This is a genomic window from Rhizobium sp. BK591, from assembly GCF_014195045.1.
Taxonomy (GTDB): Bacteria; Pseudomonadota; Alphaproteobacteria; order Rhizobiales; family Rhizobiaceae; genus Rhizobium; species Rhizobium anhuiense.
Map to the genome: position 1 here is coordinate 55817 of NZ_JACIAZ010000009.1, position 230686 is coordinate 286502.

210 protein-coding genes (2 of these 210 cut by a window edge) are annotated in these 230686 nt (G+C 61.4%); 98 read left to right on the top strand and 112 right to left on the bottom strand.

Annotated features, from left to right (window positions below):
- Positions 1-437 carry the 3' portion of a nuclear transport factor 2 family protein gene (locus FHX10_RS30725; RefSeq protein WP_063474027.1) on the top strand. 31 nt of this gene lie to the left of the window's left edge, so only the last 437 of its 468 coding nucleotides appear in the window; its start codon lies off the left edge, out of view; the stop codon is at positions 435-437.
- Between the two features lie 158 nt (positions 438-595).
- Here FHX10_RS30725 and FHX10_RS30730 read toward each other — a convergent pair whose 3' ends face one another.
- From FHX10_RS30730 to FHX10_RS30745, 4 genes are all read right to left on the bottom strand, one after another.
- On the bottom strand, positions 596-1063 hold the full coding sequence (locus FHX10_RS30730) for a response regulator (protein ID WP_047616656.1): 468 nt from the start codon (positions 1061-1063) through the stop codon (positions 596-598).
- 70 nt (positions 1064-1133) lie between these two features.
- Complete coding sequence (locus FHX10_RS30735) at positions 1134-3074, bottom strand: ATP-binding protein (protein ID WP_063474028.1); 1941 nt, start codon at positions 3072-3074, stop codon at positions 1134-1136.
- On the bottom strand, positions 3071-3733 hold the full coding sequence (locus FHX10_RS30740; protein WP_063474029.1) for a response regulator: 663 nt from the start codon (positions 3731-3733) through the stop codon (positions 3071-3073). The genes FHX10_RS30735 and FHX10_RS30740 overlap by 4 nt, the downstream gene beginning before the upstream one ends.
- The gene (locus FHX10_RS30745) at positions 3730-4857 is read right to left on the bottom strand and encodes a sensor histidine kinase (protein ID WP_063474030.1); all 1128 of its coding nucleotides are present in this window, start codon (positions 4855-4857) and stop codon (positions 3730-3732) included. Before FHX10_RS30745 ends, FHX10_RS30740 begins: the two co-directional genes overlap by 4 nt.
- A gap of 192 nt (positions 4858-5049) precedes the next feature.
- Between FHX10_RS30745 and FHX10_RS30750 the strand changes: the two genes are divergently transcribed.
- Both FHX10_RS30750 and FHX10_RS30755 read left to right on the top strand, forming a co-directional pair.
- Positions 5050-5508 carry an SgcJ/EcaC family oxidoreductase gene (locus tag FHX10_RS30750; protein ID WP_184390662.1) on the top strand — a complete coding sequence of 153 codons (459 nt, stop codon included), beginning with the start codon at positions 5050-5052 and terminating at the stop codon, positions 5506-5508.
- Between the two features lie 242 nt (positions 5509-5750).
- Positions 5751-6308 carry a DUF3299 domain-containing protein gene (locus FHX10_RS30755; protein ID WP_063474032.1) on the top strand — a complete coding sequence of 186 codons (558 nt, stop codon included), beginning with the start codon at positions 5751-5753 and terminating at the stop codon, positions 6306-6308.
- A 227-nt stretch (positions 6309-6535) separates the two neighbouring features.
- Here the strand turns inward: FHX10_RS30755 and katG are convergent, their stop codons facing one another.
- Positions 6536-8725 carry a catalase/peroxidase HPI gene (gene katG, locus FHX10_RS30760; RefSeq protein WP_063474033.1) on the bottom strand — a complete coding sequence of 730 codons (2190 nt, stop codon included), beginning with the start codon at positions 8723-8725 and terminating at the stop codon, positions 6536-6538.
- A gap of 144 nt (positions 8726-8869) precedes the next feature.
- Here katG and FHX10_RS30765 point away from each other — a divergent pair, with 144 nt between their 5' ends.
- Positions 8870-9784: a hydrogen peroxide-inducible genes activator gene (locus tag FHX10_RS30765; RefSeq protein WP_063474034.1), complete on the top strand. Its 915-nt coding sequence runs from the start codon at positions 8870-8872 to the stop codon at positions 9782-9784.
- Positions 9785-9802: 18 nt separating this feature from the next.
- On the opposite strand, the gene panB is transcribed toward FHX10_RS30765, so the two are convergent.
- Together panB and panC are read right to left on the bottom strand one after the other, a co-directional pair.
- Positions 9803-10624: a 3-methyl-2-oxobutanoate hydroxymethyltransferase gene (panB, locus tag FHX10_RS30770; RefSeq protein ID WP_047616670.1), complete on the bottom strand. Its 822-nt coding sequence runs from the start codon at positions 10622-10624 to the stop codon at positions 9803-9805.
- A complete protein-coding gene (panC, locus tag FHX10_RS30775) occupies positions 10621-11550 on the bottom strand; it encodes a pantoate--beta-alanine ligase (protein WP_063474035.1) in 930 nt (309 codons plus the stop codon). Before panC ends, panB begins: the two co-directional genes overlap by 4 nt.
- A gap of 277 nt (positions 11551-11827) precedes the next feature.
- On the opposite strand from panC, the gene FHX10_RS30780 reads away from it, so the two are divergent.
- Positions 11828-12301 carry a ProQ/FINO family protein gene (locus FHX10_RS30780; RefSeq protein ID WP_063474036.1) on the top strand — a complete coding sequence of 158 codons (474 nt, stop codon included), beginning with the start codon at positions 11828-11830 and terminating at the stop codon, positions 12299-12301.
- 280 nt (positions 12302-12581) lie between these two features.
- Here the strand turns inward: FHX10_RS30780 and FHX10_RS30785 are convergent, their stop codons facing one another.
- The 6 genes from FHX10_RS30785 to FHX10_RS30810 form a co-directional block, all read right to left on the bottom strand.
- Positions 12582-13643 (bottom strand): ABC transporter ATP-binding protein, encoded by a 1062-nt coding sequence (locus FHX10_RS30785; protein WP_063474037.1) that lies wholly within the window; start codon positions 13641-13643, stop codon positions 12582-12584.
- Positions 13644-13665: 22 nt separating this feature from the next.
- Positions 13666-14520, bottom strand: a complete 855-nt coding sequence (locus FHX10_RS30790) for a sugar phosphate isomerase/epimerase family protein (protein ID WP_047616677.1) — start codon at positions 14518-14520, stop codon at positions 13666-13668.
- A gap of 48 nt (positions 14521-14568) precedes the next feature.
- Entirely contained in the window at positions 14569-15807 is a 1239-nt protein-coding gene (locus tag FHX10_RS30795) for an ROK family transcriptional regulator (protein ID WP_047616977.1), read from the bottom strand.
- Positions 15808-15848: 41 nt separating this feature from the next.
- On the bottom strand, positions 15849-16691 hold the full coding sequence (locus FHX10_RS30800) for a carbohydrate ABC transporter permease (RefSeq protein WP_063474038.1): 843 nt from the start codon (positions 16689-16691) through the stop codon (positions 15849-15851).
- Positions 16688-17617, bottom strand: a complete 930-nt coding sequence (locus FHX10_RS30805; protein ID WP_047616681.1) for a carbohydrate ABC transporter permease — start codon at positions 17615-17617, stop codon at positions 16688-16690. Before FHX10_RS30805 ends, FHX10_RS30800 begins: the two co-directional genes overlap by 4 nt.
- An 84-nt stretch (positions 17618-17701) precedes the next feature.
- Positions 17702-19000 (bottom strand): extracellular solute-binding protein, encoded by a 1299-nt coding sequence (locus FHX10_RS30810; protein ID WP_047616940.1) that lies wholly within the window; start codon positions 18998-19000, stop codon positions 17702-17704.
- A 394-nt stretch (positions 19001-19394) separates the two neighbouring features.
- Here FHX10_RS30810 and FHX10_RS30815 point away from each other — a divergent pair, with 394 nt between their 5' ends.
- A complete protein-coding gene (locus FHX10_RS30815) occupies positions 19395-20441 on the top strand; it encodes a Gfo/Idh/MocA family protein (protein ID WP_047616685.1) in 1047 nt (348 codons plus the stop codon).
- An 8-nt stretch (positions 20442-20449) separates the two neighbouring features.
- On the opposite strand, the gene FHX10_RS30820 is transcribed toward FHX10_RS30815, so the two are convergent.
- Positions 20450-21589 carry an ROK family transcriptional regulator gene (locus tag FHX10_RS30820; RefSeq protein ID WP_063474039.1) on the bottom strand — a complete coding sequence of 380 codons (1140 nt, stop codon included), beginning with the start codon at positions 21587-21589 and terminating at the stop codon, positions 20450-20452.
- A gap of 219 nt (positions 21590-21808) precedes the next feature.
- On the opposite strand from FHX10_RS30820, the gene FHX10_RS30825 reads away from it, so the two are divergent.
- Together FHX10_RS30825 and FHX10_RS30830 are read left to right on the top strand one after the other, a co-directional pair.
- Entirely contained in the window at positions 21809-24835 is a 3027-nt protein-coding gene (locus tag FHX10_RS30825) for an alpha-mannosidase (protein WP_063474040.1), read from the top strand.
- 338 nt (positions 24836-25173) lie between these two features.
- Positions 25174-27168 carry a methyl-accepting chemotaxis protein gene (locus tag FHX10_RS30830; RefSeq protein ID WP_063474041.1) on the top strand — a complete coding sequence of 665 codons (1995 nt, stop codon included), beginning with the start codon at positions 25174-25176 and terminating at the stop codon, positions 27166-27168.
- Here the strand turns inward: FHX10_RS30830 and FHX10_RS30835 are convergent.
- On the bottom strand, positions 27138-28100 hold the full coding sequence (locus FHX10_RS30835) for a LysR family transcriptional regulator (RefSeq protein ID WP_063474172.1): 963 nt from the start codon (positions 28098-28100) through the stop codon (positions 27138-27140). The genes FHX10_RS30830 and FHX10_RS30835 overlap by 31 nt on opposite strands.
- Positions 28101-28224: 124 nt before the next feature.
- Between FHX10_RS30835 and FHX10_RS30840 the strand changes: the two genes are divergently transcribed.
- Positions 28225-29061 carry an alpha/beta hydrolase gene (locus FHX10_RS30840; RefSeq protein ID WP_063474042.1) on the top strand — a complete coding sequence of 279 codons (837 nt, stop codon included), beginning with the start codon at positions 28225-28227 and terminating at the stop codon, positions 29059-29061.
- A 62-nt stretch (positions 29062-29123) separates the two neighbouring features.
- Here FHX10_RS30840 and FHX10_RS30845 read toward each other — a convergent pair whose 3' ends face one another.
- Complete coding sequence (locus tag FHX10_RS30845) at positions 29124-29762, bottom strand: TetR/AcrR family transcriptional regulator (RefSeq protein WP_047616937.1); 639 nt, start codon at positions 29760-29762, stop codon at positions 29124-29126.
- A gap of 164 nt (positions 29763-29926) precedes the next feature.
- On the opposite strand from FHX10_RS30845, the gene FHX10_RS30850 reads away from it, so the two are divergent.
- Positions 29927-32389: a glycoside hydrolase family 3 C-terminal domain-containing protein gene (locus FHX10_RS30850; RefSeq protein WP_184390666.1), complete on the top strand. Its 2463-nt coding sequence runs from the start codon at positions 29927-29929 to the stop codon at positions 32387-32389.
- Between the two features lie 100 nt (positions 32390-32489).
- Here the strand turns inward: FHX10_RS30850 and FHX10_RS30855 are convergent, their stop codons facing one another.
- Both FHX10_RS30855 and FHX10_RS30860 read right to left on the bottom strand, forming a co-directional pair.
- Positions 32490-33026 (bottom strand): OmpA family protein, encoded by a 537-nt coding sequence (locus FHX10_RS30855; protein WP_063474043.1) that lies wholly within the window; start codon positions 33024-33026, stop codon positions 32490-32492.
- Between the two features lie 13 nt (positions 33027-33039).
- On the bottom strand, positions 33040-33714 hold the full coding sequence (locus FHX10_RS30860) for a L,D-transpeptidase (protein ID WP_097623196.1): 675 nt from the start codon (positions 33712-33714) through the stop codon (positions 33040-33042).
- 450 nt (positions 33715-34164) lie between these two features.
- Here FHX10_RS30860 and FHX10_RS30865 point away from each other — a divergent pair, with 450 nt between their 5' ends.
- Together FHX10_RS30865 and fhuF are read left to right on the top strand one after the other, a co-directional pair.
- The gene (locus FHX10_RS30865) at positions 34165-36348 is read left to right on the top strand and encodes a TonB-dependent siderophore receptor (protein ID WP_063474045.1); all 2184 of its coding nucleotides are present in this window, start codon (positions 34165-34167) and stop codon (positions 36346-36348) included.
- A 2-nt stretch (positions 36349-36350) separates the two neighbouring features.
- Positions 36351-37139 carry a siderophore-iron reductase FhuF gene (gene fhuF / locus FHX10_RS30870; RefSeq protein ID WP_063474046.1) on the top strand — a complete coding sequence of 263 codons (789 nt, stop codon included), beginning with the start codon at positions 36351-36353 and terminating at the stop codon, positions 37137-37139.
- A 136-nt stretch (positions 37140-37275) separates the two neighbouring features.
- Here the strand turns inward: fhuF and FHX10_RS30875 are convergent, their stop codons facing one another.
- Positions 37276-37767 carry a GNAT family N-acetyltransferase gene (locus FHX10_RS30875; RefSeq protein WP_063474047.1) on the bottom strand — a complete coding sequence of 164 codons (492 nt, stop codon included), beginning with the start codon at positions 37765-37767 and terminating at the stop codon, positions 37276-37278.
- A gap of 163 nt (positions 37768-37930) precedes the next feature.
- On the opposite strand from FHX10_RS30875, the gene FHX10_RS30880 reads away from it, so the two are divergent.
- Positions 37931-38590 carry a sigma-70 family RNA polymerase sigma factor gene (locus tag FHX10_RS30880; protein ID WP_082849674.1) on the top strand — a complete coding sequence of 220 codons (660 nt, stop codon included), beginning with the start codon at positions 37931-37933 and terminating at the stop codon, positions 38588-38590.
- Here the strand turns inward: FHX10_RS30880 and FHX10_RS30885 are convergent.
- Genes FHX10_RS30885 through FHX10_RS30895 form a run of 3 tightly spaced genes read right to left on the bottom strand, consistent with a single transcriptional unit; the run spans position 38481 to position 42086 of the window.
- Positions 38481-39668 (bottom strand): PLP-dependent transferase, encoded by a 1188-nt coding sequence (locus FHX10_RS30885; RefSeq protein ID WP_063474049.1) that lies wholly within the window; start codon positions 39666-39668, stop codon positions 38481-38483. The genes FHX10_RS30880 and FHX10_RS30885 overlap by 110 nt on opposite strands.
- A 10-nt stretch (positions 39669-39678) precedes the next feature.
- On the bottom strand, positions 39679-41100 hold the full coding sequence (locus FHX10_RS30890; RefSeq protein ID WP_063474050.1) for an MATE family efflux transporter: 1422 nt from the start codon (positions 41098-41100) through the stop codon (positions 39679-39681).
- Complete coding sequence (locus tag FHX10_RS30895; protein WP_088930327.1) at positions 41097-42086, bottom strand: GNAT family N-acetyltransferase; 990 nt, start codon at positions 42084-42086, stop codon at positions 41097-41099. Before FHX10_RS30895 ends, FHX10_RS30890 begins: the two co-directional genes overlap by 4 nt.
- A gap of 194 nt (positions 42087-42280) precedes the next feature.
- Here FHX10_RS30895 and FHX10_RS30900 point away from each other — a divergent pair, with 194 nt between their 5' ends.
- From FHX10_RS30900 to FHX10_RS30910, 3 genes are read left to right on the top strand one after another with little or no spacing between them, the layout of a single operon-like run.
- Positions 42281-42499, top strand: coding sequence for an MbtH family protein (locus FHX10_RS30900; RefSeq protein WP_028759240.1), 219 nt, complete (start codon positions 42281-42283; stop codon positions 42497-42499).
- An 18-nt stretch (positions 42500-42517) separates the two neighbouring features.
- Positions 42518-46510, top strand: coding sequence for a non-ribosomal peptide synthetase (locus tag FHX10_RS30905; protein ID WP_063474173.1), 3993 nt, complete (start codon positions 42518-42520; stop codon positions 46508-46510).
- A complete protein-coding gene (locus FHX10_RS30910; RefSeq protein ID WP_063474052.1) occupies positions 46507-47865 on the top strand; it encodes a lysine N(6)-hydroxylase/L-ornithine N(5)-oxygenase family protein in 1359 nt (452 codons plus the stop codon). The genes FHX10_RS30905 and FHX10_RS30910 overlap by 4 nt, the downstream gene beginning before the upstream one ends.
- On the opposite strand, the gene FHX10_RS30915 is transcribed toward FHX10_RS30910, so the two are convergent.
- From FHX10_RS30915 to FHX10_RS30960, 10 genes are all read right to left on the bottom strand, one after another.
- The gene (locus tag FHX10_RS30915) at positions 47838-48554 is read right to left on the bottom strand and encodes a 4'-phosphopantetheinyl transferase family protein (protein WP_063474053.1); all 717 of its coding nucleotides are present in this window, start codon (positions 48552-48554) and stop codon (positions 47838-47840) included. The genes FHX10_RS30910 and FHX10_RS30915 overlap by 28 nt on opposite strands.
- Before the next feature lie 98 nt (positions 48555-48652).
- Positions 48653-49222, bottom strand: coding sequence for a nucleoside 2-deoxyribosyltransferase (locus FHX10_RS30920; RefSeq protein WP_063474174.1), 570 nt, complete (start codon positions 49220-49222; stop codon positions 48653-48655).
- A 115-nt stretch (positions 49223-49337) separates the two neighbouring features.
- Positions 49338-50273 carry a dihydrodipicolinate synthase family protein gene (locus tag FHX10_RS30925; RefSeq protein ID WP_063474054.1) on the bottom strand — a complete coding sequence of 312 codons (936 nt, stop codon included), beginning with the start codon at positions 50271-50273 and terminating at the stop codon, positions 49338-49340.
- A 24-nt stretch (positions 50274-50297) separates the two neighbouring features.
- Positions 50298-51251: an ABC transporter ATP-binding protein gene (locus FHX10_RS30930; protein WP_063474055.1), complete on the bottom strand. Its 954-nt coding sequence runs from the start codon at positions 51249-51251 to the stop codon at positions 50298-50300.
- Positions 51252-52268 (bottom strand): ABC transporter ATP-binding protein, encoded by a 1017-nt coding sequence (locus tag FHX10_RS30935; protein WP_063474056.1) that lies wholly within the window; start codon positions 52266-52268, stop codon positions 51252-51254.
- Between the two features lie 8 nt (positions 52269-52276).
- A complete protein-coding gene (locus FHX10_RS30940; RefSeq protein WP_184390669.1) occupies positions 52277-53194 on the bottom strand; it encodes a dihydrodipicolinate synthase family protein in 918 nt (305 codons plus the stop codon).
- Positions 53195-53212: 18 nt separating this feature from the next.
- On the bottom strand, positions 53213-54091 hold the full coding sequence (locus FHX10_RS30945) for an ABC transporter permease (protein ID WP_063474058.1): 879 nt from the start codon (positions 54089-54091) through the stop codon (positions 53213-53215).
- Between the two features lie 2 nt (positions 54092-54093).
- Positions 54094-55053 carry an ABC transporter permease gene (locus FHX10_RS30950; RefSeq protein WP_063474059.1) on the bottom strand — a complete coding sequence of 320 codons (960 nt, stop codon included), beginning with the start codon at positions 55051-55053 and terminating at the stop codon, positions 54094-54096.
- Positions 55054-55123: 70 nt separating this feature from the next.
- A complete protein-coding gene (locus FHX10_RS30955; RefSeq protein WP_184390672.1) occupies positions 55124-56722 on the bottom strand; it encodes an ABC transporter substrate-binding protein in 1599 nt (532 codons plus the stop codon).
- A complete protein-coding gene (locus FHX10_RS30960) occupies positions 56706-57449 on the bottom strand; it encodes a FadR/GntR family transcriptional regulator (protein WP_127430827.1) in 744 nt (247 codons plus the stop codon). Before FHX10_RS30960 ends, FHX10_RS30955 begins: the two co-directional genes overlap by 17 nt.
- A gap of 203 nt (positions 57450-57652) precedes the next feature.
- On the opposite strand from FHX10_RS30960, the gene FHX10_RS30965 reads away from it, so the two are divergent.
- The 6 genes from FHX10_RS30965 (at position 57653) to FHX10_RS30990 (ending at position 63637) form a co-directional block, all read left to right on the top strand.
- Entirely contained in the window at positions 57653-58402 is a 750-nt protein-coding gene (locus FHX10_RS30965) for a GntR family transcriptional regulator (protein ID WP_052213398.1), read from the top strand.
- 68 nt (positions 58403-58470) lie between these two features.
- Positions 58471-59988, top strand: a complete 1518-nt coding sequence (locus FHX10_RS30970; protein WP_184390675.1) for a putative N-acetylmannosamine-6-phosphate 2-epimerase — start codon at positions 58471-58473, stop codon at positions 59986-59988.
- Positions 59989-60041: 53 nt separating this feature from the next.
- Positions 60042-61373, top strand: coding sequence for an extracellular solute-binding protein (locus FHX10_RS30975; protein ID WP_047616729.1), 1332 nt, complete (start codon positions 60042-60044; stop codon positions 61371-61373).
- Between the two features lie 56 nt (positions 61374-61429).
- A complete protein-coding gene (locus FHX10_RS30980) occupies positions 61430-62296 on the top strand; it encodes a carbohydrate ABC transporter permease (protein WP_184390678.1) in 867 nt (288 codons plus the stop codon).
- A 3-nt stretch (positions 62297-62299) separates the two neighbouring features.
- Positions 62300-63121 (top strand): carbohydrate ABC transporter permease, encoded by an 822-nt coding sequence (locus FHX10_RS30985; RefSeq protein ID WP_028756726.1) that lies wholly within the window; start codon positions 62300-62302, stop codon positions 63119-63121.
- Positions 63122-63247: 126 nt separating this feature from the next.
- Positions 63248-63637, top strand: coding sequence for a RidA family protein (locus FHX10_RS30990; protein WP_028756727.1), 390 nt, complete (start codon positions 63248-63250; stop codon positions 63635-63637).
- Here the strand turns inward: FHX10_RS30990 and FHX10_RS30995 are convergent.
- From FHX10_RS30995 to FHX10_RS31020, 6 genes are all read right to left on the bottom strand, one after another.
- A complete protein-coding gene (locus FHX10_RS30995; RefSeq protein ID WP_028756728.1) occupies positions 63634-64215 on the bottom strand; it encodes an NAD(P)H-dependent oxidoreductase in 582 nt (193 codons plus the stop codon). The two genes, FHX10_RS30990 and FHX10_RS30995, sit on opposite strands and share 4 nt — an antisense overlap.
- Positions 64212-65621, bottom strand: coding sequence for an FAD-binding oxidoreductase (locus tag FHX10_RS31000; RefSeq protein ID WP_047616731.1), 1410 nt, complete (start codon positions 65619-65621; stop codon positions 64212-64214). The genes FHX10_RS30995 and FHX10_RS31000 overlap by 4 nt, the downstream gene beginning before the upstream one ends.
- Position 65622: 1 nt before the next feature.
- A complete protein-coding gene (locus FHX10_RS31005) occupies positions 65623-66936 on the bottom strand; it encodes a cytosine deaminase (protein ID WP_047616732.1) in 1314 nt (437 codons plus the stop codon).
- Complete coding sequence (locus FHX10_RS31010) at positions 66936-67790, bottom strand: ABC transporter permease (protein WP_047616733.1); 855 nt, start codon at positions 67788-67790, stop codon at positions 66936-66938. The genes FHX10_RS31005 and FHX10_RS31010 overlap by 1 nt, the downstream gene beginning before the upstream one ends.
- Complete coding sequence (locus FHX10_RS31015; RefSeq protein ID WP_047616735.1) at positions 67790-68614, bottom strand: ABC transporter ATP-binding protein; 825 nt, start codon at positions 68612-68614, stop codon at positions 67790-67792. The genes FHX10_RS31010 and FHX10_RS31015 overlap by 1 nt, the downstream gene beginning before the upstream one ends.
- Before the next feature lie 67 nt (positions 68615-68681).
- Positions 68682-69698, bottom strand: coding sequence for an ABC transporter substrate-binding protein (locus FHX10_RS31020; RefSeq protein ID WP_047616737.1), 1017 nt, complete (start codon positions 69696-69698; stop codon positions 68682-68684).
- 183 nt (positions 69699-69881) lie between these two features.
- On the opposite strand from FHX10_RS31020, the gene FHX10_RS31025 reads away from it, so the two are divergent.
- Positions 69882-70871 (top strand): LysR family transcriptional regulator, encoded by a 990-nt coding sequence (locus FHX10_RS31025; RefSeq protein WP_028756733.1) that lies wholly within the window; start codon positions 69882-69884, stop codon positions 70869-70871.
- On the opposite strand, the gene FHX10_RS31030 is transcribed toward FHX10_RS31025, so the two are convergent.
- Complete coding sequence (locus FHX10_RS31030; protein WP_047616739.1) at positions 70834-71631, bottom strand: creatininase family protein; 798 nt, start codon at positions 71629-71631, stop codon at positions 70834-70836. The two genes, FHX10_RS31025 and FHX10_RS31030, sit on opposite strands and share 38 nt — an antisense overlap.
- 137 nt (positions 71632-71768) lie before the next feature.
- Positions 71769-72665, bottom strand: a complete 897-nt coding sequence (locus FHX10_RS31035; protein ID WP_127430821.1) for a LysR family transcriptional regulator — start codon at positions 72663-72665, stop codon at positions 71769-71771.
- A 96-nt stretch (positions 72666-72761) separates the two neighbouring features.
- On the opposite strand from FHX10_RS31035, the gene FHX10_RS31040 reads away from it, so the two are divergent.
- From FHX10_RS31040 to FHX10_RS31050, 3 genes are read left to right on the top strand one after another with little or no spacing between them, the layout of a single operon-like run.
- On the top strand, positions 72762-73949 hold the full coding sequence (locus FHX10_RS31040) for an MFS transporter (protein ID WP_168333275.1): 1188 nt from the start codon (positions 72762-72764) through the stop codon (positions 73947-73949).
- A gap of 28 nt (positions 73950-73977) precedes the next feature.
- A complete protein-coding gene (locus tag FHX10_RS31045; protein WP_028756737.1) occupies positions 73978-74724 on the top strand; it encodes an SDR family oxidoreductase in 747 nt (248 codons plus the stop codon).
- A gap of 12 nt (positions 74725-74736) precedes the next feature.
- Positions 74737-75204 (top strand): cyclophilin-like fold protein, encoded by a 468-nt coding sequence (locus tag FHX10_RS31050; protein ID WP_132574855.1) that lies wholly within the window; start codon positions 74737-74739, stop codon positions 75202-75204.
- Positions 75205-75372: 168 nt separating this feature from the next.
- On the opposite strand, the gene FHX10_RS31055 is transcribed toward FHX10_RS31050, so the two are convergent.
- From FHX10_RS31055 to oiaX, 19 genes are all read right to left on the bottom strand, one after another.
- Positions 75373-75882 carry a GNAT family N-acetyltransferase gene (locus FHX10_RS31055; RefSeq protein WP_127430818.1) on the bottom strand — a complete coding sequence of 170 codons (510 nt, stop codon included), beginning with the start codon at positions 75880-75882 and terminating at the stop codon, positions 75373-75375.
- Positions 75883-75992: 110 nt separating this feature from the next.
- Entirely contained in the window at positions 75993-77063 is a 1071-nt protein-coding gene (locus tag FHX10_RS31060) for an ABC transporter ATP-binding protein (protein ID WP_184390680.1), read from the bottom strand.
- Positions 77064-77078: 15 nt separating this feature from the next.
- Positions 77079-78599 carry a DUF5060 domain-containing protein gene (locus tag FHX10_RS31065; RefSeq protein ID WP_063474068.1) on the bottom strand — a complete coding sequence of 507 codons (1521 nt, stop codon included), beginning with the start codon at positions 78597-78599 and terminating at the stop codon, positions 77079-77081.
- A 30-nt stretch (positions 78600-78629) separates the two neighbouring features.
- Positions 78630-79514, bottom strand: coding sequence for a carbohydrate ABC transporter permease (locus tag FHX10_RS31070; RefSeq protein WP_028756742.1), 885 nt, complete (start codon positions 79512-79514; stop codon positions 78630-78632).
- Positions 79511-80410 carry a carbohydrate ABC transporter permease gene (locus FHX10_RS31075; RefSeq protein WP_184390683.1) on the bottom strand — a complete coding sequence of 300 codons (900 nt, stop codon included), beginning with the start codon at positions 80408-80410 and terminating at the stop codon, positions 79511-79513. Before FHX10_RS31075 ends, FHX10_RS31070 begins: the two co-directional genes overlap by 4 nt.
- Before the next feature lie 94 nt (positions 80411-80504).
- On the bottom strand, positions 80505-81758 hold the full coding sequence (locus FHX10_RS31080; protein ID WP_047616751.1) for an ABC transporter substrate-binding protein: 1254 nt from the start codon (positions 81756-81758) through the stop codon (positions 80505-80507).
- A 70-nt stretch (positions 81759-81828) separates the two neighbouring features.
- Entirely contained in the window at positions 81829-82473 is a 645-nt protein-coding gene (gene dhaL / locus FHX10_RS31085) for a dihydroxyacetone kinase subunit DhaL (RefSeq protein WP_184390686.1), read from the bottom strand.
- Between the two features lie 3 nt (positions 82474-82476).
- The gene (locus tag FHX10_RS31090; protein ID WP_184390689.1) at positions 82477-83481 is read right to left on the bottom strand and encodes a dihydroxyacetone kinase subunit DhaK; all 1005 of its coding nucleotides are present in this window, start codon (positions 83479-83481) and stop codon (positions 82477-82479) included.
- 54 nt (positions 83482-83535) lie between these two features.
- Positions 83536-85383: a hypothetical protein gene (locus tag FHX10_RS31095; RefSeq protein ID WP_183845275.1), complete on the bottom strand. Its 1848-nt coding sequence runs from the start codon at positions 85381-85383 to the stop codon at positions 83536-83538.
- Entirely contained in the window at positions 85380-86414 is a 1035-nt protein-coding gene (locus FHX10_RS31100) for a Gfo/Idh/MocA family protein (protein WP_097595396.1), read from the bottom strand. The genes FHX10_RS31095 and FHX10_RS31100 overlap by 4 nt, the downstream gene beginning before the upstream one ends.
- A 1-nt stretch (position 86415) precedes the next feature.
- Positions 86416-87480 carry an ABC transporter permease gene (locus FHX10_RS31105; protein ID WP_028757638.1) on the bottom strand — a complete coding sequence of 355 codons (1065 nt, stop codon included), beginning with the start codon at positions 87478-87480 and terminating at the stop codon, positions 86416-86418.
- Positions 87477-89027, bottom strand: a complete 1551-nt coding sequence (locus tag FHX10_RS31110) for a sugar ABC transporter ATP-binding protein (protein ID WP_183845276.1) — start codon at positions 89025-89027, stop codon at positions 87477-87479. Before FHX10_RS31110 ends, FHX10_RS31105 begins: the two co-directional genes overlap by 4 nt.
- On the bottom strand, positions 89024-89668 hold the full coding sequence (locus tag FHX10_RS31115; protein WP_047616917.1) for a DUF2291 family protein: 645 nt from the start codon (positions 89666-89668) through the stop codon (positions 89024-89026). The genes FHX10_RS31110 and FHX10_RS31115 overlap by 4 nt, the downstream gene beginning before the upstream one ends.
- Before the next feature lie 73 nt (positions 89669-89741).
- Positions 89742-90683 carry a D-ribose ABC transporter substrate-binding protein gene (locus tag FHX10_RS31120; protein WP_028757644.1) on the bottom strand — a complete coding sequence of 314 codons (942 nt, stop codon included), beginning with the start codon at positions 90681-90683 and terminating at the stop codon, positions 89742-89744.
- Positions 90684-90782: 99 nt separating this feature from the next.
- The gene (locus FHX10_RS31125) at positions 90783-91610 is read right to left on the bottom strand and encodes a phosphogluconate dehydrogenase C-terminal domain-containing protein (protein WP_028757645.1); all 828 of its coding nucleotides are present in this window, start codon (positions 91608-91610) and stop codon (positions 90783-90785) included.
- Between the two features lie 82 nt (positions 91611-91692).
- Positions 91693-92133, bottom strand: coding sequence for an RpiB/LacA/LacB family sugar-phosphate isomerase (locus FHX10_RS31130; RefSeq protein ID WP_127430812.1), 441 nt, complete (start codon positions 92131-92133; stop codon positions 91693-91695).
- Between the two features lie 35 nt (positions 92134-92168).
- Positions 92169-92933, bottom strand: a complete 765-nt coding sequence (locus FHX10_RS31135; protein ID WP_183845277.1) for a triose-phosphate isomerase — start codon at positions 92931-92933, stop codon at positions 92169-92171.
- Positions 92934-94271 carry a four-carbon acid sugar kinase family protein gene (locus FHX10_RS31140; RefSeq protein ID WP_183845278.1) on the bottom strand — a complete coding sequence of 446 codons (1338 nt, stop codon included), beginning with the start codon at positions 94269-94271 and terminating at the stop codon, positions 92934-92936.
- 5 nt (positions 94272-94276) lie between these two features.
- Complete coding sequence (gene oiaX, locus FHX10_RS31145; RefSeq protein WP_063474077.1) at positions 94277-95533, bottom strand: 3-oxo-isoapionate-4-phosphate decarboxylase OiaX; 1257 nt, start codon at positions 95531-95533, stop codon at positions 94277-94279.
- A gap of 177 nt (positions 95534-95710) precedes the next feature.
- On the opposite strand from oiaX, the gene FHX10_RS31150 reads away from it, so the two are divergent.
- The 7 genes from FHX10_RS31150 (at position 95711) to FHX10_RS31180 (ending at position 101966) form a co-directional block, all read left to right on the top strand.
- Complete coding sequence (locus FHX10_RS31150; RefSeq protein WP_028756917.1) at positions 95711-96415, top strand: transcriptional regulator NanR; 705 nt, start codon at positions 95711-95713, stop codon at positions 96413-96415.
- A 197-nt stretch (positions 96416-96612) separates the two neighbouring features.
- On the top strand, positions 96613-96933 hold the full coding sequence (locus FHX10_RS31155) for a hypothetical protein (RefSeq protein WP_047616774.1): 321 nt from the start codon (positions 96613-96615) through the stop codon (positions 96931-96933).
- A gap of 188 nt (positions 96934-97121) precedes the next feature.
- On the top strand, positions 97122-97880 hold the full coding sequence (locus FHX10_RS31160) for a FadR/GntR family transcriptional regulator (RefSeq protein WP_063474078.1): 759 nt from the start codon (positions 97122-97124) through the stop codon (positions 97878-97880).
- Positions 97881-97901: 21 nt separating this feature from the next.
- Entirely contained in the window at positions 97902-98876 is a 975-nt protein-coding gene (locus tag FHX10_RS31165; RefSeq protein ID WP_028756915.1) for a sialic acid TRAP transporter substrate-binding protein SiaP, read from the top strand.
- A 62-nt stretch (positions 98877-98938) separates the two neighbouring features.
- Positions 98939-99511: a TRAP transporter small permease gene (locus tag FHX10_RS31170; RefSeq protein ID WP_028756914.1), complete on the top strand. Its 573-nt coding sequence runs from the start codon at positions 98939-98941 to the stop codon at positions 99509-99511.
- 4 nt (positions 99512-99515) lie between these two features.
- Complete coding sequence (locus FHX10_RS31175; protein ID WP_028756913.1) at positions 99516-100922, top strand: TRAP transporter large permease; 1407 nt, start codon at positions 99516-99518, stop codon at positions 100920-100922.
- Positions 100923-100931: 9 nt separating this feature from the next.
- A complete protein-coding gene (locus FHX10_RS31180; protein WP_028756912.1) occupies positions 100932-101966 on the top strand; it encodes an L-idonate 5-dehydrogenase in 1035 nt (344 codons plus the stop codon).
- A 57-nt stretch (positions 101967-102023) separates the two neighbouring features.
- Here the strand turns inward: FHX10_RS31180 and FHX10_RS31185 are convergent, their stop codons facing one another.
- The gene (locus FHX10_RS31185) at positions 102024-102926 is read right to left on the bottom strand and encodes a LysR substrate-binding domain-containing protein (protein ID WP_028756911.1); all 903 of its coding nucleotides are present in this window, start codon (positions 102924-102926) and stop codon (positions 102024-102026) included.
- 143 nt (positions 102927-103069) lie between these two features.
- Here FHX10_RS31185 and FHX10_RS31190 point away from each other — a divergent pair, with 143 nt between their 5' ends.
- The 10 genes from FHX10_RS31190 (at position 103070) to FHX10_RS31235 (ending at position 113133) form a co-directional block, all read left to right on the top strand.
- On the top strand, positions 103070-103831 hold the full coding sequence (locus FHX10_RS31190) for an SDR family NAD(P)-dependent oxidoreductase (RefSeq protein ID WP_028756910.1): 762 nt from the start codon (positions 103070-103072) through the stop codon (positions 103829-103831).
- 44 nt (positions 103832-103875) lie between these two features.
- Positions 103876-104715, top strand: coding sequence for a transketolase (locus FHX10_RS31195; protein ID WP_028756909.1), 840 nt, complete (start codon positions 103876-103878; stop codon positions 104713-104715).
- Positions 104712-105749, top strand: a complete 1038-nt coding sequence (locus FHX10_RS31200) for a transketolase family protein (protein WP_063474079.1) — start codon at positions 104712-104714, stop codon at positions 105747-105749. Before FHX10_RS31195 ends, FHX10_RS31200 begins: the two co-directional genes overlap by 4 nt.
- Positions 105750-105814: 65 nt before the next feature.
- The gene (locus FHX10_RS31205) at positions 105815-106819 is read left to right on the top strand and encodes a TRAP transporter substrate-binding protein (protein ID WP_028756907.1); all 1005 of its coding nucleotides are present in this window, start codon (positions 105815-105817) and stop codon (positions 106817-106819) included.
- A gap of 29 nt (positions 106820-106848) precedes the next feature.
- Complete coding sequence (locus tag FHX10_RS31210) at positions 106849-107379, top strand: TRAP transporter small permease (RefSeq protein ID WP_028756906.1); 531 nt, start codon at positions 106849-106851, stop codon at positions 107377-107379.
- Positions 107376-108635, top strand: coding sequence for a TRAP transporter large permease subunit (locus FHX10_RS31215; RefSeq protein ID WP_028756905.1), 1260 nt, complete (start codon positions 107376-107378; stop codon positions 108633-108635). Before FHX10_RS31210 ends, FHX10_RS31215 begins: the two co-directional genes overlap by 4 nt.
- A gap of 10 nt (positions 108636-108645) precedes the next feature.
- A complete protein-coding gene (locus tag FHX10_RS31220; RefSeq protein WP_047616781.1) occupies positions 108646-110136 on the top strand; it encodes an ATP-binding cassette domain-containing protein in 1491 nt (496 codons plus the stop codon).
- Positions 110133-111146 carry an ABC transporter permease gene (locus FHX10_RS31225; protein WP_063474080.1) on the top strand — a complete coding sequence of 338 codons (1014 nt, stop codon included), beginning with the start codon at positions 110133-110135 and terminating at the stop codon, positions 111144-111146. Before FHX10_RS31220 ends, FHX10_RS31225 begins: the two co-directional genes overlap by 4 nt.
- Positions 111147-111212: 66 nt before the next feature.
- Positions 111213-112175 (top strand): substrate-binding domain-containing protein, encoded by a 963-nt coding sequence (locus tag FHX10_RS31230; protein ID WP_409527194.1) that lies wholly within the window; start codon positions 111213-111215, stop codon positions 112173-112175.
- A 64-nt stretch (positions 112176-112239) separates the two neighbouring features.
- Positions 112240-113133 carry an amidohydrolase family protein gene (locus FHX10_RS31235; protein WP_047616785.1) on the top strand — a complete coding sequence of 298 codons (894 nt, stop codon included), beginning with the start codon at positions 112240-112242 and terminating at the stop codon, positions 113131-113133.
- A 76-nt stretch (positions 113134-113209) separates the two neighbouring features.
- On the opposite strand, the gene FHX10_RS31240 is transcribed toward FHX10_RS31235, so the two are convergent.
- The gene (locus tag FHX10_RS31240) at positions 113210-114217 is read right to left on the bottom strand and encodes a helix-turn-helix transcriptional regulator (RefSeq protein ID WP_097543348.1); all 1008 of its coding nucleotides are present in this window, start codon (positions 114215-114217) and stop codon (positions 113210-113212) included.
- A 381-nt stretch (positions 114218-114598) separates the two neighbouring features.
- On the opposite strand from FHX10_RS31240, the gene FHX10_RS31245 reads away from it, so the two are divergent.
- The 14 genes from FHX10_RS31245 (at position 114599) to FHX10_RS31310 (ending at position 130406) form a co-directional block, all read left to right on the top strand.
- Entirely contained in the window at positions 114599-115246 is a 648-nt protein-coding gene (locus FHX10_RS31245; protein ID WP_176707342.1) for a GntR family transcriptional regulator, read from the top strand.
- A gap of 134 nt (positions 115247-115380) precedes the next feature.
- Positions 115381-116268, top strand: coding sequence for a dihydrodipicolinate synthase family protein (locus tag FHX10_RS31250; RefSeq protein WP_097595387.1), 888 nt, complete (start codon positions 115381-115383; stop codon positions 116266-116268).
- Between the two features lies 1 nt (position 116269).
- Entirely contained in the window at positions 116270-117616 is a 1347-nt protein-coding gene (locus FHX10_RS31255; RefSeq protein WP_097543350.1) for an NAD(P)/FAD-dependent oxidoreductase, read from the top strand.
- A gap of 417 nt (positions 117617-118033) precedes the next feature.
- Positions 118034-119227, top strand: a complete 1194-nt coding sequence (locus FHX10_RS31260; protein ID WP_028756904.1) for an ABC transporter substrate-binding protein — start codon at positions 118034-118036, stop codon at positions 119225-119227.
- Positions 119228-119248: 21 nt separating this feature from the next.
- Entirely contained in the window at positions 119249-120121 is an 873-nt protein-coding gene (locus FHX10_RS31265) for a branched-chain amino acid ABC transporter permease (protein WP_028756903.1), read from the top strand.
- A 43-nt stretch (positions 120122-120164) separates the two neighbouring features.
- Entirely contained in the window at positions 120165-121151 is a 987-nt protein-coding gene (locus FHX10_RS31270; protein ID WP_063474086.1) for a branched-chain amino acid ABC transporter permease, read from the top strand.
- Positions 121148-121921 carry an ABC transporter ATP-binding protein gene (locus tag FHX10_RS31275; RefSeq protein ID WP_047616799.1) on the top strand — a complete coding sequence of 258 codons (774 nt, stop codon included), beginning with the start codon at positions 121148-121150 and terminating at the stop codon, positions 121919-121921. The genes FHX10_RS31270 and FHX10_RS31275 overlap by 4 nt, the downstream gene beginning before the upstream one ends.
- A complete protein-coding gene (locus FHX10_RS31280) occupies positions 121911-122654 on the top strand; it encodes an ABC transporter ATP-binding protein (protein WP_097543353.1) in 744 nt (247 codons plus the stop codon). The genes FHX10_RS31275 and FHX10_RS31280 overlap by 11 nt, the downstream gene beginning before the upstream one ends.
- A gap of 42 nt (positions 122655-122696) precedes the next feature.
- Positions 122697-123905 (top strand): aspartate transaminase, encoded by a 1209-nt coding sequence (locus FHX10_RS31285; RefSeq protein ID WP_097595385.1) that lies wholly within the window; start codon positions 122697-122699, stop codon positions 123903-123905.
- Positions 123906-123994: 89 nt separating this feature from the next.
- Entirely contained in the window at positions 123995-124933 is a 939-nt protein-coding gene (gene nac / locus FHX10_RS31290) for a nitrogen assimilation transcriptional regulator NAC (protein WP_047616805.1), read from the top strand.
- Positions 124934-125124: 191 nt separating this feature from the next.
- Positions 125125-127188 carry a hydantoinase/oxoprolinase family protein gene (locus FHX10_RS31295; RefSeq protein WP_063474090.1) on the top strand — a complete coding sequence of 688 codons (2064 nt, stop codon included), beginning with the start codon at positions 125125-125127 and terminating at the stop codon, positions 127186-127188.
- Between the two features lie 11 nt (positions 127189-127199).
- Positions 127200-128876, top strand: a complete 1677-nt coding sequence (locus FHX10_RS31300) for a hydantoinase B/oxoprolinase family protein (RefSeq protein ID WP_063474091.1) — start codon at positions 127200-127202, stop codon at positions 128874-128876.
- Positions 128877-128885: 9 nt separating this feature from the next.
- Complete coding sequence (locus tag FHX10_RS31305) at positions 128886-129689, top strand: SDR family oxidoreductase (protein WP_063474092.1); 804 nt, start codon at positions 128886-128888, stop codon at positions 129687-129689.
- Between the two features lie 15 nt (positions 129690-129704).
- Entirely contained in the window at positions 129705-130406 is a 702-nt protein-coding gene (locus FHX10_RS31310; RefSeq protein WP_063474093.1) for an HpcH/HpaI aldolase family protein, read from the top strand.
- Positions 130407-130474: 68 nt separating this feature from the next.
- Here the strand turns inward: FHX10_RS31310 and FHX10_RS31315 are convergent, their stop codons facing one another.
- The 10 genes from FHX10_RS31315 to FHX10_RS31360 form a co-directional block, all read right to left on the bottom strand.
- The gene (locus FHX10_RS31315; RefSeq protein ID WP_063474094.1) at positions 130475-131155 is read right to left on the bottom strand and encodes a redoxin domain-containing protein; all 681 of its coding nucleotides are present in this window, start codon (positions 131153-131155) and stop codon (positions 130475-130477) included.
- Between the two features lie 161 nt (positions 131156-131316).
- Positions 131317-132972 carry an alpha-keto acid decarboxylase family protein gene (locus FHX10_RS31320; protein ID WP_063474095.1) on the bottom strand — a complete coding sequence of 552 codons (1656 nt, stop codon included), beginning with the start codon at positions 132970-132972 and terminating at the stop codon, positions 131317-131319.
- 142 nt (positions 132973-133114) lie between these two features.
- Entirely contained in the window at positions 133115-133939 is an 825-nt protein-coding gene (locus tag FHX10_RS31325) for an MBL fold metallo-hydrolase (protein WP_028757363.1), read from the bottom strand.
- Positions 133940-134027: 88 nt separating this feature from the next.
- Entirely contained in the window at positions 134028-135044 is a 1017-nt protein-coding gene (locus tag FHX10_RS31330; protein WP_174824464.1) for a sugar phosphate isomerase/epimerase, read from the bottom strand.
- Between the two features lie 128 nt (positions 135045-135172).
- Positions 135173-136111 (bottom strand): myo-inosose-2 dehydratase, encoded by a 939-nt coding sequence (iolE, locus tag FHX10_RS31335; protein WP_063474096.1) that lies wholly within the window; start codon positions 136109-136111, stop codon positions 135173-135175.
- A gap of 38 nt (positions 136112-136149) precedes the next feature.
- A complete protein-coding gene (locus FHX10_RS31340) occupies positions 136150-136638 on the bottom strand; it encodes a hypothetical protein (protein WP_028757366.1) in 489 nt (162 codons plus the stop codon).
- Entirely contained in the window at positions 136635-137753 is a 1119-nt protein-coding gene (locus FHX10_RS31345; RefSeq protein ID WP_028757367.1) for a ferritin-like domain-containing protein, read from the bottom strand. The genes FHX10_RS31340 and FHX10_RS31345 overlap by 4 nt, the downstream gene beginning before the upstream one ends.
- 96 nt (positions 137754-137849) lie before the next feature.
- A complete protein-coding gene (locus FHX10_RS31350; protein ID WP_028757368.1) occupies positions 137850-139721 on the bottom strand; it encodes a GMC oxidoreductase in 1872 nt (623 codons plus the stop codon).
- A gap of 96 nt (positions 139722-139817) precedes the next feature.
- A complete protein-coding gene (locus tag FHX10_RS31355; RefSeq protein ID WP_097595383.1) occupies positions 139818-141248 on the bottom strand; it encodes a glycoside hydrolase family 15 protein in 1431 nt (476 codons plus the stop codon).
- Positions 141249-141554: 306 nt separating this feature from the next.
- Positions 141555-141899 (bottom strand): helix-turn-helix domain-containing protein, encoded by a 345-nt coding sequence (locus FHX10_RS31360; protein WP_018245423.1) that lies wholly within the window; start codon positions 141897-141899, stop codon positions 141555-141557.
- Positions 141900-142080: 181 nt separating this feature from the next.
- On the opposite strand from FHX10_RS31360, the gene FHX10_RS31365 reads away from it, so the two are divergent.
- On the top strand, positions 142081-142716 hold the full coding sequence (locus tag FHX10_RS31365; RefSeq protein ID WP_063474099.1) for an acyl-homoserine-lactone synthase: 636 nt from the start codon (positions 142081-142083) through the stop codon (positions 142714-142716).
- Positions 142717-142864: 148 nt separating this feature from the next.
- A complete protein-coding gene (locus tag FHX10_RS31370) occupies positions 142865-143590 on the top strand; it encodes a helix-turn-helix transcriptional regulator (RefSeq protein ID WP_047616826.1) in 726 nt (241 codons plus the stop codon).
- 73 nt (positions 143591-143663) lie between these two features.
- Here FHX10_RS31370 and FHX10_RS31375 read toward each other — a convergent pair whose 3' ends face one another.
- Positions 143664-144128 (bottom strand): Lrp/AsnC family transcriptional regulator, encoded by a 465-nt coding sequence (locus tag FHX10_RS31375; protein WP_047616828.1) that lies wholly within the window; start codon positions 144126-144128, stop codon positions 143664-143666.
- Between the two features lie 126 nt (positions 144129-144254).
- Here FHX10_RS31375 and alr point away from each other — a divergent pair, with 126 nt between their 5' ends.
- From alr to FHX10_RS31390, 3 genes are all read left to right on the top strand, one after another.
- Positions 144255-145388 carry an alanine racemase gene (gene alr, locus FHX10_RS31380; protein ID WP_063474100.1) on the top strand — a complete coding sequence of 378 codons (1134 nt, stop codon included), beginning with the start codon at positions 144255-144257 and terminating at the stop codon, positions 145386-145388.
- 29 nt (positions 145389-145417) lie between these two features.
- Positions 145418-146668, top strand: a complete 1251-nt coding sequence (locus tag FHX10_RS31385) for a D-amino acid dehydrogenase (protein ID WP_063474101.1) — start codon at positions 145418-145420, stop codon at positions 146666-146668.
- A gap of 85 nt (positions 146669-146753) precedes the next feature.
- Positions 146754-147782, top strand: coding sequence for an AraC family transcriptional regulator (locus FHX10_RS31390; protein ID WP_184390692.1), 1029 nt, complete (start codon positions 146754-146756; stop codon positions 147780-147782).
- A gap of 6 nt (positions 147783-147788) precedes the next feature.
- Here FHX10_RS31390 and FHX10_RS31395 read toward each other — a convergent pair whose 3' ends face one another.
- Genes FHX10_RS31395 through FHX10_RS31405 form a run of 3 tightly spaced genes read right to left on the bottom strand, consistent with a single transcriptional unit; the run spans position 147789 to position 151401 of the window.
- On the bottom strand, positions 147789-148949 hold the full coding sequence (locus tag FHX10_RS31395; protein ID WP_063474103.1) for a M20 aminoacylase family protein: 1161 nt from the start codon (positions 148947-148949) through the stop codon (positions 147789-147791).
- Complete coding sequence (locus FHX10_RS31400; RefSeq protein ID WP_097595381.1) at positions 148946-150193, bottom strand: Zn-dependent hydrolase; 1248 nt, start codon at positions 150191-150193, stop codon at positions 148946-148948. Before FHX10_RS31400 ends, FHX10_RS31395 begins: the two co-directional genes overlap by 4 nt.
- Positions 150190-151401, bottom strand: coding sequence for a diaminopropionate ammonia-lyase (locus FHX10_RS31405; protein ID WP_047616837.1), 1212 nt, complete (start codon positions 151399-151401; stop codon positions 150190-150192). Before FHX10_RS31405 ends, FHX10_RS31400 begins: the two co-directional genes overlap by 4 nt.
- A gap of 104 nt (positions 151402-151505) precedes the next feature.
- Between FHX10_RS31405 and FHX10_RS31410 the strand changes: the two genes are divergently transcribed.
- The gene (locus tag FHX10_RS31410; RefSeq protein WP_047616969.1) at positions 151506-151988 is read left to right on the top strand and encodes an Lrp/AsnC family transcriptional regulator; all 483 of its coding nucleotides are present in this window, start codon (positions 151506-151508) and stop codon (positions 151986-151988) included.
- A gap of 40 nt (positions 151989-152028) precedes the next feature.
- Here FHX10_RS31410 and FHX10_RS31415 read toward each other — a convergent pair whose 3' ends face one another.
- Entirely contained in the window at positions 152029-153363 is a 1335-nt protein-coding gene (locus tag FHX10_RS31415; RefSeq protein WP_063474179.1) for an aspartate aminotransferase family protein, read from the bottom strand.
- 139 nt (positions 153364-153502) lie between these two features.
- Here FHX10_RS31415 and FHX10_RS31420 point away from each other — a divergent pair, with 139 nt between their 5' ends.
- Complete coding sequence (locus tag FHX10_RS31420; RefSeq protein WP_063474180.1) at positions 153503-154051, top strand: cupin domain-containing protein; 549 nt, start codon at positions 153503-153505, stop codon at positions 154049-154051.
- Here the strand turns inward: FHX10_RS31420 and FHX10_RS31425 are convergent.
- Together FHX10_RS31425 and FHX10_RS31430 are read right to left on the bottom strand one after the other, a co-directional pair.
- Complete coding sequence (locus FHX10_RS31425) at positions 154048-154869, bottom strand: pyrroline-5-carboxylate reductase (RefSeq protein ID WP_206114847.1); 822 nt, start codon at positions 154867-154869, stop codon at positions 154048-154050. The two genes, FHX10_RS31420 and FHX10_RS31425, sit on opposite strands and share 4 nt — an antisense overlap.
- Positions 154835-155554, bottom strand: a complete 720-nt coding sequence (locus FHX10_RS31430; protein WP_063474106.1) for a GntR family transcriptional regulator — start codon at positions 155552-155554, stop codon at positions 154835-154837. Before FHX10_RS31430 ends, FHX10_RS31425 begins: the two co-directional genes overlap by 35 nt.
- Positions 155555-155755: 201 nt before the next feature.
- Here FHX10_RS31430 and FHX10_RS31435 point away from each other — a divergent pair, with 201 nt between their 5' ends.
- The 10 genes from FHX10_RS31435 (at position 155756) to FHX10_RS31480 (ending at position 165082) form a co-directional block, all read left to right on the top strand.
- A complete protein-coding gene (locus FHX10_RS31435; protein ID WP_063474107.1) occupies positions 155756-156589 on the top strand; it encodes a substrate-binding periplasmic protein in 834 nt (277 codons plus the stop codon).
- Positions 156590-156651: 62 nt separating this feature from the next.
- Positions 156652-157434 carry an amino acid ABC transporter ATP-binding protein gene (locus FHX10_RS31440; protein WP_047616842.1) on the top strand — a complete coding sequence of 261 codons (783 nt, stop codon included), beginning with the start codon at positions 156652-156654 and terminating at the stop codon, positions 157432-157434.
- A gap of 12 nt (positions 157435-157446) precedes the next feature.
- The gene (locus tag FHX10_RS31445; RefSeq protein ID WP_047616844.1) at positions 157447-158109 is read left to right on the top strand and encodes an amino acid ABC transporter permease; all 663 of its coding nucleotides are present in this window, start codon (positions 157447-157449) and stop codon (positions 158107-158109) included.
- 9 nt (positions 158110-158118) lie between these two features.
- On the top strand, positions 158119-158784 hold the full coding sequence (locus FHX10_RS31450; protein ID WP_047616847.1) for an amino acid ABC transporter permease: 666 nt from the start codon (positions 158119-158121) through the stop codon (positions 158782-158784).
- A gap of 29 nt (positions 158785-158813) precedes the next feature.
- Positions 158814-159692, top strand: a complete 879-nt coding sequence (locus tag FHX10_RS31455; protein WP_047616849.1) for a dihydrodipicolinate synthase family protein — start codon at positions 158814-158816, stop codon at positions 159690-159692.
- Positions 159693-159734: 42 nt separating this feature from the next.
- Positions 159735-160985 carry an NAD(P)/FAD-dependent oxidoreductase gene (locus tag FHX10_RS31460; RefSeq protein ID WP_088930328.1) on the top strand — a complete coding sequence of 417 codons (1251 nt, stop codon included), beginning with the start codon at positions 159735-159737 and terminating at the stop codon, positions 160983-160985.
- 34 nt (positions 160986-161019) lie between these two features.
- On the top strand, positions 161020-162510 hold the full coding sequence (locus FHX10_RS31465) for an aldehyde dehydrogenase family protein (protein WP_063474182.1): 1491 nt from the start codon (positions 161020-161022) through the stop codon (positions 162508-162510).
- The gene (locus FHX10_RS31470; protein ID WP_063474108.1) at positions 162507-163541 is read left to right on the top strand and encodes a proline racemase family protein; all 1035 of its coding nucleotides are present in this window, start codon (positions 162507-162509) and stop codon (positions 163539-163541) included. The genes FHX10_RS31465 and FHX10_RS31470 overlap by 4 nt, the downstream gene beginning before the upstream one ends.
- A gap of 9 nt (positions 163542-163550) precedes the next feature.
- Positions 163551-164315, top strand: coding sequence for an SDR family NAD(P)-dependent oxidoreductase (locus FHX10_RS31475; protein WP_063474109.1), 765 nt, complete (start codon positions 163551-163553; stop codon positions 164313-164315).
- A gap of 11 nt (positions 164316-164326) precedes the next feature.
- A complete protein-coding gene (locus FHX10_RS31480) occupies positions 164327-165082 on the top strand; it encodes an SDR family NAD(P)-dependent oxidoreductase (RefSeq protein WP_063474110.1) in 756 nt (251 codons plus the stop codon).
- 182 nt (positions 165083-165264) lie between these two features.
- Here FHX10_RS31480 and FHX10_RS31485 read toward each other — a convergent pair whose 3' ends face one another.
- The 5 genes from FHX10_RS31485 to FHX10_RS31505 all read right to left on the bottom strand — a co-directional run bounded on the left by FHX10_RS31485 (position 165265) and on the right by FHX10_RS31505 (position 169224).
- Complete coding sequence (locus tag FHX10_RS31485; RefSeq protein ID WP_245294547.1) at positions 165265-165783, bottom strand: hypothetical protein; 519 nt, start codon at positions 165781-165783, stop codon at positions 165265-165267.
- Between the two features lie 111 nt (positions 165784-165894).
- The gene (locus FHX10_RS31490; protein ID WP_063474111.1) at positions 165895-166479 is read right to left on the bottom strand and encodes a TadE/TadG family type IV pilus assembly protein; all 585 of its coding nucleotides are present in this window, start codon (positions 166477-166479) and stop codon (positions 165895-165897) included.
- Complete coding sequence (locus FHX10_RS31495) at positions 166476-167006, bottom strand: TadE/TadG family type IV pilus assembly protein (RefSeq protein ID WP_047616910.1); 531 nt, start codon at positions 167004-167006, stop codon at positions 166476-166478. The genes FHX10_RS31490 and FHX10_RS31495 overlap by 4 nt, the downstream gene beginning before the upstream one ends.
- A complete protein-coding gene (locus FHX10_RS31500; protein ID WP_063474112.1) occupies positions 167003-168364 on the bottom strand; it encodes a TadE/TadG family type IV pilus assembly protein in 1362 nt (453 codons plus the stop codon). Before FHX10_RS31500 ends, FHX10_RS31495 begins: the two co-directional genes overlap by 4 nt.
- 209 nt (positions 168365-168573) lie before the next feature.
- Entirely contained in the window at positions 168574-169224 is a 651-nt protein-coding gene (locus FHX10_RS31505; protein ID WP_047616870.1) for a TetR/AcrR family transcriptional regulator, read from the bottom strand.
- 92 nt (positions 169225-169316) lie between these two features.
- Between FHX10_RS31505 and FHX10_RS31510 the strand changes: the two genes are divergently transcribed.
- The gene (locus tag FHX10_RS31510) at positions 169317-170219 is read left to right on the top strand and encodes an NADP-dependent oxidoreductase (protein ID WP_063474114.1); all 903 of its coding nucleotides are present in this window, start codon (positions 169317-169319) and stop codon (positions 170217-170219) included.
- 101 nt (positions 170220-170320) lie between these two features.
- On the opposite strand, the gene FHX10_RS31515 is transcribed toward FHX10_RS31510, so the two are convergent.
- The gene (locus FHX10_RS31515) at positions 170321-171571 is read right to left on the bottom strand and encodes an ABC transporter substrate-binding protein (protein ID WP_063474115.1); all 1251 of its coding nucleotides are present in this window, start codon (positions 171569-171571) and stop codon (positions 170321-170323) included.
- A gap of 57 nt (positions 171572-171628) precedes the next feature.
- Positions 171629-173740: a putative bifunctional diguanylate cyclase/phosphodiesterase gene (locus FHX10_RS31520; protein ID WP_063474116.1), complete on the bottom strand. Its 2112-nt coding sequence runs from the start codon at positions 173738-173740 to the stop codon at positions 171629-171631.
- Positions 173741-174697: 957 nt separating this feature from the next.
- On the opposite strand from FHX10_RS31520, the gene FHX10_RS31525 reads away from it, so the two are divergent.
- A complete protein-coding gene (locus FHX10_RS31525; protein WP_063474117.1) occupies positions 174698-177253 on the top strand; it encodes an EAL domain-containing protein in 2556 nt (851 codons plus the stop codon).
- A 103-nt stretch (positions 177254-177356) separates the two neighbouring features.
- Here FHX10_RS31525 and FHX10_RS31530 read toward each other — a convergent pair whose 3' ends face one another.
- Positions 177357-178268, bottom strand: a complete 912-nt coding sequence (locus FHX10_RS31530; RefSeq protein WP_063474118.1) for a LysR family transcriptional regulator — start codon at positions 178266-178268, stop codon at positions 177357-177359.
- A gap of 110 nt (positions 178269-178378) precedes the next feature.
- Here FHX10_RS31530 and FHX10_RS31535 point away from each other — a divergent pair, with 110 nt between their 5' ends.
- The 3 genes from FHX10_RS31535 to FHX10_RS31545 all read left to right on the top strand — a co-directional run bounded on the left by FHX10_RS31535 (position 178379) and on the right by FHX10_RS31545 (position 180507).
- Complete coding sequence (locus tag FHX10_RS31535) at positions 178379-178807, top strand: DoxX family protein (RefSeq protein ID WP_063474119.1); 429 nt, start codon at positions 178379-178381, stop codon at positions 178805-178807.
- Positions 178808-178883: 76 nt separating this feature from the next.
- The gene (locus FHX10_RS31540; protein WP_082849675.1) at positions 178884-179927 is read left to right on the top strand and encodes an AraC family transcriptional regulator; all 1044 of its coding nucleotides are present in this window, start codon (positions 178884-178886) and stop codon (positions 179925-179927) included.
- Between the two features lie 373 nt (positions 179928-180300).
- Positions 180301-180507 (top strand): hypothetical protein, encoded by a 207-nt coding sequence (locus FHX10_RS31545; protein ID WP_244604813.1) that lies wholly within the window; start codon positions 180301-180303, stop codon positions 180505-180507.
- Positions 180508-180670: 163 nt separating this feature from the next.
- Here FHX10_RS31545 and FHX10_RS31550 read toward each other — a convergent pair whose 3' ends face one another.
- The 4 genes from FHX10_RS31550 to FHX10_RS31565 form a co-directional block, all read right to left on the bottom strand.
- Positions 180671-181381, bottom strand: a complete 711-nt coding sequence (locus FHX10_RS31550; RefSeq protein WP_097595375.1) for an RNA polymerase sigma factor — start codon at positions 181379-181381, stop codon at positions 180671-180673.
- Positions 181382-181488: 107 nt separating this feature from the next.
- Positions 181489-181815, bottom strand: coding sequence for a cupredoxin family copper-binding protein (locus tag FHX10_RS31555; protein WP_063474184.1), 327 nt, complete (start codon positions 181813-181815; stop codon positions 181489-181491).
- 8 nt (positions 181816-181823) lie between these two features.
- Entirely contained in the window at positions 181824-182315 is a 492-nt protein-coding gene (locus FHX10_RS31560) for a DUF4142 domain-containing protein (RefSeq protein WP_063474123.1), read from the bottom strand.
- Between the two features lie 165 nt (positions 182316-182480).
- On the bottom strand, positions 182481-182828 hold the full coding sequence (locus FHX10_RS31565; protein WP_063474124.1) for a DUF488 domain-containing protein: 348 nt from the start codon (positions 182826-182828) through the stop codon (positions 182481-182483).
- A 205-nt stretch (positions 182829-183033) separates the two neighbouring features.
- Here FHX10_RS31565 and FHX10_RS31570 point away from each other — a divergent pair, with 205 nt between their 5' ends.
- Positions 183034-184173 carry a polysaccharide biosynthesis/export family protein gene (locus FHX10_RS31570; RefSeq protein ID WP_063474125.1) on the top strand — a complete coding sequence of 380 codons (1140 nt, stop codon included), beginning with the start codon at positions 183034-183036 and terminating at the stop codon, positions 184171-184173.
- Here the strand turns inward: FHX10_RS31570 and FHX10_RS35335 are convergent.
- From FHX10_RS35335 to tssA, 15 genes are all read right to left on the bottom strand, one after another.
- A complete protein-coding gene (locus FHX10_RS35335) occupies positions 184170-184388 on the bottom strand; it encodes a hypothetical protein (protein ID WP_246781272.1) in 219 nt (72 codons plus the stop codon). The two genes, FHX10_RS31570 and FHX10_RS35335, sit on opposite strands and share 4 nt — an antisense overlap.
- Positions 184378-185103 carry a serine/threonine-protein kinase gene (locus FHX10_RS31575; RefSeq protein ID WP_246781273.1) on the bottom strand — a complete coding sequence of 242 codons (726 nt, stop codon included), beginning with the start codon at positions 185101-185103 and terminating at the stop codon, positions 184378-184380. Before FHX10_RS31575 ends, FHX10_RS35335 begins: the two co-directional genes overlap by 11 nt.
- Positions 185093-186466, bottom strand: coding sequence for a type VI secretion system-associated protein TagF (tagF, locus tag FHX10_RS31580; RefSeq protein ID WP_063474127.1), 1374 nt, complete (start codon positions 186464-186466; stop codon positions 185093-185095). Before tagF ends, FHX10_RS31575 begins: the two co-directional genes overlap by 11 nt.
- A gap of 10 nt (positions 186467-186476) precedes the next feature.
- Positions 186477-189953, bottom strand: a complete 3477-nt coding sequence (gene tssM / locus FHX10_RS31585) for a type VI secretion system membrane subunit TssM (RefSeq protein ID WP_097595374.1) — start codon at positions 189951-189953, stop codon at positions 186477-186479.
- Entirely contained in the window at positions 189950-191485 is a 1536-nt protein-coding gene (gene tssL / locus FHX10_RS31590; RefSeq protein WP_063474129.1) for a type VI secretion system protein TssL, long form, read from the bottom strand. The genes tssM and tssL overlap by 4 nt, the downstream gene beginning before the upstream one ends.
- Positions 191482-192822 (bottom strand): type VI secretion system baseplate subunit TssK, encoded by a 1341-nt coding sequence (gene tssK, locus FHX10_RS31595; RefSeq protein WP_047616899.1) that lies wholly within the window; start codon positions 192820-192822, stop codon positions 191482-191484. Before tssK ends, tssL begins: the two co-directional genes overlap by 4 nt.
- A complete protein-coding gene (locus tag FHX10_RS31600) occupies positions 192812-194005 on the bottom strand; it encodes a type VI secretion system-associated FHA domain protein (RefSeq protein ID WP_063474130.1) in 1194 nt (397 codons plus the stop codon). The genes tssK and FHX10_RS31600 overlap by 11 nt, the downstream gene beginning before the upstream one ends.
- A gap of 10 nt (positions 194006-194015) precedes the next feature.
- Positions 194016-195017, bottom strand: coding sequence for a type VI secretion system baseplate subunit TssG (gene tssG / locus FHX10_RS31605; RefSeq protein ID WP_063474185.1), 1002 nt, complete (start codon positions 195015-195017; stop codon positions 194016-194018).
- 20 nt (positions 195018-195037) lie between these two features.
- Positions 195038-196819, bottom strand: coding sequence for a type VI secretion system baseplate subunit TssF (gene tssF, locus FHX10_RS31610; protein ID WP_047616895.1), 1782 nt, complete (start codon positions 196817-196819; stop codon positions 195038-195040).
- Positions 196812-197321 (bottom strand): type VI secretion system baseplate subunit TssE, encoded by a 510-nt coding sequence (tssE, locus tag FHX10_RS31615; protein WP_047616893.1) that lies wholly within the window; start codon positions 197319-197321, stop codon positions 196812-196814. Before tssE ends, tssF begins: the two co-directional genes overlap by 8 nt.
- Positions 197314-198144 carry a type VI secretion system accessory protein TagJ gene (locus FHX10_RS31620; RefSeq protein ID WP_047616891.1) on the bottom strand — a complete coding sequence of 277 codons (831 nt, stop codon included), beginning with the start codon at positions 198142-198144 and terminating at the stop codon, positions 197314-197316. Before FHX10_RS31620 ends, tssE begins: the two co-directional genes overlap by 8 nt.
- A complete protein-coding gene (gene tssC / locus FHX10_RS31625) occupies positions 198141-199529 on the bottom strand; it encodes a type VI secretion system contractile sheath large subunit (RefSeq protein ID WP_063474131.1) in 1389 nt (462 codons plus the stop codon). Before tssC (FHX10_RS31625) ends, FHX10_RS31620 begins: the two co-directional genes overlap by 4 nt.
- Before the next feature lie 75 nt (positions 199530-199604).
- Positions 199605-201086, bottom strand: a complete 1482-nt coding sequence (tssC, locus tag FHX10_RS31630; protein ID WP_047616887.1) for a type VI secretion system contractile sheath large subunit — start codon at positions 201084-201086, stop codon at positions 199605-199607.
- A 130-nt stretch (positions 201087-201216) separates the two neighbouring features.
- Complete coding sequence (gene tssB / locus FHX10_RS31635) at positions 201217-201741, bottom strand: type VI secretion system contractile sheath small subunit (protein WP_047616886.1); 525 nt, start codon at positions 201739-201741, stop codon at positions 201217-201219.
- 56 nt (positions 201742-201797) lie between these two features.
- Positions 201798-202862 (bottom strand): type VI secretion system protein TssA, encoded by a 1065-nt coding sequence (tssA, locus tag FHX10_RS31640; RefSeq protein WP_080759911.1) that lies wholly within the window; start codon positions 202860-202862, stop codon positions 201798-201800.
- Positions 202863-203092: 230 nt separating this feature from the next.
- Between tssA and tssH the strand changes: the two genes are divergently transcribed.
- The 18 genes from tssH to FHX10_RS31730 all read left to right on the top strand — a co-directional run bounded on the left by tssH (position 203093) and on the right by FHX10_RS31730 (position 224797).
- Complete coding sequence (gene tssH / locus FHX10_RS31645) at positions 203093-205867, top strand: type VI secretion system ATPase TssH (protein ID WP_063474133.1); 2775 nt, start codon at positions 203093-203095, stop codon at positions 205865-205867.
- Positions 205868-205908: 41 nt separating this feature from the next.
- Entirely contained in the window at positions 205909-206385 is a 477-nt protein-coding gene (locus FHX10_RS31650) for an Hcp family type VI secretion system effector (protein ID WP_003575677.1), read from the top strand.
- A 144-nt stretch (positions 206386-206529) separates the two neighbouring features.
- Positions 206530-207612, top strand: a complete 1083-nt coding sequence (locus tag FHX10_RS31655; RefSeq protein WP_210294504.1) for a hypothetical protein — start codon at positions 206530-206532, stop codon at positions 207610-207612.
- Between the two features lie 9 nt (positions 207613-207621).
- On the top strand, positions 207622-208554 hold the full coding sequence (locus FHX10_RS31660; RefSeq protein ID WP_244604811.1) for a hypothetical protein: 933 nt from the start codon (positions 207622-207624) through the stop codon (positions 208552-208554).
- Positions 208555-208582: 28 nt separating this feature from the next.
- Positions 208583-210847, top strand: coding sequence for a type VI secretion system tip protein TssI/VgrG (gene tssI / locus FHX10_RS31665; protein WP_063474134.1), 2265 nt, complete (start codon positions 208583-208585; stop codon positions 210845-210847).
- A 10-nt stretch (positions 210848-210857) separates the two neighbouring features.
- On the top strand, positions 210858-211967 hold the full coding sequence (locus FHX10_RS31670) for a DUF2169 domain-containing protein (protein WP_063474135.1): 1110 nt from the start codon (positions 210858-210860) through the stop codon (positions 211965-211967).
- Complete coding sequence (locus tag FHX10_RS31675) at positions 211964-213631, top strand: DUF4150 domain-containing protein (protein ID WP_063474136.1); 1668 nt, start codon at positions 211964-211966, stop codon at positions 213629-213631. The genes FHX10_RS31670 and FHX10_RS31675 overlap by 4 nt, the downstream gene beginning before the upstream one ends.
- 13 nt (positions 213632-213644) lie before the next feature.
- Entirely contained in the window at positions 213645-214694 is a 1050-nt protein-coding gene (locus FHX10_RS31680; RefSeq protein ID WP_125853681.1) for a hypothetical protein, read from the top strand.
- Between the two features lie 57 nt (positions 214695-214751).
- A complete protein-coding gene (locus FHX10_RS31685) occupies positions 214752-216251 on the top strand; it encodes a DUF4150 domain-containing protein (RefSeq protein ID WP_063474138.1) in 1500 nt (499 codons plus the stop codon).
- Positions 216252-216261: 10 nt separating this feature from the next.
- Positions 216262-217407: a hypothetical protein gene (locus tag FHX10_RS34870; RefSeq protein ID WP_088930329.1), complete on the top strand. Its 1146-nt coding sequence runs from the start codon at positions 216262-216264 to the stop codon at positions 217405-217407.
- Complete coding sequence (locus tag FHX10_RS31695; RefSeq protein ID WP_063474139.1) at positions 217404-217640, top strand: hypothetical protein; 237 nt, start codon at positions 217404-217406, stop codon at positions 217638-217640. The genes FHX10_RS34870 and FHX10_RS31695 overlap by 4 nt, the downstream gene beginning before the upstream one ends.
- Positions 217633-218343, top strand: a complete 711-nt coding sequence (locus tag FHX10_RS31700) for a GAD-like domain-containing protein (RefSeq protein WP_245294550.1) — start codon at positions 217633-217635, stop codon at positions 218341-218343. Before FHX10_RS31695 ends, FHX10_RS31700 begins: the two co-directional genes overlap by 8 nt.
- Entirely contained in the window at positions 218340-219518 is a 1179-nt protein-coding gene (locus FHX10_RS31705; RefSeq protein ID WP_063474141.1) for a hypothetical protein, read from the top strand. Before FHX10_RS31700 ends, FHX10_RS31705 begins: the two co-directional genes overlap by 4 nt.
- Positions 219519-219719: 201 nt before the next feature.
- Positions 219720-220787 (top strand): ABC transporter substrate-binding protein, encoded by a 1068-nt coding sequence (locus FHX10_RS31710; RefSeq protein WP_063474142.1) that lies wholly within the window; start codon positions 219720-219722, stop codon positions 220785-220787.
- Complete coding sequence (locus tag FHX10_RS31715) at positions 220768-221871, top strand: FecCD family ABC transporter permease (protein ID WP_245294551.1); 1104 nt, start codon at positions 220768-220770, stop codon at positions 221869-221871. The genes FHX10_RS31710 and FHX10_RS31715 overlap by 20 nt, the downstream gene beginning before the upstream one ends.
- A complete protein-coding gene (locus FHX10_RS31720; protein ID WP_082849677.1) occupies positions 221864-222622 on the top strand; it encodes an ABC transporter ATP-binding protein in 759 nt (252 codons plus the stop codon). The genes FHX10_RS31715 and FHX10_RS31720 overlap by 8 nt, the downstream gene beginning before the upstream one ends.
- Complete coding sequence (locus FHX10_RS31725) at positions 222615-223913, top strand: DUF4350 domain-containing protein (protein WP_063474143.1); 1299 nt, start codon at positions 222615-222617, stop codon at positions 223911-223913. The genes FHX10_RS31720 and FHX10_RS31725 overlap by 8 nt, the downstream gene beginning before the upstream one ends.
- Before the next feature lie 311 nt (positions 223914-224224).
- Complete coding sequence (locus FHX10_RS31730; RefSeq protein WP_063474144.1) at positions 224225-224797, top strand: methyl-accepting chemotaxis protein; 573 nt, start codon at positions 224225-224227, stop codon at positions 224795-224797.
- Between the two features lie 117 nt (positions 224798-224914).
- Here FHX10_RS31730 and FHX10_RS31735 read toward each other — a convergent pair whose 3' ends face one another.
- The 7 genes in view from FHX10_RS31735 to FHX10_RS31765 are tightly spaced (at most 40 nt apart) and all read right to left on the bottom strand, a layout consistent with a single transcriptional unit that may run on beyond the window.
- A complete protein-coding gene (locus tag FHX10_RS31735; protein WP_063474145.1) occupies positions 224915-226360 on the bottom strand; it encodes an aldehyde dehydrogenase in 1446 nt (481 codons plus the stop codon).
- Positions 226361-226383: 23 nt separating this feature from the next.
- Positions 226384-227169, bottom strand: a complete 786-nt coding sequence (locus FHX10_RS31740) for a coniferyl-alcohol dehydrogenase (RefSeq protein WP_063474146.1) — start codon at positions 227167-227169, stop codon at positions 226384-226386.
- A 40-nt stretch (positions 227170-227209) separates the two neighbouring features.
- A complete protein-coding gene (locus FHX10_RS31745; protein ID WP_063474147.1) occupies positions 227210-228235 on the bottom strand; it encodes a branched-chain amino acid ABC transporter permease in 1026 nt (341 codons plus the stop codon).
- Positions 228232-229146: a branched-chain amino acid ABC transporter permease gene (locus FHX10_RS31750; RefSeq protein WP_063474148.1), complete on the bottom strand. Its 915-nt coding sequence runs from the start codon at positions 229144-229146 to the stop codon at positions 228232-228234. The genes FHX10_RS31745 and FHX10_RS31750 overlap by 4 nt, the downstream gene beginning before the upstream one ends.
- Complete coding sequence (locus tag FHX10_RS31755) at positions 229143-229871, bottom strand: ABC transporter ATP-binding protein (protein ID WP_063474149.1); 729 nt, start codon at positions 229869-229871, stop codon at positions 229143-229145. The genes FHX10_RS31750 and FHX10_RS31755 overlap by 4 nt, the downstream gene beginning before the upstream one ends.
- Positions 229868-230620, bottom strand: coding sequence for an ABC transporter ATP-binding protein (locus FHX10_RS31760; protein ID WP_184390695.1), 753 nt, complete (start codon positions 230618-230620; stop codon positions 229868-229870). Before FHX10_RS31760 ends, FHX10_RS31755 begins: the two co-directional genes overlap by 4 nt.
- A gap of 5 nt (positions 230621-230625) precedes the next feature.
- Positions 230626-230686 carry the end of an ABC transporter substrate-binding protein gene (locus FHX10_RS31765; RefSeq protein ID WP_063474151.1) on the bottom strand. 1259 nt of this gene lie beyond the right edge of the window, so only the last 61 of its 1320 coding nucleotides appear in the window; the start codon falls outside the window, past its right edge — the gene reads right to left on this strand; it ends in the stop codon at positions 230626-230628.

Sequence of the window (230686 nt, forward strand, 5' to 3'; positions counted from 1 at the left end):
TCATTCTGGCGGGCGTCGCCGCGCCGGCCGGCGCTTTTGCTGAATCGGCCTCGCGGGATTTGAAGGTCGAGGAAGCCAACCGGAAGCTGGTGGTGGAGTTCTACGACCGCTTCTTCAACAAGCACGATCTGGAAGCCGCCTCGGTCGTCGCCGACGACTACCGGCAGCACAATCCGCAGGTTCCCGACGGCAAGAAACCTTTGATTTCCTTCTTCTCCGGCTTCTTCAAGGACAATGCCCAATCGAAGGCGGAGATCGTCCGCAGCGCCGCCGATGGCGATCTCGTCTGGCTGCATGTGCATGCGACGAACGGCGCCGACGACCGCGGCCAGGCCATCGTCGATATTTTCCGCGTCAAGGACAGCAAGATCGTCGAGCACTGGGACGTGATCCAGGCGGTTCCGAGCGAGGCTGCCAACAAGAACACGATGTTCTGAATTCTAGGGGGCCGGCTTGCGGCCGGCCCCGTCATTGGCGCCACGCGCCTGGTTCAGCCGTTTCATTGCTGCCGATTTCCGCTGCGCTGCTGGGTCAACATTCGCCAATGGCCTGACGCCCATACGCCAAGATAACTGGCACCATCAATCGATTCCGATCAATCAATCCGCGGACGCTCCGATTTCGGCGTCGCCAGTCCGTGTTTGGCGAGTTCCAGTGTCAGGATACGTGTTTCGAGAAGGTTGAAGATGCGCAGCACCGCCTCGATCGCATCGAAGGGCTTCGTCAGAAAATCCTTCGCACCGAGCGAAAGCGCCCGTCTGCGCGTCGGCAGGGTCGCATCCGCAGTGAGCACCAGGATCGGCAGATAGCTGTTTTCGGGAATGAGCCTCGCAAAGGTCTCCAGCAGGGCGAAGCCGTCGAGATCGGGCATCATCAGATCGAGAAGAACGAGATCGACAGGATGTTCGCGGAAAAGCCGCAAGGCCTCGCGCGGTTCGGTGGTGCTGATCAGCGCGGTAAAGCCTTCGCGCTTGAGGATGCGCTCCAGCAGCGAGACATTGGCGGGCTCGTCGTCGACGATCAGGATCGTCGATCCTCGCACGATATCGGTGGAATCTGTCATGGACCCAATATTTCGTTGAAGCGATGCCGAACTGATATCAAGCGGCGCGGCCAAATCAAAGGCGATGCCATTAAGGTGGGCTTCGCATCGCAGCCTGCCTTGCCTCTACCGACGCCGGCACGCGCGGCAGATCGATATGGAACGTGGCGCCGCCTTCCCGGTTGCTGAAGCCGAGCGTTCCGCCCATGGCATCCGTCAGATGTTTCGACAGCGCCAGTCCGAGACCGGTTCCCTCCTGGCTGATCCGTTCGGCTCCCAGCCGATCGAACGGGGTGAACAGCCGGGAGACCCGTTCGGCCGGAATGCCGGGGCCGGTATCGCTGACCTCGATGCGGATATAGCCGCCATCCATCGCGCGGTGGCTGACGGTTACGCTTCCCTGGGGACGATTGTATTTCACCGCATTGGAGAGAAGGTTGAGGAACACCTGCAGCAGCCGCCGTCGGTCGGCGAGCACCGAAAGATCCGGCTCGGCCGGCTCGACGACCTCGATCGTGATCTGCTGCTTGCCGCAGAGCGGTCTTGCAAGCGACACGGCTTCGTCGATCACCTCGGCGACGGACTGTGCTTCGACCGCGAGATCCATGCGCCCGGCCTCGATCCTCGCCATGTCGAGAACCTCGTCGATCAGGCTGAGCAAATGTCGGCCGGCCCTCAAGATCTGCGCGACGCTCTCTTTGGACTCGGTATCGGTGACGTCCATTTCCAGAAGCTGCGCGAAACCGAGCACGGAGTTCAGCGGCGTGCGCAGCTCGTGGCTCATGCGCGACAGGAATTCGCTCTTGGCATTGCTCGCGCGGATCGCATCCTCGCGGGCGGCAAGCAGGGCCTCTTCGATTTGCTTGCGCTCGGTAATGTCACGCGTGATCTTGGAAAAGCCACGCAACCGGCCCGCCTCGTCATGGAGTGCGGTCACGACGACGTGCGACCAGAATTGTGACCCGTCCTTGCGCACGCGCCAGCCTTCCGCTTCGGTGCGCCCATGACGGGTCGCTTTGGCAAGCTCTTCTGCCGGAAAACTATCTCTGGTTTCGGTGGGATAGAAGCGGGAAAAATGCTGACCGACGATCTCCTCGGCGCCATAACCGGTGATCCGCTCGGCGCCGGCATTCCAGCTCACCACCCGCCCTGTCGTATCGAGCCCGAAGATGCCGTAGTCGCTGACGCCTTCGACCAGTTGCCGGAAGCGCTCCTCGCTCTCGGTCAGATCGGCCTCGCGTCTTTTCAGAAGGACGCTCGCATCTTCGAGCGCCTGTCCGAGGCTCCCCAGTTCATCGCGGAAGGGGTCCGCCACCGTCACGACCTCGCCTTGCGACAGCCGATGCGCCTCGGCTTTCAGCGCATGCACACGGCGCACGATGCTTGCCGAAAACAGGAAGACGGCGACGAGCGCGCCGGCAAAACCAAGAAAGCCGGCGGCGATCATCAGGCTTCGCGACAGAGTGCGAACCCGGTCCGCGGCCTCGGTTCTCGAGTGAAGCAGATCCGCCTCCCGCCGGCTCATCGCGTCGATCTCCTGTCTCAGCTCATCGAGGACCTGCTTGCCCTCGATGAGCTTGGCCGCAAGGTCCTCGCGTCCGCCGGCGCGCAGGGTATCGGCCTGTTTCAGGAGTTGGAGACGGTCGACTTTCGCGTCGACCAGGGCGCGGATGCGGTCGAGGCGCATCTTTTGCTCCCCATCCCGCAATCGGCCGCCGACCTCGTCGAGCACGACGGGCAGCCTATCCTCGGCGCGGTCGAAAGGATCGAGAAAATCACTTCTGCCGGTCAGCAGATAACCGCGCATCGCGGTGGCGGCTTCGGCGATCGAGGCGTGGATCTCCTGAATGCCCGATTGGATCTCCAGCGTCACCCGCACCTGATCCTCGGCAATCCGGCTTTGCCGGTCGGCCACGAAGACCGAGGCCAGCGCCGCCAGCAGCAGCGCCAGCGGCACCGTGATGATGACGATGCCCTTTGCTCTGAGCGGAAGGTCGGCGAAACGCAACGCCCGCCGGCGCGTAGCGGTCATGGCTGCTCTTCCCGGGATGTTGCGACGAGCCCGCCGCGCACGGCCATGACCGCGGCCTGCGTCCGGTCCCCGGCATCCAGCTTGCCGATGATGCGCTCGACGTGGATCTTCACGGTGCCGGGCGAGATCTTCAGCGCCCTGGCGATTTCCTTGTTGGTCAGGCCCTCGGCCACTTTCGCCAGGACTTCGCGCTCCCGGATCGTCAGCGTCTCCAAAGCGCTGCTGTTGGTCTGCGGCTTGGTGGCGGCGCGGCGCAGCAGCTTGGCGACGAGCGGACCGTCGAAGAAGGCGTCCCCCTGAAGGACACACCGGATCGTGCGGAGAATGTCTTCCCGGCTGGCATCCTTGAGCAGGTAACCTGTGGCGCCGGCTTCGATCGCCGCTTCCAGGTAGTCGAGGCTGTCATGCATCGTGATGATCATGACGCGTGTGCCGGGCGACACGCGCCGGATCTCCCTCGTCGCGGCAAGGCCGTCCATACGCGGCATGCGGATGTCGAGGAGTGCCAGATCCGGCTTGTGCTGAGCTGCTGCTTCCACCGCTTCGACGCCGTCGCGTACATCCCAGGCGACATGGAAATCATCCTGGCCGCCGATCATGGCGATAAGGCCGGCGCGGGCGATGTCGTGATCGTCGGCGACAAGGATCGATGCCGTCATGCTGATGGCGTCCCCTGCGCAAGGGGGGCAGCGGCGTGGACATGCGTGCCGCCCGAAGACCCGGCTCCGATCTCGATCCGGCCGCCGAGCAGCGCCAGCCGTTCACGCATGCCGACGATGCCGAGCCGCCCGCCCCGCATCTGGGGATGGCGCAACGCGCCGATGCCTTTGCCATCGTCGATCACTTCGAGATGCGCTTCGCCCTTATCGTCCTCGAAGAGACGCACGACCAAGCGGCTCGCCTCGGCGTGCTTGATCACATTGGTGATCGCTTCCTGCGCGACGCGGTAGAAGATGATCCCGGTCGATGTCGGCCAGCGGTCGGAGGCGGCATCGAGGTCGGCGATCACTTCGAGACCGTCGATCGCATCGAGACGCGTGCGCAGCGCCGCGGCGACACCGAGATCATCGAGTTCGGGCGGGCGAAGATCGGCGATAGCAGCCCTCAGATCGGCAACGGAATGGCGCGCCAATGCAGCGAGCTGGTCGATCTCCGGCTTCAGGGCATGCGCTTCGCCGATGCGGGCCGCAAGGTCCTGCAGGCGGTAGCTGAGGCCGGTGGCCAGCTGCGCCGAGCCGTCGTGAAGATCGAGCGCCACCCGCTGCCGCTCCTGTTCCTGCGCCTGGATCAGTTGGGCGACGAGGGCGGCGAGTTCACTTCGCTGCCGCTGGAGATCGCCGAGAAGCGCCTGATTTTCCGCTGCCTGCCGATTGAGATTGTAGGCGTCGGCGAGCTGCCCGGCCGCCACCTCCAATGTCTGCCGGTCATCGGCATCGATGGCGCGCGCCTTCGACGAGCCGACAATCGTCAAACAGAGATCGGAGCCGTCCTGCGAGGCAAACAGGATGGTGTCGCTTTCCGGGCTCGTCGACTTGCCCACCGTCAGCTGCACGGGCGCCTCTCCCTGCAATGAGGGGAACACGAGCCTGGCGAGCGATCCTCCCGCGAAGTCGGCAAGCCGGGACAGAACGTCCCGGGCAGCCGTTTCGAATGCCGCGGCATCGAGCAGGTTCTGCACTTCGATGATGAAACGCAGACGCGCCGCCCGCGCTTCCGCGGCCCGGTAAAGGGCTCGCAGTTCCGCAACGTTTGGCGAATGCGTCGGACTTGTATCGTGCTCCATGCCCAACAGGACTGCTCCGAAGATGAATGACGCCGGCACGATAGTCATTCCGGCGGGAATGTCATCTATGCCGTTCGGCAGATCGGATCGAAGCCATCCGGCAGATGAGGCGGCAGCACAGGATACTTAAATTGCTGGTCATGCGGTCGACCGATGCGATGTCCGCCGGAGCCGCCACATAGGAAAGTCAAAATGCGTACCATCATTGCTGCCGCTCTCGTTCTCGGTTTCGTTCAGGTCCAGTCGGCCGCGGCGGCTGCCGAAACCGCAGCCTGTGCGCCGACAAGCGAGGCGGAAATCGCCAAGCTCTTCGATCGCTGGAATACCTCGCTTGCGACGCTGAGCCCTCAGGAGGTCGCTAAGAACTACAGCGAAGATTCCGTGCTTCTCGCGACGCTGTCGAACAAACCTCGCCTGACCCCGGCCGAACGGATCGATTATTTCGAACACTTCCTGGCGAATGAGCCCAAGGGCCATGTCGACAGTCGCGACATCAAGATCGGTTGCAACTGGGCCGTCGACCTCGGCACCTACACCTTCACCATGAAGGACGGCTCGAAGGTTCCCGCCCGCTACACCTATACCTATGAGTTCAAGGACGGGAACTGGCTGATCACCTCGCACCACTCCTCGATGATGCCGGAGAAGTAAGGCCTCATGGCCTGCCGGTCATCTCCCCCACAGCTGTGAGATCGGCCCGACGCACCAGTTTCCCCAAAACAATTGGCATCGCAGTGCGACGAAACGGCGGAGGGTGGCCACGGCACGCCCTCTCCTTATTCCTTGCAAAGCCTGAGTAATCCGCGCCCGAAGCTTTGACGGCTAAGCGGGATCGGGAGTAGCATCCACGCGGCAGCGGCAAGGTGGTCAAAGCGGCCGGCGGTGGAGATGCAATGATGAAACACAGGCCTTTCCTCCTGACGTTCGCGGCGCTCGCATTTTGTTCCGCATGGCCGATTTCTGACGCCTTCGCTGCTGCGCAGCCTATCTTCTGGAGCGCTTTACGGCCGGCCGATCAGCCCAAGGCGACGGTGCCGCTGTCGGGTAAGCCGGTGAGCGGTCCGCAGGGCGAAACACTCGCCTGGCACGGCGAGGAACATCCGATCGAATTGACGGGCTTCGTTCTGCCGATCGACCAGGATGGCGATCTTGTCTACGAATTCATGCTGGTGCCTTGGGCCGGAGCCTGCAGCCACATGCCTTCCCCTCCGCCCAACCAACTGGTTCGGGTCGTTCCGCAAGCGCCTTTGCACCTTACAAGAATGTACGAGACCGTCACCGTGACGGGTGCCCTGCAGCCCGGCCTGGATGAGGCGCAATTCTTCATGATCGACGGTAACCGCGTCCTCACCTACGGTTACAGCATGAGCTATGCCCAGGTAGCGACGGCGACGGCCACGACCGATCCCGATCTGCTGTCACTCTCGCCTTTCGGCATTCTGCCTCGCTAAAACGCACATGTGGCGCCACCCCGCGTCTGCGCGGTGAATGACTCCAATCAAAGCAAGGACGTCTCGCGCGCCTAAGGACTTGGGCGCAGTGGATCTCCGTGACATCACTCGGGTCGAGCCCGAGCACAGAGATGAGGGAGAAGAAGGGCTGCAGTGGAAGCGCAAACCGACCCAAAAAAGAAATGCCTGGGCGCAGCCGAAACTGCGCCCGGGCAAAATGCTACCGATCAGACGAGGTCGAAGCGGTCGGCATTCATGACCTTGGTCCAAGCGGCGACGAAGTCCCCGACGAACTTCCCCTTGGCGTCGGCCTGGCCGTAGACTTCGGCGAAGGCGCGAAGCTGCGAGTGCGAGCCGAAGATCAGGTCGACGCGGGTGCCGGTCCACTTGGCAGCGCCGGTCTTGCGGTCGCGGCCTTCATAGACGCCTTCCTTGCCGGCGAGGGGAACCCACTGCGTGCCCATGTCGAGCAGGTTGACGAAGAAGTCGTTCGTCAGCGTCTCGGGACGCGAGGTGAAGACGCCGTGCTCGGGGCTGCCTGCCTTCAGGACGCGCAGACCGCCGACGAGGACGGTCATCTCAGGTCCGGTCAGCGTCAGGAGCTGGGCGCGGTCGACGAGTGCTTCTTCCGGCTTCATGAACTGATGGCGCTTGTCGTTCACGTAGTTGCGGAAGCCGTCGATACGCGGCTCGAGCGCTGCGAAGGAATGCGCGTCGGTCTGGGCTTCGGAGGCATCCATGCGGCCCGGCGTGAAGGGCACGCTGACGGCGTTGCCGCCGGCCGCTGCCGCCTTCTCGACACCTGCTGCACCGGCGAGAACGATCAGGTCGGCGAGCGAGATCTTCTTAGCCCCGGTCTGGGCGGCGTTGAAGTCCTTCTGGATGCCTTCGAGAACGCCGAGCACCTTGGCGAGCTGCGCCGGCTGGTTGGCGTCCCAGTCCTTCTGCGGGGCAAGGCGGATGCGCGCGCCATTGGCGCCGCCGCGCTTGTCGGAGCCGCGGAAGGTCGAGGCTGACGCCCAGGCGGTCGAGACCAGTTCCTGCACGGTGAGGCCGGTGGCGAGAACCTTTTCCTTGAGGTCGGCAATGTCCTTGTCGTCGACGAGCGGATGGTCGACGGCCGGGATCACATCCTGCCAGATCAGGTCTTCGGCCGGAACTTCCGGGCCGAGATAGCGTACCTTCGGTCCCATGTCGCGATGGGTCAGCTTGAACCAGGCGCGGGCGAAAGCGTCGGCAAACTGGTCTGGATTCTCGAGGAAGCGGCGCGAGATCTTCTCGTAGGCCGGATCGAAACGCAGTGCCAGATCGCTCGTCAGCATGGTCGGCAGGTGCCTCTTCGAGGCGTCGTAGGCATCCGGAATGGAGGCTTCGGCGTTCTTGGCCTGCCACTGCTTCGCGCCGGCCGGGCTCGTCGTCAGTTCCCATTCGAAGGCGAAGAGGTTTTCGAAGAAGTAGTTACTCCACTTGGTTGGCGTCTGCGACCAGGTGACCTCGAGGCCGGCGGTGATGGCATCCTTGCCGACACCGGTGCCGAACGAGCTCTTCCAGCCGAGGCCCTGATCCTCGATCGCGCCGCCTTCCGGCTCGGGGCCGATCAGGGACGGGTCGCCGGCGCCATGCGTCTTGCCGAAGGTGTGGCCGCCGGCGATCAGCGCCACGGTCTCTTCGTCGTTCATCGCCATGCGGGCAAAGGTTTCGCGGATGTCGCGGGCGGAAGACAGCGGATCGGAATTGCCGCCCGGGCCTTCGGGGTTGACATAGATGAGGCCCATCTGCACGGCGCCGAGCGGTTCGGCCAGCTCGCGCTCGCCACTGTAGCGTTCGTCGCCGAGCCAGGTGCCTTCAGGACCCCAGTAGAGTTCTTCCGGCTCCCAGACGTCGGCGCGGCCGCCGGCGAAACCGAAGGTCTTGAAGCCCATGGATTCGAGCGCGACGTTGCCGGTGAGGATCAGAAGGTCGGCCCAGGAGATGCGGTTGCCGTATTTCTGCTTGATCGGCCAGAGCAGGCGGCGGGCCTTGTCGAGGTTGGCATTATCAGGCCAGCTGTTGAGCGGCGCGAAACGCTGCTGGCCCTGGCCGGCGCCACCGCGGCCGTCGGTGATGCGGTAGGTGCCCGCGCTGTGCCAGGCCATGCGGATGAAAAGACCGCCGTAGTGACCGAAATCAGCCGGCCACCAGTCCTGCGAATCCGTCATCAGTGCTTGAAGATCCTTCTTCAGGCCGTCGAGATCGAGCTTCTTGAACTCTTCGGCATAATCGAAGGCCTGGCCCAACGGATCGGCGCGGCCGGAATTGTGATGAAGAATCTGAACATTCAGCTGGTTCGGCCACCAGTCACGATTCGTCCTGGCAGTCGGAGCCTTATGCGTATGTGCAACAGGACATTTGCCTGCGCTGTCAGTGGGGTTGTCCATAATCGTCTCCTTCATTGCTTGATTTGTCTGCCCGTCGAAAAAGATGAGCCGAGCCGGCGCCCGCTCTCTCCCCTGCAGTCTTCATATCGGAAGCGTTTAATAATTTTAAGTTGGATTTACTGATCGTTGCGATAAGCTGAGCTTATGAAGAATCTTACCCTGAAACAGCTGCGTTATTTTGAAGCCCTGGCAAGGGATGGCCGCTTCCGACGTGCTGCCGACGCCTGTGCCATCTCCCAGCCTGCGCTCTCAATGCAGATCAAAGAACTTGAGCAAGAGTTGGGCAACGAGCTCTTCGAGCGCAGTGCGCGCGAGGTGAAGCTCACTCCGTTCGGCCAGACCTTCGCGCTAAGGGTCCGCGATATCCTACGCGCTGTGGACGAACTGGGGGAGCTGGCGCGCGCCTCGCGCAATTCCTTCCTGACGCGCCTGCGCATCGGCATCATACCGACGATCGCACCTTATCTGCTGCCTGTCATCATCAACGACCTGAACAGGACCTTCGCCGGCATCCAGATCGAGGTGCGCGAGACGCAGACGGCGAAGCTGGTTCAGGAACTGGCACAGGGTCAGCTGGATATGGCGATCGTTGCGCTGCCGGTGTCGGAACCCTCCCTCACGGAACTCGAGCTCTTCAAGGAAGAGTTCGTGCTGGTCAGGCGACATGAGGACGAGGGCAAACCGGTGCCGGAACGCGAGGCGCTGCGCGAAATGCGGTTGCTGCTGCTCGAGGAAGGCCACTGTTTCCGCGATCAGGCCCTGTCTTTCTGCAAGATAGGGCCGGCTCGGCCCCGCGAAGTCATGGAAGGCAGTTCGCTCTCCACTCTGGTGCAGATGGTCAGCGCCGGCATCGGCATCACCTTGATTCCGGAGATGGCCGTTCCGGTGGAAACACGCTCGGCGCGTGTGTCGATTTCCCGATTCCCGTCTCCGCAGCCGTCGCGCACGATCGGCATGGTCTGGCGCAATTCGACACCGATGGCCAAACAGCTGCTGCAGGTTTCCGAGGCGGTCCGCCGGTCGGCCGAGACGATGCGCCAACAGTCTATCGTCCGGTGATGGGCCGGGCGGCTCGCTTCAGGGCCGCCGCTTGAATGTATGCTCGGCTGCCGGAAACTGTCGCGACCGGACCTCGTCCGCATAAGCAGCGGCGGCCGCCGCGATCCTCTTGCCCAGTTCGTCGTAGCGCTTGACGAAACGCGGGGTGAAATCGTTGAAGAGCCCGAGAATGTCGTCGGAGACCAGAACCTGGCCGTCGCAGGCCGAAGAGGCGCCGATACCGATGCTCGGTATGTGCATGGCGGCCGTTACCTCGCGGGCGAGCGGCTCCACCGTGCCCTCGATGACGACGGCAAAGGCGCCCGAGCCGCCGATGGCGTGTGCGTCGCGCCGGATCTTCGACGTCTCGTGTTCGGAATGGCCGACGGAACGATAGCCACCTGCGGTCTGGACCTGCTGCGGCATCAGACCGATATGCCCCATGACCGGGACCCCTCGCTTCGTCAGAAAGGCGATGGTCTCAGCCATCTCCTCGCCGCCCTCCAGCTTGACGGCATCGCAGCCGGTTTCCTGCAGGATTCGGACGGCATTGCGGAAGGCGACCTCCTTCGATTCCTGATAACTGCCGAACGGCATGTCGACGACGACGCAGGCCTTGCCGACGCCGCGCATCACCGCCTTGCCGTGCGCGATCATCATGTCGAGCGTGACGCCGATGGTGGTCTCCATGCCGTAGAGCACCATGCCGAGTGAATCCCCGACCAGCAGGAGATCGCAATGCTCATCGAGCAGCCGCGCCATCGGCGTCGTATAGGCGGTCAGGCAGACGATCGGCTTGCCGCCCTTCATCGCCAAGATTCGGGCTGGCGTAAGGCGCTTCTGAATTCCGGCGGCGCTCATCTGGCCACTCCCTTTCCCGGCAAGCTCCGCCCGCCGATAATGCGGTTGCCCCCGGCGACCCTGTTGCCCCCGGCAATCCTGTTGTCACCGATAACCCTGTTGTCGAGAAGCCGTGTCGAGCCGACCCGAACGAAGAGTGCGATGACGACGGGTTCCGCAATCGACGTGACCGGCTGCAGTGTCGAGGCATCCCTGACGGCGACGACCTCCGGCTTTGCCAGAGGCTCGCGATTGAGAAACGCCGTGAGCTTGGCCTCGAGCTTCCCCGGATCGGTAAGGCCGCCGGCGACCAGACGCTCCGCCTCGTCGAGGGTCTGAGGAACGATTACGGCGGCACGCCGCTCCGCTGCGCTGAGATAGACGTTGCGCGACGACAAGGCGAGGCCGTCGGCGTCCCTGACCGTCGGCACCGATATTACCCGCACCGGCACGGCCAGATCGTCCACCATGCGCTTGATGATGACGACTTGCTGGTAATCCTTCTCTCCGAAATAGGCGGTCTGCGGCTGCACGATGTTGAAAAGCTTGCAGACGACAGTGGCGACGCCGGCAAAATGCCCGGGGCGTACCGCCCCCTCGAGTTCGCAGCCGAGATCGGGAACGTCGACGACAGTCAGCATCGGGCGGGGATACATGTCCTCGACGCCAGGCGAAAAGAGGAAATTGACGCCGGCCTGTTTCAGCATGGCGGCATCGCGTTCCAGATCGCGCGGATATTTGCTGAGGTCTTCCGCCGGGGCGAACTGCAGTGGATTGACGAAAATCGAGACGACGACGATGTCGTTCTCAGCGCGCGCACGCGCGACGAGCTCCATATGACCGGCATGGAGATAGCCCATCGTCGGAACGAGGCCGACGGTTCGCCCCTGCCGCTTCAGTGCATCGAGCGTGTGGCGCAGCTCGTCAATACTCGAGAAAACCCGCATATATCCTCCCCGCGGCCGGTCACTCCATCTTGGGCGCGGATATGAAGTGTAATCGATGTGACAGGTCAATGCATATTTCTCGATAAAAACGATTAGATGCAACGGCAGCCGATGACACCAGGCGATATCGACCCCGGAAACGCCATTTCACCACACGGGCTCCCATACCGCTCCTCACCGGCTTGCAGTGGAACCGACGATGTGCGACTTCCGTTACTCGCCCTGTCCGTCAAGATACCATCACAGTCGGTCGCTATGGACGTTACATGGAGGACGCATGGACAAGCCCTGGAAGATCAGCCGCGGACCGATTGCGGCAACCGAGCTCGACGTGGAGAAGGCAAACGCGATCAACATGCTGTTGATCCGGCCGGTCGGCGTCCTTCCGGCCAAGTCGGGAGATGCGATCCGTCCCTTTGCCGTCGGTCTTTTCAACGAGTTCCGTCCGCTCCTGAAGCCCGATGCCGGCGTCACGACCCTGCGGCGGGCGACCGCGGCCTATGTCCACTGCCGGCGCTACTATTTCGCCAGCGCCCAGCCCGATTCCATGCGCCATGGCCTTGACGGCGAACCCGTCGAGCCACTGTCGCCCGAAGACCGGCTGGTCGCGCAAAAACGTTTCCTGAGTCTCAAACAGATCACCGGCAAAGCCGACGCGCCAGAGCAGGCAGCACCGGTTCCCGCTCCCCTGTTGAGCAAAAGCGAACAGATCCGCGCGGCCCTCCTCGGCAAAAGGAACGTCGTCAGCTAAAGCACCCCATATCTGGCTGCAGTCATTGCGCGTTCTTGCGCAAGGCGATTCTACGAGATCGATAGAACAGTATCGTATTCCGCGGCGAATAATATCTGTGTGCGGCCGGCGGCTGTGGTTTCCTCCACCATCGCGGCGTTCTGCCGGGTTACCGAATTGGGCAGGGCGCAGGCCAACACGCGGACCTATCGCGACGCAGCTTGAGCGCATTCGGGGTCGGGGGCGCGGAAAACGCGCCCCCGACCGAAGCCCGGCCGAAGGGGAGGGGCAATCGGCCGGGTCAGTTCAGCGCGGCTTCGCCTGACGTGATCCGCTGTTCGTCTGCGGCGAACAAGTGAACCGCATCGTGGATCGGCGCAATCCTCAGCACCTCGCCGGGTGCCGCCCTGATCCGTTCCCGGAAGACGCAGGTCAGCGTCTGCGTTCCCAGCCGGACGATGACCAGCGTCTCAGAACCCGTAGGCTCGACGACCACCGTCGTGACCTCGATCCCGCCGGGGTCCAACTGGATATGCTCGGGACGAATGCCGTAGGTCACGGCTGCGGGCGGACGTCGCTCGCTCGGCAGCAGCAGGCCGTCGGCAGTTCGAAACCCGTCTTCCGTCATCTTGCCCGCGATGAAATTCATCGCCGGGGAGCCGATGAACCCGGCAACGAAAAGATTGTTCGGACGATCGTACAATTCCAGCGGAGAGCCTGACTGCTCGATCAGCCCATCCTTCATGACGACGATCTTGTCGGCCATGGTCATGGCTTCGATCTGATCGTGGGTGACATAGATGGTCGTCGTCTGCAGCCGTTGATGCAGCTCCTTGATCTCCGAGCGCATCTGCACCCTGAGTTTGGCGTCGAGGTTCGACAAAGGCTCGTCGAACAGGAAGACGGCCGGATCCCGCACGATTGCCCGCCCCATCGCCACCCGCTGCCTCTGGCCGCCGGACAGCTGTTTCGGATATCTTTCCAGAAGGCTCTCGAGACCGAGGATCTTGGCGGCATTGCCGACCCGCTGTTCGATCTCCGTCCTTGGCATTCGTTTCAGCCGCAACGAAAAGCCCATGTTCTTCGCGACGGTCATGTGCGGGTAGAGCGCGTAATTCTGGAACACCATGGCGATATCCCGATCCTTGGGCGCAAGCTCGTTGACGATATGCTTGCCGATCTGAATCTGCCCTGAAGTGATGCCCTCGAGACCTGCGATCATTCGCAGAAGCGTGGATTTGCCGCAGCCCGAGGGGCCGACCAGCACGACGAACTCGCCGTCGCCGATGTCGACCGATACGCCTTTGATGGCTTTGAACGCACCGTAGTCCTTGCGCGCATTGTTGACCGAAACATGGGCCATAACAGTCCTCCAGAAATTGCCGTCAAAGTCCGTTCAGGACATTTCTCAAATAATCGAGCCCGAAGCGCTCGCCCTCTTTTCGCGCGGCTAAGTCCTTGCCTGGCCAGCCATAGGCGGCATCCTCGTGTTCTATGGACAGCGTGCCATCGAAGCCGGAGCCACGCGCCTGGCGCAGGAACCTCGGCCAATCGATGAGGCCGAGCCCGGGCAGCTTGTATTGCCACCAGCCTTTGCCGTGATAGCCGACAGCCTGCAGTATCTCCGGATCGATGGCCGTGTCCTTGGCATGAAGGATGGCAATGCGGTCCTTCACCGCCTCCATCGCCTGATAGGGATCGACGCCGATGCGGATGAGGTGCGAGGGATCGAATTCCAGGCCGAAGCGGGGATTGTCGATCCGCCGAAAAAGCTCCAGCCACCCTTTCGGTGTCGTGCCGATGAAATTGTCCTTCGGACCCGGCCAGTTCTCGATCGCGAAGGTGAGGCCGCTCGATTGCGTCTGCGCAATCAGCCGGTTTGCGAATTCGGCGAAGTCATCATAATTGGCTTCGTCGCTGGCCGTGTCGTCCCGGCCCGGGAAGATCACGAAGATCGGAACGTCCGCTTCTCCAATCGCACTGGCAAATTCGGCGGTCTTTGCTCGAAGTTCCTGGCGTCTTGTCGGGTCGGCATCGAGCTGGTTGCCGAAATAGGTGATCGACGACACGAAGAGGCCGCGGCCGCGTGCAAGCGCGACGGCGCCCGTCACCTGATCGGGTGTCTTGATATGGCCGCCGACATCGATCTCGATTGCGTCGAAACCGGCCGACGCGGCGAATTCCACCACTTCCTCCAGGGGACGATCATTGAATGTCGAGGTGTAAAAGCCGATCTTCACCAAAGTTCTCCGATCTTCACCAAAATCCCTGGGGCCTAGCTGGCCGTTTCAATTGTTCAGGCGATCCATATTCTTGAGTGGCGAACGTGTGCGTTGAGCAGCATCGGCCGATGCGAGCATCAGGGCCGCCGCCATCGGCATGACCGCCGCCCCCATGGCCGAAGCATCCTCTCCGAGCGAGGCACGGTGAAGCGAGGGGAGGTTGGTGTCCTCGGCGTCGAGATGCTCGTGCACATACCGAAGCAGCTCGTCGACGATACGGATCGGCAGCCGGCCGCCGACAAGGACGGCATCGGGATCGACGATCATGCCGATATGCTTGACGGCGACGGCCAGATGCGCGCTCATTTCCTTCAGCCACTGTGAAACCAGGCGCCTGCCCTGTGCATCCAGCGTCAGCAGATCGTGGGGAACGCTGACCTCGACGCCGTGCCGGGCAAGAAAATCATAGAGGAAAAACAGCGAGAATATCTCGCCGAGAAGCTGGACCTTGTGTGCCTTCTCGTCCCGGTCATCGGCAATTGGGAGCCAGCCGATCTCGCCGCTGAGGCCCATGGCGCCGCGATGACCGTTGCCGTCAAGCACCAGGCCTCCGCCCGGGCAGGCATTGATGGCGATGTAGAAGAAGCTGCTGCTTTCAGCACCCAATCCGTAATCGAGTTCGGCAAGGGCCGCGGCATTGGCTTCGTTTTCGATGAAGACAGGATGCTGCGTCAGGTTCTCCAAAGCAGCGCGCACATCGAATGAAGTCCATTCCTGATAGGTGTCGGGCTTGCCGAGGAGCGAAATCTCGCCGAGCCAATCCGGCATGGCGAGACCGATACCGGCCAGGCGCGCGTCGTCGATCAGGCGGCTGCGCTGGAAATGCGAAATCGCATCGGCGGTGAGCTGCAGGAATTCCGCCGGCAGGATGAAGCGCTTTTCGTGATGCACGCGGGCACGGACATTGCCGACGGCATCAACGGCCAAGATCGTCAGATGGTCGCGATCGATGTTGATGCCGATGGCAAAACAGGCATCCGGATTGATCTCGAGTTCGATTGCCGGCTGGCCGCGCAGGCCGTGTCGCCGGCGGGCTTCCATGATCAGGCCTTCGTCCAGCAGGCGATCGACGATCCGGGCGATCGCCGGTTTGGTAAAACCCGTCCGCCTGGCGATTTCGGCGCGCGAAATCGGCGCCTGGCGATGGATGCAGCGCAGGACGACCGCCCTGTTATGCTCGCCGGCATCTTCGACATTGGCGCCGGTCAGATCCGGGGACAGCCTGGCGCCGAGTGTCTGGTTCATCGGGTCAAATCCTTCATCGCGCATGGAGACCGAACCGACCCTCATCCCTTGACGGCGCCGCTGGTCATCGCGCCGAGGATCAGCCGCTGCAGCGACAGAAAGGCCACGATCGCCGGAACGACCGAGATCAGGCAGGCGGCGGCAAGCAGTTGAATGGACGAGTCGGTTTGCATGCCGCGGAAGTTAAAGATTCCGACGCCGATCGGCATCAGGTCATTTTTCGTGAGCAGCAGGAAAGGCACCAGGAATTGCGACCAGCCGGCAATCACCGTGATGATGAAGACCGAGGCGATGCCCGGCGCCGACAACGGCAGGATGATGCGCCAGAACACCGAAAACCTGTTGCAGCCGTCGATCATGGCGGCTTCGTCGAGGCTGCGCGGGATGCCGTCGACCGTGCTCTTCAAGAGCCATGTCGCCAGCGGAACGCCGAGCGCGATATAGACCATGACGACGGCAAAATGCGTATCCAGCAGGCCGAGCCGGTTCATGTAGCGGTAGAGTGGCACCATGATGACAAGCGGCGAGATCATCTGGAAGAGAAGCAGCGCCATCATCGACAGGCCTTTGCCGCGGAATTGAAACCGGGAAAAGGCGTAGGCTGCGGGCAATGCCACGATCAGCACGCCGAAGCCGCTCAAGGCTGCAAGCTTGAGGCCGTTCCAGAGATAGAGCGGAAAATAGCTGTTGTTCAGGACGGTGATGAAATTGTCGATGGTGGGATTGTTCGGAATATACCGCGCCACGCCGCGATAGATCTCGCGCTTGTCACGCATCGCCATCGACAAGAGATAGGTGAGGGGCCCGGCGAAGAATACGAACATCGCCAGCATGAACAGATAGCTGAAGAAATCGCCGAGCCGCGTTCCTGTCCGTCCGCTCATTGCTCTTCCTCCTTCGGCAGGAATGACGCGTAGACGAAGGCAAGTCCGAGGCTGATGATCAACATAAGTACGGAAAGCACGCTGCCGCCGGAGAGGTCGTAGTTTCTGAAGACGATATTGAAGACGTAGAGCGAGATCACCTCGGTCGCGCGCCCCGGTCCGCCGCCTGTCAGCGTGATGATCGCATCGAAAGTATTCACGGTCTGGATGGTGATGAGGATCATGTTGACGAGGATTGCGGCGCGCAGCTGCGGAAGCGTGACGAAGAAGAACTGCTGCGATGCGGTTGCGCCGTCCACCTCCGCCGCTTCGTAGAGCGAGGGATCGATCGCCTTCAGTGCCGCATACATGACGACCATCGAAAAGGCCGTGCCGCGCCAGATGTTCGATATCAGCGTCGACCATGGCGCCATGGCCGGATCGGAAAGCCAGGCGACAACAGGCAGATGCATCAGCCGCAATATGCTGTTCAGCGCGCCGTAAGGCGCTTCGGAAAAGAGCATCTGCCAGATGATGCCGCCGGCAATACCCGGCACGACCCAGGCGACGAGCGCTGTCGTCCTCAGGATGGTGGTGCCGAACAGGCCGCGCTTTTCGCCGCGAATGACCGTGACGGCGACCGCCAGGCCCAGGATCTGCTGGCCGATCACGCTGCCGCCGACGAAGATCAGGGTTGCCCAGAGAATGTCGGGCAGCTGCGGTGAGCTCAGCGCATTGGTGATCGACCCGAGCGTATATTCCTGATTGTCGCCGATCAGCGTCGCATTGGTGAAGGAGAGTCGGAAAACGTCGATGACGGGATAGAGGTAGAAGATGCCGATGACGACGATCACGGGCATGATCCAGGGCAGGGGCGCGCCGGCGAAACGACGCATGAACGTTCTGCTTTGAGGCGGGCTGTCAGCCTCGATGGCAATGGGGCTCATTGGGCCTCTCTGTCCGGGTTGGCAATGTCGACGGCGCCTGAGGGCAGGCGCCGTCGCGATTGGAAGCGTCACGGACGCCCGGCACTACAGCCGCTTGTAGGCCTCCAATGCGGCGTTGAAGGCGGCATTCAAAGCGTCTTCCGGTGTCTTGGTCCCCGAGAGCACGTCGCCCATCATGATCTGGATCTGGTTGGAGATCTCGGGATAGATCGGTACGCCGGGGCGCGCCTGGCCGTCGACCAGAGCCTTGGCGAAGGTCTTGTTGGCTTCGGTGGAGAAGACCTCATACTTGTCGAAGAGCGACTTTCTGGTCGGCAGCTGCTGCTGTAGCGCATTTGCCGGCCCCATATAGACCTCGCGTGCAAGGTTTGCGCACATCTCGATCTTGTCCTTGTCCTTGCTGAAGGAGGCGATCGTCCAGCCGCCCGTGCCGGTCGAGAGTTGATCGGCCGCGGGGCCGGGGATCGGTGAGAAGGTCCAATTCTTGAACTCGTCTTCTTCAAGCGTCGTCTTCAGCTGCGCATATTGCCAGTTGCCGCCGATGAAGAGTGCCGTCGTTCCCGCTGCCGCCGCAGCATTCATGTCGTCATAATTCGCGATCGTGGTGACGCGTTTGGGCGCGGCGCCGGAATCGACGAGATCCTTGAAATAATTCAGCGCCTTCAGGAATTTCTCCTTGTTCTCGCCTTCGCCGAACACAGGCTTGCCGCTATCGTCGACGAGCTTGCCGCCCAGCGCCCAATAGTTCGCCAGCCAGTCAAAGGTCGTACCTTCCCAGCGTCCGCCGTTGAACAGAACGCCTTCCATGCCTTCCTTGGTGGAGGCGAGCGCAGCCTTTTTCAGGTCGTCCCAGGTCTGCGGCGCATCTGATACAATCGACTTGTTGCGGTAGAGCACACGAAGATCGGTATCCCACCACCATGCGCGGACCGTCTGGTCCTTATCGGTGATGCCGCTGCGGATGAAGGGGAAGAGGTCGTCCACTTCCTCCTTCGAAAAATACGGCGTGAAGTCCGCCAGCACGTGATTGACCATGAACTGCGAGAGCACGAAGGAGTCGACCGCGGCGCAGTCGGGCGCGTTGCCGGCCTTGGCCTGCTCCAGCATCTTGGCCTGTTCCGTGCCGATATCCGACGACATGAACTGCATCTGCAATTTCCAGTCGGGATGCTTCTTGATGAAATCGACGAAGAGCTTCTGATAGCCCTCGGCGATGGCCGGATCCGAATTGTTCGGACTATCGTTCGTCAGGCGGACGACGAGGGATTTTGGCGCATCGGCAAGGCCGATCCTGTCCTTGGTGGCAAGTTCCTGGGCAAATGACGTGGATGCTGAAAATAACATTGTGCTCAGCGCAAATGCGCTGACGGTGGCGCTCTTCATGATGGGTCTCCTCCCCATTTGAACGAATACAGCCTGGCGGTCGGTTGACCTCTCCTCAATTCCGTGCTGCATTAATTAGATTAAGTTACTTTGATTTGATGTCAAGCCACAGCTTGGAAGGCCAGAGCCTGGGAGGTTGAGATGCTGGCGACAATCAACAGCAGCTAGCGCATAATTTCCGAAAATCGAGATCGATTTCTGGAAAAGGATCCGCGCCATTAAAGCGATGGAGCGTGCTGTCGGGCGCGTGGCGCATCGACCGAAATTTTCCTGAAGAAGAGGACGAGGCGATCGCGGATGGCCGCGATGGCAGGAGTGCGATTTTGCCCGGCCGCGCTGCCGGAATCAGCTCTGACACACCCGCGTCCGATAGGACGCGCCAAGGGAGGATAAGATGCGTTTACTCATTCTCGGTACCGGCGGCATGGCCAACCAGCATGCCGCCAACTTCAAGGCGATCGAAGGCGTCAGCGTCGTGGGCGGCGTCGACGTCGTCCCGGAAAGGCTTGCCGCCTTCTGCACCGAACATGGCATCGCCAACCATTTCACGTCTCTTGAAGAGGCGCTCGCCTGGGGCGAGTTCGATGCGGTGGCGAACGTCACGCCTGATAGCATCCACCACCCGACGACGCTTGAGGCGATCGCCGCTGGCAAGCATGTCTTCTGCGAAAAGCCGCTCGCCACCGATGCACTCAAGGCCATGGAGATGACCGAGGCGATCGAACGATCGGGCAAGGTCGGCATGGTCAATTTCACCTATCGCAACTCGCCCGCCCTCCAGAAAGGCCGGCAGATGGTGCTCGCCGGCGAAATAGGAGACGTGCGCCACGTCGAGGCGTCCCATCTGCAAAGCTGGCTGGTCGGCCGTCACTGGGGCGATTGGAAGAGCGAAAGCAAATGGCTGTGGCGGCTGAGCAAGAAGCATGGATCGAACGGCGCGCTCGGCGATATCGGCATCCATATCGTCGATTTCGCCTCCTACGGTTCCGGCCTCGACGTTGCCCATGTCTTCGCGCGGCTGAAAACCTTCGACAAGGCGCCGGGGCACAAGATCGGCGAATATGATCTAGACGCCAATGACAGCTTCACGATGAATGTCGATTTCGCCAATGGCGCGATCGGGACGATCCAGGCGACGCGCACGGCGGCCGGACAGATGGATCAGCTGCGTCTCCGGGTCTATGGCGAAACCGGCTCGATCGAGATGATTTACGATACCGGAAAGTCGACGCTTCGCGCCTGCCTCGGCGAAGACGTGCACACGGCGACCTGGCGCGACGTGCCGTTCGATCCGGTCGAGACGAATTACCAGCGTTTCGTCCAAGCTGTGCGGGCGGGCAGGACGCAGGAACCGTCCTTCCGCCGCGCCGCCAATATCCAGAAAGTCCTGGATAAGGCGCTGGCCTCCGATCTTAGCCACACCGATGAAGCGCTCGGCTGAGCCGGCTCTCAAGCGGAAGCCGGCGGCAGCAGTAAAGTGTTGAGGAAGGGCAGGAGGGCAGCCCCCAGCGCAACGCCGCCGCCGCTGAAGCTCGCCGGTTTCATCGGCGAAATCCAGGGTGTCAGCAACGGTCTCGTGGAGGTGTCGCGGCGCTCGATCGAAAGCTGATGGATCAGCGCTTCGATCACGCCCTGCGGCAGATCGCTGCCGATCATGACGACGCTCGGGGCAAGGAAGCCGGCCATGGCGATGATCGGATCGAGCAGATGGCCGGCGGCCTCCCGTATCCATTGCGACAGCGATGGCGAGGAGATTTCCTCGCCCTTCAGCAGGCGGGTGAAGTCCTGGTCGCCGATCCGCGATCGCAGTGACTCGAAACCGACGACGGTGTTCAGCTGAACATTGTCCGGGCCGGTCAACATTTCGCCGATGCTGCCCGCCCTGCCATGCACGCCGGAATAAGGAATGCCGCGGATGAGAAAACCGGCCTGGATGTCGTCATCGATGATGATCATCGCCAGTCCGCCTTCCCTGGCGGAGCTGCCGATCGTGCGTTCGGCGAGAAGGCTCGCCGTGCATTCGTTCTCGACATAGGGACGCGCAATCGTCGACATGGCGGCGATTTGATCGCTTTGTTCGTCCGTCCAGTCGTTGGCGGCGATGCCTAGGCCGATGATCGGCAACATCGCGTGGCGATCGACCATGTCCCTGACGGCCGCGTGCACCAGCTTGACCTTGTCTGCTGGATCCAGGCCGAAATAGACCCGGTCATGCACCTGGCCGCTAAGATCGATGAGGACGATCTCGCCGCGCCTGTGGCGAAGCTTGACGCCGATCGAGAAAGCGCCTTCCGGGCGCAGGGCAAATTCGGTCGCAGTCGCTCCGCCACCCGAGCCGTGGCGGCGGTTGGAGGTGACCAGCTTCTCCTCGGCCAATCGGCGGAGAATATTGGTAATGCCCGGGCCGGTCAGGCCGCAATGGCGGCCAAGCTCCATCCGCGTCAGCGGACCATGGCGGCGGATGGCTTCCAGGATGACGCGAATGTTTCGATCGGCGATTTCACCGGATCGCAGACCGACTGTTTTGGCACGCGGGGCGCCCGTGTCCTGGGTTTGAAGCCGACGCGGCCCTGATCGAAGATACCGCATGGTCGCCGTCCTTAGAGCTACATGAAGCTTGTGTATCACGCCTGCGTCCACCGCAATGAATTTCTTACGGGCTTGACGGGAAATCAAAGTTACTTAATCTAAAGCTCTCGGAATTGCTTGGAGGAGGAGACCGGGCAAATCGCGATGCCGGTCGCACCATCTTCATCTCCCAAAACTATGACCACGGATTGTCGCCGTCGATTTTCAACAGGATAAGCCATGCCTCTGACCATTGCCCAGCGTCTCGATCGTCTGAAAGTCCGCATTGCCGAGCTCGCTCATTGGCGGGATCGACACAGTGCTGCGATCGACGGCTGGACCTTCGAGGGCGAGCCGATCGCACATCACCAGGATTGGCCGCACCGCCAGGGGGTGGTGCATTTTGCTGCAACCGTCGAGGCACCCGAAGCGTGGCCTCTCGACGATATTCGCCTGCAGCTCGATCTCGGTGGCGAGAGCCTGATTACGCTGAGCTATCCCGACGGCGAGACGGAAACATTCGGTCTCGATCCCTATCATCAGGAATTCCCGCTGAAGGGCCGCCGCTTTTCAATCGCAACGGAAACCGTCGCCCGTTTTCCGTTCGGCGAGCCCAATCGCGCACCGCGGCTCAACAAGGCCCGGTTTATTTGGCTCGACGGTCCCGCTCACCGTCTGCATCTCCTGTTGAAGCAGGTTGCCGAGGCGATCGAGGTGCTCGGCGAGCATGAAGTCGTGCCGCATCTGATGGATGCCGCCGAGCATGCGCTGCGCAGCCTCGACTGGCCGTCGGACACGGCGGCTTACATCTCCCGCACGTCAGGCGCGGTCATGCAGCAGAAAATCTGGGAACTGCCGGAGCTTGAAGCTAATCCGGCGGGCCTCACGGACGAGCAAAGCGCTTCGGCAGCTACGGCCTTCGAGGCTCTGACGGCCCGGCTGAAGGAGCTGCAGAAGCGCTTTCCGCCGAATGGAGAACTGCTGCTCACGGGGCATGCGCATATCGATCTCGCCTGGCTCTGGCCCTATCGCGAGACGCGGCGGAAAATGCGACGCACCTTCAATACGGCGCTGTCGCTGATGGAGCGCTCCGATGATTTTCGTTTCAATCAATCGACCGCCCATTATTACGCGCAGATGGAGGAGGAAGACCCGGACCTTCTCGAGCGCATCAAGCAGAAGGTCGCCGAAGGTAAGTGGGAAACCGTCGGCGGCATGTGGGTGGAACCCGATACGAACATGCCGACCGGTGAAAGTCTCGCCCGTCAGGTTCTCTACGGCCAGCGTTATTTCGAGAAGACCTTCGGCACGCGCCATACGGTTTGCTGGTTGCCGGATTGCTTCGGCTTCTCCGGCGCGCTGCCGCAGATCCTGAGACAGGGCGGCATCGACAGCTTCTTCACGATCAAGGTCAATTGGAGCGAGACCAACCATATTCCCTCCGATCTCTTCTGGTGGAAGGGGCTCGACGGCAGCCGGGTGCTGACCCATACGTTCGACAATCCGATGCAGGGTTACAACGGCTTCGTGCAGCCCGATTGCTTCGTGCCGACATGGAAGAATTTCCGCGGCAAGACGCAGCACCATACGTCGCTTCTGGCCGTCGGCTACGGCGACGGCGGCGGCGGCGTCACGCCGGAAATGGTCGAGCGCGAAGTGCAGCTGCGCGATTTCCCAGCGATCCCGCAGGCACGCTGGGGCACCGTCAAAAGCTATTACGAGCAGGCGCACCGCACTGCCGGGGAAAAGACCCTTCCCGTGTGGGACGGTGAAATCTATCTCGAACTGCACCGCGCCACGCTGACGTCGCAAAGCGGCGTCAAGCGCAGGCATCGCCAGGCCGAACGTGCGCTGATCACCGCGGAAACCATCGCTTCGCTGGCGCATATGCTCGGAGCAGGCAGGCCCCAAAGCCTCGAAGCCGATTGGCGCGTGGTGTTGAAGAACGAATTTCACGACATTCTGCCGGGCTCGAGCATCCGTGAGGTCTATCAGGATGCCGAGCAGGAACTGGGTGGGGTCATCGACCATGCCAAGGCCGAGCAGGCAAAGTCATTGCAGGCGCTGTCGGCCAATCTGCCGAAGGGCGGGGTTGGAGACGCCCTCGTCGTCGTCAATCCGTCTCTTGCGGCCAGGCCGCTCAGCACAACGCTCTCCGATGGCACGGTCGTCGCGGCCGCCGATCTCGTCGCCCCCTTGTCCGTCGCGGTCTTCGACAAGCGCGCGCTCAAGCCGGCGGGCGGGCTGAGGGCAGGCTCCGACCGTCTCGAAAACGACCACATCTCCGTCGCCATCGGCGGGGACGGCGCGGTTGTCAGTCTCATCCACAAGGCAACGGGCCGGGAAGCGATCGACGGCTCGGCAAATCAGCTCTGGGTCTATCCGGCCGACAAGCCGCGCAATTGGGACGCCTGGGACATCGATGCCGATTATGCCGAAAAGGCCATTCGCCTCGATGCGCCGGAGAGCATCGCCCTCGTCGAAGAAGGCCCGCACCGCGCAGCGATCCGCGTCATTTACCGCTACCGGAATTCAAGCGTCACGCAGACCTATGTGCTGACGGCCAATGCCCGGCGGCTCGATATCGAAATGACGATCGACTGGCACGACCGCCGCACCCTTCTGCGTACGCTGAACCCGGTCGCCGTCCAGGCCCGGAAGGCGACGTTCGAATGCGCTTTCGGCGTCGTCGAGCGGGCAACCCATACGAACACCTCCTGGGAACAGGCGATGTTCGAGGCTGTCGCCCATCGCTTCGTCGATATCAGCGAGCCGGGCTTCGGCGTCGCGCTGCTCAACAATGCCAAATATGGCCATAGCGCCCGCGGCAATGTGATCGGCATGAGCCTGGTGCGCGGGCCGATCTATCCGGATCCGCTGGCCGATGAAGGTGAGCAGAGCTTTACCTATGCGCTGATGCCGCATGAGGGTGCCTGGCATGAAGGCGGTGTTCTCGACGAGGCGATCGATCTCAATCAGCCGCTCGTCGCGGCCGAAGCCAGCGGCCTCTCCGCCGGCACTTTCGCGCCGCTTACCGTCAACGGCACACCCGTCGCTTTCTCGGGCCTGAAGCCGGCGGAAGAAGGCGATGGCCTCATCCTGCGCCTCTACGAACCGGCCGGCCGGCGCGGCCGGCTCTCCCTCGGCCTGCCTTCCGGATGGGCGGCATCGCAGCCGCTGAACATTCTCGAAGAGCCGATGGAGCGGATTGGACCTGCCGACATCATGCCGTTCGAAGTCAGGACCTGGAGGCTGCAAAAAGCCTGACGCCGCTTGTCTGGGAGATCACGCTCCGCCGCTTCGTTTGCGGCGGAGCAGTTACCGGGCGCAGCCCGTACAACCGGGCTGGTCGCCAGCGATGTCCGCTTTCAGCATTCATTATCCCGATCGCGCAGACAAGTCCCAAGCGCGGCGAAAATGGAACTTTTTATTAGTTTCTTATCGGCTGTTAGTCGGCTGTGGCCACGACAAAAAGGCTCCCCTCGAAAGCGAAGGTGATCTCGGAACGTCGGTCGCATAGGTGGCGATCGAATGAAGTCGATCACCCATTCCGTAGCCGGCAGGGGATATGAGGACTCCTGTTTGCGCTAAGCAGGAACTGACACATGCCCGCAAGTATTTTTTCGCGCATCAGCACCAAACTGGCCATGCTTTCCGCCATCGGCATTTTGCTGGTTGCGGTTATGCTCCTTACCGTCTGGCAGGGAGGCCAGCATGTCGCTCAGCGCGCGAAATACCGGGACGAGCAGTTGATCGTCTCGCGCGATCTGGTCGATGCCAAGGCGTCGTTGCGCGGCCTGCAGGTCGGCGTGCGTGATCTGCGTCTCGCCACTTCCACGGATGAGATTGCCAAGGCAGCCGACTACATCGCCGCACGCCATCACTCCGTTATAAAATATCTGGACGATGCCATGGAGGGGTTGCGATTGCAGGTCAACAGGGACCGGATCGTGAAGCTCAAGGCGTTGGGCGACAGGCTTTATGCCGCCACCGACGACATGGCCGAAATCGTCAAGGCAAAGCTTGCCCTCAAGGCCGGCGATCCTTCGCTTAACGCAAAGGAGAAGGACGTTCAGGTAAAATTGTTGGCAATTTCAGACGAGACAGCCCAGCTGATCGATGAAGGGGTGGACGCCGCGAAGGCGATGGCGACAAAGGCTGAGGAAGAGGCGGATGCCGGCGCTCTTCTCGTTCTAAGCCTCAATCTTGGCATCGGCCTGCCGACCATCGCCACGCTGATCGGCGCTGCGGTCTTTGGCGCTCGCGTGATTGCAAAGCCGATCGGCCGGATTACCGCAAGCATGAGCAAGCTTGCAGAGGGCAATCTCGCTGCCGAAATCCCCTTCGCCAATCGGCGCGACGAAATCGGCCAGATGGCCCGCGCCGTCGAGATCTTCAAGCAAAACGGCATCAAGGTGCGTGAGTTGGACGCTGCCGGTGCGGATAAGCGGGCGAAGGTCATTGAAATGCAGATGAACATCGACGCGGTCATCACCGCAGCGGTTGCCGGAGACTTCACGCGTCGCGCCGTCGTGGAATATGGCTATCAGGACCTGAACCAATTCGCATCGGGCGTGAATGACCTCGTTGCGGCAGTCAACCGCGGAATCGCCGAGACCTGTCGCGTGGTTGCTGCGCTCGCCGACGGCGACCTGACCGAGAACATGAGGGGCGAATTCCAGGGCGCCTTTGGCGAGCTCAAGGAAAACGTCAACGCGACGATGGTCAGCCTGCGCTCCGTTCTCGGCGAGGTGCGCGCCGCTGTCGACATCATCAACGGCGGCGCCGGCGAAATGCGGATTGCCTCTGGAGATCTGTCGAAACGCACCGAGCAGCAGGCGGCGTCGCTGGAGGAAACCTCCTCTGCCCTGGAGGAGATCACCGTCGCAGTGAAGAACTCGACCGAGCGGGCACTGGAAGCCAGCCACATGGTGGATGAGGCGAAGAAAAACGCCGGGCAGTCGAGCGCCGTCGTGAGCCAGGCCGTTTCGGCCATGGGGCGGATCGAGCAGGCCTCCGGCGAAATCGTCCAGATTATCAACGTTATCGACGAGATCGCCTTCCAGACCAATCTTCTGGCGCTCAATGCGGGGGTCGAGGCGGCACGCGCCGGTGAGGCCGGCAAGGGCTTTGCCGTCGTCGCACAAGAGGTGCGCGAATTGGCGCAACGCTCGGCCAATGCGGCCAAGGACATCAAGGTGCTGATCAACCGCTCCAGCAGCGAAGTCCATTCCGGGGTGAAGCTGGTGACGGCGACGGGTGAGGCGCTTGGCGATATCCAGGGCCAGGTGGTCAAGATCGACGAGCATGTGCGCTCGATCGCCACGGCGGCAAGGGAGCAGTCGACCGGCCTCTCCGAGGTCAGTACTGCCGTCAATCAGATGGATCAGGTGACGCAGCAGAATGCGGCGATGGTGGAGGAATCGACCGCAGCCACGAACCGGCTGGCGGACGAGGCGGCGAATCTCGCCCGATTGATCGCCCGCTTCAAACTGGATGCCGCTCAAGTAGCCCCACGCGCCGTCACGTCGGAAAGCAGATCGGCGATCTCTCCTGCGCGCGCGCTCGGTCAGAGGCTGGCAGGCGCATTTGGCAGATAAGTTGCCGTGGCGGCTGCCGTGATTGCCGCCGGTCGAAAAGCGTCAGGGCGGGCGGCAAAGTTCGCAACCACAAAATCCACGAAAGCGCGGACTTTTGGTGAAAGCTGACGATTGGATGGCCAGACGAGCGAGAGCGAACCGTACGGCACCATGAAGGAGGTGAGGACGGGGACCAAATTTCCGGTTCGCATATCGGGCTCTGCGACGTAGACGGGCAGATGCGCAAGGCCCAAACCGTCCCGTGCTGCTCGCAGACCTGCATCCGTGTTGTTGAATGTCAGGCTTCTCGGCAAAAGCAGCCGCTCGCATGGCGGGCGGAATGCCCACGGCGCGACACGACCGCTGGACGGGTACTTGAAGTGAATGCAGGCATGTCGGGAGAGATCATCCGGGGTCTCCGGTCGCCCATGGCGCTTGAGATAATCGGGACTTCCGCAAACGACGAAATGTTGATCGCCGAGATGGCGGGCAATCAATCGTGCATCGGCAAGCTCACCGCTGCGCACGACGACATCCAGGCCCTCTGCGACCAGGTCTATGACCCTGTCTTCGAAATCGATGTCCAGCTCGATCTCGGGAAATCGCTCGGCAAAGATCGGCAGGATCGGCATAAGAAGGTGATGTCCGACGATATGCGGCACGCTGACACGCAGGCGTCCCCTTGGGCGTTCCCGGCTTCGTGAGACTGTAGCCTCTGCGTCATCCATGTCGTCGAGGATGCGTTTGTAGCGCTCGTAGAGAACGGCTCCTTCCTCGGTCAGGCTGATACTGCGCGTCGTCCGGTTGAAGAGCCGCACGCCCAGCCGGCTTTCGAGGCGCGCCACGGCTTTTCCGATCGCCGACGGCGAAACTCCGGCAACCCTGGCGGCTGCGACATAGCTCTGTTGTTCGGCGGCGTAAACGAAGGCGACAACGCCTGCGAGACTCTCCACATCAACACCCAATTGAAGACATTTTGTCCTTTATGTAAGTCCAGGAGCGGTAATTGATCAATATTGCATAGGAAATATCCTCTGCCTGAATGCGCGGCCAGCCAATATCAAAGGAGTGAGCGATATGCGGGACTATGCAAAAGAACGACCCGAGCACACGGAAAAATACATCGGAGAGAATGACTTATTTCTGGAAATATTTCATGGGCGCGGTGATTCAAGGCAGTCCGTTCGGCCGCCTTTGCTCTTCGTCCACGGCGCCTTTACCGGGAGCTGGATGTGGAGCAAGTACATTCCGCATTTCATATCGGCGGGATGGAACTGCTATTGCATCAACCTGCGAGGCCACTACAAAAGCAGGTCGGCGGATTTCACAAAAATCCTGTTTGAAGATTACCTGGAAGACATCCGGCTGGTGATCTCCGAAATCGTCGAAGAATGTGGAACTCCTCCCATCGTGATCGGATTCAGCATGGGAGGAATCCTGAGCCAAAAGCTGGCGGAAAGCGTGGGGATTGCCGGACTGGCGCTGATCGATTCCAGCATTTGCAGGGAAGTGCATGCCGAAGTTCCCTATCGCGATCTCGCGTTAAGAATGCCCGGCCTCGTGGTCCCCGCGCCCGCACGCGACGAGCAAATCAGTATCGATGAAACATTCGAGGATATCGCATTCCAGCGGAAGTACCTGTCCATGGAATCTGCAAAGGCATTCGACGCATTTTCCTTTCATTTCGGCGCGGAGGGGATTTCCGTCGAAGGCGAGAGGATCACCTGTCCCAGCCTCGTCATTTGCGCCGTCAACGATGAATCCGATGATCATCGAGGCCGGGCGACGGCTCGCCACATCGGCGGCGAGTACCTGGGGCTCCGGGGTACGACACATACGGGTCTGCTTGTCGGACAGAGGTATTCCGAAGCGGTAAGCCGAATTATCGACTGGTTGGCGCGCTTTGATGGATGATAGATCTGCCGATCGGGCGTCATCCTCGACCGGCTCCCGAGCACAGAGCCGCAAGCCAAAGCTCAATCCTCCAGACCAAGGCTCGCCAGCAGGCGGCTGACATAGGCTTCCAACCCGCCGACCATATCGAAACGCGCGGGATCGCGCAGCCAGAGCATTTGCAGGCCATCCATCACCGCAATCAGCTCGGCCGCCATCGCCTTGCCATCGATCCTGCCGTCTATCGAGCCATCGGCAACAGCCCGGTCGACGGTCGCGGCGATATCGTTCTGCAACTGGGTGGCGCGATTGAGAAACCATGCCTTGGCCGGGTGGTCCTTCATCAGGCTCTCGGCATTCAGGATAGCGAAGGCCCTGATGACCTCGACCATTTCGGCGTTACGGCGGAAGACCTCGACCATACCTTTGAGAAGGCCACGCAGGTCGGCACGATGGATGCCGATGAAGCTTTCGCTTTCGAGATCGCGCTTGTCCAGAATGGCGAGCAGCAGATCGACTTTGGTCGGGAAGTGGTGCAGCAGGCCGGGCAGCGACAGGCCGACGTCGCGGGCCACATCGCCGATGGCGGCATTCTGGTAGCCGTCTTCGGCGAAGCGCCGCATCGCGGCCGTCAGGATCTCCGCGCGGCGCGCCTCGCCCTTGCGGGATCTGCGTCGTCGCTTTTCCTCCTGTCCAGACTTCAATTCGGCAAACTCTGCCATCGTCTCTCCTCTTCGGCACTCTCAATCCATACATCAGGCTTAGGCGGTTGACATCTTAAAAATACCGAGTAATCGGTAAGTTTAAGAATTGCATGGCGCGGAGCAGTCGCGCACGCCTGGCGCCGCCGCACAGCGCCCGAATTCCAGTTCAAGGGGAGGTTTGCGTGATCGATTCCATTCTCGACAAGATGACGCTCGAGGAGCAAGTCTCGCTGTTATCAGGCGCCGATTTCTGGACGACGGTTCCCGTCGAGCGTCTTGGTGTGCCGAAAATCAAGGTGACGGACGGACCGAATGGCGCGCGCGGCGCGGGTTCGCTGGTCGGCGGCGTCAAGGCGACCTGCTTTCCCACTGCCATCGCGCTCGGCGCCACCTGGAATCCCGATCTCGTCGGGCGCATGGGCGTGGCGCTTGCCCATCAGGCAAAGAGCAAGGGGGCCGCGGTGCTGCTAGCGCCCACGGTGAATATCCATCGTTCCGGTCTCAACGGGCGGAATTTCGAATGTTATTCCGAGGATCCGATGCTGACCGCGGAACTCGCCGTTGCCTACATCAAGGGCGTGCAGAGCCAGGGGATCGCGGCGACGATCAAGCACTTCGCCGGCAACGAATCCGAGATCGAGCGGCAGACCATGTCTTCCGATATCGACGAGCGGGCGCTGCGCGAAATCTACTTTCCGCCCTTCGAACAGGCTGTCAGGCGCGCCGGCGTGATGGCCGTCATGTCCTCCTATAACCGCCTCAACGGCACCTATACGAGTGAGCACGAGTGGCTGTTGACCAAGGTGCTGCGCCAGGAATGGGGCTTCGACGGTATCGTCATGTCCGACTGGTTCGGTTCGCATTCGACGGCCGAGACGATCAATGCCGGTCTTGATCTCGAAATGCCGGGTCCGGCGCGTGATCGCGGCGAGAAACTGGTTGCGGCCGTCCGCGAGGGGAAGGTCGAAGCCGCCACCGTGCGGGCGGCGGCGCGGCGTATCCTGCGTCTGCTCGAGCGGGTGGGCGCCTTCGAGGCGACGCCCGATCTCACGGAGCAGGCGGTCGACCTGCCGGAGGACCGGGCGCTGATCCGGCGCATCGGCGCAGAAGGCGCAGTCCTTCTGAAGAACGACGGCATCCTGCCACTTGCCAAGACTTCGCTCGACCGGCTTGCCGTCATCGGACCCAACGCTGCGAGCGCGCGCGTCATGGGCGGCGGCAGCGCGCAGATCGCGGCGCATTATACGATCAGTCCGCTCGAAGGAATCCGCGCGGCCCTTGCCAACGCCAATAGCGTCAGCCACGCCGTCGGTTGCCGCCATAACCGTCTGGTCGAAGTGTTCAAGGGAAAGATCACCGTCGAATATTTCAAGGGGCGCGGCTGCCAGGGCACGCCCATTCACGTCGAGACCGTCGACAAGGGCGAGTTCTTCTGGTTCGAGCTGCCTTCGGGCGAACTCGACCCCACCGATTTCTCGGCCCGGATGACGATGCAATTCGTGCCGGAGGAGAGCGGCGATCATGTCTTCGGCATGACCAATGCCGGATTGGCGCGGCTCTTCGTCGATGGCAGGCTGACGGTTGACGGCCATGACGGCTGGACCCGCGGCGAGAATTATTTCGGCACGGCCAATGACGAACAGCGCAGCATGGTTACGCTCGATGCGGGCCGAGCCCATGCCGTGACCGTCGAATATGACCCGCCGCTGGCGAACGGGCAGGGGATCAATCTCACGGCCATTCGGCTCGGCGTCGAAAAGCCCTTGGGTGAGGCCGATATCCAGGAAGCTGTCGAGATGGCGCTGAACGCCGATGTCGCGCTCCTCTTCGTCGGCCGCGACGGCGAATGGGATACCGAAGGTTTGGACCTGCCCGACATGCGGCTTCCGGGTCGGCAGGAGGAACTGATCGCGCGGGTTGCGGCTGCCAATGCCAACACCGTCGTCGTGCTGCAGACGGGCGGTCCGGTGGAAATGCCCTGGCTCGGCAAGGTCCGCGCCGTGCTGCAGATCTGGTATCCCGGTCAGGAGCTGGGCAACGCCGTCGCCGATGTCCTGTTCGGCGATGCCGAGCCCGGCGGACGCCTGCCGCAGACATTCCCCAAGGCGCTTGCCGACAATTCCGCAATCACAGGCGATCCAGCCGTCTATCCGGGTAAGGATGGCCACGTGCGCTACGCCGAAGGCGTCTTCGTCGGTTATCGTCATCACGACACACGCGCTGTCGAACCGCTCTTCCCCTTCGGTTTCGGCCTTGGCTATACCCGCTTCAACTGGGGCGAGCCGCGGCTCTCGGCCAACGAAATGGGTCCCGAAGGCCTGACTGTCAGCATCGATGTGACCAATGTCGGCGACCGCGCCGGATCGGAACTGATCCAACTCTATGTGCGCTCGCCAAAGTCCAAGGTAGAGCGGCCGGACAAAGAGCTGCGCGCTTTCGCAAAGCTTTCGTTGCTCCCTGGTGAGACTGGCACGGCCGACCTGAAGATCCTGCCGCGCGACCTCGCCTATTTCGACGTCGAGGCCGGCGTCTTCCGCGCCGAAGCGGGCGGCTACCAACTGGTCGTGGCGGCGAATGCCGCGGATATCAGGTTCGTCATCGACCTGCCGTCACCACTCGAGTATCGGCTGCCGGCTTCGTATTAACGGCAGGCTGGCGGCCCATGTCGTATTTGAGCTGGGCCTAGCCGATACGGTCGATAGCGGTTGACGCCTCCGCGCCAGGCGTTGAGTGGCTGGAGCTGGATCAGGCCGCGTCGGGCTGAGTGCGCAGATTGGTGACGACGCGCCGGTTCTGCACCCTGCAGGAGCGCTCCGTGCAGTCGCGGACTTCGCGGTCGTTGCCGTAGCCCTTGGCCCACATGCGCCTGGCGTCCACGCCCTTCGAGACGAGATAGGCCATCGCCGCATCGGCGCGCTTCTGCGACAGCGTCTGCATTTTCGATGCGGAGCCGGAATCGTCGGCAAATCCCTGCAGCTTGAGCAGCCAGGTCGGGTTCTTGTTGAGCCAGATGGCCTGGTTATCCAACGTTGCCATGGCGACGGAATCGAGCGTGGCGGAATCTTGCGTGAAGTAGATCCGTCGGCCGACATTGAGGATGAAATCCTCCTCGCTGCCAGCCGCGACATTTTCGAAACCGGGCGCGGGATCGTTGGTCTGGCCGGTCATCGGCGCAGCCGTTGGTTCTTCCAGGGAGGCGATCTTGGTGGTGGAGCAGGCGGCAAGCGCCAGGAGCATGGCCGCGGCGAGAAGGCGCCTCGTATATCCGGTCATCGCAGACATCAGGGGATATTCCTTATTGGACCGGAGTTGCTTGACTGACCTGAGCTGCACTTTCAGCCTGATCGGCAATATGCGGCAGAACCTGTACAGCGGTGCCGATGGGGCAACGCTGGTAAAGATCGATGGCGTCTTCGTTGAACATGCGGATACATCCGCTGGAGGCATCCTTGCCGATGCTCCACGGCTCCAATGTGCCATGGAAGCGATAGCCGGTGTCAACGCCGTCGCGATGCAGGTACATGGCGCGGGGCCCGAGTGGGTTCTTTGGCGAGCCTCCGGCCACGAATTCCGGCAGTTCGGGATGGCGCTTGCGCATCTCCGGCGGCGGCGTCCAGCGCGGCCAAAGCGATTTAGCATCGATCGTGGCCCGGCCAAACCATTTGAAGCCCTCGCGGCCGACGCCGACGCCGTAGCGAATGGCGGTCTTGTTCTCCATGATCACGTAGAGAAAATGGTGTCTTGTATCGACGACGACGGTGCCGATCGGCTCGCTGCTGAAATATTTGACGACCTGGCGGAGCCACTTCTTGTCGATCTTGGCGAAGTTGGTCTTTTGGAACGTCACGCCATTGTCGACAATGGTGCCGGCAAAATAGGAAGACGCAGCGGCAAATGCGGGTTTCCGGATCGCACTCGCACCTAGTAACGCCAAGCCACCAAGCAAAATATTCCTGCGGGTCCCCACCATCGGCAATATCCCCCCTAAAGCCAGCAGCGGAGTATTAGTAAATCAGATTTTTCATTTGCGACAACAGAAAATTCTTTTCCTCCTTAAAGACAGAGATCGAGTTCTCGGTCTCAAGGAGCTGTATTGCTCTGATCGTTACTCCAGGAGGACGATGCTACGCCCAACAGACGTACCGATCCCTTGAACGGATAGGACAGCTGTCAACAGTCCCGATGCTGCGTCGAAAAATACCTGCGATGCGTCAACGTCCTCGATGACGCTTTGCCGATTCCGGTGGCAATTTACCTCTGCGCAGAACGTGCTGGCCCCGATGTTGCGTGCAACCTACTCGGTAGTGTCGGAAGCACGAATTTTTATCGAATAAAAGGTGACTAAAATAATCACCTTATGTTGACAAGATCTCTTTCGGTCCATAGTTTCCGCCCGCATCCGAGAGGTAGGGACCAAGCAATGGCGCGTGTTTTTTTGAATGTTTCTAATAATGTATCGAGAATTTATAGAGATAGCCTATTTGTCACGACAGCGATCGTCCTGATCGGCATTGCAGCATCGCCGGCCGCAGCCCAGAGCGCCTCCACCGATGCCAATGCGACAGCGCTGGATCCGATCGTCATCGAAGGCGGCGCATCCTCTGATAGCAAGACCGACCGGACGTCCGTTGCTGCCAAGAAAAGCTCGGCTGCGACCAAAATCAACACGCCGCTCATCGAAACGCCGCGTTCGGTCTCGGTGACCACCGAGAAGGAAATCGAGCAGCGCGGCGCGCAGAGCATCATCGAGGCCGTGCGTTATTCGGCCGGCGTGACGACCGGACCGAACGGCTTCGATCCGCGCTTCGATCAGATCTTCATTCGCGGCTTCAACATCACGACGGTCGGTGACTATCGCGACAGCTTGCGCCAGCCTTATATCAATTACGGTATGTTCCGCACCGATCCATATCAACTGCAGCGCGTCGAGGTGATCAAGGGGCCGGTATCCGTTCTCTACGGATCGGGATCGCCGGGTGGTTTGGTGAACAAGATATCGAAGCTTCCAACCGAAGAGCCGATCCGCGAAGTCGGTATCTCCTACAGCACCAAGGATCGGGCTCAGGCGATGTTCGATTTCGGTGGGCCGATCAGCGAAGGGAACGACGATTTTCTCTATCGCATCGTCGGCCTTGCACGCCACGGCGACAACAATTTCGATATTGCCGACGACCGCTATTTCCTGGCGCCGTCCTTCACCTGGAAGCCCGACGAAGGCACGTCCTTCACGCTGTACGGCCTGGCGCAGTCCGACGAGACCGATGCCAATGTCGGCGCGATTACGACCGTCGACGGCAAGATTCTCGACATAAGGCAGAGCGATCCCGATTACGACTACCAGAAGGTCAAGCAGCAGCAGGTCGGTTATCAGTTCGAGCACGAATTCGACAACGGCCTGACGTTCCGCCAGAACCTGCGCTATTCGCATCTCGATCTCAGGGCTCGTTACCTCGGCGTTTCCAGCTGGACCGGCACCGTCGCCCATCGTAACGCCAGTTCGATCCGGGACGAGATGAACGTCTTCCAGGTCGACAACCAGCTCGAGGCGAAGTTCGATACCGGCCCGCTTGCCCATACGATGCTGTTCGGGCTCGACTACACCAATCTCCAGTCGAACTGGGGTTACGGCATCGGGGCGGTGAACTCGGCATTCGATTTCGATATTGCCAACCCGACCTATGGTGTTTCGGGCGCTACACCGGACTATAACTTCATCGTTGCCGATGCCGATATGCGCCAAGTCGGCATTTACGCCCTGGACCAGATCGAGGCTGGAAACTGGCGCTTCAACCTCGGCGGCCGCCAGACCTGGGTGAACCAGACGCGCGACACGACCTACCCCTCTTTCGGCTTGAACGACTCGGAAGACGTCAACAAGAATGCCTTCTCCTGGCAGGCCGGTGCGCTTTACCTCTTCGACAACGGCATTGCGCCCTTCGTTTCCTACGCGACCTCGTTCGATCCGGTGACCAACCGGTCGACATCCGGCAAGATCCTGGAGCCGACGGAGGGCGAACAGTACGAGCTCGGCGTGAAGTACCAGCCGCCCGGCACCGACATCCTGCTGTCGGCGGTCGCCTATCACATCGTCGAAAAGAACAAGCCGGTGCTGGTCAATCCGCTGACCCTTGCCTATGATTCGCTCGGCGAAGTGACGGGAAAAGGCATCGAGCTTGAAGCCCGTGCGGCAGTTGCCGACGGCCTCGACATCATTGCGGCCTACACCTACAACCATTCCGAGGTGACCGGAGGCGACAATGAGGGCAACACGCCGGCCTTCACGCCCGCGCATGTCGCAAGCCTCTGGGCCAACTATACTTTCCAGGAAACCAATCCCTTCAACGGCCTCTCGCTCGGCGCAGGTGTCCGCTACATCAGCAACAACTGGACGGACACGGCCAACACCTCGAAGAACCCGTCGAGCTTCTATGTCGACGCATCCGCCGCCTATGATTTCGGGGCGGTCGACAAGAAATACGAGGGCCTGACGGCTGCCTTCAATATCCGCAACATTGCCGACCACCGCGACACGGTCTGCAACGAGGGCTTCTGCTATCTCGGCCAGGGCCGCAACATGACAGCCACCTTGAAGTATCGGTGGTAGGCGTGGCGGCAGCGACGAACGGGGCATCTCGGCGCCGGAATTCGATCGCCGATCATTCTGTCGCCCACCAGGCCGTCGACCTCGACGGCCTGGTGGGCGACAGCCCGTTCTCCTATTGCCGCGGCAAGCTGCTCGGCGCGCCACCGCAGACAGGCATCGTCGTTCCCTGCAGGGATCTTTGCGACCGGGCGATCTTCGACGAGATCATCGGCCGTTATACGCAAAAGTTTCCAGGCAGCGACCGCCGCGCGATCGTCTCCATGTGGACGCTCTACTATTTCAGCATGCTGACGATCGCTCCCAGCGTCCACATGTTCGTGCATCGGATCGGGCTGCCGCTGGAGATCGATCGGCTTTCCCTCGTCTGCAACGAACATACGGGCGAGCCGGAGGCATTCGTGATGTCCGAAAGGCCTGAGGCGACCACCGATCCGGCCGCTGAGCTTCACTGGCTGATGCGCGGCCATGTCGAGCCGGTAATCGCGGCGATCGCCGCCAATGCCGCCGTCGCTCCGAAGCTTCTCTGGAACAATGTTGCGGCGTATCTCTCCTGGATTCTCAAGGAGATCGCCCATCGCCACGAGCCCGGCCTCGTCGAAGGCGGGATGGCCCTGATGGAAGAGGCTACATGGCCGTGCGGTGGGCGCAATCCGATGTTCGGCATGATCCGCATCGCACGACAGCAATGCGGCCTCGAATTCGCCCGCCGGAAAGTCTGCTGCCTGCGCTATAACCTCCCGGGAGTCGGTGGCTGCGGTGAAGCCTGCCCGCTGCCGGACGGGCGCCATTAGAGCGCCGCGCGCACTTTTGGGCGCACAAAGGACGCTCTAACACTTTCAATCCTCCTATTGTGCTTGATCAGCCGCATCGGGGCTCCGACCAGGGCAGGCAGAAAAGCCTTTGCCTCCTTCGGCCGCCCTCGTCGTCTCAACGCATAGCCGCACCTTCCGGGACGTCGGCGAGCGGCTTGACCATGAACAGGCACGGATGGTCCTCGTGCCAGAGCTTTGCAAAGACCTCCGCGCGCACGAAGCCGTTCCGGTCATAGAAACGCCGCGTCGCCTCGAATTGTGGCTCGTCGCAGCCGCGCGGGGCGAGCGTCTTGACTGTCAGCAACCGGGCGCCCGATTCATGGCCGAAGCGTTCGGCCGCATCGATGAGATGTCGTCCGGCGCCGCGACCTTGGTGTTCGGGTCGTGTCGCAATCAGCGCGATCTCGACGGCGCCGGGCGGGTGCGGCTTAAGCGCCATCAACGCCGTCACGACATCTCCTTCGATATAGCCGAACACCGGCAGGTCTTCGACCGCCCGGGCGCTCGCTTCGATAACCTCAGGTTCTGAAAACCAGTCGGGCAAAGCCCCCATGATCGATCGGCAGAGCTCCGCCTTGCCCGTCAGGATCTCCACTGTCCTTCCCATTTTTTCTCGCTTTCATCAGGTCGATTTAAACTTGACTCTTGTTATCACCTTAAAATAGACACTGCAATCAAATCGTGTAGTTTCTCTCGAAGAGGCCCGCCAAGACCGCACCCGACCAGCAACGACAGAGCCTGATTTTCCATTTGTAAAAGGGTACAGGACAATGCAAGCATTGCATCGTGATGTGAACGGAAATGCCGTTGTCAACGCCATGATCGAAAACAAGGACAAGCTCCTTAGAACGATTGAAAGTGTTGTCAAATCAAAGTCATATTCGGAGGATATCTTTCAGGACGGAGTCATTAAAGCCTATGGGGTCAAGACCGACGGCATTCGCTGCCCGATCGGTTACGCCTTCCGGATGGTCTATAATCTCGCACTCGACGAAAGCCGCCGCCGACGCCAGCAGATGAACAACTATAGGTCGATAGACCAGGTTCAGGAGATGACGGCTCCCATCCCCACCGTGCTCGACCAACTGGTCGCCGCCGAGACCTTGCGCAATGTGCTTGCCTCGCTCGAGGCGCTGCCGAAGCGAACCAATGACGCCTTCATTCGTCATCGCCTCAACGGCGTGCCGCAGAAGGACATCGCAGCCGAACTCGGCGTCTCAAGGACCCTCGTCAACTTCATGATCAAGGCGGCGGAGGAACATTGCCATCTGGCAATCATAGAACCTGCCTCCCGCCCTGATCATGCGAGCCGACAGGATCCTACCGTTTCGCTGCGTGCAGCGCCTGCTGCAAATCGCTCCACAGCAGTTCCGGCTCTTCCAGGCCAACGGCGAAACGAACCGTCTGCTCGCTCACGCCGAACCGGATGAAAGAGGTCATCCGGTCGGGGATCTGCAGCGCGACCTTGGCAGGGACCACCAGCGTTTCCGGTCCCCCCCAGCTGACGCCGAGGCGGATGTCGCGAAGGCTGTTTACGAAGCGTGCAACATCGATATCGGGATTGAGATCGAAGGCGAACAGCCCCGCATAACCCGTGAGCGTTGCCCGGCCGGGATGGTCCTGGAACACCGGATGACGAACGCGTGCGATCGCGGAATGCTCCTTCAGTCGCCCGGCCAGCAAAAGCCCGCTGCGCTCGTGCTCTTTGAGACGCACGCGCAGCGTGCGCATGCCGCGCAGCAGCAGCCAGGCCTCGAACGGTGAAAGCTTGGCGCCGACATAGGGGTAGGACGTGGCATTGATCCTGGCGATGGCCTCCTTCGAGCCGACGACGATGCCGGCGACCGTATCGCTGTGACCGCCGAGATATTTCGAGGCGGCGTGAATGACGATGTCGACGCCATGCTGGATCGGTTTCTGAAACAGCGGCGTTGCCCAGGAATTGTCGATGACGGTGGTAACGCCGGCCTCCTTTGCCATGGCCGACAGCGCCGCAATGTCCTGAAGCTCGAAGACGAAGGATGTGGGGTTTTCGAGGTAGAGCAGCTTGGCGCCCGACAGCGCCTTGCGGACCTCGTCGTGGTCGGCAGGATCCACGAAGTCCACCGCGACCCCGAGCCTGCCGAGCAGCTTCACCAGAAGGCGGTAAACATCGTTGTAGAGGTGACGGACCGCAACGACCCGGTCGCCCGCCTGCACGAGGCTCAGAATTGTCGATGTGATGGCGGCCGTTCCGCTCGAGAAGGCACGTCCGTCCTCTGCGCCCTCGAGGCGGGCGACCAGGAGTTCGAATTCGCGGACCGTCGGATTGTCGCCGCGCGAATAGATATAGTTGCGGGTACGACCGGCGAAGACATCCTCCATCGCCTCGTAACTGTCGTAGGTGAAGAGGGACGTCTGGAAGATCGGCGGAGACACGGCGTTGAATGCTGCCGGATCGACAGGCGTAAAGAGATCGTCGGCGGTCGCATGGGCGCCAAGGTCGTGCGGGTTGATCGACTGGTTCATGGTCATCCTCTCATGGACAAAAGCTGGGATATGGACGGATGGAGGTCAGATGGTCGGCGGAGCGCTGCCGCAGCGCTCGAAGTGCGCTCATCAGGCAGATGGCCGACAGCAAGCCGGTCAGGGCCGAGGCCAGGAATATGGCTGCCAGCAGACCTGAAAAGCCGAAAAAGGGCGGCAGGAGCGCCATCAGCGGAAAAAGCAGATACCCATTCTGCGCCAGGCCGATGGCAACCGCCGCTTTCGGTCTGCCCTGAGCCTGGAAGAGGATCAGCACCGTTTGCCGCAGACCGAACAGCAGAAGCGGAAGATGGGTTGAGATGATCGCTTGCCCCGCAATATCAATCACCGTGGGATCGTCGGTGAAGAAGGAGGCAAGCTGTTCGGAGAAGGCGAGTGCGGTGAGCCCATAGGCGCCACTCACTGCACTGGTGACCACTGTCAGGATGCGGGTTGCCGACAGCACCCGGGCCATATCGCCTCGACCCCAGGCAAAGCTCAGGATCGACTGGGCCCCGAGCGAAATGCCGATGACGGGGAGCGTTCCCACAGCAAGCAGCCGCAAGGCAATGCCAACGCCGGCGATGCCGGCTTCTCCGTGATAGGTGCCGGCGAGCGACACCATTGCCGCAATCGCGCCTGCGGTTGCGAGACTGGTCAGCGTCGTCGGCGCGCCCACGGCAAGAACCGCTCTGAGAGAGCCGATATCTCTCCACCGCCAGCCAAGCGTCAGCCTGACCGTTCCAAGCCGCCTGGCGTGGTAGGCGCCATAGATGCAAAGCGCGACGAGCTGGGACAGGATGGTTGCGATTGCAACGCCCTGCAGGCCGAGACCGAAGCCGAAGATCATGATCGGGTCGAGGATCATGTTCAGCGCAAAGCAGGCGACCAGCGTCCACATGCTGAAGCGGGCATTGCCCTCTGCGATCGCCAGGAAATCGAGAATGATCTGCGCCATCGTCAGCGGCACCGAGATCGCAATGATCATCAGATAATGCTGCGCGAGCGGCTGAAGGGCAGGCGTGGCACCGAACAGCAGCAAATCCGGAAATGCGACGATCGCAATAGCGCTGGCCGCGCCGAAGACGACACCGGCCGCAAGGCTGATCGAGGCGATGATGCCGGCCCGGGATCGGTTGCCGGCGCCGAGCATCCGCCCGACCTCTGTTGCGACACCGACGCCGATCCCTTCGCCGAAGGCGGCGATGAGCATCAGGATCGGCAGGACGATCATGATCGCCGCGATCTGGTCTTCCCCGATCATTCCGACGAAGACCATGTTGATCGTGTGATGGGCGGCGTTGATCGACAGGCCGAACATGGCCGGCAGTCCCAACCGAAGCAGCAGCCTGAGAAGCTGGGGATTGGCCAGGTCCTCCGGTGCGAGGCGCCGCCGTCTCCGGAAGCTGCCGCTTGCGTCGCTCATGTCGTTCATGACGCAGGCACCCAGAGACGGTCACCGAAGAAACGCTCGCGGCCGAGCATCACCAGCAGCGCCCGCTTGTGTGGAAAATCGAAATGTTTGACCTTGGCAAAACCGGAACGATCGAGGTTGCGGATCTGCTGCTCGTGACTGGCGCGCGGCTCGCCGACGATGCGCTTGGTGCGCGGATCGTCCAGGAAGATGAAATGCATCAGCGACGGAAGCCAGGCGCTGATCCATTTCTTGCCGCGATAATCGGGCTCGCCGATAGCGACATGCCAACCGCGATCATAGTCGTCGGCATCGTAAAAGGGACCGAGCCGGTTCTCCTTGGCCCAGTAGACTTCGAAATAGCCGAAGGGGATATCTGCGAAACTGCCGATCAGCGGCAGGACATGTGGATCGGCGATCCTCTCTTCCAGGATCTCCCGATGTTTGTCGATCGAGCCGGCATCCTCCCAGATCGTGTTGACCTGTTCGTCGTTCATCCAGCGATGAAAGACTGCAAGATCGGTCTCGGGATCGGCCACCGTGAAGGTGATATCCCGCTCCAGCCAGGGGATGAACCGCCTGTAGATGGTGCCCTTCGGCTTTGCCGGCCGGCGCGGATGATAGCGGCCCGCAGTCATCTCCTGCACGGGCGGCAGGGGATAGGATAGCTGCGGCAGCCAGAGCGAGGGCCACTGCCACAGGATCGCCGAATCGAGCCCTCCGCCTGCGTCCGCAAGGTGTCCGGGAAGGCTTGTCTGATGCCCTTCGAAGACGACTGAGGTGATCGAGCGATCTTCTGCCGTCACCGCTTCGGCCGCCGCCATCAGAAGCTCCGGCGATTGAACCGGATCCCCATGGTAGAAGGTCACCGACGCTACGCCGGCCTCCACCTCGAATGCGGCTTCGTGGTGGCCATAGGCGGTCTTGAGGTGAATGAGATTGGGCGCGAGACTGACGTAGCTGCGCGACTGCAGAGCGCGCCTTTGTTTGTCGGCGTCGAAATCCATGATGTTCTCCTTGCCGAGTCGGGCCTTTGGCGCTGTGAGCATGAAGCGAGCTCTTGCGCCGATTTGGTAGAATGACGATCCATCTCCCGCCGAATTTAGGGATAAGCGAAGAAAAAAATTCTCATCAATTTTCTAAACTGCGGCCTGCCGGATCCGTCATTTGCGCATGACCATCATCACCGCAGGAGCTGCGAATGAATAATCTTGAGCCCCACGACGATCTCTGGATCGCCGTTATCGACACCGAGCGTCGCTACTCGGTCTGGCCGCAGGACAAGCGGATTCCCATCGGCTGGGAGCCCGCGGGTTTTGCCGGTTCGCGCCAGCAATGCCTGGCGCATATCCGTGAGGTCTGGGCGGATCCGCGTCCGCTCTCCTTGCGCTTGGCGATATCAGCAGATGCGCGTCTCTGAAACGGCTGGATGGCACGGATGAACAAGCAGATCACAAACTTTGCAGATGCCCACCCGACCGATGCGGCAACGGACGCGGTCTTCGAGAGCTTTCCACTGACGATCGCACAGAAGCGTATCTGGTCACTGGAGCAGATCGGCAACTACACGGTCTTTCCCGATCAGCTCATTGGGCTGCGATTGAGCCCTGCGGTCGACGTCAAGACGATTGCCGGCGCCTGCCGGGCGCTCGCGGCGCAACATCCGTCTCTCGCCATCCGCTTCCGGCGGCTTGCGGGCGGCCGCGTCGAGCAGTACCGCGGCACACCAAATGCTGTGCCGATCGAGATTGTCGGCGAAGGTGCTGTTCTTGACGAGCCGGATGCACTGGCCGCACAGAAAGCCTTTCGCGACAGACGCTTCGATCTTCTTGCCGGTCCGCCGGCGCGTGTTCAGATTGCCCTGCTGGCCGGCGGCCAATCGCTTCTGACGATCGTGCTTCATCCGATTATCGCAGACGACCGCGAGAAGTCGGTTCTTGCCGGCTCCCTGACGCGAATTCTCGATGGCAGGCCCGCCGGTGAGACGCAGCCGGCAGAAATCTTGGCCGGAACGCGGGAGGCTGAGTGGCTGCAGACGGAAGAGGCGCAGCAATCCCTCTCCTATTGGCGGGATACGATCGGTCTCGATTACGCAGCCTCGACCTTTCCCACCCGCTTCAACAGTGGTGGACTGGCAGGCGTGGCACGTGCTCAGCACGAATTTTCGATCGAGCCCGATCTCTGGGAAAAGCTCGAGCAGCATGCGCAGCAAAAGGGATATCCGGTCGAGCGCGTGCTTCATGCCGCCTTTTGCGCCCTGTTGGCACGCTATAGCGGCAACTATGCCTTGCTGACCGGGCTGCTCATCGCGCGGCCCCAGATGGAGCACCTTGCCGACCGTGGCCGTGCCGAACAGGTCCTTCCCCTCATCCTGTCGCTGACGTCGAGAAATTCTCTCGACGATGTCATTGCTGCGATCTCATCGGCGACCGAGGAGGGGCTTCGCCGGCTCGTGCCGCTGGAGCGAATCACGCAGGAATTGGTGGTCGACGAAGCGGCTGCCCAGGAAGCCGTGGTCAAGGCCCTGTTCGAATTCCGCGAGCCGTATCCGATCCCCGCGCACGCAACAAATCTGGAGCCACTGGGTGCGCGCGCCGACAGCGAGCTTTCCCTGGTGATCGAGGCAGATCTGAATGGGGCCGCATCCGGGCTGATCGATTATGCGCAGGATCTCTATGACAGCTCCCTGATTGCCCGTGTCTCCCGGCATTTCGGCCTTGTGCTCGAGCAGATCGTCGCGCGGGACAATGTGCGGATCAAGGATATCGAACTCGTCGGCAGCGGCGAGCTCGACTGGTTGTCTGCGCCCTACGAAGACGACGTCATCAACGATGACAGGCCGGTCTACGAGTTGATCGCAGCCCATTCGCGCCAGACGCCTGACAAGACGGCGATCGTCTACGGCGACGAGGAATGGAGCCATGGCTGGCTGGAAGCCAACACCAACCGTCTCGCACATCGGCTGCGGCATCTCGGCGTTCGAGCCGAGGTGACGGTCGCCATCTTCATCAAACGCTCGCCGGAGGCCATCGTCGGGATTCTCGCGACGCTGAAGGCGGGCGGCGCCTATATCCCGGTCGAGCCCGACCACCCGCCGGTGCGCAACCATCACATTCTGCGCGACGGCGGCGTCAAGATCGTTCTGACCCACAGCTGGCTTCGCCATCGGCTGCCGGAAGAGCTCGACACCATTATCCTCGAACTCGACAAGATCGATCTCGACGGCGAGCCGGATACACCGCTTGATGTGCCGATCCACAAGGATCAACTCGCCTATGTCATGTACACCTCCGGATCGACGGGATTGCCGAAGGGCGTGGCCGTCGAGCACGGGCCGCTGACGCACCATCTGCAAAACACCTCACGTGTCTATGGCATGAGCTCGGCGTCCCGCGAGCTGCCGTTCCTGCCTTTCAGTTCGGATGGCGGGCACGAGCGATGGATGAACCCGCTGATGGAAGGCGGCAGTATCATTCTTCCCGATCAGCCGTTGTGGACGCCGGAAGAGACGTTGACGGCCATGCGCAAGCATGGCGCCAACAATGCCAGCATTCCCACAACCTATCTGCAGCAGCTGGCGGAGTGGGCCGATATAACAGATGGGGCGCCGCCGATGCGGCTTTACTCCTTCGGCGGCGAAGGGCTGGCGCAGCCAACCTTCGATCTATTGTCGCGGGCGCTGAAATCGGAATGGCTGATCAACGGCTACGGGCCGACCGAAACGATCATGACGCCGATGGTCTGGAAGGTGAGGGCCGGCACGAAATTCCAGGGGGTCTATGCTCCGCTCGGCCGTGCCGTCGGGCTAAGGCGGGTCTATGTGCTCGACCCCGACCTCAATCCGTGCCCGATCGGCGTCACCGGCGAGCTCTATATCGGCGGCGAGGGCGTCGCCCGCGGTTATCTCGGCAAGCCGGACACGACGGCGGACCGTTTCATTCCCGACCCGTTCTCCTCGGAGGGCGGCAGGCTTTATCGTTCCGGCGATCTGACGCGTTGGCGTGATGACGGAACCGTCGAATTCGTCGGTCGCGTCGACCATCAGGTCAAGCTTCGCGGCTACCGGATCGAGCTCGGCGAGATCGAAGCGGCGCTCCTGCAGCAACCCGGCGTCGGCGAGGCCCTTGTGGTTCTGCGCGATGACGATGCCGGCGGCGAAAAGGCGCTCGTTGCCTACGTCGTCCCGAAGAAGGACGAGACGCTTGACGTCGAGATGGTCCGCGCCGGCCTCGAACGCAGCCTGCCCTCCTATATGGTGCCGGCCGCGGTGGTCGAACTGGAAAAAATGCCGACCAATCCGAACAGCAAGCTCGACCGCTTTGCGCTGCCGGCGCCGCAACCGATCAAGCGCGCCATCGTGGAACCGGCATCGGCTCTCGAAGAGGAGGTGCTGGATGTGTGGCGTCAGGTTCTCAAGCTGGAAGCGATCAGCGTCGAGGACAATTTTTTCGCGATCGGCGGCAATTCGCTCGGGGCGATCCGCATCCTTTCGCTGCTCCGGCAGCGCCGGCCGAAAACCCCGCTCATCGTCGCCGATATCTTCAACAACCCGACCATTCGCTCCTTTGCCGGCGTGATGGAGCAGGGGGATCAGCGGGATCTGTCTGAGGTGATCGTGCTGCGCGCTTCCGGCGCCAAGCCGCGGCTTTATTGCTTCCCGGGGCTTCTCGTCAGCACCCGCGAATATGTGAAGCTCGTCGATTATCTCGGCGCCGATCAACCGGCGACCGGCTTCATTTGCCACTCGTTGTCCGAGAAGAAGGAAGTCGGCGCTCCGATCGAAGAGATTATCGAGAGCTACGTCGATTATATCAGGACGCATAACAAAGGCGCGCCCTGCTATTTCCTCGGCTGGTCGTGGGGCGGGCTTCTGGCCTACGAGGCCGCCCGCACCCTCGGCAACGAGGTCGACGTCAGGATGATGGCGATGGTCGACGTTTGCGACCTCGGATCGGAATTTGCGATCGGCGCCAAGCCGCGCTTCCGGCCGGGCGAGCGCGACGCGCTTCATAAAGATGTGCAGGCGTGGCTTGGACGAACCGCGATGCGTCCCGAATGGGACCGGCTGCTGTCGACGATGGATGCGGATACCTACGATCAGTTCCTGCGCTTCGTCGGCGACGAAAAGGATCCGCTTCCGAACGACGGGCCTGACATCAGTAGCCGCGAACATACGTTCTGGGTACTGATCGACAATGCCCTGATCTTCCGCAAGCACCGGCTCGTTCCCCACGATGTGCCGATCTATCCTTGGGCTGCCGACGACAGCCTCAACCGCGGCCTCAACCTGATCGACTGGCGCCGCCTGTCGCCACGGGCGCGTGCCGCCGAAATCATTACCGGCACCAACCATCTGCATATGATCGGGTCTCCCGCCTTCCACTCAAGGCTTGCCCTGCGTCTCAAGGAAACAGAGAAGGATATCGCATGACCGTCGCTTTTGCCCGCAGGGATGCCATAAACGAGCCGCTCGATATCGCCGGCATTGGCATCGGCCCTTCCAATCTGAGCCTCGCCTGCCTGTTCGAGGCGGTGCCGGAGATCAGGAGCCGCTTCTTCGAACGGCGCGACTCCTTCGACTGGCATCCCGGCATGATGATGCCGGGCGTCGAGCTGCAATCGTCCTTTCTGAAGGACCTCGTCACCCCGGTCCTGCCGACCAGCCGCTGGTCGTTCGTCTCCTATCTGGTGGCGCACAAGAGGCTCTACGCCTTCCTCAACGCCAATTATGACGCCGTTCCCCGGCAGGAATTTGCACGTTATCTCGCCTGGGTCGCCAACGGCCTGGACGGCCTGCGCTTTGGAACCGAGATTCGCGACGTCGAGCACCGCGACGACCGCTTCTTCCTGCGGTTCGACAATGGGCAGGAAGAAGCCCGCAATCTCGTGATCGGCACCGGATCTTCGCCCTTCGTGCCCGACTGGGCAAAACCGTTTCTGGGCGCCGATTGCTTTCACAACAGCGAGGCCAAATCGCGTCTCAGTGGTCTCGGTGCTGCCCGTATCGTCGTGGTCGGCGGCGGTCAAAGCGGCGGCGAGGTCGTCGAAGCCTTGCTTGCCGATCCCGGTTCCATGAATGAGCTGACATGGATCAGCCGGCGTCATAATTTCGAGCCGATCAACGACACCCCGTTTTCGAACCAGGTTTTCTCGCCGGAATACGTGCAGGCCTATCTGAAGCTCGGCGGCGAGCAGAAGCAGGCAGCCTTGAAGAACTCGATCCTGACCAGCGATGGCCTGTCGATTTCGACGATTCATTCGATCTACCGCCGCCTCTATGCGTTGCGCTATCTCGAGCCGGGCACGCTCAACGCATCTCTGGCGCCCAATCGCGATGTGATCCAGATGGAGAGGAACGGCAATGCCTACCGGCTCATCGTCAGGAACCAATTCGACGGCGGAATCGAGGTGCTGCATGCAGATGCGGTGGTTCTGGCAACCGGCTACCGGTTCCGGTTGCCGGAGGCTCTCGGTTCGCTGGGTGAACGGATAGTGCTCGACAGAAACGGCTATCCCATTCTCAACGACGACTACACGATGCAGTGGACGGGGCCGAGGGGCAACCGGCTGTTCGCGCAGAATGCGGGCCGGTACTCGCACGGTATCGCCGACTCCCAGCTCAGCCTCATGGCCTGGCGCAGTGCAATGATCGTCAATACGCTTCTCGGCCGGCAGCATTTCGATGCGGAACCCGACAATGCGCAACTGGCCTGGGCGACGGAGACCGCTTCCGCAATGCCTCATCAGTTCCGGGCCGGTTATTCGGATGGCCTGCTATCGTCCTGAAATAGCCGTGTAGAAATGCCAGGGAGGCCGGATTGAGAGCAGGCAGCCAGCGCGACGACGTGCTGGCTGCCGCTTTCGATCAGACGGTGCTGCCATCGCCGATCGCGATCGCCGCCTGTTATGACAGGGATGCCATCTTTCCAGGAAAAGGCGATGTTGCAGGGATCCTCGCGCAGCCCGACGCCGAGTGCCTTCAGATGGCTCTCCTTGAGCGTCCAAAGTGCAATGGCCCCGCGCGCGCGTTCCTGCGCAGGCAATTGCGCGAGCCAGCGCCGTTCGTCTGCGCTGCAATAGCTATCCCATGCCGCCTCTTCGATCTCGGCGTCGGCACGCTCGCAGTCTATTCCGACGTAATCACATCCTGACGCGACAGCGACCGTCACCAGTCCGTCGGCATTGGCAAGGCTGAATTGCGGGCTATCACGCCTCTCAATTCTCAGCTTGCCGTGTTTGTCCGGAGACAATGCGACCTTGCCCGGCGCTGTCCCGGTATGCACGCTCAATAGCCGCCGCAAGAGATAGCGGCCGGCAATGAACGAGGCGCGATCCCGCTCGAACCGGTAGGTCGCGGCGCGCTCCTGTTCATCCTGCGAAAGCGACTGCAGCCAGCGGTTCCAGTCGCCTTCATTCCTGGAATACGGCCAGAGCGTGATTTCGATGCCGGCAGGTTGGTTTTCTGGTTGCTGCATGGATCCAGTATCTGTCCCCCGGACCGATTGGCAAGCAGGCAGGTGCTTGCCGGCCTTGTCCAACGGTTCGCCTCCATCAAGTGCCGGAACTGATGACTTTAGCGCAGTTTCTCAACGGCGATGGCAAGACATGTCTTGAACGCGGCAAGGTCGGTATAGAGTGCATCCGGCGACGCGTCTCCGATGATCAGGACACCGCCGCGCCGCTCAATTCCGGCATGCAGCATCAGATTGTCGGCCAGGCCGAAATCCTCGATCGCAATCCCGTTCGGGTCTCGCAATCGGCCTTCCGCATCATAGGCGACGGCGCCGCCATAAAGATCGCTCACGCGTCCGCTGTGGTCGCGGGCCACATTCGTGTAGGCGAAGACCGGCTTACCGCTTGCGCACATAAAGCCGAGTTCGAAAGCCGTCCCCGTATCGGCGGCAATGCCGCGAAAGGGCGTCAGATTGGCGATGATCGCATCAGCCTGCATCATCATCTTCTCGTCCACCGCGTTGATCGCCGCGGCCCGCTCGCGCTTCGAGTTCGTCTGCGGGATTTCCAGATCGCCGGGCGAGAGCGGGAGAAGTCCCGCCTCACGGGCAAGTGCCGCTTTGCGGTCGAGGATTTCACGGGCATTGGGAAGGAAGACTTCCGGACCGGCGAGATAGACTTTTTTCGTCATGAAATTGCACCTGAAAGGGATGGGCTCGGCAACCAAAATATCTTCCCCGCTGTAGCGCGAAGAAGGATTTCAATCCAGTGGGCGAAACCGCCCATGCCCGGTTGCTTAAGCACACTCAGCGGAAAAGATCGGGAAGTTCCGAGCGTGCAATGTCCCGCAGCCTGATCGCTTCCGCCATGTCTATCGAGCGATAAGGAGACCGTAGACGGGTGCCCACGGGTCCCCAATTGCCGATGGCAGACAACAGTTTGTCGAGAGCGGCGTTCGAATAGCCGAATTCCTGGCGGAAGGGGACGATATGCAGGTCCATGAACGCGCGGATGCGCCGTTCCAGATCGAGTGCGGCATCGATATTGGTTTGCATCGATGTCGTCCAGCTCTGCGCACCGCGGGGGCTAAGGCAGGCGACATTGGAAAAGGAACCGGCCGCGACGCCCTCTTTGATGCCGGTTGCGAGATGATGACCGGGAACGAAAAGCGACAGAGCGGAAAGATGCCGGCGCGCCTCTGCGTACCAGAGGCCGTCGCCGTCGGCGAGCTTGATGCCGATCACGTCAGGGGCGGCCGCACAGACCGCGCCGAGTTCCTTTGGCGTCAGCACGCGTTTCGCATGCGGCGGATTGTAGAGGATGAGCGGAATTCCGTCGGCAGCATTGGCAGCGCGATTCAAGAAGTCGATCGCTTCGGCATTGGTGAGCGGCCACCAGTCCGGCAATATGACCTGAATGGCGCGGGGGTCGAGCGAGGCGGCACGGCGGACGCGGTTGAGCATGATCGATGGGTCCGGTTGGCAGGCCCCGATCACGAAGGGGGTTGAGGATGCTTTGCAGCGTCCAGCCAGCATCTCCTGGATCCTGTCGAATTCCTCCTCCGTCTGATTGTGGAATTCTCCTGCTGTGCCGTTGGAATAGATGCCGTCGACGCCGGCCTCGATGAGGATGTCGATCTCCTCGGCGAGTTTGTCGAATTCGATGCTGTCACCGGCCGCAATCGGCAGAAGCAGGCTCGCCCAGTTTCCGCCGATGGCGGCACGCGGCATCTTTGCGTTCATCTGTTTTCCCCAATGAATGACGGATCAATCGAGGTCGTCGCGGATGCAGGCCTTGAAGTGGCCGGGCGCGACCTCACGCAATTGCGGAACGGCGCCGGCGCAGGCCTCGAGAGCACTGGGACAGCGCGTGCGAAAGACGCACCCGCTCGGCGGATTGGCCGGACTTGGAATATCGCCTTTCAGGATCTGCCTGTCGCGACGGGCATCCGGATCGGGCGATGGGATCGCCGAGAGCAGGGCGCGCGTATAGGGATGCTGTGGTCTCGCATAGAGATCGGCGCTCGGCGCGATCTCCATGATACGGCCGAGATAGAGTACGATCACCCGGTTACAGATATATTCGACGACGGCGAGGTCATGCGAGATGAACAGCATTGTAAGGCCAAGCCGCTGCTGCAGGTCGCGCAGCAGGTTGATCACCTGCGCCTGGATCGACACGTCGAGCGCCGAAACCGGCTCGTCGGCGACGATGAATTCGGGCGACAAGGTCAAAGCGCGGGCGATCCCGATGCGCTGGCGCTGACCACCGGAAAATTCATGCGCGTACCGATTGATCGCCTCGGCAGGCAAGTCGACCTGGGCCAAGGCCGACAGCGCCCGATCGAGCCTGTCGCCGACGCTGCCGATCCCCTGGATTTTCAGTCCCTCCGTCAGGATTTCGCCGATCGTGATGCGCGGCGACAGGCTGGCGAAGGGGTCCTGGAAAATATACTGCATGCGCGGCCTTTGCCGTCTGAGCGCCGAGGCCGAAAGCGTGGTGAGTTCCGTTCCGTCAAAGCGGACGCTGCCGGAAGACGGTTCGACGAGCCGCAGGACGGAACGCCCGATCGTGGTCTTTCCGCTGCCGGATTCGCCGACAAGCCCGACGACTTCACCCTTGCCGATGTCGAAGGAAATACCCTGAAGAATGTTCAGTCGCGTGCCGCGGGAGGTATAGTGTTTCGAAAGGTCGCGGACGGAGAGCAGCGGTGCGCTCATCTAGATCTCCTGCCACCTGATGCAGCGGCTGCGGTGCTGCGGATTGACCTGTTCGAGCCCAGGCACGACGGCGCGACAGGCGTCGATCGCGAATGTGCAGCGCGGGGAAAAGGCGCAGCCGCTCGGCATGTTCATCAGGCTCGGGACCATGCCAGGAATGGCGGCGAGCTTTTCGCCGGCCTGTTTCATCCGCGCGGCGTCGCCGAGGCGAGGCATGGAGGCGAGAAGACCCATGGTATAGGGATGCTTCGGATTGCGGAAAACCTCGCCGACCGGCCCTTCTTCGACGATGCGGCCGGCGTACATCACCGCGACGCGATGGGCGATTTCGGCGACGACGCCGAGATTGTGGGTGACGAAGAGCATGGCCATGCCGCGCTCACGCTGCAATTTGAGAAGCAGATCGAGAATCTGCGCCTGGATCGTCACGTCGAGCGCCGTGGTCGGCTCATCGGCGATCAGCAGCGCCGGATCGCAGGCGAGCGCCATGGCGATGGTGGCGCGTTGCCGCATGCCGCCCGAGAGTTCGTGCGGATATTGGCCGGCACGGCGTCGGGCGTCCGGAATGCCGACGCTTTCAAGGAGCGCGACGGCTGCGTCCATCGCCTTCTTGCGGTCCGCCCCGCGATGGACGCGGAGCGGCTCGGCGATCTGGTCGCCGATCGTGAAAACGGGATTGAGGCTCGACATCGGCTCCTGGAACACCATGCCGATGTCGTCGCCCCTGATCCTGCGCATGCTCTCTTCGTCGAGGCCAACAAGATCCTGGGCCGCGCCGCCGCGCGTCGTCAGGCGGATACTACCCGCGGCGATCGCACCGATGCCGCGGGTGAGCAGCCGCATGACCGACAGGCTGGTGACAGACTTGCCGGAGCCGGATTCGCCGACGAGTGCCAGCGTCTCGCCGGCGGCAATGCTGAGGTCAATATCGTTGACCGCCGTGATCTCGCCGCCGCGGACGCGGAAGATCGTTCGCAATCCCCTGATGTCGAGTACTGGTTCGGCGGTCTGTTCCATCAGCCGTCTCAGTTCAGCAGGCCGGTCGCACGCAGGATCTCGTCGATCCGCGCCGTTTCGGCATCGTTCAGGGAGGCACGCGGCCGCGGCATGACGGCGGTGTCGATGATGCCGAGGCTGCGCATGGCAGCCTTGAAGGCGCCGATGCCGGCGGCGCCGCCGCTGACGCGGCTCTGTGCAACCCAAACGATTTCGAAGAGGCGGCAGAGACGCTCCTGCTCCTTCCTCGCGGCGACCCAGTCGCCGCGCTGCGCGGCATCCCAAAGGCGGACATAGCCGTGCGGATCGACATTGGCGATGCCGGGAACGACGCCGTGGGCGCCCATCAGCAGGGCGTTGTCGACGACGATCTCGGAACCGGTCATCAGGAAGACGTCCTTGTGTACGGCAAGGTCGAGAAGCGCATAGCGGAAGTTGCCGTCGTCGCCGCTGGAATCCTTGAGGCCGATGATGGCGCCTTCCCTGGCAAGCGTGACGACGGTCTGGCGCTGCAGCTTGACGTGAACGCAAACGGGAATGTCGTAGGCGACCAGCGGAACGTCCACCGCGTCTCTGACATAACAGAAATGATCGAGGATCTCGGATTGGCTGGTGACGGTATAAAATGGTGCCGTCACCACCACCGCGTCGGCGCCGGCGGCCTTTGCGACTTTCGCATGGGCGATGACGCGATCCGTGGTCGGGTCGATGACGCCGACGATGAGCGGCACGCGGCCATTCACCACCTTGGCCGAATGTTCGATGATTTCGCGCCGGGTCTTCTCGTCATGGAAGATCACCTCGCTCGTCGAGCCGAGGACGAATACGCCATGGCAGCCGGCACCGATCAGATGTTCGAGCACGCGTGTATAGGAAGGATAGTCGACGGTAAAATCCGGATTGAGCGGTGTTACGACGGGAGGGACGACCCCCTTGAATTTGGTCATTTTCGCTTCTCTCGATTGTCAGTTCAGTTCGGCACGCGGGTCGAAGGCATCTCTGAGGCCATCGCCAATGAAGTTGATCGCAAGCACCGCAAGGATCAGCGCGGCGCCGGGGAAGAGCCATTGCCACGGATATTGTTCGAGCACGGCCGTTGATCGGGCCGCGTTCAGCATGTTGCCCCAGCTTGCCGCCGGCGGAGCGATGCCGAGACCGAGGAAGGACAGGCCCGCCTCGAGCAGGATGGCATTGGCGATCTGCAGCGTCGCATAGACCACGAGGATATCAATCGAGTTCGGCAGGCCGTGGCGGAAGAGCAGATGTCCGATGCCGGCGCCCATGCCGCGGGCGGCCAAGACGAAGTCGCGCTCACGCAATTCCAGCAGCCGGGAGCGGATCATGCGCGCAAGCAGCGGCCAGGAGAGCAGCGAGATGACGAGGACGGTCGGCCAGATGCCGGTGCCGGCAATCGAGGCGAGCACAAGCAGGAAGATGACGGGCGGCAGCGTCATCACCAGATCGACGAAGCGCATCGAGACGGCATCCGCCCAGCGCCCTGCAAGCGCCGAGATGGCCCCGAAGAGAAAGCCGATGATCGCGGAAAGCGTGGTCGATGCGACGGCGACCAGAAGCGAAATCCGACCGCCTTCGAGCACGCGCGCAAAGACATCGCGGCCGACGCCGTCGGTTCCGAACCAGTGCTTTGCCGTCGGGCCGCTGTTCATCGCCAGAAGATCGATGTCGTTCGGGCGGAAAGCCCACCACAGCGGATAGGAAAGGATCAACAGCAGCATCGGAAGAGCAATGCCGACGCCGGCAACGGCGGCGCGGTTGAGCAGAAAGCGGTCGAAAGCGCGGGCAAGCGGCCCCGGGCTGCGGCGTTGCGGGGAGCGTGCCAGCATGCTCAGCCCACCTTGATGCGCGGATCGACGACCGCATAGGTGATGTCGGTCAGAAGATTGATGACGATAACGCAAGTGCCGATGACGAGCGTCGCCCCCATGATGACGGGGTAGTCGCGGGTCTGCACGGCATCGACGAGCAAAAGACCCATGCCCGGCCAGTTGAAGACGCTCTCGATGAAGATGGCGCCGCCGATGGCAAGCCCGATGGTGGAGCCGATCAGGGTGACGATCGGAAGCAGCGCATTGCGCAACGCGTGTTTGGTGATGACCCAGAATTCGCGCACGCCCTTGGCGCGGGCCGTGCGCACGTAATCCTGGTTCAGGACTTCGAGCAGCGAAGCGCGCATGTAGCGCATGATCAATGCAGCTTGCGCGACGGATAGAAGTGCCGCCGGCAGGATCAGATGGTGGAGGAGATCGCCCACCGAGAACGTCTCGCCCGGCGTCAGCATGCCGCCAGACGGCATCCAGTGCAGGCGGACGGAGAAAAGATAAAGGCCGAGCAGTGCGCTGAGGAATGCCGGGCTCGAAATGCCGGCAAGCGCAGCCACCGATAGGGAGAGGTCGGCGAGCGAATTGCGGCGAACGGCGCCGATCACCCCGCAGGCGATGCCGACGACAATGGCGAAGACAAGGGCTGTGCCCATCAACAGCACTGTCGGCCCGATCCGCGATAGCACCAGACCCAGAACCGGCTGGTCGAGACGCTTGATCGAATAGCCGAGATTGCCCGTCACCGCCTGCTGCAGCCAGCCCAGATACTGAACGGGCAAGGGCTGATCGAGCCCGAGGCTTCTGCGCAGATCGGCAAGATCCGACGGTGACATCGGCAGGTTCGGATCGATATAGGCATCGATCGGATCGCCTGGCGTCAGGCGCAGCAGCAGGAAGATCAGCATGCTCAGGGCGACGAGCATGCCCATTCCCATGATCAGGCGTCTGAGACTGTATCGGAGCATCGGCAATCCGTATTGTCAGGCCGTCTTGTCAGGGTGGCCGAAGCCACCCTCAAGGCTTTGCGGAAAACGCCTATTCGGCGATCGACCATTTCTGCGGGTCGGCCTGGTAGGGGCCGCCGCCCGGAGCCGGCGTCCAGACGAAATCCTTCACCTTGGTCGAGACGATGCCGTAGCGGTTTGCCACCCAGAGCGTGGCCCAGGGCAGGTTCGTGTTCATCACCTTGCAGACGTCCTGGTAGGCCGTATTCCGCTTGGCGCTGTCAGGCTCGGCAAGCGCGCTATCGAGTGCCTTGGTGAGGTCGGGCATGCGAACCCTGGCAACGTTCGGTCCGGCCGGAGGGATCTGCTTCTCGTTGAGGCCGACGTTGATGCTGCCGGCATCCGGCCCGTTCTGCAGCCCGGCATAGACCATCTGGAACTGGGCGATATCCGGCGTCGCATTGAGCACGATGCTGTTATAGGTCGGGGCATCGACGGCGCGCGGGACGATGTTGATGCCGACCTGGGCAAGCATTGCCTGGACTGCCGCAAGGACGCTGGTCGCCAGCGGGGTGGTGTAATAGGTCAGAAGCGTGATCGGCTTGGCGCCGTTGATCTGATCCCAGCCGGCTTCCGTCAGCAACTGCTTGGCCTTCTCCGGATCATAGGCATAGGTGTCGATATCAGGCGGTATCAGCTGTTCGGCGACATAGGCGCAGTTGGCGGGCTTTGCCGCGCCGCCGTAGAGGCTCTGGATGATGGCATCGCGATTGATCGCGTGCATCACCGCCTTGCGGACACGCACGTCCTTCCAGAGCGGGGAATCGTGGTTGAAGCCGAGATAGTTGACGACGAAAGAGTCACCTTCGATGACCTTGAAGTCCTTGTTGTCCTTGAAGGTCGGCACATCGTTAGAATCGACGTAAGTGAACTGGATTTCACCGGATCTCAGCGCTGCGATCGCTGCGGCCGGGTTGGCGAAATAGCGATTGATGACGCGTTCCAGGGCGGGCTTGCCACCACGATAATCGGTGTTTGCGGCAAGTTCGACATACTGGTCCGAGACGTATTTGGTGAATTTGAACGGGCCGGTGCCGATCGGGGTGGTGGACCACCAGGTGTTCTTCGCCAGCTGGTCGGCCGGTATGGAGGAGAGCGCATGCTCGGGCAGCATCATCACCTTGGTCATCGTGTCGAGAAGACTGCTGCTGGGTGCGCTGAGCTTGATGACGACGGTGTGATCGTCCGGCGCCTCGACGGACGATATGCCCTTCAGTCGGGCGGCGAGCACCGAGCCGGATTTCACATCCATCGCAAGGCCGATGGTGAACTTGGCGTCCTTGGCGGTGAAGGGCTTGCCGTCATGCCATTTGGCATCGGCGAGCTTGAACGTGTAGGTCATCTGATCCGGGCTGACCTCGTAGGAGCTTGCCAGTGCGCCAACCACCTTCTGCAGCGCCTCGTCATAGCTGACCAGCGGTTCGTAGTAGATGCTGAGCCAGGTGAAGCCGGCGGTCGCGGCAAGCGGATTGAAATTGCCCTGGAAGCCGCCGGGGCCGACATCGAAACCGCCGGACAGGGTGGCGGCCTGAGCCTCTGTTGCAGCGCCCGAGACGACAAGAGCCGGCACGGCAACCGTCGACAGCATGGCGCCAAGCGCGATGGCGGATAATCTAGACAGTCTTTTCATGTGTTCCTCCCATGTTTGAACTTGCCTTGTTGTTGGCAATCACCCGGGCAATGCCCTCGTAGTGACGATCCAGGCGTCTGCGCGCCTCCTCCAGATCCCTTGCCTCGATCGCATCGACGATCGCGGCGTGATCGCGCCACGTCGCCATCGGATCGGTATTTTCAAGGTTGACGAAATCCGATGCCTTGTAGAAGGCGAGCCAGAAGACATCGATCAGCCGCACGAGCGTCTCATTGTCCTGGCAGCGAAACAGCAGTCGGTGGAACAGCTGGTCGTCTGTCGCAAAGGTTTCACCGCGCTCGGCATGGGCGCGCATGCGGTTGACGGTGGCGCGCAGTTCGGCGATGTCCTCCTCTGCGATCACCTCGATCGTCTTGCCGATCAACCCCACTTCCAAGGTCCGCCGGATTTCGAGGACCTCCTCGATCTGCCGCAGGGCGCCGCCGAGGCCGTAAGCGAGATTGTCGAGAAGCGGCTCGAAGGAAAAGGCCTTGACGAAGATGCCGACGCCGCGCCGCGTCTCTAGCACGCCGACCGATTCCAGCGCCTTGATGCCTTCCCTCAGCGAATTGCGGCTGACGCCGAGCTGGGTGGCGAGCTCTCCTTCGGCCGGAAGCAGGGTTCCGGGCGCCAGGCCATTATCATCGATATAGGCGCGCAGGCTTTCCTGGACCGATACGTGCAACAGCGGGGCGCGCGTGAGCGGCTTCATCGATTTCAATGTCATTTACCCCGGTCTTCTTCTGGTTTCGCCCATATGATGAAATCTACATATCCACTTGTAGGATATCTGTCAAATGGGCAAGTTTGCATCGCAGCGCGGAACTGGTCCGCTGCCTGGCGATTGCCCTTTCATTCTAATACCAGTATAGATCCAGGTGCATTCCACAGAAAAAACTGAATGTGCCGCGGACGGTATCGGGAGAAATCATGGCGACAGATGAACTGATCGAAGCGATTGGTAAGGAATTGCAGGTGTCAGCATCCGGTCTGCCGCTCTACAAGCGGCTGAAAGCGGCGATCGAAACCGCGATCCTTTCGAATACGCTTAAGGCCGGCGCCGTTCTGCCCGGAGAGCGTGTTCTGGCCGAGACGCTGTCGCTTTCCCGGGTGACAATACGCAAGGCGCTGGCGCTGCTCGAGGAAGAGGGTTTCCTCAATCGCCGCCACGGCTTCAAGACGGAAGTCGGATCGCGCGTCGAAAAATCCCTTTCCACGCTCACCAGCTTTTCGGAAGACATCCTCGCGCGGGGGCTCGTTCCAGGATGTATATGGCTTTCCAAGCAGATAAGCCGCCCGTCTCCGACCGAGATGATGGCGCTCGGCATTGCTGGAAATAGCAATATCCTGCGCATGAAGCGTATCCGCACCGCCGATGGTGTGCCCATTGCGGTCGAGACCTCAACGGTGCCGGTTCGCTTCATACCTTTGGCAAATATGGTCGGCGACTCTCTCTACGAGACGCTGGAAACGCGGGGCTTCCTGCCGCAGCGCGCCGTGCAGCGCATGCGTTCACGCGCGGCCTCGGTGGAGGATGCGCAGCATCTCCACTGCGATGCCGGAGCGCCGTTGCTGATGACAGAGCGCCGTTGTTTCCTCGGCGACGGCCAGATCGTCGAATACTGCGAGAGCCGCTATAAGGGCGACGTTTACGACTTCGTCTTCGAACTGAGGCGATAATACCAGTTATAAACTGGTTGTAATCTGGTATTTTCTAACTATCGTGATGCCGAAATGGAGTGTCACGATTGCAGCGCGACGACATCAAAAAGAGCCTTATCGTTTCCTGCCAGCCGGTTCCGGGCGGTCCTACGGACACGGCTGAATTCGTGACGGGGTTCGCCAAGGCCGCCGTCGATGCCGGTGCAAAAGCGTTGCGGATCGAATCCATCGCCTATGTGAAGGCCGTTCGTCCGGCCGTGAACGTGCCGATCATCGGCATCGTCAAACGCGATCTCGATGACAGTCCGGTGCGCATCACGCCGTTCGTTGCCGATGCCGAAGCGCTGGTCGATGCGGGCGCCGATATCGTCGCCTTCGACGCCACGGATCGCCTGCGTCCCGTCTCCGTCCAGAAGCTGGTGCAGGCGATTAAGACAAGGGGCAAGCTGACGATGGCCGACTGTTCGAGCCTCGAAGATGCGCGCAACGCCCTGGCGGCCGGCGTCGATTTCGTCGGCACCACGCTGTCCGGCTATGTCGGCGGGCCTGAGCCTGTCGATCCGGATATCGGCCTGATCACAGCCATGCACACGCTGACGCCTTATGTCATAGCCGAGGGTCGTATCCGCACGGTGGAGCAGGCTGCCGCCGCAGCCAAGGCCGGGGCTTTTGCCGTCGTCGTAGGCTCGGCGATCACGCGCACCGAGCACGTGACGTCGTGGTTTCGCGACGCCGTCGCTGCGGCCTATGATGCCGACGATACCCAAACGGCGCTTGCAATCGATATCGGCGGCACGAAGACGATGGTGGCTCTGGTCAGGGGCGGCGAAGTGCTGGCTGAAATTACGGTGCCGACGGTGCGGGATACGGGCCCCGATGCCTGGCTTGCCATGATCGCCGACTCTATCCGATCATGGACGGATCGCTATTCGCGTGTCGGCATCGCGGTGACGGGCTTCATTCAGGATGGATGCTGGTCGGCGCTCAATCCGGCGACGCTCGGCATTCCCGATCGCTATCCGCTGGTCGATAAGGCGACGGCGACCTTCGGTAAACCGGTTTTTGCCGTCAACGATGCGCAGGCGGCCGCCTGGGGAGAATACAGGTTTGGTGCCGGCGATGGCGGCGATCTGGTGTTCCTCACCATCTCGACCGGCATCGGCGGCGGCATCATTGTCAACGGGCGCCCACTTGCCGGGCTTGCCGGTCATTTCGGGCTGATCCGTGGTCCGTCCGCCGGGCAGTCGCCTTTGGAAGACCAGACGTCGGGCCGCTGGATAGCGGCCGAGGCTGCAAAGGCCGGGCATCAGGCGACCGCCGCCGAGGTTTTCGAGCATGCCAACAGCGGTGAGGCCTGGGCCGAGGCGATCATCTCGCAATCGGCATTCCGCGCAGCGACGCTCTGCTGCGATATCCAAATGATGCTCGATCCCAAGCATATCGTCATCGGTGGCGGCATCGGCCTTGCAGTGGCCTACCTCGACCGGATTCGTGATTGCCTTGCGGGTATCGACGCCCGGCTGACGCCCGTTCTCGTACCCGCCAGGCTCGGCAGCCGTGCCGGCATCGTCGGCGTGGCGAGCCTGGCAGTGCGACGTGACTGAATAATTCCAGAAAACATGGATTCAGACGTAACAATAAGAGAAAGGGAACTACGATGACATTGAACAGAACGTCCTTATCAGCCCTTGCCCTGCTTCTCGCAAGCGTTGCTTTGCCGGGCACCTCGAATGCGACAGTGACCGTTCTTGGCTGGCCGGGTGGTTCGGAAGAAACGGCGCTTCGTGCGACCGTCGAAGCCTACAACGCCACTGCGGGCATCAGCGACGCCGACAAGGTCGAACTCTTATTCTTCAACCGGGAGGGCTTCTACGACAAGCTGCAGGCCGACATGGCAGCGGGGTCGACTGCCTTTGACATCAACCTCGTTGCCACCTACTCGATCGGCCGTTATGCACCGTACATGGAGCCAGTCGACCTCGGTAGCGATGCCGCGAAGACGTTTGGCGAATCCGTGCTGAAGACCATGCAGTTCGACGGCAAGCAATATGGAGTGCCGACAGATCTGTCGCTGCACTTCATGTATTATCGCAAGGATCTGATCGATGCGCTGATGAAGGACGATGCGGCAAAGGCGAAATATGCTGAAATCTCCAAGCAGTATCTCGGCAAGGAATTGCAGCCGAAGGACCCGGATAACTGGACCTGGGACGACTGGGCGGCAACGGCTCTCTACTTCTCGAAGCAGGTGAATTCCGAAAGCCCCGTGCGTTATGGCACCGTATTGCAGATGAAGAACCTGCTCTTCAACATGATGGTGTTCCAGTCGCTGCCGCGCTCCTATGGCGCAGACTGGACCGACAAGGACGGCAATGTCACCGTTGATTCCGATGCCTACAAGACTGGCCTTGAACTCTACAAGAAGCTTTACGACGCCGGCGCTTCGCCTAAGGATTCGCTGAGCTATGAATATGCCGAGACCAATGCCGCCTACGGTGCCGGGCAGGCTGCCACGGCACTTCAGTGGAATGCCGCTGCGGCGGATCTCACCAATGCCGAGAAAACCCCCGCAGTTGCCGACGTCACCGGTATTGTGGCACCGCCGGCCGGGCCGAACGGACGCGCCGACCATATTCACGGTCTTGGTCTCGGCCTCAACAAGAACGCCAAGAACAAGGACGGCGCCGTCAAATTCCTGAAGTGGCTGGCGACCGAGGATGCGGCCCTGCTCTATGCACGAAGCGGCGGCTCTCCGGCTCTTGCGCCCGACGTGGTGGCGAAAGTCGCCAAGGAACGTCCTGATCTCGTCAAACTCGGCGAGTTTGCCAGCAGGTACGGCTACGTGATGAACGGTGCGACTTCGGCTAACGCACTCTCCGTCTACGAATTGCAGGCGAAAGAGTTCACCGGCTACTGGTCGGGCCAGCAGAGCCTTGATGACGCGCTGGCTCATGCGAAGGCTGGCATGCAGGACCTCCTGAAGAAGTGATATTCGCCGGATGCCCTGTCTTTTGCAGGGCATCCGGCCCCAGCCGGCGGATCGAAATGGCCATAGTAAGACGTGCCGAGGGAAGAGCCTATCTCACGCCGCTCGTGGGTTTCCTGCTGCTGTTCCTCGGATTTCCCGCAGTCATCAACATCATCTATTCCGTCTCGACGGTCGATTTCCAGACACTGCGAAGTCCGACGCTGAGCGGCTTCGGCAATTACCTGGCGGTGCTTGCCGATCGGGATTTCTGGCGCGCCATTTTCTTTTCGCTGCGCTTCGGCATCTTGACGGCGCTTATCGAATGCCTGCTCGGCCTGTTTCTTGCGATTTTTCTGGCGCCTCTTCTGTCAAAGCGCTCGGTCCTTATGGCGCCCCTCATGCTGCCGCTCATGGTGGCGCCGGCCATGATCGGACTGATGTATCGTCTGGTGCTGCACGAATTTGCCGGGCCGGTGCCCTATTATCTCTTCGAGTGGTTCGGCGACAGCCCGGCCTTCCTCGACGTCGCTCACGCATTCTGGACGCTGACCGTGGTCGAAACGCTGCAATGGACGCCGTTTGCCTTTCTGCTGTTTTACATGGCCTATGTCGCCGTGCCGCTCGACGTGCGCGAGGCGGCCGCCCTCGACGGCGCGTCGGCAATCAAGCTGCTTTGGTTTATCGAACTGCCGCTGATGCTGCCGACACTCATGATCGCCTTATTCATTCGCTTCATCGACGGCTTTCGTGTTTTCGACAACGTCTACGCGTTGACCGGCAGCGGTGCGGGCGGCTCGACCATGTCGCTGTCGATCTATATCTATCAGGCATTTTTCAAGGAGGGTGCGATCGGCAAGGCGGTGGCGGCTTCCGTTGTTCTCTTCCTTGCCTCGCTGCTCGTGCTCTATAGCCTCAACTGGCTGGCCGGCCGCAGGAGGACGTGAGCGATGATGAACACACTCCGCTGGATTGTTTTTGCAGCCGCAGCTCTTGCGATGAATTTTCCGATCATCGTCACGCTCGTTACGTCGTTCAAAAGCGCCCGCGAACTGTCGGTCAATCCTGGTTTGTGGATCAGCCAGCCGACTCTCGAAAACTACCTGCGGGTTTTAACGCAGACGGACCGTTTCAATATCTATTCCTACCTCTGGAACAGCACCGTCGCTTCGTTGATCGGCACGGGGCTTGCGATCATGCTCGCCTTTCCCGCGGCCTATGCGATCGCCAGGAGCGAAGCGGGCAAGCACACGCTGCTGCCGATCATCGTCAATCTGCGCGCCGTGCCGCTGATCATTTTCGCCATCCCGCTCTACATGATGTACCAATGGCTCGGTTTGCTCGATACCCAGCTCGGTCTCGGCCTGATCCTGACCATCGTCAACACACCGCTGGCGCTTGTCATTCTCGTCAATGCGATTTCCGACGTCCCGCTCGAACTGGACGAAGCGGCAAAGGTGGACGGCGCGAATTCGTTTCAGATCATGATCCGCATCATTCGGCCGGTCGTGCGTCCTGCACTGGTGACGACCTTTATCTTCGGCTTTATCACCGCCTGGAACGAGTTCCTCTTCGGTCTGATGCTGACGACAAACAAGGCGGTGCCGATGACCGTTGGCGCTTCCTTCTTTTTTGCGGCAAGCGGCGGCGGCGTACAATGGGGGACGGCATCGGCCGTGATGATCCTCGGCGCGCTGCCTCCAGCCTTTCTAGGCCTCCTCATGTATCGGCAGATTTCCGGCTCGATGATCTCGGGTGCTGTCAAGGGCTAGTATCCGTTCAAGGCATTCATCCTGCCTTGTCACAAGACATAATGGGCGGTGGCGATATTCTCATATCCCGCCGCGTCCTGTAGGGTGCGGTATTTGCAGGCCTATGAGAAAATTTCAGAGCGATCGATGAAGAAGACCTTCAATCCGGCCTCGGTGCGCCGGCCTTTCGGGAATTACAATCACGGCCTGCTCGTGCCGCCCGGCGCATCGCTGTTGGTCACTTCGGGCCAGTTAGGTATCGGTCTCGACGATACTGTTCCGAGCGACGTGGCCGCGCAGGCGGAACTCTGCTTCGAGGCGATCAAGGCCATTCTCGAAGAGGCGGAGATGAGTTTTGCCGATGTGATCCGCATTTCGGGGTTCGTCACCCGGCGCGAAGACTTTCCGGCCTATATGGCTGTGCGGGATCGCTATACCCTCGATCCGAAGCCGGTTTCCACCTTGATCGTCGTCGGCGGCTTTACGCGGCCGGAATTCTTCGTGGAGGTCGAGGTGACGGCGGCGAAGATTTTTTAAAAGCGCTCCATCGCGTCTCCGACGCGGGTGAGGAATTTTGCCCGCGTCTCCGGCGTGCAATTGTTCATGTCGTAATGGGCGAGGAAGGTCACCGGCCTCACCGGATTGATCTGCGCCCTCAGCACTCTCTTGACGATCTTCTTCGGCGGGTTGCCGGCGGCGAAAGCGCGGAAGGGCGTTGCGCCGTAGGTCAGGACGGCGGCGAGTTTGCGGATGTGGCGCAGCCGCGATTCCACCTTGCCATTGACCAGTTCGAAGGAAACGCCCGGCAGCCATACGCGGTCGAAATATCCCTTCAGGATTGCCGGAAAGCCGAAATTCCAGATCGGGGTGCAGATCACCAGCCCCTCGGCCGCCTTCAGCCGCTCGACATGCGATTCCACCAGTTTCAGATTTTCCGGATAGTCGTGATAGACGAGCCGGTCGCGGCGTGAGAGCACCGGATCGAACTGCTCTTCGTAAAGGTCGCAGCCATCCACCGTATGCCCGGCCTTCTCAAGGCTCTCGACGGTCTGCCGGTAGAGCGCCTTGCCGTAACTTTCCTCGACCGGGTGAGAGTGGAGGACGAGAACCCTCATGAAGCCTCCATCAGGGCCGCGAGACCGGGGAAGAGATAGTTCTTGCCGGCGTTGAAATCGAAATCGGGATTTTCCCAGGCAATCATCTTGCCGGGATTGAGCAGGCCTTTCGGATCGGTTTCCTGCTTGAAGGCAAGCTGCACCGTGTCGGTGCGCTTCATGCCGCCTTCCTCAAGCGTATAGCGGTGCGGGTTGAAGATCGGGCATCCATTGTCCTGGTGGATCTTGATGATCTCTTCCAGCCGCTCCTCGGTGGTATAGCGCACTAGCGGCAGGCCGGAGCACTGGATCTGACCGTCGAATTTGATGAATTCGAGATGACCCGGCACTTCGTCGCCGAAGATCTCCACCATCTTCCGCACCTTGGCGACATGGTCCGGTCCCGGATACTGCACCTGCAGATAGGTGAAATTCGGATCGACCTTGAGGGCGCGCAATGTCGTGTGGTTCCAGGCCAGCTCATAGGCATGCGGAATGCCGCGCATGCTTTCCACCGTGTCGGAGCGGAACATGATCTCGCCCTTCTGCGCCGCGGTGAAGGCAAGAAAGGCATCCAGGGAGTGCGGCGCGATCATCAGCACGACGATCGACTGGCCCTGACGGATGTAGGGCTTGTGGCGGGTGAAATAGTCGTAAGGAATGGGAGCCGCGATCGGCGCGATCTCTTTGACGAGGATGCCGTTGCATTTGGCCAGCGCGTCGGAAAAGCGCACCGCGTCCATGAAGTCGTCATAGCCGACCAGCACATCGACCCAGTCATAGGCAGGCGCAAGCGGCATCTCGATCTCGGTGATGATGCCGTTCGTGCCGTAGGCGTGGCTGACTTTCTGGAGATCCCAGCCGGTCAGATCGAGCACACGTGGCTCGGCCTCCATGGTGACGACGCGCAGGCGCAGGATGTTGCCAAGGTCGCGCAAGCCGCCCCAGGTGATCGAGCCGACGCCGCCCGAACCGCCGGCGATGAAGCCGCCGACCGTCGCCGTTTGGGCAGTGGAGGGGTGGAAGCGCAACTCCTGGCCGGAATGGGCCTTGGTCTGCTTGTCGAGCTGGGCAAGCACGATGCCGGGTTCGCAGACGACGCGGCCGGGATGGATCTCCTTGATCTTGTCCATGGCGGCAAGATTCAGCACGATGCCGCCGGAAAGCGGCATGGCCTGGCCGTAATTGCCGGTGCCGGCGCCGCGCGGCGTGACCGGCACGTCGTGGGCATAGGCGATCTTCAGCGTCCGGATGACCTCGTCCTCGGTCTTCGGCGTGACGACGAGATCGGCGGAAACATTGTCGAGCTGCGCCTTCAGGATTGGCGAGTACCAATAGAAATCCCGGCTCTTCTGGCGCACGAGCGCCGGATTGTCTTCGACGGCGATGCCTTCGAGTTCCTTTTTGATCTTCTGATAATCGGCCATGTCAGGCTCCAACGACGCTATCGAGTTCACGGTAATCCGGCAGGCTGCGGTCGATCACCTTGCCGCGACGAAGCACGACGCGGTCAGACTGCGGACGGGAAAGGAATTCACTCCAACGCCGCGCGCTGAAGAGCACGAGATCGGCCGGATCGCCGGCGGCGATGCGGCCCTTGTCCGGCCGTCCGACGATGGCGGCGGGCGAGGTGGTGACGACACGCGCCGTGGTATCGAGCGGGTGGTCGAGATGCAGAATCCGCACGGCCTCGCGGAAGACCTCCACCGGATCGAGATCGCCATAGGCATAGAAGGGGTCGCGGGTATTGTCGGAGGCGACCGCGGTCGCGACACCGGCGGCGGCCAGCTCGTGGAACAGGGTGACGCCGCGCCAGCGCGGGGTGCGGCCGGCATAGCGGTCCTGCAGATACATGTTGCACATCGGCAGCGCGATGACCGCTATGCCTGCCTTGGCGACCAGCTCGACGGTGCGCGCTGCGGTGTCTTCTTCCTGGCGGGCGAGCGAGCAGCAATGGCCGGCGGTCACCTTGCCCTCGAACCCGTTGCGCAGCACGGCCTCGGCGATCGCCTTCAGCGTCTCGGCGCCGCGATCATCCGTCTCGTCGACATGCAGATCGACATCCAACCCATGCTCTGCGGCAGTCCTGAAGAGCGTGTCGAGCTGCCAGATGAGCTCCGGCCCCATGCGCGTGACGCCGCCAAGCAGGCCGCCTGTTTGCCGGACGACGGTGACGAGATCGGTAAAAAAGGAGCTGTCCGCCATGGCGTCCAGCGGGAAGAGGGCGACGGCCTGCAGCGCGATCCTCTCCTTCCAGGCATCGCGGATTTCGGCAAAGACCTCGAAGGAGATGCGGTGCTGGGGCGCCAGCGAATCCAGATGGGTGCGGATCAGGCTGGTGCCGTGGGCATAGGCGGAGCGCAGCGAGAATTCCATGCGCCGTTTCACGTCCGCGGCCGACCAGTTGGCTTCCCGGTCGGCCCTGACGGCATCGAGCGCGCCCATGAAACTGCCGTCGGGATTAGCCTGACGCGGCCAGATATGGCCCTTGTCGAGATGGGTGTGGATATCGGCAAAACAGGGCCAGACCATGCCGTCCTTGAGATCGATCCTGGCATAATCGGCGGGTGCGGCGCCAGCCGGCCGGATGGCGGCAATCGTACCGTCGCTGATGACGATATCGACCGTGGCGAGTCCTTCCGTAACCGGCACGTCGACAGGCTCGACGGTGACGGCGGGCACCGTCGCATTGCTCAGCACGAAGCGGGCCGCATTTGGCGGGGATATGAAGGAATAGGTCATCAGTTTTCCCGTTTGATGCTGCTTTCATGCCAGCGGTGGAGGCTCAGCCAGGCGATGAGGGTGGTAAGGCCGAAAATGGCGACCCCAAGCATGGAGAGCATCAAGAGCGCAGCGAAGAGCCGCGGTATGTTCATCCGGTACTGCGCTTCCAGCAGGCGGAAAGCGAGGCCGGAGCCGGCGCCGGCGGAGCCCGCGGCAAATTCGGCGACGACGGCGGCGATCAGCGCAAGGCCGCCGCCGATGCGAAGACCGGTCATGAAATAGGGCTGGGCGGCTGGGATCTTCAGATGGATCAGCGTCTGCCAGCGCGAGGCGCCGTAGAGTTCGAAGAGGTTGATGAGGTTATGGTCGACGCTCTTCAGGCCCTGCACCATGTTTGACAGGATGGGGAAGAATGCGACGAGGAAGGCGCAGATGAGCAGCGCCACCTGCGTGGAGGGAGCGTAGATCAGGATCAGTGGCGAGATCGCCACGATCGGCGTCACCTGCAGGATCACGGCGAGCGGATAGAAGGCGATCTCGATCCAGCGTGATTGCACGAGAAAGATCGCAAACCCCACGCCGCCGATCAGCGCCAGTATCAGCGAGATGAAGGTAATCTGGGTCGTGACCCAGAGGGCAGGCGCAAGCGTACCCCAATCATTGACGAAGGCTGCCGCCACGGCGCCGGGTCCGGGCAGGATGTAAGGCGGTACGCCCGAGAGCACCACGTAAAGCTCCCAGATGATGATGAGCACGGTGATGACCAGGAAAGGCACGGCGATGCGCAGTGCCAGGTCGCGCCGCCCGACGTTCGCCGGTTTGGCGACGGGCAGGGATGCGACTTCGGCAGTTTGGATGCTTTCGACGCTCATCAGTGCTCCTCCGATCCGCCGATCGCCTCGATCAACGAACGCGATGCCGTCTCGCAGGCCTGCCGATATTGTTCCGAGGTTCGATAATGCGAATCCCGCTCGAGGCTGGTCATCAGCGGAAAATCGGCATGCACGCGGCCGGGTCTCGCCTTCATCACCACGATCCGGTTGGAGAGGTAAGCGGATTCGAAGACCGAATGCGTCACGAAGATCACAGTGATACCCGTCGTCTGCCACAGCCGCAGCACGTCGTCGTTGAGCTTCTGGCGGGTGATTTCGTCGAGCGCCGCAAAAGGCTCGTCCATCAGCAGCAGCTTCGGCTTCGTCACCAGCGCACGGGCGATCGATACGCGCATCTTCATGCCGCCGGAAAGTTCTCGTGGATAGGCATCGGCAAAATCTTGAAGACCGACGGTCGCCAGCGCTTCCACAATCCGGTCACGGGCTTCCGCCTTTGAAATCCCCCGCAATTTCAACGGCAGGTAAACGTTGCCGAAGACGGTCTTCCACGGCATTAGCGTCGGCTCCTGGAAGACGAAGCCGATATCGCCCTCGGGCAGGCCTTTCGAATTGATGCGTGAACTCGGCCAATCGATCTTGCCCGCGGTGATGTCGCCAAGGCCGGCGATGATGCGCAACGCCGTGGACTTACCGCAGCCGGAAGGGCCGAGGAGGCTGATGAACTCGCCGCTTTCGACCGTCAGCGACATGCCTGAAAGCGCTGTCGTGCCGCTGGAAAAGACCTTCGACACCGATTGCATGACAACCAGCGGCCGCTTTTTCGTTTCCTTCGAAGGCACCGCCTTGGGTTCGGCTAGGGACATATTCTCGCTCGTTTGTCGAAGGGATGCGGTCCGCCGCCAGGCAGGCGGCGGACCTGGCCTGGGAGGCTTATTTCTTCAGCGCCATTCCGGTGCCCTTGCACACGAACTTCGTCGTAAAGGCCTTGGTATAGTCGGTCTCGGTCTTGAACACCTTGATGGCGGTCATCTCGTCGAAGAACTTCTTGTAATGGGCGTCGGTAATGCAGCCGATGCCCTTGTCGAGGCTGTCGCCGGATTCGATGATGCCGTATTCCTTCATCTTGGCGATCGAATAGGCGATCTGGCCGTCGGTTATTTCAGGATTGTCCTTCTTGATCAGTTCGTTCGCCTTGGTGTTGTCGCCGTAGAGGTAGTTGTACCAGCCTTCGATCGAGGCATCGACGAATCGCTGCACCACATCGGGCTTGCCGTCGAGCATCGCCTGCGTCGTCGTGATCATCGTCGAATAGGGCGAGTAGCCGTTGTCGGCGAGCAGGAAGACCTTCGGCTCGAAGCCTGCCTGTTTCTGGATCTCGTAGGGTTCCGATGTCAGGTAGCCCTGCTGGGCGGAGTCTTTGTCTGCGAGGAAGGGGGCGGGGCTGAAGTTATAGGGTTTGTACTGCTCGTCCTTGAAGCCTTTGAAGTTGGCCTTCATCCATTCGAAATAGGTGAGGTAGCCGTCCTTGCTGAGGAACAGCGTCTTCAGCTTGGCGAGGTCCTCGAACTTGTCGACGCCGTTATCCGGATGGGCGATCAGCACCTGCGGATCCTTTTGGAAGATCGCGGCGACATCGACCAGCGGAATGCCCTGCTCGACGGCGGAAATTTCTCCCTGCGGACCGCCCATGTAGAAATCGAGCTTGCCGGAGATCAGGAGCGCGCTGTTTGCCGCATTCGGGCCGCCCTGGACGATGGTGACGTCGAGGCCGTATTTCGCATAGGTGCCGTCGGCGACGGCCTGGTAGAAGCCGCCATGTTCAGCTTGGGCAAGCCAGTTCGTCCCGTAGCTCACCTTGTCGAGGGCAAGCGCCGGCGAGGCGGCGGCAAGCATCGCGGCAAGGCCGAGGCAGCTCAGGAATTGCGTCTTCGTCAGTGCTTTCAACATGGTCGGCAGTTCCCCTTTTTAACCGAAGGAAGCCTTGGTCGGCTCCCTTTTAAGGGAATTTGAGCCATTGCGTTGCGCTTTGAAAAGCATCAAAATTCGTGCGCATTGATGCCTTTTCGGCATCTGTCGGAAAGCTGAAGATAATTTGTGCGCCCTGCGTAAAATTTATGCACCGGAGAGATCATGCTGCACTCCAGACGCCTTCTTTACATCAACGAGATCGCCCGTTCCGGTTCGATCCGCAAGGCGGCCGCGCGCCTCAATGTTGCGTCATCGGCGGTCAACAGGCAGATTCTGGCGCTGGAGGAAGAGATCGGGGCGCCGCTTTTCGAGCGGCTGCCGCGCGGTTTGCGGCTGACGGCTGCCGGTGAACTCTGCATCGAACATATCCGGGACGTGCTGAAGAATTACGAGCGCCTGGAGGGGCGCATCCGCAGCCTCAAGATGCAGCAGGCTGGGAAGGTGCGCATGGTGACGACCGTCGGCCTTGCCGCCGGGCCGCTGCCCGAAATCATCGCGCGCTTTCTTTCAGAGCATCCACGCGTCTTCGTCCAGCTGCGCAACGATACCGGCGGCACGACGGCCAGCCCCGTTGTATCAGGCGAGGTGGATATCGGTCTCGGCTTCAATATCCCGGCCATGCCGGGGATCCGCACGCTCGGAAATTTCGATATCCCGATCGGTGTCGTGCTGCCGCCGGGCCATCACCTGATCGGTCCCGGGCCGATCAACCTTGCCGATGTCACGCAGGAAAAACTGGTTCTGGCGCAACCGGGCACCAGCCTGCGCGAGGTGATCAACCTTGCCTTTGCGCGCTTGCCCATCCCTGTCGAGCCGGTGCTGGAAACCAATGCATCGGAGATGCTGAAGCAACTCGTCAAATGCGGCACCGGGCTGACGCTGCTCAATCCGCTCGACGTCATCACCGAATGCCGGCGCGGCGAACTCGTCTTCCGTCCGATCGCCGAGCCGCATGCGCGTTACCAGCAGATGAAGCTGTTTGCGCGCGCCAGGGCGCCGCTCGACGCGGCCACCAGCCTTTTCGTCGAATATCTGCTCGCCGAACTGCTCGGCCTGGTGCAGGAATTGCAGGCCAAGGGCCATATCCCACCTGATACGAGATCCGCGGCCGAGCCTATTTCACATAGAGATTCGAAAGTGGATAGGCCTTGAGGTCTTCAAGCAATTCAACAAACCCCGTGACCTGATGGCGGCAGATCGCTTCGCCCTTTTCGGCGGTGGCGATCGAGGCATCGCCGACCACGCCGAGGGGGTTGAGGTCATGCGCGATCCAGGCCAGCGAATGCGGCGGCAGGGGCTGAAGATATTTGGATTGCTGCCGCATCCGTTCGGCCTTCGAGGCGAAATTCTCTGCCTTGTCCATACGCACCAAGTCGGGGCGGAAGTGCAGCATCAACGATGTCTCGACATCGCCGCCGTGAATGCCGTATCTGCTCTCGTGATCGCTGACCATGCCTTCCGGGTGGCCGAACCGGCCCCATTGCGTGGAGACCACCGCCATTTGATGGCGCACGCGCAGTTCACGCGCGACGATGCTCATGACGTCGACATTGCCGCCGTGGGAATTGACGATCACCATCTTCCTCAGCCCGGCTTCCGCAACCTTTGCGCCAATCGCCGTCCAGACGGGGATGAGCAGCTCTGCACTGAGCGACAGCGTGCCGGGGCCGTAAATATGTTCGTTGGCCTTGCCGATCTCCTGTGTCGGAAGGACCAGGATGTCCAGATTCTCCGGCCGCTGCCTCTTCAGCTCCGCCAGCATGCCGGTCGCGATGGCGACATCGGTTGCGATCGGCAGATGCGGGCCGTGCTGTTCCGTCGAGGCGATAGGCAGAACGGCAATCGTGGTCTCGGGGCAAAGGCCGGCAAAATCATATGTGTTGAGCTCGTTCCAGTAAAACGGCGTCGCCATGCGGTCGTCCCCTTTTCGTCACCTGTCTTGACAGGAAGTAGGGAATAACGATGAGCGCGAAAAGCATCATTTTGTGTGCATGGCGCTGCCTTTTCGAGTGCGCCAATACCCCAACTGCAGTTGCCTCCGGTGTGATGCTACCGGGATCTGAACCGGAAGGCCTCGACGAAGGCGCTGAAGGCCGGCGAGAAATGGCGGCGGCTGGGATAGTAGAGATGATAGCCTTGGAAGGTCGGGCACCAATCGGCAAGGACCTCCCGGAGCAAACCGGTTTCAACGTATCGTCGGATGAGGTCCTTCGGCAAATAGGCGAGGCCGACGCCGTCGAGGGCGGCATCGATCGCCGATCCGATATGGCTTAGGATCAGCTGGCCGTCGACGCGGACGCTGAACTCGCGTGCGTCCTTCTCGAATTCCCAGGCATAGAGCGCGCCCGAGGTTGGCAGCCGCAGGTTGACGCAATTGTGGAGGGTCAGGTCTTGCGGGCTTGCCGGCACGGAACGGCGGGCGAAATAATCGGGTGATCCGACCACGGCATAGGAGACATCGGGGCCGATGCGAACGGCCACCATGTCGCGTGCAACCGCCTCGCCCAGCCGAACGCCGGCGTCGAACTGACGCTCGACGATATTCGTGAATCCGTTGTCGATAATGAGCTCCACGATGATATCAGGATAATCTCGCAAGAAGGCTGAGAGTCTTGGACGAAAAACCAACTCGATGGCGTCGTCGGGACATACGATGCGGACATGGCCCGAGGGCTTGTCGCGCAAGGCGCTGATTGCGCTGATCTCGGCGGCAATGATTTCGAAATGGGGTTCGATGCTCTCCACCAGGCGCTCCCCGGCCGCCGTCGGCGCGACATCCCGTGTCGTACGGGAGAGGAGGCGGACGCCGAGCCGTTCTTCCAGTGCCCGGATCGTATGGCTGAGGGCCGAGCGGGTGACACCCAGCTTGGCGGCCGCGCGCGTGAAGCTCCGCTCTCTGGCCACTTCGAGAAACGCCCGCATCTCGGTGAATTCGTCGCGCCGCATTGGTGAATCTCCTTCATCACAACATGCAGATTATAGCCGCTAGTCTGTCAAAACCAATCCGGCTATCTCATTCCGCAATGGACAGGAGAACGCGGAATGACCATCGAACTGACATTGGATGAGGCTGTTCCGGCCGACAGCACCGTTACTCCATGGGCTGCGGTCACCTGCCTCTCGCTTCTGACCTTTCTCCTGGTGGGGCTGGAGTTCATGCCGGTGAGCCTTCTGACGCCGATCGCCCAGGATCTGGCCATCTCCGAAGGTCAGGCCGGACAAGCGATCGCCGTCTCTGGCCTTTTTGCGGTGATCACCAGTCTTTTCGGCAACGCGTTTTTGGCAAGGCTCGACCGGAAAACGGTCGTCCTGCTCTATACGGCGGTGCTGGTCGCTTCCAGTCTGGCCGTGGCTCTTGCTCCGAACTTCCTCGTCTTTCTGGTCGGGCGGGCGCTGGTCGGCATTTCGATCGGCGGCTTCTGGTCGCTGTCGACAGCCATCCTGGCACGCCTGGCTTCTGGAGCCGACCTGCCCAAGGCTATCGCCTTGCTCCAGGGCGGCACCGCATTTGCGGTCGTCATCGCTGCGCCCCTCGGTAGTTTCCTCGGCGGGCTGATCGGATGGCGTGGCACCTTCTTCATCACGGTTCCGATAGGTCTGGCTGCGCTCGTATGGCAATTGGCCGTCCTGCCGAAGATGCCGGCAACGGCAGCGGTCTCGGTTGCCAGAATCTTCGGACTGCTGCGCAATCGCAGATTCGCGATCGGGATGGCGGCGACCAGCCTCGCTTTCATCGGCCAGAACGCACTGTCGATCTATCTGCGCCCATTCCTCGAAAGCGTCACGGGCGTTGAATTGAACGGACTGTCGATGATGCTTCTCGGGCTCGGCATTGGCGGCCTCGCGGGAACATCCATTGTCGGCTTCGTCCTCCGGCGGCATCTTGCCGCCCTGCTGATCGGATTGCCGAGCGGGCTCGCGATGCTTGCCCTTCTGCTGATTGCCCTCGGTCCCTTCACGGCCGTCACAGCAGCCTTGCTGGTGCTGTGGGGGTTCTTCACCACCCCTATTCCGGTGGCCTGGAATACCTGGATGACACGCATCATTCCCGGCGAACTTGAAGCCGGCGGTGGGCTGCAGGTGGCATTGATCCAATTCGCCATCGCCGGTGGCGCCTTTGCGGGCGGGGTGCTGTTCGACACTGCCGGCTGGTGGAGCGCCTTCCTGCTCGCCGCCGTCCTGCTCGCGGGATCAGCCCTGCTCGCCGCTCTGGCGAGCCCTCGCACTTAACCTTCCGAATTCGACAAAGGAGATCGGCATGTCTCAGGGCATTGAAAACAAAGTCGTCGTCATCACAGGCGCAAGCAGCGGGCTTGGCGAGGCCACGGCACGCCATCTGGCCGAGCGCGGCGCTCTCGTCGTCCTCGGTGCGCGCCGAAGCGGGCGCATCGATGCGCTGGCGAGCGAGTTGACCGCTAGAGGCTATAAGGCCAAGGCCGTTTCCACCGACGTCACCGACCGGAACCAGGTCAAGAAACTGGTGGACACTGCGGTGGAGGAGTTCGGCCGCATCGACGTGATGCTGAACAATGCCGGTCTGATGCCGCTTGCACCACTCGAACGGCTCAAGATCGATGAGTGGGACCGTATGATCGACGTCAACATCAAGGGTGTACTTTATGGCATCGCCGCAGCGCTTCCGCACATGAAGGCCCGGAAATCCGGGCACATCATCAATGTCTCGTCCGTCTACGGTCATGTGGTCGACCCCGGTGCCACCGTCTATTGCGCCACCAAATTTGCCGTGCGCGCCCTGTCCGAAGGCCTGCGGAAGGAAGTAAAGCCCTACAATATCCGCACGACGATCATTTCTCCCGGCGCAGTCAGTACCGAACTGCTCGAGCATATCAGCGAGAAGGATATCCAGGCCGGCACGAGGGAATTCGTCAGCAAGATCGCGGTCGGTGCAGATACCTTCGCCCGCACCGTCGCGTTCGCGGTGAACGAACCCGACGACGTCGATATCAATGAGATCCTGTTTCGGCCGACTGCTCAGCCGGTCTGACGGAGTGCAGTCATGTCGACATCCTCATATCTGACGCGCCGTGCGCTCCTCGGCGCAACCTTCGCAACCGCAACCCTGCCGTATGCGGCCAAGGGACAGGAAGGCCGGGATCCAGCGAGCCAAGTACCGACCGATGTCAGAATCCGGATAATCTTCAACGGCATGACCATGACGGCGACGCTCTACGACAATCCGTCGGCGCTCGACCTCGCTTCGATGCTTCCCCTGGATCTCAAGATCGAAGACTACGGCAAAAACGAAAAGATCGTCTATCTCCCGCGCAAACTCACCGAGGAAGCTACCGGTCCCTTCGACAACGAGCAGCCGGGTGATCTCTGCTACTTCAAGCCATGGGGCAACCTTGCCCTGTTCTATGCCGATTACAGCTGGGACGGGTTGATCCGGCTCGGTCGATTTGATAACGGCTTCGACCCGCTGCTGGTACGCGGCGAATTCCCGGTCCGCATCGAACGGATATGACGAGGGGTTCACGGCTGAGGACTTCGTTTCAGTTCCTTCCGCCGGCAGGCCACGTGTTCAGCCAGTTGCGCTTCTTCACAGCACCGGTCGCGGCACGCCCCAGTCGTGCTGACCCTGAACTGGTCCGACACTTGGATGCAGGGCACGCCCACAGATCCGTCGACACATTCAGGCGTGAGGTGTCGCGCGATGCCTGGCATCTATCCTGAAACGCTTCTTGATCCTGTCGACGGGCGTCCCGTCTTGAAGCGGAACCTGGACCAGCCGGTCATAGGTCTCGAAGCCCATCTTGGCATAATAGGCAAGACCGCTGACATTGTCGGCCCGAATGGTGGCATTGATGAAGTCGAGCCCGAGTTCCTCCGCTGCGGCCCGGGTTGCGGGAAAGAGCGCGCTGCCGACGCCTGGAGCCTTTGGGTTCATACGGGCGAAGGTCCCGATGTCGGCAAAGCCTTTCGGCGGATCGCCGTATAGGCTGAGCGACTGAAAGCCGACAAGCGACCGATCATGCTCCGCGACATGGCAGAGAAGAGGAAACTCGCCGTCGATGAACCAGTCCACGAACTCGGCAGCCGAAAGCGGTGTCTCGAGTGCTGTTGTTCCCCCAGCCCGGATGATCTCGTTGAGGAGCTCGCTCAGTTCCGCTGCGTCGGCAGAAACTGCCTTTCGAATATGCATGTTCTTGGCGACCTCCAGACTGACGGCGTATTGGCGAAGTTGGAGATTACAAATCGCCATTTCGTCCGCAAAGGCAATTGTGGTTCGACGGTTCCTCCGGCCTCTTATGTTCAGGCGTTCAAACGCTGTTGCGTCTGTCGGTCGAAGAAGTGAACCTTTGATGTTTCGAAGGAAAGCTTCACCTGCTGTTCGGGCGCCAGTTCGACACGTTCGCGAACGACCCATGTCAGCTCCCTGCCGTCGAGGTCCAGGGCGACATGAGTTTCCGACCCGGTGGGTTCGACCACCTTGACCACCGCGTCCACGCCGTTCTCGCCACCGAAGCTGATATCTTCAGGACGAATACCCAGCGTCATCGGTCTGTTTGCCGAATTAACGGGAGCCCGCGAGAGCGGCACGCGGGAGCCGCCCGGCAGCGACAATACCGGGTTGCCGGCATCTTCGATGGTCCCCTCGAGAAAATTCATCGCCGGGGAACCGAGGAAACCGGCGACGAAGATGTTGCGCGGTCTGTCGTAGAGTTCGAGCGGACTGCCGATCTGTTCGACGCGGCCGCCGTGCAGCACGACGATCTTGTCGGCCATGGTCATGGCCTCGATCTGGTCGTGGGTGACGTAGACGATGGTGGTCTTCAGGCGCTGGTGCAGGGCCTTGATCTCCGCCCGCATCTTCACCCGCAGTTTTGCGTCCAGATTGGAGAGCGGCTCGTCGAAGAGAAAGACTTTCGGATCGCGGACGATGGCGCGGCCCATGGCGACGCGCTGGCGCTGCCCACCCGAAAGCTGGGCCGGCTTGCGGTCGAGAAGCGGCTGCAAACCGAGAATGGCCGCGGCCTCGCCGACCTTCTTGTCGATCTCAGGCCGCTTGGCCCCGGCGAGTTCAAGCGCAAACCCCATGTTCTGGGAGACCGTCATCTGCGGGTACAATGCGTAGTTCTGGAAGACCATCGCGATATCGCGATCCTTCGGCTGCAGATTGTTCACCACCCGGCCGTCAATGCTGATCTGGCCGGCGGTGATGTCCTCGAGCCCGGCGATCATGCGCAGCAATGTCGACTTGCCGCAGCCGGAAGGGCCGACGAGAATGGTGAATTCACCATCGGCGATCTCGACGTCGACGCCGTGAATGATATCGACCGTGCCGAAGGATTTCTTGACGTTTCTGATGCTTAAACCTGACATCCCGAACCCTCTCGATTAGCGCTTCCTGCGCACACGCAAAGCCTGGTACGGCTTGCGCGGGATTTTCACGCCGAAGGCCGCGTCCGGCTTGCCGCCGCGCACGACCGAGCCATGGCGCGTCGGATGCGGAACGGGAGCCTCGACTTTCTCGGCCGGCGTGATCGTCATCTCCCAGGTGTCGATGATATCGACATCGTAGTCGTCGCCATCAACCGGCAGGCCGGTGGACCAGATCACCGGCTGATGCTCGCCGAAATAGATCAGGCGGAAATCGCCGTCGCCGTCACGCGCGCCGGAGACGCGCGACCACGGCCATTCGCCGATGATGCCGAGCGGTTCGAGACCGTGCTTGACGTCGGCCTCCAGGAGGTCCCGGAGGAAGCCGATGCGCTTCCATGCTTCGCCGCGCAATTCGCCACCCTTGGCCCACCAGATCAGATCCTCGGGGTGAGAATAGGTTTCGCCGTGACCGGCATAGCCGCCGCGCGCCATGGTGATCCAGAAACGGTGCACCAGCTCCCTCGGATGGAGATTGCCCCATGACTGCAAGATGTCGCCCTCATACTCGGGCTCGTCGTTGACGACGGGCTTGCCATAGGCATCGCGCCATTCCTGGGTCCGCTTGACGTCGGGGTTCTGGATGCAGGTGTGTGTCACCCACGGTTTGCGGTGATCGAAATTGGCGGTCACGTCGCCATTATGGATGGACCGCAGATGCTGGTAGGGGTCGTTTTCCTCCAGAATGTGGAAGTAGCGGTCCCACTGCTCCATCGGTTTCGTGTCGATCAGGAAATCATATTCATTGGCGAGCGACCACCAGACGTTCCGGTAGGCGGCAAGACGGGCGGCCAGATATTCGACATAGCGGAAATCCTGCGCGGCCGACATGTCCGCATAACCCCAGCGGTCATAGGGGTGGAAGATGATGATATCGGCCTCGATGCCGAGGTCGCAGAGTGCGGCGACCTGCTTTTCGAAGTGCTGGAAGGCGGCGGGGTTGGGCCGGTCGAAGTCTTCCTTGCCGTCGGAGCCGCGTTCGAAGCAGGCATGCAACGGCTCGTTGACGTTATAGGGATAATCCTTCGGAAACACGCCCATGCGCATCTTGTTGAAGCGCGCCGTCTTCAGCGTCTCCAGCGTCTGCTTCTGCATGTCGAACGGTTGATGCGTCCAGGCGTAGCAGGTCGTTCCGAAGGAGAGGAACGGCGTGCCGTCGGCATAGGCGAAATGGAATTTGTTGCGCACGCGCACCGGGCCGTGATTACCGGCCGAAGGTGCGGTCGCGGCCAAAACACCGGTCTTGCCGTCGAGGGCCGCGGTCTTGGAGCGCGTCTGGAACGACCACTCGCCTTCGCTATCGGGCATGAAGCGAATGCGGTAGGTGCCGTTACCATCATAGAAGCCCGGCACGCGGACTTCGCGGCTCTTCTGGGTGAAGACGGCATCGAATGCTACGTCGAGATAGGGATTGCCGCCGGCAGGCCCTTCGAAGGAGGCCTCGAACACACCCCATTTTTCGACTGTTGCATCGGACATTCTGTCTCTCCTCGTAGAATGATTTTGTGATCAGCCTTTGACGGCGCCGGAGGTGAGGCCGGAGACGAAGTAGCGCTGGAACATGAGATAGACGATCGTCGCCGGCAGCACGGTCATGACGATCGCCGCGTTGAGCTGGCCGTAGTTGCTGGAGAACTGCCCCTGAAACGACATCAGGCCGAGCGGCAGCGTCCACATGTGCTGGTCCTGAAGCAGCACCAGCGCCATGGCGAATTCGTTCCAGGTGGAAACGAAGTCGAGGATGAGCAGTGCGGCGAGGACGGGCAGGCATACCGGCAGAAAGATCCGCCGGAAGATGACGAAGTGGCTGGCGCCGTCGATCAGCGCTGCCTCCGATAGCTCCTTCGGAATGCCCTTGAAGAAGCCGTGCAGGATGAAAACCTGATAGGGAACGCCGAAGGCGATGTAGGGAAGGATGACGCCCGGATAGGTGTCGATGAGGCCGAAGGAATTGACCAGGGTGAAGAGCGGCGCAAGCATCACCTGGAAGGGGATCATCGTGCCGAACACGACGAGCAGCAGCAGCGCCTTGGTGATCTTCAACTTGATCTTGGCAAGGGCATAAGCGGCCATCGCCGACAGGAACAGGCCGAGCGGCACCTTGATGACGGTGATGATGACGCTGTTGAAGAAGGAGTTTGCGAAATTGCCGCGGCTCCATGCGGCGCCATAGTTTTCGAAGGCAAGCTCGGCCGGCGGCATGAAGGCGCCGGTGCTCGTCACCGCCGCCGGCGTCTTCAGCGAGGTGAAGACGATGAAGACGAATGGCGCGACCCAGACGAGCGCCACGATGACAAGCGTTATCCAGAGGCCGATCAGAACGGGATCGCGCTTCATCGACGATGGTTGGGCTTCGAGATGCACAGCGGCATGGTCGGTCGGCACTGCTGTCACGATTCGACCTCCTCGTGCTTCTGGGTCCATCTGAGATAGGGAATGACGACGGCCATGGTGATCAGCAGCAGCACGACGGATATCGCGGCACCTCGCCCGAAATCGAAGATCTGCATCGCCTGCGTGAACGCCCAGAGCGCCAGCATCTGGGTGGACTGGGCCGGACCGCCGCCCGTCAAACCGTAGACGATGTCGAAAGCCTTCAGCGACGAGATGACGGAGAGAACGAGGACGATGGTGATCGTCGGGCGCAACGCCGGCAATGTCACATGTTTGAACACCGCCCAGCGACCGGCGCCATCGATGCGCGCCGCTTCGACGAGCGTCTGAGAGACGTTCTGCAGGCCGGCCAGGAACAGAACCATCGAAAAGCCGACCGTCTGCCAGAGATAGGCGACGAAGACGGAATAAAGCGCGATATCCTTATTGCCCAGCCAATCCTTGATCCAGATCTGCATGCCCCACGAGGTGAGCAACTGGCTGAACAGGCCGAAGAAGGGATCGTACATCCATTTCCACATGGTGGCGACGGCGATCGGCGCGATGATCACAGGCAGATAGAAGATGGCCCTCAGGCTGTTGCGGCCGAAGATCTTCTGGTTGAGGCTGAGCGCCAGCATCAAGCCGACCAGCGGCGGAAAGATCAGGCTCATCACGGTCCAGATCACCGTGTTGCGGAAGGCCACCCAGAAGACCGGATCTTTCGTGAAAATCGCCGAATAGTTCGCAAGGCCGACGAATTGCCGATTGGGATCGAGCCCGTTCCACTTCTGGAAACTCAGGATCACGACGTTGAGCATCGGGTAGAGCGCGAAGACCGCATAGATCGCCAGCGCCGGCACGAGCAGGATGAGCGCTTGCATGCGCGGATCATGTGTCGATTGTCGAAGTGACATGCTTTCCTCCTGGCAGTGAAAAGCCGCTGCCAGCTGATGAAAGAATGTGCCAGCCGATCAACTCTGAGGTCGATCGACTGGCGCTTGGGAGGGATCAGCTTCTGCTGGCGATGAAGCTCTGCAACTGCTTGGCCGCCTCGGCCGGTTCGGTGCTGCCGGAAGCGACATCATTGATGACGCGGAAATATTCCGTCGTGACATCGAGCGGGAAGGCCTGGTCGCCGTTCATGTAGACCTTGCCGTATTTCTGGAAGATGCCCAGCCATTCGGCTTCGAGCGGCTTCTGATTGGCATACTGCACGTTCTTGTTGACGGAGGTCGAGCTTAACTGGCCGAGCAGATCCTGCTGCACCTTCGTCGACAGGAAATAGTCGAGAAATTTCGCCGCTATGTCGGGGTTCTTGCTCTTGGTGCTGATGTAATTGTACTCGGCAAAGCCGTAGAGACGGTCGGTATTTGTGGGGAAGGGGAAGATGCCGTAATCGTCGAGATTGGCGCCGGAGCCGTTGAGTTGGCTGACCAGCCAGTCGCCTTCGAGCATCATCGCCGCACGACCGGCCGTGAAGAGGCTGTAGGACTGTTTGTTGTCGATGCCCATGAACGGCTGCAGCGTATAGTCCTTCGTCCACTTCGCAAACTCCGCGAAGGAATCCGTCGCGCAGGGTTCTTTGGTCCAGTCCAACGTCATCGCCTTCAGCGCGTCGTGCTTTTCGGCGCCGCACTTGGTTTCGAGGATAACGTCCATGAGGCGCATGACGTGCCAGTTGACCGTGCCGCCAAAGGTGAAGGCGGGGATGCCCGCGGCCTTCAGCTTATCGGCCGCGGCAAGGAGTTCCTCGTAGGTCTTCGGCTCTTCTTTGATGCCGGCCTGTTCGAAAAGCTTCTTATTGTAGTAGACGGCTTCGCCCTTGAAGGTGAAGGGAACACCGTGCTTGCCGCCGGTATAGAGGTCGGCGAAAGCGGCAGCCGACGGCAGCAATTCGTCGTTCCACTTATACTCGGTGTAATACTTGTCGAGTGGCAGCGACAGGCCGGCCTTCACATACTCGCCGCCGAGGCCGAGACCCGCCCAGCTGAAATAAATGTCGGGTCCTTTGTCCGAGCCCGCGGCGACGCGGAGCGCGGTCTTGTGTTCATCGACGGCGCGCTGAACGATCTCGACATGCGTCCCGGGATTTGCAGCTTCGAAGTCCGTCGCCACCTTCTTCAGGGCCGTATTGGCAGCATTATTGTCGAAGTTGAGGGTCCAGAGCGTGATGTCTTCAGCAAGAACCGGTGTTGCCGAAAGTGACGCCATGGCGATCGCAACGATGCTCGCAGTCTTCAATTTCGCAGAAAGGGTCAGCATTACCGTCCTCCTCTTGTAAGCCGGGACCCTTTTTGCAGATAGTCATTGACATGTCAACTGGTATGATGAGCTAACCATCGTGCCGTCGAGCAAATTTGGCCATCGCGGCGATGATGATGACCGCCGATGCCGCACCGGGATCGATGTGCCCGATAGCCCGGTCTCCCAATCGCGAAGCCCGTCCTTTCGCTGCCGTCATGTCTTTGGTTGCGTCACAGCCGACGCGGGCTGCATGCACTGCCATGTCGAGGCATTCGGGAAGCGGCTTTCCTGTCCCCCACGCATCAAGTGCCGCATCGGCCGCGGGCTTCCAGGCGTCGACCATCGTCTTTTCACCGGCTTCGGCCTTTCCGCGTTCCTGGATTCCCGTCGCCATGGCTGCGAAAACGCGGACGAAATCGTCATCGGTCAAGGTCTGCCTGTCCTTGGCTGCGGCCGCGGCGCGCATGAAGGCCGTGGCATATAAGGGGCCGGACGAAGCGCCGACCGCATTCAGGAATGCCTTTGCCGCAACGTTGAATAGCAGCGTCGGTGCTGTTTCCACATCGAGCGCGCCGACCGCCTTGGCGGCAGCCTGACAGCCTCCGTCCATGGCAAGGCCGTGATCGCCATCGCCGATGGCGCCGTCGAGCTCGCAAAGATGGTCGCGCTCTGCCGCGATATCCTCGGCAATCCCGGCAAACAGCTGTTGCAGGTCTTTGGTGGTAATCGTCATCGATCACCTCGCAAACATCGCGCAATCGCACGGGTGATCGATCAACCGCTGAAGCTCGTCGTCGAGATGCATGACGGTGATCGAGGCGCCGGCCATTTCGAGCGAGGTGCAATAGTTGCCGACGAGCGACGTGTGGATGACGAGCCCGGCATCGTCGAGCCGGGACTTCACGCGCCGCATCATGATATAGAGCTCCATCAGCGGAGTCGAACCCAGCGAGTTGACAAGCACGGCGACACGATCGCCTGGGTCCGCCTTCATCTCCCGAAGAATGTTGTCCATCAGCTCGTCGGTCACCGCATCGGCCGACCTCAGCGGCTCGCGCGCCATGCCGGGCTCTCCATGGATTCCCATGCCGATCTCCATCTCGTCCTCGCCGATCAGGAAGTTCGGCCGGAGGGTCTGGGGCAGCGAACAGGGAGAGAGCGCCACACCCATCGTATAGGTTCGTGCATTGGCATGGCGGGCGGCGCGCTCGACATCGTCGAAAGAGTAGAGAAGATCGCATGCCGCTCCGGCGGCCTTGAAGATGAAGACGTTGCCCGCCACGCCGCGTCGCCTGTCCCTCTGATCGGCAGGAGCGGACGCCACGTCATCTGTGGTTAGGACGGTGCGGACCTCGATCTCGTCGAGCGCCAGCATCTCGGCGGCCATGTCGAAATTCATCACGTCGCCGGCATAATTGCCGTACATGAACAGGACGCCGGCGCCGCCGTCGACCGCCTTGGCGCAGGCGATGATCGGATCGGGCGGCGGCGAGGCGAAGACATTGCCGATCGCGGCGGCATCCGCCAGCCCCTTGCCGACAAACCCCAGAAAGGTCGGCTCATGCCCGGATCCGCCGCCGATGACCAGGCCGACCTTGCCTTTGCGCGGTCCGTTTCTGGCAATGATCGCGCGGGGCATGTCTTCGACTGCGTAAAGATGGCGTGGATGCGCCGCGAGGATCCCTTGCAGCATCTCATCGACGGCATCTGCGCCGGAATTGATAAGCTTCTTCGTCTTCACGCCGATCCTCCCCAGTGAGCTCCGATTGCATAGATGCGGCTGATGCGCCGGAGGTCAATCCGCCAGCGGCAAGACCGCGGTGGCGAAGGGTGCGAGCAGCAGATCCTTCCCCGATGCGGGGTAATCGACTCTTCGCTCTCCGCTCGTCAGATTGACGACGTGGAGCCTGTTTCCTGCGGCGTCCCGCGCAACGAAAGACAGCACTTCGGAGGGCGAGGACGAGATGCATTCCTGCCAGAATGCACCAGCCAAGGCGGACAAAGTCCGCACCGCATTGAACAGCGGACGCCGCCCACCCTGCTCGATCGGCTCGGCCGGACCGGCAATCAGACCGAACGGACCGGTCAAGGCCGAGAGCGTCAGGCATTCGAGACCGGCATCCAGCACTCTGATTGCGTAACCGAGTGCGAAAGCTTCCGCGAAACGGCCGTTGTGGCGCGGGTCGCGGTTGGCCATGGGTATGCGTGCGCCCATGGGATTATCCATTGTGCGGCTGCCATAGGGGTTCTGCCGCATCGGGATCGTCGAGGGGCCGATCCGGTAGGGCTTGTCGCCGTAGATGGCACGAACGGAGCGGGTGATGAAGGGCAGCGCTTCCAATGTCTGCATGACGCTGAGATCGTCGGCCGCATGCACGATGGGGTTGGTGCAGTGGCTGACGAAGTCGAGCTGCCCATCCGGCGCGCGCTTGCGGTTGAGTTCGGTGAAATAGCTCAGCATGCCGCCGCCGATGCGAATACCGGGAAAGGCGGCGCGGGCGGCGGCATAGACCGCGTCCAAAGGCGGGCAATCCGGCCATGTGCTGCCGGGCGGCGTCGATTGCCGGTCGACGGATGGCGAGATCATGATCGCATCCGGCTTGAATGCCGCCAGCTGCATTTGGTGGGCGATCTCGGCCGCCTCGCTTGCCGGCGACGATTTGCAGGGGAGGGCGATCTCCAGCGTCGAGCGGCCGCGGTGGACGGCGGCGATCGCGGTAAAAGTCTTCAGTGCTTCGGCGGCATGCCCGGCATCCGGATCGAAATGAAAGAGGAGTTCCCGCGGCGCGATCTCCGACAGGACGGCCTTTGCCATGAGCGTCGCATCGGCCTCCTCAGGCGTCACGATCACGCCGATATCGGGCATGATGCCGGTCCGCTCTCCAAGCTTGAGTTTTATCGCGCCGCCCAAGGTCGCAGGCGCGAAGCGCGGTGCGGAATGCCTGGTGTCTCTGATAACAAGCGACGTCTTTTGCCGGACAGGTTGGTTGGCAGAGATCTGGTAGGGCCAGGGCAGAGCGAGCGGTCTGACATATGTCTTATAGGATGCGTCCGACCAGTTTCTTTGATCTTCCATTTCAAAGGTGTCGCCCTCCATCCGGCATTCAGCCTGAACGTCAGGCATGACCCGGTGGGTGATGGCGCGCATGTCCTTGAATGGTTGCCAGGGTTCGATGACATCGGGGAACCGTGTCGTCACGATCTCCCCGTCGACATGCTCGACCTTGGCCGGCGAACCCGCCACGCCGACGATTGGATGCAGGATGCAGAAGCCGCAGCGGTTGGTCTCGAAGCCGGTCTCGGTCATGGCTTCGCCCTCGAAATCGAGCCGGTCCTGATATGCCGCGATGCGAACATCGATAACGAGCCTCGTGTCGCCGGGTCCCTCGCAGCGGGCCTGATAAGCGACTTCGAAACGGTCTTCCTTCTGCTCGATCCTGAGATCGACGATTTCAGGGCTGTAGGTGCCCCAGTCCCGGTCGCGAACGAGATAAGAAATCGCCCGTAGCACCTCGATGCCGTCGTAGCGGATCGCGCGGAGGTTGCCATCGGCGAGGTCGGCGGTCAGCTTTCCGGCCCTCAGCCGAACCGGCGGCCTCTCGACCAGGTGGGTGCCGTAGAGCTGGAACGCATTGATCGTCATCGCAGCATCGCTCCGACATCGATCGTCTGTCCCCTGGCAGCGCTGTCATAGGCGGCCTCGACGAGGGCGAAGGTCTTCAGATTATCGGCCCCCGAGGTCGAGTGCTCCGCGCCGCGCTTGATTTGATCGACCCAATGCTGCTGGATCGCATAGACGCTCTCCTGGATGTTGTGCCAAGGCCGCGAGGCCCAGGACAACAACTTCGGAGAGACATCCATTGTGGTGGTGCCCCTGCCGTGGGCGATTTCAAGGCGGTAGCCCTGGGTCAGGCGGATCGTGCCCTCGGAGCCGTCGAGCTCGATCAGCGTTTCGGGAAACGGCTCTTTCGAGAGCTTGGTGGCGTAGCTGACGTCGACCACCGACGTGGCGTCGTTTTCATGATCGAGCAGAATGGTTGCGACATCCTCGCCCTTGATCTTGGGATTGACCCGTTTGGTGCGGGCCGTCAGTGATCTGATATCGCCGAGGATATAGCGGGCGATATCGAGCGTATGAATGCCGAGATCTTCGATGATGAAGCGCTCGCCTTCGGCAAGATACGGCTGGCCGGAGAAGACGTCGTAACCCGAGCGGAAGGAGAAGCGGCCCCAGAAGGGCGTGCCGATGGCGCCAGCATCGAGCGCCTTGCGGACCGCCTGGATCGGCGTCTGCCAGCGAAAATTCTCGTGCACCATCAGGGCCACGCCGGCATTGCGGCAAGCCTCGACCATCGCCTTTGCATCCGACAGCGTCTTGGCGAAGGGTTTCTGGCAGATGGCCGGCACCTTATTCACTGCGGCCATTTCCACCAGAGCGCGGTGACTCTGGACCGTCGTGGCGATGTCGACGAAATCGAAGCCGCCATCGGCAAACATGGCCTCGGCATCGCGGTAGCGGCGATCGATACCGAACTGGTCGCCGACGACCTTCAGCCGCTCCGGATCGCGATCGCAGATCGCGACGATGTCAGCACCTTCGACATCTTTCCAGGCGTGCATCTGGTTGATCGCGAAGAAACCGCAGCCGATCAAAGCCCCCTTCAACTCGGTCATCTCAGCCTGCCTTTGCCATCTGCATGAGGGTGACGCGCTGCTGCAGGCGCCGCTGGGCCTGATCGACCACGACGGCAATGATGATGACGAGGCCCTTGATGACCATCTGCCAGAAGGAGGAGACGCCCATCATGACAAGCCCGTCGGAGAGGATGCCGATGACGAAAGCGCCGATGATCGTGCCGCCGATCGTGCCGCGGCCACCCGACATCGAGGTGCCGCCGAGCACGGCTGCGGCAATCGCATTGAGTTCGAAGCTTTCGCCGGTCGCCGGATGGGCGGCCATCAGTTCGGAGGAAATGACGACGCCGACGATGGCGGCGCAAAGTCCGGAAAACATGTAGACGAAGATCTTCACCACATCGACCCGGATACCGGACATGCGCGCGGCCCGCTCATTGCCGCCGACGGCGAAGATATGACGGCCGATCGGCGTCGAGCGGGCGACATAGGCAGCCGCGAGTGCCAGCACGATCAGGATCCAGATCGACACCGGCAAGCCGAGAATGCGCCCCGCGCCGAAGAAGTCGAAACCGGTCGTGGCATATTCGGGCCGGCCGACGAGGTTCGGAAAGGTCTGGCCGTCCGATGACAGCAAGGCGAGACCGCGGGCGACATAGAGCGTGCCGAGCGTGGCGATGAAGGGCGCGACGTTGAGTTTGGTGATCAGCAGGCCGTTGATAAGGCCGATGACGAGACCGATCGACAGCGTGATCAGCACGATCTCGAAGAGGTTGAAATAGATCGTGTAGCCGATCGGCAATTCGATACCGTAAAGGATCAGGCCGCCGGCGACCATGCCGCACAACCCGACGATCGATCCGACGGAAAGGTCGATGCCGCCGGTGATGATGACGAAGGTCATGCCCATCGCCAGGAAGGCGTTCAGCGCCACATGCTTCGACATCAGGATCATGTTCGCCGTCGAGGTGAAGTTCGGCGCGAAGATCGCAAAGAAGATGATCACGGCGAAAAGCGCGATGAAGGTCCTGAGCTTCATCAGCGTCAGAAGCGCCGAGCCGTTGGCGCCTTTCGGCGCAAGAGTGGTTGACGTAGCCGCCATCATGACGCGAGTTTCCCTTGATGTCCGTGTCCCTTGGCCGAAGCCGCGATGATGGCGTCTTCCGTCGCCTCGTTCCGGTCGAAGACGGCGACCAGCTGGCCGTTGCTCAAGACCGCGATGCGATCGGAAAGCGCCATGACCTCCTCGAGGTCGGAGGTCGAAAACAGAATGGCGAGCCCGTTTGCCGCCAGCCGCCGCATGGTGCGGAAGACGTCGGCCTTGGCGCCGACATCGATGCCGCGGCTCGGCTCGTCCATCAGCAGCACTTTCGGATTGGTCATTAATGCCTTACCGATAACGACCTTCTGCTGGTTGCCGCCCGACATCGAGGTCACCTCGAAATCCGGGTTCGGCGCCTTGATCGAAAGATCGCGGATGGCCTCCTGGACGGCGCTCTTCTCGGCACCGCTGTCGATATGGAAGAGCCGGGCGAAGCGGCCAAGGCTCGCCAGCGTCAGGTTGGAAGCGATCGAGAGCACCTGGACCAGACCCTCGCGCTGCCGGTCTTCCGGAATGAGCGCAAGGCCGCGGCGGATGCGCCGGGTGGTGTCGCGGGCGCGAACCTGCTTGCCCTCGATGAAGATCTTGCCGGTCGAGTGTGCGTGGCGGCCGATCACACACTCGAAGAATTCGCTGCGTCCCGCACCCATCAGGCCGTATATGCCGAGGATTTCTCCCGCCTTGACCGACAGCGAGACATCGTTGACCGACAGCCCGCCCGTCGGTCTGGGAAGGCTGATGTTTTCGGCGCGAAAGACCTCGGCGCCAACGGCATGGGTGACGGATTTTGCAAAGTCCTTGGCATCCGAGCCGATCATCGAGCGAACGATCCAGCGCGTATCGATGTCGCGCACCATCGCCTCGCCGGTGACCTGGCCGTCACGCAGCACGGTGATATAGTCACCGATCCGCATCAGCTCTTCGAGCCGATGTGAGATATAGACGATCGCAACTCCTTGAGCCTTCAGTTCCGCGATCACCTTGAACAGGATGTCGACTTCGGCCGCCGAAAGCGCCGACGTCGGCTCGTCCATGATCAGGATCCGGGCATTTAGCGACATCGCTTTGGCGATTTCGACGAGTTGCTGCTGGCCGATCGGCAGATCCTCGACCATCGTGTCCGCCTCGATCCCGGCATCCAGGCGCTTGAGAAAGCCATTGGCCTTTTGCACCTGCGCCTTGTGGTCGATGCCGAGCAGGCCGCGGGTGATCTCGCGCCTGGCGAAGATGTTCTCGGCGACCGACATGTTGGCGAAGAGATTGAGCTCCTGGAAGATCATGCCGATGCCATGCGCCTGCGCTTCCGCTGGGCTGTCGAAGGAGACGGGTTCACCGTCGAGGATGATGCGGCCATGCGTCGGACGCTCGACGCCGGCGATGATCTTCATCAGCGTCGACTTGCCCGCGCCGTTTTCGCCGACGAGCACGTTCACCGCACCGCGGCGCAGTTCCAGATTGGCGCGCTTGACGGCGACGATGCCCGAATAGACCTTCGACACGTCGTCAAGGCGCAGGATGACATCATCCTTTTGTGCCTCTGTCGCCGTCATGAGCCCACCCTCAATTCCGAAGGTGTCACGAGCGGCAGCTCGCCGCTTTTCGGCAGCGGAAAGGCGCCGATCACGGTCACCGTCTTGCCGGCGAGGTCCTCGCGCGGGACGGCCGACAGGAAGGCCGAGTTGGCCTTCTCGTTGAACGCCTTGCCGAACTGCGCCCATTCGATCTGGTTCTTGAATTCGTTGAAATTGACGAAGTCCAGCGTGTCGCGGAGCGCCGTGCCGCGGAGCGCCGGCCCGATCTGGACCTTTGCATCGGCCTTGCCGTCGCCATCGGCGTCGACATCGAGCGTTGCCGCGCGCGAGTCCGTATCGGCCGCCACGACCTTGCCGGTGATCTTCACCGCATAGGTCCATGGCGAACTGCTCTGCTTGCGGGGATTGCCGTATTTCTCGCCCGCGGCATCAGGGCTGGAGGCAGCCAGTTGCATGACGTCTTTCAGGTCGCCAGCGCGCTTTTCGAAATAAGGCACGACCTCGGGCTGCCAGATCGCCTCGACCTTTGCATTCGGGTCGAAGGCGGTCTTGGCCGCTGCCGCCGCCTTTTCCTCCGGCGTCGGCGTTTTGATGATCTTGCAACCGGGCAAGGCCGCCGCCACGACGGCAGCGATGAGGGCGCCCTTCATTCTCAACATGCTGTGAACCTCGACGTCTTGCGAAATGCATTGCAGAGGGCGCGGCCGCGCACCCTCTGCATCTCGCGGCTGATCAGTTCGTCAGCGCGAAGGTCTCGAGCTTGCCGGAGTTGTCGGCGTTGATGAGAACGCAATCCATCAACTGCTTCTCTTCCTTTGGCGCCGTCTTGGTCTTGATGTAGGCGTCTGCTTGTTCGACCGCGAGCTGGGCCTGGGCATAGGCGGGCTGCAGCACCGTCGCCTTGATGCCGCCCGACTTGATGGAGTCACGCACGTCGTTGGAGCCGTCGAAGCCGACGACGATCACGTCCTTGCGGCCGGCCGCCTGCAGTGCTGCGATCGCACCCATGGCCATGGTGTCGTTGCCCGAAATGACGCCCTTGATGTCGGGATTAGCCTGGAGGATGGTTTCCATCTTCGAATAGGCTTCCGTCTGGCTCCAGTTGGCCGACTGCTTGGCGACGGACTTCAGGTCCGGGTAGTCGTCGATGACGTCGTGGTAGCCTTGCGAGCGGATGCCGGCATTGGTGTCGGACTCCTTGCCGACCAGCTCGACGTAATTGCCCTTCTCGCCCATCAGCTTGACGAATTCCTGCGCCCCGAGCTGCGCGCCCTGATAGTTGTTCGAGACGATCTGGGCGACGGCCACGCCCGTCGCATTGATTTCGCGGTCGATCAGGAAGGAGGGGATGCCGGCATCCTTGGCCTTCTTGACGGCCGCGACGGAGGCGTCGGCTCCGGCATTGTCGAGGATGATCGCCTTGGCGCCGCGCCCGATCGCCGTGTCGATCATTTCCGACTGCTTGTTGGCGTCGTCATCATGGGTCATGAGCAGCGTCTCGTAGCCGAGTTCCTTCGCCTTGGCTTCGGCGCCGACGGCTTCGGCCTTGAAGAAGGGATTGTCATGCGCCGGTGTGATGATGGCGATGAGATCGGCCGCAAAGGCCGGCATGGCCGTTCCCAGCGCCAGGGCGCCGGCGAAAGCCGCAAGTGTCAGTCTGCGCGTCAGTTTCATTTTTTCCTCCCTGTTGTGAATGAAGCCCCGTCTCCTCGGAGCGGTTGTCCGGTCTCCCGGAGCAGTTGAGGAGGAGGGCTTGCCTCCTCCAAGCCGAATTCAGGTGATGCGCCGGATGCTTTCGGCGATCTCCTGCGGTTCGAATACTTTCTTCCAGTCGTCGCGCATCAGCGCCGGGATGCCGAACTCGATCGCCTTGTTGCAGGCATCCGAGAACACCCCGTCGACTTCCTTGAAGATGACGGCGCCGAGCACGTTCATATGGCCGAGCAGGAAGTCGCGGGCGGCCTGTTCCGGCACGCCGCGGGCCACGCATTCGTCCATGGCCTGGCGCATGATGACGAGCAGCGATGCGCAGACAGTTTCCGACAGGCCGGGTTCGAGCATGGCGAGCTGGTCGACCGTGACGCGGTGCGAGCGCATGACCGGAGCCCAGATGAGCTTGGCGATTTCCTCGCCAAGCGCATAGGCGCTGTCAGGCCCCTGCATCAGCGCCGAAACGATGTGCTGCTTGGCGAACAGGCCGCCGAAATGGTCCTTCTTGGCCTGCATGTCGGTCTCGTCGTTGAAGATCGGCGGATGGCAGGGATGAGTGACGAAATAGGTGAGGTCGTCACGCTTCGGCAGATGGCCGGCAAAGGGAGCCGCAGCATCCAGCGCGACCACCATGGTGCCTGACCTGAGCTTGTCGACGATGCCTGCCGCGACTTTGCCGATCGCCGTGTCCGGCACGGCAAGGATCACCACATCGGCGCCATCGAGTGCGGCATCGACTGGCACGCAATCAAGACCGAGATCGTTCTTCAAGCGGGCCTTGCCCGCGTCGCTCACCTCGACATGGCGCACTTGGAATCGTGAGCCTTTGAGATTTTTGGCAAGCCGATATCCCATTTTTCCGCCTGCGCCGAAGAGGGCAATCTGAGTCATGTTTCCTCACCTTTTCCGTTTGGATAGGATCATATACTGGTATGATGAGTCAATCACCATATCACTGCTTAATCTGTCGCCATCAATGTTTTTCGGCGTCGAGCCGGTCGATCGCCTGCACATTTCCGGCCGAGGGGCCGTCAGGGTCGAATTCGGATGCAAGCCAGACATCGACGATCGATTTCGCCAGCTCCGGTCCGATGACGCGCGCTCCCATCGTGATGATCTGGGCGTTGTTCGATTTTACCGCGCGCTCCGCCGAATAGGTGTCGTGCGTCAGCGCGGCACGGATGCCCGGCACCTTGTTGGCGGAAATGCAGACGCCGATGCCGGTTCCGCAGATCAGGATGCCGCGTTGATGTTCGCCGTTGACGATCGTCTGCGCGAGGCGCTGCGACAGGTCGGCGTAGAAGCCGGACTGGCTGAGATCATGAACTTCCAGGTCGGTCTTGTGCGCGAGATGGGCGGCAATGACATCCAGCAGCGGTTTGCCTGCGCTGTCCGCGCCGATTGCGATCTTCATAGCAGTTTCCTTTCGCTCGCCTTCAGGCATGGAAATCACCCTTTGATCGCCGCGCTGACGCGGCGAAGAATGTCGAGGTAACCGTCGACGAACCAGGCGGAGCGGCCGATGAACAGGCCGTCGATATGCGGCTCGGTGATCAGTTCCTCGCAATTTTGCGGATTGACGCTGCCGCCGTAGAGCACCGGCACGGAACGGCCAAGAATGGCTTTGGCCACTTCGGCGATCCTTCCATGCCGCTCCGAGGCGTAGTCGGCGTTTGCCGGAATACCGTTGACGCCGATCGCCCAGACGGGTTCGTAGGCGAGCAGGACCGTAGCCTGTTCGGCGCCGGTATCGATGCCCCTCAAGGCTGCCTCGACCTGGCGCCGCAGCACGGCGTCGGCCTGACCTTCCCGGCGCTCCTGCAATGTCTCGCCGATGCAGATCAGCGGGGTGACGCCGTGGCGGATGGCGGCCGAAACCTTGAGGCCGACGGTTTCATCGGTCTCCCCGAAATGCTCGCGCCGTTCGGAATGGCCGAGCTCGACCATGTCGAGCTCACAGTCCTTCAGCATGAGAGGCGAAATCTCGCCAGTCCAGGCGCCAGCGTCCTCCCAGTGCATGTTCTGGGCGCCGACCTTCACCGACGTATCGGCAAGCGCGCGCTTGACCTCGCGCACTGAGGTAAAGGAGGGAATGACGAAGCGCTGCACGTGGACGTCGCGTTCACGGTCTGCATGGGCGAGGCGGCGCGCGAAGGCGAGCGCTTCTTCCAAGGTCTTGTTCATCTTGAAGCTGGTGCCGACCCAAAGGACCATTCAGCTCTTCCTCCCGTCACGGATCTGGGCGAAATAGCCGTCGGTGCCGACCTGGCCGCCTTTGAGGGCGATCTGCAGGCCGTTGGTCGGCGGATAGTCGCCATGGGCGAGGCAAAGCGGCGAACCCGGAGTTTGCGGCAGCGGCAGAAGCGTCGTCAGCGCGTCGACCTTCAACTGCTTGAGGGCGTGACTGGACGTGTCGCCGCCGGCAACGACGGCACGTGACAGCTCTTCGCTTTCGATCAAGCGGCGCAAGATCGTGCCGAGTGCACTCCCAAGCCGGTGACGCGCGCCCGGAAACCTGTCGATGTCGGCGCCACGGTCCGCGGACGGCCCAAGTGCGGTGTGGAGGATGATGCTCTTGCCTTGCTGGAGCTTCTGGACACCTGCCTTGACCGCTGCATCCACCGCGCCTTGGCCATGCTCTCCGACCAGGGCGAGCGGATCGAGCGCCATGCTCTCGAAGCCGTTCTCGACAGCGGTGCGGATCTGGCGCTCGGTGGTCGGCGAGACGCTGCCCGACACGACGGCGAGGCGGTCGACGGGGCCGATATCGGGAAATTCGGTCCTGCTGTCGTCGATGAAACCGCTCCGCCGCCATGCGCTGAGCAGGGCATATTCGATCCCCGACGAGCCGGCGACAAAGCTTGCCGAACGGCCGGTGACACGGAGCAGCTGCTGACCTGCGGCCTGCTGTGTCGCTTCGGAGTCGACATCGATGAGCAGGATGCCTTCGGAACTCGACGCCAGCTCGTCGATCCGTTGATCGGCGTCCGCCGCGGTGATCGCCACGAGATCGGCGACCAGGACGGGTAGACGGGTCTGCTTTGAGAGATGCACCGCAAGATCCGCCTCGTCCATCGGCGTTACCGGGTGGCGGCTCATGACGGGGTGGCGGTCGATGCGGAAGATCCGGCCCTGATAGGCGGCAAAGAGATTGCCGAAGGCTGTGTAGCGTTTCAGTTGCGGCGCGCCGACGATGACGGGAACGACGGAGTGGCCGAACACCGCGCGGCCGATTTCGATCGCCTTGCCGATGCTGCCGATCCCAGGGCTGGAATCGAAGGTCGAGCAGACCTTGTAGTGACAGATCGCGGCACCAAGCGAATTCAGCCATTCGAAGGCATGTGCAAGGTGCTCCTGCATCCATTCCGGCGTCTCGCTGCGGCTCGTCCCGGCAAGGCCGATGGCGCGGCAATCGCTAAAACGCGCGAGCAGTTGCGGCGTGGGAACGTCGAGGAAGAGCGCGGTCGAGACACCGTTCGATGCCAGGGCCTCCATGACATCGGTGGAACCGGTAAAGTCATCGCCGTAATAGCTGACGAAAAGTCCATCCATCGCAATCACGCGCCCTTGCCGTCGCTGAATTTTGCAATCGAGGCGGCAAGCTCCGGATGTTCCCTCGCATAGATCTCCAGCGGTATGCCGGCGACGGCTGCCTGCCACGCCTGCTGCACGGCCCGAACGCCGGACGCCGGACCATGGGGGTGACTGACGATGCCGCCGCCGCAGAGATAGAGAAGATCGACGGTGCGGCCGGTCCGCTGGTAGGTCTCCGGTGCCTGTCCGCCCCACTGGCCGGAGCCGGCAACCGGAAGCGGGCAATCGGCGGCATCAAACAGCGGCGCGCTGACGGCCTTGAAGGACGAGACGAAGCTGTCGTCCGGCTCCCAATATTTGACCCTGATGCCGTTGATCTGGAACTGATCGACCCCCAACAGCCGCCAGAATTGCTGGTAGACCTTGAAATCCATGCCGGCGCCCGGATCGCGGGTCAGCACGTCCCAGCCGTTTCGATGCGCATGCAGCACCAGATTGGAGCGCTTGCGCAGAAAGCTCATGCCGCCGAAGCCGATCGAGTTGATGTTGACGACGGCGCAGTTGCCGCCGGCCGCAGCGACGATGTCGTGATTGCGCATCATCTCGTCGGGGTCGGCATGCGAGATGCCGAAGGCATACATCACCTTCTTGCCGCTCTTTTGTTCGTGATCGAGAATGCGCGGCATGATCGCCGCGACGCGATCCTTGAGCGGCGAATAGGCCGGGCTCGTCAGCTTCTCGTCGTCTTTGATGAAGTCGACACCCGATGCGATCAGTTCGCCGACGAGCGCGGCCGTCTCCTGGGGTCTCAGCCCGAGCGCCGGCTTGACGATCGTTCCGATGATGGGGCGACCTTCGACGCCGGTGAGGCGGCGACTTCCCGGGATGCCGAACTGCGGTCCTGGATGCGCGCTTCTGAAGGCGTCTGGCAGCTTCATGTCGACGATGCGGATGCCGGTCATGCCCTTGATGGAGTAGACGCCGCCGATTGCAATGGTCATCAAAGCCGAGAGGTCGGTCCCGATCGCCTCGAGGGGAAAGGCGATGTCGATATCGGCGCGATGGAGCAGCGTGCCGGGGGCGACCTCGGGCCAAGTCGGATGACGTGCATCTTCGAGCGGGCGGATCGCCAGGACGCGGGCGGCGACCCGCGACTTCAGCTCTTCGGTTTCACCGGGAACGGGCACGAAGGTTCCGGTCGACTGGTCGCTCGCGATCTTGTCCGCCATCGCCTCGACGCTTCCGGGCGTCTCGATGCGGTAGGTCAGGGTAATCATCATGAAACGGACGGTTGCTCCTCTCGCCACGCAGATTGTCATGGCGTCAACTTGTGATCTGGTATAATGAGTATTCCAACTAATGAAAAGCAGAATTTTCGGATGCGCAAATTTTCGTCGACAGCTTTGTTCTCGACATGGAAACTGCTAGGAGGAAACATTTTGAGCCAGCGAGATGTGATGACCCAGCCCCTCGAACAAATCGTCCGCCGCAAACTCTCTGACGAAGTGTTTGATCGACTTGAGCGAATGATCACCTCGGGCGAGCTTCAGCCTGGCGACGAAATGCCATCTGAACGCGTGTTGATGGAACGCTTCGGCGTCGGCCGGCCGGCGATCAGGGAGGCCATGCAGTCGCTTGCCAGCAAGGGTCTTGTCAGCATTTCGCACGGCGAGCGGGCGAAGGTTCTCAGGCTGACGGCGAAATCGATATTCCGCCAGGTTGATCTCACCGCCAAGATCATGCTGTCGCAATCGGCGGATTCGCTGGAGCATCTCAAAAGTGCCCGCATCTTCTTCGAACGAGGCATGGCGCGCGAGGCCGCGCAGCGCGCCTCTGCCAGCGATATCGCTGATCTCAGGAACATCATCGAACGTCAGCGCATGTCGCTTGGGCGGGCGGAAGAGTTCATTGACGCGGACATGGAATTCCACACCCGCATCGCCCAGATCTCAGGCAATCCGATCTACGTCGCCGTCAGCGAAGCGATGCTTGCCTGGCTGAAGGAATATCATACCGAGATGCTGATCTGGACCGGCAAGGAAAAATTCACGCTGGTCGAACACGACGAGATTGTCGACCGCCTTGAAGCAAACGACGTGGATGGCTCGGAAACGACCCTCCTCAAGCATCTCGAGCGCTCGCGTGCGCTTTACGCGAAGTAACCTTCACGAACGCGGTCGCCGCTGGCCGGCACGCCTGGCCATCACTCACTTCCTGACTCTGTCTCACCCTCGCCCTTGATCCTTGGTCGCGACCGGGCTCCAGAGCTTATGGGATGTTTGTAAGCAGGAAATGCGGAACAATGAGCTGTGGGCGAGGTTCTGCCTGATCACGCAAAGATCCCAAGGAGGACATCAGGATGCGTATGAAACTCATAGCAGCTTCGCTTGTCGCCATCGGCATGGCCACGTCTGCTTTCGCACAGTCCAATCCGGCACCAGCCGGCGCCACGATCGATAAAAACCAGGCCGATCAAGGTGGCGGTGCAAGCGGCGATATGAAGGCCAAAAAGCCGATGGTGACCGATACCACCACGACCGGCTCCACGACCACCGGCACTATGAAAACCAACAGGCCCAAGTGCCCCAATCCGGTCAACAACTCCGACAATCTTCAGACGCAGGGCGGTACGAGCAACGCCACGCCGATGGATGAGGCCTGCGCCGCGCATAACAACTGATTATTCCTTTCGCAAAGAACCCCGCTTCGGCGGGGTTTTTTGTATGCCTGCTCGGCCTATGCCGTGAACTCTCCTTTTGAGTTTATGCGGCGGATTGACGCACAACTCCAGTGGTGATATCTATGCCGAATTGGTCAGGCCAATTGACCAGCTGCGCGCTTGAGGAGAAGCCGCCGGAGGAGGCCACGATGTTTTCGCCTGTTGAATCCCGCCGTCTTTATCGGCAGGTCGCGGATCAGATTCGCTTGATGATCGCGAGCGGCGAGCTCGCCGTCGGTCAGCGGCTGCCGGCGGAGCGCGACCTGGCGGAGCAATTGTCGGTCTCACGTCCGACCGTCCGCGAAGCGCTGATCGTCCTGGAGGTCGAAGGCTTCGTCAATATTCGCATGGGATCCGGCATCTATGTCGTGCGCCAGCATGCCGCGACCGTCACTGGCGCCGAGCGGGAACCGGTGGAAGGGCCTTTCGAGCTGCTGCAGGCGCGCGCCCTCATCGAATGCGCCATTGCCGAAGAAGCCGCAGGCCGCGCCAAGCCGGCGGATATCGCTCTGCTCGATGAAACGCTGCTGCGGATGAGCGGCGTGGTCAATGATGCGAGCGCGGTGCTTTCTGCCGATCGCGCCTTCCACACCGGCATTGCCGCCATCGTCGGCAATGCGACATTGATCCGCGTGACGGGCGAAATGTTCGACATGCGCATGACCCCTTACTTCGCGAGGCTCGCGAGCCATTTCGAGGGGCCGGGAACGTGGCGCAGCGCCGTGGACGAGCATCGGGCCATTCGCGACGCCATCGCCGCCGGCGATGCGGCGGGCGCCAAGGCGGCCATGCGCGCCCATCTCACCATGTCGCAGAAGAGGTTTTCCGAGAGTTTCGGGGAGGAGCTTTCGGGAGAGGAGGAGCGCGGCCGCAGCAAAGGCCCCGCGAAAGGAACGACCAAGATTTAACCGAGCTCGGAGGAGAGAGCGATGAAGAAGAGACTGGCAACGATACTTTGCACCGCAGCGGCGATCATGGCGAGCAGCGCGATTGCGCATGCCCAGACAGTGCTGAAATGGGCGCATGTCTATGAAACGTCCGAGCCCTTCCACACCGATTCCGTGTGGGCTGCGGAAGAGATCAACAAGCGAACCGACGGGCGTTATAAGATCGAGGTCTACCCGGCCTCGCAGCTCGGCAAGGAAGCCGACATCAACCAGGGCCTCAAGCTCGGGACGGTCGACATCATCATCTCGGGATCGAGCTTTGCGGCACGCGACTACAAGCCGATCGGCGTAACCTACTTCCCCTATATCTTCCGCGGTCCCGATCACCTGATCGCCTATACCAAGAGCGATGTCTTCAAGCGTCTTGCCAAAGGCTATGAAGACAAGACCGGCAACCACATCGCCGCCGTCAGCTATTACGGCACGCGCCATACGACTTCAAACAAGCCGATTGCCAAATGCGCCGATATGGCGGGCTTGAAGATCCGCGTGCCTGATGTTCCGGCCTATCTCGCCATGCCGCGCGCCTGCGGCGCCAACACCACGCCGATCGCCTTTGCCGAAGTCTATCTCGCTCTGCAGAACGGCACGGTCGAGGCGCAGGAAAACCCGCTGACGACGATCGAGGCGAAGAAGTTCTACGAAGTCCAGAAGAACATCATCCTCACCGGCCACATCGTCGATCACCTCAACACCGTGGTCTCGAAGACGCGGTGGGCGAGCCTTTCCGACGAGGACAAGAAGATCTTCGGCGAGGTCATGCAGGAGGCCGCCGAGCGCACGAGCAAGACGATCGCCGGCAAGGAAAACAGCCTTATCGCGACCTTCAAGGAAAAGGGCCTGAATGTCGCTGAGGTCGACAAGACCGATTTCGAAAAAACCGTGATGGAAAAGGTCAAGTTCGAAGATTTCGGTTACGAGAAGGCCGATTGGGAAGCAATCCGCGCGATCCAGTAAGACTCGCGGCGCGGCGCCGTAAGGCGCCGCGTTCCTTCATTCCGACTGGAACAAGGCCGATCATGTCGCAAGAAATCCATACGCAAATCACGGCCGAAGAAATCGGTCACGAGTTCGAAGGGCACGCGCCGACTGCAAACATCTCGGACTATGCCATTGAAGACTGGATCACGCTGATCGTCTTCTGGCTGATGGCGGGTTGCGTCTTCCTTCAGTTCTTCACGCGTTATGTGCTGAACGACAGCTACGCATGGACCGAGGAAATCGCCATCAACTGCCTGATCGGCGTCGTCTTTCTGGGTTCCGTCATGTGCGTGCGCACCTCGCGGCATATCCAGGTCGATGTGTTCTATCACTATATGCCTGCGGGCCTGGCGCGCGTGCTTGCCACCTTCGTCGATATCGTCCGCATCGGCTTTTTCGCCTATGGCTGCCACCTGATGTGGCGCTACGTCGATATCGTCGCCGACGAGCAGATGGTCACCATCGACCTGCCGCGCAACATCGTCTTCTACAGCGTTCTCATCGCCTTCGTGCTGATGTTGATCCGCGCGGTCATCGTCTTCATCGCCAACATCCGCCGCGGCTACTCCGTTCTGGAGCGCCCCGAAGAATTCCAGACCATCGAGGATTGATCCGATGCTACTGCTTCTTGGCTCGTTTCTGGTGCTGATGCTGGTCGGGGTGCCCGTTGCCATCTCGATGGCCGTCGCATCGGTGCTTTACATCGTCCTCTACGGCATCGCACCCGACATCATCGTCGCCCAGCGCATGATCGCCGGTGTTGAAAGCTTCCCGCTGCTCGCTGTCCCGTTCTTCATCCTTGCGGGCAACCTGATGAACTCGGCGGGCGTCACCGGCCGCATCTATTCCTTCGCCGTCGCTCTCGTCGGCTGGATGAAAGGTGGTCTCGCGCAGGTCAACATCATCGGTTCCGTGATCTTCTCCGGCATGTCCGGCACTGCGCTCGCCGATGCGGCGGGGATCGGCACGATCGAGATCAAGGCGATGAAGGATCATGGCTATCCGGTCGAGGCCGCAGTTGGCGTGACGGCGGCTTCGGCGACGCTCGGCCCGATCTTCCCGCCGTCGCTGCCTTTCGTGATCTACGGCATGATGGCGAACGTCTCGATCGGCGCTCTTTTCATGGCGGGCATCCTGCCCGGCATCGTCATGACGCTGCTGATGATGATCACTGTCGCCGCTTTTGCCTATTGGAAGCGGTGGGGCTCCGACGCGCCGTTCGATGTGAAGCAGCTGCTGTCGGCGGGGATGGAAATCGTCGTCGTCCTGGCGGTGCCGTTGGCCATCTATCTGCTGATGCGGGCGGGCGTATCGATGAATGTTGCGGCGGGCATTGCCCTTGCTCTGCTTCTCGCCCTCGACTGGTATTTCCGCTTTTCCGCCGTCATGGCGCTGATGACGCCCGTCATCCTGATCGGCGGCATGACGATGGGCTGGTTCACGCCGACGGAGGCCGCCGTCGCAGCCGTCCTTTGGTCTTTGTTCCTCGGTCTGGTGCGCTACCGTACGATGACACCCTCGACGCTCGCCAAGGCAAGCTTCGATACGATCGAGACGACGGCTTCCGTTCTCTTCATCGTCACTGCGGCATCGGTCTTTGCGTGGCTGCTGACGGTGAGCCAGGCGGCCCAGCTGCTGTCCGATGCGATCCTGTCGATCACCGACAACAAATGGGTTTTCCTGATCCTGGTGAACCTCTTGATGCTCTTCGTCGGCTGCTTCCTGGACACGATCGCGGCCATCACCATCCTCGTGCCGATCCTTCTGCCGATCGTCCTGAAATTCGGGATCGATCCCGTCCAGTTCGGTCTCATCATGACGTTGAACCTGATGATCGGTCTGCTGCATCCGCCGCTCGGCATGGTGCTTTTCGTGCTGTCGAGGGTCGCGAAACTATCCGTCGAACGCACGACCATGGCGATCTTGCCCTGGCTGGTGCCGCTCTTCCTGGCGCTGATCCTGATCACCTTCGTCCCGGCCATATCGCTGTGGCTGCCGCAGCAGCTTGGACTGCTGAGATAGGAGCGGAAGATGCGGACACGTGTGGCTCGGCTCTACCAAAAGGGCGATCTCAGAATCGAGACCGCCGCGGTTGCAGCTCTCGGTCCCGGCGAGGTGCTCCTCAAAATGGCGGCCGCAGGCATCTGCGGTTCCGACCTGCACTACTATCAGGACGGCGGCTTCGGGCCGGTCAGGGTTCGCGAGCCGATCATCCCGGGCCACGAGGCAGCGGGAACAGTGAGCCAAGCAGCCGAAGGCGTCGATCTGAAAGCCGGTACGCTGGTGGCGGTCAATCCCAGCCAACCTTGCGGACATTGCGAATATTGCCACAAGGCAATGCCGATCCACTGCCTGGAAATGCGCTTCATGGGCAGCGCAATGCGCCTGCCGCATGAGCAGGGCATGTTCCGGGAATGGCTGGTGGTGCCGGCCAGGCAGTGCTTTGCGGTCGGAGTTGCGACAACTGCCGCAGAGGCGGCCTGTAGCGAGCCGCTCTCCGTCTGCCTGCACGCCGCATCGCGTGCAGGAGATATCGCCGGCAAACGTGTCCTGATCACCGGAGCCGGCCCGATCGGCGCCCTGATGGTTGCCGTCGCCTGTTATCATGGTGCGAGCGAGGTTGTGGTCACCGATCTCGCGGATGCGGCGCTCACCAGGGCCAAGGCGATGGGCGCCAGCCGCACGTACAATGTTGCCAAGGATGCCCAGGCGCTTGCCGGATTCGAGGCGGGAAAGGGCTATTTCGATCTCGTCTTCGAATGCTCGGCCGCCGCCCCGGCAATCCGCAGCGCGATTGCCACCATCAGGCCGCGCGGAACGATCGTGCAGGTCGGCGTCTCGGGAGACGTCCCGATCCCTCTCAACGCCATCGTCGGCAAGGAGCTTCAACTCCACGGAACCCAGCGTTTCCACGAGGAATTTGCAACCGCCGTCGATCTGATCTCCAGCCGCAAGATCGATGTCCGGCCGATCATCAGCCACAGCCTGCCGCTCGAACAAGCCACCGCAGCCTTCATCCTCGCCGGCGACCGCGCGTCCGCCTGCAAGGTGCAGCTCACCTTTTAAGCGCGGCACGGCGTCCGTCGCGGACGACGATCTCGATCGAAGCCGAGCCGCCGAACCTCACAAGGTTGTTGCGGCAGCGGTCGAACGGTGCATGTTCTGTATGAGCCAATCTGCGAAAATTCGGGCCAGTCGCCGCTGCGTGCCGGTCTTCGGATAGGCAAGGTAATGTCCTATGTACCTGTTGTCGCGGGACCCTGCCGAAAAGGGCCGCACGAGCTTTCCACTTTCGAGCTCGCGAGCGGCGAGGATGTTGGATTCGAGCGCCACGCCCAGGCTGTTCACGGCAGCGTCCAGGGCAAGAAAGCTTCTGTCGAAACTCATCGCGGGCGGTGGCGGAGAGCCGATCTGATTGGCTTCGAACCAGTCGATCCACTGTATCCTTTTCAGGTCGCTTCTGATCAGGGGATGGCGCAGCAGGTCGCGCGGAGACTTGAGGCGCTGCGCTACCTCCGGTGAGCACATTGGAAAGACAAGCTCCTCACCCAACGGGATCACGATGAGATCGTCGCGGTTTTGCGGCTCGCCATAGACGATGTCCGCGTCGAACAGATTGTCGACGAAACGGGCATAGTTCGTACTGGCGGCCACCCTTACTTCGATGCCGGGATTCTCCTTGAGAAAGCCCGGCAGACGCGGCGAAAGGACTTGTGCGGCGAAGCTCGGCGCACAGTGCAGTCGCAGGAGTTGAGCCTTTTTGGATGAAATGAGTTCAACACCGCGCCGCAGCTCTTCGAAGGCGTTCGACGCGTGCAGCAGCAGCGTCTGACCTGCAAGCGTCAGTGCAATGCTTCTTGTGTTGCGTTCGAAAAGACTCGCCCCCAGATCGCTTTCCAACCGCACGATAGCATGGCTGACAGCGCTCGGAGACAGGTTCAGCTCCTCTGCCGCACGGCGAAACGAACCGAGCCTGGCGGCTGCTTCGAATATTCGCATGGCGGAAAGCGAGATCGTATTGAGCATGCGATTAGTGAAACAGATTCACCTACTGATGTAAACTTGGCGTTTGATGACTCCTCTCCGTTCGGCCAGAACTATGGCCGTCGCAGTGACGATCGCTGCGGGGAAGAGAACCGGACGCCGGGAGAGCGTCAGGAGGAGATCATATGCTTTTGGAAGGAAAGACCGCGGTCATTTCGGGCGCGGCAAGCAGGCGCGGTATCGGCCGTGCAACCGCGCAGCTTTTCGCCGAACACGGGGCCAGAGTGGCAATCCTCGACATCGACGCTGGCGCAGCCAAGGAAGCTGCCGCCACCCTGCCGACCGTTGCCGGCGGTGACCACATCGGTCTGCGTTGCGATGTGGCCGACAAGGCGTCCTGCCAGGCTTCCGCCGACGCGGTGGTTGCAACGTTCGGACGCGTCGATGCTCTGATCAACAATGCCGGTATAACGCAGCCTGTCGCGACGCTGGAAATTTCCGAAGCGGATTGGCATCGCATCGTCGCGGTGAACATGACCGGCGTACTCTTTCTCAGCCAGGCCTTCATTCCGCAGATGCGCGACCAAGGCGGCGGCTCGATTGCATGCATGTCTTCCGTTTCGGCCCAACGCGGCGGCGGGATTTTTGGTGGGCCACATTATTCGGCGGCCAAGGCCGGTGTTCTCGGGCTCGCGAAGGCAATGGCTCGCGAATTCGGCCCTGCGGGCATCCGCGTGAACTCTGTCACACCGGGACTGATCCAGACCGATATCACCGGCGGAAAGCTTACTGACCAGATGCGGGTTGATATCATCAAGGGCATTCCTTTGAGCCGGCTCGGTGAAGCGAGCGACGTCGCCAACATCTATCTGTTCCTGGCATCCGACCTGTCCGCCTATGTCACCGGCGCCGTGATCGACGTCAATGGCGGCATGCTGATCCACTGATCCGCGAATGGAATTCCGGTGTCTTTGAAAGGCGTTTTTCAAGAATGAGCCAGATTGGTCATAACATCAGCCTTACCGAGCGCGCGCGACGAATTCGCCGCAACGCCCTGCGGATGGGCGAAGTCCAAGGCCAGGGTTACATCGCCCAAGCCCTCGGCGTGGCTGATGTGCTCGCCGTTGCCTACTTCCACGCCACAAACTACCGGTCGGAGGACCCGGAATGGGAGGGCCGCGACAGGTTCCTGCTTTCGATCGGACATTACGCGATCGCGCTCTATGCCGCCCTTATCGAGGCGAAGATTATCCCCGAGGACGAATTGGAGACATACGGCACCGACGAAAGCAGGCTGCCGATGTCTGGAATGGCCGCCTACACGCCGGGCATGGAAATCACCGGCGGCTCTCTTGGGCACGGGCTCGGCATCGCCGTCGGCATGTGCCTCGCCCTCAAACGCAAGAAGTCGCAATCCTTCGTATACAACCTCTTTTCCGACGGCGAGCTCGACGAAGGCTCGACCTGGGAGGCGGCGATGTCGGCCGGCTCTTACAAGCTCGACAACCTTATCGGGATCGTCGACGTCAACCAGATGCAGGCGGACGGCCCTTCGCTCGGCGTCCTGAATTTCGAGCCGCTCGCTCCGAAGTTCGAAGCCTTCGGTTGGTTCGTCCAACGGATCGACGGCAACGATATCAGCGCGCTGGTCAAGGCATTCGACGCCGCGCGCACTCACGCCGGGCCGGAGCCGCGCATCATCATATGCGACACGAAAATGGCGAAAGGTGTCCCGTTCCTCGAGGCTCGCGAGCGCAATCACTTCCTCCGGGTAGAGGCAGACGAGTGGGCCGAGGCAATCAGGATCATCGATGCGGGAGTTGAAGCATGAGGCGCTCGAAATACATACGCCCGACTCATCTTTCGCAGGCAAGCGACCGGCCGCGGCTGACGACCTCGGCGATGATCGCCTCGATCGCGAGCGCCGACCAGCCGACGAAGCCGGCTCCATTTGGAAAGACGCTGGCGGCGCTCGCGGAAAAGGATGAGCGGATCGTCGGCATGTCGGCGGACCTCGCAAAATACACCGATCTTCATGTCTTCCGAGCGGCGCATCCCGACCGCTTCTACCAGATGGGAATGGCCGAACAGCTGCTGATGATGTCGGCCGCGGGCATGGCGCGTGAAGGCTTTCAGCCATGGGTCACGACCTATGCGGTCTTCGCTTCCCGGCGCGCATATGACTTCATCTGCCTGGCGATCGCCGAGGAGATGCTCGACGTCAAGATCGTCTGCGCATTGCCTGGCTTGACCACGGGCTACGGGCCAAGCCATCAAGCCACCGAAGACATCGCCATGTTCCGCGGCATGCCGAACCTGACGATCATCGACCCCTGCGACGCGCTCGAGATCGAGCAGGCGGTGCCGGCGATCTCCGCCTACAAGGGGCCCGTCTATATGCGGCTCCTGCGCGGCAACGTTCCCCTCGTGCTGGACGAATATGATTACAAGTTCGAACTCGGAAAGGCGAAACTCCTGCGGGATGGCCGCGACACCCTGATCATATCGTCGGGGCTGATGACGATGCGCGCCCTCGAGGCGGCAAAGGAGCTTCGCAAGGACGGCGTCGACGCGGCGGTGCTTCACGTGCCGACCATCAAGCCTTTGGACGAGGAAGCCATTCTGACGGAGTGCCGCAAGAGCGGCCGCCTGGTCGTCGTGGCGGAGAACCACACTGTCATCGGGGGCCTAGGAGAGGCCGTGGCGGGCACGCTGCTGCGTGCCGGCGTCGCGCCTGCCGCATTCCGGCAGATCGCATTGCCGGACCAATTCCTGGAGGCCGGCGCGCTGCCGACGCTCCACGACCAATACGGTCTGGCGACCAGTCGCGTGACGTCGTCGATCAAGTCCTGGCTGGGAACATAGGGACGGGACTCGGTTCTTTCAGGAGGAGAGCCGAGTTCTGATGGGAGCACATAATGGAGGAGAAGATGAGCTTGCAGACCAACAGACGCAGATTTCTGGTAGCGACGGCGGCAGCCCTGGCTGCCCCCGCACTTCTTACGACCGTGCGTCCGGCGCAGGCAGGCACGGCACTGACATTGGGTCACGGCGCTGCTCCAGGCAATCCCCGGACAGTCGCCGCCGCCAAATTCGCCGAGCTCGTGGCTCAGAAGACCGACGGCCGTGTGAAGATCAACGTCGCGGGTGCTGAGACGCTCGGCAGCGACTCGGCGATGCTTACCAGCCTGCGCACCGGTGCACTGGATTTTACCGCAAACAGCCAGGGCGCCACCTCGGCAATCGTGCCGGAGCTTGCCGCGCTTGGTCTGCCGTTTCTTTTCGGCGATACCGAGAAAGCGATCCAAGTTCTCGGCGGTCCGGTCGGTGAGGATCTGAACAAGCGTTTCGAAGCCGTCGGCGTCGTACCGTTGGACTGGTGGGACAACGGAATTCGCCACCTGACGAATTCCAAACGCAAGGTCGCCGCCCCGAACGATCTCGCCGGCCTGAAGATACGCACGCCCGCGGATCCGATGACGATCGACATCTTCCAAGCTCTTGGAGCCGGCACGGAACAGATCGCGTTCGGCGAGTTGTATATCGCCCTGCAGCAAGGCGTGGTCGACGGACAGGAAAACCCGCTCGCCAACATCGAGAGCTCGAAGCTCCACGAGGTCAACAGGTTCATCAGCCTGACGGCACATAAGTGGGAGTCGACGCCCTTCCTGATGTCGAAGATCGCCGAGGCCCGGCTCGGCGCCGACCTCGACGCCGTCAAGGCGGCGGCGAAGGAGGCGGGAGCGCTGCAGCGGACGCTGTCGAATGAGAAGGCGTCCGAAGTTCTCGGCGCCTTCAGGAAGAACACGGCGATCGAAGTCGTGGACGTGGATCGGGAAGCCTTCGTGAAGGCGACCGCCGCTGTCGCCGAGAGCTGGAAGAAAAAGCCCTTCGGCGATTTCGTCAGCAAGGTTGAAGCGGAGGCAAAGGCCTGACCGGCCTTTGCCATGACGCGGAGTCATCTATGGAAAACGTGCTGAAGGCCGTCGACACGACGGCCGGCGCCATCGTTGCGCTGTCCCGTTTCATCATCATTGCCAGCGGCATTGCGCTGACCGTGGTGACGACTGCCAATGTGCTTGCCCGCTACACGCTGCAGAGCGGCGGCTTCTCTTTCGCCCAGGAACTGCCGCTGCTGATCTTCCCGCTCTTCATCCTGGCGGGAATCGTCATCGCCGCGCAGGCGGGTGGACACATGGCGGTCGAGTGGCTGTACGACCAGCTTGAGGGGCGCTCGCGGATCGCCGCCTTCGTGATCGCGAACGCCATCAGCGTGGCAGCCTTCCTCGTGCTCGGCTATCAGGCCGTCGTGGTCGCCGAGATCGCAGGCGTCGAGCACAGCCCGGTCCTGCAGCTGCCCAACAGTATCGGATATTACGCGCTCGCTATCGGTGCGCTTCTGGTGTCGATCGTGACCGTTTCGGCAACGCTACGTGTCTTGCGCCTCGGCTGGGGGCACCGGACGGTGATCGGATCCGGGGAGATGCCGCTATGACCCTTGTCATGATCATCTCCTTCTGCGTTCTCATGGTGCTGGCCGTTCCGGTCGGCTATGCCCTGATCATCGCGGCCGGCCTTGGAGTGCTGTTCAACGGCTACGTCCCTTTGTCGGTGGTGGCGCAACAGGTCTACGACCAGACGCAATCCTTTCCGATGCTTGCGCTGCCGTTCTTCATGCTCGCTGGAACCCTGATGCTCGGCGGCGAGCTCGGCCGCCAGCTTCTCGAACTGGCGTCCCGCGCCATGCAGCGCTGGCGCGGCGGGCCACTTTCGACCACCGTCGTCTCCTCCGTCGTCTTCGGTGGGGTGTCCGGTTCGGCGGTGGCCAATGCGAGCGCTCTCGGATCCGTCCTCATTCCCTGGCAGAAGCGCCAAGGCTTTCCGCCGGCCCTTTGCGCGGCCAACAACGCAACCTCCGCGGTCATCGACGTCCTCATCCCACCGTCGATCCCGATGATCCTTTATGCCCTGATCAGCGGCGTCAGCATCGGCGACCTGTTCATCTCCGGAATCCTGCCCGGGTTGATCATGGCGCTCAGCTTCATTTTCGTCTGCTGGTTCATTTCCGTGCGGCGGGGTTACGAAGCGCAGGCCGTCAAGGTTCGGAAGCGGGACCTGGCCAAGCTTGCCGTTCAGAGCTTCCCGGCGGTCGTCCTACCCATTCTGATTGTTGTCCTCCTGCGTTTCGGTTTTGCAACGCCGACGGAGGTCTCGGTCCTTTCAGTGGTCTACTCGCTGCTGCTCAGCCTGCTGTTCTACCGGGACCTCACCTGGAAGCGCTTCTGCGACAACATGGTGGAAGCCGGGGTCGCGACCGGCGTGGTCATGCTCGTCATCATGGGAAGTGCGGCCGTCGGCTGGGTGCTGACCTTCGACCAGGCGCCGCAGCAGATGGCCGAGTGGGTGGCGACCCACATTTCCAGTCCCGTCGTCATCATCCTGATGATGAACATTCTGATGCTGATCGTCGGGATGCCTTTGGACATGCCGCCTGCCATACTGCTGCTGGGGCCGATCTTCGTGCCCCTTGCCGATGCGATCGGTCTCGACCGGGTGCAACTCGGCCTGATGATGGTGATCAATCTCGGCATCGGGCTCTACACCCCGCCCATCGGCACGACGCTCTTTATCTCGTCGTCGATCGCCAAGGCGCCGCTTGGGGCGACGACCAGCGAGCTGTGGCCGTATTTCGGGATGGCGATGCTGCTGCTGCTCGCCGTCAGCTTCATCCCGGCTCTGACGATCTACTGAGGGCGGGATCATGGTCGAGACGCGAAATCCGGTTGTCAGCGTCAAGGGACTGACGAAGTCGTATGGGGCGACGTCGGTTCTCAAGGGCGTCGACTTCTCCGTGGCGCGTGGCGAGATCCACGCGCTGCTCGGGGGAAACGGTGCCGGCAAGTCGACGATGATCCGCATCATCACGGGGTCGGCCTCGAAAGGGGACGGCGACATTAGCTTCTTCGATCCGAGTGGGGCGCCGCGCACCGATGCCGAGGGCCGCGCCAGGGTAGCGGTCGTCCATCAGGAGCTTGCCCTTCTTCCCCACCTTAGCGTCGCTGAAAACATCACCTTACCGCACTACCGCAGGGGTTTCGCGGCGGTGAAAAAAAGGCTGTCGATCGAGAAGGCGTTCGAAGCTTTGGCGATGATCGATCCGGAGTTCGCAGCCAGATCCCTGCACCGGCTCGTGGAAGACCTCAGCCTTCACGAAGGCCAGATGGTCGAGATTGCCCGAGCGCTTTCGTCAGGCGCCGAACTCATTCTTCTCGACGAGCCGACGGCGAACTTGACGGCCGCGGAGACGAGCCGCTTGTTTTCCGTGCTCCGCCGTTTGACCCGCGAGACAGGGCTGTCCGTCGTCTTCGTGTCGCACCGGATGAAGGAAATCCGTCAGATCGCGGACGTCTGCACGATCATCCGCGATGGCCGCACCATCGTCGACCGCTTGGCGCTTTCCGAACTTTCCGATGTCGCGATCATCGAGAAGATGGGGCAGGTCGCTGCGTCGCATTCTGCGTCGAGCGCGGCCGTGGACCGGAACGGAATGAAGGGAGAGCCGCTGTCGATCCGGGAGGCCGATCTCGAGATCACGCTTTCTCCCGGGACGATCCTTGGAGTGGCGGGCGCGCCCGCCGGTCCCGCGACGCTGATCTCGGCCCTGGTCGGAGCCGCTCAGGCGAAGCGTTGGACGGTGTCGCGCGCGGGTTGGCCAGAGCGCTTCGCCTCTCCTAGGAGGGCGGCTGCGGCCGGCGCCGGTTTTGTCACTGGCGACCGGACCCACAAGGGTATTCTTCACAGCCTTCCGATCATCGACAACGTGCTGGCGTCGCGCCGGGTTGTCCGGGGTGCCACGTTCATCTCAGGTCGCGAACGCCTGGAATGCGTGGACTTGCTGCAGGCTCTCAGTGTGAAAGCCGCCTCGATCTGGGATCTACCCGCAACGCTGAGCGGCGGTACCCAGCAGAAGTTGCTTCTGGCACGGTGGCTCGGCTTGCCGTCGAGCCTGCTTGTGCTCGAAGAGCCGACGCGAGGTGTCGATATCCGCACCAAGAAGGAAATCTACCAGCTTATCCGGCAGATGGCGTCGACGGGAACGATCATCGTGTGGTGGTCGACCGAGAATGCCGAGCTCCTCGAAGTATGCGACCGGATCGTTGCATTCGACACCGAGGGTTGCGCTTCCGGCATCATCGAACGACAGGACATGAGCGAGGACAGGCTCGCAGAACTGACAGGAATGGCGACATGATTCCAACATCGACAGAAGAGGCACGCGCAGTGGAGCCGTCTCCACAGGCCACCAGAAATCGCGACAGTCTCCTCAGTGCATACCGGACGGAAATCGCGATCGCAGTGGCAATGGTCATCCTAGGTCTTGCCGTCGGGTCGCAGGTTCCCCAGGCGCTGAGCTGGGGGAATTTTTCGAACATCACCCAGGCGGGTGCGCCGCTGATCATCATGTCGCTCGGTGTCCTCCTGGTGGTCATAACCGGTGGCATCGATCTGTCCGTCGGCTCGGTCTTTTCGCTGACCGGCATGGTGACGGCGCAGGTCATGGCAAGCGGCTTCGGCGGGATCACCTCCAGCCTCGCCGGTCTCGCCGTCGGACTCCTCTTCGGCTCCATCAACGGCTTCCTGGTCACGGTCGCGGGCCTTGCGCCGTTCGTGGTCACCCTGATCACCTTCGCCGTCGCGGGGTCGCTCGCCTTCATCGTCACCAATGGCCGCTCCATGCCGATCCCGGATCCCGATTACTGGCTGCTCAATGCCGGCAGCATCGTGCCTGGCATGCCGAACTACATCCTGTTCTGTGTCGTCCTGCTGGTCGCCATCGAGATCTTCCTGAAGAAGGTCGTCGCCGGGCGCTGGTTCTACGCCGTGGGCAGCAGCGCTGCGGCCGCCTATCTGCTGGGCATCCCGGTCAAACGCACAAAGTTCTTCGCCTATGTCGCTTCGTCCCTTCTGTCGTCCTTTTCGGGACTGCTGACGATTTCCTATATCCTGAACGCGGAATCGACGGCCGGCGCCAGTCTGATGCTTCAGGCGATCGCGGCCGTGGTGATCGGCGGGGCGAGCCTTCTCGGCGGCACGGGAACCGCGGTCGGCGCCGTCCTCGGCGCACTGATGATCACGGTGATCCAGAACGGCGTCAATCTCATCGGCATCAACAGTTTCTGGCAGGGCTCCGTCACCGGCCTTGCCATCCTGATCGCGGTCCTCATCGACCGCTTCGGCAAGGCCCGGCGCAGTGCGGGCTGACAACCAGCAGCCGGTTGTATACCGGCTCAATGAGGAGGAGGGAAAGACATGAAATCAATATCTGAAATGAGCCGCACCCTGGTGTTCGGTCTGGTCGCCGTCGGCATCGGACTGGCGGGTTCTGTCCACGCGCAGGATAAGAAGACCGTCGCCTATCTCGCGCCGTCGCTTGATATCTCCTATTGGCAGTGGGTCGGTTATGGCGTGAAGGAGAAGGCCAAGGAGCTCGGGATGGACTACGTCGAGTACACGTCCGAGAACTCCCCGGCCAAGCAGATGGACAATGCGCGCACCGCCGTCACCAAGGGCGTCAGCGCGGTCGTCATCGGCCCGGTGAGCTCGACCAGCACGCCGCCGCTGCTCGCCTATCTGAAGTCCCAGAACATTCCCGTTTCGTTTGCCGGTATCGGGCCTCAGCCCGGCCAGACCGACTACACCTCTGCAGTCACGGCGAACAACTATGAGACCGGCAAGGCGCAGGGCAGCTTCGTGTGCAAGCTTGCAAAGGAGCGAGGGGGAAACCAGGTGGGAGTGCTGTCGCTGCCGCAGGACCGAGAGAATGCTCAGAAGTACCTGAAAGGTGCCGAGGAGTCCTTCAAGGCCGACGGTTGCGAACTTGCGCAGATGCTGGAAACCCGCGGCCTGACGGTCAATGAGGCCGTCACGCAGGCGAACGATATGCTGACGGCCCATCCCGACATCAAGGCGATCTACGGCATGTATGACGAGGCCGGGACGGGTGCTGCGAAGGTTCTTCAAACCCGCGGACAGACCGGCAAGGTCGGCATCGCCGTCGCCGACGGGAGTCCGACCACGATCGCGCTGCTGAAGTCCAACGCCATCCAGGGCATCTTCTTCCAGGAAGCGGTGGGGCAGGGCATCGACGGGACCCAGCAGGTCTACAACGCGCTGACCGGTGCACCGGTATCCAAGGACCTTGCGCTGGTCATGCCGCTTGTGACGGCCGACAAGGTGGACTCTCCGGAAGCCAAGGCCGTCATCGCGCGCGTCTTCCCGCCGAGCAACTGACCAGACGGAGTGCCGCCCCGGCGGCACTCCTGCGCCAATCTCCAGCGACCATGGAAACGAACGAATGGACGACCTTCCCATCATCGATCCCCACTTCCATCTGTGGGACCTGAAAAACAACTACTATCCATGGCTGTCCGACGGTGTGAAGCCCTCGGCCTTCGGCGACTATACGGCAATCAACCAGACTTATCTGATCGGCGACTATCTCGCCGACGCCAAGAACCAGAACCTCGTGAAAGCGGTGCATCTCGACGTCGGCTACGACCCCAGGGATCCGGCTGGTGAAACGCGCTGGCTTCAGGGCGTTGCGGACCAACACGGCTTTCCCCATGGCATTGTCGGATATGCGGACCTGCGCAAACCCGACGTTGGCAGGCTGCTCGACGAGCACATGCAGTTTGCCAATTTCCGAGGCATTCGACAGTCGATGAACTTCCACGACGATCCCGCCAAGACCTATTTGACCGTGCCGGAAGTAAGCCGCACCCCGGAATGGCGGCGAGGATTCAAGGAACTGGCACGACGGGAACTCAGCTTCGATCTGCAGCTTTACTATTGGCAGATGGAGGAGTTCCTCGAACTTGCCCGCGACTTTCCTGATGTTCAGATCATCCTCAATCACACAGGCATGCAGGTAGACGGACCTGATCACTTCGAGGGCTGGCGGAAGGGGATGAAGGCCTTGTCTCAGGCGCCGAACATCGCATGCAAGATCTCTGGACTTGGGATGGGGGACTGGACCTGGACGACCAGCTCGATCCGACCCTATGTGGAGGAGGCGATCACTTTGTTCGGAACAGATCGATGCATGTTCGCGTCGAACTTTCCGGTCGACAAGCTGTTTTCAAGCTATGACAGGATCTGGAATGCGTTCAAGGAAATCACAAGGACTTATACGGAAGGGGAGCGCCGCGCTGTCTTTCACGACAATGCTGCGCGCTTTTATCGGATCTGAATTCAGCCCGAGAGCGCACTTCGCGATCCTGCTCATTCGTCCTTGAAGTCTCGTGCCGTCTTGCGGCTCTAAGGTCTCAGAGGCCTGACATGCGCTCACCATTGGATCGCCTTCTCGTTTCCGATGGTGTTTCCCCGAAAGCGGTCCTGTAGCTGGCAGCAAATCGGCCGAAATGAAAGAAACCCCATTTCAGGCATATGTCCCGCAGCAATTGTCGGTTGGAAGGGTCGAGAAGATCTTCTCGGGCCGCTCGCAAGCGCATCGCGCGCAAGTAGGCTGACGGGGTCGTTCCCTTGAACGTACGAAACCCTCCCTCAAGCGCACGAATGGAGACGCCTGAAGCCTCGGCTACATTCTGCATGGTAATGGGCTCGCCGACGTTCGCATGCATGAATTCAACGGCGCAGCGTATATGCCGCGGCGCGGGCAAATGCACTTTCCTCTCGAGCAGATGTGAGAACCGATGCGGGATAGAGCGCAAGACCAGATTGGCAAAGGCTTGGGTCAGGTGCGACACGGCAATCGGAGAATGAATGAGCGGCCCGTTGTTCCGCACCCCGTTGATGATCGTTTGAGCCAGTCCTCTGACGAGTTGGCCGGCCGGCGTCGAAAGATCGATGGTCGGCGCCAACCGCAATGTCCCGATCAGCGGCGTCTCCAATATTGCGGCGGCGGTCTGCGCAATCACTTTCCAATCCAGGCGAAGCACGTCGGACTGATGCGGCGTTCCCCGGACGGAAAAGCGGTCGGCCTCGCGATTATTCACCAACAGCAAGCGCCCAGCTGTTCCTTCGATGACGGTCCGGCCAAGCGCCAAATCGATAGCTCCGGAGCGCACAAGGATGACCGACAGCCATTCCGCCGTTTCGGGGGCCGCTTTTACGCTCCATTCGTACGAATATTGGCCACTGACAAGGGATAGCGTGCCATCGGTCCAGAAGCCCGTCTTCCAGCTGATAGCCTGCTCCCGACCGGTACGCCATGCATCAAAGGGACCGAAGCTCCCGGTGAAGGCTTCGACCATATATTCGAACGTCGAACCCTCAAAGCTCGGTGAAAAATCTACTGGCGTATTCTCTGGCATTCGAAATCAGTGGCCGATCAAATAATGAGCAAATGCAGAAAGAAACGGCATGGATTTGTCCCGGCCGTCTTCCGGGAGTTCGAGAGGCAAAATTTGTGCCGCGGACGCCAAGCTATCGGCGCGGCTGTCTGACCCACTCTTGCGCATCGCCGTGAGCTGCCGAATCTGAAGAAAATCGTCGGCTTAGCCTCCACCACGGCGTCAGCAATCCTTCCTGACCTGAAACTGCTCTATCGCCCACCCGGGCAGGTGGATTCGATGTGGAAGTCTCACGCTCCATCCTTGACGTCTATCAAATGTCTACATAATGTCTTCTAAAAATATGAGGTAGCGATTTTGGATACTGAAGTCAATCCCGACCGCAAAGCCAAGCTTGGCCTTATGCTCCGCAGACGCATCCTGACGATGGAACTGCAGCCGGGGGCGGTGCTGGACGAAGTGGCGCTGAGTGAAGAGTTCGGGCTGTCCCGTCCGCCAGTTCGCGAGCTGATGCGCCAGATGGCCGGCGAAGGTTACATCGAGCTGGAAGCCAACCGCGCAGCGCGGGTCAGCTCCATGAGCTACCAGTCGCTGCGCGACTTCTTCCTTCTTGCGCCGATGATCTATATCACCGCCAACAGGCTGGCGGCCGAGAACGGAACTCGCGGGCAGCTCGACGTGCTGAAGCAGGTTCAGCGGTCATTTCGCAAGGCCGTCGACCACTGCGATGTCGAGGGACGCGTCTTCCACAACGACCAGTTCCACCGCCAGATCGGCGAGATGGCGCACAACGTCTATCTGGTTCCAAGCCTTCGGCGTCTGCAGATCGATCATGCGCGCATCGGCAAGGTCTTCTACAAGCACCCGAACACGCCGCGCATGCAGGAAGAGCTCGAGCTCGCCGCGCAACAGCATGACGAGATGATCGAAGCTATCGAGAAACGGGATGTCGATGCATGCGGAGAACTGGCGCGGCTTCACCTCGAACTTTCACGACGAAACATGGCCATGTACGCGGCCCCGGAGGGTCTGGAAACGCCGACCCTTTAAGGCCTGGCGTTTCGAAGAACACATCGAACCACTGCTGGCGGGACAACGGGCGAACGTCTGAGCAAGCAGGAATACACCCAGATCAAGACCATCTGGCTCAACCTTTCGGCAGCCTAACGCGGGACACCAAACGAATGTCTGACTTCCAGTTTCCAGGCCTGAATCTTGCTATCGCCACGCCGTTCGACGATGCCGGACGCATCGACTACGCAAGGCTCGAAGACAATGTCGAGCGTTACCTAGCCGCAGGCGTCAGAAGTTTTCTGTTCAGTTCCGGCACCGGCATGCATGTCTACCTTTCCAAGGAGGAATCCGAGGAACTGATCCGGCGCGGAGCCCGGATCGTCAACGGACGGGCGAAGGTGATCGCACAGACCTCCGCACTTCTGGTGGAAGACGTCGTCGAGCGCACTGTCCGGGCGCGAGACGCCGGCGCCGAGGGCGTCATGGTGCTTCCGCCCTTCTTCGAAGGGCCGACCGACGACCAGGGCATCCTCGATTTTTACAGCGAGGTCGCGAAGGCCGGTCTTCCGGTGATCGGCTATAACGTTCCCCAGGCGGTCGGCGTCGCCGTCACGCCCGAACTTCTGGACAAGCTGAGCGAAATCCCCGGCTTCTGTGCCGTCAAGGACAGCGGCGGAGATCTTGCCAAGCAGGCCGCGCTTATCCGCACCGGCCGCTTCGTCATGAACGGCGCCGACCCGCTCGTTCCCTATGCACTCTATGCCGGATGCGATGGCCTGATCTGGGGTGGGGCGAACTTCGCTCCGAAAACCTGCGTCGCCCTCGTCGAGGCTGCCGCCGGGCACAAGTGGGAGGAGGTTCGCGCGCTCTGGAAAATCCTGGAGCCGTCGATGGGGCTGATCTGGGAAGGCGATTACGTGCAATCCGTCTATGCGGCGGCGGATCTGGTGGGCTATGGCGCCGGCGCGCCGCGCAAGCCGCTGCGCGCGCTTGCCCCGGAAAAGCTTCCGGCCATCCGGCGCTCCCTCGAGACGCTCATGGAGCGGGAAGCGATCTGACGTGACCCAGGCCGGAAAGAACGTCTTCGTCGCATCCAGGCTTCCGAAACGCGCAGGCGTTTCGGGCTGGGTGGCCACGCTTGCGCCGCGCACGCCGCGGCCTGTGTTGAACGGACCGGTCGTTGCCGACGTTGCGATTATCGGCGGTGGTTTCGCCGGTCTTTCCGCGGCCCGGCGCATCTCCCGGCTGGATCCGAGCGTGCGGGTCGCCATCCTGGAAGCGGGTGTCGTCGGCGAGGGGCCGGCGGGCGCGAATTCTGGTTTCATCATCGACCTGCCGCACGAAGTCGCGTCAGACGATTTCAGCGGAGAGTCGGAGGCGAGGTTCAGGCAGTCTGTCCTCATACAGCGCTCGGCCATCGCTCTGGCGAGCGAGATGGCCGCGGAAAACGGCTGGGGCAAAGAAGTGTTCGATCCCTGTGGCCGATACAGCGTCGCCATCAGCGCGGAAGGCGACAGACATCTCGAGGACTATGCGCAACAGCTCACGAAAATGGGCGAAGCCCACCGGCTCCTGAACGGCAGGGAGATCGCGGCGGTGACGGGGTCGCCGGTCTATACCTCAGGTCTGTTCATGCCGGGTACGATCATCGTGCAGCCCGCCGCCTACATACGCGCTGTCGCCGACTGCCTGAAGGAGCCGGTCGCCCTTTACGAGCGGACGCCGGCACTCTCGTTCGAGCGCCTCGGCACGGGATGGCTCGTCAAGACGCCGCAGGGGTCGGTGCAGGCGGCAAAGATCATCATGGCGAACAATGGACATGCCGAAAGCTTCGGCTTCTTCCGCGGGCGCCTGCTCCACGTCTTCACCTACGCCTCCCTCACCGAGGAGTTCGACCCCTCGCGCCTCGATGGAGAGCGGAAGTGGGCCGCCACTCCGGCCCTGCCGATGGGAACAACCGTCCGTCGCATCGGCACGGCCGGCGGCGATCGAATCCTGGTGCGCTCCCGTTACAGCTACAATCCGGGCATCGAAATCAGCGACGCCGCGATCCGGCGGGCCGGCCGCCTGCACGACGGCAAATTCTCCAAACGTTTTCCCATGCTCAGCGGCGTCGGGATGCAGTATCGCTGGGCCGGCGCGATGGCGCTCACCCGCAATCATGTTCCGGCATTCGGTGAGATCGAGCCCGGCGTGTTCGCTGCATGCGGCTGCAACGGCCTTGGAGCGTCGAACTCGACGGCCTCAGGGATCGCAGCTGCCGAACTGGCGCTCGGTCACAGTTCCGAACTCGGCCGTATCTATGCGCGCCTGGCTGCTCCGACGGCATTGCCGCCGCAGCCCTTCACGACGATCGGAGCCAAAATGCATCTCGCCTATCGCGAGTGGAGTGCCGGACCCGAGTGATGCAAGCGATCTCCAATCTGCGCCAGCGGCACAGTTGACGACACGGCGAGGCCGACCATCTGGCGGCCTCGCTCCGTTTTATGACGCGCCGCTACATCCGTCAGCGAATGCCGCCATCGATCTCGAAATTTCGCCTCGGCAAAGAGAGCCCGCGCCGCGGCGAGGGGCGACGGCATCGATATGGCCGATGGCCTGTCCGGCGAGGAAGGCGAACAACACCCGCAATGCCGAATAGATCGGTTCGCTATAAATAAACGCTATAGCGGCAGAATGGAGTTGTGTTGGCCAGCGACGCTTTCCTGAACCTACTGTGACGGTGTCGGCGCTGGGCTGACGCCATAAGAACCGCGGAAAGCGGTCAGGAGTACGCTGGGCCATAAGCCCAAGCGTTTGCACCCGAGAACATGGAGTGGGAACATGAAACTTACCGTAAGCCGCAGAGCATTTTTCCTTTCTACCGCAGTCCTTTCGCTGGCGGTTGCCGTTTCCGGCCGGCCGGCCGGGGCGCTGGCCGCGGACGGGACGATCAAACTCGGACTCGTTGCGCCGATGAGCGGCCCGAATGCGCGCTACGGCGCATTTTCGATGCACGGCGCCGAACTCGCCGTCAAAGACATCAATGATGCCGGCGGCGTCAATGGGATGAAAATCGAACTCCTCAATGCCGACAGCCAGGGTACGCCCGTCGAAGGTGTTTCGGCCGCCCGCCGCCTGATCGACCAGGATGGCGTCGACTTCATCATCGGCGACGTTTCCAGTTCGGTGACGCTCGCCATCCAGCCCGTCGCTGAAGACGCTGAAGTGCTTCTGCTGAATGCGGCGTCGTCCAATCCGAAAATCACCTACCAGGCCGGTGTCGGCGGGTTCAAATGGACCTATCGCAACTATCCGACAGATGAGAACCGGGCGCTGATCGTCGCCAAATATGCAGCAGAGCAGCGCGGCTTTACCAAGTTTGCCGTGCTCTCCGTCGACAGCGATTATGGCCGCTCGGCGATTACATTCACGAAGAAATACCTGCCTGACTTCAAGGGCGAGATTCTCAGCGAGGACTATTACAAGGAAGGCGAAGTCGACTTCCGCAGCGTTCTCGCCAAGATACGCGACAATGGCGCCCAGGCCATCATCATGTACGGCCTCGCCGATACGACACCCATCATCGCCCGCCAGATGGTCGAACTCGGAATAGCCGGCAAGGTGACGCTGATCGGCAATGGCGAGTTCAACACGGAAAAGACCGTCAAATCAGCCCCGTCGGCGCTCGAAGGCGCCGTTGAAGCCGCCGCATGGCTGCCGCAGTTCGACTCGCCCGAAAGCAAGGCTTTCGTCGACAAGTTCACGGCCACCTATGACGAAGCCCCGAACAACCACGCCTATGTTCACTGGGACACCGTCAATCTCCTCGCAGCGGCGATCAAGCAGGCCGGCAGCGCCGACAAGGTGAAGGTTCGCGACGCACTCTCCAAAATCAAGTACAAGAGCCCGGTTGGCGAGGTCACGTTCGACGACCACAACCAGGCCCGCCTGCCGATGATCCTGCTGCAGATCGAGAACGGCAAGCCGAGCATCAAGGGTGCCTATACGGCGGACATTCAATATCCTGCCAAGTAATCTGCCGGGAGGAATACGCCCATGCTCTCGACCATAGTTGAGCAAACTGTGAATGGAATCGTCACGGGTTCTGTTTACGCAATCGTCGCCGTCGGCATGACCATGATTTTCGGCGTGCTGAGAGCCATCAACTTTGCTCACGGCGAATACTACATGCTCGGCACGTTCGGGGCCTGGTTTGCGATCGACTATCTCGGACTGTCCTACGAAGCGTCGATTGTCGTGGGGGTTCTTGCAACGATTGCCGTTGCCTATGTGGTCGGGCAACTCGTCATGCGCCGGATGGTCGGCGCGCCCGCGGAATCGGGCGTGCTTGCCACCCTCGGCATCGCGCTGATCCTGCAGAACACCATCATTCTCGTCTTCGGCGGAGGCTACAAGTTCTTCGCCGGAGGTTATATCGAGCCGGTTTCCATCTTCGGCTTCAGCCTGGCCCAACAGCGCATTCTCATTCTCGTCGTCTGCTTGCTGGTGTTCATCGGCCTCGAACTGATGGTCAGCTACACCCGCTTGGGAATGGCAATGCGCGCCGTTTCCCAGAACGTCGAGTGCTGCAGCGTCGTCGGCATCGATGTGCCGCAGGTGGTGCTTCGAACCTTCATGCTGGGGGCGGCGCTGGCCGCACTCTCCGGGGTTCTGACGGCGCCGGTCAATGTCAGCGTCTATGGCGGCATGGGCGAGCTGATCACCTTCAAGACGCTGCCGATCATCATCATGGGCGGTTTGGGCAATGTGCGCGGTACTTTCGTCGCGGCGATGATCCTTGGCGTGGCCGAGAGCCTGGTCGCCACCTATGTCGGCCTGCAATTCCGCGACACCGTCGGCTTCGCCACGCTGATCCTGATGCTGATGTGGCGGCCGCATGGTCTCTTTTCGACGCAGGCGCGCTTCTAGCAGCCGCGCCCGCCGACCTTTCTCGAACGACCGAGGACTCGACATGTCTCTGACGGAAACCGCTCAACAGGTACGCAGGCGCGATCTTCGCATACCGCTCGCCGCGGTCCTGATCGTCCTAGCGCTCGCCGCGCCGTTCATCGGCAGCCGTTACATCACCCATTCCCTGATCATCGCCCTGATTTTCATGCTGCCGGCACATGGGCTCAATCTGCTTGTCGGCTACACCGGTCTGCTGTCATTGGCCCAGGCCGCGTTTTTCGGCATCGGCGCCTATACGGCAGGTCTTCTCGCCGTCACCTACGGCACGCCGTTTTACGTCAATCTCATCGCGGCAGGCGCCGTCTCCGGAGCCCTTGCTCTTCCGCTCGGCATTCCCGCCCTGCGTCTGCGCTCGACGTCCTTCGTGATGTGTACGCTCGGTTTCGTGATCATCGGCCAGGCCATTGCCAAGAACTGGATCTCGCTGACCCGCGGTGACATGGGGCTTTCGGGCATTCCCAAACCATACTTCGAGCTGGGCCCGCTGTCGTTCACGGTGTCCGGCACGACGAACTTCTACTATCTCGCCCTGATCATCGGGGTCCTCGCCACCTTCGCCGTCTGGGCGATCGTCCGCTCGCCCGCCGGGCGCAACATGGTGGCGATCCGTGAGAACGAGACGCTCGCCGAATCTCTCGGCGTCCCGACCTGGCGCTACAAGCTGATCGTCTTCATGATCAGCGCGGTGTTTGCCGGTATCGGCGGTTGCCTTTACGCCTATTACCTGACGGTCGTCAGCCCGCTGACCTTCCAGATGTATTATTCGACGACGATGCTGATCATCGTGCTGGGCGGCGGGGCGGGCATGATTTCCGGCACCGTCTTCGGAAGCCTGCTTTTCGTCGGGCTGACCGAGGCGCTGCGCATCACCCCCGAATTGCGCATGATCGCCTACGGCTTCTGCCTTCTCGTCCTGGTCTTCTGGTTCAAGAACGGGTTTGCGCCGCTGATCAATCGCTTCTGGAATGCGATCGGAGGTGCGAAATGACCGGTCATCTTCCGCTTCTCGCGATCAAGAACCTCAGCAAGTCCTACGGCGCGGTGAAGGCCGTCAACGATGTCAGCATTCACATCGATCGGGGTGAGATCGCGGGCCTGATCGGACCGAACGGCTCGGGCAAATCGACCTTCTTCGATTGCAGCACAGGCCTTGCGAAGCCGGACACCGGCACGGTTGTCCTCGACGGACAGGACATCACCGGCTGGTCCCTGAACCGCATCGCCAGGGAAGGCCGCATGCTGCGCTCTTTCCAGAAGACCGTCACTTTCAAGTCGCTCGATGTCGAGGAGAACCTGGTCATCGCCGGTCAGATGTTCACCTTCCCGTCCATTGCATCGACCTTCGGCTTGGGAAAGATGTCCCGTCGGCGCATCGATGGTCTCAGGGAGAGAGCCCGCGAGCTGATCAAGATGGCGGGTCTTTGGGATGTGCGCCACCAGCCGGCGGGCAATCTGTCGGGCGGACAGCAGAAGCTCATCCAGTTCGCATCCATGCTGATGCCCGAACCGAAGCTCATCCTGCTGGACGAGCCGATGGCCGGGATCAATCCGAAGATCATCGAACGCGTCGTCGATACCATCCTGTATGCCAACAAGTCGCTCGGCGTGAGCTTCCTGGTGATCGAACACAATATCGATGTCGTCACCAGCATCTGCCAGCGCGTCATCGTGCTCGACCAGGGAGCCAAGCTCGTGGAAGGCTTGCCGGGCGACATCATTCAGGATCAGCGCGTCAGGGAGGCCTATCTTGGCGGGTAATTCGAACCTTTCGATCCGCGACCTGCGCGCAGGTTACGGCAATCTGGACATCCTCAACGGCGTCGATCTCGACGTGCCGGCGGGACAGTTCGTGGCGCTGATGGGGCCGAACGGGGCGGGCAAATCAACGCTCCTCAAGACGCTCTACGGCATGACGACCATCAAGCAGGGGAATGTCGACTGGCGCGGCAAGAATATTGCCGGCAGCAAGTCGCGGGCCATTCTGGGCGAGGGGATTTCCTTCGTGCCGCAGGGGCGCTGCAACTTCCCCGTCATGACCGTCGACGAAAATCTTCAGATGGCGGCCTATACTATCCGCGACGCCAAGGTGAAGGCCGACCGCGACTACGTCTACGACCTCTTTCCGATCCTCAAGAAACGTCGCGCGACGCTGGCAGGCAACATGTCCGGCGGCGAGCAGCAATTGCTCGAAGTGGCGATGGCGGTGCTGCAGCGGCCGAAGGTGCTGCTGGTCGACGAGCCGTCCGTCGGGCTGTCGCCGGCGGCGATCGGCATCGTCTTCGACGAGCTTCTTCGCCTTCACGCCGACGGCATGACGATCCTGCTCGTCGAGCAGAACACCAAGAAGGCCATGGAAGTCGCCCAGCGCGCAGTCATCCTGAGACTTGGCAAAGTCATCTGGGACGGCCTGCCGAAAGACATCACCCATGACGAACTCGGCGAACTTTTCCTGACCGGGAAAATGCGCGGCGAAACCGAGGCCGTTCACTGAAGGCGATCTCTTGCCTCTTATAAAATAAGCGAGGAAATTCCCATGAGCACCTTTGTGCCTGCATCACGTGTGTCCAGAATCAAGGTTTCGCCAAGCACGGCTGCGGCCGCCCGGGCGCGCGAGCTGAAGGCGGCGGGTCGCGACATCGTCGACCTGACGGTCGGCGAGCCGGACTTCGACACGCCTGACAACATCAAGGCCGCAGCGCACGCCGCCATCGACAGGGGCGAAACGAAATACACCGCCGTCAACGGCACGCCGGCGCTGCGCAAGGCAATCATTGGCGATTTCAAGCGCCGGCTCGGCCTCAGCTATGCCGACGACGAAATTTGCGTCGGCGGCGGCGCCAAGCAGATTCTGTTTCTCGCGCTGATGGCGAGCGTCGAAAACGACGCCGAGGTGATCATTCCCGCACCCTACTGGGTTTCCTATCCCGATATGGTCATCGCCAACGAAGGCAAACCGGTCATCGTCGAATGCCCGCAGGAAACCGGCTTCAAGCTGACGCCCGAAGCTTTGGAAAAGGCGATCACGCCGAAGACCCTATGGCTGGTCCTCAACGCGCCGTCCAATCCGACGGGTGCCGCCTATGACCGGCGCGAACTCGAAGCCCTCGGCGAGGTGCTGCTGCGCCATCCCCATGTCTTCGTGCTGTCAGACGATATCTACGACCAGGTCTGGTTCAAGGACGAGCCGATGACGACGCTGGTTGCCGCCGTCCCGGAACTGAAGGAGCGTGTTCTGCTCACCAACGGCGTCTCCAAGTCCTACGCCATGACCGGATGGCGTATTGGCTACGGGGCGGGTCCGGCCGCATTGATCGCCGCCATCAACAAGCTGCAGTCGCAGATGTCGTCCTGCCCGTCGTCGGTCAGTCAGGCGGCCGCCGCCTATGCGCTGTCTTCGGACCAGGCATTCGTCGCCGAAAGCGTCAAGGTCTATAAGGAACGCCGGGATTATGCGTGCGCACGGCTGAATGCCGTGCCCGGCCTCTCCTGCCTCGTGCCGGACGGGGCCTTCTATCTGTTTCCGAACTGCGCCGGCGTCATCGGCAAGAAGACTCCTGAAGGCAAGACGATCGAGACGGATCTCGATTTTGTGCTCTATCTGCTCGACGGCGTCGGGGTCGCGGCGCTGCAGGGGGCTGCCTACGGCGTATCGCCGCATTTCCGCCTGTCGATTGCGACGTCGATGGAGACGATCACCCAAGCATGCGACCGCATCGAACGGGCTGTTGCCGAGCTGCGTTAACCGCGAAAGGCCAGTGGGACTTGTGACTGGGACTTGCGTCCCTCCGGCTGCAGGCTTTACGTTTTGCATGAAACAACAAGCCGGTGACCATGAGCGTCGATTTCCGCAAACTGAAGAGCTTCGTAAAGATCGTCGATACGGGCAGCGTATCGCGCGCGGCAAGCCTTCTGAGGACGGCCCAGCCGGCGTTGTCGCAGCAGATCGCCGCTCTGGAGGCGCACTTCAAGCACAAGCTTCTCATCCGCAGCAATGTCGGCATTGCGCCGACGGAGGCAGGGCTCATCCTCTATCGGCATGCGCAACTGATGTTGAAGCAGATCGAGCAGGCTCAGGTCGACATCGATCAGTCCGCCAAATCGGTGGCGGGCCGCGTCTCGATCGGCCTTGCGACCTATTCCTCGTCAAGCGCCTTGTCGCTGCCGATCCTCAAGGAGATGAAGGCGAGGCATCCCCATATCGTCGTCCACATCAATGACAGTTTCGGCCAGATCCTCAGCGAACTGATCATGACGGGCAAGATGGATATGGCGCTGATCTATGCTGCTGCGCCGATCAAAGGCGTTACCCTGCAGCCATTGTTCCGCGAGGAAATGTTCCTCGTCTCGCCGCCGGGCATCGAACTCCCCGGGGATAGCAGCGCGCCGCTTCCGCTTGCCGCCCTCCAGGAGATCCCGCTGCTTCTTCCCAGCAAGGCCCATCTGCTGCGCCGGCTGATCGACGACGCGCTGGCGAGAGCCAGAGCGACACCTGAGGTCGTCTCGGAAATCGAGTCCGTTCCGGCCCTCAGCGCGGCTGTGCTCGAAGGGCTTGGATCGACCATTCTCCCGGCTTCGGTGGTGACGGAGACGGCGATCTTCTCAGGCGCGCAGGTGCGGGCACTGACCAAGCCGGTGATCGACGCGACCGTGTCGCTCTGCGTCGCAGATCATCTTCCCTTGTCGGAGCCCGCCATCGCCGCACGGTCGGTTCTGCTTGATGTCGTCGGCAAACTGATGAGCAGTCATCACCAGGGAATCAAGCCCGCCTAGCCCGAGCTGCTCCTCGCAGCGGCAGTCCGACGGCTGACCGCCGCCCGCCATAAGCAAACCCTATAGCGGCAGACTGTAGTTGTGTTAGCCAACGCGCCGGGCATTCCCCTAACCTTCAAGCAGACATCGGGTCCGGGCATCGGATCCGCATAGCGGCGCCTGCCGCGCCGAACAGTCGCTTCGAGGACAACATGGCAAAACTGGCTTTCGACACGGGTGGTACCTTTACCGACTTCGCGCTCCTGGATGACAGGGGCGACCTCCACCTTCACAAGGTCCTGAGCACGCCGAAGAACCCGGCTGAAGCCGTCGTGCAGGGTGTGTCCGAATTGCTGGAAAAATTCGCCGGCACCATCGCCATCGACCAACTGCAGGTGCTGGGCGCCACCACCGTCGTCACCAACGCCGTGCTCGAGCGCAAGGGCGTCGAGACCGGCTTCGTCACCACCGACGGTTTCCAGGACATGCTGCGAATCCGTAACGAAGGGCGCTACGACCTCTACGACCTGAACATCAAATATCCCGACCCGCTGGTCACGCGCGCAAACAGCTTCGGCGCCAAGGAGCGGATCGCCGCCGACGGTTCCGTCATGACCGAACTCAAGGAAGAGACGGTGCGCGAGATTGCCGGTCGCCTGAAGGAGAAGGGCATTCGCTCCGTCGCCGTCTGCCTTCTCCATGCCTATAAATATCCGCAGCACGAGCAGCGCGTCGCAGCGCTGCTGCGCGAAGAAGACCCCGATATCTTCGTCTCGCTCTCCTCCGAAGTCTGCCCTGAAATGCGCGAGTTCGACCGCGCGTCGACGACTGTCGTCAATGCCTATACGAGGCCGCAAATGGCCGGCCACGTCGCCCATCTGCAGCGTGAATTCGCAGCGAAGGGCATCGACCGCCAGGTCCTGTGGATGACATCCTCGGGCGGACTGGTGCCGAGCCGGCGTGCCGCGGAACTGCCGGTGCGCCTGATCGAGTCAGGCCCGGCGGCGGGTGCGGTGGCTGCCGCAGAGTTCGGCCGCACGGCAGGCGAGGCGAGCGTCCTGTCCTTCGACATGGGCGGCACGACCGCAAAGCTCTGCCTGATCCCGGACGGTGAGCCAAATGTCGGGACCGATCTCGAGGTCGCCCATTATCAGCGTTTCCGCAAGGGATCCGGTTTCCCGCTGAAGATCCAGTCAATCCAGATGATCGAGATCGGCGCGGGTGGCGGCTCGATCGCGGCCAAGAACCCTCTCGGCCTGCTCGATGTCGGCCCTCACTCCGCAGGCGCCATGCCTGGACCGGCCGCCTACCAGCGCGGCGGCACCCAGCCGACCGTCACGGATGCCGACATCCTGCTTGGATATATGGGCACCGAATCCTTCGTCGGCGGGTCGTTCAAGGTTTCCAGAGAAGCAGCTCACGAGGCGATGGCCAAACTTGCCGCCTCGCTCGAGGTCTCGGTCGAGCGCTGCGCATGGGGCATCCATGACCTCGTCAACGAATCCATGAGCAAGGCGGCCGCCATGCATGCGACCGATCTCGGCGTCGATCCCCGTTCGCTGCCGATGGTCGCCTTCGGTGGCGCCGGCCCGGTGCACGCCTATGGCATCGCCCGCAAGCTTGGCATTTCCCGCATCATCTGCCCGACCGGTGCTGGCGTCAGTTCGGCGATCGGCCTGTTGATCGCGCCCGTGGCCGTCGATCTTTCCGCAAGCCATCCGATGGTGCTCGACGCCTGGGATGTCGGCGCCATGAACCGCCTGCTGGACGAGCTATCGGCCCAGGGCGCCGAAGTCGTGTCGGCAGCGGGCGTCCCGAAGGATACGATCAGCAACCGCTACACCGTCGACATGCGCCATGTCGGCCAGGGCCATGAAATCACCGTGGCTCTGCCCGACCGGACCCTGCCGAAGGAGGAATTCCTTAGCGAGCTTCGCGGCAACTTCTTCAAGCTCTACCGCGAACTGTTCGGCCGTACCGTTGCCGCTCCGCTGGAGGTCATCACCTGGCGGCTGCGCGCCGGCGGCGAAAAGGATCAGGTCACGCGCCCGCACGAGACCGTCGTTGCCGACGCGAAGAAGGGCAGCCGAAAGGTCTATTTCCAGGAGATCGGCGGCTTTGCCGAGACTGCGGTCTACGACCATTACAAGCTTCCCGTCGGCGAAGAGGTCAAGGGTCCGGCAATCGTCGAGCAGCGTGAATCGACCGCGATCGTCGGCCCGAGCGGCGTCTTCCATGTGGATGCCCATGGCAACCTCGTGATCAACATTCACTAAGGGGTACTCTGATGTCGAAATCCGCCACCGATTTCAACGACCCGATCAATCTTCAGGTCATGTGGAACCGCCTGATCTTCATCGCGGACCAGGCCGACAACGTTCTCGGCAAGACGGCATTCTCGCCGATCGTCCGCGAGAACCACGATTACGTCACCGTGCTCCTCGACAGCAAGGGACGGGCGCTGGCGCAATGCACCTGGTCGATCCCGGTCTTCATCACCTCGCTGCCGGCTGCTGCCCAGAACTATTTCCTGCCGAAATTTCCGGCAGACAGGCTCGAAGAGGGCGACGTGCTGGCGACCAACGATCCGGAGATCGGCACCGGCCATCTTCCCGATGTCACGATGATCACGCCGATCTTCAAGAACGGCAAGGTCGTCGCCTATGCCGGCTCCATCGCCCATCTTCCCGATATCGGCGGCGCGCCTCTGCATTCCGAAGCGAGCGACATTTATGAGGAAGGTATCCGCTTTCCGATCGTCAAGCTGCTGAAATCAGGCGTTCCGAACCAGGACGTCTTCGATATTATCGAAGCCTCGGTCCGCCTTCCGACAGAGGTGCGGGGCGACCTTGAATCGATGATCGCCGCCAACAACGTCATGGGCCGCGAACTCGTCAAATTCCTGGACGAATACGGGCTCGACGATGTCGAAGGCCTGGCCGCCGCCATTCATTCGCGCTCCGAAGCACAGACCCGCAAGGCGATCCGCGAATGGCCGAACGGCACTTACGCAGCCGAGGTTCTGCTCGACGGTTACGATGTCGACGTGACACTGAAGGCTTCGGTCATCATCAGGGACGACTCTGTTCATGTCGACTACACCGGCACGTCAGACCAGGTTCTGCACTCGATCAACTGCCGGACGAACTATCGCTACGCCCATTCCGTCTATGCTCTGAAGTGCCTGCTCGATCCCGAGACGCCGAACAACGAGGGCTGCATCGTCCCGATCACCGACGAGGCGCCGCTCGGCTGCATCCTCAATCCGCAGCAATGGACGGCGGGCAATTCGCGAAACCTGATCGGGCACGTCATTCCCTCGCTGATCTTCAAGGCGCTCGAAGGCGTCGTGCCCGAGAAGGTGATGGGCGACAGCGGCGGCGCTCCGATCTGGGCTGCCAATTGCGTCGGTCAGCGCAATGACGGTACGCAATATGGATCCGTTCAGAATTTCCATGGCGGCCAGGGTGCGCGCGCAGAGCTCGATGGTCTGGATACGCTGAGCTTCCCGTCGAACTGCAAGGTAACGGCCATCGAGATGTTCGAGGTTGCCGTGCCGGTCCTGACCGAGCGGAAGGAACTGATCGCCGACTCCGGCGGCGCAGGCAAACATCGCGGCGGTCTCGGCCAGCGTGTCGTGCTCCGCAACCTCGGCAGGAGCCCGATGAACATCTATCTCGCCTCCGAGCGTGTCCGACATCCCTGCTTCGGTGTCGTCGAAGGGCAGAGCGGATCGGCCGGAAAGGTCTCGAAGGACGGCAAGCCTCAGTTCCCAAAGGGCAAGGTGGTCCTGAAGACCGGCCAGCGCCTCGAGGTAGAGACGCCTGGCGGCGGCGGTTGGGGATTGGCGAGTGATCGTTCGCGGGCGCTCATCGAGCAGGATCTTGCCGAGAACCTGATCACAGCGAAGGCCGCGCGGGAAATTTACGGCTATTCTGGCCCGATCGCTGCTGCGGCCGAATAGGGGAAAGATATGGGACGTCTTCACGGAAAAATCGCTCTGGTGACGGGAGCCGGCTCCGGGATCGGTCGCGAGACCGCCCTGCTGCTGGCCAAGGACGGGGCCACCGTCGTGCTGACCGGGCGGCGGATCGAACCGCTGCGCGAGGTGGCGGCCTTGATCGAAGAGGCGGGTGGCAAGGCCGTCACGCGCGCACTCGATATCGAGACGCGTGAAGAGATCTTTGCGGCCGTGAAGTGGATCAAGGATAGCGTCGGACCCGTCGACATCCTGGTGAACAATGCCGGCAGCGCAAGCAAGGTGCTGAACGCGCGGTTCTTGAGCGAGGCCGAGTGGACCTCCACCATCAACGTCAATCTGACGGCCGTCTTCAACCTGACCCAGGCGGTCCTTCCGGACATGATCGCCAACGGCGAGGGGACGATCATCACGGTCTCGTCGCTTGCCGTGATCAACCCCAACCTGCTCGGCGGCGCGGCCTATGGTGCGGCCAAGGCCGGCGTGAAGAACTTCATGACCTTCCTGCACAACACCTATCGCAATCAGGGGATCCGGGCGACGACGATCCTGCCCGGCGAGACGAATACGCCGATCATGGACAATCGCGCGCGCCCACCTCTGCAGGAGGAACGTGCCGTCATGATGGATCCGCATGACGTCGCCCGTGCGATCGTCCTCTGCGCCAGCCTGAACAAGAGCGCTGTGATCCCCGAGCTTCACATCTGCCCGACATTCATGCGGGACACGTCAGCGGATATCGAAATTGCGCGGTGGGTCGGAGCGCCGGCCGACATGCCGGATATGCCGAAAAAGTAGAATTGGGAGACATCGATGAACGGAGCGAAGTTGCGCGCGCGGCTGCTGGCCGGCGAGGCAGTCACCATGTATACGCCGCATCACGTATCGTCGGGCCTGGCAGCCCGGCTGGTGGAGCTCGGCGCCGATTCCGTCTTCGTCGACTGCGAGCACGGAAGCTGGAGTTTCGAGGATGTGCGCATGACCGCGCAGATCGTCCGCTCCGTCGGCGGGGCGGCGATCATTCGGCCGCATTCGCACGAGCGCCCGATCATTATCCGCTACCTGAATGCGGGCGCCGATGGGATCATGGTCCCGATGGTGGACACGGCCGAACAGGCGCGCGCCATCGTCGATACCGTTCGTTACGCTCTTCCGTCCGACTTCGACAAGCGCCTGGTGGTGGCGATGATCGAGACGGTGGATGCCATCGACAATCTCGACGAAATGCTGAAGGTCGATGGCATTGACGTCTTCTTCATCGGCCCCGGCGATCTCTCGCAGAATATGGGTTATCCGCCGGCTCCGCCCTTCGGCGAGCCGCGTCCCGAAGCAGTGATGGATAAGGTCGCGGTCGCCGTCGACAAGATTCGTGCAGCAGGCAAGATTGCAGGCACGCTCGCCACCGCCGACGAATTGCCTCATTGGCTGCAGAAGGGGGTCCAGTTGTTCTACGTCCACACCGATCCCTTCCTGCGCCGCGGGATTGCCGGCATCAGGCAGACACTCACGCGATAGCGGGCGGAATTGGGCTTCCACCATTCGATCTTTTGCTACTGAGATGCTATCGGACGGTTCACCGCAGGTCAGCGTCCAAGGCTGCCAGCGGCCGCGATGATCTCTGCCGCGGTCGGGAAGATGGAGAGGCTGTTCGGTCCGTCGAGCGCCTCGATTTGTGCCCAGCCGATGGTGCCGTTCGCATTGACCAGGAAGTGCCCGACGAGTTGGGTCGCGTGGTTCGCGAAGATCTCATTGTCGGCTTCGTCAAGCTCAAACCGATCCTTGGCGTTGAGTATCGTGTTGGCCTCCATCGGGTGCAGCGGTTCCGGCAATTCGTCCGTGGGGTTGATGCGTGCCGCCAGGAACTGTTCCATCGTTGTACGATAGGGCCATTCGGGCTGCTCGCAACTCCCATCGGGCAGGAACTCGGCATGCGGCACACCGTAGGCCCGATGCGTGCGGCAATCCGGGTCGCATAGAAGTGTTATTGGCGTTGGCCGGTGGCGGAAATACAGGCGGGCACGTTCCACCGGCGTGTTGATAACGGCGACGGTCTCCACCCCGGCGGCGCGTAGCGTCGGCTGTACGCCGGCAAGCTGTTCCAACTGACGCCGGCAGAACGGGCAGTGCAGCCCGCGAAAGAACCCGATCACGAACGGGCGACCGCTCAAGTCGGCGAAAGAGACCGTTCCGTCGAAGTTGGCCGTGGCGAGCGCGAATGCGGGAGCGGTTTCTCCAGGTTGCAGCGGGCGTTTCTGGTCTCCCATGGAACAGTTCCTTTGTCGTATCGTCTAGGTCGGACGACCGAAATTGAACTATACCACTTGTGGCCAGAAGGCCCAGCGCTCGATGTTGAGGTCACCGAAGGTGGTTAGGCATGCCATCTGCCGTTCCGCCCACTAAAGCGCTGAACTCTCCTATGCCCATTCTAATTTGCTTTCCAGTTCGCATTGTCGGGGATCGATCGCTGCGGCACGACGACCTGGATGATGGACGGACTGTTCAGGTTTTCTTTGGCGCCGTTTATGGCCTCCCTCAGTTCGCCATAGGTGCCCACTTTCCAGCCTTGGCAGCCAAAGACCTCTGCCAGCTTGCTGTAATTCCACTGGTGCAGGATGCAGGAATTGTAGAACGGTTTGTCGCCATGGAAAACCGATGCGTCGGCAAGCCATTGCTCCACGCCATAAATGCCGTTGTCCATCACAAAGATGATCGGGTTGAGATTGAAACGGGTTTGTGTCGAGAGGCATTGAGCGGTCATCTGAAACCCGCCATCCCCCGCAAAGACCAGTAGCCTTTGTTGATTTTGCTTCGCCAGCGAAACCCCGGTTGCGGCCGGACCGATATAACCGATCGCCGAATAGGATGATTGCACGATGAAACCGCGGCGAGCACCCACTTCAAGAAGCAGGCTCCCGAAATAATTCAAACTCGCGTCGGCACCAACGATGGTATTTCCGTCGATCTGCGGCTGAATGAAATCGTAGAAGCCCTGATAGGTAATTTCGCCTGCCGGATTGACGACCGGCAGTTGCCGGGCCGGTTTCACCGGAAGACTTTGGCCTTTGCACGTCAGCCTTTTGTCAATCAAGCCGTTGACGAGATCCGCCAGCGAAACCTGTGCGTTGAAGATCGTGCCATATTTCACGGTCTCCCAGGAGGCGAATGCGGTTTTATCGAGATCGATAGGCCAGCCCAAATCATTGATATCAGTCAACCAGACGCCCAGTGCCAATACGAAGTCGGAGTCTTTGACCAAAGACTGGACATAGGGTGATGACGATTTGCCATCGAACACCCCGGCAAATTGTACATCGTCTTCCGATAGAATGGCCTTGCTCAAAAGCTCGGTCACGTAGGGAATTTTGAGGTCCCGGATGAGCCGCTCCGCCTGGTCGTGAAGGCCAAACCGGTCGATCTCGACACCGACCCAGATCAGCGGTCGGGTGGCGTTTTGCAATCTTTCGCTGATTTGCGCGATCGACTGATTGAGACTGTTCTCGTCGGATATAACAGGCGCCGCTTTTAAGGCATTCGACGGGCGCGTACATCCCAGGTCCACCATATCCTCCAGCAACTCGATATAGACCGGACGTCTTTCCGTGATGCACTGCGTCAGCGCATAATCTATGAGCATTGGCGCAAGATGAGGGCTGTCGATGCGGACGGCAGCGGCGGTGATGTATTCGAATACCTGAAGATCCGTTTCCCGGCCGCTGATGAAGTGATGCGAACTGTAGCCGGTTTGTTCGAACGTCAGCGTTTTCTTGATGCTGGGCGCACCGTTGATCAGAACGACCGGCACTTTCTCGACGTAGGATCCGGCGATCGCATTTGTTGCGCAAAGCGAGCCTGCGGAATAGGTGACGCACAGAGCGCCAATTCCTTTCAGTCTGGCATAGCCGTCAGCCGCATAACCGGCATTCAGTTCATTCGCCTCTTCGATGACCTTTATATCGCTTTTCTCGACATAACTGTTCACCCATTCGATCGAATAATCGCCTGCTACGGAAAACAGGTGCCCCAGGCCCAGTTCGCGAAGTCTGTCGACCAGATATTGTCCAACCGTGTATGTGTCGCCCATGTTCCAACGGCTCCCCTGTTGACGACAATTGACGGATATTAGAGTGCCGTGCGTCCTTTCGGACGCACAAAGGACAGCTCTAACACTTTGAATCTACGCATCGTTCTTTCCGAAAATCGATTCCGATTTTCGGGCCGATGCGCTAGAACTCGCTCGCGTTATCGAATAAGCGCGGTACGTATATGTCGAATATGCCGGGGCATTTCCGCTCGGGAAATCTTTCCAGCAGGAAGCGCTTGAAAGCGTCATTGGTGAGTCCGTTGCCGGCGGCCTCCAGGGCGACGGACAAATACTCTATATTTTTGGCAACCTCGTTTTTGTCAGCCGGAAAGCCGTGACCGGGAAGGAACAGGTCATAGTCGGACAGCAGCATACCCTGCAAAATCCCAATCCAATGCTCCATGTATTTCGTCAGATAAAGGTGCGTTCCGCTGTAGATCAGGTCTTGCGCAATAAAAACGCCCACGTCCGGAAGACCTATGGTGAGAAGAAAATCGATCTCCGTATCGACGACTTCATCAAATAGGTATTTGACTCCGTCGATGATTTCCTCGCCGGCGCGGACAGCTCTTTCGGGAATGATCAAGCTCTTCGGAGCGAGATTGCCCAATTTCCAGTGGTCATTCAGGGAATCTTCCCCATGCTGCTGCAGGAACTCTATCGTTTTCGGCAATGCATAAATCGGAATATCGCTGAATGCGGCTCCCAGGCCGAACCAATGGTCGGGGTGTCTGTGCGACAGATAGATCCGGTCGATCTTCTTGCCGATACTGTTGGCATATTCCCTGAATTGCAGCGCATAGGGAACGAGGAATTGCCCATCGACGAGAACAAGCTTGTTCCTGCTTTCGATGATGTGCGTTGCATTGGCGATATTGTCAGCCGTGAAGGCTGAAATGAAAGTATGAATACGGACATCGCCTGCTCGCCTGACGATTTTAATGGGATCCGGCAATTGCGTGACCATCGGTATCTCCCTGATTGAAAGGTCGTTTGCTGAGATTTGAAGTTCACTCGGGCACAACATCTGCGCCCGAGCGCCATCACGGATGAGATCAACGACTGCGGGACGCGAGTTTCTCCTCCAATGTCTTCAGGGCCGCGCGCGCAACGTCGTAGGCGCTGTCGACGTCTGCCTCCGGCGCGTCCTCACCGGGCCGCCAGAAGCGTCTGCGCGTCATTCGCATCGAACTCTCGAAGGGTGGAATCGCGTTGAAGACTTCGACGAGATAGGGGCCGGAATAGACCGGCTCGATTTCGTCCAGCATGATCTCCCAGGGAATCCAGCTATCTCTGACAGCGCCCCGGTCCGGCGCCGAGATGTGAACGTAATTCAACCGACTCTGCTGAACGGCACGGGCGACATTTTTCCTGAAGATCGCCGGTCCCTGGCTTTCCATGACGACCTGGGCTGTATCGATCGTGACGCCCCCGACCGGAATGTCGGCGCTTTCGAGAAAATCCAGCGCTTCCGAGACCATGGTCGGCCCGGGCGTTTCCCAATTCTTGACCGGTTCGATGGCGAGCTTCACCCGCTTCTCCGCAGAATATTGCGCCAATTCCCGGAAGATGGAGGCGGCCGCCGCGTATCGTGGCTTCATCCAATCCTGAAGCGCGTCGCTCCAGATCCCTTCGCCGTCATCCGTCAGTGGAAAGATGCCATAGGGGTACAGGAACGGCCCCGACATGATCGTATTCTCCCCGCCCAGCACCGAGGTGATGTCGACGCGGGATTTGAGATAGGACAGCGCCTGCTTGCGCTGGTCCTCATAGGGCGAGGTCGGATCGAAGGTTCGCGTGGTCCCCACATTGGTTGTGAACTTCACATCCCGGAAGCCGGCCCGATCGAACGCCCTCTTGAGGCCGATATAGCTTTCGACCTCAGCGTGATGACCGACGTTGGCCGGTCCTGGGGCGATATGCACATCGAAGCCGGTGTAGCCGATCTCGGTAAGCGCTTTCAGATGCCGGACAAGAACCTGGGTATAGCCCGCGTCGTTCGGCCTCAAATCGGCTGTAAACATAAAGAAGCTGAAATATATCTCTCGTCTGCGTGCCTCTTCCATCTTCATCGCTCCAGCTGTCGCTATCCAGTCATGCGTGGTTCAGGATGATGTCCCGCCCGACACCGTCATGAAGCGAGATCCCTGCCCGCCTCCTTCACATCGCCATCGGGCTGAGACAAACGGTCCGCGCCGGGCTACCATCCGAGCAGCTTGCGCAGATATTCGCGGCCCATTTTCGCGTATTGCAGCGGATTGGCCTTGGCTGGGTCCTGCTCTGCCTCGACGCAGATCCAACCGGCGAAATCCGCCTCGGCCAACGCATCGAGGATTTCTGGAAAGGTCCCTATGGAGCCGTCACCCGGGACGGTGAAGATCCCCGCCTCGATCCCTTGCTGGAAGGACAATCCTTCTTTGTGAATCTTCGTAACCACCTCGGCGCGAATGTCCTTCAGATGAACATGCTTGATGCGGTGGGCATATTTTCTGGCCAGCGCCAGCGGATCGACACCGGCAGCCGCCTGGTGCGCAGTATCGAGAAGCATGTTGACCAGGCGAGGATCCGTCTCGTCCATGAGCCGGTGGATTGCTTCCGTATTCATCACCCCGGTCCCCAGATGCGGGTGATAGCAGAGCCGGCGGTTACGGGCCCTGGCTTTCTCTCCGGCCTCATGCAGGCCTTCGATCAGCCGTTTCCACTGGTCATCGGAGAAATCGGGGCAATTCGGAAACAGGGCGACAGGAAGCGGATTGACCGCTCCGCCAAACTCGGAAACGACCAGGTCGGCCCTGCGCGGATCGTCGCTGCCTCCTTCCATGGCTTCGAGGAAGTCGAGCTGAGCATCGACATTATCAAGCGTATGACGCTTCATCGCATTGATGGTGAAGTAGGTGCTCACCCAGGGCTCGGAAATCCGCAATCCCCTGAGTTCGAGGACAGGCCGCAATATTTTCGGGTCCGTCGGATATTTGTGGCCGACGCCGCATCCGACATAGCCGGCGAGCGCCATTTCACTCAGAGCCTGCTCGTAGGGGATGCCGATGTCGATATTGATGAAATCGTCATTCCACCAGAGCGTGGGGATGACACCGAGCCAGACTTTAGCAGGTGTCAGTCGATGCAGATGTGTCGTCATGGCAATGATCCAGTTCTTGAAGACAAACGGAAGTGGCGTCAGGTCAGGTTTTGGAATCGAGAGCCGGAAAAAGCCGGAATTTTCGGCGGAAAGGCCCAGGAGCCGAAACCCGGCCCCTTGGCGCCTGCAGGGTGGGCTCCGATCGCCTTCCAGAGCAGACCCTCGACATAGGCATCGGGAGAAACGACGAAGGTGATATTCGCAGGCCTGGGGCCAAAGCGCTCCGTCCAGGCGGAGGACAGCTCGAACCAGGTGCCGGAATACCAGAGCTTGATCAGCGCACGGGCCACGTCTCCGAGCAATTCATTGCCCAGAATGGTCGTGCGCACCGCCTGGATGCGGACCTCACCTTCCGGGGGTGGCAGGGCGGCGAAGGCGGCCAGCAGCGCGTCGACGATCTCGCCGCCGACCACCTTGTCGAGCGTGACGAGATAGCGGTCCGCCAGGCCTGTTCCCAGGAGATCAAAGTGGGAGAAGGCCGTCAATTCGCCGGAAAGACCCAGAAATGCCTCGAAACGGTTGCTCATGCGTTTACCTCCGCCTGCCGGGTGGTGGCTGGCTGTTTGATGGCGCCGGGGATCTCATAGGTGGGGCTGCCGTTCTTACCGGGATGTTGCGGCAGGGGATTGCGGATGAGTTCGAGGATCATGTTGCGGAATTCGAACATCATCGGAACGGCTTCCAGCAGCAGGGTCGGCTGGCCGTTATAGGCACGCGTCAAAAGCTGGAGAAATTCGCCGTAGCGCGTGTTGAAGGCGATCGCCGCCCCACGCAGTTCCGAGCCTTCGAGTATGTCCCCCACTTTTAGGTTCTTTTTTATGGGATACGCGCCTTCCCAATCGACCTGCAACTCAGGACCTGTGGGGTGGCCGGGCTGGTCGCCCTTCTGGTAGTAGCGGCCTTTGACCAGTTCCTCGAAACGATAGTAATGGGCCAGTTCGTGGTCGTCATCGTCGTAGATACCGCCACCGTCGCCCTCGCCCTGTTCGATGATGAGATCGATGGCTTCCAACGCGCTTTTCAGATCGGTCACCGGAAACAGCTCGCCGCCGCCGGAGTAATAATATTCCGAGGTGATCTGGCGCGATCTGTCGCCGGTAAATATGGTTGTGCCCGCCCCATGCGCTTCGGCTTCCAGGTATTTGATGCCGTCCGCGATGGCTGAGTAGAACTCGCCAATACTGAAGAAATGTAGGTCCTCATGGCTCGGATGGCTGGCAAGCGCGGTGATATCAGGAGGAGTTTTGCGATATATCAGGCCCTTGCCGACGAGATGTTCAGGACGCTGGGCCGGCCGCTCGATTTTCAGGAAAGTCGCCAGCGCCTCACGGCCGAAAGCCTGGATGCCGACCTTGAAATCCGTCTCGCCGTCCGGCAGGGCGGCGGGATAGCGGGCTACGAAGTCCGGCCTGACAAGATCCGGCGTGCCGCCGATGGCGTTGAGAATATTGGCCGCGATGGTCAGATGCAGCATTTCTTCCACGACGATCACGCGCAGAACCTGGGTCGCATCCTGATTGACGCCGGGCTTGATCGAGTAAAGCGCCGTCAGATAAGGCGGAATCGTCGCATGTTCGAGCTGCATCGCCCGGTAGAGAAATTCTTTCAGCTCATCGAGCGTCTTAATACTGGCGGAATACATCTCAAGCTCCATGAAAGATAAGTTGGGTTCACAGGCCGGCTTCGTGTCGCTTGCGAGGCCATCTGTTCGTTCCGCACAGCGGATGCCGGTCTTCGTTCAATGCAGAGACTTCAGAATGTCGCGGCCGCTTCGGAAGCACATGGCGGCCAGCGTCAAGGTGACATTGGCCGTGCCGATCGTCGGCATGCTGCCGCCGCCCACGAGATAGAGGTTTTCGTGGTCCCAGCTGCGCTGGTTCTTGTCCACGACGGAATTGGTCTTCGTCGTTCCCATGATATGGGTCCCGGCCAGATGATTGCCGCCGCGGATCGCATAGCCTTGCCCCTCATAGGCCACATAGCCGAAATCGCTGGGGTCGTATTGGGTATGATCCTGCGCGCCCAGACGCGTGAAGACGGTGCGCGCAAACTGGCGGCCATAGGCGGCACCCTTCATGGTATATTCCGGAACCGTGAAGGACAGGATGGGCCGCATATTGCCCAGAGCATCGGTATATTGCGGATCCACCGCGATGCGGTTGCTTTCGACGGGCATGACCTCGATCATGAATGCCAGCAGCAACTGCCGCGAAACCTGGTCGATCATGCCGCGCCGAAGATCCGCCCCGTAGAGGTTGCGATCATCCACCAGTTTGAGAAGGTCGGAAGTCGGCGCACCCGTGGCCCAGCCCCAGCCGTCGTTATGGATATCGATGGCGAAGGCGGCTTGCCTTTCCCGGAAAGGGCCGTCGCGCAGGTCCACGATACCGCCCGTCGAACTGGTTCCGCGCATCGTGCCGCAGATTTCCGGCATCAGCGCCCAGTTCAGCAGATAGGCGTGGTCCATCAGATTGCGTCCGACAAGACCGCTGGTGCTGCGCAGGCCGGAGGCAAGCATGAGACGCGCCGTTTCGATGGCGCCTGCCGCAAGCACGAAAACCTTGCCCTTCACGGTGATGGTCTCGTGAGCAGGTGAGGCCGGATCCTTGTAAATCTTGACCTCGAGAGAGTGGACTTTCCCGCTATCCGGATCGATGTTGACCTTCGATGCGACCGCCTGCGGCAATAGTTCGACAAGCCGCTCGCCGCTTTTCCCGTTTACTGCGAACGCCTTGGCAAGCGTTTTGCCGGAGTGGTAACGCGCTTGCACGGGACAGAGCGGTACGCAGTTGGTGTTGCCCTGGCAGCGACCGCCCTCTTCGACCTGATGCGTATCGACGGCTCCGATGGGACGGTAGCCTTTCCCGCCGTCATAGGCCGGGTTTGGTATGCTGTTACGCCCCTGCGGATAGGGCCTGACCTTCAGGGGATAGGTCTTGTCGTAAAGTTCGACACTGGTGCCTTCGATGCCCTTGTTGACCTGCTGATCCAGATAGGAAAGCGGCAGGCCGCGCATGGGAAAGACATAGTCGTCCGGGAAGGTCTGCCCCAGATATTGCTGATCTTCGACATCTGCCGATACACCGATTTCCCGCTCGGCCAGGCGGTAATCATCTTCGACTTCCTCAAAGCTCAGCGGCCAGTCCAACCCTTGGCCGAAAATGGTGCGCGTCTTGAAGTCCGAGCGAAGCAGGCGAGGCGTTTTCGCCTCCCAGTGCATGGTCGTTCCGCCGAAAATACGGGTATATGTCGTATCGCTGACATAAGGGCCGGATTGAACGATATAGGTCGAGCTATCGGTTTCCCCCGCCCGCAGCTTGCGAAGCTGCGGGCTGCGGGGCATGGCCGCGTTCGCATTCAGCGGAAAGGGCGACTGGTTGTCCTTGGAGGCTGCCGAATAGAAAGTCGTCAGCAGATTGTCATAGCCTGACAGTGTGCTGTTGGCACCGGTTCCGGCTTCAAGGATAAGGACACGCTTGCCCGCTTCGGCAGCCTGCTTGGCAATGATTGCTCCGGAAATGCCACTGCCGACAATCACGATATCGTAGTCGCCAGACGCTGCGACGGTCTTGGCATCGGCTTTTATCGCGGATTCAAGGGGAAAAAGCACTTTGGTCCTCCATTATTCCCGGAAAGCCGCATCAGGCTTTGCGGATCATGCGGTTCTGCACTCAATCGAGATTTCAGACCGGACAGCCTGACGTCGTCATGATCTCTGGCCGCGGGAGTTTCGGGGTTTGGACTTGGCGGCGGGGGCGGCGGCGGAGCGGGCTCTGACCGCCGAGAGAAAGGAGGCGTAGCTCCAGGTCAGGTTCCGGACGCTTTTCTCGTAGCCAACGGTTCCATCGAACTGTTCGCTCAGTTCATAGTGATCGCTGTGGTAGACGATGGCGCGCAGCATGACGTCAGACGAAGCCCGCAAGGCAGCTGAGGCGTCGGCGGCGCTGCTGGATGCGCCAAGTCCCAGTTCCGTGAAGAAGGGCTCGGAGAACTGATCGAGGGGGATGGCGCCGCTGGCCTCGATGGCATTGGCAAGCCGATATTGGAACTCGGCGAAGTTGGCCGTGCACAGAGCCCAGGGATGGCCGCCGACCACCGGGGCCGCCACATCGCCATCGTAATGATCGCCTGGATAGCGCCCGAAGAGTGGTCCGAGCCCTTTGGCCGCGTCGGCGCCATTGATCGGGTAATAGTTCGAAGACGAAGGATCGGCCCACTGGCGCCGCAGGATGGCCGCCGTTGCCAGCAGCTTGGTATCGGTCGGCTCGATCCCGCCATAGCAGACCGCAGAGACGATATCGATGTTCGCGTCGTAACCGGCTTGCTCCGCGGCATCCAGAATGCTCACATAGAGCTGCCCGTTCCAGTGGGTGGCCAGCTGGCTTTCCAGCCAGGAGATGGCATCGGCCACCCCGGCAGGCACGGCAATAGAGATCGTGTTTGCGGAAATTTCCCGGAAAAAGCGCAGCTGTACGGCCCTTGCGAAAAAGGAATAGCCCTCATATTCCTCCCAGAGATTGGTGGTCTTGTTCTGGTAAACTTCGAGAAGATAAGAGAGGTTGGTCTCGACCAATTGTTTGGCGATCGTCTGCGTGGCGCCATCCAGCTGATTGAACAAGGTCAGGATCGCAATCGACTGAATGGCCGGTCCGTCATTCTGCTCCGACCACGGACGAACCTCGCCGGTGATGGTGAAGCAGGCGTGGCCAAGTGTGACGGTCGCGGAATTCTGCGCATTCGCCTGGCAGAGCGCGGCGAAATTCACGTAGTCGACCAGGCTCGGCAAAACCCCGCCCGGAACGGGCAGCAAGCCGGCAAGTGCGATTTCGATGGCCGTAATGGCCCCGTCGCGGACCCAGTTGAAAACATAGTCCTGGTCGACACCCGGCGTGTTCGCGGGATAGGAGGGTGCGGCGATGACGCAGCCCGGGGCCGAAAAGACGCCCGGCGATGCCGGATCCTCGATGACATAGCCATCGCTTGTGATGTTGCGCATCATCAGCAGAGAAAAATAGCGCGACAATGCGACCAGATCGGTCTGCGCGAAGGCAGGCCGCGGTTTGACCGTAGGCGCATTGGCGCCGATATGGGCCGGGTTCGCACCGGTCATTGACTGACTCCAAAGCGCAACTGTCATTGACTGACTCCAAAATCGGTTGAGACTGCCGGGACCAGATCCAAAAATGTTCCGGACCGGTGGCGATGCGGTTTTTCGATAATTTTCGGGCTGCGTATTTACGGTTTCACGTCAAAAGCCGACGCCAACGACCCTTCTGCATTGAGAGTGAAAACAAGGTCTCTGCGGCGGCGAGGGCAGGGCGAGCTGGCCGCCCTGTTGTGTCGCCGTTGAAGCTTTAACTAGAAAGATCGTCGACGATCTGCTTTTTATCAACCTAAACGTGTTGACCTCAGGTCAAAAATTCGCGCAGAATTGCGCTTGGCGTTACGGGTGCTCCGGAGGGATGGATTCGACCAGCCCAGCGAGATTGGACCGTGTTGCCGCAGACCGGTTGCGCAACGCCAGAACCATTTGCAATTCCGTGGCGGAGATCGCGCTGTTCCTATGCCAGTCCATGGTGCCTCGCCCGAGCAGCAGCCAGTCGAGGGAGACATCCAGCAGGTCGGCGAGCGCGCAGGCGCTTTCCAGCGAGGTATGGCCGCCATTCTGCCAGCGTGAGACGGCGGCGACAGACACGTCCAGTTCGGCCGCCAGGGCGTGAACTTTCCGGAACTTGCCCCGGGATATCGCCTCTCGAATACGTTTGCCGCGGGCCATGTCGTGGGTCATCAGAATCCTCCCGTTGGTTGCGTTAAAATTGGCAATTACCAAGAGCTTTCGATCGACGAACATCAGAAACTTCTTATGAAAGGGGAAGGCAAAGCGAAGCACCGGTCAACCTGGTGAAATATCCAGATTGCTCCCGGTCGGCCTCCTGTTGTGAAACGTCAGAACATCAGGAGGGACGGATATGTTGCGGATACTCACCAAAGACATGCTCGATACCGATCGACGTGCTTTCGATGAAATGTTTCGGGCTCGCGCCGCCGTTTTTCGCGATCGGCTGGGATGGCAGGTCGATGTCCGGGACCAATGGGAGAGGGACCGATACGACGAGGCCGAGGATCCCGTATATCTCGTCACGCAACGACCTTCCGGCACACTGACGGGTTCGCTGCGCCTGCTACCGACGACGGGAGCGACGATGCTCAAAAGCGAGTTCCGGCATTTCTTCGATCAGCCTATCGACGTCGATAGCCCAACGACTTGGGAATGTACGCGCTTTTGCGTTCACCCGCTTGCCGGGCACATGGAGCAATCGCGCACAGTTGCCACGGAGCTGCTCTCAGGGCTTTGCGACCTTGCGCTCGACACCGGTATCGAAAGCATCGTCGGCGTCTATGATGGCGCCATGGTCGGAGTGTATCGCAGGATCGGCTGGAGGCCGACGCCGCTTGCCCGATCCCTGCCCGAGATTGGCAAGCTGTATGTCGGCCTATGGGATGTGACGGCGGACAATTGCCGGGCACTTCGGGCCAACCTGTCCCGACTGGAGCGAGCTTCGCCCAATCGTCCCAGAACCTTTGCCGATGGCGGCATGCGGTAAGGCTCGCCCAGCAGCGGGATATGCTCCCGCTAAGCCTTAACCCATTTTTCACCGCACCCATGGTTGTATTAGAATTAGCTGTTCCCCGATCCCGTGAAATGTTACCGGTACGAGTAGTCAATGAAACGCACAACCACGAGTCCATCTCATGCTGAGCAGTTCTCGTTTTTTCTATTGTCTGGATCGGATCTCCGCAGCGCCGACATTGCGGGATCTGGAAACGACGCTGGACGAAGTCCGCCACATCTATGCGATATCGCACATGGTTTTGCATGTGATCCGCTCCTCGGGGGCGGCGGCCAGCAATCCGTTACTGATGCTGACCTACCCGCCCGAGTGGGTGAAACAATATCTTGACCGGGACTACTTCAGCATCGATCCCGTCGTCCGTCTCGGCCGGCGCGGCTTCCTGCCCGTGGAATGGTCGGCGTCAAAATGGGATTCGGGCCGGGCTTATGGCTTCTTCAAGGAGGCCATGGCCTTCGGTATCGGCCGGCAGGGCGTGACTCTGCCGGTGCGGGGACCTCAAGGGGAGCGGTCGCTGTTTACGGTCACGTCCAATCACCCCGACGCCTACTGGCGGCATTTCCGCATGGACAGCATGCGCGACCTCCAGTTTCTCGCCCACCATCTCCACGACAGGGCCATGGTTCTGTCGGGCCTGAGAAAAACGGCGGATTTTCCGCAATTGTCGCGCCGCGAACTGCAATGTCTTGAAATGACGGCCAGCGGCCTGATGGCAAAGCAGATCTGCGCCCGTCTGTCCATTTCGGTGAGCGCGGTGCAACTCTATCTCGCCTCGGCACGCCGGAAGCTGACCGTCGCCACGACGAGTGAAGCGGTCGCCAAGGCTACGGCGCTCGAATTGATCTAGAGCCTGACGAAAACCTGCTCCGGCAGAATGCTTCAATCTAACCCGGAAAGGCTCTAAGCGTGGGGATCGCGGTTCAGCGCCTGCCCCTCGTGCGTGTCGCCAGAACATTGCGAATCGAGAAGCTGGAATGAATCCTGAGGACACCCGGCAAGGTCGACAGTATCTCCTTGTGAATCCGCTCGAACTCGCCGGCGTTCGCGACCTCCACGCGCAACAGATAGTCCGAACCGCCCGTCATCAGAAAACATTCCCGGATCTCGGGATGCCGGCGAACCGCCGCTTCGAGGCGGTCGAGATAATCCTCTGTTTGTCGTTCCAGGGTGATGTTGATGATCACGGCGATCATCTCATCCGCATTGCCAGTGTCGATCAGCGCCGTATAGCCGCGGATCACACCTGATTTTTCCATGATTTTGATGCGCCTGAGACAGGCCGATGGAGAGAGACCGATCTCCGCGGCGAGCTTGGCATTGCTCATGCGGGCATCGAGGCGCAGCAATCTCAGGATATTGCGATCGATCGCGTCAAGAGCGGGCATGAGATATCGTTCCAAATATTCGTTGATTATGCGGCTAATAGGCAAATCACACAATAATCGACTACTGAATGATAGGCAATTTCGCTCATTATTTCATAAACTCCTTGAAATCGACAAGGGGTGGACATGGATAGCGATATTTTGGTTTCCCGCACACGCACCGTTACTCCAGCGCAGGGAGCCACGGGCTATCTGACGATCGATCTTGCCGCCCTCGGCCGCAACTATCGCAAGCTCGTGTCGATGCTGTCACCGGTCCGCGCGGGCGCGGTCGTCAAGGCAGACGCCTATGGCCTCGGCGCCGAGCGGGTCTCAAGAACGCTCTACAGGGAAGGTTGCAGGCATTTCTTCGTCGCCCAGTTCGTCGAGGCCCTGAGGCTCCGGCCGGCCCTTGCGCACGATGCCCAGATTTTCGTGCTGAACGGCTTGCAGCCCGGAAACGAGATCGCCTGCGCCGAGATGGGCATCGTTCCGGTTCTCAATTCGCTGGCGCAGTGGCGGCAATGGTCGGCGGCTGCACGTATCCTGAATCGCTGCCTGCCCGCCGTCCTGCAATTCGACACCGGCATGTCGCGGCTCGGCTTTCCCCAGGAAGAGCGAGCGGAGCTGGCGGCGGCCCTTCGGGGCGGCGCCAATGTCGAAATCCTGTTTATCATGAGCCATCTGGCTTCGGCCGATGACATGGACAGCGAGCAGAACGGCGAGCAGTTTGCCGAGATGTCCCGCATCGCCGACGAATTTCCCGGCTTCGACATTTCCTTTGCCAATTCCGGCGGCGTTTTCCTGGGCGATGCCTATCACGGCGTGCTCGCCCGTCCCGGCATCGCGCTTTATGGCGGTGCTCCGAACGCCGGCGAGAAGAACCCGATGGAACCGGTCGTCAGCCTCGATGTCGCCGTGGTGCAGACGCGCACGGTGCCGGCGGGTGCCAAGGTCGGCTATGGCGGCACGCATGTCGCGCAGCGGGAAACGCGTCTCGCCACCGTTGCCGCCGGTTATGCCGATGGCCTGCCGCGATGCCTGAGCGACCGCGGCGCCGTCTATTTCAAGGGCGTCCGCCTGCCGATCGTCGGCCGCGTGTCGATGGACAGTGCGACCGTCGACATCACAGCGCTGCCCGAAGGCGCGCTGACCTTCGGCAGTCTTGTCGAGGTGCTTGGCGGCCATCAGACGCTCGAGGACATCGCCCGCGACGCCGGCACCATTTCTTACGAAATCCTAACCGGTCTGGGCGATCGTTATCACAGGCAATATCGCTGAGAGCCGGCGGCTCCATCATTGGGAACATCATGAAGGTCATCGTTCTGGGAGCCGGCATCGTCGGCGTCACATCCGCTTATCAACTGGCCAAATCAGGCCATGACGTCACGGTCGTCGACCGGCAGTCGGGTCCGGCGCTGGAGACGAGCTTTGCCAATGCCGGCGAAGTCTCCTTCGGCTATTGCTCGCCATGGGCCGCGCCCGGCATTCCTATGAAGGCCATGAAGTGGCTGTTCATGAAACACGCGCCGCTCATCCTACGCCCGAAATTAGACATGGCCATGCTTTCCTGGATGGCAAGGATGCTGTCCAACTGCACCTCCGAGCGCTATGCGATCAACAAGAGCCGCATGCTGCGTCTTGCTGATTACAGCCGCATCGCGCTGGCCGACCTTCGCGCCGAGACGGGCATCGCCTATGACGAACGCATGCAGGGAACCCTGCAGCTGTTCCGCACGCAGCAGCAGCTCGATGCCTCGGCAAAGGATGTCAAGGCGCTGGCTGCCGACGGCATTCCCTATGAGGTGCTGGACCGGGACGGCTGTGTCCGTTTCGAACCGGCACTGAAGCACGTGCGCGACAAGATCGTCGGCGGTTTGCTGACGCCGAAGGACGAAACCGGCGATTGCTTCAAGTTCACCAATGCGCTGGCAGCCAAAGCCGAGGCGCTCGGCGTCCGCTTCGCTTACGGGACGACGATCAAGGCGCTGGATGTCGAAGCTGGCCGGGTGCGCGGGATCATCACCGATCGTGAGCGGATGAGCGCGGAGGCGGTGGTGGTCGCGCTCGGCAGCTATTCGCCGCTGCTGCTCAAGCCGTTCGGCATCCGGCTGCCGGTCTATCCGGTCAAAGGCTATTCGCTCACCATCCCGATCACCGATGCGTCACGCGCGCCGGAATCGACCGTCATGGACGAGACCTACAAGATCGCGATCACCCGGCTCGGCGACCGCATCCGCGTCGGCGGCATGGCTGAAATCTCGGGCTATACCAACGATCTCGGCCTGGCCCGCCGCAGCACGCTGGAATATTCGGTCACCGATCTCTTCCCCGGCGGCGATGTTTCCAAGGCCTCCTTCTGGTCCGGCCTGCGCCCGATGACGCCGGATGGCACACCGGTCATCGGCCCGACGAAAGTCGCCGGCCTCTTCCTCAATACCGGCCACGGCACGCTCGGCTGGACCATGAGCACCGGTTCGGCGCGGCTCATCGGCGATCTCGTCGGCGGCCGCCAGCCGGAAATCGATGCGAGGGATCTCGCAATCAGCCGCTACGGCTGAAACCGCCCCGGGCAACACCAAGGAGGGATGAACATGATTGCGCAAATCCAGTGTCACTTGCGTGCCTCGTCTTTCGAGGTCCTAAATGTCCGTTAGTTCTCATATACATAACAATGGCGGCCTCACCCGGCAGCTGGCGACGCACAGCATGTTGTTTCGGGAGACGGCGCATAGCGGCACGGACCCGGACGCGCTTTCGGAAATATTGTCGACGCCGAACTCGCCGATCAAGGTTGTGGCGGAAGGCAATATGCCCATTGCATACCGCTGCAATTTCGTCTCCGTGGGAGAAGAGGTGACGGTAGCGGACTGCACCTATGAAGGCACGATCCTGATCAGGCGGGAGGCGACCAGCGACAGGATGATCGTTTTTCTGCCGATGGAGGGAAACGCATTCTTCGACGGCATGCGGGAGCAAATATACTCGATTCCCGCGCGTGGTACGATCCTTGAAGCAGGTCGCGCCGCAGGTGCCCGCCTGTTTGGCCCCCGCCGTCATTTCGGGCTGTTCGTCGATCAGGCGAAGATCATCAGCCACCTCACGCATATGTTCGAGCGAACGATCAGCGGCGATATCGATTTTCATCCTCACATCGATCTGACGACCGGTCCGGGGCTTGTCTTGCAGCAACTTGTCTCGAACCTCCATCGCGGCCTCAGCGGCAACGGACCGCTGCAACAGTCGCCTGTGGCCGCCGGCTCGCTCTGCGACGCGGCGATCTATCTGCTTCTGGAGGCCTGTCCCAATCGCTATTCGAACGAGCTTGCGCTCTCTGCGCCTGCGCCTGCGCCGGCGCCACGCCATGTGAAGTGGGCGATCGACTTCATGCAGGAACACATCGCCGAGCCGATTTCGCTCAACGACATCGCGATTGCAGCCAAGGTCAGCGTTCGGACTTTGCAACAGGGTTTCCGTCAGTTCAGGGATACGACCCCGATGGCCTATCTGCAGGAACTTCGGATGGTTGCCGCCCATCGCGATTTGCTCGAAGCCGACGCTAGGCAGGGCATCGCCGATGTCGCGCTGAGATGGGGCTTTACGCATCTGGGGCGATTTGCAGCCGACTACAGGAAGCGCTTCGGCCAGCTGCCGTCACAGACCTTGAAGCGCTGAACGGCATCAGCCTGTCTGAAGCCGTCGACGAACAATCCCTGCGTGGAAGGTTGCTCCATGCGAGAGGCCGGCGTCGTTGAAGTCATAGGTCGGGTTATGGAGTGGCGGCGAGTGCTCGCCATTGCCCAGGAATACGAAACAGCCCGGCACCCGCGAGAGGAACTGCGCGAAGTCTTCGGATCCCGTCATCGGCTTACTCGCGATGGCGACGTTCGAAACACCGTAGAGATCACGTGCCACAGTCAGGGCCTCCTCCGTCAAGACAGGGTCGTTCATGAGAGGCACGAATTCCCTGGTGTAGATCACATCGGCCTTGACGTTGTAGGTCATGGCCGTGCCCTCGGCGATCAGGCGCATCTGCTTCTCGATCGTCTCGCTGATCTCTGAACGGAAGCTGCGGGCATCGCCCAGAATGCGGGCGAGGCCGGGGAGTGCATTCCTCGTGCCGTCCGTGATCAATTCCGTGACGGACACGACGCCGATGTCGGCCGGATCCAGCCGCCTGGAGACGATGGTCTGCAGGTTGGTCACGAGCGCGCAGGCCGCGACGAGCACTTCATTGCCCCAGTGCGGCCGTGCGGCATGGCCGCCGACGCCCGTCAGGGTAATCTCGAAATTGTCTTCCGCCGACATCAGCGCGTCGGGACGCGTTTGGAAACCGCCGACGCCGATCCCCGGCATGTTGTGGATGCCGTAGATTTCGTCGAAGGGAAATCTTTCGAAGAGCCCGTCGGCGATCATCGCCAGCGCCCCCTTGCCCCATTCTTCGGCCGGCTGGAAGATGAAGCGCACGGTGCCGTCAAAACCGCCTTCCGTCACCAGCATCTTTGCCGCGCCGAGTAGCATCGCGGTGTGGCCGTCGTGACCGCAGGCATGCATGACGCCCGGGTTTTGAGACCGGTGCGGGACGGTCGTCTGTTCACTGATCCTGAGCGCATCCATATCGGCGCGCAGCGCAACGGCGCGATTGCCGCTGCCGCGCTTCAGCGTTGCGACGACGCCGGTGCCGCCGACACCCTCGACGACTTCGTCGAGCCCGAACTCCCGCAGCCTGGCGGCGACGAAGGCGGAGGTCCGCTGCTCCTCGAAGCCGAATTCGGGGTACGTGTGAAGATTGTGTCTCCACGCCGTCATCTCTGCATGTAAAGCGTCCTCGTCGATGGTCATGCCGGCAATCCTTCCGTGGCAAGCCGGCGAACGACATCGAGCAGGATGTTTGCGCCTGCGACGAGATCCTCGTCGTCGGTATATTCCTTCGGATTATGGCTGATACCGCCGATGCTTGGCACGAAGATCATCGCCGACGGGGCGATCCTGGCGATCATCTGCGCATCGTGGCCGGCACCGGAGGTCATCCGCCGGCAGGCGAGGCCCCGTTCCCGCGCCGCCTCTTCGATCAGCCTCACGATGTTCTGATCGAACTTGACTGGTTCGAACCGGGCAAGCCTCTCCACCGATACGCCGACCTGCTCCTCGGCCGATAGCCTGTCCAGGAACGTCGCGAGCGCGGCTTCCTCTTCTCTCAACCGTTCTTCGTCCGGGTCACGGAGATCGACCGTGAACGTCGCCCGCGACGGGATCACGTTGATGACATCCGGTTCGAACCGCATGCAGCCGACCGTGGCGACCGTCGGCGTGTTCGATGCCTGCGCCCGGTCGCGCAGGAAGGTCACGACCCGTGCGGCCGCATGACCCGCGTCGCGGCGCATGGAGATCGGTGTCGTTCCCGCGTGATTGGCGTCTCCCGTGATAACAACTTTCTGCCAGGAGATGCCTTGCAGATGTTCCACGGCACCGAGGCGAATGCCCTCGCGCTCAAGCACTGGCCCTTGCTCGATGTGGAGTTCGATATAGGCATGCGGCCTAGGGAATCCTGGTTGACGCTCGCCGGCATAGCCGATCCGCTCGAGTTCGTCGCCGAGGATCGTTCCATCGGTGCCGATGGTGGCAAGCGCCGTATCGACATCCAGGCCGCCGGCATAGACCAGCGACCCCATCATATCGGGCGCGTAGCGCACGCCTTCCTCGTTGGTGAAGGCCGCGACGACAATCGGACGAGACGGCGTCAAGCCTTCTGCCCTCAGCGTTTCGATCACTTCAAGCCCGGAAAGCGTGCCGTAGCAGCCGTCGTAAATGCCGGCACCGATGACCGTGTCGATATGCGAGCCTAGCATGAGGGGTGCGTTGTCGGTCACGCTATCGGGCTTCCAGATGCCGAAGATATTGCCGATGCGATCGACGGCGACTTGAAGTCCCGCGCCCTCGATCCAGGCGACGAACCGGTCGCGGCCGAGTTTCTCCGTATCGGAGGCCGCCAGCCGGATCAGTCGGCCGTCGGCATCCCGGCCGATCTCGCCGAGCGTCCGGATCCGGCCGAGGAGACGCGCGGCATCGATCGATTGTCCGGTCATGTCAGGGCTCCTTCACGGTTCCTGGCGGCGACTGCTGCGGGCGACAGTCCGACGATCTCTTGATATTTGCCGGGATCGGTTGCGCCTTCGGTATTCACCACGAAGATACGGGAGCGGCCGTCGATCGAGAGCGCTGCCCTGAGCGCCGGGTCGGCGACGGCCTTGATGGCGCCTGCGAGGCCGACACCGCCGCTTTCGCCGGCAACGACGGCGGGGTCGCCGGAGACCGGGTTGGCAAGACGCTTCATGATGTCGGTCGCATCCGCCTCATCCACCGTCATGAAGGCGTCGGCGGCGCGGGCAAGAATCCGCCATGCGACAAGGGAGGGTTCGTAGCATTCGAGCATCGCCATGACGGTCGGTTCGCCATGGGCGACCGTCACCGGACGCCCGGCCCGCGCCGTCTCGAACAGGCATGCCGCGCGGGCGGGATCGACGACCGTAAAGACCGGACGATTTTTGCCGAACTCGATGGCCAGATGGCCGGCGACCGCTGCGGCAATTCCCCCGACGCCGGACTGGATAAACACATGAGTCGGCGGTTCCTGCATCTGTCGGAGCGCTTCCCTGACGAGGGCGGTATAGCCTTGCATCACCAGACCGGGGATCCGCTCATAGCCCGGCCAGGACGTATCCGAAACGATGATCCAGCCGTTCGCCTCGGCCACGCGGGCCGCTTCGCGGACGGCGTCGTCATAGGTTCCCTCGACGCGGATCATCTCCGCGCCGAAGCGGGCGATGGCGGCGATGCGTTCGCCGCTGACGCCTGCGTGGACGAAGATTGCGGCGCGCGCACCGACCAACTGCGCACCCTGGGCAACCGAACGGCCATGATTGCCATCGGTCGCACAGGCGACCGTCATCGTCTGCGCAATGGCGCGAACCTCGGACGAATGCAGCTCCGCCATATCGACGACGCGGCCAAGCTGCTGCTCGGCCTGTTTGAGGACGAGGCGGATCACCGCATAGGCTCCCCCGAGCGCCTTGAAACTTCCAAGCCCGAGGCGGTGGCCTTCGTCCTTGACGTGGATTGCGGCGACGCCGATTTCGCTCGCCAATCCGGGCAAAGCCACGAGCGGCGTTACCGCATGGTCCTTCCGGAAAGCCAGGTGGCGTTCCACCTCCACGGCGGCGGAGGCGTCGAGCGTTTTCTCATCTCTCGGGTCAAGTGCCAGACGATAGTCTGCCGTGCTGTTCAAAAGAAACATCGCGCACCTTTATGTGGGTTTCGTTGAACTCTATTGCAGCGAACACGAAAAAGGCGCTGATATTTGGCCGTTCATTTGCAATTTTGTTTCATTGGAGCATCGGTTTGCGCAACCCCGTTCATCCGCCGCATCTCGACGATTTCGACCGGAAAATCCTCGCCATTCTTCAGCGGGACAATATGACCCCGCAGCGAACGATTGGCGATGCGGTGAACCTTTCCGCACCGGCCGTTCAGCGTCGGATCAAGCGAATGCGGGAGGAGGGCGTCATCCGGGCGGATGTCTCGGTCGTCGAGCCGGACGCGGTCGGACAATCCATCACAATCTTCGTCGAAGTGGAGGTCATCAGCGAAACCGCCGAGCAGATCGAGCAGGCAAAGCGTGAATTCACGGCCGCGGCCGAGATCCAGCAATGCTACTACGTCACCGGCGAAGCGGATTTCATCCTGGTCATCATCGTGCCGTCGATGGCCGACTACGAGGCTCTGACGCGCAGGCTCTTCTTCGGCAACAACAACGTCAAACGCTTCCGGACCTTCGTCGCAATGGATCGGGTCAAGGTCGGGCTTGGGGTGCCGGTGGGATAGCAGGATGCGGCGGCCCGTTTGCCGCCGCATCGGGAGAAGGTCATGCGGCGCGCTTCAACGCATCGCTGAGCGTCGAGACGATCGTGTCGATCTGAGCCTTCTCGATGATCAGCGGCGGCGAGAGGGCGATGATGTCGCCGGTCACGCGGATCAGCAGGCCCTTGTTGAAGCAGTCGACGAAGACGTCGTAGGCGCGGGTTCCTGGCGCCGCGGCTCTCGGCGCCAATTCCACCGCGCCGACCAGGCCGAGATTGCGGATGTCCACCACGTTGGGCGAGCCTCTCAGCGAATGGAGAGCTTCCTGCCAGTATTCGGCGAGCTCGGACGCGCGGGTCAGCAGGCCCTCTTCCTCGTAGATCTCGAGCGTCGCGAGCCCGGCTGCGCAGGCGACCGGATGGCCGGAATAGGTGTAGCCGTGGAAGAGTTCGATCGCATTATCAGGTCCTACCATCAGGCCGTCATAGACCTTGCGGCTGGCAAAGACCGCCCCCATCGGGATCGTGCCGTTGGTGATGCCCTTTGCCGTGGTGATCAGGTCGGGCACGACGCCGAAATAGTCGGTCGCGAAAGGAGCGCCCAGACGCCCGAAGCCGGTGATGACCTCGTCGAAGATTAGTAGGATTCCGTGCTTGTCGGCAGTCGCGCGCAGCTTTTCCAGATAACCCTTCGCAGGCAGGACCACGCCCGCCGATCCCGACATCGGCTCGACGATGACGGCGGCGATGGTTTCGGCGCCGTGCAGTTGCACCAGCCGCTCGAGATCATCCGCCAGTTCGACGCCATGAGCGGGAAGGCCCTTCGAAAACGCGTTGCGCTCAATGTCGAGCGTATGGCGCATATGGTCGGCCGGTATTTGCGGGAAAACCCGGCGATTGTTGACCAGGCCGCCGACGGAAATGCCGCCGAAGCCGACGCCGTGATAGCCCTTTTCGCGCCCGATGATCCGCGTGCGGGTGCCCTGGCCGATGGCGCGCTGGTAGGCGATGGCGATCTTCAGCGCCGTATCGACCGATTCCGAACCCGAGCCGGTGAAGAACACCCTGTCGAGTTTGGCTTCCGGACCGCCCGGTGCGTTCGCGGCCAATTTCGCGGCGAAGTCGAAGGCGATCGGATGCCCCATCTGAAAGGTCGGCGCATAGTCCAGCGTTGCAAGCTGTCGCTCGACCGCCTGGGCGATCTTCTTGCGGCCGTGGCCGGCATTGCAGCACCAAAGACCGGCCGTGCCATCAAGCACCTGATGTCCATCAACGTCGGTGTAGTACATGCCCTCTGCTGCCGCGAGAAGGCGCGGCGTCGCCTTGAACTGCCGGTTGGCGGTGAACGGCATCCAGAAATTTTCGAGTACGGGCGCGTTCGTCTTGTTGAGCTGGTCCATCCTGGCCTCCTTGGAATGCGCCGAGAATGGCGATTTCTCCTTTTCAAACAAGTCCTTTTCTTTATCGTTGTAACCCATTGAAATATAACAAATGAAAGGATATGTTTTCGATATTCTGAACAAGACAAACGAACTCATCATGTCCGTCGATATCGGCAGCCGCCTTCGCCATCTCCGCATCGCCCATAAGCTTTCCCAGCGCGAGCTCGCCAAACGCACCGGCGTTCCCAATTCGACGATCTCGCTGATCGAATCGAACGCCTCCAATCCGTCGGTCGGGGCCTTGAAGCGGATTCTCGACGGCATTCCCATCGGTCTGGCGGAATTCTTCGCCTTCGAGCCCGAACGTCCAAAGAAGGCTTTTTATGCGGCCGAGGAACTGGTGGAGATCGGCAAGGGTCCCATCTCCTACAGGCAGGTTGGGGAAAACCTGTTCGGACGCAGCCTGCAAATCCTCAAGGAATGCTACCAGCCGGGCGCCGACACCGGAAAGGTTCCCCTTGTTCACGAGGGGGAGGAGGGCGGGATCGTGCTCTCGGGAAGGCTCGAGGTCACGGTCGACGACGAGCGGCGCATCCTTGGACCGGGTGACGCCTACTATTTCGAAAGCAGGCGCCCGCACCGTTTCCGCTGCGTCGGGCCCGTGCCCTGCGAGGTTATCAGCGCCTGCACGCCGCCGACCTTTTAGTTCCTGCCCTCGATGCGGGCAAGCACGCCGTCGAGTGCGGCGGTCAGAGCGGCAAGGCCGCCCTTCTTCTCGAAGTCGGAAAAAACCTGCTCGTTCAGTCCGCCCTTGGTCGCGAATTCGCGGCTCAGCGCGCTGAACGGTTCGTTGCCGGGCCTGTTCGCTTTCTGCGCGAGGCTTGCAAAGAGCGGGGCGATATAGACCTGTCCCTTCGCCTTTTCGAGGCCGCTTCTTTCCAGCCAGACGGCAACCTGCTCCATGATGCCGAAATAGGTTGACATCATTGCGCTCGCTGCCGCGAGAAGATCGTATTCCTTCCTCGACTGGCATTGCACAGCCGTTCCGAGCGTATCGAAAAGCGCGGCGACGGCGGTATCTGGCGGATAGATGGCGGTGACGCCTTGCCGGCCGGCGACGAAGGGCAGGGGGATCGCCTGCACGAGATGCACGTCGGCGCCGATCCATTCGGAGAGGGCTTGGCGCTCCGTCGCCGCAACGAGGCTGACGACCATTTGGCCATCCCTGAACGACAGCGCGCGCACGACCTCCTCGGCGACCTGCGGCCGTATCGCCAGGAACACCATGTCGCTGCGCTCGACGACGTCCTGATTGTCCTTGGCAATTCTGACGGCGGCGAATTCGTCGGCGAGCGTCGCGGCGATGTGAGCGCTTCGTGGAGAGACGTGAATCTCGGAGGCATAGGCCGGTTCTGCGAGAAGCCCGCGAACCATCGCTTCGGTAATCGCGCCGGTGCCGACGAATCCAATAGCCTTGACTGTCACGTGATTACTCCGCGGCCCGCAGCGGGCCCAACGCGACATCCGTCGTGTAGTTCTCGCGCATGAAATTGATGAAATTGTCCTGGAACTGGCGGGTATGGGCATGGGCGAGTTCGTCGGCGAGCTCCACGTCCTTGTCCTTTATGGCATTCAGCATGAGTGAGTGCTCGTCGGTCAGGAGGTAGCCCTCGTGGGTCCGCTCCAGATATTCGAAATGCAGGTGGAGCATGCGCTGCCCCTGCGACAGCAGTTTCTCGTAGAACGAGGCCAGATACTGGTTTTTTCCGGCATGGGCGATCGCCATGTGGAATTCCTTGTTAGCTTCCGACATGGCCAGATGATTGCCGGTTTTAACAGCCGCTTCGAACGACTTCAGCCGCTTGGTGATGATCTTCAGGTCGGCCTCGGTCCTCAATGCTGCGGCAAGCCGCGTATTCATGCGCTGCGCGATGTCGAGCGCTTCCACATATTTCGGAAACGTCGCCACTTCGATCGGCGCCACGATCGTGCTTCGGTTCGAAAGCGTCACCACCAGTTCGTCGGCGCCGAGCCGGATCAGGGCCTCGCGGACCGGCGAGCGCGACATGTCGAAACGCTCGGCAAGCGTCATCTCGTCGAGAAGCTGGCCCGGTGGCAAAGTGAGCGCCAGGATCTCATTGCGAAGCGTTTCATAGACGTTCTTCCAGCCGGTCCCGCGGATTCGTTTCACTTCCGATTCATCAGACACTTAAGTCCCTTTCTCTCGACGCGGATCACATTGGGCCAGAAAAACAGCGTGTCGGCAATGTAATTTTTCCGCTTGACTTTGTCGACACGCTGTTGACTTACTGTTGTCAGTCGACACGAAGCCGACAAGAAAATAACAGAAACGGCTACAGCCGACGAGTGGAACCCGCGCGCTTCGCGCACAACAAAAGAGGAATACCCGATGCTTTCGAAGTTGATGACGTCCGCCTTGCGGGCGCTGCCCGCGCTCGCCCTGATGGGAGGCCTTTCCGCAACCGCCGCACGGGCTGAGACCGCTGAGGGATATTGGCAGGGCGTGCAGAAGGCAGGCACGTTGCGCTGCGGCGCGGCCGTCGCGCCGCCCTATGTCATGCGCGATCCGGCGACCGGCGAATATTCCGGCTTCTTCGCCGATCTCTGCAAGGAATTCGCCGATGTCCTGAAGGTGAAGCCCGAATTCGTCGATACGACCTGGGACAATATCGTCGCCGGCCTGCAGGCGGGCAAATGGGATCTGTCGCTGGCGCTGAACCGGACGCCGACGCGCGCCATGGCGGTGCAGTTCTCGATCCCGGCGATGGAGTACCAGATCTCGCTCGCCTATAACAAAAACAATCCGAAAATTACGGCTGGTGCTGCCTCGGTCGCCGATATCGACACAGCAGGCGTGACGCTCGCCGTCATGTCCGGCACGGCGCAGGACAAGGCCATTTCCGCGGCGGTGAAGAACGCCACGATCATGCGTCTTCCCGGCAATGACGACACCCGCCTGGCGGTGACCTCGAAGCGCGCCGACATCCTGGTCGACGCCTCCGACACCAACCAGCTCTTCACCCAGTCGAACCCGGATTGGGCGGTGGCGCTCAACCCGACGCCGGCGCTCGCCAAGCAGGGCGTCGCCTTCGGCCTGCCGCATAATCTTTCGGCTGCCGACGTCGAAGTGGTCGATATCTTCCTCGAAGAGAAGGTCGCGACCGGTCACGTCGACGAGCTGATCAAGAAGGCGGTCGACGAAGTCCTCAAGGGCGCAAAGTAATCTCGCCGGGCCGGTGCGAAGATCGCGCCGGCCCTCTCCAGCTTCGATCATCGGAGATTGGCATGACCACGTCCTTCAGCCTTCCCCTCGTGAAAATGCAGGCGCTCCACAAAAGCTATGGCAACGGAGCCATTCAGGTGCTGAAAGGCATCGACATCGAAATGAAGCCCGGCGAACGTGTCGTCGTCATCGGTCCCAGCGGCGGCGGCAAGAGCACGCTGCTGAGAGTGATGATGGGGCTCGAGCAGATCGACAGCGGGTCGGTCAATTTCGATGGAAAGCCTTATATTTCTTCCGACGGGGCAGGGAGGAAGACCCAGATCGACACCAATGTCCGCCGGTCGATCGGCATGGTCTTTCAGCATTACACGCTGTTTCCGCATCTCAACGTCCTTCAGAACCTGATCCTCGCTCCCTGCAAAGTGCGTGGAGAAGCCAAGGCGAAGGCCGCGGCCCGCGCTCAGGCGCTGCTCGAGCGGTTCGGGCTCGGCGCCAAGTCCAAGGCCTATCCGGCCCAGCTTTCTGGCGGCCAGAAGCAGCGTGTCGCCATCGCCCGCGCACTCATGCTCGACCCGAAGCTGATGCTTTTCGACGAAGTCACGTCGGCCCTCGACCCCGAGCTCGTCAGCGAGGTGGAGCAGGTGATCCTGCAACTCGCCGCCCAGGACATGCCGATGATGATCGTCACCCATGACATGTGGTTCGCCAAAAACATCGCCTCCCGCGTGATCTTCTGCGCCGGTGGCGTGGTCGTCGAGGACGGCCCTCCCGAGCAGGTGCTCGGCGCCCCGCGCGAGGAGCGCACCAAGGAATTCATCGACCGCGTCTTCCATATCAAGCAGTAGGGAGGGGCACCCATGAACTACACGTTCGACTTCAACGCGGTTTCGCTGGCGCCGCTTCTGCAGGGGTTGTGGGTTTCGCTGGAACTGACGGCTGCGGCAAATGTCATCGGTATCGTCTTCGGCTTCGCGCTCGCTTTGCTGATCATGAGCCCTTACCGGATCGTCCGGCTGCCGTTCATGCTGTTCGTCGAATTCTTCCGCTGCACGCCGGCCATCGTCCAGATCGTCTGGATATTCTATTGCGTACCGATGCTGTTCGACGTCTTCCTCGACCCGGTGACGATGGGCATCATGGCGCTCGGCCTCAATCTGATGGCGTTCAACGCCGAGGCGTACCGGGCGTCCATCCAGGCGGTGCCGCGCGAACAGCTCGACGCCGGCATCGCGCTCGGCCTCAATCCGCTGCAGCGCGTGCTCCACATCGTCTTCCCGACGGCCTTCCGCGCCTCGATCCCGGTGCTTCTGACCAACGGCATCGTCATCTTCCAGCAGAGCGCGCTGGTTGCGATCGTGGCGATCCAGGACCTGATGTACCAGGGCAAGACGCTGGCCACCGAGACCTATCGCCCGATCGAGACCTTCACCGTCGTCGCTCTCATTTATTTCGCCGTGTCCTTCCCGATAACCCAGATCGTCGGCCTGCTTGAACGCCGCCGCCAGATCCTCGTCAGCTAGGAGGCCCGGATGACTCTCGACTTCTCGATCCTGCTGCGTTTCGAAAACGCCCTTCTGCTCGGCCTGTGGATGACGATCAAGCTGACGGTCATCTGCATCGTGCTCGGATGCACCCTCGGCTTTCTCGTCGGCCTGATGAGGACGTCGCGCAACCTCGCGCTTCGCGCGGTCTCGGGCGCCTATGTCGAATTCTTCCGCGGCACGCCGGTGCTTATCCAGCTCTTCTGGATCTTCTTCTGCCTGCCGCTGCTCCTCGGCGTCGAGCTCTCGAACCTGGCGTCCGGCGTCATCGCGCTGACGCTCTATATGGGGGCGATCACCAGCGAGACCTTTCGGGCGAGCCTCAAGTCGATCGGCCGGGAGCAGCTGGACGCCTGCGTCGCCCTCGGTCTTCCGAAAAGGGCCCAGGTCGTCAACGTCGTGCTGCCGCAGGCGGTGCTGCGCGCAATCCCAACGCTGTTGTCGAACTGCGTCAGCCTCTTCAAGGAGAGCGCCCTGGTCTCGGCCGTCGGCATGGCGGACCTGATGTTCGTCGGCCAGAACATCTCCAACAACACCGCCCGTCCCGTCGAAGTGCTGACGGTCGTCGCCCTCATCTACTTCGTCATCGCCTTCCCACTCACGCGGGCCGTCTCCCTCATCGAGGGGCGCATTCTCAAGAAGCTCGCAATCTAATCAGTCTTTCCCAGGACAGGAGAAATCCCATGAAACTTTCCGGCGTCATGCCCGCGCTCATCACTCCCTTCGACGCGAACAACAGGATCGACTTCAAGGCGTTCGAAAGGCTTCTGACGCACCTGCGCGAGGCAGGCGTCACCGGCTGGGTTCCAAACGGCTCGACCGGAGAGTATTTCAGCCAATCCAGGGAAGAGCGCCGCGACGTGCTGCAGTTCGTCAAGGATTTCGCCAGGCCGGGCGAAATTCTGATCGCCGGCACCAACGCGCCCGCCACCCGCGAGGTGATCGAGCAGACGGCGATGGCGAGAGATATCGGTTATGACACGGTCCTGCTGGCGCCGCCATTTTATACCCGTCCGACACAAGCGGAGCTCATCAAGCACTATGAGGCCGTCCTCGGCGCCGTCGATGTGAGCCTCGTCCTCTATTCCTATCCGGCCAAGGATGGTTCGGACATCAGTTTCGAGCTGATGGATCAATTTGCCGATAATCCGCGCGTGATCGGGATCAAGGAAAGCTCGGGCGTGCTGCAGCGCGCCGTCGACATCGCCAGCCGCTATGACGGCAAGATCCAGCTTGTCAGCGGCTCTGACGATATCGCGCTCGACTTCATGTTCTGGGGCGCCGAAAGCTGGATCTGCGGACCGTCGAACTGCATGGCCAAGGCCTGCTGTGACCTCGACCGCACGTTCCGATCCGGCGATCTGGATAAGGCGCGCAAGCAGATGAAAACGCTCTACCGGGCGATGAACATCCTCGAAAGCGGCAAGTTCGTGCAGAAGATCAAGTATGGCTGCGAGCTTCAGGGCTTGCCCGTGGGTATATGCCGCGCGCCGCTCGGCGAACTGACACCGGAGGAAAAGGCCGAATTCAAGGCCGCGATGCAGCCGATCCTGAATTGGTAACAGATCTGGAGCGGCCAAGCCGCGCCAGGGACCACTGAAATTATGAGGTTCGCCGTGTCATCCATCGTGGTCGTCGGCGCCGGCATTATCGGCGTCACCATCGCCTATGAACTCCAGCGCCGCGGCCTTTCCGTGACGCTTGTCGATCGCGACGCGCCGGGCCTCGGCGCTTCCTACGGCAACATGGCAAGTATTGCCGTCACCGAGTTCATGCCGGCCTCGCGGCCCGGCATCTGGGCGCAGATGCCGAAATGGCTGCTCGATCCGGAGGGGCCGGTACGCATCCAGCCTGGCTACCTGCCGAAGCTGGTGCCCTGGTTCCTCAGGTTCCTGGCCGCCAGCCGTCCCTCCAAGCTGAGGGCGCTGGAGGCGGCCGGCGCCGCGCTCTGCGGCCGCGTCTACGACGATCTGGACGCGCTGCTGAAGGAAACCGGCCTGACGCACATGCTGACGGCCGAAGGCTGCCTCAGCCTCTATACCGACGAGGCCGAATTCAAGGCCGATCGCGAGCATATCGAAATCCTGGAACGGTTCGGCTTCAGGTACGAAATTCTCGGCGGCAAGGCCATCCCGGATCTCGAGCCTTTTTTGACGACGAAGATCGGCAAGGCGGTGCTCTTTCCCGACAACCGGTCGATCACCGACCCCTACAGGCTTGTCACCGCCCTTGCCGAAAGGTTCGAGGCGCTCGGCGGCAGGACCGTCCGTGGTGAGATCGCCGGCTTAGAGCAGGGCGAGGCCGGTGTTTCCGCTCTCCGGCTGGCGGACGGGCGCAGCCTTAGGACCGAGAAGGTCGTGCTGGCTGCCGGCGCCTTCACCGCCCGGCTTTCCGCTCTGCTGCGCGAACATATCCCGCTCGAAACCGAGCGCGGCTACCACACGCAGATCATGGAGCACGGTATCTCGATGCGCCATTCCATCATCTGGCCGGCGCGCGCTTTCATGGTCACGCCGACGGCGGGCGGCATCCGCGTCGGCGGCACGGTCGAGATGGCCGGCCTCGACGCGTCCCCGGATTATCGGCGCGCGAAGATCCTGGTGAAGCGGGCTCAGGAGGCATTGCCGGATCTGCAGGTCCGGCAGGCGACGGAGTGGATGGGGCATCGCCCGGCGCTGCCTGACACCGTTCCGGTCATGGGTCCATCAGCCAAGCGCCGCAACGTCTGGTACGCAACCGGCCACGGACATCTCGGCCTTACCTATGCGGCCACGACCGGCCGTCTGATGGCCGACCTCATCACCGGCGTTCAGCCGCCCGTGGATATGCAACCCTATCGCGTCGATCGCTTCTGAGAGCGGTGCCGTCGCAAGGAGAAAGGGAGTGAACATGCGAAGCGAACTCTATATCGACGGAAAATGGGTGAAGCCGGTCAAGGGCGGCGCCTGCGAGGTGACCAACCCCGCGACGGAGGAGGTGATCCAGACGATCGGAGCCGCAACAGCCGAAGATGTCGATCTCGCCGTCAAAGCGGCTCGCCGGGCCTTCGACAAGGACGGCTGGCCGAAGCTGACGGGCGCTCAGCGCGCTGGATATCTCCGCGCGATTGCGAACGGAATCCGTGCCCGCCAGTCCGAGATCGCCCGCCTCGAAGTTCTCGACAACGGTAAGCCCTTTCCGGAGGCCGACTGGGACGTCGCCGACGCGGCGGGCTGCTTCGATTTCTATGCGGGCCTGGCCGAACAGCTCGACAACAATCCCGAGGAGGCGATCGCGCTTCCCGATCAGCGCTTCACCTCCAAGGCGGTGCGCGAGCCGATTGGGGTGGCCGGCGCGATCATTCCCTGGAACTATCCGCTGCTGATGGCGGCATGGAAGGTTGCCCCGGCGCTCGCCGCCGGCTGCACCGTGGTGCTGAAGCCCGCCGAATTGACATCGCTGACGGCGCTCGAACTGGCTGATGTCGCCGACGAAGCCGGGCTGCCGCCCGGCGTGCTGAATATTTTGACCGGCGCCGGATCGGTCGCCGGCCAGGCGATCATCGATCACAAGCAAGTGGATAAACTCGCCTTTACCGGCTCCGGCCCGGTCGGCTCGAAAATCATGGCGGCCGCTGCTCGCGACATCAAGCGCGTCAGCCTGGAGCTCGGCGGCAAGTCGCCCTTCGTCATTTTCGAAGACGCCGATATCGACGAGGCCGTCGAGTGGATCATGTTCGGCATCTTCTGGAATCAGGGCCAGGTCTGCTCGGCGACTTCAAGAGTCCTTGTACAGGACACCATCTACGAACGTTTGCTCGCGCGTCTGGTCGAAGAAACGAACAAGATCAAAATCGGCAATGGTCTGGACGAGGGCGTGCTGCTTGGGCCGCTGGTTTCCAAGCGTCAGCACGAGCAGGTCGTCGCGGCGATCGAGGAGGCGCGGCGGGCCGGCGCGACCGTCGCCTGCGGCGGCGTCCGCCCCGAAGGATTCGACAAGGGTTACTACCTCCAGCCGACCGTTCTGACCGACGTTCCGCTCGACAGCGCCGCTTGGGTGGAAGAGATCTTCGGACCCGTCGTCTGCATCCGGCCCTTCAAGTCAGAAGCGGAGGCGGTCGAACTCGCCAATGATTCCCGCTTCGGTCTGGCGGCCGCCGTCATGTCGAAGGACGACATCCGGGCTGAGCGCGTCGCGGCCGCCTTCCGCGCCGGGATCGTCTGGATCAACTGCTCGCAGCCGACATTCACCGAGGCGCCCTGGGGCGGCTACAAGGAATCCGGCATCGGCCGCGAACTCGGACGCTGGGGTCTCGACAACTATCTCGAGACCAAGCAGATCACCCGCTTCGCCAGCGAGGATTCCTGGGGCTGGTACATCAAGCCGGAGGCGGCCGAATGAACTGGAACCGGACCCTCGATCTGCTGCAGGTCCACTGCCAGGGCGAGATCGGCAAGGTCATTATGTCGGGAGCGCCTGAAATACCCGGCGCCACGATGCTCGACAAAATGGACCACATCAACACGGTCGACGACAGCCTGCGCCGCTTCGTCACCTTCGAGCCACGCGCCAATGTCGCCATGTCGGTGAACCTGCTGGTCGAGCCGACACGCAGCGATGCGGACGCCGGCTTCATCGTCCTCCAGGCCGATCGCGCCCACGCCATGTCCGGCAGCAACTGTATCTGCGTGGTCACCGCACTTCTCGAAAGCGGGCAGGTGGCGATGTCGGAACCGGAGACGATCGTCCGCCTGGATACGCCGGCCGGCCTCATCGTCGCGCGCGCCGCCTGCCGCGACGGCCGCTGCCTGTCCGTCAGCCTCGACAACGTGCCGAGCTTTGCCGAAGCGCTGGACAGGGAGGTGGACACGCCGAAATGGGGCCGCATCAAGATCGACGTCGCCTTCGGCGGCGTCTACTATGCGCTGGTGGATGTCGAGCAGTTCGGCTTCGATATTGCGCCTGCCAATGCGCGGCTGCTGGCGGAAGCCGGCATCGAGCTGAAGTTGCTTCTATCAGGCCAGGTCTCGGTCGCTCATCCTGTCCTCAGCGGTATCGACGAGATCGCCTATGTGATGTTTCGCGGATGCGAAGCCGACGGCGCGGTGCGGACCTGCACGACGCTGCAGCCCGGCCGCGTCGATCGTTCGCCGTGCGGGACCGGCAGCTCGGCGAATCTTGCCGTGCTGCATGCGCGCGGCGAGGTCGCCGTCGGCGACCGCAGGACGTCCCGGTCGATCATCGGCGGTGAGTTTCTCGCGGAGGCGATCGGCGAGACCGAGGTGGGCGGCCGCCGCGCCGTTCTGCCGAGAATAACCGGCCGGGCCTACGTCTATGGCCGGGAGCAGTTGCGTATCTCCGACGACGATCCCTTCGCAGCAGGATTTGCCCTGTCCGACACCTGGGGTCCCCAGGTCGGCCTGCTCGGTTAGGAGCCAAAGATGTCTCACGTTCCACCACTGGCCGGCCAGACGATCCTCATCACCGGGGCGTCGGGCGGCATCGGCGCAGCCATCGCCGAACGCCTGTCTGCCGAAGGCGCGCGGCCCGTCATCCAATACGGGCGCGACAGGGAAGGGGCGGAAGCCCTGCATCGCAGGCTCGGTGGCGACGGCCTGATCGTCCAGGCCGATCTCTCCCGTCCGGACGGCGCCTTTGCGCTCTGGCGCGACGCGCTCGCGGCGGCGGGGCGGATTCATGCCGTCGTCAACAATGCCGGTATCCGCAACGAGATTTCGATCGACGCCGATCCGTCCGATTGGCGGGCCGCCTGGCAGAAGGAGTTTCAGGTGAACTTCTTCGCGGCAGCGGACCTCTGCAAGGAGGCTCTGGTGCATTTCAGGCAACATGGCGGAGGGCGGATCGTCAACATGGCAAGCCGGGCGGGCCAGCGCGGTTACGCGGCCGATGCCATGCCCTACGGGGCGACGAAGGCGGCGCTGATCAATCTCACAAAGTCGATTGCGCGTAGCTTCGGGCGCGACGGCGTCGTCGCCGTCTCCATCGCGCCGGGATGGGTGCGCACCGACATGGCCGAGGATTTCGTGGCGAAGCATGGCAAGGATGCGGCGGTCGGCGATATCCCGATCGGCGAGATGGCCGAGACGGCGGAGATCGCCGAGCTGGTAGCCTTCCTGCTGCGCCCTTCGCAGGTCTCGGTCAATGGCGCGACGTTCGACGTCAACGGCGGCAGCTACATCAGATAGGGAGGTTCGATATGAAAAGATTTGTGGGTAAGGTCGCGGTGGTCACGGGCGGTGGCGGCGGTATAGGGTCGGCCATATCGAAGAGGTTGGCCGACGAAGGCGCCCTGGTGGTGGTGACCGATGCCAATGCACAGGCTGCAGGCGACGTCGCCTCGCTCATCGAGGCGGCGGGCGGATCGGCGATCGCCATCGGGGCCGACATCTCCCGGAAATCGGAATGCGTCGACCTGATCGAGAAAGCCTTCGCGATCAAGGGGCGGCTGGATGTGCTGGTCAACAATGCCGGCATCAACCGGCGCGGAAACCTGCTGTCGCTTTCGGATGAAGACTGGCAGCTGAGTTTCGCAGTCAACCTGGATTCGATGTTCCATCTCTGCCGCGCGGTCCTGCCGCACATGATTGCGGCGGGCGGCGGCGCGATCGTCAACACCGCCTCGCAATGGGGCCTCTACCCCGCGCCGAACCATATCGCCTATAACACGACAAAGGCGGCGGTTGCCGCCTTCACCCAGAATCTGGCTCGCGACTATGCGCCCGACAAAGTCCGGGTCAATGCCGTCTGCCCCGGCGAAATCCATACGCCGATGCTCGAAGCCGGCGTTACGCGCGCCGGCCGGACGATCGCCGATCTCGACAGGCTCGTCCCCTACGGCCGCATCGGCAAGCCTGAGGAGGTGGCGGCCCTCGTTGCCTTCCTGGCATCGGATGAGGCGGCCTTCATGTGCGGCTCGCTGGTTGAAATCACCGGCGCGCAAGCCGTGGCGTGAAAGGACGGCCGAGTGCGCCGACACCGAGACAGGGGTGGATGCCAGTCCTGCCCTGGTGGCCTTCGGCGCGCTCTGCGGCGGTTGGTTCGCCGCCGCCGCGGGCGTGCTGGCGCTAGACATGGCCGACAGTCCTGCCCATAGGCCCGCCAGAAAGGATCGCCGTTGCAGCCTCTCGCTCATGCTCAATCCGTCTGCTGTTCCAGTGTCTTGGCAAGCTCTTCATAAATGTGGGCAGATCCCGCATTGTTCTCGGCGGCATAATGGGCGCTGACCGACCGCGCGGCCTCGGCCGCAATACGAAAGGCATCTATCCGATTCTGCGGCTCAGGCTCAGCTTGCCCGCCGATATCGCCGTTGCGGAAACTGCCGGCTCTGTATCCCTCGGCCAGATCGATGACACCGATCTCAGGAATCCCCTTCTTCAACCGGCCGAAGAAGGCAGGCCCGGCCTGGCCGCCATCCCGGCGACGCAGCATCCCTTCTCCGGACGCTTTGCCGTCGATACAGGAGCCGATCCAGAAGGTGGGGCCGCTGGTCAAGGACGCTGGCGCGACGAATTTGCAATGAGTGCCTGGATCCTGGGACCAATGAAGATCGGTCGGTGCTGCCCCGCCAGTGCCATTCGAATACAAAATCACCATCAGGGCAATCGGGACGATAACAGGCAGCCGCCCTATGCCGCCGAAAACTCGTCTTGCCATGATGTCGCCCCTTGTTGAAGGACCTTCCATATCGTCCGCAATCGCCGTTGTCATGGCTTATCGGTTAACAATCCGGCGGACCTCCCAGCCGATTGCGGCAGACCTTACGGCTCAATTATAGGTGATCTTGTCGGTAACCCGCGGGCGATTGAAGAAATGATGATCGAAGCTGTAGCCATTCATTCCGGTAAAGTTCGAAAAGAACGCCGAGACCGGTGTCGTCAATGTGTATTGCACCCGGGTCAGCACGACCTGCACGTCCGTTTCCTGTATCTCTGAAGGTATCGCGATCGCGCTCGCCGTGCCTGAGTTGAGCGCGGTGGTGTTGAGTGCGGCGGACCAGTTGACGGTCGCGCTGCCGCTGCTGCTGACATCGTTGACCGTAAGCGTGATCGTCAGCCCCGTCGTGTCATAGGGCTGCAGGATGAAGCTCGCGCCGGTGAGAAGCTTGGCAACGTCGGACTTTGTCCAGGAGCTTTGCTGTGAAATCATATCGCCTGTGGAGGAGGCGATCTCATCGATCTTTCGGCTGACCGTGAGCGCGTGGCCGAGATCGACGGTGCCGAACAGCAGCATCACCAGGATCGGCAGAACGAGCGCGAATTCCACGCCCGAGGCAGCCGACCGGTCGTGCGTGAGGCGGCGGATCGCGGATAGGGTACACCGGAAAAAAGACAGGCTCCGTTTCATGGTCAGAAAGGCTCGTTGCGGAACAGAACGGCAGAGCCGAGCAGGTAGCGGCCATCGGAAAGCTTGGCGCTCGACAGGCTGAAGAAATTGACGACGGCCGTCCAGGGCAGGAACGTCTGAACCAGGATGTAGTCGCTGCCCTTGCCGACATCAAAGCTCTCGGTGACGGTGAGATTGCCGCTGTCGTCGATGGGGTCGGCGCTGGCGGCGGACGAGATGTCGGAGAGCACGTTCACCTTGACCAGGAGATCGCTGGAACAATTGAACGAGAGAAGCATGTCGCTGCAAATTTTGGCCTTGAAATCGGCCAAAGTCATATTGGAGGATGCGACCTCGCCGGTGCGGATCATCCGGGAGATCTTGTGCACCGAAGCATCCAGGGAAGAGTTGACGAAAAACATCAGCGACACTTCGATAATGCCGAATATCATGATGAAGAGCGGCAGAGCCAGGATCGCAAATTCGATCGCAGCCACGCCGTCTCGATCGGCGAGCAGGCGGCGCGGCGATGCAAAGAATTTCCTGCGGCTCATTGGGTCAGCCGAACGGATGCAAGATACTGGGTAAAGAGCGCCGACAGGCCGGCCGTGATCTCGGCCGATGATGACGCTGATATAAACAGGCTTGTGGACGATGCGCAGTCCGAAAGCGCATAGGGGATGTAGTCGCGCCTCGTGATGCTGGTCGACACGCCGCTATCCATGGTGCCGCCCCAGGTGCTCTTCCAGTTGGCGCTTGCCATTGTCGCGCCGACGGTGGCGTTGTAACCCCAGTCCGTGGTGATCGGCAGATATTCCGTGTAAAGCACGGCCATGGTGTCGGATTGATCTTTCAGATAGCCGCACCAGTCCGGATTGAGCGGCGCGACTTTGTTCCAATATGCCCCGGAGATCGCCTGTTTGTTGCTCCATGTGACCTTGTCAGTCACCCATTCGCGCTTCGACTGGACGCCGTCCGTCAACAGAAGAACCAGCTTGAGCGGTGAACCCGAGGAGGTTCCGTCCCCTCCGGCGCCGACCTTTTGCTTGAGCGTCGCCAAGGAGACGTCGAAATAGGTGGCTGCCTTCGAGGTCGCGCTGGTGAGGCCGTAACTTGCGTCCGCGAGGCGGGTGCGCGCCGTGTCCGTGCTGAGCGTCGGGCTTAGAACTTCTGTCAGGGTGTCGCCCAGGCTATACAATCCGACCTTGATCCGTTCATGACTGCTGTCGGACGTGTCGATCATGTCGAGCACTTCTTCGACGGCGTCGCCGGCGACATCGGCGCGCAGCTTTATGTTCTTGGCCGTGCTGTATTCATAGTTGTTGCTGTATGTCTTGTTGCCGATTTTGTGTGAATCGCCCGTGTGGCAGGCGAATTGGCATCCGATACCGGCATACATGGTCGACTGCCCCGACGTCGTTGCCGCCAGCAGCATCGATGGGGATGTGTCGATGACGATATAGACATTGAGATAGGACGTGGTTGGTCCCTTGACGGCGCTTGCCACGCTGACGTCGACTGTGTCGATATTGGCGATCTTCATCAAGGTCGTCGGAACCGTGCCGCTGGCCGTCGCGGTGATCTTGTGGTTTGACGTATCGATGTCGATGTCGCCAAGCGTATAGCTGTTTTCCACTTGTGCGTGGAACCAGTCGGAAACCTTTTCCTCGAGGGCGTCCTTGTCCGAGGTGTCGATCTGCTTGACGGCGGCGATCAGGGCCGCGTCAAGGTCGCTCTGCATCCGCTGCCTGACATTGTAAGCGCGAATATAGTCAAAGCTCGCGCCGACCGCGACGATCATCGGCACCAGGGTGAGGGCAACGACAATCGCGACATTGCCGCTCCTATCTCTGCCGAGACCGCGGAGGGCTTTGAGGAGCCGAGCAAATGAACAGGAAAGACCCGAGCGCAAAAACCACCATCACATAAGTCATGAAAATTACTCATTTGCGAGATGTATCCAAGGTGCTTAAGTCTTTGTTAATTCCTGCACTTTTCGACATGAAGCAGGCTGCCGACGCGCTATTTGCTGCGCAGATTGTACATGTTTGCGAATTATGGATATCCGCGGGATGGCATATCGTCGTCTTTCACGTCGAGAGGACCCACATCCGTGGGGTGTCAGCGTTCGGCTGACAGGGGCTGACCAAGCGCGGCGATCAGCGCGTCGGCAGCAATTTCTGCTCTTTCCTGCTGCTGTTGTGTCGAAGGACCGGGAAGTCCCATCAGCACGCCGAGCATATGGGTGCCAAGCAGCCGGTCGATGAATTGCACGGCGAGTTCGCTTCGGCGCTCGGCGCTGATGCCGAGAGTCTCCTGTTTGAGCCCGAGCATGAAGGCGACCATGCCTTCGAGGTTGCCGACGAGGCTGGTATGAGCCATCTCCGCCAGACCGGGAAACCGGCTGGTCCCGGCGATCACGGTGCGCATGAGGGCGATCGTGTCGGGATCCATCAGGCGGCTTTGCGCCGTCATCCCGGCCCAGAGCAGGACGTCTCTCAGAGGTTTTTCAAGGAGCGCCTCCATCTGCGCCCGCTCGGCCTCGTCGTCCGGGTCGCAGGCATTGGAGATCACGGCTGAAAACAGGTCATCCTTGCTCTCAGCATGCCGGTAGAGCGTCATGATCGAGACGTTTGCCGCCTTGGCGATGCTTTCCATGCTCGTTCCCTCGTAACCGGTATCGAGGAATGATGCCTTGGCCGCCGCGAGGATGTCGGCCCGCTTGCTCGCCATCAACTTCGCTTTCGGATGGTCTGATGACCATGATTTCATGCGCTTGACTCCATGCGATAGTCAATCATATCGTATAAACGATAGTGAACGTTATCGTATCTCCACATCAGATTATACAAAGGTGCCGACACATGAAAGCTGCCCGTCTCAAATCCTATGGCGACATTGACCAGTTCACAATCGATGACGTCGGCAGGCCCACGCCTCAGGCCGGTGAAGTCCTGATCAAGATCGAGGCTTCCGCCGTCAACCATTTCGATCTCATGATCCGCCAGGGCTATGTGGCTCAATACATTCCCCTGGAACTTCCCGCGGTGCTGGGCGGTGACGCTGCCGGAAGCATCGTCGAGATCGGCTCCAGCGTGACCGGATTTGCCGTCGGCGATCGCGTTATCGCCGATTTCGCACCGAACGGTAAAGGCGCGCATGCGGAGTACGGCGTCGTTCCGGTCTCGGCGATTGCCAAACTCCCCGCCAATCTCAGCTTCGAGCAGGGCGCCGCTCTGCCCAAGGCGGGCCTTACCGGCCGGCAATCGGTCGACGCTCTTGGCGTCAAAGCGGGTGACCGCGTGCTGGTGTCAGGCGGTCTCGGGGCTGTCGGCCGTGCCGCCATCCAATATCTTCAGGAGATCGGCGCCCAGCCGGTGGCCGGCGTCCGGGCGGATCGGCTCGACGAGGCGGCCCGGCTTGCGGGAGAAGCGCTCGACATTGCCGAGCTTCCGGCTGCCACGACCTTCGATTACGCGATCAGTGCTGCTGCCCCTGTCGCGGCCAATCTCATCGGGCATGTCAGGGACGGCGGCCAAGTCGCCAGCATCGTTCCCGTACCGGAGGGTGCCAATATCGGCAATCGGGTGATCATCCACGAACTCTATCACCGTGCCGATGCGGCCACGCTCGAAGCCGTGGCCGACGCTGCCTCGCGTGGCGTTTTGATCGTTCCGATCGCCAAGACTTTCCCGCTGAGTGAGATCGGTGCGGCCCACAGCGCCGTCGCTGCCGGTATCCAGGGCAAGGTCGTCTTGAAACATTGAACGAGCGGAGCAGGCGATTGTGGAGGGGCCAGTTGCGCCGTCCCGCAATCGCCTGCCGGCAGGAGCCCTCCCGCCACAGGGAATCTGACTTAATCCCGCCTTCAGCGCTGCATCAGGAGATCATGCAGGCGTTTTTGAACGTATTGTGCAGTCATGTTTCGATTGTTGAAGAAGTCGCCAATCACGGCAATCCAGCCCTCAGACATCTGGGTCGGCATGGCCTGGGATTGGGCGCTGACTTCGCCCTTCCTCGCCTTGATCATCTCCAATCCAAGCTTGCCGCAACGATCAAGCCCGGACGGATCGACATCGGTGCGGACGGGCAACGACCCCTTGATCCGGCTGAAGGCAACCTGATTGTCGCGATCGAGCACCATGCGCGCGAAGGCCTGCTGCGCCTCTGCCGTGCCTTCCCGATTGGTCAGCGGAAAGGCAAAGGCATCGATCACCATGAAGTATGCGATGGATGTGCCCGGAACGAGGCTGCAATTGAAATCCTTGTCGACGCTGTAGCCGCGCGCCGCAAGCTCGCCCTTGGCCCAGTCGCCCATGAACTGCATGCCGGCCTTGCCCTGGCCCACGGCCACCGTGGCATCAGCCCATGTCTTGTCCTTTCGCTGTTCGATCGGTTCCACATAATTGGCCAGGCGCGACAGCATATCCAGGGCTTCGATCATCCGCGGGTCCTGCACCAAGTCGGCATCGCCGCTCATGAGACGGGCATAACCTTCCGGGCCGAACTTGTGATAGATGATGTCGTTGAAAATGAGCGACACTTCCCATCGCGCCCCGCCAAGCGCAATCGGCAGACGCCCCGTCGCCTTGATTTTTTCGGCCGCGTCGAAAAGTTCGTCCCAGGTCTGTGGCGTCTTCACACCCGCTTCGGCCAAGGCCGCTGCGCTTGTCCACAGCCAGTTTTCGGCATGGATATTGGTCGGCGCAAAGTAGACTTTCCCCTTGTAGGAGATCCGGTTGAGAACCGTTGCCGGGATGACGTCCTGCCAATGATCCGCCTGCGCGACATCATCTATATCTTGCACGATGCCCATTTCCGGCAGTTCGCGCGATCCCTCGTTTGCATTCCATTGCATCACCGCCGGCGCGTATCCATTGGCAATACGATCACTCACCACGCGCTGGACGGCGACCTTGTTCTCTGCCGGCATGTCCACCCACTGGTTGCCGGCGGCTGCCCAGGCCCGGCGGAAAACATCGAGTGCGGCAGACTCGCTTTTCGACACCCAGAAATGCACGACGTCGACGGCCATGTCCTGCCCCGCCAAAACCTGTGTCGCAGGACCTGCGGCCGCCAGAGCCGCGGCGAGCCATGTGCATATGATTCCCCGTTTCATTCGTTCCCCTCTTTCTTTGATAAACTCTGCCGCACCGTCCCTTGTGCGGCGCCTCTCTCAGGAGACAGTTTCAACCCGCAATTTGCGCGACCGGCCTGATATCCCGCGCAGAACCGCCCGGCGAGCCAATCGGTCGACCGCTACGGCCGCCGGTTCCGGCTTGGCATAGAAATAACCTTGGCCGATCTCGCAGCCGGCGTTCAAAAGGAAATCACGCTGGCTCTCGTCCTCGATGCCTTCCGCGACGCACCGTTTGCCGAGGTTGCGGGCCAGATCGATGATTGCCCTGATGATCTGTTCCGAGCGGATATCCTTGCCGATCTCGGCAACGAAGCTGCGGTCGATCTTCAGCTCATCGAAGGGGAAGTCGCGCAGATGCACAAGCGACGCAAAACCGGTGCCGAAATCATCGAGCGAGACCGACACGCCATGTTTGCGAAAACGGGAAATGGTTTCGATAATCTGATTGGCGCCGCGATTGAGGAAGACGTCTTCCGTGACCTCGATGGAAAAATCGAGCCAGTCGAGGTGGTTTGCTTCGACCGCCGCAGCGATGAGGGCGTAACCGTCGTCGCCGACCAACAGGGCCTCCGGCAGATTGATGGCAATCGACCCCACCCTGAGCCCTGCTGCTTTCCAGGTCCTCAGATCACGCGCGACGATATTGACGATACAGCGCGTCATGCCTTGTATGATATGGCCTTCCATGAGCGGCAGGAAGCGGCCGGGCGGAAGGATGCCGAGCTGAGGATGGCGCCAGCGCACCAGTGCCTCGAAACCGAGATGCTTGCCGGTCTGCAGATTGACCTTCTGCTGGTAGTAGACGACAAACTCGTCGCGATCGGCCGCGACGGCGAGGGCCGCAGCAAGCCGGTTCTGTTCCAGACGTTGGGCAAAGGATGCTTCATCGAAGATGACGGCTGTGTTGCGCTTGGCCTTGGCGGCATAGAGTGCCAGATCGGCGATGCGCATGAGCGTCGCCTCATCTGACGCGTGGCCGGGCACGACCGCGCCGCCGATGCTCGCCGAAACCGGTAGCAACCGGCCCTCGAAATGACATTCCGCTGCAATGGCTGCCACCGCGCGCCCGGCAATTCCTTCCAGCGTTGCCGCATCTGAAATTCCAGGAAGGAGAGCGGCAAACTCGTCGCCACCAAGCCTTGCGACGACGTCGCCGGTGCGGAAGGTCTTCTGCAGCGCACTCGCGACATGGCTCAAAACCGCATCGCCGGCAGGATGGCCAAAGCTGTCGTTGGTGGCCTTGAAGTGGTCGAGATCGACCAGCAGCATGGAAAAACCTGAGCCTGTCCGATCGAGCGAACCGAACAGCCCGTTTAGGGCCTCATTGAACGAAGATCGGTTGCCAAGGCCTGTCAGCGTGTCGGTATGCGCCAGATGCGTCAGTTTGATCTCGAAATCGAGAGTCCGGCGGTGCTCGGTGCGCAGTTTTATCAGCAGCGGTATGAAAAGGATGAGGGTCGCCAGTATCAGCGTGGCTGCGGTGAGGCTGAGGAGCACGGCGCTGATCAGGCGGGTATGATCGATGCTCACATCGCTTCGGTCGTGCGCGCTCTCGATCAGGGCGCTGAACTGACGCATGAGCATGCTGTCGGAGGAAACGGCGAAGTCGATTGGTCCCCAGAAGCTGTAACGCTCCCGCCGATCCAGCAATTTCGCGGACACGACGCGTTCAGCTCTTTCAAGAAAATCCTCCAGCCGCCCGTCGAGTTCCAGCCGCAATTTTTCAGATGCGGCATCCCGCCCGTTCAGCTTTTCGAGAAGATTTGCTTCGACCTCGATATTCAACGCGTTCAACTCTGCGCTCATGGCGCGGATGTCGTTAATCGCTTTCTGAACGTCTTCGACCATTGGCCTGACGATATATTCCGGCATATTCGGATCGGCCGAAGCGCGCATGATCGCTCGCGTCTGATTGGCAAGCTGCTGGAAGCGAATGAACTGGCGCCCGATCAGATAGCTGATGTTCTGCTGCAGGGAATGGCGATCAAGCGCCACCTTGACCGTCAGGAAGGTTGCCCCGATCAGCACCGTCATCACGACGACGGCGACGATGTAGTGTCGCCCGATGGAGCGGATATATTTCGCCACGGAGGAATGGGACTCGCCGGGCGGCATCACCGTGTTTTTCAAATCCGATCCCACCACCATTCGCGCTCCATCAGAAAGATACAAGCCGGCTGAGCAGCCGCCGGCATGCGGACGGTTGCATCACGATCATTTATTTAGAGATCGGCCATCATGGCCCTGTCCGCGCCTCGAGCACTGGCGCCGGAAATAGAAGGGTCACGTCGTGCGCTCCCCGGACCGCTGTCGCGATCGGATTTGCTGTCAACACTGCCAAGGGGAGGCTTTCAGCGAACCAACGCCGGTGCGGCTTTGCTCATCAACAACTGCTACCCGGAATGCTCCGGAGTTTCAGAGCCGGCGCGATCGCGCCATCTGCGCTGCACTTGGAATAGAGGCCGTCATATGCATGCCGATTATTGAACATTCCCACCTCTGATAGACGCGATCGATTGACGACAGCGCGGATTTTTGGCTCGTCCCTGAACCCGTCATCATGGCGGAGAAGTACAAGCAGCACCTCATTCGAATGACTCGAAATTGTGGACCACCTGGTTGAAGAAGCGTAAACACTTTTGTGAAAAGGCAATAAAACCAGTTCCTTGCGAAGAATTCGGTACAAAATCGTCGTGATTTGGCCATGGGATTCGGATTTCGGATAAGGCGCCCACCCTTACTTTTCCGATCGATTGGCTTTGGCTTGTCAGTGTGCCTGGTTTGGACATCGGCAGCGTCGGCTGGGCGATGAAAGCCAAAGGACGCGCAGGTTGGGATCTGCGCGAGAGGCGAGGATGTCCATATTGCGCGGCCCGATCCGTTTCGCGCGTTGAAAGTTGCCGCGGCGCAAGAGAGGGCAGCGATCTCTTAATTTTCTGACCGCAATATTCAGGCCAAGCCGACATGCTCGGTCGCAGCGGCCGATGCCTTTGCGATCGGAAACTTCGGGCCTTCGTTTTCGCCTCAAATGACTTGGGCGGCCTTCTTGGAAGAATTCTCGACTGGATGGATGATGCATTCGGTTGCCCATGGTGAGGAAGATCCATGATGACGTTGTCTCAATCGCTTCGGCAGCCGGCCCTTTTCACGGAAGGGGACGAGCAGAGGCGAGACGGATCGCAGCATCAGGACGCCGCCGTCGACCGGGAAGCCCTTCTCGAAGCGTTGCTCGGCGCATTTCCCCTGCCGGTTTTCTATAAGAACTCCGAGGGGCGCTACGCCGGCTGCAACAAGGCTTTCGAAGACTTGCTTGGCCACAGGCGCGAGGAGATCATCGGGAAAACCGAATTCGATCTCAATCCGGAGCACCCGGCTGAACTCCAGTTCACGTGGGATGAGAGATTTCTCGAAGGGCGCGGAGGCCGAGGCTTCGAGAAGAAGATGACTGCCGCGAGCCAGACGGTGCGGGATGTCGTCGTCAACAAGGCGGTGTTCACCGGGCACAACGGCGATCCGGCCGGGGTGATCGGCGCCATCGTGGACATTACAGAGCACAAGCAGGCGGAGCGGGAGCTCAAGAAAGCGCTTGAATTCGCAGAGGGGATCATCGCCGCCATTCCCGATGTCCTCTTCGAGGTGGACGAGGACGGCCGCTACCTTCAGGTCTGGACAAGAAACCCAGAACTTCTGGCTCAGCAGAAGGAGATGCTGCTCGGCAAGACGGTCAACGAGGTTCTCGCGCCTGACCAGGCGGCCATCGCGATGGAGGCTCTCGCGGCTGCCGGCAAAGAGGGCGTTGCCTATGGCCGATGCATTCGGATCTCCTTGCCAAACGGCGAGACCCGATGGTTCGAACTCTCCGTCGCCAAACGGCCGAGCGCCGATCCGACGATCACCACGCTCCTCGCACTTTCGCGTGACATTACCGAGCGAAAACAGGCGGAGGAAGCCGTCAATTCCATGCGGACGCAGCTGCTCAGCGTGCTTCAGACCATTCCTGATATGGTCTGGGTGAAGGATATGGGCGGCGTCTATCTGTTGTGCAACCACGCGTTCGAACGACTGACAGGTAAGGCGGAGTCCGAGATTGTCGGCAAATCGGATCTCGAACTGTTTGGTGCTGAAAGGGCTCAGGTCTTTCTGGAGTCGGACAAAGCGGCGATCCAGGCCGGAGGTACTCTGGCCTCCGAGGAATGGGTCATCTCCCAGGAAAACGGTCAATCCGTTCTTCTTGAGACACGCAAGGTTCCGGTGCTGGGCGCGGGAGGAGACGTCGTCGGGGTTCTCGGTGTGTCGCGGGATGTGACTGAGTTGAATGTCTCGCGCCAAAAAATCCACCAGATGGCCTTCTACGATCCTCTGACCTCGCTGCCGAACCGATCGCTGTTCAGCGATCGACTGCGGCAGATGATCACCGCTGCCGTATCGCGTGGCCAACGCGCCGGCGTGATGCTGATCGACATCGATCATTTCAAGGCGGTCAATGATACGATGGGACATCCCGTCGGCGATCAATTGCTCTGCCAGGCCGCCGCGCGGCTGAACGAAAGCGTTCGCGACTATGACACCGTTGCGCGCCTCGGCGGCGATGAATTCGCGATCCTGTTGCCGGATATCCGGCAAGGTGACGATCTCGGCCGGATGGCCAACACGATCCTTGAAAAGTTCAAGGAACGTTTCCTGCTGGACGGCCAGGAGCTGTTTATTTCTTGCAGCGTCGGCATCGCGCTCTATCCCGATGACAGCGCTGACGCCAACGACCTCGTGAAATACGCCGACTCGGCGATGTATCTCGCCAAACGCTCGGGGCGAAACAGTTTTCGCTTCTACTCGAAGGACCTGACGGCGAGCGCCGAAGAGCGCATGCGGCTGGAATCGGAATTGCGCCGCGCGATCGAGCGCGGAGAGTTGGAATTGCACTACCAGCCCAAGGTGCTTTTGGACAGCGGCGCCATGGTCGGCTGCGAGGCCTTGTTAAGATGGCGTCACCCCGAAATGGGCATGATCCCTCCCTCGAGCTTCATTCCGGTTGCCGAAGAGACAGGGCTGATCGTGGAGCTCGGACGATGGGTGCTGCGCGAGGCTTGCCAGACAGCGGCCGAATTCAACGCCGATAGCCGGTCATCGCACAAGGTGGCGATCAACCTGTCGGTCAAACAGTTCCAGTCCGCCGGACTGGTAAGGTCGATCGCCGAGATTCTCGAAGAGACCGGCTGCCGCGCGGAATGGGTTGAAATCGAAATAACGGAAAGCCTGCTGCTGGATCAGAAAGACGAAACGCTGCAGATGCTTTCTGAACTTCGAAACATGGGATTTTCGATCGCCATCGATGATTTCGGCACCGGCTATTCGGCGCTGAACTATCTCGCGCGCTTTCCGATCGACACGCTGAAGATCGACCGGTCTTTCATCAACAGCGCGGATAAACGCAACGAGGAACTTGTGAAGGCAATCCTGTCCATCGCCCGTTGTCTCGGACAGAATGTGGTGGCGGAAGGCGTCGAGACCGCCGAGCAGGCAGCCTTCCTGGTGGCAAATGGATGCGGTTCGGCGCAAGGCTTCCTTTACAGCAAAGCTCTGCCCAAGACGGAAATCATCGCTCTGTGGCTGCGCTCCCTGGCCAACGGCTGCTCCCCACGCGAGGAGCGGCCTTGCATTTGAATTCCATCACGCAGGGAACATCGTCGAACTGAGTGCAACGTGGCGATCACCCGTCTCCAGGCGACGCCGCCCTGACGCGGGTAAACATCCATGTTGCCGTCAGCTATCGGCTTCCAGCCCCGCCTGAAAGCCTCGCCTGGAACGCCGCCGTCAGCCATCTCGCAGCAGGCCCCGGCGGGTTTGCAACATTGCGGACCGCATGGATGGGAAGCTCGCCCTGGTCGAAGGCAGGAAACCGGAGGCGGACGAGGCGGCCTGCAGCGAGATCGTCCTTGACCACGGATGCGGGAAGGCCGCCCCATCCCAATCCGCCGAGGATGAACAGATGTTTCGTCGCGTTGTCGCTGACCCGCCAGGTCTTGAGAGAGAATACATTGAAATCCCGGCCCTTCGCCGTTCCCGAAGCATCGAAGACCACCAGCTGGGTTTCGTCTCGCACGTCGGCAAGTGTCAGCAGCCGGCGCAGCGTGGCAAGAAGATGATCCGGGGCTGCGACGGGGACCATCGCCGTCTGGCCGATCCGCTCGAAAACGATCTGATCGTTTTTGACTGCCATAGTGCCGCCAAAGCCGACGACGGCCCTGCCATGAATTACCTCGTCCATGACGATCACAGGTGTCCCCGCCGTTACTTTCAAGGAGACGGTGGGATAGTGGTTGCGGAAGGCACGCAGCACCTCGACGACGACGTCCGAGGGGACAATGGAGCTCATCGCAACGTTGAGCTCTGCCTCCAGACCGTCGCTCAAGGCCTGCACGCGAGCCCGCATCAGATCGAGATCGCCAAGCAAGCGGCGAGCATCCTCGACGACGGATCTGCCGGCATCCGTCAGCTCCGGTCGTCTGGTGCCGGAACGGCTGAAAAGCGCCACCCGCAGCTGCGCCTCCAGGTTGGCGATCGTATAGCTGACGACCGATTGCGTTCGGTTAAGGGCGCGGGATGCAGCGGAGAAGCTGCCTTTCTCCACCACGGTCAGGAACACCTGGAGCTGATCCAAAGTCGGGTGGGGCTGCATATCTCATCGATCCTATCGATAACTTTTCTCGAAAGTTTAGCGGTTTTCGCGATGAGCTTCCAGCTTTATCTATCCCGCGCGACGCACCGCATTTTGCTCCAGAGGTTCGCATGCCCAACACCACGACTGTCTTGCCTGCACCTGCCGGAAAATGGCTCCAGATTGGGCTGTGGGCCGCGCAGGTGCTGATCTTTGCCGCCTTCACCCTGTTCGGCTGCATGAAATTTTTCATGCCGGTCGATCAATTGGCGGCGATGTGGGTATGGCCCGGCGACGTTCCCGTGTGGTTTTTGCGTCTGATGGGTATTATCGATTTTGCGGGCGGAGTGGGCGTGCTGCTGCCTGCGTTGACCCGTATCCAGCCTCGCCTGACGGTGCTGGCGGCGCTCGGCTGCGCGCTGCTGCAAATCGCCGCGATGATCTTTCATCTCTCCCGCGGCGAAGCCCCCGCCGTGCCGCTCAATGTCATCCTGCTTGCTCTTTCGGCGTTTATCCTGTGGGGCCGCGGCAGGCGGGCGCCGATCGCGCCACGCCGATGAGGATGGCGGCCGAGCGGGGAGCCCCCTCGGCTCTCAGCAAACGCAGACATTCATCATTGGCCAGAGGTAACCGGGAGTGCCGGACGTAAGTTGGAACACCTTCGACCATCTGTCGTTTGCCGGGGCGGATCTGCAGGAATTCTCAACGTCGCTTTCCCGTTTGCACAGCGGAATCCAAGTGAGATCGGAAAGTCAGCGGAATACGAAATATCAGGTCAATATGGTTCGCACGCGGGGGATCTCGGTCATCGCGAGCCGCTATGACGGCGATTTCTCGATCCACTTTCCCGCATCGATCGACACAGCCATGGTTCTCATTCCGCTGACCGGGAGCGCGATGGTCGCGGTAGCCGACCGTAATTTGCCGTCCATCCAAAACAAGGGCGTCTTCGTCGATCGGCTGTCGGACAATCAGCTGCGCATTGCGGGCCCCAGAACGCATCTTTGCCTTAGGCTGCCCCACTTCGAACTGACCCGGCGTATCGAAGCCCGGTTGAATGCCTCGTTGAGGGAGCGTCTCCAATTCGCAACCGAGATCGATCTGTCGCAAGGGCCTGGATTGGACCTGGCACGGCTCGCTATGGCCATCCATCACGGCCTGGCGGGTGAAACCCTCCATAAATCGCCTGCGGCGCTTGGTCATGTCCTGGGAGCAATGCTCGAGCTTCTCATCGACGCCCTACCGCACAACTATTCCCAGGAGTTGTCCCGCGACAGGGAGGCTCCTGTTCCATGGCACGTCAAGCGCGCGATCCACTACATGCATGGCAATATTTCCCGGGCGATGACTCTCAAGGAAATTGCTGAAGCATGCGGCGTCAGTGCCCGGACCCTGCAGGATGGCTTTCGAAAATTTCGCATGACGACGCCGATGGCCTATCTGGAGCATATGCGTCTTGATGTCGTTCGCCAGGAACTTTCATCGGCCGATCCCGAGCAATCGGTGAGAGTCATTGCGCAAAAATGGGGCTTTGCCCATGTTGGCCGGTTCTCAGGCCAATATCGAAAGCGCTTCGGCGAACTGCCATCGCAAACCCTTCGCAGGATTGTCGAAATTCCAGCCGATGTCGGGACGGCGGATTCAGGCCGCTCCCGACCAAGGGCGCTTGCCAAAGGATAAAGGAGCCGGCCTTCTCCTTTTGATCTGGCTTGCCGCTGTCCTCGATATGCAGTGGTAGAATTTGCAATCTATAAATGTGAAAAAATCACAACCTATGATATTTATAAAATCTTTGGTTGCGGTATCCGATTGTCGCATCTCTGTCCGTTTGACGCAGCAAAGCCGGCAAGCGCGCCGCTGTGCGCGCTAAAGTAAGAGTTTGTTAAGGCTGACACGGCGTTTACTAGCCATACGAACAGGCGCAACTCACTGAAATGAATAGCGAAGATGTTCCGGTTGATCGGCGAATGAAGCATGCCGGATCCTCGAGCCGTCGGACTTGGAGACATGAGAGTTTCCGATCCTCCCAGATTGTCAAGAATAGCGAATGCTCATGGCTGAAATCATCCCATTTCCAAACCCGGCCCCCAACACCTCGATCGAGATTCACGACCTCAACGTCGCAGGCGTATCGTCCGGAGATCCGGATATGGACCAAATGCTCCAGGCGCGTGCCCGGATCCAAAAGGTTCTGGATGAACTCGACAGATTAAGCGGAGCGCTGCAAACCGGTTCTGCATCGACAGGCGCCGCAGGGTAACCGCCCTTTCACTCGGACGATTTCTCGGCAAGACGGAGCGGGATGCAACGCGGCATTCTCGCCGCAACCCTGATGCTCGATATCGAGAAGATATACGGGCTGCTGCCTCACGTTAAGCGCTGAACCACCTCGACCAAGGTGCAGCTCTACAGGCTGCCTGACATCATGGCGTCTTGTGACGAAGGGCAGCGATCACACGATCTGCCATGAAAGCGCACCGCGCGCCATCGAACGGAAACAGCGCCGAGAATGCACCGGAGAGCTGGTTTTCGATCGACTGCCGCATCAGCTTTCGCGCCCGGTGCAGCCGGGTCTTGGCCGTTTCCGGTCTTATGCCAAGGTAAGATGCGGCCTCGTCCGTGCCCATGCCTTCGACATCCCGTAGCACGAATATAGCGCAAAAATCATCCGGCAGTTCGTCGACAGCATTTTCGAGGAGATGTCGCGCCTGGCTCCTGGCGAGTTCGGTTTCCGGATCAGTCGCCGACAGGGAGGACGGAAACTGCAATACGTCGCCGCCCCATCTCGTCTGCATGTCGATTTCCTCAAGTCCGGTGGTGTTCTTTTGCCGCCGCACGCGCGCCAGCGCCTCGTTGAGGGCAATGCGGGTCAGCCATGTCGAAAACTGTGCATCGCCCCGGAACGCGGCCAGATTGCTGAACGCCTTGATATAGGCGGCCTGGACGACGTCTTCGGCCTCCGCATCATTGCGGATGATGGCGCGCGCCGTCCGGAACAGGCGCCGATTGTGACGCTGAATGATGGCGCGGATGGCAGGTTCGTCGCCCATTCTTGCCAGGGGTACGAGCTCGGCGTCGGACAGTGTCGATACCTCCTGCCGGTGTCGCTCGGCCGGAACCGGAATGGCTGTCATGGAAATTCTCCCCTGCTTACCGTCCTTCGATCGGAGCCCGGCCCTAAAGCCTTTTGTTTCTGCATGCCGGTATCCCGGAACCGCTGCACACTTCCGGGCGACATTCATTAGGGCCGAACATCCAGTTTGCCCGCCATGGCGGGATGAAAACGACAATAGAAATCAACGGCTCCCGCCTGGCTGAGCGTCATGCGGCCTTCCGATTTTGGCGGCAGGTCGAGATCGAAGCTTTTGTCGCGTGCGGTTGCCGTGTGCCGGAATATATCATCGTTTCGCCAGACGATCACATCGCCGACATGCAGCTCGGCAGATGGCGAGCCGAATTTCATGCCGGCGATGGTGACCTGATATTCCGCCGCCGAGGCGACGCCGTTGCCTGCCCAAAGCAGCGCAGACAGCAGCGGGAGCCGCAGCGATTTGACCAGCGAGCCCATCGCCATGTCTACTTGATCATCGAAGCCAGATGCTCGGCATGTATCTGGTGCTCCTTGAACAGGATCAGGCCCGTTTCCAGCAGTGACTTGAGCTCCTTATTCTCAGCCGACGGGATCAGGATCTTGGCAAGCGCTGAGTTGACCGACTTGTGATAAGCGACTTCGTTTTCGACATAAGCCTTGTCGAATGCCGCGCCGTCGAGCGCCTCCAGCGTTTTCAGTTCCTTCGCTGCCTGTGTCGACAATGATTGGCTGACGGCGTTGTCTTCGGGCGTCACGTTCAGCTTCTTGACGAGAGCGAGCGCCTGGTCGTTGACGGCCTTGTGGTCGCGCTCCATGGTCTTGGCGAATTCGATGACTTCGGCGTTCTTGCTTTTCTTCAGCGCCTGCTCCGCGGCGGTGACATCGATCTGCCCAGCCGTATAGGCGATGTGGGCGATCTGAGGATCGGTGGGCTTGGAGTCTGCGGCGATCGAAGCCGTGCTTATGGATGCCGCCATGGGGCGGCGCCGAGAATTTCTTTCAACATGGTCTGTCTCCCTTGTGTCGATATGACGATGCCTCCCGGCAGCAGCGGTGTGCGCCTTTGAAGCGGACATTGGATGCAGGTCCGTCGAAAAGGTTCCCGGAAATTTCGGAGACGAAGAAACGGCTTGTTGCCGGTGTCAGTCCTTGCCGATGAAACGCTGGAGGACGATCGCGTGATTGTGGCGCAGATCTTTCGCAGCGTAGAGAAGTGTCGCGTCCGATTGCCGGATCTGGCGTTTCAATTCTTCGACGGCCGATGAATTTTCTTCCAGTTCGTCCCGGTAGCGGCGCTGGAACTCCGTCCATTTGGCGGGGTCATGGCCAAACCATCGGCGCAGCGCCGGGCTTGGCGCGATATCCTTCAACCAGATATCGACTGCCGCATCCTGCTTGCTCAATCCGCGCGGCCATAACCTGTCGACCAGGATGCGGGTGCCATCACTGTCTTCCTTCGGCTCGTAGATTCGTTTGATGCGCAAAGCCATTTGCTCATTCGCCATGAGTCGACGCCAACTTCGACCGAAAAGACGGGCGAAGGATTTGGTTCCACCGAGGGGCTGATGGTTGCCAATTAGTCACACATGCCTACCTCTGGACTGTCATAATTGATTTTTCGCGTGCAACTGGTATTGCTCGGTCGCATGCCGCTGATATTTTCCGATTCTCTCAATATTGCCAAAAGGATACTTGATGCGAAAGTTGGCGCCGCTCGTCCTTGTCGCAGTTCTCAGTGCCTGCGCCCGGCCATCGGATGGCCCAACCGCCGGTGGTTTTTATAATGCCACTGCCCCTCAAAGTAATGAGCGGATCCCGGTGGTCAGGCTCTCTGAAGCGCCGATGGGTCCGGTTGCGGTCACCCCGCTGGCCTATGCGGCCACGGATCCCGGGCTCAGCCTTATGCGCTCGGGCGGATTTGCCGATACGAAGCTGAGGCGCGGCGACGTCATCGAGGTGACGATCCTCGATCCCGGCGAAGATGGACTTTTCTCCTCGACCCAGAGCAAGACCCTCAATCTCGGCCGGTTCACCGTCGATTCGACGGGGAATGTGACGCTTCCCTTCATCGGCAAGCAGCGGGTGGTGGATTCCTCGCCGGAAGCCCTGCAGACCCGCATCGTCACCGGCCTCAAGGGCTCGGCGGTCAATCCGCAGGCCGTCGTCACCGTTGTCGACAGGCCCTCCAGCGGTTTCACCGTCAATGGTGATGTACGCTCCGCCGGCCGTTTCCCGCTCAGCGCACGCAAGGAGCGCGTGCTCGATGCGGTCGCTCTTGCCGGCGGTGCATCGTCGGCGCCAGGATCGGCGACCGTCACGCTGATGCGCGGCAAGCAGCGCGCCACCGTGCCGCTCCAGCGCGTCATCGATGACAGCAAACAGAATGTCTACCTGCTGCCTGATGATCAGATCTATGTCGACAAGGACTCGCCGACCTTCACCGCTTTCGGCGCCTTCAAGAGTGTCGGCGAGTTCGAATTCGAACCGGGCAAGCTGACGTTGGCCCAGGCGCTCGGGCGCGCCGGCGGCCTGCTCGACGATCGTGCCGATGCAAGCAATTTCTATGTGCTGCGCAACCAGCCGGTCTATACGCAGGTTGCAGCCGCAAATGGCAAGAATGCCGCGCCGCCTGTCGTGCGCACCAAGCCGGTGATTTACCGGGTCAATCTGAAGGACGTTTCCAATCTGGCGTTGATGCAGCGATTCCAGATGATGGATGGCGATATCATCTACGCCAGCAACGCCAGCCTGGTGGATTTTGCCAAGCTCTTCAACGTCTACCAGAAGAGCGTGCCGACGGCCGCAGCGCCGATCCCCGGATCGAGCGGCAACTAAGCGCCGACTGGACGTTTCGCGAGGCCGCCGAGCAGATGCAAGGCGGCCTTCGCATTCTCGGGCCTGTCTTCAGGATTGTGCTGTGACAGGCAGATCGCCAACGCCTCTAAAGCCTGAAGCTCTTCGCCTTCCTCGCCGCAATGATGCAGGAGCAGGGACAGCAGAAGTCCAGCGGCATAGAGATCGGATCGGCCGTCGAGCGATTCACCGGCCATTTGTTCCGGAGACACGAAATCTTGGTTGGCCGGCGAAGGCGAGATCGAGTTGCCCGTGCCGGCACCCGACCTCGATCGCGATGCCGAAATCGGCGATCTTCAATTGGGAGAGGTCGCCATCGGCAACGAGAAGATTGAGCGGCGACAGGTCGCAATGCACGGTGCCGGCGGCATGGATGGCGTCCAGCCCGGACAGCGCCGAAATCATGATCGAGATGACCTCATCCGGAGATAACGGTTGTTCCTGCAAGCGATCCGCAAGCCGTCTCCCGAGCCATTCCATCACCAGGGCCGGGCGTCCGTCGGCGAGGCGCAGAACCGCTTGTGTTCCAGCGATATGAGGGTGACGGAGCGTTATGCCGATCTCGGCTTCACGCAGCATGAGCTTCCTCAGCACGGGGTCATCGGCGTGCTCGGGCCGCGGCATCTTGATGGCATGAAGCGTTCCGAGATCACGATGGCGGGCACGATAGATTTGGGTCAGCGCGCCGTCATGGACCAGCGCCTCGAGCGCGAAGCTGTTGGCGATGACCCCGGGATCGGTATCGCTGAGGCGGGCCTCGCCTCGATCGAGCGCATCCCGGACCCGGTCGACCAGCATCTGCCGGGTCTCGAGCGGATACCGACTGTCCGCCCTGGCATTCAAGGCCTGCCAGAGATGGGAGAAACGTCGCGCGATCTCCTCGAAATCCGCGTCCGGAGGTTCACGGCTCATCGGTCTTCACATCGATCACGATGGCGCTGAGATTGTCACGGCAATTGGCGATCAGCCCCTCGTGGACGAGGATGTCGGCCGCCTTTTCGATCTTTGCGGAAAGCAGGATTTCGGCGATGCCGCGTTCAGGGATCGCATTCGGCAGCGGCGCGCTGCAGAGCAGCAGCCGGTCGCCGGCCTGCAGTCCGCCGAAACGGACTTCGGGGATGAGATGTCCCCGCATGCCGATGGCGCGCGAGAGCGTGCGCCGCAGGCCGATCTCAACATGGTCGCGGGTGAGGCAGCGCATCATGCCGTCCCGTAAGAGATAGCAGCGGGCATCGCCGACCCAGAGCAAGGCGCAGCTGTCCCCAAGCGTGGCCAGCACGACGATGCTGGCGGCCGACGGCTCGCGATCGGAGGAATGATAGGCCGATTGAAGCAGGCCGTGGGCACGGCCGAGCTTGCCCTTGACCTCCTGCACCAGCGCTTCGATCGTCTGCTGCTTCGCCGTTTCGGCCAGCACGTGAACGGCGATCTTGCCGACTTCGGCCGCGGTGTTGCCGTCACCCACGCCATCGGCGACGGCAAAGAGCGAGGGCGTTTCCGAAACGAGCAGCGCATCGGCGTTGACGGCAAGCCTTGTTCCGGCATGCGTGGCATGGCTGTGCCGGAGCACCAGAGGAGGATGCGGTTCGACGACAACAGGACGCGGTGTCGCGACTGTTTCTGGCTGCGGCGCCGTTGAAACCACACTGGCACTCTCGCGCAGCAGCTTTGCGAAGTGAGCAGGTTCCGGGGCACCAGTGACGCCAAATCCCTTGGCCCGCCGCTCCTCGGGGTCGATCCGCCACCAGATCGTGCCGCGGCTGGACGCTCTGTCCTGCAGCGTCTCGTTTTCCGCGAGATCGGCCGGCCGCAAGCTCCTCAGCCGCTTCAGGCTTGCGGTGAAATGGTTGATCTCGAAATCCCGCTTGGCCGAGCTTTCGGCGATCGCCTCGGCCGCCGTAAACCACGTATCGTCCAGATAGAGTTGGCGCGGATGCTCGGAAAAGCCGTGAAGCTGTGCCGCGATAACAAGCGGAAAGCTGCGCCCGACGCGGTCGAGACTGGGAAGCAGGACGCCGGCGACGGTTGCCGGTCCCCAGAGGCCACGCTCGATGATGAAACGCCATGCCGGCATGAGGCGAAACCGGCGTTCCCAATCCTCGCCGAGGTCCTGCTGCGCTGCCTGCAATCCCGATTGCAGCCAGGCGTCAAGTGCTGTTTGCAGGCCGCGGCCGAGCCCCATCGAGACGAAATCGCCGTGGCTCGGCAGCTTGCCGAAGAAGCCGATCCTGTCGGTTTCGCTCGGGCTTCGGTCCAGGGCGGCGCGCTCGTTCATATCAGACCGGTCAGAATTGTGCCGGGCATGAGAAGGCGCCGAGCGCCTCCAGCCGGAATGGATTGAGCACCGAACCGAACTGCACGTCGAATTCCGCCGCTTGGCCGTCCTGCTGGAATTTCGCCCGGAAGAGGTCGTCGCCCTGTATGGCGATGTCGGCATCGTCGAACAGCCGGAAGGGCGACCAATCGCCATTTTCCGTCAAGGCCTGCTGCCAGCCACCCGGCTGGAAGGCGAGGCGGGACGCATTGCTTGCTTCCGTCGACGGCCAAGTGATCGATTTCGATTGGATCGGGCCGTGGAAATAGACCACGCGTTCGCCTTCGATCTCCAGCATCACGGCGCTGGCCGCCTCGGTCAGTGATACCGGCTTGACGTTGATCGTAATCGACGGGTTGTCGCTACCGGCCGGGAAGAAGGCGCGGTTGATCTTGTCGGCATTTTCGAACTGGGCGATCGCCGTGCTTGGAATGCTCGCTGCGCCGAAGGTGCCCTTCCAGCCCCATGGCGACGCGCTGGTGTCGACGAAGGCTTCGAGCTTTTCCTTGAAGAAGGTCTTGAACAGTCCCTCCGGCCCGAAAAGCCTGATGAAGTCGCTCATCGCCACGTCGCGCGGGGATTTCCGGTCGAAGGGATAACGGCCGGTGATGACGTTCGAGCAGAAGCCTGCGCCTTCGGCCGCCCATGCGTCGCTGATGCGTGAGCGGGCGGATTTGACCGCCAGCGATCCGACATCCGCAGCCAGCCCGGCCATCCAGCTGTCGACCGGCGCCGGCAGCTTGCGGGCCTGCTGCAGCAGGTCCTGATTGGCGTCTGTCAGCTGACTGTCGACGTCGAAGACTTTCGCGACTTCGGCGGTGGAGGTCGTGGCGCGCGAGAGCTGCTCCTGCACTCTCTGCAGGATCGGCTCGAGCTGCCCGATTTCCGATCGCGGCGCATCCTTCGGCTGCTCGGCAGGCGGCGACTGGCCGGCAGGCGCCTTCAGCGCTTCGCGCAGACGGCCGAACGGGTCGGGTGCATTCGCCGCGCTGGCAAGCGCGGTGGTCGACGCGGGCAGGCTGTCGCTGGCGGCCGAGGCGATTTCCGCGCCGGGTCCACGCAGATCGGTGGTGGCGACGATCGATTTGGTGATCGTCTCGACCGGACCGGGTTTTCCCGCCAGGATGCGGGTGGTTTCTGCCGCATCGCCGATCGTCTGGGAAGGTTTTACCCTGATATCGGCCAGGATCGTCGACCAGCGCTGCTCGAACGTGTCGAAGTAAAGCTGAAGCGTCGCCTGGGCGACCGTATCGACGGTGACGCCGGCAGGATTGGGATCGCCGCGGACCCATTGCTCATCGAGCGCCTCGCGCGCGGCGTCGGTAATCCCGGTGAGAACGACGGTGCGGTAGCCGGTCGCGGAGAAAAGGCCGGGAATGCCTTCGCTGAGCGGCGCCTTGGAGGTTCTCTCGAAAGCCTGTTCACCGAGCGGCCCGAGCGCGCCTGCCGGGCTCCAGGCGGGAAGGGCGCGGGACTCGCGATATTCCGCCAGGATGTCATAGGCGCGGCTGGCGATATTCTGCGAGCGGATGATGTCGCGCGCCTTGGCGATCAGCGTCTTGTCGAGCTCGATCGGCGGCAGTGCGCCCCGCGCCATCACATTTGCATGGGCGATCAACGCCTTCCGGGCCGCGACCCTGCCTTCGTCGGGGTAGAGTTTCGTGAACATGTCCTCCGCCTCAAGCGATGCGAAGTCCGCATTCATGGGGCCGAGCCCGCTGAGCATGCCGTAGAGCTTCAATGCGTCGAAGGTTCGCGTGACGTCGGTGGTTTCGGCCATGTCCTTCTGGAGCTGCACCAGCATGCGCGGCAGGAGCAGCGCGTTCAGCGCCCGCTGATAGGCCTCGCGCTGGCGGCTGGCGACCTTGCCTTTCTGGTCGAGGCCGAGGCTGACCGGCCAGACGCGGGTCTTCGAAAAGTCGGTGGTGACGGCGGCGAGATTGTCGAGCGCCGGCAGGATACGCAGGAAATCCGCATCCGAAACGTCGCGAACCGGCACGCCGCGCGCCAGTTGCTCATAGGCGTCTATGCGCCTTTCGGCGGCGGCGAGCGCGGTGGTGTTCTGGATATAGGTGGCCGTCCAGCTTGTCAGCACGACGGCCAGCAACAGAACCGCGCTCGCATAGGCGGCGCGGCGGAAGAGGAGCTGCCGGCCGGAAAGCCGCTTGTCGCGGGCGACCAGCGAGGCTTCGCCGAAGATCACGTCCTTGAAGAGGCGCGGGAGGAAATAGCTGCGTCGCATGCGGGGAACGGCGACCGTCTCATCCCTCTGGGTGCCGGAGGCGAAATAGATGCCGCGCAAGAGCGGCGCCTCCACCAGTTTCGAACCCGAGCAAAGCTCGGTGACGACCTCGTGCAGACGCTCCTTCAAAGAGGTGAGTTCAGCCGGAAAGCGGAAGATGCGGCCGCGCAGTTCCGGATTGGGTTCCTGCTGCAGGCGTTCGATCAGCATGGCGTCGACGCGCTGCTGTAGCAGGGCGAATTCCTCCATGAAGCGTTCCGGCAGGTTTGCCGCCTTGTAGCTTTCGTCGAGGCCGAAGGTCGTGCCCCAGACCTGTTCGCGGTCGCTTTTGTTGAAACCGTCGAAGAATTCCACGAAGCCGGTCAGGAGATCGGCCTTGGTCAAAAGCAGATAGACCGGCACGCGGGCATGCAGGAGTTCGTCGAGCTCGGAAAGCCGCTGGCGGATCGCCCTGACCTCCTCGCGCTGTGCCTCCGGATCGCGCGTCAGGAGATCGCCGATCGACAGCGTCACCAGCGCGCCGTTGATCGGCTGCGAACGCCGGTATTTGCGTAGCAGGCCGAGAAATCCTTCCCAGCCGGCCTTGGCGGCGCCATTCAGATCGTCCTGCGTCGTATAGCGGCCAGCCGTGTCGATGAGGATGGCCTCGTCGGTGAACCACCAATTGCAGTTGCGCGTGCCGCCGATCCCCTGCACCGAATTGCTGCCGAGCGCATCGCCGAGGGGGAATTTGAGGCCGGAATTGGTGAGCGCCGTCGTCTTGCCGGAACCCGGCGCGCCGAAGATGACGTACCATGGCAGCTCGTAGATATAGCCGAAACGCTTCTTGGTGATGCGGCGCAGCAGCTGCAGCGCTTCCTTGAGCCGATTGTGGATCTCACCCACCTCGGCTTGCTGGCTGGCCGCCGCTTCGGCTTCCGCGTCCCGCTCTATGCCTTCGACGAGCTTTTTGTCGCGGCGGCGGTCGCGGATGGTGGTGAAGACGAGATAAGCAAACCAGGCGGCGATGATGATGCCGATCAGCGTCAGCCGCGCACTGGCGCTCGCCAGCGGCTTGAAATCGCCATAGGCGGCGAGATAGCCGTAGAACCAGATGACGACGCAGATTGCCGCCACCCAGATGATCGAGATGAAGCGCCGGCCGAGGAGGCCGGCATAGGCCTCCACATAGGAGCGCAGCGTATAGAAATAACTGAGCGGGTTCATCGCGAACCACCTCCTGCAGCAGGCGCCGTCGGGTCATCCGGCATGTCGGCCTGGCGCGGTGTCGTCATACCCGCATCGCTCAGCCGCTCGCTCGGATCGGTCAGCACCAGGATCTCAGTGCGACGGTTCATCTCCCGGCCCTCCGGCGTATCGTTGCCGGCGATCGGATCGGTGTCGGCACGCCCCTCGGTCAGGATCGCGCCCGGCCCGGTGAACGAACTGAGGATTTCGCCCACCGCCTTGGCGCGGGCTTCGGAAAGGTGCCAGTTGGAGGGGAACTGGACGGTGCGGATCGGCACATTGTCCGTGTAGCCCACCACCACGGCGCGGAAATTCTCTGCGGCCAGCGCGCCGCCGATCCGCTGGAGAAGATCGTGGAATTTCTGGCTGACCTCCGCGCTGCCGGTGGCAAACAGGCCGGAATTGCTGATTCGGACCAACAGCCTGCCATTCGAATCCGAAAGCGTGACCAGTTTCTTCTCGACCTCCGGCTGAAGGAAGGCGAGCAGATTGTCGAGCCGGCTCGGCGGTTTCACTTGTGGCGGCGGCGGGGGTGGCGGCGGGGTTTCGGCGACGACAACAGGCGGCGGCTGCCGGGGCGGTTCGGGCACCTTGACCAGCACGCTCGGCATATCACGCGGCGGCAGCTTGGCGAGCCGCTCGAAGGTTCCGTCGGAGGCGCGATTGAGCGAGAGCGTGAAGAACAGATAGCCGAACGCCAGGATCAGGGTCAGAAGCGAAAGCAGCGTCCAGATCGCGGCCGCGGTGCGCAGCGGCTGATGCCGGGCCGAAACACCCTTCCAATGGGGAGACAGCTCCCGTTCGAACACGCCGTACTGGCCGAGCAACGTCTTGTAGAGACTGTCGCGGATGCGGCCGAGCTCCAGCCCGCCGCGCGCCGAGACGCGGGTGCGGCCCTCGAAGGCAAGCGACAGGCAGAGATAGATGAGCAGCAGCAGGTCCTTGTTGGCGCCGGGGCTCTGCTGGAAATGATCGAGCAGGTCGAATACCCGTTCGCCGCCGGTCACGTCCATATGGAAGGTGGAAACGAGACCCGAGCGGGCCCAGCCGGCGCGAACGCCCCAGGCCTTGCTGAGCACGACATCGTCGACCGTCGCGCAGACGACGTAGTGGGCGGCGCGCGCGCGTTCGGGGCTGATGCGGGCGCTCGCCAGATCGCGCTCGTAGCGGCCGACGGCTTCGATCGCCAGCTGGCGCAAAGCGTCGATCTCGGGCTGTTCTTCCGTGTAGCGCAGGGCATGGGCGAGGTTGAGCAGCGGTGCGGCCGAGCGTACCAGCGTCGGCACGTCGTCGGCGCCGAAGCGAAAATCCCGGACGAGGGTTTCGATGGACGCGGCGCTCTTCGGAGGTGATCCCACCGGCGGCTTTCCTGCCTCACTTTCGGGAAAGTCGAGGACGTCATCCAGCATCTCCGCCATCTTGCGGGCGGATTGCTTTTTCCGAGTGCCATCCTCGGTGAGTTCGACGATGGTCGGCAGGTTCTGCCAGGTGGAGGCGGGTTCGGTCTTCATTCTCTGAGGGCCCACAATTCTATTTCAAGCCCGGGGAAATCGCCGGCAAGATGCACGGCGATGGCGCCCGAAGTGTCGAGTTGTTTCCAAAGCGGGTTTTTGGTGTCGAGTTCGAAATAGATGGTGCCGGAGCGATAGGGGAGCTGGCGCGGCAGCACCGGCAGCGGCCGCACGGGAATGCCCGGCAGCGCCACGTTGACGAGGTCGGCGATGCGCTCGACCGGGCCGACCTTGATCTGCGCCGGCAGCTTGCGGCGCACGTCCTCGGCCGGCATCTCGGCCCGGACCGCCAGCACGAATCCGGCATCTCTGAGCAGCGAACGGTCGTTGATCGTGCCGATCCTGACACCATGCCGGCGTTCGGCCAGCTCGATTGCCACGGCCGCCTGTTCGAGCACGGAGGACAGCGAAGCGCGCAGATCGTCGAAGACGGCGGCGAAGGTCGCCTTCAGGTCGTCGTGCCGGTAGGGCGGGAAGTCGCTGGCGCGTTTGCGGTCTGTCGTGAAGGTGGCGAGCTCGCCGGCAAGCTGGATGCAGTTTTCGTAGAAGACGATGGGGTGGATCCGTGTCGCATTCGCCGAAATATGTTTCAGCATCGGGTCGGCGCGGTTGAGGATCTGCAAGAGCAGGTAGTCGCCGACCTCCGCCGTTCCTCGAATGGTGGGGTCGCCGATCCGTTCGGCGATCGCCTCCGCGCGGTGGCGCACGATGCCGAGCAGTTCGGTGATCAATTCGTTCAGCCGTCCCGCGGCCGTGCAGTTGAGACTCGGCACGATATAGTCCGGATCGAGGATCACGGCCCGGTCGGAGCGCACCTCGATGATGCGGGCAAGTCCGATGAGCTCGTAACCGGCAAGCTCGTCGCCGGTCCGGAGATAACGCAGGCTGAGGCGGCCGACATCGATCGGCGCCATGAAGTCGGTCTCGACATTGGCATCGGGCGCTTCGTAGGGCGAGGCGACGAGACGGACGCTGTTGCGTGCGGCGCCACCGTTCAGCGCCACGTCGGCCTTGCCCGGCTGGCGGGCGGGAAGCGCCAGATAGACGATCGTATTCTTGGTGTTCTCGTCGAGATCGAGCGGCGGCGGCAGATCGGTATCGATGGGGGCTTCGAACGGCGTTCCGTCGGGCAAGACGCCGCGCAGGTTCGACAGCGCGAATTGGCCGATCGCCAATGCGCCGCGGTCGATGCCGATCTCGGCCACACCCCAGGGGTAGGGCGACAGGCCGTGCGTCGCGGTGCGCACGAGCCGCTCCGTCCAGCGGTCCGCCTGCTGAAAATGCTGCACGCGAAGGAACATGCCTTCGCTCCAGGCCACCCGGTTCTCATTCCTCATGATGTGTGTCTTTTCCTTCCTGCCTGTCTTGCGGACGAGGCGCTGCCTGCGTGTCGTCCACCGCGCCTGATATCGCGTCGCGGAACACGTCATGGATCGAGCGGCTCTCGCCGTCCTTTTCGAATAGTGCCCGGTAAGCCTGCCAATAGGCCTGGTCCCGGCGCCAGGGCAGGCGCCAGGCGCCGGTCTCGACCCGCGCCTCGATGATGCGCGGCTCCAGCCGGCCTGCCGCCTGAACGAGAGCCTCGAGCGCGGAATTGAGTTTGAGCTGCTGCCCGAGCATGGTCTCGAAGCGGGCAAGGAGCGCTTCCTCTCTGCCGCCGGCCAAGAAATCCTGCTCGCCGTCGGAGGATGGCGCGTTGATCTCGAAAACCGCATAACTATTCTCGATGGCTTGCTCGAGCCGGACAAGCAGCGGCTCCAGACGATCGGCGAAGGCGTCGGGCCGGCCGATCGCCAGCGCCGGAAATTCCTCGGGCTCCGGTTCGGGCCGCGGATCGTTGTCGTTGATGATCCCGATCACCGGCGCCGGCCGGCGCTGGGCGATCGGCACGGAGACATGGGTGGCGGCCCCATGTTCCAGGTGGCTGCCGTATTCGGTCTCCTCCACATTCCAGTCTTCCGGCAGAAGCTGGGTGGCTGACCGGATCTCCGGAGGGCCGCTCCAGCCGATCTCGACACTGCGGGATGAGGCCGCTCCGATTTTCCCGGCCTTTTCGGGAAGACCCCAATCATCGACCGCACGCTCGCCAAGGACGCCGTTTGCGGTATGGCCGCCCGGAGCGATATCGGCCAGGATTGCGGAGATGGTCAGCGGTTCGTCGCTCAGCACGAGGGCGGCATCGGGATCCTCGATCTCGCGGTCCTTGTCGCCTGATATGTGGACGGAAAAGGCAAGCCCGCCCATCTCCAGCCGCGACCTGTCGGAAAGCCGCACGATCTGGCCTTCATGCACGGCGATGCCGTTGACCCGGGAGCCGTTTGCGCTCTGGTCACGCAGCAGGAAGCCTTCGCGGTCGCGCTCGATGATGCAATGGAGCTTGGAGATGGAGCGCCGATCCTCCGGCAGCCGCCAATCGCAATCGGGCGCCCGGCCGAGCGTTCGCCGGCCGCGTTCGAAGAACCATTTCGGCTGGCCTGGCGCCATCGCGTCGCTGGTGATCTCTTTCAGTTCAAGCCGCATCTTCGTCTCCTCACCGCGCCTGGACCGACAGGCGCTCGACGATCACCGCATCGCCGCTGTCCTTTGCCGCCGGCGCGACCCTCGCCCAGCTGTTCCAGCCCAAGCGCGGCGGATCGCCTACCTGTCCGAGCTGGCAGAAGGGGACGTCCTCCTTTTTCAGGATGGCCTGTATGTCGAATTCGAGTGCGGCGCCGACATGGAGCCGCGTCAGGGCGAAGAGCTCGGTGATGGCGCGGCCGCCCGGCGCGAGCTGCAGGTAATCGGCATAGCCGAGCGGACCGATGACGATGCGAAAGCCGCCGCTGAAATCGTGGATGGCTGCACCCGCCGTCGCATTGATCCCAAGCTGGACGCCCTGCGGCTGGCCCATGCGGCTGCGCTCCTCCACCGGGATGGTCAGCCAGCGGCCGCGGAACAATTCGATCTCCACCGGCAGGCCGCTGAATTCGCGCAGCATGGCGCGCAGATTGGAAGCATTGCGGTTGCGCGCGGCGAAAAAGCCGGAGAAACGCAGGATCAGCTCTTCGTCGACGCCGCTCTTTTCGACGAGACGCTTGGTGCCGAAACCGGTGAGCGACAGGAGCGTGGTGACGAAGGCGTTGTTTGCCCACGTGCCGCCCCAGCGCAGCCGCCGGGCGATGCGGTATTTCTCGCAGGCGTCGGTGAAGAGTTCCGCCATCCGCGCACCGAACAGGTCGAAAAAGCCGGCCAGCGCCCGTGACCTGTTGCGCTCCTCGCGCATGACAAGTTCGTTATAGGCCGACGGCATCGAGCCGAGCGCGCCGACGAGACCGGCAAGCGCGCTGCGGATGACGGCCCGGCCGGCCTTGCGGCTGTATCCGCTGACCGCAAGCGGCGCCGGCGAGACGCCGACATGGGCGGCGACATCGAGCCGCCCTTCCTCCACCGAAGCCTGCGCAACACGGAAAGCCGTCACCGGCTCGAAGCGGCCGGGGTCGCGTTCGAGCAGATCGGCAAGGGCGTCTGGTTGGCGGGCGACGGGGAGATCCATGATTTGAGAGCGATCCTTCCTCAGAGCAGCGGGCGTTCGGCGGCGCGTGCCGGCCATCGGGCGATCGGCCTCGACTGCCCCTTCATCCCGATGGTCAGCCGGGTGAAGCTGTTGACCGAGGTATAGAGACTGAAGAAACGGTCGAGCACGCTGCCGAACAGGAAGGCCGAGGGCCGGTCGATGGCGGCCGGATCGAATTCGAGCGCGATCTCGGTACCGGGCACCATGCCGCCGCTGCCGAGACGGGCGGTCGAGTTGCCCGCCTTGATCCGGACGAGCGCATCGCCGAACTGCTTGGTCTCGGGACTGTCCCGGAAGGCGTAGAGCGACAGGATGTCCTTCAGCGCCGCGCCGTCATTGTCGAAGAGCGACAGGTGATTGAGAATGAGATGCGACATCAGCCGCCAGTTTCGGCCCTCCTGATCGTTCATCCTGACCGACGGCGTCGGCGGGATCAGCGCTTCGACACTTGCGACCGCTTCATGGCCGGAGGCGAGCTGCAGGAAAGGATGGCCGCCGCCGAAGGGGAGCTGTTCCGGCAGGTCGCGATTGAGGCAGAGCGTATCGACGCTCGCGACCGCATCGACGGGACCGGCGGAGCGGCGCTGGCGATCGACGAAGGCGATGTCCATGTCGCTGGTCCTGTCGTCTTCGTCGAAACGGCGATAGGCCTGCCAGTAGGTCGGGCTCGCGCCTGCCCGTTGGGAGCGTCCGAAGAACGGCTGGCAGAATTCCTCCTGGCCGCGCGATCCGGTCAGGAGAACGCGATCGATCGAATAGATCTCGCGGGTCTTCTGGCGCCGCGCGTCCGGCAGGAGACGGTATTCGGTGCGGGTGCCGTCGATGGCAATCGGCTCGCAGACCTGGCGGAAGAGGTTGACGACAGGCGTCGCATTGAGCGCGAAGTCGCGGACCGACACCGCTCGCTCGAGCTTGGCGTCGCTGTCCCTCAGGTAGACGAAGAGCTCCAGCGTCTCGCCGCGCCAGGCATCGAGCCCCTCGATGTCGAGAAACAGAAACTTCCGTGGCAGAGCGAAAAATTCGGTCAGCAGCCGGTAGCCGACAAAGCTCGGCGCCGGATAGGGCAGCATGGCCTCTTCGGGCTCGAAGCCGACCGGTTTGAGATTCCCCGCCGGCAGGAATACCGGCGACCGGTCGTCCGCATGTTTGGCGAGCGCAATGCCGAGCGTGTGATTGGCAAGCAGTTCGTAGATCGCCACCGCCTGCTGCCAGGGGGAGGGAATGTGCAGGCGCAGCCGGTTCACGCCGAGGCTGCCGAGGGGCTTTCGGGCATCGAGGCTGCGGATGGAGAGCCTGAGGCAGCCGGCAACGCCGACATAGGGCGAAAGCGGCGCATTGATCGGCTGGCCGGAAAGTGCTGCACCGGTGATCTCGATCGGCGCCATCTCGACATCCTGCGTGGTGCGGAAACGGCAGGCCTCCCCTCGCACTGGCTCGGCCAGGATTTCCGTATGACGCGGCACTGTCTGGACCGAGGCGAGCGTATCGCTCGGTCGGAACCTGACGATGCTCATCGAGGGCAGCGGCGAGAGGTAGTGGGGATAGAGCGTTTCGAGCAGGCTGTCGGTCAGTTCGGGAAACTCGTCGTCCAGCTTCTGGCGGACCCGGGCGGCCGAATAGGCGAAACTCTGGATCAGGCGCTCCACATGCGGGTCGTCGGCGACGTCTCCCGTCATGCGCAGGCGGCCGGCGATCTTCGGGAAGGCATCGGCAAAACGTGCGGCCCGGCGGCGCAGCGCCAGCAACTCCTCATTGTAACGGTGCAGAAAACCTTCAGCCATGCGCCGCCTCCACGAGGAAGCGCTGGGTCGAGGGATCGATGGTCGACTCGAAGCTGATCGGCGGCATGCCTTCATGCAGACGGAAGGTCGCCTGGATGCGCATGCGCAGCGCTCGTTCGGTCATCGTCCGGCTTTTCAGGATCGTCACCCTGACATCGGAAAGGCGCGTTTCGAAAAGCGCGATCCGCCGCTCGATCGCTTGCGCCAGCTTGAGCTTGGCCTGGTCGGTCATCAGATTTGCCGAGACGACGCCGTCGACGCCATAGCTCACCAGGGCGTCCTTGAGTTCGGAAAGTGCCGTCGGCGGCGTGGTCGGGCAGCGCCGCGTGTTGAGCAGCGCTTCGAGATCGCGGCGGATCGCCTCCCTGACGTCGCGGACCTGATCGACGAGGCTCATCGGCGGATCGACGGCGCGATCCGGAGCCTCGTCGATCAACCTGTCGAGGATCGAGCGGGCAAGGACGCGGTCGCGCAGTCGGTAGCGTTCGAGCGGATCAGCCATGCGCAACCTGCCTGCCGGCAGCCGTTGCCGGCACGATCTCCAGACTTTGGGTGTCATGGATGGAAACCAGTTCGTCGCCGGCGAGGTAGCAGCGCTGGCCGCGGCCGGTGGTGATGCCCGTGGGTTCCTCAATCCATTCGGTCTCACGGCCAAGCCTGAGCGTCGCATCCTTGCCGGTGCCATGATAAACCGCAGGCAGAAGCACCGACGCGGCCGCGCCGTCGATCAGCGAGAGCTCGGCGCGGCGGAAGGCGAGATCCCGCGGACGGGCAATTGGCTCTATCGACAGAGCTGCGATCTTGGCGAAATCGATCCAGAGATAGGCGCCGCCGGTCATGATGACTTCGAGAGCGTGCGGCGTGCGGTCGTCGAGATCGCGGAAATCAGAGACCGCCCTGCCGTTCCAGATCAGTGGGCGCTCGCCCCTCAGGTTCTCGAGCGCAGCGAGCGCGGTCCTCGCCTCATCCGCATCCCCGCCGCGATGGGCGATGCCGAGGCGGACGGCGAGCTTGTCGAGCTCGCTCGGCCCCTGCGGAAATTCCGGCAGGGCGCTGCTCGTAAACCAGGCGTCACGCGCCGCCATTGCCCGAAGCTCATTACGCAGCAAGGCGAAGCCCATCGTCGCGTCGGGAGAGAGGGTGGCCGCAAGGCTGCACTGATTGTCCGCACGCTGATAATCCCCGGCAAGCACGAGAAGATCGATATAGAGATGCCGCGCCTCCTGATCCGAGGGCTTGATCTTCAGATGCGCCTTGACCTCCTCGATCGCGTCATCGAGGGCGTCGTCGCTGAGCGATTGGGCGATGCTGGCGGAAAGCGTCATGCGGACATCCTCTCGGGTATGGCAATGGGGCGGCTCGGGGTCTGGCCGGTGGTCGCGGTCTCGGCGACGAGATGGAAGCTGGTGGCAACGTCATCGAGCTGGAAATGCGGCTGCAGCCGGACGGTGCAGGAGAAGCTGCCGGGCTTGCCCGGAATCTCGGCGACGCTGATGCCGGCCGAGCGCAGGGGAAAGCGGGTGCGCAACGCGATGTCGGCATCGTCATTGCCGAGCGTATAGGCGGTCAGCCAGTCCGCCAGCTTCCGCTCGATCGAGATCGCATCCGAAAGTTGGCCGATTTCGTCGCGCATGATGACCTTGAGATAATGCGAGAAGCGCGACGCGCAGAGCACATATTGCAGCATGGCGGCGAGGCGGGCGTTCTGGCGGGCATGTTCGTTGGAATAGTGCGGCGGCGCATGCAGCGACTGATTGGAATTGAAAATCGCCGAAGCGGAGAGATAGGTGGTGGCGGCGGGGATGATGCCGAGATCGCAAAGCTGCTGCTCCTGGCCGCTGGTCAGTTGGATTTCCACCGGCGGCTGGGCTGATAGTCCGTTGCTTTCGGTGCCAAAATCATAAGGCGGCAGGTCGGCTGCACTCAGCAGGCCGCCGTCGACAGCATCCTGCGTGACGCCGCGGATATCCGCGAACCAGCCTGAGACGATGAAATTTCGGATGACGACAGTGGCAAAGGCGAAAGCGGCATTGCCCCAAAGAAGCGAACTGCCGTCGGCGGCGATGCTTTCGCGGAAGGGAAAGCCGTCGTTGCGATCGCGCGCATGAGGCGTCAGCGGCGAGCGCATCAGGATGCGCGGCGCGACAAGCCCGAGGAAACGCGAATCCTCCCGTGCACGCAGACCGTTCCAGCGGATGCGGGCCGTCTCATAGGCAAGCCAGGAAAAGTCGTTGACCCGGTTCAGCTCGTGAAAGTCTTCAAGCCCGATCGCCTGCGGCGCTGCACCCGCAATAAAGGGGCAGAAGGCGGCCGCCGCCACCATGCCGATCTGCGACAGCGTGCCGACCGGATCGCCACCGGCCGGGTCGGCGGGAGAAAGATGATAGTCGCCGACCAGCAGGCCGAAGGGCTCGCCGCCCGCCATGCCGAACTCGCGGCTATAGATCAGTTCAAAGAGATGGCTTTGGTCGAAATCGCTGGCACGCTCCATGCTTCGCGCGAGCTCGCTCCAGCTGACGCTGAGAAGCTTGACCTTCACCTCGCCGCTGCGGCTTGCCTCGCGCACGAGCATGGCAAGGCCTCGCCATCTCGCCTCCATCGCCTGAAAATCGGGATGGTGGAGGATGGCATTGACTTGCCTGTTCAGCGCTTCGTCGATCAGCGTAATCAGCTGATCCGCCCGGCGCCGCCATTCAGTGCTGGAACCCATCGTCAACCTGACACAGATGTTCGAACGCAAGGGTCAGGCGCGGCGGCGAACCCACCACACCTGACCCTGCTTTCATCAGTTCTTCGAGGGAATCCGGGCGACCATGCGCAGCGAGGTGGTCAATTCCTCCATCTGCAACCACGGACGCATCCAGGCCACGGCATTGTAAGCGCCCGGCCTGCCGGGGATCTCCTGTACGGTGACCTTTGCCTCGCGCAGCGGATATTTCGCCCGCGATTCCTCGCCGGCGTCGTCATTGGCATTGACATAGTTGGAGATCCAGCGATTGAGCCAGGCCTCGCAATCTTCCGCCTCCATGAAGGAGCCGATCTTATCGCGGCCCATCACTTTGAGATAATGGGCAAAGCGCGAGGTCGCCATCATATAGGGCAGACGGGCTGAAACGGCGGCATTGGCTGTTGCTTCGGGCCGGTCGTAGAGCTTCGGCTTATGCGCGGTCTGCGCCCCGAAGAACACGGCATAGTCCGTATTCTTGTAGTGGCAGAGCGGCAGGAAGCCGAGCTTGCCGAGCTCGGCGTCGCGGCGGTCGGTGATGCCGACTTCCGTCGGGCATTTCAGGTCCAGGTCGCCGTCGTCGCTCGAGAAGATATGCATCGGCAACCCTTCGACCTTGCCGCCGTTTTCCGCCCCTCGGATGGCGGTGCACCAGCCGTTCTTGGCGAAGGCTTCGGTCAGACGCGTGCCCATCACATAGGCTGCGTTCATCCAGCAGTAGGAATCGTGCGACAGTTCGCCGGTCTTGGAGCCGCCGGTTTCGTCGAAATTGAACTCTTCGATCGGACTGGTCTTCGGACCGTAGGGCATGCGGGCGAGCACGCGCGGCATGGCGAGCGTCACGAAGCGTGAATCGTCGCTGTCGCGCAGGCTGCGCCACTTGGCGTACTCCACCGTCTCGAAGATCTTCTCGAGATCGCGGGGTTTGGCCAGTTCGCGGAAATCCTCGAAGCCGAACATGCGCGGGCTGGCGGCCGAGATGAACGGCGCGAAAGCGGCTGCGGCGATCATCGAGACGCCCTGCAGAAGCTGGACGTCGTCGAAGGAATTGTCGAATTCGTAGTCGCCGATCAGCGCGCCCATCGGTTCGCCGCCGGGTGTGCCGAACTCGTCTTCATAGACCGACTTGAAGAGCCGCGACTGGTCGAACTCGACGGCCTTTGCCAGATCCTTGGCGACATCGCGCTTGGATGCGTTGAGCACGCGGATCTTCAGATTGGCGCTGGTCTCGGTGTTCTTGACGAGATAATTCAAGCCGCGCCAGGCGCCTTCGAGTTTGGTGAACTCGGGCGACTGCATGATGGCCGCGAGCTGGCTTGAAATCGCCTTGTCGATCTCGGCAATGGCATTGTTCAGTGTGATCGTCAGGTTGCGATCATAGCTGACCGTACCCTTCAGGGCTTGATCGGTCAGCGTGCGCAGAAGGTCCTGGGCACGGTCGGGCTCGGTCTGGCGGGTTGCCGCAACGACCTTCGAGAGCAGGTTCTCATCAGGCGCGAACCCGGCTTCTTCCTTTGTTTGCAATTGCGTTTCGGCGGTCATCTATCGATCCTTTTTGCGAAAGCGGCGGCCCTCGAAGCATGAGGGGTTCCCTTCGAGAGGGGCGGCTGCCGGACAACGACTTTTCAGGAATTGAGCGCGCGGGCCGCTATCGGTCCGCGATCCCAGGCACTCAGTTCAACACGTCCTTCGCCTCTTCGGCTTTGCCGCCGCCAAGCTGGGCCACCAGCTGCGAGAGATCGGCCTTGTTCTGCAGGATATCCTCGAGCAGGCGCTCGAGTTCCTCGGAGCGGTCCGCCTTGCTCATCAGGTCGCGCAGCTGGTTGCGGGCGTTGAGCAGGGCCTTCAGCGCCGGTACCTGATCGACGACAGAGCCGGGTTCGAAATCGGCCATGCTTTCGAATTTCAGCGAAACCGGAATCTCGGTTCCATCTTTCTCGAGGGTGTTCTCGACCGACAGGGTGAGGCCCGGCGTCATGCGGCGCATGACGTCATCGAAGTTGTCGCGGTCGATCTGCACGAATTTGCGCTCGCCGAAAGGCTTGAGCGCCTGCGTGGGATTGCCGGAGAAGTCGCCGAGCACGCCGACGACGAAAGGCAGTTCCTTCACCACCATCGCGCCTTCGGTTTCGACTTCGTATTTGATGTGGACCCGCGGCTTGCGAACCCGTTCCAGTTTTTCATGCACACTTGCCATCGAGATTCTCCTTCGTCTCATCGGCGGATTGTCAATTGAGATGCTGCGGCCTGCCGCTAGCCTCCCTTGTCGGTGACGGGCTGGATGCCGGCTGCCGTCAGCACCGCGTTGCGGGTGTGTTGTTCGGGCAGCAGTTCGGCAAGAAGCTCGAAAAAGTCCATCCGGCCGCGACGCACCAGCGTCTCGATCGACATGGAGATCGGTGAATGGGGCTCGGTACGGCGGAAATAGCGGGCAACGGCGATCAGAAGTTCGAAGGCCTCTTCCCGCGAACGAATCGTCTCGGCGCTGACGGGTGGCATGCGAATGGCCTCGGCTTCGGTGCCATTGCTTGCCTGCAACGGCTCGGATCCCTGCGGGACAAGGGCTTCAGGAGCAGTGAGCGGCTCTTCGATCCCGGCGAGCATCCGGATTGCAGAAGCGGCCTCCTGCAAAACATTGCGTGTATTCGAACTCGGTGGCGCCTGGTCGCCGCAGTGTCTGTCAAGTATTTCGACCATGCGATCGAAAGCGGCGATGCACTCGGTCAGCACGCCGAGATGGGCTGACATCTGAGCGACACCGGCTTCTGCCGCCGCCTGCTGCAATTCCTTGCGCCGTTCGGCTTCGTTCGGCCGCTGTGCAAGCTGAAAATCCCAAAGCGAAAACTGGGCGAACTTTCCGCCGGGGATCAACGATGTCAAACGAATAGCCTGGATCAGCGTTCCTTCGCCGCCGACGCCGTTCAGGCCCGCGAAGGGCGCGAACCGTTCCTCGATATCGCCGTCTCCGATCGAATGCAAAGCGTCGAAATACTTGTCTAAAAGCGACACGGTTGCGACGTAAACGTCATGCAATCCTGAGAAGCCGCGCAGCCGCAACTGCGCTTCCGCCAGCCAGGCCAATACTTCGATGTCCTTGCTTCTGGAAGAAAGGATCTGCAATCCAAGATTGCTAACATCATGCCAGGCAGGTGCAAGCGCAATAGTGTCGCCTGGAGAAATACTACGTTCGGCTGTACGCGCGGCGTTTCTCGCGTCCTTAATTCTATAGTATATTTCACGTGATGAAGTATTAATCCGCACGTTTTCTCCGCACGGATGATTTTGTTCAAATGGATCTATAATTTCACGAACGTTCACGCGGTTAAATTCCTCAAAAAGCAGAGCATACTGCGAAGAACGGTCATTTTGGGCGGCTCATATTGGCTTGTCAACCATCGAAGGATGATGACGGATTTATGACGACTTTCGATATGCTCGTTTTTCAAAATAGAGTCGTTTTTCTTCTGGACAAGGGTTTATGAGCGCCCTAGTTGTTTCTTCGCGTTAGGAGAGCATACTGAATTTCGACGTAAACACAGGACTGGTGGATGTCCCATATCGATCTCAATCGTCTGATAAGAACGCTTGAGCCCAATTTACGTGTCGGTCTTGAGACAGCGGCTTCGCTTGCCGTGCGGCATCAGCACGCCGTCGTCGATATCGCCCACTGGCTTCGCTCCCTTCTTGATATCGCAGGATTTTCTGCCGTTTTCGAAGAGCTCAAGCTCTCCTCCGAAATGCTGAGGACAGAGCTCGACGCGGCGATCGCCGACATGCCGCGGGAGGATGGCGCCTCGCTCGCGCTCTCTCCAAACCTGCTTGCCCTTGGAAGGGAATCCTTTCTGGTTGCATCGCTGCAATGCGGGCGGAATGTCGTGCTGCTGGCCGATCTGCTGGCCGCGCTGATCAATGATTCGGCATTGCGGGCCGTGATGCGGGGCATTGCCCCATCGATGCGCAATCTCGACAGGGCGACGCTCGACAGGTTGCTGGAGAAAGCGTCGTCCGGTTCGTCCGAGCAGCTTTCCATGCCCGCCACCCCGTCTCCGAACCTCTCTGGGGACAATGAATTCCTGCGGCTCTACACCCACGACATGACGGCGGATGCCCGCGCCGGCCGGATCGACCCGGTCATCGGCCGTGATGGCGAATTGCGGCAGTTGATCGATATCCTGATGCGCCGGCGCCAGAACAATCCGATCCTGGTCGGCGAGGCGGGAGTCGGCAAGACCGCGGTGGCCGAAGCGCTTGCCCTGGAGATCGCCGCCGGCAACGTGCCCGCGCGGCTGAAGGACGTGAAGCTGCTGCTGCTGGACCTGAGCCAGCTGCAGGCTGGCGCCGGCGTCAAAGGCGAGTTCGAACGGCGCTTGCATGGCGTGGTCGATGCGGTGAAGACCTCGCCCGAGCCGATCATCCTGTTCATAGACGAGGCGCATGGGCTGATCGGCGCCGGCGGACAGGCGGGGCAAGGTGATGCCGCCAATATCCTGAAGCCCGCTTTGGCGCGGGGAGAACTGCGGACGATCGCGGCGACGACCTGGGGCGAATACAAGCGCTTCATCGAAAAGGATGCCGCGCTCACCCGCCGCTTTCAGACCGTGCATGTCCGCGAGCCGGACGAAGAAGCCGCAATCCGCATGCTGCGCGGCGTGGCGGAAGGCCTGAAAACCCATCACAAGGTCCGCATCCGCGACGAGGCGATCATCGCCGCCGTCCGGCTTTCGGCGCGATATCTGCCGGACCGGCAGCTTCCCGACAAGGCGATCAGCCTGATCGACACGGCCGCTGCTGCGGTGGCGCTGGCGCGCCAGACGACGCCGGAGGCGCTGAAGTTGCTCGCCGACGAGCGCGATCTTCTGGAAACCGAGGCGAACTGGCTCGCACGCGAACCGGAGACGCCGGAAAAGCGCGCCCGGCTTGAGGAGATCGCCGGCAAGCAGAAGCAGATCGTTCTGGAGATCGAGACGCTCCAGTCGAAATTCGACGAAGAAAACCGGCTCGTCCGGGAAGCGGACCGGCTGGAGGAGTTCTTCTCGCCCGACGACGCCGTCGTCCCGCTGGCGCCGGCCGACAAGACGGGCGACGGCACGAATGTCGCGCCTTTCCCATCGCAAGCCATGACCGCGGAAAGCGCACGCGCCGCACTTGCCGTCACGGAACGCAGCCTGGCGGCAGTCGTGGATCAAACGCCGCTGCTACCGCGCGTCGTCGACAAGGAAATCGTTGCCGCCGTCGTCGCTCGCTGGACCGGCATTCCGGTCGGCAAGCTGCTGTCGGACCAGATCGAGACCGTCAAGACGCTCGATGCCCGCCTGAAGGAGCGAGTGCTTGGCCAGGACGCGGCGATCGAGCGCATCGCATCAGCGATGCGGGCGGCCCGCGCCGGGCTTTCCGATCCGCGCCGGCCGCCGGCCGTCTTCCTGCTGGTCGGCATGTCCGGCACCGGCAAGACCGAAACCGCGCTTTCGCTCGCCGACATGCTGTATGGCGGCAGCCGGTACCTCACGACCATCAACATGTCCGAATTCAAGGAGGAGCATAAGATTTCCATGCTCCTCGGCTCGCCGCCCGGTTATGTCGGGTACGGCGAAGGCGGCGTGCTCACCGAGGCGGTGAGGCGCAGGCCCTATGGGGTGCTGCTGCTCGACGAGATCGACAAGGCGCATCCGGGCGTTCAGGAAATCTTCTACCAGGTGTTCGACAAGGGAACCCTGCGCGACGGCGAAGGCCGGGACATCGACTTCAAGAACACCACCATCGTCATGACGGCGAATACCGGTTCGGAGATGATCGCCGCACTGGCCGCCGACCCCGACACGATGCCCGAGGCCGACGCGCTCGAAGCGCTGCTGACGCCGGAATTGCAGAAGCATTTCAAGCCGGCCTTCCTGGGCCGTACGACCGTGCTGCCCTTCATGCCGCTCGGCAACCAGACCCTCTCGGGCATCGTCGATATCCAGATCGGCCGCATCCGCGAGCGGGTCGAGGCCACCTACGGGACCAGGCTTTCACTCTCGCCGGGAGCCCGCGACGCGCTGATTTCGCGCGCCCGCGCCAGCGAGGTGGGCGCCCGCGCGATCGAGGTCATGATTGCCCGCGACCTCTTGCCTGATCTTTCGACATTTTTCCTCGATGCCGTTGGCCAGGGGAAGAAAATTCACGGGGTCACCATCGGTTACGACGGCCACCGTTTCGGCCTCGATGCCGAAGAGGCCGCCCCGCAGGAATTCGACACGCCGGGGGAAAACCGGTTGTCGGATGAAGTAGCCCCGAGCCGCAAGCGCACTCGGGGAGCAGCGAGAAGAAAGGCAACTACGCCTTAGACGCAACTAGGCACTCAACCGCCAATAGGAGAGCTGACAGCATGCCGATTTATCTTCAGATCGACGGTATCCAGGGGGATGCGACCCACGAGCAGCATCGCAAGTGGATGGACATCGAAGCCATTCACTGGAACGTCGCCCGCAACATGAACACCTCCGCCGGTTCGGCGGCAAACCGCGAAGCTTCCGAGCCGACCGTTTCGGAAGTGATCCTCACCAAGGTCAGCGACTCCTCGTCGACCAAGCTCTTCCAGGAGGCCTGCTCGGGCCGCACCGGCAAGCGCTCCGTCATCCATCTCGTCACCACGGGCAACCCCGGCGACACTTACATCGAGTATTCCCTCGAGAACACGCTGATCGCCAGCTACTCGATCGATTCCAACGGTGACCGCCCGGTCGAGACGATCAAGCTGAACTTCACCAAGATGGAAGTGAAGTACACGCCTTACGACGACAAGCACTCGCCGCAGTCGCCGATGATCGCCTCTTACGATCTCGCGACCACCAAGGCCGCCTGAGGCTTCTCAACATCGGCAGTGCCAGCCTTGTTGCTGGCACTGCAGCCGACGTTTCGAGCGCCTTTTCCATCACAGGGAAGGGCGCTGAAATAGGCTGTTTTCGCAGATGAATTGAGAGACATCCTTGCGCTTTAGACAATGGAGATGATCGTGTCGGCTGCAACTGAGCGTTTGAACGATATTCTTGTAGATTTGCCCAAATACAAATCCCAATGGGAGACGAATGTCGCCAATCCCTATGTGCGGGCTTACGATCTCGCCGTCGACAATTACCAGAAGACCACGAAAGCCCAGGAAGCCCGCGACCGGATGCTGGCCGAGCTCTTCGTGTTTTCCGCTTCGGTCCTGACGGGCAGCATCATGATGGCCGCCTTTGCCACGACCTCGGTGCGTGTGCTGGCGGGGCGCACGGCGCTTCGGGTGATCTGCAACAACAATCTCAACCGCACCTTCGACCTGATGCATGCCGCGGCCAACAGCAAGCCGGTGATGTTTGCGCTCGGCGGCGTGCTCGACGAGGCCAAGAAGCTCGCCAACAAGCAGGTGACCAGCGCTGCGGAAAAGCTGACGAGCAGCGCGCCGATCGCTTCCGCGCCGACCGCCCTCAATTTCATGACGCGGATCGCCGATTTCATCGATACCAACCACATCTGCGTGCATGATTTCGTCAGGGGCGTGCAACAGGACAATTCGATCAGCGAGGCCAACAAATCCAGGCTTGCCGATCTGGTCGGCAAGACGCCGTTCTGCAATCCGCCGGAGAGCCGGCGCGTCGACGAAAACCGGCTGTCCCAGAAGATGGAGCTCTTGTTCTACATGAGCGCGGTTCTGGATTCCGACAAGCTGGTGACCTATGTGCCGGCCACCGGCGGTACTGTCGGTGGCATGGGCCGGGATATCGAATACAGCAAGAACGCCATTCCGCAGATGCCCTCGGCATCGGATTATCCGAAGGCCACTTCGCCCCGCTTTATCGGCCGGCCGCTCCAGCCTTTCGAACCCGGTCAGCGTGTCGAATACGACAATATCGGATCGGTCGTACGGGATCGCATCAACACGCTCAGCCGTCTTACCGGCAATTCATCCTTCTATCCCGAGCAGAATTTTGCCGAAAAGCTTCTGATAGACCCCACAGGCCGCGCCCAACTGGCGAAGGCGGAGCAGATCATCAACCGACTTTCCACCGACGCGCGGCCCAAGCAGCTCACCGACGTCAGGATGATCTGAGGGGTGTCGATGCTGTTGACGGATCTCCTGAAGCCGCACGGATTGATGGGGCGCATGCGCTGGCCGCTGGTTGCGGCCGCTCTCGTCTGCGCCATGGCCGTAAGTGCGGCCGGCATGGTCGGTGCCTCTGATACCACCGATCAGTCCCTGCTTCAGATCGAAGAGGTGGCGTCGCGCCTTTCCGGCACGCCTGCCGCTGTCGACAATGTCGCCAAGGCTGCGGCCGATCGGGGCATTTCGGCGACTTCGGATGCGCAGCCGCTGCTTGAAACGGCGGCGCGGTCTTCCTTCAAGGCCGACAGCATGCTGGCCGAAGTTTCGAAGGCCGTCGGTGAGGCCGGCGACGATGCCGTCGATCCGAAAGCCTTCGCCAAAGCGGCAGCGGCTTTGGAAGAGGGGCAGGCGAAGATCGCGCGCATGTACGAAGCGCAGGACCAGACCGCGGCGAAGGATATCGAAACGCGTCTTGCCGACCCGGACAACGGGCCGCGTATCAATCGGCTTGCCGATCTGATGGCCGGCCCGGATCTTGCCGTGGAAACGGCTTTCACCGCCCAGCTCATGTATCTGTCCCTGGAGACCCTCTCCAGCTCCGATGCCGGGACGCTGGCGTCCGCTCCGCAGGACAAGCTGCAATCCGAGATGAAGAGCGTGATCTCGTCGCTGCGTTCGAAAAGCGAGAACGAGAAACCGCTTCCCAAGGACATGGCACGGGCGAATGAAAAGGCGCGGCTGACCTTCGTGCTCGCCACCCTGTCTCCGGAAGACCTGTCGGTGCTGACGGATTTCTATGAAAGCCCCGGTGGAAAGGCCAAGCGCGACGCGCTCATCGAAAGTTACAAGCAGGTCTCCGATCAGGCCAATAGCGAAATGCTGGGGCAGTATTTCCAGGCGCTGGTGGATTACCTCAAGACCCATCCTCGGCCGCAACAGCAGCAGTAATTCGGCTCCCAAGACGGAACGTGATGTTATGGACGATTTGCAATCCCTCGCCGCCGATTTCATCCAGGCGAACCGTATTCTGAAGATCGTCTCGCCGCTCGGCGAGGACCAGCTTCTGCCGGAGCGGGTGACGATCGAGGAAGGCATTTCCTCGCTCTTTGAAATCAAGCTGTCGGCGCGCGCCAAGAAGCCGTCGGTCAAGCCGGAGGAGTTGATCGGCCGGCTGATGGATGTCTCCGTCGAGGTGCAGCAGGGCGAGGATGGCGGCGGCGTGCGCCGCCCGTTCAACGGCCTGGTGACCGAGCTCAACGAAGGACCGCCCATCACCCGCGGCCTCAGATCCTATTCCATGGTGCTGCGGCCGCAGATGTGGCTGCTGTCGCGCCGTTCCGACTGCCGCATCTGGATGGACAAGACGTCGGTCGATATCGTCGAGACGCTGTTTTCCGAGCACGGCATTCCGGCGCCCGATACCACGGGCGTGATCACGCCACCGCCGCCGCAGCATTATTCGGTGCAGTGGAACGAAACCGACCTTGCCTACCTCACCCGCCGCTTCGAGGAGGACGGCCTGTTCTACTGGTTCTCGCATGAGGACGGCAAACACAAGCTGCATGTCGCCGACAGCCCGAGATCCTGGCTCGGTCCGTCGCCCTCGGCGCAGGGCGAGGGGCGGGTCCGGCTGGCGCAGGGCTCGGCCGACCGCAACCACATCACCGAGTGGAGCCGGCGCTATTCCTATGTGCCGGGCCAGCGCGCCGGCGCCGACTGGAATTTCGAGACGCCGCGCATGGTGCCGGGCACCATGACCCCGTCGCTCGTGCAGATGCCGGAAGCGACCAAGCGCGAGCTCTACGAATATCCTGCGCGCATCTCCTCGGTGGCCGAGGCGGAGCGGGCGGAAAAACTGAGGATGCAGGCCTCCGAAGCCGATCACGACCGGGTCTTCGGCGGCTCGACATCCCGCATCCTGGAGGCGGGGCGCCGCTTCACCCCCTATGAAGTCGCCCATCCCGACCATGCCTATGAGGAGCATGTGGTGGTCAAGGCGGTGCATACCGTCGTCGACCGCTCTTACGAGACGAACAGCAACGAGCCGGAATACACGAACACATTCGAGGCGGTGCCGTCACGGGTGGCGATGACGCCGCACCGCGAGACCAAGCGGCCGCGGATCGAGGGCACGCAGGTGGCAATCGTCGCAGGGCCCGCCGGCGAGGAGATCCATCCCGACCAGTACGGCCGCATCAAGCTGTGGTTCCCCTGGGACCGCAAGGCCAAGAAGGACGGTTCCGACACCTGCTGGGTGCGCGTCAGCCAGGTCTGGGGCGGCGGCACCTGGGGGGCGCAGGTCATCCCGCGCATCGGCATGGAGGTGATGGTCGCCTTCGTCGACGGCGACCCCGACCGGCCGCTGGTCACCGGCGTGGTTCCCAATCCCAGCAACGCGGTCCCTTACGACCTGCCGACCAACAAGACGCGCATGGTCATGCGCTCCAACTCCCATAAGGGCACCGGCTTCAACGAAATGACCTTCGAAGACGAGGCCGGCCAGGAAAACATGTTCTTCCATGCGCAGAAGGACCAGACGACGCGGGTGCTGAACGACCGCACCAAACGCATCGACCGGCACGAGGTCTCGGCGATCGGCGCCAACCGGACGGTCGAAGTCGGCGGCAACCAGAAGCACGAGGTCGGCGGCTCGATGAACACCGTCGTCGGCGGCACCGGGCCGATGGCCATGGCGCTGATGGGGGCGGTCAGCAGTCTCTCCGGACATACGGCGGGGCTCTTGGCGCAGGCTGGGCAAATTGCAGGCGGCGGTGGGCCGGGGCTCGCGGCCTTTGCCGGCACACTCGCATCTTCAGCGCTGGGTTTCCTTGGTGCAGGCGGACTGGGAAGCCGCGAGGGCGTTGTGTCCGGGCCGTCACCGAGAGCGGATGCGGGTACGGCGCTGGCTGGTTCCGGCACGGGTGTCGGCGACGCGGCCTCCAGCCTTTTTCCGCTGCCCGGCATCATGAACACGATTGTCGGCTCGTTCAAATCGGACACGATCGGGATTGCCCGTGCCGAGCAGGTCGGCGTGAGCAAGGTGACCAATGTCGGCCAGACATCGCTGGAGAGCGTCGGCAAATTCAAGAAGATCGCCGTCGGCGAGGAATTCGTCATCGAATGTGGCAATTCCAAATTCATCATGAAAGCCAATGGCGAAGTGATCATTCTCGGCAAGACGTTCAACTTCGTCGCCACCGAACACTTCCAGATGCGCGGCAAGCCGATCGATCTGAACTGAGGAGGTTCGCTTGGAACTGATCAACCGGCTTCCCTTTCCGGCTATGGCCTTTCGGCAGTTCGATGCGAATGGGGACTTGGATTGTGTCGTGTCGGTTCGTGGCACGTTCGAACATGTTCAAAACGACAGATTGCGGTTACGTCGCGAGCAGGAAGACTTCCAATGGGAGGACGCCTATGAAGGTGATCCCCATGCCGGCCCTCTCCTGCGTCAGAGCGATCTCACACCAGAGAAGGTCGGCACCGACATCACTTTCCTCGGCAATGCCTATGCGCCGGGCAGCACTCCAGCATCGTCATGGCAGGTCGGTCTGCGCGTCGGACAGCTCTCCAAAAGGCTTGAAGTCCATGGCGCGCGCTTCTGGCGCCCCGTCATCAAGGAAAAATGGGCCGGCTTTTCGGCAAGGGAAGCCAAGCGGGTGCTGGCGGATTGGCATCTGAGCGAAGCAGAGCCGGCATCTTCGGTGCCGATCTGCTGGAGCAAGGCCTATGGCGGTCAAATTCCCGGTACGGGCGATCCGCAAACCGAAACGCCCGCCGATGTCGAAGCGCGCAATCCGCTCGGCTGCGGCATCGTCAATCTCGACATGCCTTGGGATCAAGCGCCCGTCGCGGCACCGCAAATCACGTTGCTGGGACAGACGCTGAACTGGCGCGAGCCCACCGAGCCTCAGGGACTGGGCTTGGTGTCGCCTTGGTGGCGATCTCGTCAGCAACATGCCGGGACCTATGACGATGTCTGGCTCAACGAGCGTCACCCGCTTCTGCCGGAAGATTTCGATGCACGCTTCTGGCAATGCGCTCATCCGGATCTCGTTGCGGCCCCTTATCTGAGCGGGGACGAAGACTACGAACTGGATCATCTCCACCCTAGCTTCGCCCAAGCCACAGGGCGACTGCCGGGGATCACGCTGGGCGTCCGATGTGTCGGCCAGGAGCGCGATGAGTGGTATCTGCTCTCGCTGGACGGCGTGCATTTCGACTGGCGGAACGACAATCGAGTGATGCTGACCTGGCGGACGCGCTTTCCGCTTCAGGAGGCAGGCCAAACATCGCTTACGTTGACGCGGGTTCAAGTCAAAGCGGCGGATGATGCTCATCCCGACGGAGCAGCGGCATGAGCATTCCGCGCGACAACTATGTCGGCAAGCCCGACTATCCCACGCCCTGGACGACGAAGCAGCCGCGCGAAGGGCTCCGCGATATCGATGAGGCACGGATCGTTTCGCTGTCGCCGGATGTGTGCCTGACGCCGATAGGTTCTTCGGTCGTTCCCATACCATACCCGATCGTCGACTATTGTGGGCACGACAAGGGCTATACGCCATCCGTCCGCTTCACTGGCAAGAAAGCCATGGTCATGCGCTCCTGCACCACGCATGTCCATGGCGACGCTCCGGGCAATCGCAAGGGCGTTAAGTCAGGCGCGGTAGAAGACATCTGCGAGCCGATCGAGCATGCGGATCAGGTTCGAGCCGAGGGATCTCATGTCATCCGCCATCTCGACCGCTTCTGGATGAACAATCGCAATACGCAGGGCGAGGCGAATTTTGTGCGCGGTACCGAGACATTCGCGCCGCCTGAAGACGATGATCCCATTCCCGGCTCACTGCGCTGGAAGGGTAGTGACGAAGGCAAGGTCGTGAGCGACGCGTCACCCGAACCGCTGATAATGGGGGCTCAATACGCGGATGCGGGGAGCGCTCTTCGCAAGGTAGCGCCGCAGCAATCGGCAGGAAATGCGCAACCGGCAACCCAGCCCAAGCCGCTGCCGCAGCCACAGCGGCCGCAAACGACCCGACCTTTTCCTCCCGCCGCGAATGACAACGTTTATCAACGCCGCGGAACCTTCGGACGCCCTTTGCCGACAGGAGCGGGCCGGGTGCTCGGTTTGCTCGGCCTTGCGCAAGCCGGCTACCAACTCGGCGACATGGCGGGACGATGGTATGTCGGACCGGATGGTGTCATGGCTCGGGCGATCGGCGACCATTTGCGCGGGCAAGTCCCTATTACGTCGCCGCAAGCGCGGGAAATCAGCAATTTGCCCTGGCATATGCGGGAATGGTTTTCCGGGAATGCGACCATCCTCAATGCCAATGACATTCTGTCGTTGAAGGCCGGTGTGCCGCTCGATTTTCGCACGATGGATCCCGATGATCTCGCCGACCTGCTCGAGGCGCCGTGGCCCAGCGCCGAGCAGTTGCGGAAAAACGCAGAGCGCATCGGTGAGCGCCGGGCGCCTGCAGCACTGCCCGTCCCGGAAAACGTCCGCGTGGAGCAGGAGCGTGAAAAGCGGAGATGCCGGATCGACACCTACGAAAAGATGGAGCCGATCTGCAAGAGCATCGGCATGCAGGCCCATCATATCGTACCTGATTGGACCTTGCGCTATGGCACCCGCAAGGAAGCGATCGTCGGTGAAAAACGAATTCCGAATATGCCCGGTTTCTGGCAAGGGCAGAGCATGTGCGTCGTCGGGCAGGCAAGGACGCAGGGAACCGAACACAACGATTCTCACCTGGCCGATGGGGCGATCGAGGCGCTCGGTAGAAATTCCAATCCGCCGTTCACCGCAACTTTGGATGATGTTAAGGATGCCTCTATCGACGCGATGACGTCCGTTCGGCCGGATTGTGCCGCGCAGATCATCGCTGCAGTCAATGGCGAGTTCGCCGGGAGAGACCCCAACCAACTGTTGCGAGCCAAACAGTATCCGCCTTTGCCCAGCGACACGCTCAATGCGTTGCAGACGGGTGCCAAGAGAGGTGCAAATGCAAGACCTTAAGAGTGCGAGCAGCATGATAGAATTCACTCGCGCCTGTGCCCGCTCCGATGATGTCGTCGTGATCAATGCCGTCATGACAGGATCTGACGTCTATGCTCCAGAATCCCGCATCTTTCGCTTCGAACACGACGCCCGGATCGGAGAACAATGGTATTATGACGACTTCGATTTCCATATGCAGGACATCACCTTATTCAGCAATCCGGAAATCGACGCTACGACCGACTATCTCACCTATATGTCTTCTGAGGGGGATGTTTATCACGCTTGGTGGAAAGGAAACTTTCGCGAAAAGATCCTGGGCGCGGGAACCTGGGTGGCAGACGCTAAAGGGCATGGACGAATGTCAGCAATTACCCAGGTCGGAGGCAAACTTTATGCATGCGGACAGGGTGGGCAAATCTATCGGCGACACGGTCGGGACAGTTGGAGCCTTCTGACTGATAGATTGCTGTTCGACATGGCCAGCTATCTGAAGAAAAAAGAAGGAAGGCCTCGCACAGATGATCCGGACTACCTTTCCTGGCTGAGGGACTTTCAGAAGCAAGCGCCCAAAAACATTTCTCTGAACGCTATCAAAGGCTTTTCGGAGGATGCGATATATCTATGCGGATCAGAGGGACCCCGGCCCGTCCTCTATTTCTGGGACGGTTCGGAGCTGCATGAGCTGAAGGTTTATCTTGAGGAAGCAGCGCTGACGGGCATCCACATTGAGCACGCGGATAGCGTCTGGATATGCGGACGGGAAGGCGTGCTGCTGCACGGCAGCTATGCACGCGGGTTCACGCCAGTCAATCTGCGTCAACAGCTCAATCTCTTTCACATGATTACGCCCTATCGAGGCAAGCTGATATTGCCGTCGAGCGTTCGCCCGGGCGGCCTGTTCGAACTCGCGCCCGGCACGTCCGATCTGCGCCGGTTTTCCCCCGCTCTCCCTAAGCTGCGCGGTGAATACATTTTCTATGCGGGGGCTGTCGGTGATGTTCTTTGGGTTGTCGGTCAGAAGGATATTTTCCGCTTCGATGGGAATGAGTGGGAGCGGATTGAGCATCCTGATCTTTAGAACAAGGCATCTGTTGCCCACCGGTGTGGCTGATGCTCGTCCCGATGGAGCAGCGGCATGAGCATCCCGCGCGACAATTATGTTGGCGAGCCCGACTATCCCACGCCCTGGACGACGAAGCAGCCGCGCGAAGGTTTGCGTGATCTTGACGAGGCAAAGATCGTCTCGCTATCGCCGGATGTATGCCTGACGCCGGTCGGCTCCTCGGTTGTTTCCATCCCGTACCCGATCGTCGACTATTGCGGGCACGACAAAGACTACACGCCATCTGTCCGCTTTACCGGCAAGAAGGCAATGGCCCTGCGGTCCTGTACGACCCACGTCCACGGCGATGCACCGGGAACGAAAAAGGGATTCAAATCCGGTACTGTGGGAAATGTCTGCGAGCCGATCGGGCATGCCGACCAGGTGCGCGCCGAGGGTTCTCACGTCATCCGGCATCTCGACCGCTTCTGGATGAACAATCGGAATACCCAGGGCGAAGCCATCTTCGTGCGTGGGACTGAGACCTATGATCCGCCTGCGGATGACGATCCTATAATGGGATCATTGGCAGCCCAGAAGCCGATACAGCTTGCGTTTGATGCCACTTCCCCTGAAGGGCAGAGGTTGTTACGTGAATTCATGGCGCGGCAGGCAGAGCAAGGCGCGACACAGCCTAAAAGCGGTTCCTCGCTTGGACGCAAAGGTAATTTTGGCCGTCCCATTCCGGGCGGTGGATTAGCTGGAGCCGCAATTGCTCTCGGAGAGATACAAAATCAATATTACGCTGGCAGCAGACTTTGGCGCTTGCGAAATAGCCTTGAAGAACAAGGTACAGTGGTCGATCCGAGCAATCCCCGTGAACTTCAGGCGCTGTCAAATTATTCCGAAAATCTTGGTGGAACCAGCTTCATAAAGCGAAATTTCTTCGCGCCGATGACGGAGGACGAGGCTCTCAATCAACTGAAAATGGAGCTGCAAGAAGTTAGGAAACAAGAAGCGCGAGAAGCGACAGAAGCCGTCCTGAACTCTAAAAGGCTTGAAGCGGCCGTTGGTCAAGGTGTCCGGGTAGATGTCGATGAGGGTGAATGGCCATGTATTGTTGGCCCCTACAAATATGTCGAGACGATCTGCCCGGGCGAGGCGCATCATATCATTCCGGATATGGTATATCGTCTGGGCACGGCTCCGGAAACGCAGACAGAAAAAGAGTCCACCGCCGGGCGTATTCCCAATTCGCCTACCTATAATCAGGGACAGGCTATTTGCCTGTCGCCAGGCATGCACAGAACGGACGACGATGCCGTTCACAAGTCGCTCAATCCGGCTCTCGCGAGTTTGGGACAGAACTATAACCCTCAGGGAACGGCTCCGCTTGGTAAAATCAGAGATGAGGCACACAAGGCGATTGATCGGATCGAGGGGCTGCCCGAGAAATGTAAAAAAATGGCAAAGGATGCGGCGGACGCGCAAGTTAATATCAAATTTAGGCAACCTGGCCGCACTACGCTACGACCTCCCCGATTGCCGGGCGGACAAGGTGTAATCGATGTCCTAAAAGCCGGCACTTATTGAGGTAAGAAATATGAAACCGTACGATCCCCTACGCCTTGATCGAGCCCTTGCTCTGGGGAAAGACACGTTCTGCGTCGTGTTCAGCGGCAAGGATTATGAGGATATGTATTCCTACGTCCTGGTTCACGAAGGTGGGTTGGAACAGCCATGGTCCCGTTCCGACGTCCCGCGTAAGATCGATGATCTTGCCGGTAGAATTGGAGAGAATGGACGGCCGATCATCTATGCTCTCAGCGATGAAGGCGATGTTTATACGCTGCCCATGGGCAAGGACTCCTCGCATCGTAAAATAGTCGGCGCTGGCGTCTATTCCGACGATGCGACCGATCTTGGATACGTCAATTCCATCGCCCTGATTGGGGATGCGCTGTTCATAACCGGCTATCACTCGCAGCTTTATCGTCTGGTCGAGAACGACATAGCCTGGTTCCACAAGGAAAAGCTGCCGCAAGCACCAGAAACATACGATTACCTCGTTTTCGGCAATCTGAATGGCTGGACCGAGAGCGATCTCTATATGAATGTGACCTATTCGCCGACAAGCACAAACAGGGAATTAACGGACGAAGAAGAGGAGGAGATGGGGCGCCTCTACCTAGCCGGCCGAAATGAAGAGGCCGCAGCCATTCGACGAGCCTCGGAGGGCTCAAGCCGTGTCCTGGAAGGCCGTCTTTATCATTGGAACGGGCAAGAATGGCGGATCATAGTCAAACCGCGCTCGGGGAAGTATTATCCAGAGCCAGCTACGCTTTCGGACATTTTCATCGAGTCCCCAGAGAAGGTCTGGGCCGTCGGCGGTAATGGCGTCATTTTGTGCGGGAATGCCGAACATGGCTTTCGGGATGTTTCTTTCAAGGGAAACAATGAAAAGCTGCATTCGATTACGAAATTCAAGGATCGGATGGTGATAGCCTCAGACTACGCTTTGCATTGGTTCGACGGGCACCTGCTGTCGCCTTTGAAACCCGTCATTGATCCGAGCATCAATCGCAACATTCCGAACCCGCTCAAAGTCCAGGCCGTCGATGATGTCTTGTATTACTTCGATTCAAAACATGGCGTTCACACCTTCGACGGTGATCGCTGGACAGATATCGAAATTCCGCCTGAGTTGCTGGAACGCGATTTCAAAGGGGTGCCGCCTAAATCTCGATGACCGACGCCCCTGACGACGACGAAGATCTCGAGGAGCTTTACGGAGCAGGGAAGCCGTCGCTTTACGCTGCAGGCATGGCGGATGACCGGTATTTTGCGCTTCTGGTCGGCGGTCCGCGCTGGGCAAAGATGGCGGCGACAAAGGATCGCCCTGACCATATCGAGCGGCTGATGAGCATCTGGAGCCAATATGTCTGCTACACCTCGGCGTCCCTTACAGGAAATATTGGATGAATTCGGGCCACTTAAAGATGGTATGACGGTTTCTGCTTCGCAGGCTGAGGGCTATCGCGGGAAGCTGCCTGACGCCATGGTTGATTTCTGGATTGAGTATGGGCGCGGGCAGTGGCGCGACGGTCTTTTCTGGATCTGCGATCCCGAGCCGATCATGCCTGTCCTGCACGCGCTGTTTGCAGGCGATCCGGAATTCGACGTCGCGAGAATGGTGCCCTTCATGCGGGATGCATTCGGCGAAGTCAGCGTCTGGCATCCGAAGTTCAAGCTGATCACGCTCAAGATGAATCTCGGCACCGTCACGACCACCGACATTACCACCCACGTCATTGAGGGCGTACCCCCCTTCGACGATGATATGGCGGTAGCTTCCGCCGTGGACGCCAGCGTTTTCGATTGTCGTGGCTGGGTGGATGCTACGACAGGCAAGCCCGTTTTCGATGCGGTTCGCCGGCGACTTGGGCCGATCAGCGCGGATCAGGTCTACACCATGGTCCCGCATTTCCGCCTCGGCGGCGATGGCGCTGCCAGGGATTTTTCAATCGGCGGCTTCATCGAATATCTGGGCGTGCTGTCGCAGATAGGATCCTTTACGCTCGAACGCTATATCGATCCGAAGCAGGGTGGTCGAGGGCCCTTTGGACATCTCGAAGCTGTTCGTACGATCGGACATGAATTTCTGATCAACAGGAACACACCATGACCGACACCGACGCAAAGCTCTTGCGAACATTCATCACCGACGAGAACGAAGCCTTTGCCGATCGGCGGCAGGGGAAGTTCTGGCCTGCCAATCATCATCGGATCGGACCTTCGGCGACCAAAGCTTCCGGGCTGCTCGATCCGAACGAGCAAATCGACTTCTATTTTCATTTCATGCGCGTTGCCGGCGGAGCCCCTTCGGTCGGAGAGAAGGACATGCCGCTGCTGGTCGAGGCCTACCGGCGCATGCTGCCCTTTCTCGATCTTGGCGGTGTCATTGCGATGTCGCGGCGGCATCAACTGCTGTTCGTCTTCGGTTTCGACGATGCCGGCGTCCTGCCGAGCGGCGAGACGATCTCGGCCAAGGCGCTGAAGGCGCGCCTCAGGCTCATTGCGCAGGTCGGCAATTATACGACGATGCCCGCCCAGCGCGACAAGAAGGCAAAGTTTGTTCCCTTCGCTGATGAGGCGGTGCGCATTCTCGAAACTTTCCGGCATCTGGGCTATCGCCATGATCGGCGCTACGGCGAAGATCTCTACGACGTCACCAATCTTCGCTTCTGGGGTATGGCGTTCATCTGCCTGCTCAACAAGGCGACCCGTGCCGATCTCGTTGCCGATATGGTCGAGGGCAAATACGATCTTATGCGGCGGGTCGAGCAACTGGCGATCCTGCACCGCTATGTCGAGGCGGTTCTGCCGGATGCCGAGGCCGACGAGGAGCATTTCCGCTCGCTGGCGCAGCAGCTCAACGACATCGAGCTCGCGCGTCGCAATGCCACCGAATCCGTCGCTCTGGCGCAGAGGCTGGAGCTGCCGTTCAGCGACGACGAGGACTGGGAAATCCATATTGCGGTGCCGCTGCGCGGCGCCGAAGGCCATCCGCTGATCGCCAAGAACGTCGTGCGATTGCATATCCGGCCGAACCCTGACTGGCAGTGGGAGCTGAACGCGCGCATCGCCGAGCGCGGAGAATTCTCGGAAAGCGAAAAGAAGAATTACCGGAACGATCTCGGTTTTCCCCTTCTTGGGCGCGGAAATCTGCATGCCTTTCCAACATGGCTGAGACAGCTGCGTGAGCAGAACGGCCTGGATTTCGACACCGGCGCTGCCGACATTCGTGTGGGCCGCAAGCGGGCGGCAGCCAAACGGATCACCCAATGGTTGGTGAACTGAACTCGCATCGATCGCGATAGTGGCAACTGCAAGGGTGACCCATCGTAGCGCTTTTCAAAGAGAGCGGCGGAGGGGGCTCACCGGCCCCAACTTGCGCTGGACAGGTGCCAATAACATGACTATGGAACTCATGTTATTTACCCTGCCACCTCCGGCGCTCCGAGCGCCAAGGGGCCGGAGTGCCAGTCAAAGGAGTGATCCATGTCCAGCCGTCTCAAGGCTTTTTCCGCCTTGGCAATGTCCCTGTCGTTTTTCCTGCCAGCAACGCTGCATGCCGAAAGTTCGTTTGTCGATCATCGCGGCAAGACGATCACCTTCGAGAAGCCGCCGGAACGGGTGGTCACCATCGTTCGCTCCGCGCCGATCATCTATCGCGCCGTGGATGAGAAGGCGGACAATATCGTCGGCATGAACAAGGATTCGCTCACGCGTTATTTCACCAAGGGCATCTATGCCGAGATGCTGCCCGAAATGGCGAAGATCAATGCCAGCGCCGCCCAGGATGGTTTCGTGCCGAATGTCGAGGCGATCCTGGCGCAGAAGCCGGACGCGGTCATTCAGTGGAACCATAGTGAAAAGCTCATCGAGCCCCTGGAGCGCGCCGGTCTTACCGTCGTCGCCTGGCGGTGCTGCACCGAGCAGGACCGGCTCGACTATATCTCGCTGACCGGCGCCATGACCGGCCGCAACGACCGCGCCCAGGCGATCCTGAAGGCGCAGGCCGACACGTTGAAGACACTCGACGGCAAGGTCGCCAAGCTCGACAAATCGGCCTTTCCCTCCGTCCTGCATATCGACAAGGTGGCTGACCAGATCCAGGTCATCGCCAACGGTTCGCAGAACCTCTCGCTCAGCGGCGTGACCAATCCGGCCGCCGACAAATCGGGTGAATGGTGGCGCACCGTCGATTTCGAACAACTGCTGGTCTGGAACCCCGACATCATAGTCATTCCTGCCTATGCGACCGATCTCAGCCCCAAGGATTTCTTCGACAACCCGGTCCTTGCCAATCTCAAGGCGGTCAAGGAAAAGCGCGTCTACAAGCAGCCGGTCTTTGCCCGCACACCCGATGCGCCGGAGATCTTCCTGACGTCGGAATGGCTGGCGGCAGTCGCCCATGGCGCCGATTTCGCGCCGGATTTTCGAAAGCAGATCCGCGACGTCTACCAGCTGATCTACGGCGCCGAACTGACGGAGGATCAACTGAAGGCGATCCTCGAATCCGAAAGCAACGCGCCGGCGGACAAGTATGTCGAACTCTTCGGCTAAATCTAGCGCAAGCGGCCCGGCGCGGCATGCGAACGCCGCCGCGCCGGGCTGGACGGGGCGGAAACTGGCTTCGGTTTCCGTCCTTCCCGTTCTGATCGGCCTGCTGGTCGCAACCGTGCTCTATTCGGTAACGATCGGCCGCTACGACCTGTCGGTCCGGGATGTCGCCTATATCCTGATCGACAATATCCACCCGCTGGTCACGCCTTATTGGGATCCGGTGCAGGAGGTGGTGGTCGAGCAGGTCCGCCTACCGCGCATCATAGCGGCCGTCATCATCGGCTTCGGCCTGTCCATTTCGGGCGCGGCGCTGCAGGGGCTCTTCCGCAATCCGCTGGTGGATCCCGGTATCATCGGCGTGACGGCGGGGGCCGGTTTCGGCGGGACGCTGGCGATCCTCATCGGATTGCAGGGCTATCTTCTGTTGAGCATGGCCTTCCTCTTCGGCATCGCCAGCATTTTCCTCGTCAAGCTGTTGTCGACGGTGCGCGGGCGCACGAGCATGCTGACGCTGGTTCTGGCGGGCGTCGTCATATCGGCCTTCTTTTCGGCGGCGATCTCAATTGCCAAACTGCTGGCCGATCCCTTCCAGAAACTGCCGGCCATCACCTATTGGCTGATGGGCAGCATCGCCTCCAGCAGCTATTGGGACGTTCTTCTGATGGCGGTGGCGGTGGTGCCGTCCGCCGTTGCGATCTATCTCCTGCGCTTCCAGATCAACATCATGTCGCTCGGCGAGGAAAAGGCGAGGGCGCTCGGCACGAAGGTGGTGCTGGTGCAATGGATCATCCTGCTTGCGTCGGCGCTGATTTCGGCGGGCGTGGTTGCGACATCGGGCATCATCGGATGGGTCGGCCTCGTCATTCCGCATGTCGCCCGCGCGCTCGTCGGCGCCGATCATCAACGGTTGCTGCCGGTCTCCGGCGTCATCGGCGCGATCTATCTGCTGATGGTCGACAATCTCGCGCGAACGGTGAGCACGGCCGAGATCCCGCTCGGCATCATCACCGCGCTGATCGGCGTTCCCGTTTTCGCGGTGATCCTGCGCCGCCTGCATGCCAAGGGAGGCTGGTCCAGTGATTGAGGCAAGCGATCTCACCGTCGAGCGCGGCGGCAAAACCATCCTCAGCAATTACAGCCTCAGCCTGGAGCGCGGGCGGATTCTGGCCGTGCTCGGCGCCAATGGCGTCGGCAAGACGACGCTGATCAATACGCTGATCGGCGTCATCAAGCCGAAGTCGGGGCGGCTTTCGATCGGCGGGCAGGTGGGTTTCGTGCCGCAGCTCTTCGAAGTGCCGTTTTCCTATTCCGCTCTCGATATCGTCCTGATGGGAAGGGCGCGCCACCTCGGCCTGTTCGGTTCGCCGGGCAGGAGGGATTATGAGCTGGCGCGGCACTATTTCCACATGCTCGCTATCGAACATCTCGAACCGCAGGCCTTCAATTCGTTGAGCGGCGGCCAGCGCCAGCTTGTCATGATCGCTCAGGCGTTGGCATCGGAATGTGAGCTCCTGATTCTCGACGAACCCTGCGCGGCACTCGACTACAAGAACCAGGACAAGGTTCTGTGCCTGCTCGAGCAGCTCAGGGACAGGCATGGCATGACCATCGCCTTTTCCACCCACATGCCGCAGCACGCGGTGGAGATTGCCAGCGATGTCCTGCTGATGACCAGCGGCAGCAGCTATGTCTGCGGCCCGACTGCGGATGCGCTCAGCGCCGGAAATCTGAGCGACCTCTACGACCTGCCGATCGCGCGCGCCGATTTCGATGGGCTCGCCAAACACACCTATGCGCCCGTGTTCCGGCATGAGGGAGCCCGTTTCGATGGCTGAAGCAATAAGGCCCGGAAAAGGCATCGCCTATATCCATTGGGGCAATAGCTGGCAGCTGCGCAGCTTCCAGGATTTCCGTCACTATATCGACGATCTCATCTACATCAACGATCTGCCCAGGCTCGACCTGTCGTCCTACGCCGCCGTGGTCATGCCGGATGCGATGGATGCGGCGGCACCGCAGCCGCATGCAGAGCAGCTGAACGCCTATCTCCACGGCGGCGGTTTTCTCGTCGTCTGCCTGCAGGGGCATGCCGACTGGATCGATATTCCAGGGTTGGAATGGACGCCGGGAAATTGCCGCGATTGGCTGTGGTGGACGAAGGGCGAAAGACTGGAGGTCAGCCTCTCCGAGCCGCACCACCCGATCACCGAAAGCATGCCGCTCTCGCATATGAGCTGGCACTGGGGCGGCTCCTACAATGTTCCTGAAGGCGCGCGCTCGATCCTCGAGATCGACGATGGGCGCGGCAGCCTGTTTCTCGATTTTCCCGCGCTGCCGGGCGGCGGGCGTTTGCTGCTCGCAACGCTGGACCCCCATTCGCACAACGGCCAGCGCTTCATGCCGGCGACCACGCGTTTTCTGCGCTCCTTCTATCCCTGGCTGAACCGCGAGCTCGGCATCGAGCGGCCCGCGAGAAATCGCTTCACCTATCTGCAATGCTCGCACGTCCCGTCGGAGTGGCATCCCGACGGGCTGGAGGAAAGCCTCCGGCACACCGGTTTCGAGACATTGTTCGCTCCGCTTTATCAGCTCGGTCCCGACCTTCTCGACGGCACGGATACGCTCTACATTCCAAGCAGCCATGACGAGTTCTTCCTCAAGAGCCGGGCGAACGATCTCCTGGCATTTCTGGAGCGCGGTGGAAACCTGATCATCGCGGCCGAACCGTGCCAGCCGTGGCTGCCCTTCATGGCGCCGTTCCATGCCGTGCCGCCGCGTCCCTTCGCCAACATCAAAGTCCGCCTGCGCGACGACCGCTTCGGCATCTTCTCCGATCTCGGCGACGGCTTCGACGCGTGGAAGGGAATTTTCGGCCAATATGCGCGCGGCTGGACCGACCCGCCGCCCGGAGCGATCTGGCTGACCGATATCGGCCCCGAGCACGATCCGAAGCCGGCGGACTGGATATGGCAATATCCGACCCGGACCGGCCGCGGCGGATATGTCTTCATGCACAATGGCGACAACATGACCCGCTATCCCGACCGTGGCCCGAAAAAGGAAGCGCTGCTTGCCAATATCGCCGTCGCCCTGAGAAAGCTCTCCATCGGCGAGCTTCTCTTTTAGCGGGAGTGGGGAGAAGGCACGAAAGCCGGCCTGCGCGTTGCGAGCGACCGGCCAATAGTCAAAACACGTCTATTCTGTCCGTTCTGCGCGAGAAAATACGGGGGCTGCGGGGCGCCGAAGGATTTTCTTAAACGTTGCCGCCTTGGATGGGATCGCTGTCTGTCAACGGATGATACCGCCTCGGTCACAGGCGGCAGCGGCGCAATCGTTCGGCATGCAAACGGGAATAAGACATGATCCATGGCATTTGCGCTCTGACGATTCACCACGGGTCTCATGCCCGTGGCGCGTTGCGCTAAGGTTCGGTGCGCATGGTCGAGACAACCAACAGCTCCGGACGGAATAAAGCGCATCAGGATCGAGCCGATCATCCCGACACCGGCGAGGCAATCACGGATCTCGGAGATCAGAAAGCCAGATTCTGCGCCGAAATCGCGGCCTTGGCCAATGCTGCCATGAACGGGGATCTCAGACGGCGAATGAACGCCGACTACGCGGATCCGGATCTTCGTCGTTCGGCTGTCATCCTCAATGAGCTGATTTCGTCGATCGACGGCAACCTGTCCGATTTCAACGATGCGATGACCGCTTTTGCCCAGGGAGATCTCCGCATCAGCGTGCGGGCCAAGCACCGCGGCGCATTCGGGCAATTGCAGAAGAACTTCAATCTGGCCGTGGCCACGATCCGCTCGATGTTGGGAGAGCAAGGTTCGGAACGGTTCACGGATAAGGCGACAAAATTCGGCCGGATGCTGGCAGCCTTCCGATCGAAGGGAATTGCTTTCGGCGTTCGGATTCCCGACGAAGATGCGCAGCCAATTCCCTCGCCGCCCCACGATCTCTGGCTGAAGCTTGCCGACGCCCTGGACGACTTCTCGATCTGAACGGTCGCCGTGGCGTCGGTGTGCCGACCGTTCGACGAGGTGACCGCACCGCAATGCAATAGAGCGCCGCGTCTCCGACAGGACGCTCTATCGCTTTGCCGGTGATGCCTCTCAGCCTCAGAAAGGATAGTGCTGGGCGGAATCTTCCACCGTGATCCAGCGCAGGTCGGTGAATTCGGCGATTGCCGCCTTGCCGCCGAAGCGGCCGTAGCCGCTGCCTTTGACGCCGCCGAAGGGCATCTGCGCCTCGTCATGCAGCGTCGGGCCGTTGACGTGGCAGATGCCGGATTCGATCCGCGCCGCAACCGCCATTGCCCGCTGGATGTCGCGGCTGAAGACGGCGGAGGACAGGCCGTATTCGGTGTCGTTGGCGATGCGGATGGCTTCCTCCTCACCGGCAACACGAATGATCGGCTTCACCGGACCGAAGGATTCTTCCGCATAGACGCGCATCTCGGGCGTGACGTGATCGAGCAGCGTCGCCTCGACCACGGTGCCCGAGCGCTTGCCGCCGGCCACGAGCTTGGCCCCCTTGGCCGTCGCATCGGCGATCAGCTCCTCCATTTTCTTCGCTGCATCGAGGCTGATCAGCGAGCCGAGAACGACGTGGCCCCGCGGATCGCCGGCCGGCAGCTGGCTGGCGCGGGCGGCCAGTTTGGCGACGAACTGATCGGCGATCGTCTCGTCGACGATGATCCGCTCCGTCGACATGCAGATCTGGCCCTGATGCATGAAGGCGCCGAAAATGGCGGCATTGACGGCGCCGTCGATATCGGCGTCGTCGAGGATGACGAGCGGTGCCTTGCCGCCGAGCTCGAGAAGGGCGGGCTTCAGATATTTGCCGCAGGTCTCGGCGATGATCTTGCCGACCTTGGTCGAGCCGGTGAAATTCACGCGCTTGACGGCCGGATGGGCGATCAGCGCGGCGACGATCTGAGGCGCATCTTCCGGCGCATTGGTGATGACGTTGATGACGCCGGCTGGCAGCCCTGCTTCTGTCAGCGCGGTGGCAATCAGCCGATGCGTGCCGGGGCATTGTTCGGATGCCTTGAGGATGACGGTGTTGCCGCAGGCGATCGGCATGGCGATGGCGCGGGTGGCGAGGATGACGGGCGCGTTCCAGGGGGCAATCGCCAGGCAGACGCCGGCCGCCTGGCGAACACCCATGGCGAGCGTGCCGGGTTTGTCGGAAGGGATGATTTCGCCTGTGATCTGCGTCGTCATGGCGCCGGCCTCGCGCAGGATATTGGCGGCGAGCATGACATTGAAACCGGCCCAGGGTGCGGTTGCGCCGGTCTCCTCGATCATCAGCCGGGTAAACTCGCCGACTTTCGAATCCATGATATCGGCAGCCTTCATCAGGATCGCGCGGCGCTGGCCGGGGCCGGTCTTCGACCAGGCGCCGAAGGCAGCGGAGGCGGCATTGACGGCTGCGGCAACGTCGTCCAGGTCCGCCGCTGCGGCGCGGCTTGCGAGCTTCTCGGTGAAGGGATCGAGACGATCATAGGTCCGGCCGGTGGAGGCCGCGCGGTCGGCGCCGTTTATGAGGAGGGAAATATTCATCTGAGGTCTCCTGGGGACAAGGATTAGAAGCCGAGGACTTCGGCGTTGATGGACGCTTCGAGGCCGCCGTCGACGGCAATGTTGGCGCCGTTGATCCAGCGCGCGCCATCCGAGCAGAGGAAGAGCACGGCCGGCGCGATATCGGCTGAGGTGCCGGCCCGGCCGACGCGGGTGATGTCGCTGTCGACCCTCGCGTCACCGAGCACGGCGCGGAACTGCTTGAGGATCGGCGTTTCCACCGGTCCGGGGCTGACCGCATTGACCCGGATGCCGCGGCTTTTGAACAGCGGCTGGTGGGCGGCGCGCATGGTCCAGAGCAGCAGCAGTTCCTTGGAGAGCGGGTAGCCTTGCTCGTCCTTGAGGCCGTGTTCGGCCACAACCGCCGCCACGTCCGGAAAACCTTCTTTGCCGGCCAAGGCCTTTGCCCGCTCGAGATTGGCGCGCCAGCCGTAGCCGGCAATCGAGGCGACGTTGACGACGGCGCCGCCTTCGCGCAGGCGGGGTGCCACGGCTTCGGACAGGGCGCGAAGGCCGTAGAAATTGACGGCGAGCGTCGAGGCGATACCGGTGCTGCCGGAAAGGCCGGCGACATTGGCGAGCGCGTCGAGGCGTGTCGGCAACTGCGCGACGATGTCGGCAACGCCTGATGGGGTGGACAGATCGCCCTTGATGAAGGCGGCACTTCCACCGGCCGGTTCGCGCACATCGACGCCGATGACCTCGGCACCCATCTGGCCGGCCAGCTCGGCCGTGCGGGCGCCGATGCCGGAAGCCACGCCGGTCACCAGGATTGTTTTACCAAAAAGCATGAACGTCACCTTTCGCAAGAGAGTCCGGACATAAGCCGGCTCATTCTTCCCATTTGATCTTATGCGGACCCGGCAATTTCAGCCGGTAGCCGACGGGCAGAAGTTGAAAATCGTAGCGGCGCTCGATTTCGCCCCACAGGCCGCGTGGCAGGTAGAGGGAGAAAATCAGGGCGGTGGCACCGAGGCCAATCAGGTACCAGACGCCGGCTGCGCCGAAGAAGGTCTCGATCACGAAGAACAGGATGGCGCCGAGGATGGCGCCTTCGAATTTGCCGATCCCGCCGACCAGCACCATGAAGATCATGTAGGCCGTCCATTGGACGCTGAAATAGGTCTTCGGCTGGAAGGTCGTGGCGGTTGCCAGCCACAGGCCTCCGGCGACGGCGATGCCGAAGGCGGCGAGCACGAAGAGCAGCCTCTTCGTCGCGATCACGCGCACGCCGACCGAGGTCGCCGCCTCCTCATTGTCGCGGATCGCCTGCATGGCAGCGCCCGCGCGGCTGCGCATCAGGATGAAGAGCGCGCCGAGCAGGGCGGCCATGGCCGCCAATGCGAGCCAGTAGATCGTCGCCCGCCGCGTGCCGCTGTCATAGACGTTGAGCGAAATCAGCGAGGTTCCGGTTTCTCCCTGGATCAGGCCGTCGAGGTTGACGAGCAGGTGGGCGAGTGTGGCGACCACCCACATGCCGATCGCAAACTCGCCGCCCTTCAGGCGCAGCATGAACAGCGAAAGCGGGATCGACAGCGCACCGGTGACGATCGCGGCGGCAAACAGCGCGGCGAAGGGATTGAGCCCCGCATCGGCAAGCCGGATGGTGAAATAGGCGCCGAGGCCGAAGAATACCTGCTGGCCGACCGAAACCAGCCCGCCGAAACCGGCAAGCGCATTCCACATGGCGGCAAGGATCACGTAGATGAACAGGGCCGTCAGCCGGTCGATCGCGCCGGCGCCGAGCACGGCGGGAGCGAACATCAGCAAGGCGAGTACCGCGGCCATGGAGCCGAGCGCCACCCGAGACGATTTCGTCCAGCGCTCTATCGATATTCCGTTGGAGATGATGGTCATGTCGGGCTCCGGAGACGGGCGCGCAGCTTGAGAGAGGCGCCGAATTTGTCGAGAACCGGCATGCCGAACCGGGACAGCCTGACGAACAGCACCAGCAGGAACACGGCATGGCCGCCGATCAGGAAGCCTTGCGGATGCAATTGCGCGCCGAGCGATTGGGCAAGGCCGAGAACGATGCCGCCGGCAAGCGTGCCCCATAGTGATCCCGCTCCGCCGATCACGGCCGCCTCGAAGGCGAAGAGAAGCTGCGGGCCGCCGGCATAGGGGCTGAAGGTCGCCCGCATCCCGAGAAAGGCGCCGGCGATGCCGACCGTGACCATGGTGATCGCAGTGGCGACGGCGTTGACCCTGCGGGCATCGATGCCGACCAGTCCTGCCGTATCGGGATCTTCCGCCGTCGCGCGGATGGCGCGGCCGAGGGCAAAGCGGCTGAGGAAGAACTGCAGCGTGCCGAGAATGAGGACTGCGGCCACCATCATCATGACGGCAAGCTTGCCGACGAAGATGTGGCCGGGCAGCTGCCAGGAGGCATAGGACAGGTTGCCGATGAAGGGCGCGAGCGACCTTGTGTCGGCGCCGAACTGCTCGAACAGCAGGTTATCGATGACGATTGACAGGCCGAAGGTCGTGAGAATCGGCAGGAGCGTGCCGCCGCGGGCGCTGCGTTCCAGGATGAAGCGCTGCAGCAGCCAGCCGACGGCCGCCATCACCGGCAGCACGATCAGCAGGCCGTAGAAAGGCGGAATGCCGGCTTTGGCGGCGAGCAGCCACAGGCCGTAGGCGGCTGCGACCGCCAGGCTGCCATGCGCGAGATTGATGATCCGCATGACGGAGAACATGAAGGACAGGCCGCAGGCGATAACGGCGTAGTAACCGCCGAGCAGAATGCCCTGGAGCAGGGTATTGATCACGATGCGCTCCTTTCGCCGGCTGCCCGGTGCAATCCGAAATAGGCTTGGGTGACGTGCTCGCGCGTGACGGCCGCCGCCGGCCTGTCGAGGACGATGCGTCCCTCGAGCATGCAGATGACACGGCTTGCCACGCTCATGGCGCGGGCGAGATCCTGCTCGACGAGCACGATTGTTGTTCCCGACGTCAGCAGCGCTTGCAGCTGGGCATAGACGCGATCGACGACCAGAGGCGAAAGCCCGAGCGAGACCTCGTCCAGGAGAAGAATATCGGGATTGCTCATCAGCGCCCGGCCGATGGCGGTCGCCTGCTGTTCCCCGCCCGAGAGGTGCCCGGTCTTGGCGTGACGACGGGGTTTCAGGTTGGGAAAGGCGTCGAGCACGCGATCGATGCTCCACTCGCCCTTGCGGCCGGAGCTCTTTCCGAGAAGCAGGTTTTCCTCCACCGTCATCTGTGAAAACAGGCGCCGGCCTTCCGGCACCAGGGCGATGCCCTTGGCGATGCGCTTGTGGGACGGCACGGAAGCCAGATCTTCATCGTTGAGAAGGACGCGGCCGGAGGATGGAAGATGGGCGCCGGCGATCGATCGAAGCAGCGTCGTCTTGCCGGCGCCGTTCGCGCCGACCAGCGCCAGCACTTCGCCCTTGGCAAGATCGAAACTGACGCCGCGCACCGCCTGCAGCAGGCCGTGGCGGACGTCGAGGTCGCGGATGGAAAGAAGGCTCATGCGGGCGTCCCTCCAAGATAGGCCTTGACCACCTCCGCATTGCTCATGACCATTTTCGGTTCGCCATCGGCGATGATCCTGCCGGCGTCCATGCAGATCAGCCGTTCTGCCACCTGCAGCAGGATATGAACGATATGCTCGATCCAGACGATGCCGATGCCGCGGCGGCGCAATTCGAGGATGGTTTCGACGAGCTCGCTCGCCTCGCCATTGGTCAGGCCGCCGCCGATCTCGTCGAGCAGCAACAGTCTCGGCTGCGTGGCAAGCGCGCGGGCAAGCTCCAGCCGTTTGCGATCCAGCAGGCCGAGCGTATCGGCGGGGCGGTTGGCGACATCAAGCATACCGCAGAGCGAAAGCGAATCCACCACGCGCTCATAGGCCTCGTCGCGGCTGGCGGCATGGCCGTGCGATGCGGCGACGAAAACATTCTCGAAGGTCGTCATGCCGCTGAAGGGTTTGGGAATTTGATGGGTCCGGACGAGCCCGGAGCGGCAGCGTTCTGCCGCCGTCCGGTTCGTCACGTCGGCGCCATCGAAGGTGATGCTTCCCTCGCTCGGCGGAAAGGCGCCGGCGAGCACGCTGAGCAGGGTCGTCTTGCCCGCGCCGTTCGGCCCGACAATGCCGACCGCCTCGCCATCGCCCATGGAAAAATCCAGATTCTCCAGGACCACCAGCGCGCCGAACCGCTTGTGGATCCCTTTGGCCGAGAGAAAGGCTCCTCCCGGCCGTCTTTGCGCTTGCTGCTGCACTTTGGTTATCCGTTGTAAGCGGTGAGCTTGGCGCCGACCGGAACGTTCGGGTCGGTGGCGTTTTCG

Excerpts from the sequence above, each read along its gene's own strand:
- FHX10_RS31125 (WP_028757645.1), bottom strand. The coding sequence starts at position 91,610 with ATGACTCAGATTGCCCTCTTCGGCGCAGGCGGAAAAATGGGATATCGG.
- FHX10_RS31165 (WP_028756915.1), top strand. The coding sequence starts at position 97,902 with ATGAAGAAGAGACTGGCAACGATACTTTGCACCGCAGCGGCGATCATG.
- FHX10_RS31510 (WP_063474114.1), top strand. The coding sequence starts at position 169,317 with ATGAAAGCTGCCCGTCTCAAATCCTATGGCGACATTGACCAGTTCACA.
- FHX10_RS31425 (WP_206114847.1), bottom strand. The coding sequence starts at position 154,869 with ATGTCGCGTTGGGCCCGCTGCGGGCCGCGGAGTAATCACGTGACAGTC.
- FHX10_RS30745 (WP_063474030.1), bottom strand. The coding sequence starts at position 4,857 with ATGGAGCACGATACAAGTCCGACGCATTCGCCAAACGTTGCGGAACTG.
- FHX10_RS31075 (WP_184390683.1), bottom strand. The coding sequence starts at position 80,410 with ATGTCACTTCGACAATCGACACATGATCCGCGCATGCAAGCGCTCATC.
- FHX10_RS31000 (WP_047616731.1), bottom strand. The coding sequence starts at position 65,621 with ATGGCCGATTATCAGAAGATCAAAAAGGAACTCGAAGGCATCGCCGTC.
- FHX10_RS30750 (WP_184390662.1), top strand. The coding sequence starts at position 5,050 with ATGCGTACCATCATTGCTGCCGCTCTCGTTCTCGGTTTCGTTCAGGTC.
- FHX10_RS31755 (WP_063474149.1), bottom strand. The coding sequence starts at position 229,871 with ATGAGCCTTCTTTCCATCCGCGACCTCGACGTCCGCCACGGCCTGCTG.
- FHX10_RS31545 (WP_244604813.1), top strand. The coding sequence starts at position 180,301 with ATGGCTGAAATCATCCCATTTCCAAACCCGGCCCCCAACACCTCGATC.
- FHX10_RS30730 (WP_047616656.1), bottom strand. The coding sequence starts at position 1,063 with ATGACAGATTCCACCGATATCGTGCGAGGATCGACGATCCTGATCGTC.
- FHX10_RS31025 (WP_028756733.1), top strand. The coding sequence starts at position 69,882 with ATGCTGCACTCCAGACGCCTTCTTTACATCAACGAGATCGCCCGTTCC.
- FHX10_RS31275 (WP_047616799.1), top strand. The coding sequence starts at position 121,148 with ATGACCGGTCATCTTCCGCTTCTCGCGATCAAGAACCTCAGCAAGTCC.
- tssG (WP_063474185.1), bottom strand. The coding sequence starts at position 195,017 with ATGGATCTCCCCGTCGCCCGCCAACCAGACGCCCTTGCCGATCTGCTC.
- FHX10_RS30875 (WP_063474047.1), bottom strand. The coding sequence starts at position 37,767 with ATGGGAAGGACAGTGGAGATCCTGACGGGCAAGGCGGAGCTCTGCCGA.
- FHX10_RS31745 (WP_063474147.1), bottom strand. The coding sequence starts at position 228,235 with ATGACCATCATCTCCAACGGAATATCGATAGAGCGCTGGACGAAATCG.
- FHX10_RS31450 (WP_047616847.1), top strand. The coding sequence starts at position 158,119 with ATGACTCTCGACTTCTCGATCCTGCTGCGTTTCGAAAACGCCCTTCTG.
- FHX10_RS31065 (WP_063474068.1), bottom strand. The coding sequence starts at position 78,599 with ATGTCCGATGCAACAGTCGAAAAATGGGGTGTGTTCGAGGCCTCCTTC.
- FHX10_RS31355 (WP_097595383.1), bottom strand. The coding sequence starts at position 141,248 with ATGACAGTTGCGCTTTGGAGTCAGTCAATGACCGGTGCGAACCCGGCC.
- FHX10_RS31575 (WP_246781273.1), bottom strand. The coding sequence starts at position 185,103 with ATGAGCCGTGAACCTCCGGACGCGGATTTCGAGGAGATCGCGCGACGT.
- FHX10_RS31455 (WP_047616849.1), top strand. The coding sequence starts at position 158,814 with ATGAAACTTTCCGGCGTCATGCCCGCGCTCATCACTCCCTTCGACGCG.
- FHX10_RS31175 (WP_028756913.1), top strand. The coding sequence starts at position 99,516 with ATGCTACTGCTTCTTGGCTCGTTTCTGGTGCTGATGCTGGTCGGGGTG.
- FHX10_RS31440 (WP_047616842.1), top strand. The coding sequence starts at position 156,652 with ATGACCACGTCCTTCAGCCTTCCCCTCGTGAAAATGCAGGCGCTCCAC.
- FHX10_RS31140 (WP_183845278.1), bottom strand. The coding sequence starts at position 94,271 with ATGGATGGACTTTTCGTCAGCTATTACGGCGATGACTTTACCGGTTCC.
- FHX10_RS31180 (WP_028756912.1), top strand. The coding sequence starts at position 100,932 with ATGCGGACACGTGTGGCTCGGCTCTACCAAAAGGGCGATCTCAGAATC.
- FHX10_RS31215 (WP_028756905.1), top strand. The coding sequence starts at position 107,376 with ATGACCCTTGTCATGATCATCTCCTTCTGCGTTCTCATGGTGCTGGCC.
- FHX10_RS31135 (WP_183845277.1), bottom strand. The coding sequence starts at position 92,933 with ATGGTCCTTTGGGTCGGCACCAGCTTCAAGATGAACAAGACCTTGGAA.
- FHX10_RS35335 (WP_246781272.1), bottom strand. The coding sequence starts at position 184,388 with ATGGCCGGTGAATCGCTCGACGGCCGATCCGATCTCTATGCCGCTGGA.
- FHX10_RS30925 (WP_063474054.1), bottom strand. The coding sequence starts at position 50,273 with ATGAACGCAAAGATGCCGCGTGCCGCCATCGGCGGAAACTGGGCGAGC.
- tssE (WP_047616893.1), bottom strand. The coding sequence starts at position 197,321 with ATGGCTGATCCGCTCGAACGCTACCGACTGCGCGACCGCGTCCTTGCC.
- FHX10_RS31200 (WP_063474079.1), top strand. The coding sequence starts at position 104,712 with ATGAGGCGCTCGAAATACATACGCCCGACTCATCTTTCGCAGGCAAGC.
- FHX10_RS30900 (WP_028759240.1), top strand. The coding sequence starts at position 42,281 with ATGAATAATCTTGAGCCCCACGACGATCTCTGGATCGCCGTTATCGAC.
- FHX10_RS31385 (WP_063474101.1), top strand. The coding sequence starts at position 145,418 with ATGAAGGTCATCGTTCTGGGAGCCGGCATCGTCGGCGTCACATCCGCT.
- tssC (WP_047616887.1), bottom strand. The coding sequence starts at position 201,086 with ATGACCGCCGAAACGCAATTGCAAACAAAGGAAGAAGCCGGGTTCGCG.
- FHX10_RS31650 (WP_003575677.1), top strand. The coding sequence starts at position 205,909 with ATGCCGATTTATCTTCAGATCGACGGTATCCAGGGGGATGCGACCCAC.
- FHX10_RS31570 (WP_063474125.1), top strand. The coding sequence starts at position 183,034 with ATGCGAAAGTTGGCGCCGCTCGTCCTTGTCGCAGTTCTCAGTGCCTGC.
- FHX10_RS31110 (WP_183845276.1), bottom strand. The coding sequence starts at position 89,027 with ATGACGGCGACAGAGGCACAAAAGGATGATGTCATCCTGCGCCTTGAC.
- FHX10_RS31730 (WP_063474144.1), top strand. The coding sequence starts at position 224,225 with ATGGTCGAGACAACCAACAGCTCCGGACGGAATAAAGCGCATCAGGAT.
- iolE (WP_063474096.1), bottom strand. The coding sequence starts at position 136,111 with ATGACGACACATCTGCATCGACTGACACCTGCTAAAGTCTGGCTCGGT.
- FHX10_RS30865 (WP_063474045.1), top strand. The coding sequence starts at position 34,165 with ATGGCGCGTGTTTTTTTGAATGTTTCTAATAATGTATCGAGAATTTAT.
- FHX10_RS30920 (WP_063474174.1), bottom strand. The coding sequence starts at position 49,222 with ATGACGAAAAAAGTCTATCTCGCCGGTCCGGAAGTCTTCCTTCCCAAT.
- FHX10_RS31475 (WP_063474109.1), top strand. The coding sequence starts at position 163,551 with ATGTCTCACGTTCCACCACTGGCCGGCCAGACGATCCTCATCACCGGG.
- tagF (WP_063474127.1), bottom strand. The coding sequence starts at position 186,466 with ATGAACGAGCGCGCCGCCCTGGACCGAAGCCCGAGCGAAACCGACAGG.
- FHX10_RS30985 (WP_028756726.1), top strand. The coding sequence starts at position 62,300 with ATGATGAACACACTCCGCTGGATTGTTTTTGCAGCCGCAGCTCTTGCG.
- FHX10_RS31485 (WP_245294547.1), bottom strand. The coding sequence starts at position 165,783 with ATGGCAAGACGAGTTTTCGGCGGCATAGGGCGGCTGCCTGTTATCGTC.
- FHX10_RS31565 (WP_063474124.1), bottom strand. The coding sequence starts at position 182,828 with ATGGCTTTGCGCATCAAACGAATCTACGAGCCGAAGGAAGACAGTGAT.
- FHX10_RS31360 (WP_018245423.1), bottom strand. The coding sequence starts at position 141,899 with ATGACCCACGACATGGCCCGCGGCAAACGTATTCGAGAGGCGATATCC.
- FHX10_RS31680 (WP_125853681.1), top strand. The coding sequence starts at position 213,645 with ATGATAGAATTCACTCGCGCCTGTGCCCGCTCCGATGATGTCGTCGTG.
- FHX10_RS30955 (WP_184390672.1), bottom strand. The coding sequence starts at position 56,722 with ATGAAAAGACTGTCTAGATTATCCGCCATCGCGCTTGGCGCCATGCTG.
- FHX10_RS31260 (WP_028756904.1), top strand. The coding sequence starts at position 118,034 with ATGAAACTTACCGTAAGCCGCAGAGCATTTTTCCTTTCTACCGCAGTC.
- FHX10_RS31405 (WP_047616837.1), bottom strand. The coding sequence starts at position 151,401 with ATGTTTCTTTTGAACAGCACGGCAGACTATCGTCTGGCACTTGACCCG.
- FHX10_RS30820 (WP_063474039.1), bottom strand. The coding sequence starts at position 21,589 with ATGCGGTATCTTCGATCAGGGCCGCGTCGGCTTCAAACCCAGGACACG.
- FHX10_RS31725 (WP_063474143.1), top strand. The coding sequence starts at position 222,615 with ATGGCTGAAGCAATAAGGCCCGGAAAAGGCATCGCCTATATCCATTGG.
- FHX10_RS31415 (WP_063474179.1), bottom strand. The coding sequence starts at position 153,363 with ATGGACCAGCTCAACAAGACGAACGCGCCCGTACTCGAAAATTTCTGG.
- FHX10_RS31400 (WP_097595381.1), bottom strand. The coding sequence starts at position 150,193 with ATGACCGGACAATCGATCGATGCCGCGCGTCTCCTCGGCCGGATCCGG.
- FHX10_RS30825 (WP_063474040.1), top strand. The coding sequence starts at position 21,809 with ATGCCTCTGACCATTGCCCAGCGTCTCGATCGTCTGAAAGTCCGCATT.
- FHX10_RS31305 (WP_063474092.1), top strand. The coding sequence starts at position 128,886 with ATGGGACGTCTTCACGGAAAAATCGCTCTGGTGACGGGAGCCGGCTCC.
- FHX10_RS31015 (WP_047616735.1), bottom strand. The coding sequence starts at position 68,614 with ATGTCCCTAGCCGAACCCAAGGCGGTGCCTTCGAAGGAAACGAAAAAG.
- FHX10_RS30990 (WP_028756727.1), top strand. The coding sequence starts at position 63,248 with ATGAAGAAGACCTTCAATCCGGCCTCGGTGCGCCGGCCTTTCGGGAAT.
- FHX10_RS30755 (WP_063474032.1), top strand. The coding sequence starts at position 5,751 with ATGATGAAACACAGGCCTTTCCTCCTGACGTTCGCGGCGCTCGCATTT.
- tssL (WP_063474129.1), bottom strand. The coding sequence starts at position 191,485 with ATGAAGACCGAACCCGCCTCCACCTGGCAGAACCTGCCGACCATCGTC.
- FHX10_RS31055 (WP_127430818.1), bottom strand. The coding sequence starts at position 75,882 with ATGCATATTCGAAAGGCAGTTTCTGCCGACGCAGCGGAACTGAGCGAG.
- FHX10_RS30855 (WP_063474043.1), bottom strand. The coding sequence starts at position 33,026 with ATGTCTGCGATGACCGGATATACGAGGCGCCTTCTCGCCGCGGCCATG.
- FHX10_RS31270 (WP_063474086.1), top strand. The coding sequence starts at position 120,165 with ATGTCTCTGACGGAAACCGCTCAACAGGTACGCAGGCGCGATCTTCGC.
- FHX10_RS31225 (WP_063474080.1), top strand. The coding sequence starts at position 110,133 with ATGATTCCAACATCGACAGAAGAGGCACGCGCAGTGGAGCCGTCTCCA.
- FHX10_RS30915 (WP_063474053.1), bottom strand. The coding sequence starts at position 48,554 with ATGCAGCAACCAGAAAACCAACCTGCCGGCATCGAAATCACGCTCTGG.
- FHX10_RS31295 (WP_063474090.1), top strand. The coding sequence starts at position 125,125 with ATGGCAAAACTGGCTTTCGACACGGGTGGTACCTTTACCGACTTCGCG.
- FHX10_RS30895 (WP_088930327.1), bottom strand. The coding sequence starts at position 42,086 with ATGGATTTCGACGCCGACAAACAAAGGCGCGCTCTGCAGTCGCGCAGC.
- FHX10_RS31535 (WP_063474119.1), top strand. The coding sequence starts at position 178,379 with ATGCCCAACACCACGACTGTCTTGCCTGCACCTGCCGGAAAATGGCTC.
- FHX10_RS31375 (WP_047616828.1), bottom strand. The coding sequence starts at position 144,128 with ATGCCCGCTCTTGACGCGATCGATCGCAATATCCTGAGATTGCTGCGC.
- FHX10_RS30980 (WP_184390678.1), top strand. The coding sequence starts at position 61,430 with ATGGCCATAGTAAGACGTGCCGAGGGAAGAGCCTATCTCACGCCGCTC.
- FHX10_RS31525 (WP_063474117.1), top strand. The coding sequence starts at position 174,698 with ATGATGACGTTGTCTCAATCGCTTCGGCAGCCGGCCCTTTTCACGGAA.
- FHX10_RS31240 (WP_097543348.1), bottom strand. The coding sequence starts at position 114,217 with ATGCCAGAGAATACGCCAGTAGATTTTTCACCGAGCTTTGAGGGTTCG.
- FHX10_RS31710 (WP_063474142.1), top strand. The coding sequence starts at position 219,720 with ATGTCCAGCCGTCTCAAGGCTTTTTCCGCCTTGGCAATGTCCCTGTCG.
- FHX10_RS31370 (WP_047616826.1), top strand. The coding sequence starts at position 142,865 with ATGCTGAGCAGTTCTCGTTTTTTCTATTGTCTGGATCGGATCTCCGCA.
- FHX10_RS31395 (WP_063474103.1), bottom strand. The coding sequence starts at position 148,949 with ATGACCATCGACGAGGACGCTTTACATGCAGAGATGACGGCGTGGAGA.
- FHX10_RS30815 (WP_047616685.1), top strand. The coding sequence starts at position 19,395 with ATGCGTTTACTCATTCTCGGTACCGGCGGCATGGCCAACCAGCATGCC.
- FHX10_RS31285 (WP_097595385.1), top strand. The coding sequence starts at position 122,697 with ATGAGCACCTTTGTGCCTGCATCACGTGTGTCCAGAATCAAGGTTTCG.
- FHX10_RS31040 (WP_168333275.1), top strand. The coding sequence starts at position 72,762 with ATGACCATCGAACTGACATTGGATGAGGCTGTTCCGGCCGACAGCACC.
- FHX10_RS30780 (WP_063474036.1), top strand. The coding sequence starts at position 11,828 with ATGGACAAGCCCTGGAAGATCAGCCGCGGACCGATTGCGGCAACCGAG.
- FHX10_RS31195 (WP_028756909.1), top strand. The coding sequence starts at position 103,876 with ATGAGCCAGATTGGTCATAACATCAGCCTTACCGAGCGCGCGCGACGA.
- panB (WP_047616670.1), bottom strand. The coding sequence starts at position 10,624 with ATGAGCGCCGCCGGAATTCAGAAGCGCCTTACGCCAGCCCGAATCTTG.
- FHX10_RS31705 (WP_063474141.1), top strand. The coding sequence starts at position 218,340 with ATGACCGACACCGACGCAAAGCTCTTGCGAACATTCATCACCGACGAG.
- FHX10_RS31050 (WP_132574855.1), top strand. The coding sequence starts at position 74,737 with ATGTCGACATCCTCATATCTGACGCGCCGTGCGCTCCTCGGCGCAACC.
- FHX10_RS30860 (WP_097623196.1), bottom strand. The coding sequence starts at position 33,714 with ATGGTGGGGACCCGCAGGAATATTTTGCTTGGTGGCTTGGCGTTACTA.
- FHX10_RS31030 (WP_047616739.1), bottom strand. The coding sequence starts at position 71,631 with ATGGCGACGCCGTTTTACTGGAACGAGCTCAACACATATGATTTTGCC.
- FHX10_RS31245 (WP_176707342.1), top strand. The coding sequence starts at position 114,599 with ATGCTCCGCAGACGCATCCTGACGATGGAACTGCAGCCGGGGGCGGTG.
- FHX10_RS30930 (WP_063474055.1), bottom strand. The coding sequence starts at position 51,251 with ATGAGCGCACCGCTGCTCTCCGTCCGCGACCTTTCGAAACACTATACC.
- FHX10_RS31740 (WP_063474146.1), bottom strand. The coding sequence starts at position 227,169 with ATGCTTTTTGGTAAAACAATCCTGGTGACCGGCGTGGCTTCCGGCATC.
- FHX10_RS30960 (WP_127430827.1), bottom strand. The coding sequence starts at position 57,449 with ATGACATTGAAATCGATGAAGCCGCTCACGCGCGCCCCGCTGTTGCAC.
- FHX10_RS31045 (WP_028756737.1), top strand. The coding sequence starts at position 73,978 with ATGTCTCAGGGCATTGAAAACAAAGTCGTCGTCATCACAGGCGCAAGC.
- FHX10_RS31105 (WP_028757638.1), bottom strand. The coding sequence starts at position 87,480 with ATGATGGCGGCTACGTCAACCACTCTTGCGCCGAAAGGCGCCAACGGC.
- FHX10_RS31320 (WP_063474095.1), bottom strand. The coding sequence starts at position 132,972 with ATGGGCGACACATACACGGTTGGACAATATCTGGTCGACAGACTTCGC.
- FHX10_RS31420 (WP_063474180.1), top strand. The coding sequence starts at position 153,503 with ATGTCCGTCGATATCGGCAGCCGCCTTCGCCATCTCCGCATCGCCCAT.
- FHX10_RS31480 (WP_063474110.1), top strand. The coding sequence starts at position 164,327 with ATGAAAAGATTTGTGGGTAAGGTCGCGGTGGTCACGGGCGGTGGCGGC.
- FHX10_RS31600 (WP_063474130.1), bottom strand. The coding sequence starts at position 194,005 with ATGCGGCTTGAACTGAAAGAGATCACCAGCGACGCGATGGCGCCAGGC.
- FHX10_RS30905 (WP_063474173.1), top strand. The coding sequence starts at position 42,518 with ATGAACAAGCAGATCACAAACTTTGCAGATGCCCACCCGACCGATGCG.
- oiaX (WP_063474077.1), bottom strand. The coding sequence starts at position 95,533 with ATGATGATTACCCTGACCTACCGCATCGAGACGCCCGGAAGCGTCGAG.
- FHX10_RS31250 (WP_097595387.1), top strand. The coding sequence starts at position 115,381 with ATGTCTGACTTCCAGTTTCCAGGCCTGAATCTTGCTATCGCCACGCCG.
- FHX10_RS31685 (WP_063474138.1), top strand. The coding sequence starts at position 214,752 with ATGAGCATCCCGCGCGACAATTATGTTGGCGAGCCCGACTATCCCACG.
- FHX10_RS31495 (WP_047616910.1), bottom strand. The coding sequence starts at position 167,006 with ATGAGCCGCAGGAAATTCTTTGCATCGCCGCGCCGCCTGCTCGCCGAT.
- FHX10_RS30800 (WP_063474038.1), bottom strand. The coding sequence starts at position 16,691 with ATGAGCGGACGGACAGGAACGCGGCTCGGCGATTTCTTCAGCTATCTG.
- tssK (WP_047616899.1), bottom strand. The coding sequence starts at position 192,822 with ATGAGGAATGAGAACCGGGTGGCCTGGAGCGAAGGCATGTTCCTTCGC.
- FHX10_RS31340 (WP_028757366.1), bottom strand. The coding sequence starts at position 136,638 with ATGAGCAACCGTTTCGAGGCATTTCTGGGTCTTTCCGGCGAATTGACG.
- FHX10_RS31300 (WP_063474091.1), top strand. The coding sequence starts at position 127,200 with ATGTCGAAATCCGCCACCGATTTCAACGACCCGATCAATCTTCAGGTC.
- FHX10_RS30885 (WP_063474049.1), bottom strand. The coding sequence starts at position 39,668 with ATGAACCAGTCGATCAACCCGCACGACCTTGGCGCCCATGCGACCGCC.
- FHX10_RS30965 (WP_052213398.1), top strand. The coding sequence starts at position 57,653 with ATGGCGACAGATGAACTGATCGAAGCGATTGGTAAGGAATTGCAGGTG.
- FHX10_RS30975 (WP_047616729.1), top strand. The coding sequence starts at position 60,042 with ATGACATTGAACAGAACGTCCTTATCAGCCCTTGCCCTGCTTCTCGCA.
- FHX10_RS31695 (WP_063474139.1), top strand. The coding sequence starts at position 217,404 with ATGACCGACGCCCCTGACGACGACGAAGATCTCGAGGAGCTTTACGGA.
- FHX10_RS30735 (WP_063474028.1), bottom strand. The coding sequence starts at position 3,074 with ATGACCGCTACGCGCCGGCGGGCGTTGCGTTTCGCCGACCTTCCGCTC.
- FHX10_RS31020 (WP_047616737.1), bottom strand. The coding sequence starts at position 69,698 with ATGTTGAAAGCACTGACGAAGACGCAATTCCTGAGCTGCCTCGGCCTT.
- alr (WP_063474100.1), top strand. The coding sequence starts at position 144,255 with ATGGATAGCGATATTTTGGTTTCCCGCACACGCACCGTTACTCCAGCG.
- FHX10_RS30810 (WP_047616940.1), bottom strand. The coding sequence starts at position 19,000 with ATGAAGAGCGCCACCGTCAGCGCATTTGCGCTGAGCACAATGTTATTT.
- FHX10_RS31095 (WP_183845275.1), bottom strand. The coding sequence starts at position 85,383 with ATGACGATCAATGCGTTCCAGCTCTACGGCACCCACCTGGTCGAGAGG.
- FHX10_RS31130 (WP_127430812.1), bottom strand. The coding sequence starts at position 92,133 with ATGAAGATCGCAATCGGCGCGGACAGCGCAGGCAAACCGCTGCTGGAT.
- FHX10_RS30845 (WP_047616937.1), bottom strand. The coding sequence starts at position 29,762 with ATGGCAGAGTTTGCCGAATTGAAGTCTGGACAGGAGGAAAAGCGACGA.
- FHX10_RS31230 (WP_409527194.1), top strand. The coding sequence starts at position 111,213 with ATGAGCCGCACCCTGGTGTTCGGTCTGGTCGCCGTCGGCATCGGACTG.
- tssB (WP_047616886.1), bottom strand. The coding sequence starts at position 201,741 with ATGGCAAGTGTGCATGAAAAACTGGAACGGGTTCGCAAGCCGCGGGTC.
- FHX10_RS31325 (WP_028757363.1), bottom strand. The coding sequence starts at position 133,939 with ATGGTCACGCAATTGCCGGATCCCATTAAAATCGTCAGGCGAGCAGGC.
- FHX10_RS31005 (WP_047616732.1), bottom strand. The coding sequence starts at position 66,936 with ATGACCTATTCCTTCATATCCCCGCCAAATGCGGCCCGCTTCGTGCTG.
- FHX10_RS31115 (WP_047616917.1), bottom strand. The coding sequence starts at position 89,668 with ATGTTGAGAATGAAGGGCGCCCTCATCGCTGCCGTCGTGGCGGCGGCC.
- FHX10_RS31470 (WP_063474108.1), top strand. The coding sequence starts at position 162,507 with ATGAACTGGAACCGGACCCTCGATCTGCTGCAGGTCCACTGCCAGGGC.
- FHX10_RS30740 (WP_063474029.1), bottom strand. The coding sequence starts at position 3,733 with ATGACGGCATCGATCCTTGTCGCCGACGATCACGACATCGCCCGCGCC.
- FHX10_RS31515 (WP_063474115.1), bottom strand. The coding sequence starts at position 171,571 with ATGAAACGGGGAATCATATGCACATGGCTCGCCGCGGCTCTGGCGGCC.
- FHX10_RS34870 (WP_088930329.1), top strand. The coding sequence starts at position 216,262 with ATGAAACCGTACGATCCCCTACGCCTTGATCGAGCCCTTGCTCTGGGG.
- panC (WP_063474035.1), bottom strand. The coding sequence starts at position 11,550 with ATGCGGGTTTTCTCGAGTATTGACGAGCTGCGCCACACGCTCGATGCA.
- FHX10_RS31445 (WP_047616844.1), top strand. The coding sequence starts at position 157,447 with ATGAACTACACGTTCGACTTCAACGCGGTTTCGCTGGCGCCGCTTCTG.
- FHX10_RS30840 (WP_063474042.1), top strand. The coding sequence starts at position 28,225 with ATGCGGGACTATGCAAAAGAACGACCCGAGCACACGGAAAAATACATC.
- FHX10_RS30945 (WP_063474058.1), bottom strand. The coding sequence starts at position 54,091 with ATGCTGGCACGCTCCCCGCAACGCCGCAGCCCGGGGCCGCTTGCCCGC.
- FHX10_RS31220 (WP_047616781.1), top strand. The coding sequence starts at position 108,646 with ATGGTCGAGACGCGAAATCCGGTTGTCAGCGTCAAGGGACTGACGAAG.
- FHX10_RS31330 (WP_174824464.1), bottom strand. The coding sequence starts at position 135,044 with ATGAAGATGGAAGAGGCACGCAGACGAGAGATATATTTCAGCTTCTTT.
- FHX10_RS31235 (WP_047616785.1), top strand. The coding sequence starts at position 112,240 with ATGGACGACCTTCCCATCATCGATCCCCACTTCCATCTGTGGGACCTG.
- FHX10_RS31365 (WP_063474099.1), top strand. The coding sequence starts at position 142,081 with ATGTTGCGGATACTCACCAAAGACATGCTCGATACCGATCGACGTGCT.
- FHX10_RS31345 (WP_028757367.1), bottom strand. The coding sequence starts at position 137,753 with ATGTATTCCGCCAGTATTAAGACGCTCGATGAGCTGAAAGAATTTCTC.
- FHX10_RS31080 (WP_047616751.1), bottom strand. The coding sequence starts at position 81,758 with ATGCTGACCCTTTCTGCGAAATTGAAGACTGCGAGCATCGTTGCGATC.
- FHX10_RS30785 (WP_063474037.1), bottom strand. The coding sequence starts at position 13,643 with ATGGCCCATGTTTCGGTCAACAATGCGCGCAAGGACTACGGTGCGTTC.
- FHX10_RS31660 (WP_244604811.1), top strand. The coding sequence starts at position 207,622 with ATGCTGTTGACGGATCTCCTGAAGCCGCACGGATTGATGGGGCGCATG.
- FHX10_RS31460 (WP_088930328.1), top strand. The coding sequence starts at position 159,735 with ATGAGGTTCGCCGTGTCATCCATCGTGGTCGTCGGCGCCGGCATTATC.
- FHX10_RS31620 (WP_047616891.1), bottom strand. The coding sequence starts at position 198,144 with ATGACGCTTTCCGCCAGCATCGCCCAATCGCTCAGCGACGACGCCCTC.
- FHX10_RS30880 (WP_082849674.1), top strand. The coding sequence starts at position 37,931 with ATGCAAGCATTGCATCGTGATGTGAACGGAAATGCCGTTGTCAACGCC.
- FHX10_RS30995 (WP_028756728.1), bottom strand. The coding sequence starts at position 64,215 with ATGAGGGTTCTCGTCCTCCACTCTCACCCGGTCGAGGAAAGTTACGGC.
- FHX10_RS31520 (WP_063474116.1), bottom strand. The coding sequence starts at position 173,740 with ATGGTGGTGGGATCGGATTTGAAAAACACGGTGATGCCGCCCGGCGAG.
- FHX10_RS31550 (WP_097595375.1), bottom strand. The coding sequence starts at position 181,381 with ATGACAGCCATTCCGGTTCCGGCCGAGCGACACCGGCAGGAGGTATCG.
- FHX10_RS31190 (WP_028756910.1), top strand. The coding sequence starts at position 103,070 with ATGCTTTTGGAAGGAAAGACCGCGGTCATTTCGGGCGCGGCAAGCAGG.
- FHX10_RS30910 (WP_063474052.1), top strand. The coding sequence starts at position 46,507 with ATGACCGTCGCTTTTGCCCGCAGGGATGCCATAAACGAGCCGCTCGAT.
- FHX10_RS31715 (WP_245294551.1), top strand. The coding sequence starts at position 220,768 with ATGTCGAACTCTTCGGCTAAATCTAGCGCAAGCGGCCCGGCGCGGCAT.
- FHX10_RS31435 (WP_063474107.1), top strand. The coding sequence starts at position 155,756 with ATGCTTTCGAAGTTGATGACGTCCGCCTTGCGGGCGCTGCCCGCGCTC.
- FHX10_RS31155 (WP_047616774.1), top strand. The coding sequence starts at position 96,613 with ATGCGTATGAAACTCATAGCAGCTTCGCTTGTCGCCATCGGCATGGCC.
- FHX10_RS31120 (WP_028757644.1), bottom strand. The coding sequence starts at position 90,683 with ATGAAACTGACGCGCAGACTGACACTTGCGGCTTTCGCCGGCGCCCTG.
- FHX10_RS31465 (WP_063474182.1), top strand. The coding sequence starts at position 161,020 with ATGCGAAGCGAACTCTATATCGACGGAAAATGGGTGAAGCCGGTCAAG.
- FHX10_RS30890 (WP_063474050.1), bottom strand. The coding sequence starts at position 41,100 with ATGAACGACATGAGCGACGCAAGCGGCAGCTTCCGGAGACGGCGGCGC.
- FHX10_RS30940 (WP_184390669.1), bottom strand. The coding sequence starts at position 53,194 with ATGACCAAATTCAAGGGGGTCGTCCCTCCCGTCGTAACACCGCTCAAT.
- FHX10_RS31150 (WP_028756917.1), top strand. The coding sequence starts at position 95,711 with ATGACCCAGCCCCTCGAACAAATCGTCCGCCGCAAACTCTCTGACGAA.
- FHX10_RS31560 (WP_063474123.1), bottom strand. The coding sequence starts at position 182,315 with ATGGCGGCATCCATAAGCACGGCTTCGATCGCCGCAGACTCCAAGCCC.
- FHX10_RS31170 (WP_028756914.1), top strand. The coding sequence starts at position 98,939 with ATGTCGCAAGAAATCCATACGCAAATCACGGCCGAAGAAATCGGTCAC.
- FHX10_RS31675 (WP_063474136.1), top strand. The coding sequence starts at position 211,964 with ATGAGCATTCCGCGCGACAACTATGTCGGCAAGCCCGACTATCCCACG.
- FHX10_RS31555 (WP_063474184.1), bottom strand. The coding sequence starts at position 181,815 with ATGGGCTCGCTGGTCAAATCGCTGCGGCTCCCGCTGCTGTCTGCGCTG.
- nac (WP_047616805.1), top strand. The coding sequence starts at position 123,995 with ATGAGCGTCGATTTCCGCAAACTGAAGAGCTTCGTAAAGATCGTCGAT.
- FHX10_RS31210 (WP_028756906.1), top strand. The coding sequence starts at position 106,849 with ATGGAAAACGTGCTGAAGGCCGTCGACACGACGGCCGGCGCCATCGTT.
- tssF (WP_047616895.1), bottom strand. The coding sequence starts at position 196,819 with ATGGCTGAAGGTTTTCTGCACCGTTACAATGAGGAGTTGCTGGCGCTG.
- FHX10_RS31315 (WP_063474094.1), bottom strand. The coding sequence starts at position 131,155 with ATGGGAGACCAGAAACGCCCGCTGCAACCTGGAGAAACCGCTCCCGCA.
- dhaL (WP_184390686.1), bottom strand. The coding sequence starts at position 82,473 with ATGACGATTACCACCAAAGACCTGCAACAGCTGTTTGCCGGGATTGCC.
- FHX10_RS31390 (WP_184390692.1), top strand. The coding sequence starts at position 146,754 with ATGTCCGTTAGTTCTCATATACATAACAATGGCGGCCTCACCCGGCAG.
- tssH (WP_063474133.1), top strand. The coding sequence starts at position 203,093 with ATGTCCCATATCGATCTCAATCGTCTGATAAGAACGCTTGAGCCCAAT.
- FHX10_RS30830 (WP_063474041.1), top strand. The coding sequence starts at position 25,174 with ATGCCCGCAAGTATTTTTTCGCGCATCAGCACCAAACTGGCCATGCTT.
- FHX10_RS31735 (WP_063474145.1), bottom strand. The coding sequence starts at position 226,360 with ATGAATATTTCCCTCCTCATAAACGGCGCCGACCGCGCGGCCTCCACC.
- FHX10_RS31010 (WP_047616733.1), bottom strand. The coding sequence starts at position 67,790 with ATGAGCGTCGAAAGCATCCAAACTGCCGAAGTCGCATCCCTGCCCGTC.
- FHX10_RS30765 (WP_063474034.1), top strand. The coding sequence starts at position 8,870 with ATGAAGAATCTTACCCTGAAACAGCTGCGTTATTTTGAAGCCCTGGCA.
- FHX10_RS31505 (WP_047616870.1), bottom strand. The coding sequence starts at position 169,224 with ATGAAATCATGGTCATCAGACCATCCGAAAGCGAAGTTGATGGCGAGC.
- tssC (WP_063474131.1), bottom strand. The coding sequence starts at position 199,529 with ATGGGTTCCAGCACTGAATGGCGGCGCCGGGCGGATCAGCTGATTACG.
- FHX10_RS31530 (WP_063474118.1), bottom strand. The coding sequence starts at position 178,268 with ATGCAGCCCCACCCGACTTTGGATCAGCTCCAGGTGTTCCTGACCGTG.
- FHX10_RS31160 (WP_063474078.1), top strand. The coding sequence starts at position 97,122 with ATGTTTTCGCCTGTTGAATCCCGCCGTCTTTATCGGCAGGTCGCGGAT.
- FHX10_RS30950 (WP_063474059.1), bottom strand. The coding sequence starts at position 55,053 with ATGCTCCGATACAGTCTCAGACGCCTGATCATGGGAATGGGCATGCTC.
- tssI (WP_063474134.1), top strand. The coding sequence starts at position 208,583 with ATGGACGATTTGCAATCCCTCGCCGCCGATTTCATCCAGGCGAACCGT.
- FHX10_RS31265 (WP_028756903.1), top strand. The coding sequence starts at position 119,249 with ATGCTCTCGACCATAGTTGAGCAAACTGTGAATGGAATCGTCACGGGT.
- tssM (WP_097595374.1), bottom strand. The coding sequence starts at position 189,953 with ATGAACCCGCTCAGTTATTTCTATACGCTGCGCTCCTATGTGGAGGCC.
- FHX10_RS31185 (WP_028756911.1), bottom strand. The coding sequence starts at position 102,926 with ATGCTCAATACGATCTCGCTTTCCGCCATGCGAATATTCGAAGCAGCC.
- FHX10_RS30795 (WP_047616977.1), bottom strand. The coding sequence starts at position 15,807 with ATGAACCAGACACTCGGCGCCAGGCTGTCCCCGGATCTGACCGGCGCC.
- FHX10_RS31060 (WP_184390680.1), bottom strand. The coding sequence starts at position 77,063 with ATGTCAGGTTTAAGCATCAGAAACGTCAAGAAATCCTTCGGCACGGTC.
- FHX10_RS30935 (WP_063474056.1), bottom strand. The coding sequence starts at position 52,268 with ATGGAACAGACCGCCGAACCAGTACTCGACATCAGGGGATTGCGAACG.
- FHX10_RS31310 (WP_063474093.1), top strand. The coding sequence starts at position 129,705 with ATGAACGGAGCGAAGTTGCGCGCGCGGCTGCTGGCCGGCGAGGCAGTC.
- FHX10_RS31100 (WP_097595396.1), bottom strand. The coding sequence starts at position 86,414 with ATGACCGAGTTGAAGGGGGCTTTGATCGGCTGCGGTTTCTTCGCGATC.
- FHX10_RS31035 (WP_127430821.1), bottom strand. The coding sequence starts at position 72,665 with ATGCGGCGCGACGAATTCACCGAGATGCGGGCGTTTCTCGAAGTGGCC.
- FHX10_RS31205 (WP_028756907.1), top strand. The coding sequence starts at position 105,815 with ATGAGCTTGCAGACCAACAGACGCAGATTTCTGGTAGCGACGGCGGCA.
- katG (WP_063474033.1), bottom strand. The coding sequence starts at position 8,725 with ATGGACAACCCCACTGACAGCGCAGGCAAATGTCCTGTTGCACATACG.
- FHX10_RS31655 (WP_210294504.1), top strand. The coding sequence starts at position 206,530 with ATGATCGTGTCGGCTGCAACTGAGCGTTTGAACGATATTCTTGTAGAT.
- FHX10_RS30805 (WP_047616681.1), bottom strand. The coding sequence starts at position 17,617 with ATGAGCCCCATTGCCATCGAGGCTGACAGCCCGCCTCAAAGCAGAACG.